General features: G+C 73.0%; 222 protein-coding genes, 3 tRNA genes, 1 other RNA gene and 3 pseudogenes (1 of these 229 running past the window's edge). 101 read left to right on the top strand and 128 right to left on the bottom strand.

Annotation, left to right across the window (positions count from 1 at the left end; all coding sequences use genetic code 11):
• The 3 genes in view from ACR80Q_RS06590 to era are tightly spaced (each overlapping or abutting the next) and all read left to right on the top strand, a layout consistent with a single transcriptional unit that may run on beyond the window.
• A protein-coding gene (locus tag ACR80Q_RS06590; protein WP_435376788.1) for a hemolysin family protein crosses the window boundary here: on the top strand, window positions 1-613 show its 3' portion. It extends 749 nt beyond the left edge of the window; the window shows 613 of its 1362 coding nt (coding positions 750-1362); the start codon falls outside the window, past its left edge; its stop codon occupies window positions 611-613.
• A complete protein-coding gene (locus ACR80Q_RS06585) occupies window positions 600-899 on the top strand; it encodes a cytidine deaminase-like protein (protein WP_435376787.1) in 300 nt (99 codons plus the stop codon). The genes ACR80Q_RS06590 and ACR80Q_RS06585 overlap by 14 nt, the downstream gene beginning before the upstream one ends.
• A complete protein-coding gene (gene era, locus ACR80Q_RS06580; RefSeq protein WP_435376786.1) occupies window positions 896-1858 on the top strand; it encodes a GTPase Era in 963 nt (320 codons plus the stop codon). Before ACR80Q_RS06585 ends, era begins: the two co-directional genes overlap by 4 nt.
• 1 nt (window position 1859) lies before the next feature.
• On the opposite strand, the gene ACR80Q_RS06575 is transcribed toward era, so the two are convergent.
• Entirely contained in the window at window positions 1860-2336 is a 477-nt protein-coding gene (locus ACR80Q_RS06575; RefSeq protein ID WP_435376785.1) for a pyridoxamine 5'-phosphate oxidase family protein, read from the bottom strand.
• A 186-nt stretch (window positions 2337-2522) separates the two neighbouring features.
• On the opposite strand from ACR80Q_RS06575, the gene leuA reads away from it, so the two are divergent.
• From leuA to ACR80Q_RS06545, 6 genes are all read left to right on the top strand, one after another.
• Window positions 2523-4259, top strand: a complete 1737-nt coding sequence (gene leuA / locus ACR80Q_RS06570) for a 2-isopropylmalate synthase (RefSeq protein WP_435376784.1) — start codon at window positions 2523-2525, stop codon at window positions 4257-4259.
• Window positions 4260-4465: 206 nt separating this feature from the next.
• Entirely contained in the window at window positions 4466-4696 is a 231-nt protein-coding gene (locus ACR80Q_RS06565) for a hypothetical protein (RefSeq protein ID WP_435376782.1), read from the top strand.
• A 27-nt stretch (window positions 4697-4723) separates the two neighbouring features.
• Window positions 4724-5455, top strand: a complete 732-nt coding sequence (recO, locus tag ACR80Q_RS06560; RefSeq protein WP_435376781.1) for a DNA repair protein RecO — start codon at window positions 4724-4726, stop codon at window positions 5453-5455.
• Window positions 5452-6270, top strand: coding sequence for an isoprenyl transferase (locus ACR80Q_RS06555; protein WP_435376780.1), 819 nt, complete (start codon window positions 5452-5454; stop codon window positions 6268-6270). Before recO ends, ACR80Q_RS06555 begins: the two co-directional genes overlap by 4 nt.
• A complete protein-coding gene (locus ACR80Q_RS06550; protein WP_435376779.1) occupies window positions 6270-7301 on the top strand; it encodes a permease in 1032 nt (343 codons plus the stop codon). The genes ACR80Q_RS06555 and ACR80Q_RS06550 overlap by 1 nt, the downstream gene beginning before the upstream one ends.
• Before the next feature lie 31 nt (window positions 7302-7332).
• Window positions 7333-8079 carry a TIGR03943 family putative permease subunit gene (locus ACR80Q_RS06545; protein ID WP_435376778.1) on the top strand — a complete coding sequence of 249 codons (747 nt, stop codon included), beginning with the start codon at window positions 7333-7335 and terminating at the stop codon, window positions 8077-8079.
• Window positions 8080-8314: 235 nt separating this feature from the next.
• On the opposite strand, the gene ACR80Q_RS06540 is transcribed toward ACR80Q_RS06545, so the two are convergent.
• From ACR80Q_RS06540 to ACR80Q_RS06495, 10 genes are all read right to left on the bottom strand, one after another.
• Window positions 8315-8470 carry a hypothetical protein gene (locus ACR80Q_RS06540; protein ID WP_435376777.1) on the bottom strand — a complete coding sequence of 52 codons (156 nt, stop codon included), beginning with the start codon at window positions 8468-8470 and terminating at the stop codon, window positions 8315-8317.
• 75 nt (window positions 8471-8545) lie between these two features.
• Window positions 8546-10345: an ABC transporter permease subunit gene (locus tag ACR80Q_RS06535; protein WP_435376775.1), complete on the bottom strand. Its 1800-nt coding sequence runs from the start codon at window positions 10343-10345 to the stop codon at window positions 8546-8548.
• Entirely contained in the window at window positions 10346-11884 is a 1539-nt protein-coding gene (locus tag ACR80Q_RS06530) for an ABC transporter substrate-binding protein (protein ID WP_435376773.1), read from the bottom strand. It lies immediately after the preceding gene.
• A 52-nt stretch (window positions 11885-11936) separates the two neighbouring features.
• Window positions 11937-12749, bottom strand: coding sequence for an ABC transporter ATP-binding protein (locus ACR80Q_RS06525; RefSeq protein WP_435376772.1), 813 nt, complete (start codon window positions 12747-12749; stop codon window positions 11937-11939).
• Window positions 12746-13525: an ATP-binding cassette domain-containing protein gene (locus ACR80Q_RS06520; protein ID WP_435376770.1), complete on the bottom strand. Its 780-nt coding sequence runs from the start codon at window positions 13523-13525 to the stop codon at window positions 12746-12748. Before ACR80Q_RS06520 ends, ACR80Q_RS06525 begins: the two co-directional genes overlap by 4 nt.
• The gene (locus ACR80Q_RS06515; protein ID WP_435376769.1) at window positions 13522-14649 is read right to left on the bottom strand and encodes a hypothetical protein; all 1128 of its coding nucleotides are present in this window, start codon (window positions 14647-14649) and stop codon (window positions 13522-13524) included. Before ACR80Q_RS06515 ends, ACR80Q_RS06520 begins: the two co-directional genes overlap by 4 nt.
• Window positions 14650-14753: 104 nt before the next feature.
• On the bottom strand, window positions 14754-14921 hold the full coding sequence (gene rpmF, locus ACR80Q_RS06510; RefSeq protein ID WP_435376768.1) for a 50S ribosomal protein L32: 168 nt from the start codon (window positions 14919-14921) through the stop codon (window positions 14754-14756).
• Between the two features lie 26 nt (window positions 14922-14947).
• Entirely contained in the window at window positions 14948-15070 is a 123-nt protein-coding gene (ykgO, locus tag ACR80Q_RS06505; protein ID WP_435376767.1) for a type B 50S ribosomal protein L36, read from the bottom strand.
• On the bottom strand, window positions 15067-15237 hold the full coding sequence (locus ACR80Q_RS06500; protein WP_435376766.1) for a hypothetical protein: 171 nt from the start codon (window positions 15235-15237) through the stop codon (window positions 15067-15069). The genes ykgO and ACR80Q_RS06500 overlap by 4 nt, the downstream gene beginning before the upstream one ends.
• Window positions 15234-16433 (bottom strand): CobW family GTP-binding protein, encoded by a 1200-nt coding sequence (locus ACR80Q_RS06495; RefSeq protein WP_435376765.1) that lies wholly within the window; start codon window positions 16431-16433, stop codon window positions 15234-15236. The genes ACR80Q_RS06500 and ACR80Q_RS06495 overlap by 4 nt, the downstream gene beginning before the upstream one ends.
• 50 nt (window positions 16434-16483) lie before the next feature.
• Here ACR80Q_RS06495 and rpmB point away from each other — a divergent pair, with 50 nt between their 5' ends.
• Genes rpmB through ACR80Q_RS06475 form a run of 4 tightly spaced genes read left to right on the top strand, consistent with a single transcriptional unit; the run spans window position 16484 to window position 17647 of the window.
• Window positions 16484-16720 carry a 50S ribosomal protein L28 gene (gene rpmB, locus ACR80Q_RS06490; RefSeq protein WP_435376764.1) on the top strand — a complete coding sequence of 79 codons (237 nt, stop codon included), beginning with the start codon at window positions 16484-16486 and terminating at the stop codon, window positions 16718-16720.
• The gene (gene rpmG / locus ACR80Q_RS06485) at window positions 16720-16887 is read left to right on the top strand and encodes a 50S ribosomal protein L33 (protein WP_435376763.1); all 168 of its coding nucleotides are present in this window, start codon (window positions 16720-16722) and stop codon (window positions 16885-16887) included. The genes rpmB and rpmG overlap by 1 nt, the downstream gene beginning before the upstream one ends.
• Window positions 16887-17192, top strand: coding sequence for a 30S ribosomal protein S14 (gene rpsN, locus ACR80Q_RS06480; protein ID WP_435376761.1), 306 nt, complete (start codon window positions 16887-16889; stop codon window positions 17190-17192). The genes rpmG and rpsN overlap by 1 nt, the downstream gene beginning before the upstream one ends.
• A 35-nt stretch (window positions 17193-17227) precedes the next feature.
• A complete protein-coding gene (locus ACR80Q_RS06475) occupies window positions 17228-17647 on the top strand; it encodes a hypothetical protein (protein ID WP_435376760.1) in 420 nt (139 codons plus the stop codon).
• Between the two features lie 10 nt (window positions 17648-17657).
• Here the strand turns inward: ACR80Q_RS06475 and ACR80Q_RS06470 are convergent, their stop codons facing one another.
• The 5 genes from ACR80Q_RS06470 to ACR80Q_RS06450 are packed head-to-tail and all read right to left on the bottom strand — an operon-like array spanning window position 17658 to window position 21282.
• Complete coding sequence (locus ACR80Q_RS06470) at window positions 17658-18062, bottom strand: Fur family transcriptional regulator (RefSeq protein ID WP_435376759.1); 405 nt, start codon at window positions 18060-18062, stop codon at window positions 17658-17660.
• Between the two features lie 27 nt (window positions 18063-18089).
• Window positions 18090-18434 carry an ArsR/SmtB family transcription factor gene (locus ACR80Q_RS06465; RefSeq protein WP_435376758.1) on the bottom strand — a complete coding sequence of 115 codons (345 nt, stop codon included), beginning with the start codon at window positions 18432-18434 and terminating at the stop codon, window positions 18090-18092.
• A gap of 54 nt (window positions 18435-18488) precedes the next feature.
• Complete coding sequence (locus ACR80Q_RS06460) at window positions 18489-19493, bottom strand: metal ABC transporter permease (protein WP_435376757.1); 1005 nt, start codon at window positions 19491-19493, stop codon at window positions 18489-18491.
• Window positions 19494-19495: 2 nt separating this feature from the next.
• Window positions 19496-20245, bottom strand: coding sequence for a metal ABC transporter ATP-binding protein (locus ACR80Q_RS06455; protein WP_435376756.1), 750 nt, complete (start codon window positions 20243-20245; stop codon window positions 19496-19498).
• On the bottom strand, window positions 20236-21282 hold the full coding sequence (locus tag ACR80Q_RS06450) for a metal ABC transporter substrate-binding protein (RefSeq protein WP_435376755.1): 1047 nt from the start codon (window positions 21280-21282) through the stop codon (window positions 20236-20238). Before ACR80Q_RS06450 ends, ACR80Q_RS06455 begins: the two co-directional genes overlap by 10 nt.
• A gap of 94 nt (window positions 21283-21376) precedes the next feature.
• On the opposite strand from ACR80Q_RS06450, the gene ACR80Q_RS06445 reads away from it, so the two are divergent.
• Both ACR80Q_RS06445 and ACR80Q_RS06440 read left to right on the top strand, forming a co-directional pair.
• Window positions 21377-21742 (top strand): antibiotic biosynthesis monooxygenase family protein, encoded by a 366-nt coding sequence (locus ACR80Q_RS06445; RefSeq protein ID WP_435376754.1) that lies wholly within the window; start codon window positions 21377-21379, stop codon window positions 21740-21742.
• A 94-nt stretch (window positions 21743-21836) separates the two neighbouring features.
• Window positions 21837-23228 (top strand): glycine--tRNA ligase, encoded by a 1392-nt coding sequence (locus ACR80Q_RS06440; RefSeq protein ID WP_435376753.1) that lies wholly within the window; start codon window positions 21837-21839, stop codon window positions 23226-23228.
• A gap of 30 nt (window positions 23229-23258) precedes the next feature.
• On the opposite strand, the gene ACR80Q_RS06435 is transcribed toward ACR80Q_RS06440, so the two are convergent.
• Together ACR80Q_RS06435 and ACR80Q_RS06430 are read right to left on the bottom strand one after the other, a co-directional pair.
• Window positions 23259-24215 carry an MSMEG_6728 family protein gene (locus ACR80Q_RS06435; protein ID WP_435376752.1) on the bottom strand — a complete coding sequence of 319 codons (957 nt, stop codon included), beginning with the start codon at window positions 24213-24215 and terminating at the stop codon, window positions 23259-23261.
• A 46-nt stretch (window positions 24216-24261) separates the two neighbouring features.
• Window positions 24262-25161, bottom strand: coding sequence for an oxidoreductase (locus ACR80Q_RS06430; RefSeq protein ID WP_435376751.1), 900 nt, complete (start codon window positions 25159-25161; stop codon window positions 24262-24264).
• A gap of 58 nt (window positions 25162-25219) precedes the next feature.
• On the opposite strand from ACR80Q_RS06430, the gene ACR80Q_RS06425 reads away from it, so the two are divergent.
• The 12 genes from ACR80Q_RS06425 (at window position 25220) to ACR80Q_RS06370 (ending at window position 34842) form a co-directional block, all read left to right on the top strand.
• Entirely contained in the window at window positions 25220-25981 is a 762-nt protein-coding gene (locus tag ACR80Q_RS06425; RefSeq protein ID WP_435376750.1) for an SDR family NAD(P)-dependent oxidoreductase, read from the top strand.
• Window positions 25982-26048: 67 nt separating this feature from the next.
• Window positions 26049-27224 (top strand): tRNA dihydrouridine synthase DusB, encoded by a 1176-nt coding sequence (dusB, locus tag ACR80Q_RS06420; protein ID WP_435376749.1) that lies wholly within the window; start codon window positions 26049-26051, stop codon window positions 27222-27224.
• Window positions 27225-27273: 49 nt separating this feature from the next.
• Window positions 27274-27924, top strand: a complete 651-nt coding sequence (locus ACR80Q_RS06415; RefSeq protein ID WP_435376747.1) for a YdcF family protein — start codon at window positions 27274-27276, stop codon at window positions 27922-27924.
• 10 nt (window positions 27925-27934) lie between these two features.
• On the top strand, window positions 27935-29176 hold the full coding sequence (locus ACR80Q_RS06410) for a deoxyguanosinetriphosphate triphosphohydrolase (RefSeq protein WP_435376746.1): 1242 nt from the start codon (window positions 27935-27937) through the stop codon (window positions 29174-29176).
• A gap of 52 nt (window positions 29177-29228) precedes the next feature.
• Window positions 29229-30473 carry an NAD(P)/FAD-dependent oxidoreductase gene (locus ACR80Q_RS06405; protein WP_435376745.1) on the top strand — a complete coding sequence of 415 codons (1245 nt, stop codon included), beginning with the start codon at window positions 29229-29231 and terminating at the stop codon, window positions 30471-30473.
• A 2-nt stretch (window positions 30474-30475) separates the two neighbouring features.
• Window positions 30476-31000, top strand: coding sequence for a hypothetical protein (locus ACR80Q_RS06400; protein ID WP_435376744.1), 525 nt, complete (start codon window positions 30476-30478; stop codon window positions 30998-31000).
• Window positions 31001-31009: 9 nt separating this feature from the next.
• Window positions 31010-31480, top strand: a complete 471-nt coding sequence (locus tag ACR80Q_RS06395; RefSeq protein ID WP_435376743.1) for a hypothetical protein — start codon at window positions 31010-31012, stop codon at window positions 31478-31480.
• Window positions 31481-31515: 35 nt separating this feature from the next.
• Window positions 31516-33399: a DNA primase gene (gene dnaG / locus ACR80Q_RS06390; protein WP_435376742.1), complete on the top strand. Its 1884-nt coding sequence runs from the start codon at window positions 31516-31518 to the stop codon at window positions 33397-33399.
• Window positions 33396-33929, top strand: a complete 534-nt coding sequence (locus ACR80Q_RS06385) for a hypothetical protein (protein ID WP_435376741.1) — start codon at window positions 33396-33398, stop codon at window positions 33927-33929. The genes dnaG and ACR80Q_RS06385 overlap by 4 nt, the downstream gene beginning before the upstream one ends.
• Window positions 33930-33999: 70 nt before the next feature.
• Window positions 34000-34072 (top strand) — tRNA-Asn (locus ACR80Q_RS06380).
• A 162-nt stretch (window positions 34073-34234) separates the two neighbouring features.
• Window positions 34235-34429 carry a hypothetical protein gene (locus ACR80Q_RS06375; RefSeq protein WP_435376740.1) on the top strand — a complete coding sequence of 65 codons (195 nt, stop codon included), beginning with the start codon at window positions 34235-34237 and terminating at the stop codon, window positions 34427-34429.
• A gap of 339 nt (window positions 34430-34768) precedes the next feature.
• A tRNA-Ile gene (locus tag ACR80Q_RS06370) sits at window positions 34769-34842 on the top strand.
• Here the strand turns inward: ACR80Q_RS06370 and ACR80Q_RS06365 are convergent.
• Window positions 34802-35224 (bottom strand): tyrosine-type recombinase/integrase, encoded by a 423-nt coding sequence (locus ACR80Q_RS06365; RefSeq protein ID WP_435376807.1) that lies wholly within the window; start codon window positions 35222-35224, stop codon window positions 34802-34804. The genes ACR80Q_RS06370 and ACR80Q_RS06365 overlap by 41 nt on opposite strands.
• Window positions 35161-35619, bottom strand: coding sequence for a site-specific integrase (locus tag ACR80Q_RS06360; protein WP_435376739.1), 459 nt, complete (start codon window positions 35617-35619; stop codon window positions 35161-35163). The genes ACR80Q_RS06365 and ACR80Q_RS06360 overlap by 64 nt, the downstream gene beginning before the upstream one ends.
• A 395-nt stretch (window positions 35620-36014) precedes the next feature.
• Between ACR80Q_RS06360 and ACR80Q_RS06355 the strand changes: the two genes are divergently transcribed.
• From ACR80Q_RS06355 to ACR80Q_RS06345, 3 genes are read left to right on the top strand one after another with little or no spacing between them, the layout of a single operon-like run.
• Window positions 36015-37769: a S8 family peptidase gene (locus ACR80Q_RS06355; RefSeq protein ID WP_435376738.1), complete on the top strand. Its 1755-nt coding sequence runs from the start codon at window positions 36015-36017 to the stop codon at window positions 37767-37769.
• A gap of 12 nt (window positions 37770-37781) precedes the next feature.
• The gene (locus ACR80Q_RS06350) at window positions 37782-39305 is read left to right on the top strand and encodes a sensor histidine kinase (RefSeq protein WP_435376737.1); all 1524 of its coding nucleotides are present in this window, start codon (window positions 37782-37784) and stop codon (window positions 39303-39305) included.
• Between the two features lie 2 nt (window positions 39306-39307).
• The gene (locus ACR80Q_RS06345; RefSeq protein ID WP_435376736.1) at window positions 39308-39709 is read left to right on the top strand and encodes a response regulator transcription factor; all 402 of its coding nucleotides are present in this window, start codon (window positions 39308-39310) and stop codon (window positions 39707-39709) included.
• 81 nt (window positions 39710-39790) lie between these two features.
• Here the strand turns inward: ACR80Q_RS06345 and ACR80Q_RS06340 are convergent, their stop codons facing one another.
• The 8 genes from ACR80Q_RS06340 to ACR80Q_RS06305 form a co-directional block, all read right to left on the bottom strand.
• On the bottom strand, window positions 39791-40672 hold the full coding sequence (locus tag ACR80Q_RS06340) for a hypothetical protein (protein WP_435376735.1): 882 nt from the start codon (window positions 40670-40672) through the stop codon (window positions 39791-39793).
• Between the two features lie 35 nt (window positions 40673-40707).
• On the bottom strand, window positions 40708-41241 hold the full coding sequence (locus ACR80Q_RS06335) for a hypothetical protein (protein WP_435376734.1): 534 nt from the start codon (window positions 41239-41241) through the stop codon (window positions 40708-40710).
• Window positions 41241-42728, bottom strand: a complete 1488-nt coding sequence (locus ACR80Q_RS06330) for a phytoene desaturase family protein (RefSeq protein ID WP_435376806.1) — start codon at window positions 42726-42728, stop codon at window positions 41241-41243. Before ACR80Q_RS06330 ends, ACR80Q_RS06335 begins: the two co-directional genes overlap by 1 nt.
• A 41-nt stretch (window positions 42729-42769) precedes the next feature.
• Entirely contained in the window at window positions 42770-44629 is a 1860-nt protein-coding gene (locus tag ACR80Q_RS06325) for an ATP-binding cassette domain-containing protein (protein ID WP_435376733.1), read from the bottom strand.
• Window positions 44626-45765, bottom strand: coding sequence for a DUF1611 domain-containing protein (locus ACR80Q_RS06320; RefSeq protein WP_435376732.1), 1140 nt, complete (start codon window positions 45763-45765; stop codon window positions 44626-44628). The genes ACR80Q_RS06325 and ACR80Q_RS06320 overlap by 4 nt, the downstream gene beginning before the upstream one ends.
• 468 nt (window positions 45766-46233) lie before the next feature.
• Window positions 46234-47079 (bottom strand): SDR family NAD(P)-dependent oxidoreductase, encoded by an 846-nt coding sequence (locus ACR80Q_RS06315; protein ID WP_435376731.1) that lies wholly within the window; start codon window positions 47077-47079, stop codon window positions 46234-46236.
• Between the two features lie 58 nt (window positions 47080-47137).
• A complete protein-coding gene (locus ACR80Q_RS06310; RefSeq protein ID WP_435376730.1) occupies window positions 47138-47503 on the bottom strand; it encodes a DoxX family protein in 366 nt (121 codons plus the stop codon).
• Window positions 47504-47538: 35 nt separating this feature from the next.
• On the bottom strand, window positions 47539-48390 hold the full coding sequence (locus tag ACR80Q_RS06305) for an SDR family NAD(P)-dependent oxidoreductase (protein ID WP_435376729.1): 852 nt from the start codon (window positions 48388-48390) through the stop codon (window positions 47539-47541).
• A 111-nt stretch (window positions 48391-48501) separates the two neighbouring features.
• Between ACR80Q_RS06305 and ACR80Q_RS06300 the strand changes: the two genes are divergently transcribed.
• Entirely contained in the window at window positions 48502-49074 is a 573-nt protein-coding gene (locus ACR80Q_RS06300) for a TetR/AcrR family transcriptional regulator (RefSeq protein ID WP_435376728.1), read from the top strand.
• Between the two features lie 120 nt (window positions 49075-49194).
• Here the strand turns inward: ACR80Q_RS06300 and ACR80Q_RS06295 are convergent, their stop codons facing one another.
• From ACR80Q_RS06295 to ACR80Q_RS06275, 5 genes are all read right to left on the bottom strand, one after another.
• Window positions 49195-52626 (bottom strand): family 43 glycosylhydrolase, encoded by a 3432-nt coding sequence (locus tag ACR80Q_RS06295; protein ID WP_435376727.1) that lies wholly within the window; start codon window positions 52624-52626, stop codon window positions 49195-49197.
• A gap of 174 nt (window positions 52627-52800) precedes the next feature.
• Window positions 52801-54825, bottom strand: a complete 2025-nt coding sequence (locus ACR80Q_RS06290) for a glycoside hydrolase family 127 protein (RefSeq protein ID WP_435376726.1) — start codon at window positions 54823-54825, stop codon at window positions 52801-52803.
• A gap of 5 nt (window positions 54826-54830) precedes the next feature.
• Window positions 54831-55634, bottom strand: a complete 804-nt coding sequence (locus ACR80Q_RS06285; RefSeq protein ID WP_435376725.1) for a carbohydrate ABC transporter permease — start codon at window positions 55632-55634, stop codon at window positions 54831-54833.
• Window positions 55635-55717: 83 nt separating this feature from the next.
• Window positions 55718-56665, bottom strand: a complete 948-nt coding sequence (locus ACR80Q_RS06280) for a carbohydrate ABC transporter permease (RefSeq protein WP_435376724.1) — start codon at window positions 56663-56665, stop codon at window positions 55718-55720.
• Between the two features lie 142 nt (window positions 56666-56807).
• Window positions 56808-58142: an ABC transporter substrate-binding protein gene (locus tag ACR80Q_RS06275; protein ID WP_435376723.1), complete on the bottom strand. Its 1335-nt coding sequence runs from the start codon at window positions 58140-58142 to the stop codon at window positions 56808-56810.
• A gap of 304 nt (window positions 58143-58446) precedes the next feature.
• Here ACR80Q_RS06275 and ACR80Q_RS06270 point away from each other — a divergent pair, with 304 nt between their 5' ends.
• A complete protein-coding gene (locus tag ACR80Q_RS06270; RefSeq protein ID WP_435376722.1) occupies window positions 58447-59484 on the top strand; it encodes a LacI family DNA-binding transcriptional regulator in 1038 nt (345 codons plus the stop codon).
• A 20-nt stretch (window positions 59485-59504) separates the two neighbouring features.
• On the opposite strand, the gene ACR80Q_RS06265 is transcribed toward ACR80Q_RS06270, so the two are convergent.
• Entirely contained in the window at window positions 59505-60731 is a 1227-nt protein-coding gene (locus ACR80Q_RS06265) for a cytochrome P450 (RefSeq protein WP_435376721.1), read from the bottom strand.
• Complete coding sequence (locus tag ACR80Q_RS06260) at window positions 60728-63805, bottom strand: beta-L-arabinofuranosidase domain-containing protein (RefSeq protein WP_435376719.1); 3078 nt, start codon at window positions 63803-63805, stop codon at window positions 60728-60730. Before ACR80Q_RS06260 ends, ACR80Q_RS06265 begins: the two co-directional genes overlap by 4 nt.
• Before the next feature lie 433 nt (window positions 63806-64238).
• On the opposite strand from ACR80Q_RS06260, the gene ACR80Q_RS06255 reads away from it, so the two are divergent.
• The 6 genes from ACR80Q_RS06255 (at window position 64239) to ACR80Q_RS06230 (ending at window position 75420) form a co-directional block, all read left to right on the top strand.
• Complete coding sequence (locus tag ACR80Q_RS06255; RefSeq protein ID WP_435376718.1) at window positions 64239-69494, top strand: discoidin domain-containing protein; 5256 nt, start codon at window positions 64239-64241, stop codon at window positions 69492-69494.
• Window positions 69495-69670: 176 nt separating this feature from the next.
• A complete protein-coding gene (locus ACR80Q_RS06250) occupies window positions 69671-70132 on the top strand; it encodes a hypothetical protein (protein WP_435376717.1) in 462 nt (153 codons plus the stop codon).
• The gene (locus ACR80Q_RS06245; RefSeq protein WP_435376716.1) at window positions 70129-70782 is read left to right on the top strand and encodes a DUF3179 domain-containing (seleno)protein; all 654 of its coding nucleotides are present in this window, start codon (window positions 70129-70131) and stop codon (window positions 70780-70782) included. Before ACR80Q_RS06250 ends, ACR80Q_RS06245 begins: the two co-directional genes overlap by 4 nt.
• Window positions 70783-70822: 40 nt before the next feature.
• On the top strand, window positions 70823-71542 hold the full coding sequence (locus ACR80Q_RS06240) for a Crp/Fnr family transcriptional regulator (protein ID WP_435376714.1): 720 nt from the start codon (window positions 70823-70825) through the stop codon (window positions 71540-71542).
• Between the two features lie 130 nt (window positions 71543-71672).
• Complete coding sequence (locus ACR80Q_RS06235) at window positions 71673-72554, top strand: universal stress protein (protein WP_435376713.1); 882 nt, start codon at window positions 71673-71675, stop codon at window positions 72552-72554.
• 10 nt (window positions 72555-72564) lie between these two features.
• The gene (locus ACR80Q_RS06230) at window positions 72565-75420 is read left to right on the top strand and encodes a cation-translocating P-type ATPase (protein WP_435376712.1); all 2856 of its coding nucleotides are present in this window, start codon (window positions 72565-72567) and stop codon (window positions 75418-75420) included.
• 19 nt (window positions 75421-75439) lie between these two features.
• Here the strand turns inward: ACR80Q_RS06230 and ACR80Q_RS06225 are convergent, their stop codons facing one another.
• Both ACR80Q_RS06225 and ACR80Q_RS06220 read right to left on the bottom strand, forming a co-directional pair.
• Window positions 75440-76075 (bottom strand): hypothetical protein, encoded by a 636-nt coding sequence (locus ACR80Q_RS06225; RefSeq protein ID WP_435376711.1) that lies wholly within the window; start codon window positions 76073-76075, stop codon window positions 75440-75442.
• Between the two features lie 235 nt (window positions 76076-76310).
• Complete coding sequence (locus tag ACR80Q_RS06220; protein ID WP_435376710.1) at window positions 76311-76625, bottom strand: helix-turn-helix transcriptional regulator; 315 nt, start codon at window positions 76623-76625, stop codon at window positions 76311-76313.
• Between the two features lie 94 nt (window positions 76626-76719).
• Between ACR80Q_RS06220 and ACR80Q_RS06215 the strand changes: the two genes are divergently transcribed.
• The 4 genes from ACR80Q_RS06215 to ACR80Q_RS06200 all read left to right on the top strand — a co-directional run bounded on the left by ACR80Q_RS06215 (window position 76720) and on the right by ACR80Q_RS06200 (window position 84580).
• Window positions 76720-80760, top strand: coding sequence for a putative inorganic carbon transporter subunit DabA (locus tag ACR80Q_RS06215; protein WP_435376709.1), 4041 nt, complete (start codon window positions 76720-76722; stop codon window positions 80758-80760).
• 11 nt (window positions 80761-80771) lie between these two features.
• Complete coding sequence (locus ACR80Q_RS06210; protein WP_435376708.1) at window positions 80772-81554, top strand: GAF and ANTAR domain-containing protein; 783 nt, start codon at window positions 80772-80774, stop codon at window positions 81552-81554.
• 129 nt (window positions 81555-81683) lie between these two features.
• Window positions 81684-83816, top strand: coding sequence for a heavy metal translocating P-type ATPase (locus ACR80Q_RS06205; RefSeq protein ID WP_435376707.1), 2133 nt, complete (start codon window positions 81684-81686; stop codon window positions 83814-83816).
• 38 nt (window positions 83817-83854) lie between these two features.
• Window positions 83855-84580: an SGNH/GDSL hydrolase family protein gene (locus ACR80Q_RS06200; protein ID WP_435376706.1), complete on the top strand. Its 726-nt coding sequence runs from the start codon at window positions 83855-83857 to the stop codon at window positions 84578-84580.
• A gap of 32 nt (window positions 84581-84612) precedes the next feature.
• Here ACR80Q_RS06200 and lgt read toward each other — a convergent pair whose 3' ends face one another.
• From lgt to ACR80Q_RS06170, 6 genes are all read right to left on the bottom strand, one after another.
• Window positions 84613-85623 carry a prolipoprotein diacylglyceryl transferase gene (gene lgt, locus ACR80Q_RS06195; RefSeq protein ID WP_435376705.1) on the bottom strand — a complete coding sequence of 337 codons (1011 nt, stop codon included), beginning with the start codon at window positions 85621-85623 and terminating at the stop codon, window positions 84613-84615.
• Window positions 85620-86072, bottom strand: coding sequence for a hypothetical protein (locus ACR80Q_RS06190; protein ID WP_435376704.1), 453 nt, complete (start codon window positions 86070-86072; stop codon window positions 85620-85622). The genes lgt and ACR80Q_RS06190 overlap by 4 nt, the downstream gene beginning before the upstream one ends.
• Window positions 86069-86605 carry a hypothetical protein gene (locus ACR80Q_RS06185; protein WP_435376703.1) on the bottom strand — a complete coding sequence of 179 codons (537 nt, stop codon included), beginning with the start codon at window positions 86603-86605 and terminating at the stop codon, window positions 86069-86071. Before ACR80Q_RS06185 ends, ACR80Q_RS06190 begins: the two co-directional genes overlap by 4 nt.
• Window positions 86606-86661: 56 nt before the next feature.
• Window positions 86662-87567, bottom strand: coding sequence for a F510_1955 family glycosylhydrolase (locus ACR80Q_RS06180; protein WP_435376702.1), 906 nt, complete (start codon window positions 87565-87567; stop codon window positions 86662-86664).
• Entirely contained in the window at window positions 87564-88226 is a 663-nt protein-coding gene (locus tag ACR80Q_RS06175; RefSeq protein ID WP_435376701.1) for a DUF305 domain-containing protein, read from the bottom strand. The genes ACR80Q_RS06180 and ACR80Q_RS06175 overlap by 4 nt, the downstream gene beginning before the upstream one ends.
• Before the next feature lie 66 nt (window positions 88227-88292).
• On the bottom strand, window positions 88293-88766 hold the full coding sequence (locus ACR80Q_RS06170) for a hypothetical protein (RefSeq protein WP_435376700.1): 474 nt from the start codon (window positions 88764-88766) through the stop codon (window positions 88293-88295).
• 186 nt (window positions 88767-88952) lie between these two features.
• Between ACR80Q_RS06170 and ACR80Q_RS06165 the strand changes: the two genes are divergently transcribed.
• Entirely contained in the window at window positions 88953-90314 is a 1362-nt protein-coding gene (locus ACR80Q_RS06165; RefSeq protein WP_435376699.1) for a YibE/F family protein, read from the top strand.
• A gap of 78 nt (window positions 90315-90392) precedes the next feature.
• Here ACR80Q_RS06165 and ACR80Q_RS06160 read toward each other — a convergent pair whose 3' ends face one another.
• On the bottom strand, window positions 90393-91571 hold the full coding sequence (locus ACR80Q_RS06160; protein ID WP_435376698.1) for an ROK family glucokinase: 1179 nt from the start codon (window positions 91569-91571) through the stop codon (window positions 90393-90395).
• A 33-nt stretch (window positions 91572-91604) separates the two neighbouring features.
• Here ACR80Q_RS06160 and ACR80Q_RS06155 point away from each other — a divergent pair, with 33 nt between their 5' ends.
• Window positions 91605-92165 carry a dihydrofolate reductase family protein gene (locus ACR80Q_RS06155; RefSeq protein ID WP_435376697.1) on the top strand — a complete coding sequence of 187 codons (561 nt, stop codon included), beginning with the start codon at window positions 91605-91607 and terminating at the stop codon, window positions 92163-92165.
• Between the two features lie 37 nt (window positions 92166-92202).
• Window positions 92203-93069 (top strand): aldo/keto reductase, encoded by an 867-nt coding sequence (locus tag ACR80Q_RS06150; RefSeq protein WP_435376696.1) that lies wholly within the window; start codon window positions 92203-92205, stop codon window positions 93067-93069.
• A 3-nt stretch (window positions 93070-93072) separates the two neighbouring features.
• Here ACR80Q_RS06150 and ACR80Q_RS06145 read toward each other — a convergent pair whose 3' ends face one another.
• From ACR80Q_RS06145 to ACR80Q_RS06120, 6 genes are all read right to left on the bottom strand, one after another.
• Window positions 93073-94086 (bottom strand): zinc metalloprotease, encoded by a 1014-nt coding sequence (locus ACR80Q_RS06145; protein WP_435376695.1) that lies wholly within the window; start codon window positions 94084-94086, stop codon window positions 93073-93075.
• Between the two features lie 97 nt (window positions 94087-94183).
• The gene (locus ACR80Q_RS06140) at window positions 94184-95539 is read right to left on the bottom strand and encodes a trypsin-like peptidase domain-containing protein (protein ID WP_435376694.1); all 1356 of its coding nucleotides are present in this window, start codon (window positions 95537-95539) and stop codon (window positions 94184-94186) included.
• Between the two features lie 55 nt (window positions 95540-95594).
• Window positions 95595-98471 carry a hybrid sensor histidine kinase/response regulator gene (locus ACR80Q_RS06135; protein WP_435376693.1) on the bottom strand — a complete coding sequence of 959 codons (2877 nt, stop codon included), beginning with the start codon at window positions 98469-98471 and terminating at the stop codon, window positions 95595-95597.
• Entirely contained in the window at window positions 98468-98857 is a 390-nt protein-coding gene (locus ACR80Q_RS06130; protein ID WP_435376692.1) for a response regulator, read from the bottom strand. The genes ACR80Q_RS06135 and ACR80Q_RS06130 overlap by 4 nt, the downstream gene beginning before the upstream one ends.
• Before the next feature lie 157 nt (window positions 98858-99014).
• Complete coding sequence (locus tag ACR80Q_RS06125; RefSeq protein ID WP_435376691.1) at window positions 99015-99380, bottom strand: hypothetical protein; 366 nt, start codon at window positions 99378-99380, stop codon at window positions 99015-99017.
• 64 nt (window positions 99381-99444) lie between these two features.
• A complete protein-coding gene (locus ACR80Q_RS06120) occupies window positions 99445-100653 on the bottom strand; it encodes a trans-sulfuration enzyme family protein (protein WP_435376690.1) in 1209 nt (402 codons plus the stop codon).
• A 73-nt stretch (window positions 100654-100726) separates the two neighbouring features.
• Here ACR80Q_RS06120 and ACR80Q_RS06115 point away from each other — a divergent pair, with 73 nt between their 5' ends.
• The gene (locus tag ACR80Q_RS06115; RefSeq protein ID WP_435376689.1) at window positions 100727-101269 is read left to right on the top strand and encodes an Lrp/AsnC family transcriptional regulator; all 543 of its coding nucleotides are present in this window, start codon (window positions 100727-100729) and stop codon (window positions 101267-101269) included.
• Here the strand turns inward: ACR80Q_RS06115 and ACR80Q_RS06110 are convergent.
• Window positions 101249-102433 (bottom strand): APC family permease, encoded by a 1185-nt coding sequence (locus ACR80Q_RS06110; protein WP_435376805.1) that lies wholly within the window; start codon window positions 102431-102433, stop codon window positions 101249-101251. The genes ACR80Q_RS06115 and ACR80Q_RS06110 overlap by 21 nt on opposite strands.
• 163 nt (window positions 102434-102596) lie before the next feature.
• Here ACR80Q_RS06110 and ACR80Q_RS06105 point away from each other — a divergent pair, with 163 nt between their 5' ends.
• Genes ACR80Q_RS06105 through speB form a run of 4 tightly spaced genes read left to right on the top strand, consistent with a single transcriptional unit; the run spans window position 102597 to window position 105623 of the window.
• Window positions 102597-102956, top strand: a complete 360-nt coding sequence (locus ACR80Q_RS06105) for a GntR family transcriptional regulator (RefSeq protein ID WP_435376688.1) — start codon at window positions 102597-102599, stop codon at window positions 102954-102956.
• Window positions 102953-103903, top strand: a complete 951-nt coding sequence (locus ACR80Q_RS06100; protein WP_435376687.1) for an ATP-binding cassette domain-containing protein — start codon at window positions 102953-102955, stop codon at window positions 103901-103903. The genes ACR80Q_RS06105 and ACR80Q_RS06100 overlap by 4 nt, the downstream gene beginning before the upstream one ends.
• Entirely contained in the window at window positions 103900-104577 is a 678-nt protein-coding gene (locus ACR80Q_RS06095) for a hypothetical protein (protein ID WP_435376686.1), read from the top strand. The genes ACR80Q_RS06100 and ACR80Q_RS06095 overlap by 4 nt, the downstream gene beginning before the upstream one ends.
• Window positions 104578-104603: 26 nt before the next feature.
• The gene (gene speB, locus ACR80Q_RS06090; RefSeq protein WP_435376685.1) at window positions 104604-105623 is read left to right on the top strand and encodes an agmatinase; all 1020 of its coding nucleotides are present in this window, start codon (window positions 104604-104606) and stop codon (window positions 105621-105623) included.
• A gap of 220 nt (window positions 105624-105843) precedes the next feature.
• Here the strand turns inward: speB and ACR80Q_RS06085 are convergent, their stop codons facing one another.
• From ACR80Q_RS06085 to ACR80Q_RS06075, 3 genes are read right to left on the bottom strand one after another with little or no spacing between them, the layout of a single operon-like run.
• Entirely contained in the window at window positions 105844-106509 is a 666-nt protein-coding gene (locus tag ACR80Q_RS06085; protein WP_435376684.1) for a hypothetical protein, read from the bottom strand.
• The gene (locus ACR80Q_RS06080) at window positions 106506-107912 is read right to left on the bottom strand and encodes a hypothetical protein (RefSeq protein ID WP_435376683.1); all 1407 of its coding nucleotides are present in this window, start codon (window positions 107910-107912) and stop codon (window positions 106506-106508) included. Before ACR80Q_RS06080 ends, ACR80Q_RS06085 begins: the two co-directional genes overlap by 4 nt.
• Window positions 107913-107958: 46 nt before the next feature.
• Complete coding sequence (locus ACR80Q_RS06075) at window positions 107959-108384, bottom strand: hypothetical protein (protein WP_435376682.1); 426 nt, start codon at window positions 108382-108384, stop codon at window positions 107959-107961.
• Window positions 108385-108611: 227 nt separating this feature from the next.
• Between ACR80Q_RS06075 and ACR80Q_RS06070 the strand changes: the two genes are divergently transcribed.
• The 4 genes from ACR80Q_RS06070 to ACR80Q_RS06055 all read left to right on the top strand — a co-directional run bounded on the left by ACR80Q_RS06070 (window position 108612) and on the right by ACR80Q_RS06055 (window position 110650).
• A complete protein-coding gene (locus ACR80Q_RS06070; protein ID WP_435376681.1) occupies window positions 108612-109106 on the top strand; it encodes a DUF3145 domain-containing protein in 495 nt (164 codons plus the stop codon).
• Between the two features lie 43 nt (window positions 109107-109149).
• Window positions 109150-109776 (top strand): hypothetical protein, encoded by a 627-nt coding sequence (locus tag ACR80Q_RS06065; protein WP_435376680.1) that lies wholly within the window; start codon window positions 109150-109152, stop codon window positions 109774-109776.
• A gap of 110 nt (window positions 109777-109886) precedes the next feature.
• Window positions 109887-110015: a hypothetical protein gene (locus tag ACR80Q_RS06060; protein ID WP_435376679.1), complete on the top strand. Its 129-nt coding sequence runs from the start codon at window positions 109887-109889 to the stop codon at window positions 110013-110015.
• 104 nt (window positions 110016-110119) lie between these two features.
• Window positions 110120-110650, top strand: a complete 531-nt coding sequence (locus ACR80Q_RS06055; RefSeq protein WP_435376678.1) for a YbaK/EbsC family protein — start codon at window positions 110120-110122, stop codon at window positions 110648-110650.
• Window positions 110651-110672: 22 nt separating this feature from the next.
• On the opposite strand, the gene ACR80Q_RS06050 is transcribed toward ACR80Q_RS06055, so the two are convergent.
• From ACR80Q_RS06050 to ACR80Q_RS06000, 11 genes are all read right to left on the bottom strand, one after another.
• Complete coding sequence (locus ACR80Q_RS06050) at window positions 110673-111905, bottom strand: ABC transporter permease (RefSeq protein ID WP_435376677.1); 1233 nt, start codon at window positions 111903-111905, stop codon at window positions 110673-110675.
• Window positions 111902-112795, bottom strand: a complete 894-nt coding sequence (locus ACR80Q_RS06045) for an ABC transporter ATP-binding protein (RefSeq protein WP_435376676.1) — start codon at window positions 112793-112795, stop codon at window positions 111902-111904. The genes ACR80Q_RS06050 and ACR80Q_RS06045 overlap by 4 nt, the downstream gene beginning before the upstream one ends.
• A 60-nt stretch (window positions 112796-112855) precedes the next feature.
• Entirely contained in the window at window positions 112856-113524 is a 669-nt protein-coding gene (locus ACR80Q_RS06040; protein ID WP_435376675.1) for a response regulator, read from the bottom strand.
• Window positions 113521-114804: a sensor histidine kinase gene (locus tag ACR80Q_RS06035; RefSeq protein ID WP_435376674.1), complete on the bottom strand. Its 1284-nt coding sequence runs from the start codon at window positions 114802-114804 to the stop codon at window positions 113521-113523. The genes ACR80Q_RS06040 and ACR80Q_RS06035 overlap by 4 nt, the downstream gene beginning before the upstream one ends.
• A 66-nt stretch (window positions 114805-114870) precedes the next feature.
• Complete coding sequence (locus ACR80Q_RS06030) at window positions 114871-115467, bottom strand: GNAT family N-acetyltransferase (RefSeq protein ID WP_435376673.1); 597 nt, start codon at window positions 115465-115467, stop codon at window positions 114871-114873.
• Window positions 115464-116879 (bottom strand): carboxyl transferase domain-containing protein, encoded by a 1416-nt coding sequence (locus ACR80Q_RS06025; protein ID WP_435376672.1) that lies wholly within the window; start codon window positions 116877-116879, stop codon window positions 115464-115466. The genes ACR80Q_RS06030 and ACR80Q_RS06025 overlap by 4 nt, the downstream gene beginning before the upstream one ends.
• On the bottom strand, window positions 116876-118123 hold the full coding sequence (gene fabF, locus ACR80Q_RS06020; RefSeq protein ID WP_435376671.1) for a beta-ketoacyl-ACP synthase II: 1248 nt from the start codon (window positions 118121-118123) through the stop codon (window positions 116876-116878). Before fabF ends, ACR80Q_RS06025 begins: the two co-directional genes overlap by 4 nt.
• 144 nt (window positions 118124-118267) lie before the next feature.
• On the bottom strand, window positions 118268-118513 hold the full coding sequence (locus ACR80Q_RS06015) for an acyl carrier protein (protein WP_435376669.1): 246 nt from the start codon (window positions 118511-118513) through the stop codon (window positions 118268-118270).
• A 72-nt stretch (window positions 118514-118585) separates the two neighbouring features.
• The gene (locus tag ACR80Q_RS06010; RefSeq protein WP_435376668.1) at window positions 118586-119602 is read right to left on the bottom strand and encodes a beta-ketoacyl-ACP synthase III; all 1017 of its coding nucleotides are present in this window, start codon (window positions 119600-119602) and stop codon (window positions 118586-118588) included.
• Entirely contained in the window at window positions 119599-120798 is a 1200-nt protein-coding gene (locus tag ACR80Q_RS06005; RefSeq protein WP_435376667.1) for an ACP S-malonyltransferase, read from the bottom strand. Before ACR80Q_RS06005 ends, ACR80Q_RS06010 begins: the two co-directional genes overlap by 4 nt.
• 79 nt (window positions 120799-120877) lie before the next feature.
• Window positions 120878-122065 carry a PucR family transcriptional regulator gene (locus tag ACR80Q_RS06000; protein ID WP_435376666.1) on the bottom strand — a complete coding sequence of 396 codons (1188 nt, stop codon included), beginning with the start codon at window positions 122063-122065 and terminating at the stop codon, window positions 120878-120880.
• Window positions 122066-122296: 231 nt separating this feature from the next.
• Between ACR80Q_RS06000 and ACR80Q_RS05995 the strand changes: the two genes are divergently transcribed.
• Window positions 122297-122881, top strand: a complete 585-nt coding sequence (locus ACR80Q_RS05995) for a hypothetical protein (protein WP_435376665.1) — start codon at window positions 122297-122299, stop codon at window positions 122879-122881.
• A 60-nt stretch (window positions 122882-122941) separates the two neighbouring features.
• Here ACR80Q_RS05995 and ACR80Q_RS05990 read toward each other — a convergent pair whose 3' ends face one another.
• Window positions 122942-124186, bottom strand: a complete 1245-nt coding sequence (locus ACR80Q_RS05990; RefSeq protein WP_435376664.1) for an MFS transporter — start codon at window positions 124184-124186, stop codon at window positions 122942-122944.
• 71 nt (window positions 124187-124257) lie between these two features.
• Entirely contained in the window at window positions 124258-126990 is a 2733-nt protein-coding gene (aceE, locus tag ACR80Q_RS05985) for a pyruvate dehydrogenase (acetyl-transferring), homodimeric type (protein WP_435376804.1), read from the bottom strand.
• Between the two features lie 237 nt (window positions 126991-127227).
• On the opposite strand from aceE, the gene ACR80Q_RS05980 reads away from it, so the two are divergent.
• From ACR80Q_RS05980 to ACR80Q_RS05955, 6 genes are all read left to right on the top strand, one after another.
• Window positions 127228-127653 carry a DUF3052 domain-containing protein gene (locus tag ACR80Q_RS05980; protein WP_435376663.1) on the top strand — a complete coding sequence of 142 codons (426 nt, stop codon included), beginning with the start codon at window positions 127228-127230 and terminating at the stop codon, window positions 127651-127653.
• Window positions 127650-128165 carry a peroxiredoxin gene (locus ACR80Q_RS05975; protein WP_435376662.1) on the top strand — a complete coding sequence of 172 codons (516 nt, stop codon included), beginning with the start codon at window positions 127650-127652 and terminating at the stop codon, window positions 128163-128165. The genes ACR80Q_RS05980 and ACR80Q_RS05975 overlap by 4 nt, the downstream gene beginning before the upstream one ends.
• Before the next feature lie 21 nt (window positions 128166-128186).
• Window positions 128187-128260, top strand: a tRNA-Val gene (locus tag ACR80Q_RS05970).
• A gap of 60 nt (window positions 128261-128320) precedes the next feature.
• A complete protein-coding gene (locus ACR80Q_RS05965; protein ID WP_435376661.1) occupies window positions 128321-129151 on the top strand; it encodes a Nif3-like dinuclear metal center hexameric protein in 831 nt (276 codons plus the stop codon).
• Between the two features lie 92 nt (window positions 129152-129243).
• Window positions 129244-129984 carry a zinc ribbon domain-containing protein gene (locus tag ACR80Q_RS05960; protein WP_435376660.1) on the top strand — a complete coding sequence of 247 codons (741 nt, stop codon included), beginning with the start codon at window positions 129244-129246 and terminating at the stop codon, window positions 129982-129984.
• The gene (locus ACR80Q_RS05955; protein WP_435376659.1) at window positions 129981-131198 is read left to right on the top strand and encodes a bifunctional RNase H/acid phosphatase; all 1218 of its coding nucleotides are present in this window, start codon (window positions 129981-129983) and stop codon (window positions 131196-131198) included. Before ACR80Q_RS05960 ends, ACR80Q_RS05955 begins: the two co-directional genes overlap by 4 nt.
• 94 nt (window positions 131199-131292) lie before the next feature.
• On the opposite strand, the gene ACR80Q_RS05950 is transcribed toward ACR80Q_RS05955, so the two are convergent.
• Window positions 131293-132018 carry a DUF8692 domain-containing protein gene (locus tag ACR80Q_RS05950; protein WP_435376658.1) on the bottom strand — a complete coding sequence of 242 codons (726 nt, stop codon included), beginning with the start codon at window positions 132016-132018 and terminating at the stop codon, window positions 131293-131295.
• Between the two features lie 78 nt (window positions 132019-132096).
• Here ACR80Q_RS05950 and rnpB point away from each other — a divergent pair.
• Together rnpB and ACR80Q_RS05940 are read left to right on the top strand one after the other, a co-directional pair.
• An RNA gene (gene rnpB / locus ACR80Q_RS05945) (RNase P RNA component class A) lies at window positions 132097-132473 on the top strand.
• 111 nt (window positions 132474-132584) lie between these two features.
• Complete coding sequence (locus tag ACR80Q_RS05940; protein WP_435376657.1) at window positions 132585-133259, top strand: LiaF transmembrane domain-containing protein; 675 nt, start codon at window positions 132585-132587, stop codon at window positions 133257-133259.
• Window positions 133260-133323: 64 nt separating this feature from the next.
• Here ACR80Q_RS05940 and ACR80Q_RS05935 read toward each other — a convergent pair whose 3' ends face one another.
• Window positions 133324-135225: a Xaa-Pro dipeptidyl-peptidase gene (locus tag ACR80Q_RS05935; RefSeq protein WP_435376656.1), complete on the bottom strand. Its 1902-nt coding sequence runs from the start codon at window positions 135223-135225 to the stop codon at window positions 133324-133326.
• Between the two features lie 111 nt (window positions 135226-135336).
• On the opposite strand from ACR80Q_RS05935, the gene ACR80Q_RS05930 reads away from it, so the two are divergent.
• A complete protein-coding gene (locus ACR80Q_RS05930; RefSeq protein ID WP_435376655.1) occupies window positions 135337-135669 on the top strand; it encodes a hypothetical protein in 333 nt (110 codons plus the stop codon).
• Between the two features lie 51 nt (window positions 135670-135720).
• Here ACR80Q_RS05930 and ACR80Q_RS05925 read toward each other — a convergent pair whose 3' ends face one another.
• Complete coding sequence (locus tag ACR80Q_RS05925) at window positions 135721-136044, bottom strand: hypothetical protein (protein WP_435376654.1); 324 nt, start codon at window positions 136042-136044, stop codon at window positions 135721-135723.
• Between the two features lie 251 nt (window positions 136045-136295).
• On the opposite strand from ACR80Q_RS05925, the gene ACR80Q_RS05920 reads away from it, so the two are divergent.
• Window positions 136296-137279, top strand: coding sequence for a YihY/virulence factor BrkB family protein (locus ACR80Q_RS05920; protein ID WP_435376653.1), 984 nt, complete (start codon window positions 136296-136298; stop codon window positions 137277-137279).
• 384 nt (window positions 137280-137663) lie between these two features.
• Here the strand turns inward: ACR80Q_RS05920 and ppk2 are convergent, their stop codons facing one another.
• The 11 genes from ppk2 to ACR80Q_RS05865 all read right to left on the bottom strand — a co-directional run bounded on the left by ppk2 (window position 137664) and on the right by ACR80Q_RS05865 (window position 150637).
• A complete protein-coding gene (ppk2, locus tag ACR80Q_RS05915; RefSeq protein WP_435376652.1) occupies window positions 137664-138470 on the bottom strand; it encodes a polyphosphate kinase 2 in 807 nt (268 codons plus the stop codon).
• A gap of 9 nt (window positions 138471-138479) precedes the next feature.
• Entirely contained in the window at window positions 138480-140627 is a 2148-nt protein-coding gene (locus ACR80Q_RS05910; protein WP_435376651.1) for an acyltransferase family protein, read from the bottom strand.
• Window positions 140628-140692: 65 nt separating this feature from the next.
• The gene (locus tag ACR80Q_RS05905; protein ID WP_435376803.1) at window positions 140693-142789 is read right to left on the bottom strand and encodes a M3 family metallopeptidase; all 2097 of its coding nucleotides are present in this window, start codon (window positions 142787-142789) and stop codon (window positions 140693-140695) included.
• 106 nt (window positions 142790-142895) lie between these two features.
• Complete coding sequence (locus ACR80Q_RS05900; RefSeq protein ID WP_435376650.1) at window positions 142896-145055, bottom strand: putative bifunctional diguanylate cyclase/phosphodiesterase; 2160 nt, start codon at window positions 145053-145055, stop codon at window positions 142896-142898.
• A 108-nt stretch (window positions 145056-145163) separates the two neighbouring features.
• Window positions 145164-145439 (bottom strand): DUF3467 domain-containing protein, encoded by a 276-nt coding sequence (locus tag ACR80Q_RS05895; RefSeq protein ID WP_380167812.1) that lies wholly within the window; start codon window positions 145437-145439, stop codon window positions 145164-145166.
• Window positions 145436-146218: a polyphosphate--glucose phosphotransferase gene (ppgK, locus tag ACR80Q_RS05890; RefSeq protein WP_435376649.1), complete on the bottom strand. Its 783-nt coding sequence runs from the start codon at window positions 146216-146218 to the stop codon at window positions 145436-145438. Before ppgK ends, ACR80Q_RS05895 begins: the two co-directional genes overlap by 4 nt.
• Window positions 146215-147129: a type I methionyl aminopeptidase gene (map, locus tag ACR80Q_RS05885; protein ID WP_435376648.1), complete on the bottom strand. Its 915-nt coding sequence runs from the start codon at window positions 147127-147129 to the stop codon at window positions 146215-146217. The genes ppgK and map overlap by 4 nt, the downstream gene beginning before the upstream one ends.
• 58 nt (window positions 147130-147187) lie before the next feature.
• Entirely contained in the window at window positions 147188-147655 is a 468-nt protein-coding gene (locus ACR80Q_RS05880) for an Hsp20/alpha crystallin family protein (protein ID WP_435376647.1), read from the bottom strand.
• 89 nt (window positions 147656-147744) lie between these two features.
• Window positions 147745-147942 (bottom strand): SPOR domain-containing protein, encoded by a 198-nt coding sequence (locus ACR80Q_RS05875; protein ID WP_435376646.1) that lies wholly within the window; start codon window positions 147940-147942, stop codon window positions 147745-147747.
• 28 nt (window positions 147943-147970) lie between these two features.
• Window positions 147971-148813, bottom strand: coding sequence for a 3-methyl-2-oxobutanoate hydroxymethyltransferase (gene panB, locus ACR80Q_RS05870; protein WP_435376645.1), 843 nt, complete (start codon window positions 148811-148813; stop codon window positions 147971-147973).
• Window positions 148814-148876: 63 nt separating this feature from the next.
• Window positions 148877-150637: an NAD+ synthase gene (locus ACR80Q_RS05865; protein WP_435376644.1), complete on the bottom strand. Its 1761-nt coding sequence runs from the start codon at window positions 150635-150637 to the stop codon at window positions 148877-148879.
• 66 nt (window positions 150638-150703) lie between these two features.
• Here ACR80Q_RS05865 and ACR80Q_RS05860 point away from each other — a divergent pair, with 66 nt between their 5' ends.
• From ACR80Q_RS05860 to ACR80Q_RS05845, 4 genes are all read left to right on the top strand, one after another.
• A complete protein-coding gene (locus ACR80Q_RS05860) occupies window positions 150704-152050 on the top strand; it encodes a glutamine synthetase family protein (RefSeq protein ID WP_435376643.1) in 1347 nt (448 codons plus the stop codon).
• Window positions 152047-155103, top strand: coding sequence for a bifunctional [glutamine synthetase] adenylyltransferase/[glutamine synthetase]-adenylyl-L-tyrosine phosphorylase (locus tag ACR80Q_RS05855; RefSeq protein ID WP_435376642.1), 3057 nt, complete (start codon window positions 152047-152049; stop codon window positions 155101-155103). Before ACR80Q_RS05860 ends, ACR80Q_RS05855 begins: the two co-directional genes overlap by 4 nt.
• A 20-nt stretch (window positions 155104-155123) precedes the next feature.
• Window positions 155124-155816, top strand: a complete 693-nt coding sequence (locus tag ACR80Q_RS05850; RefSeq protein WP_435376641.1) for a GOLPH3/VPS74 family protein — start codon at window positions 155124-155126, stop codon at window positions 155814-155816.
• A 167-nt stretch (window positions 155817-155983) separates the two neighbouring features.
• On the top strand, window positions 155984-156859 hold the full coding sequence (locus ACR80Q_RS05845; RefSeq protein ID WP_435376640.1) for a GNAT family N-acetyltransferase: 876 nt from the start codon (window positions 155984-155986) through the stop codon (window positions 156857-156859).
• Here ACR80Q_RS05845 and ACR80Q_RS05840 read toward each other — a convergent pair.
• From ACR80Q_RS05840 to ACR80Q_RS05820, 5 genes are all read right to left on the bottom strand, one after another.
• Window positions 156842-157144, bottom strand: a complete 303-nt coding sequence (locus tag ACR80Q_RS05840; RefSeq protein WP_435376802.1) for a putative quinol monooxygenase — start codon at window positions 157142-157144, stop codon at window positions 156842-156844. The genes ACR80Q_RS05845 and ACR80Q_RS05840 overlap by 18 nt on opposite strands.
• A gap of 357 nt (window positions 157145-157501) precedes the next feature.
• Window positions 157502-158329, bottom strand: a complete 828-nt coding sequence (locus tag ACR80Q_RS05835; protein WP_435376639.1) for an MBL fold metallo-hydrolase — start codon at window positions 158327-158329, stop codon at window positions 157502-157504.
• Window positions 158330-158485: 156 nt separating this feature from the next.
• The gene (locus ACR80Q_RS05830) at window positions 158486-158845 is read right to left on the bottom strand and encodes a helix-turn-helix domain-containing protein (RefSeq protein ID WP_435376638.1); all 360 of its coding nucleotides are present in this window, start codon (window positions 158843-158845) and stop codon (window positions 158486-158488) included.
• Window positions 158846-158995: 150 nt separating this feature from the next.
• Window positions 158996-159685, bottom strand: a complete 690-nt coding sequence (locus tag ACR80Q_RS05825; RefSeq protein WP_435376637.1) for an ABC transporter ATP-binding protein — start codon at window positions 159683-159685, stop codon at window positions 158996-158998.
• A complete protein-coding gene (locus ACR80Q_RS05820) occupies window positions 159682-160779 on the bottom strand; it encodes an ABC transporter permease (protein ID WP_435376635.1) in 1098 nt (365 codons plus the stop codon). Before ACR80Q_RS05820 ends, ACR80Q_RS05825 begins: the two co-directional genes overlap by 4 nt.
• A 174-nt stretch (window positions 160780-160953) precedes the next feature.
• Between ACR80Q_RS05820 and ACR80Q_RS05815 the strand changes: the two genes are divergently transcribed.
• Both ACR80Q_RS05815 and ACR80Q_RS05810 read left to right on the top strand, forming a co-directional pair.
• The gene (locus tag ACR80Q_RS05815; protein WP_435376634.1) at window positions 160954-162210 is read left to right on the top strand and encodes a sensor histidine kinase; all 1257 of its coding nucleotides are present in this window, start codon (window positions 160954-160956) and stop codon (window positions 162208-162210) included.
• On the top strand, window positions 162200-162838 hold the full coding sequence (locus ACR80Q_RS05810; protein WP_435376633.1) for a response regulator: 639 nt from the start codon (window positions 162200-162202) through the stop codon (window positions 162836-162838). The genes ACR80Q_RS05815 and ACR80Q_RS05810 overlap by 11 nt, the downstream gene beginning before the upstream one ends.
• 197 nt (window positions 162839-163035) lie before the next feature.
• Here ACR80Q_RS05810 and ACR80Q_RS05805 read toward each other — a convergent pair whose 3' ends face one another.
• Complete coding sequence (locus ACR80Q_RS05805) at window positions 163036-164202, bottom strand: MFS transporter (RefSeq protein ID WP_435376632.1); 1167 nt, start codon at window positions 164200-164202, stop codon at window positions 163036-163038.
• Window positions 164203-164222: 20 nt separating this feature from the next.
• Complete coding sequence (locus ACR80Q_RS05800; RefSeq protein WP_435376631.1) at window positions 164223-164663, bottom strand: type II toxin-antitoxin system CcdA family antitoxin; 441 nt, start codon at window positions 164661-164663, stop codon at window positions 164223-164225.
• Between the two features lie 138 nt (window positions 164664-164801).
• Between ACR80Q_RS05800 and ACR80Q_RS05795 the strand changes: the two genes are divergently transcribed.
• Both ACR80Q_RS05795 and ACR80Q_RS05790 read left to right on the top strand, forming a co-directional pair.
• Window positions 164802-165044, top strand: a complete 243-nt coding sequence (locus tag ACR80Q_RS05795; RefSeq protein ID WP_435376630.1) for an AbrB/MazE/SpoVT family DNA-binding domain-containing protein — start codon at window positions 164802-164804, stop codon at window positions 165042-165044.
• Window positions 165041-165421, top strand: coding sequence for a type II toxin-antitoxin system VapC family toxin (locus ACR80Q_RS05790; RefSeq protein ID WP_435376629.1), 381 nt, complete (start codon window positions 165041-165043; stop codon window positions 165419-165421). The genes ACR80Q_RS05795 and ACR80Q_RS05790 overlap by 4 nt, the downstream gene beginning before the upstream one ends.
• A 289-nt stretch (window positions 165422-165710) precedes the next feature.
• Here the strand turns inward: ACR80Q_RS05790 and ACR80Q_RS05785 are convergent, their stop codons facing one another.
• Entirely contained in the window at window positions 165711-166070 is a 360-nt protein-coding gene (locus ACR80Q_RS05785; RefSeq protein ID WP_435376628.1) for an immunity 53 family protein, read from the bottom strand.
• 142 nt (window positions 166071-166212) lie between these two features.
• On the opposite strand from ACR80Q_RS05785, the gene ACR80Q_RS05780 reads away from it, so the two are divergent.
• On the top strand, window positions 166213-166473 hold the full coding sequence (locus ACR80Q_RS05780) for a hypothetical protein (RefSeq protein ID WP_435376627.1): 261 nt from the start codon (window positions 166213-166215) through the stop codon (window positions 166471-166473).
• A gap of 124 nt (window positions 166474-166597) precedes the next feature.
• Here ACR80Q_RS05780 and ACR80Q_RS05775 read toward each other — a convergent pair whose 3' ends face one another.
• From ACR80Q_RS05775 to ACR80Q_RS05760, 4 genes are all read right to left on the bottom strand, one after another.
• On the bottom strand, window positions 166598-167212 hold the full coding sequence (locus ACR80Q_RS05775; RefSeq protein WP_435376626.1) for a recombinase family protein: 615 nt from the start codon (window positions 167210-167212) through the stop codon (window positions 166598-166600).
• A gap of 216 nt (window positions 167213-167428) precedes the next feature.
• Entirely contained in the window at window positions 167429-167776 is a 348-nt protein-coding gene (locus ACR80Q_RS05770) for a nucleotidyltransferase family protein (RefSeq protein WP_435376625.1), read from the bottom strand.
• Between the two features lie 203 nt (window positions 167777-167979).
• On the bottom strand, window positions 167980-168267 hold the full coding sequence (locus ACR80Q_RS05765) for a type II toxin-antitoxin system RelE family toxin (protein WP_435376624.1): 288 nt from the start codon (window positions 168265-168267) through the stop codon (window positions 167980-167982).
• Window positions 168264-168515 (bottom strand): type II toxin-antitoxin system Phd/YefM family antitoxin, encoded by a 252-nt coding sequence (locus ACR80Q_RS05760; protein ID WP_435376623.1) that lies wholly within the window; start codon window positions 168513-168515, stop codon window positions 168264-168266. The genes ACR80Q_RS05765 and ACR80Q_RS05760 overlap by 4 nt, the downstream gene beginning before the upstream one ends.
• Window positions 168516-168541: 26 nt before the next feature.
• Between ACR80Q_RS05760 and ACR80Q_RS05755 the strand changes: the two genes are divergently transcribed.
• The 7 genes from ACR80Q_RS05755 (at window position 168542) to ACR80Q_RS05725 (ending at window position 172198) form a co-directional block, all read left to right on the top strand.
• The gene (locus ACR80Q_RS05755; protein ID WP_435376622.1) at window positions 168542-169063 is read left to right on the top strand and encodes a hypothetical protein; all 522 of its coding nucleotides are present in this window, start codon (window positions 168542-168544) and stop codon (window positions 169061-169063) included.
• 147 nt (window positions 169064-169210) lie between these two features.
• Window positions 169211-169456, top strand: coding sequence for a ribbon-helix-helix domain-containing protein (locus ACR80Q_RS05750; RefSeq protein ID WP_435376620.1), 246 nt, complete (start codon window positions 169211-169213; stop codon window positions 169454-169456).
• A 21-nt stretch (window positions 169457-169477) separates the two neighbouring features.
• Window positions 169478-169783 (top strand): type II toxin-antitoxin system PemK/MazF family toxin, encoded by a 306-nt coding sequence (locus ACR80Q_RS05745; RefSeq protein WP_435376619.1) that lies wholly within the window; start codon window positions 169478-169480, stop codon window positions 169781-169783.
• Window positions 169784-169873: 90 nt separating this feature from the next.
• Entirely contained in the window at window positions 169874-170158 is a 285-nt protein-coding gene (locus ACR80Q_RS05740) for a type II toxin-antitoxin system Phd/YefM family antitoxin (RefSeq protein WP_435376617.1), read from the top strand.
• The gene (locus tag ACR80Q_RS05735; protein ID WP_435376616.1) at window positions 170155-170445 is read left to right on the top strand and encodes a type II toxin-antitoxin system RelE family toxin; all 291 of its coding nucleotides are present in this window, start codon (window positions 170155-170157) and stop codon (window positions 170443-170445) included. Before ACR80Q_RS05740 ends, ACR80Q_RS05735 begins: the two co-directional genes overlap by 4 nt.
• Window positions 170446-170523: 78 nt before the next feature.
• The gene (locus tag ACR80Q_RS05730) at window positions 170524-171126 is read left to right on the top strand and encodes a hypothetical protein (RefSeq protein ID WP_435376615.1); all 603 of its coding nucleotides are present in this window, start codon (window positions 170524-170526) and stop codon (window positions 171124-171126) included.
• A 178-nt stretch (window positions 171127-171304) separates the two neighbouring features.
• Window positions 171305-172198, top strand: a complete 894-nt coding sequence (locus ACR80Q_RS05725; protein WP_435376614.1) for an MOSC domain-containing protein — start codon at window positions 171305-171307, stop codon at window positions 172196-172198.
• Between the two features lie 104 nt (window positions 172199-172302).
• On the opposite strand, the gene ACR80Q_RS05720 is transcribed toward ACR80Q_RS05725, so the two are convergent.
• On the bottom strand, window positions 172303-172680 hold the full coding sequence (locus ACR80Q_RS05720; RefSeq protein ID WP_435376613.1) for a DUF1801 domain-containing protein: 378 nt from the start codon (window positions 172678-172680) through the stop codon (window positions 172303-172305).
• 60 nt (window positions 172681-172740) lie between these two features.
• Complete coding sequence (locus ACR80Q_RS05715) at window positions 172741-173040, bottom strand: hypothetical protein (RefSeq protein WP_435376612.1); 300 nt, start codon at window positions 173038-173040, stop codon at window positions 172741-172743.
• 186 nt (window positions 173041-173226) lie between these two features.
• On the opposite strand from ACR80Q_RS05715, the gene ACR80Q_RS05710 reads away from it, so the two are divergent.
• Together ACR80Q_RS05710 and ACR80Q_RS05705 are read left to right on the top strand one after the other, a co-directional pair.
• Complete coding sequence (locus tag ACR80Q_RS05710) at window positions 173227-173523, top strand: type II toxin-antitoxin system Phd/YefM family antitoxin (protein ID WP_435376611.1); 297 nt, start codon at window positions 173227-173229, stop codon at window positions 173521-173523.
• Window positions 173520-173807, top strand: coding sequence for a type II toxin-antitoxin system RelE family toxin (locus tag ACR80Q_RS05705; RefSeq protein ID WP_435376610.1), 288 nt, complete (start codon window positions 173520-173522; stop codon window positions 173805-173807). The genes ACR80Q_RS05710 and ACR80Q_RS05705 overlap by 4 nt, the downstream gene beginning before the upstream one ends.
• A gap of 448 nt (window positions 173808-174255) precedes the next feature.
• Here the strand turns inward: ACR80Q_RS05705 and ACR80Q_RS05700 are convergent, their stop codons facing one another.
• The 4 genes from ACR80Q_RS05700 to ACR80Q_RS05685 all read right to left on the bottom strand — a co-directional run bounded on the left by ACR80Q_RS05700 (window position 174256) and on the right by ACR80Q_RS05685 (window position 177203).
• Window positions 174256-174843 carry a GNAT family N-acetyltransferase gene (locus ACR80Q_RS05700; RefSeq protein WP_435376609.1) on the bottom strand — a complete coding sequence of 196 codons (588 nt, stop codon included), beginning with the start codon at window positions 174841-174843 and terminating at the stop codon, window positions 174256-174258.
• Window positions 174844-174881: 38 nt separating this feature from the next.
• Window positions 174882-175376, bottom strand: a complete 495-nt coding sequence (locus tag ACR80Q_RS05695) for a hypothetical protein (protein ID WP_435376608.1) — start codon at window positions 175374-175376, stop codon at window positions 174882-174884.
• A gap of 85 nt (window positions 175377-175461) precedes the next feature.
• Window positions 175462-176058, bottom strand: a complete 597-nt coding sequence (locus ACR80Q_RS05690) for a TetR/AcrR family transcriptional regulator (protein WP_435376607.1) — start codon at window positions 176056-176058, stop codon at window positions 175462-175464.
• 122 nt (window positions 176059-176180) lie between these two features.
• Window positions 176181-177203: a zinc-binding dehydrogenase gene (locus ACR80Q_RS05685; protein WP_435376606.1), complete on the bottom strand. Its 1023-nt coding sequence runs from the start codon at window positions 177201-177203 to the stop codon at window positions 176181-176183.
• A 299-nt stretch (window positions 177204-177502) separates the two neighbouring features.
• Between ACR80Q_RS05685 and ACR80Q_RS05680 the strand changes: the two genes are divergently transcribed.
• On the top strand, window positions 177503-178462 hold the full coding sequence (locus tag ACR80Q_RS05680; RefSeq protein WP_435376605.1) for an HD domain-containing protein: 960 nt from the start codon (window positions 177503-177505) through the stop codon (window positions 178460-178462).
• Window positions 178463-178564: 102 nt separating this feature from the next.
• Window positions 178565-179521: an alpha/beta hydrolase gene (locus ACR80Q_RS05675; RefSeq protein WP_435376604.1), complete on the top strand. Its 957-nt coding sequence runs from the start codon at window positions 178565-178567 to the stop codon at window positions 179519-179521.
• Window positions 179522-179719: 198 nt separating this feature from the next.
• On the opposite strand, the gene ACR80Q_RS05670 is transcribed toward ACR80Q_RS05675, so the two are convergent.
• The 3 genes and pseudogenes from ACR80Q_RS05670 to ACR80Q_RS05660 form a co-directional block, all read right to left on the bottom strand.
• Window positions 179720-180514 (bottom strand): TIGR04086 family membrane protein, encoded by a 795-nt coding sequence (locus ACR80Q_RS05670; protein WP_435376603.1) that lies wholly within the window; start codon window positions 180512-180514, stop codon window positions 179720-179722.
• Between the two features lie 229 nt (window positions 180515-180743).
• Entirely contained in the window at window positions 180744-181454 is a 711-nt protein-coding gene (locus ACR80Q_RS05665; RefSeq protein WP_435376602.1) for a hypothetical protein, read from the bottom strand.
• 1677 nt (window positions 181455-183131) lie between these two features.
• Window positions 183132-183218 (bottom strand): annotated as a pseudogene (locus ACR80Q_RS05660) (transposase); the annotation flags it as partial.
• 70 nt (window positions 183219-183288) lie between these two features.
• Here ACR80Q_RS05660 and ACR80Q_RS05655 point away from each other — a divergent pair.
• Window positions 183289-184457 (top strand): IS3 family transposase gene (locus ACR80Q_RS05655; protein ID WP_435376601.1). Its coding sequence is split into 2 segments (ribosomal slippage): window positions 183289-183567 and window positions 183570-184457, totalling 1167 coding nucleotides; the frame shifts between segments, so codons are not numbered across the junction.
• Window positions 184458-184737: 280 nt separating this feature from the next.
• Here ACR80Q_RS05655 and ACR80Q_RS05650 read toward each other — a convergent pair.
• A complete protein-coding gene (locus tag ACR80Q_RS05650; RefSeq protein ID WP_435376600.1) occupies window positions 184738-185208 on the bottom strand; it encodes a hypothetical protein in 471 nt (156 codons plus the stop codon).
• A 400-nt stretch (window positions 185209-185608) separates the two neighbouring features.
• Here ACR80Q_RS05650 and ACR80Q_RS05645 point away from each other — a divergent pair, with 400 nt between their 5' ends.
• The 3 genes from ACR80Q_RS05645 to ACR80Q_RS18365 all read left to right on the top strand — a co-directional run bounded on the left by ACR80Q_RS05645 (window position 185609) and on the right by ACR80Q_RS18365 (window position 186725).
• Window positions 185609-186136 (top strand): hypothetical protein, encoded by a 528-nt coding sequence (locus ACR80Q_RS05645; protein ID WP_435376599.1) that lies wholly within the window; start codon window positions 185609-185611, stop codon window positions 186134-186136.
• 104 nt (window positions 186137-186240) lie between these two features.
• Complete coding sequence (locus tag ACR80Q_RS05640) at window positions 186241-186456, top strand: hypothetical protein (protein WP_435376598.1); 216 nt, start codon at window positions 186241-186243, stop codon at window positions 186454-186456.
• Between the two features lie 149 nt (window positions 186457-186605).
• The gene (locus ACR80Q_RS18365) at window positions 186606-186725 is read left to right on the top strand and encodes a DUF6019 family protein (protein ID WP_502306124.1); all 120 of its coding nucleotides are present in this window, start codon (window positions 186606-186608) and stop codon (window positions 186723-186725) included.
• A 319-nt stretch (window positions 186726-187044) separates the two neighbouring features.
• Here the strand turns inward: ACR80Q_RS18365 and ACR80Q_RS05635 are convergent, their stop codons facing one another.
• Window positions 187045-187668 carry a hypothetical protein gene (locus ACR80Q_RS05635; protein WP_435376597.1) on the bottom strand — a complete coding sequence of 208 codons (624 nt, stop codon included), beginning with the start codon at window positions 187666-187668 and terminating at the stop codon, window positions 187045-187047.
• An 887-nt stretch (window positions 187669-188555) separates the two neighbouring features.
• Between ACR80Q_RS05635 and ACR80Q_RS05630 the strand changes: the two are divergent.
• Window positions 188556-188993, top strand: a pseudogene (locus ACR80Q_RS05630) (DivIVA domain-containing protein); the annotation flags it as partial.
• A gap of 9 nt (window positions 188994-189002) precedes the next feature.
• Window positions 189003-189137 (top strand): annotated as a pseudogene (locus ACR80Q_RS05625) (DivIVA domain-containing protein); the annotation flags it as partial.
• A gap of 647 nt (window positions 189138-189784) precedes the next feature.
• Here ACR80Q_RS05625 and ACR80Q_RS05620 read toward each other — a convergent pair.
• From ACR80Q_RS05620 to ACR80Q_RS05610, 3 genes are all read right to left on the bottom strand, one after another.
• Window positions 189785-190165, bottom strand: a complete 381-nt coding sequence (locus ACR80Q_RS05620; RefSeq protein WP_435376596.1) for a type II toxin-antitoxin system VapC family toxin — start codon at window positions 190163-190165, stop codon at window positions 189785-189787.
• Complete coding sequence (locus tag ACR80Q_RS05615; protein WP_435376595.1) at window positions 190162-190413, bottom strand: type II toxin-antitoxin system Phd/YefM family antitoxin; 252 nt, start codon at window positions 190411-190413, stop codon at window positions 190162-190164. The genes ACR80Q_RS05620 and ACR80Q_RS05615 overlap by 4 nt, the downstream gene beginning before the upstream one ends.
• A 352-nt stretch (window positions 190414-190765) precedes the next feature.
• Window positions 190766-191392, bottom strand: coding sequence for a hypothetical protein (locus ACR80Q_RS05610; protein WP_435376594.1), 627 nt, complete (start codon window positions 191390-191392; stop codon window positions 190766-190768).
• Between the two features lie 249 nt (window positions 191393-191641).
• Between ACR80Q_RS05610 and ACR80Q_RS05605 the strand changes: the two genes are divergently transcribed.
• On the top strand, window positions 191642-192007 hold the full coding sequence (locus ACR80Q_RS05605; RefSeq protein ID WP_435376593.1) for an SdpI family protein: 366 nt from the start codon (window positions 191642-191644) through the stop codon (window positions 192005-192007).
• A 55-nt stretch (window positions 192008-192062) separates the two neighbouring features.
• Here ACR80Q_RS05605 and ACR80Q_RS05600 read toward each other — a convergent pair whose 3' ends face one another.
• From ACR80Q_RS05600 to ACR80Q_RS05565, 8 genes are all read right to left on the bottom strand, one after another.
• On the bottom strand, window positions 192063-192428 hold the full coding sequence (locus tag ACR80Q_RS05600; protein ID WP_435376592.1) for a type II toxin-antitoxin system death-on-curing family toxin: 366 nt from the start codon (window positions 192426-192428) through the stop codon (window positions 192063-192065).
• A 19-nt stretch (window positions 192429-192447) separates the two neighbouring features.
• The gene (locus ACR80Q_RS05595) at window positions 192448-192645 is read right to left on the bottom strand and encodes a DNA-binding protein (RefSeq protein WP_435376591.1); all 198 of its coding nucleotides are present in this window, start codon (window positions 192643-192645) and stop codon (window positions 192448-192450) included.
• Between the two features lie 524 nt (window positions 192646-193169).
• A complete protein-coding gene (locus tag ACR80Q_RS05590) occupies window positions 193170-193400 on the bottom strand; it encodes a hypothetical protein (protein WP_435376590.1) in 231 nt (76 codons plus the stop codon).
• Window positions 193401-193562: 162 nt separating this feature from the next.
• Window positions 193563-193784 (bottom strand): hypothetical protein, encoded by a 222-nt coding sequence (locus tag ACR80Q_RS05585; RefSeq protein WP_435376589.1) that lies wholly within the window; start codon window positions 193782-193784, stop codon window positions 193563-193565.
• Window positions 193785-193895: 111 nt separating this feature from the next.
• Window positions 193896-194078 carry a hypothetical protein gene (locus ACR80Q_RS05580; RefSeq protein WP_435376588.1) on the bottom strand — a complete coding sequence of 61 codons (183 nt, stop codon included), beginning with the start codon at window positions 194076-194078 and terminating at the stop codon, window positions 193896-193898.
• A gap of 110 nt (window positions 194079-194188) precedes the next feature.
• Window positions 194189-194623: a PIN domain-containing protein gene (locus ACR80Q_RS05575; RefSeq protein ID WP_435376587.1), complete on the bottom strand. Its 435-nt coding sequence runs from the start codon at window positions 194621-194623 to the stop codon at window positions 194189-194191.
• Window positions 194620-194907 carry a hypothetical protein gene (locus ACR80Q_RS05570; RefSeq protein ID WP_435376586.1) on the bottom strand — a complete coding sequence of 96 codons (288 nt, stop codon included), beginning with the start codon at window positions 194905-194907 and terminating at the stop codon, window positions 194620-194622. The genes ACR80Q_RS05575 and ACR80Q_RS05570 overlap by 4 nt, the downstream gene beginning before the upstream one ends.
• A 205-nt stretch (window positions 194908-195112) precedes the next feature.
• Complete coding sequence (locus tag ACR80Q_RS05565) at window positions 195113-195628, bottom strand: hypothetical protein (RefSeq protein WP_435376585.1); 516 nt, start codon at window positions 195626-195628, stop codon at window positions 195113-195115.
• 185 nt (window positions 195629-195813) lie between these two features.
• Here ACR80Q_RS05565 and ACR80Q_RS05560 point away from each other — a divergent pair, with 185 nt between their 5' ends.
• Both ACR80Q_RS05560 and ACR80Q_RS05555 read left to right on the top strand, forming a co-directional pair.
• The gene (locus ACR80Q_RS05560; RefSeq protein WP_435376584.1) at window positions 195814-196170 is read left to right on the top strand and encodes an ArsR/SmtB family transcription factor; all 357 of its coding nucleotides are present in this window, start codon (window positions 195814-195816) and stop codon (window positions 196168-196170) included.
• Window position 196171: 1 nt separating this feature from the next.
• On the top strand, window positions 196172-196666 hold the full coding sequence (locus ACR80Q_RS05555) for an SRPBCC family protein (protein WP_435376583.1): 495 nt from the start codon (window positions 196172-196174) through the stop codon (window positions 196664-196666).
• Between the two features lie 280 nt (window positions 196667-196946).
• On the opposite strand, the gene ACR80Q_RS05550 is transcribed toward ACR80Q_RS05555, so the two are convergent.
• The 3 genes from ACR80Q_RS05550 to ACR80Q_RS05540 form a co-directional block, all read right to left on the bottom strand.
• The gene (locus ACR80Q_RS05550) at window positions 196947-197912 is read right to left on the bottom strand and encodes a hypothetical protein (protein WP_435376582.1); all 966 of its coding nucleotides are present in this window, start codon (window positions 197910-197912) and stop codon (window positions 196947-196949) included.
• Window positions 197913-198404: 492 nt separating this feature from the next.
• Window positions 198405-198779 carry a hypothetical protein gene (locus ACR80Q_RS05545; protein WP_435376581.1) on the bottom strand — a complete coding sequence of 125 codons (375 nt, stop codon included), beginning with the start codon at window positions 198777-198779 and terminating at the stop codon, window positions 198405-198407.
• A gap of 224 nt (window positions 198780-199003) precedes the next feature.
• Window positions 199004-199417: a hypothetical protein gene (locus tag ACR80Q_RS05540; RefSeq protein WP_435376580.1), complete on the bottom strand. Its 414-nt coding sequence runs from the start codon at window positions 199415-199417 to the stop codon at window positions 199004-199006.
• Window positions 199418-199967: 550 nt separating this feature from the next.
• On the opposite strand from ACR80Q_RS05540, the gene ACR80Q_RS05535 reads away from it, so the two are divergent.
• Both ACR80Q_RS05535 and ACR80Q_RS05530 read left to right on the top strand, forming a co-directional pair.
• Entirely contained in the window at window positions 199968-203396 is a 3429-nt protein-coding gene (locus tag ACR80Q_RS05535; protein ID WP_435376579.1) for a hypothetical protein, read from the top strand.
• A gap of 88 nt (window positions 203397-203484) precedes the next feature.
• Window positions 203485-204510 (top strand): hypothetical protein, encoded by a 1026-nt coding sequence (locus tag ACR80Q_RS05530; RefSeq protein WP_435376578.1) that lies wholly within the window; start codon window positions 203485-203487, stop codon window positions 204508-204510.
• Between the two features lie 32 nt (window positions 204511-204542).
• Here ACR80Q_RS05530 and ACR80Q_RS05525 read toward each other — a convergent pair whose 3' ends face one another.
• The 3 genes from ACR80Q_RS05525 to ACR80Q_RS05515 all read right to left on the bottom strand — a co-directional run bounded on the left by ACR80Q_RS05525 (window position 204543) and on the right by ACR80Q_RS05515 (window position 210733).
• Window positions 204543-205136: a hypothetical protein gene (locus tag ACR80Q_RS05525; protein ID WP_435376577.1), complete on the bottom strand. Its 594-nt coding sequence runs from the start codon at window positions 205134-205136 to the stop codon at window positions 204543-204545.
• A gap of 496 nt (window positions 205137-205632) precedes the next feature.
• The gene (locus tag ACR80Q_RS05520; RefSeq protein WP_435376576.1) at window positions 205633-208992 is read right to left on the bottom strand and encodes an RHS repeat domain-containing protein; all 3360 of its coding nucleotides are present in this window, start codon (window positions 208990-208992) and stop codon (window positions 205633-205635) included.
• A gap of 490 nt (window positions 208993-209482) precedes the next feature.
• Entirely contained in the window at window positions 209483-210733 is a 1251-nt protein-coding gene (locus ACR80Q_RS05515; protein ID WP_435376575.1) for a sensor domain-containing phosphodiesterase, read from the bottom strand.
• Window positions 210734-210788: 55 nt separating this feature from the next.
• Between ACR80Q_RS05515 and ACR80Q_RS05510 the strand changes: the two genes are divergently transcribed.
• A complete protein-coding gene (locus tag ACR80Q_RS05510) occupies window positions 210789-211190 on the top strand; it encodes a YjbQ family protein (protein WP_435376574.1) in 402 nt (133 codons plus the stop codon).
• Here the strand turns inward: ACR80Q_RS05510 and ACR80Q_RS05505 are convergent.
• Window positions 211171-212868 carry a long-chain-fatty-acid--CoA ligase gene (locus tag ACR80Q_RS05505; protein ID WP_435376573.1) on the bottom strand — a complete coding sequence of 566 codons (1698 nt, stop codon included), beginning with the start codon at window positions 212866-212868 and terminating at the stop codon, window positions 211171-211173. The two genes, ACR80Q_RS05510 and ACR80Q_RS05505, sit on opposite strands and share 20 nt — an antisense overlap.
• A 40-nt stretch (window positions 212869-212908) precedes the next feature.
• Window positions 212909-213946, bottom strand: a complete 1038-nt coding sequence (locus ACR80Q_RS05500) for a 1-aminocyclopropane-1-carboxylate deaminase (protein WP_435376572.1) — start codon at window positions 213944-213946, stop codon at window positions 212909-212911.
• A gap of 191 nt (window positions 213947-214137) precedes the next feature.
• On the opposite strand from ACR80Q_RS05500, the gene ACR80Q_RS05495 reads away from it, so the two are divergent.
• Window positions 214138-214668 carry a flavodoxin family protein gene (locus ACR80Q_RS05495; protein ID WP_435376571.1) on the top strand — a complete coding sequence of 177 codons (531 nt, stop codon included), beginning with the start codon at window positions 214138-214140 and terminating at the stop codon, window positions 214666-214668.
• Between the two features lie 66 nt (window positions 214669-214734).
• Here ACR80Q_RS05495 and hutI read toward each other — a convergent pair whose 3' ends face one another.
• The 5 genes from hutI to hutH all read right to left on the bottom strand — a co-directional run bounded on the left by hutI (window position 214735) and on the right by hutH (window position 221805).
• Entirely contained in the window at window positions 214735-215892 is a 1158-nt protein-coding gene (gene hutI / locus ACR80Q_RS05490; protein WP_435376569.1) for an imidazolonepropionase, read from the bottom strand.
• The gene (locus ACR80Q_RS05485; protein ID WP_435376568.1) at window positions 215889-217223 is read right to left on the bottom strand and encodes a formimidoylglutamate deiminase; all 1335 of its coding nucleotides are present in this window, start codon (window positions 217221-217223) and stop codon (window positions 215889-215891) included. The genes hutI and ACR80Q_RS05485 overlap by 4 nt, the downstream gene beginning before the upstream one ends.
• Window positions 217220-218509, bottom strand: a complete 1290-nt coding sequence (locus ACR80Q_RS05480) for an allantoate amidohydrolase (RefSeq protein WP_435376567.1) — start codon at window positions 218507-218509, stop codon at window positions 217220-217222. The genes ACR80Q_RS05485 and ACR80Q_RS05480 overlap by 4 nt, the downstream gene beginning before the upstream one ends.
• 1 nt (window position 218510) lies before the next feature.
• The gene (gene hutU / locus ACR80Q_RS05475) at window positions 218511-220166 is read right to left on the bottom strand and encodes a urocanate hydratase (RefSeq protein WP_435376566.1); all 1656 of its coding nucleotides are present in this window, start codon (window positions 220164-220166) and stop codon (window positions 218511-218513) included.
• Between the two features lie 115 nt (window positions 220167-220281).
• Window positions 220282-221805, bottom strand: a complete 1524-nt coding sequence (hutH, locus tag ACR80Q_RS05470; protein WP_435376801.1) for a histidine ammonia-lyase — start codon at window positions 221803-221805, stop codon at window positions 220282-220284.
• Window positions 221806-222010: 205 nt separating this feature from the next.
• On the opposite strand from hutH, the gene ACR80Q_RS05465 reads away from it, so the two are divergent.
• From ACR80Q_RS05465 to ACR80Q_RS05455, 3 genes are all read left to right on the top strand, one after another.
• Window positions 222011-222775, top strand: coding sequence for an IclR family transcriptional regulator (locus tag ACR80Q_RS05465; protein ID WP_435376565.1), 765 nt, complete (start codon window positions 222011-222013; stop codon window positions 222773-222775).
• A gap of 133 nt (window positions 222776-222908) precedes the next feature.
• A complete protein-coding gene (locus ACR80Q_RS05460; RefSeq protein ID WP_435376564.1) occupies window positions 222909-224291 on the top strand; it encodes a hemolysin family protein in 1383 nt (460 codons plus the stop codon).
• The gene (locus tag ACR80Q_RS05455) at window positions 224288-225340 is read left to right on the top strand and encodes a CNNM domain-containing protein (RefSeq protein ID WP_435376563.1); all 1053 of its coding nucleotides are present in this window, start codon (window positions 224288-224290) and stop codon (window positions 225338-225340) included. The genes ACR80Q_RS05460 and ACR80Q_RS05455 overlap by 4 nt, the downstream gene beginning before the upstream one ends.
• The last annotated feature ends 204 nt before the right edge of the window (window positions 225341-225544 follow it).

Here is a 225544-nt window from a genome sequence, read left to right as displayed (position 1 = left end):
CTCCTACCTCAAGGACGTGGCGGCGTACCTGCAGGCTGTCCCCGGCGGCGGCCACGGCCCCGGCGGTGCCGTCACCGCGGACGACGTGATGCGCGCCCCGGTGTTCGTGCCCGAGTCCAAGGCCGCCGACGACCTGCTGCGCGAGATGCAGGCGGGGTCTGTGCACCTGGCCGTCGTCATCGACGAGTACGGCGGCGTGTCGGGCCTGGTGACGATCGAGGACCTGCTGGAGGAGATCGTCGGGCAGATCTCCGACGAGTACGACCGCGAGGACCCCGAGGTCGAGCAGCTGGGGCCGGACCGCTGGCGGCTCAGTGCCCGCACCCACCTGACGGCGCTCGGCGAGATCACCCAGCGCGACGTCGAGGACGACGAGGTGGACACCGTCGCGGGTCTGCTCGCCAAGCACCTGGGCAAGGTCCCGATCCGGGGCAGCAGCGTGGACGTGTCCGGGCTGCGGATCACCGCTGACCGGCGGGGCCGGCGCAACCGGCTGCTGTCGGTGGTGGTCGAGCGGCTGCCCGACGAGGACGATGACGAGTACACCGTGGTGGGCGACAGCAGCCGCCGCGGCCTGCGCGACGACGAGAGGCGCACCGATGGACGCGACTGACAGCACGGCACTCCCGGCCGAGGACGCCAAGCTCCTCGTGCTGGCCCGTTCGGCGGCCGCCCGGGTCTCCGGCGGCGGCGCGGCCGTCCGGGACGACATCGGCCGGACCTACCTGGCCGGCGCGGTGCAGGTGGGGCCGCTGCGGCTGAGCGCGGTCCAGGCCGCCGTCGCGCAGGCCGTGGGCAGCGGGGTGAGCCGGCTCGAGGCCGTGGCGGTGGTGGGCGACGAGGACGTCGACCCGGACCTGCTCGCCGCCGTGGGCGACCCCCTGGTCGTGCGCGGATGAGCACCGACGGCAGCCAGACCCCGCCCTACCGCTCCGGCTTCGCCTGCCTGGTCGGTCGCCCCAACGTCGGCAAGTCGACCCTGCTGAACGCGCTGGTCGGGGCCAAGGTCGCCATCACCAGCGACAAGCCGCAGACCACCCGTCGCAGCATCCGTGGCGTCGTCCGCCGCGAGGCGCGCGACGGCGGTGCGGCCGAGCTCGTCATGGTCGACACCCCCGGCGTCCACCGCCCCAAGACCCTGCTGGGCGAGCGGCTCAACGACCTTGTGCGCGACAGCATCGCCGAGGTCGACGTCGTCACCCTGTGCCTGCCCGCGGACGCCCAGGTCGGACCCGGCGACCGACGCCTCGCCGCGCAGGTGGCCGAGCAGGTCAACCGGGGCCGGACCAAGGTCGTCGTCGCGATCACCCGCACCGACCTGGGCCGGGGCGACGACACCCCGCAGCGCCTGCTCCAGGCGCAGACGCTGGCGGCCAACGTCGGGCTCGAGGTCGCCGACTACGTGCCCACCTCGGGCACCACGAACGACGGCATCGACACCCTGGCCGAGGTCCTCGTCTCGCACCTGCCCGCGGGACCACCGCTGTTCCCCCTGGAGCAGGTCCACGACGTCCCGGTCGACGTGCTCATCGCCGAGCTGGTGCGTGAGGCCGCGCTCGACGGGGTCCGTGACGAGCTGCCCCACTCCCTGGCCGTCGTCACCGAGGAGATCGTCCCTCGCGAGGACCGTCCGGAGGCCCGTCCACTGACCGACGTCCGGGTCCAGATCTTCGTCGAGCGGGACAGCCAGAAGGCCATCGTCATCGGCAAGAAGGGCGAGCGGCTCAAGTACGTGGGCACCCGCGCACGCCGGGGCATCGAGGGGGCGCTGGGCGTCCCGGTCCACCTGGACCTGCGGGTCAAGGTGGCCAAGGACTGGCAGCGTGACCCCAAGCAGCTGCGGCGGCTGGGCTTCTGAGTCAGGAACGCAGCGCCTGGGTCACCCCCCGGCCGGGACGCCACGACTCGACCTCGATCGCGTCCCCGCCGGCGGACAGCCGGATGGCGACCACCTCGGTGACGTCGACGCGGAACAGCTCGAACTCCCCGGGCGGGTCCGACGGCGCCGCCCCTCGCACGAGGGCCAGCGCGGCCGGGTCCGTGGTCTCGTGGGCCGTGCCGGACACCCGCGCGTCCCCGGTCCAGCCCGGCAGGTCGTCCGAGCCTGAGTGGACCGCCACCCGTGGGTCGCGCCGCAGGTCGGTGAAGCGCCGGGCGCCGACCATGCCGGCCAGCCACAGGTCGTCACCGACGAGCACGACCTCGGTCCCGCACAGCCGTGGCGACCCGTCGGCCCGCAGCGTCGCCATCACCTTGTGGGGGTGGGCGTCGAGACGGCGCCGCACCTCCCGGGCCAGCCCGGGCTGCTCGGCGACGAACTCGCTCCAGCTGCTCATGCGGTCCAGCGAAGCACCGGGCACCGACAGCCGGCCCTGCCGGTCCGGGACGCGTGTACCGTTGCGAGCGTGCGGATGAGCCTCCTCCTTGGTCGCCGCGCCGGGGCCCACTGACAGGTCGGCCGCCCCTGCGCGGAGGCTCTGTCCTGCCGGCCACCAGGCCAACCCAAGAACCGAGGAACTCCGATGTCTCCCACGATCCACCCCCAGCAGCCCTCCGGCATGCCGTTCTCCCGCTACGTCCCCTTCCACGAGCAGCTGCGCGTCGAGCTGCCGGACCGGACCTGGCCGGACAAGCGCCTCGAGGCCGCCCCCCGCTGGTGCGCCGTCGACCTGCGTGACGGCAACCAGGCCCTGATCGACCCCATGAACGTCGAGCGCAAGATGCGTATGTTCGACCTGCTCGTCCGGCTCGGCTACAAGGAGATCGAGGTCGGCTTCCCGTCGGCGAGCCAGACGGACTTCGACTTCGTCCGCGCGCTGGTGGAGACCGACCGCATCCCCGACGACGTCACCATCCAGGTGCTGACCCAGGCCCGCGAGCACCTGATCGCCCGCACCTACGAGTCCCTGGTCGGCGCCAAGCAGGCCATCGTCCACTTCTACAACTCGACGTCCACGCTGCAGCGACGCGTCGTGTTCGGCCTCGACATGGACGGCATCGCGGACATCGCCACCTCCGCCGCCCGGCTGTGCAAGAAGTACGCCGAGGACGTCGGGGACACGCAGATCCGGTTCGAGTACTCCCCGGAGTCCTACACCGGCACCGAGCTGGAGTTCGCCAAGCGGGTCTGCGACGAGGTGGCCGACGTCCTGGAGCCGACGCCGGAGAACCCGCTGATCGTCAACCTGCCCGCGACGGTCGAGATGGCCACCCCCAACGTGTACGCGGACTCCATCGAGTGGATGCACCGCAACCTGCAGCAGCGCGACTCCCTCGTCCTGAGCCTGCACCCGCACAACGACCGGGGGACCGGCGTGGCCGCCGCGGAGCTCGGCCTGCTGGCCGGGGCGGACCGGGTCGAGGGCTGCCTGTTCGGCAACGGCGAGCGCACGGGCAACGTCGACCTGGTCACCCTGGCGCTCAACCTGTTCAGCCAGGGCATCGACCCCATGATCGACCTGTCCGACATCGACGAGGTCCGGCGCACCGTCGAGCACTGCAACCAGCTGCCGGTGGCGGAGCGGCATCCCTACGGCGGCGACCTCGTCTTCACGGCCTTCTCGGGCTCGCACCAGGACGCGATCAAGAAGGGCTTCGACCACCTCGAGAAGGACGCCCGCGAGGCCGGGGTGCCCGTGGCCGAGCACGACTGGGCCGTGCCGTACCTGCCCGTGGACCCCAAGGACCTGGGCCGTTCCTACGAGGCCGTCATCCGCGTCAACAGCCAGTCCGGCAAGGGCGGCGTCGCCTACCTGATGAAGACCGAGCACAACCTCGACCTGCCGCGCCGGCTGCAGATCGAGCTGTCCCACGCGGTCCAGCTGCAGGCCGACCTGGGCGGCGGCGAGATCAGCGCGGCCGAGTTGTGGACGGTGTTCGCCGACGAGTACCTGCCCGCCGACGGCGGCGAGCGCTGGGGCCGGTTCGAGCTGCGTGCCCTGGAGGCCAAGGGCAACGTCGACGAGGACGACACCCTCACGGTGCGGATGCGTGACGGTGCGACCGAGGTGACGCTCACCGGGACCGGCAACGGGCCGATCGCGGCGTTCACCACGGCCCTGTCGCAGGTGGGGGTGGACGTCCGCGTCCTCGACTACGCCGAGCACGCCATGAGCGCCGGTGGCGACGCCAAGGCGGCGGCCTACGTCGAGTGCGCGGTCGGGGGGCAGGTGCTGTGGGGCGTCGGGGTCGACCCCAACATCGTGACCGCCTCGCTCAAGGCCGTCGTGTCTGCGGTGAACCGGGCCCTGCGCGGATGAGCGTCCCGCCGGTGGGCGACGGGCGACCTCACGGTCACGGCCCACCGCCCGCCGGCGGGCCGGCCGCGGGGTACAGGCCTCCTCCGGGGTACGGGCCTCCGCCTGGGTACGGGCCTCCGCCTGGGTACGGGCCGCCGCCGGGGTACGGGGCCCCGCCTGCGTACCGGCCGGGGCCGCCCACCAGCACGCTGGCGATCGTCGCCCTCGTGTGCGCGGCGGTCTTCCCGCCCGTCGGGCTGCTGCTGGCCTGGCTCGCGCTCAAGGAGACCCACCCGGTGACCGGCACGCGGTCCGGGCGGGAGCTCGCGACGGCGGCGTTCTGGCTCAACGCGGCCTTCACCGGGTTCATCGTGCTGGTCGTCGGCTCGGTGGTGCTGCAGATGGTCGGCATGGCCTTCGCGATGCTCCCGGTGATCCTGGGTGCGTCCGGCGGCTGAGCCGCTGCGGCAGGGCAGACTGGCCCCGTGGGTCTGTACCGGGACAGCGGGGTCGTGCTGCGAAGCCACCTGCTCGGTGAGGCCGACAAGATCATCACCCTGCTGACCTACGACAACGGGCTGCTGCGGGCCGTGGCCAAGGGCGTGCGGCGCACCCGGTCCAAGTTCGGCGCCCGGCTGGAGCCGATGTCGCACGTCGACCTGCAGCTGCACACCGGCCGCTCGCTCGACATCGTCACCCAGGCGGAGTCGCTGCACCCGTTCGCGCAGTACGTGGGGGCCGACTACGCCCGGTACACCGCCGGGACCGCCATCGTCGAGACGGCCATGCGCCTGCTGCCGGTGGAGCGCGAGCCCTCGCCCGCGCTCTACCACCTGCTGGTCGGCGGGCTCCACGCGCTGACCGTGACCAAGCGGGAGCCCGGGCTGGTGCTGGACGCGTTCGCGCTGCGCTCGCTCGCGGTCGCGGGCTACGGGCCGGGCTTCGACTCCTGCACGCGCTGCGGGGCGCCCGGACCGCACTCGGCGGTCGCCCTGGACGCCGGCGGCGTGGTCTGCCCGCTGTGCCGCACCCCCGGCGTGGCGCACGTGCCGCCGGAGTCGGTGGCGCTGCTGGGGCACCTGCTCAGCGGCGACTGGGAGGCCGCCGAGGCCAGCGAGGACTGGGCCCGGCGTCGCGCCAGCGGGGTGGTCACCTCGCTGCTGCAGTGGCACCTGGAGCAAGGTGTCCGTTCGCTACGACTGGTGGAGCGCCCGTGAGTCCTGTCCCCCCGACGATCCCGGTCCCGCAGGCGACCCCGGTGCCACCCCCGCCGCACCCCAGCGGGGCCCGTCCGCCGGCCATCCCGCCCGCGCTCGTCCCCGGCCACGTCGCCGTGGTGATGGACGGCAACGGCCGGTGGGCCAACAGCCGTGGGCTGCCGCGGACCAAGGGTCACGAGGCGGGGGAGGCCGCGCTGCTCGACGTGGTGGCCGGAGCCGTCGAGCTCGGCGTGAGCCACGTGTCGGCCTACGCGTTCAGCACCGAGAACTGGAAACGGTCCCCGGAGGAGGTCGCGTTCCTCATGGGGTTCAACCGCGACGTGATCCGTCGCCGCCGCGACCAGATGCACTCCTGGGGGGTCCGCGTCCGGTGGGCGGGGCGCCGGCCCCGGCTGTGGCGCAGCGTTATCGACGAGCTGCAGAAGGCCGAGGAGCTCACCAAGGACAACACCGGCACCACCCTGACCATGTGCGTCAACTACGGCGGCCGCGCCGAGATCGTGGACGCGGTCACGGCCATCGCCGCCCAGGTCAAGGCCGGTCGGCTCGACCCGAAGAAGATCGACGAGAATCTCCTGGCCAGCCACCTGGACGAACCTGACATGCCCGATGTAGACATGTTCTGGCGGGTGTCCGGCGAGCAGCGGACGAGCAACTTCCTGCTCTGGCAGTCCGCCTACGCGGAGATGGTGTTCACCGACGAGCTCTGGCCCGACGTCGACCGCCTCTCCCTGTGGGCGGCCTGCGAGACCTACGCCCGCCGCGACCGTCGGTGGGGCGCGGCCGTGGACCACGTAGGGAGCGCGACCTGATGGACCTGGCGACAGGTGGGGACCTGGCGGTCCAGGAGCACCAGCACGGCCGGTTCAAGCGGTGGCGCGACGGCCTCGGCGGCGACGGCATCATCGGCGCCGCCGGTGTCAGCCTCGCGTTCATCGTCGTGCTGCTGCTGCGCGAGCAGATCGCCGACCTGATCGACCGCCCGGGGGTGACCACCTGGTCCACGGTGTTCGTGTCGCTGGTCATCCAGGCCGTCCCGTTCCTCGTGCTCGGGGTGCTGCTGTCGGCGCTGCTGGTGGTCTACGTGCCACAGCGCTGGATCACCGCCGCCGTGCCCAAGCAGACCGGACCGGCCATCGGCGTCGCCGGGCTGTCCGGGGCGGTGCTGCCCGGTTGCGAGTGCGCGTCGGTGCCGTTGGCCGCGGGGCTGGTCCGGCGCGGCGTGCCGCAGGCCGCGGCGCTGGCGTTCCTGCTGTCCGCGCCGGCGATCAACCCGGTCGTGCTGGTGGCCACCGCGGTGGCCTTCCCCGGCCGGCCCGAGGTGGTCCTGGCCCGGTTCCTGGCCTCGTTGGGCGTGGCGATCGTGGTGGCCTCGGTCTGGGCGCGCTTCGGCAACGCCAAGCTGCTCAAGCTGCCGTTCCGCGAGGACGACAGCGACCAGCCCAGGTTCGTCCGGTTCCGGGCCGCGCTGCAGCACGACCTGCTGCACGCAGGCGGGTTCCTGGTGCTGGGCGGCGCGATCGCGGCCACGGTCAACACGGCCGTGCCGACGACCTGGATCGACGCGCTCGCGGACAACCTGCTGCTGGCGATCCTGTTCATGGGCCTGCTCGCGGTCGCGGTCAGCATCTGCTCCGAGGCCGACGCGTTCGTGGCCGCGAGCTTCGCGCCGCTGCCGCTGCCCGCCCTGCTGGCGTTCATGGTGGTGGGACCCGCGGTCGACATCAAGCTCGTCGCCATGCAGGCGGGCTGGTTCGGGCGGGCTTTCACCGTCCGGTTCGCGCCGCTGACGTTCGTCGTGGCCCTGGTGGCCTCGTTGGTCGTGGGGAGCTTCCTGCTGTGAGTGCACCGGGTCCGGTCCTGGAGGTGGCGACGTGACGCGTGCGGTGGGCGCGGCGGTGATGATGATGCTCGGCGGGGCGTGCCTTCGCCTGGTGATCGGCGGCGGGTACGTCGACTACGTCAAGGAGCTCATGTACTGGCCGCTGCTGGCCAGCGGGGTGATCCTGTTCGCGCTCGGCCTGGTGGGGCTGCTCCGCGAGACAGCCCCAGGGGCGCTCGGCGGGCACGCCGGCCACGGCCACGGTGAACCCCGGGTGGCGTGGCTGCTGCTGATCCCCGTCCTGGCCGTCTACCTGGTCCCGCCGCCCGCGCTGGGCGCCGACAGCATCGACCGGGGTGGTTCGCGCGTGGCCGAGCCCATCTCGCCGTACGGGCCGCTGCCCGACGGCGACGTGGTCGAGCTGACGATGCGCGAGTTCGTCGAGCGGTCGGTGTACGACACGACCGGAGCGCTCGAGGGGCGCACCGTCCAGCTGACCGGTTTCGCCGTCCCCGCGGGCGAGGAGGCCGAGGGCGGTCCCTCGGCCGAGGACGCCCCCGTCGGGGGAGGGGACGCGGCGTTCACGCTGGCCCGGGTCAGCATGTTCTGCTGCGCGGCCGACGGCTACGCGTTCACCACCGACGTCACCGGCACCGACGAGCAGCCGCCCCCGGACACCTGGGTCACCGTCACCGGAACCTTGATGCCGTTCGCTGGCGAGGTCGACGTGTACAGCGTCCCCACGCTCGAGGTGGAGTCGCTGGAGTACATCGAGCGGCCCGCGAACGTCTACGAGTAGCTCCCCTCCCACTCGACATGCGCCTGATCGCATATTAGAGTCCACGCATACGACGGGTGGCACGGACCGCCCCGGCGCCGATGCGGAGGACGACCATGACGACCCTGACCGAGCACAGCACCGCCGAGACCCACCAGCACACCCACGGCCCGGGCTGCGGCCACGACGCCGTCATCCACCTTGACCACGTGGACTACCTGCACGACGGCCACGCGCACCGTGAGCACGACGGCCACTACGACGAGTGCGCCACCTGCTCGTGCGCCTCGTGCGCCGACACCTGTGCCGCCTGCACCTGCAGCGACTGCACCTGCCCCACGTGCACCCACGCCGTGTGCGCCTGCGAAGGGTGCACCGACAGCTGCTCCAGCTGCACCTGCGCCGCCTGCACCTGCCCCACCTGCGAGCACGCGGCCTGACCTGGAGGCGGCGACGGCCGGGACGACCGGCCGCGCCCCGAGGCGCGTCAGCGACCGGCGGCCGCGGGGTCGGGGACGACCGCCGAGACCGCCGGACCGCCCGCCGCCACCCGTCGCCGGGCCGGCGCAGCCAGCGTGGAGGCGGAGACGGCCAGCACCGACAGCGCGACCAGCGACAGGACCGGGGCCAGCACCACCCAGGGTGCTCGTTCGACGTACGGCATGCCCTCGGCCAGCACCAGGCCCCAGTCCGGGACGGGCGGCTGAGGGCCGAGCCCCAGGAACCCGAGCGCGGCCAGTGCCAGGGCGACGCCGGGCAGCCGCAGGGCGGCGTGGCGGGCGACGGGGCCGACGACGGTGGGCAGCACGTGTCGGAGCAGGACCCGGAGCCGTCCCACGCCGAGCACGGGCAGGATCGCGACGTACGGCTGCGCCCTGGCCTCGGTGACCAGGGCGGCGGTGTGGGCGGCCAGCGGCGCCCAGCTGACCAGCAGCACCGCGACCGCGGCGCCGGCGGCCGTCGGGCCCGCGACGGCGGCCACCAGGATGCCGGCGATGACGGGCGGCGCCGCGTTGGTCACCTCGACCGGCCCGGCGGACAGCCGCGGGGCCAGCCCCACCAGCAGACCGACCAGGCAGCAGGCCAGGCACACGAGCAGCGCGGTGCCGATGGTCGTCCAGGCGCCCTGGCCGAGCCGGGCCAGCAGGTCACGACCGGACGCGTCGGCCCCCAGGGGCAGCGCCCACGAGGGGGGCGTGAGCCGGCCCCGGTCGGCGCCGTAGGCGTCCCGCCCGAGCCCGGCGGCGACGAGCAGGGCCAGGCTGCCGCCGGCCAGCAGCGGGACGAGCCAGGCCAGACGGGCCCGCCGGAACTCGGCCCGGGGGACGCTCAGCACGCCTGCCCGCAGCGCCGGGCCGAGCAGCAGCCGTTGGCCGGCCGTGGCGGCGACGCCGAAGGCCACGCCCAGCAGGAGCAGGAGCAGCACCCCCAGCTGCAGGGTGGGGACGTCCTGCGCCTGCGCGGCGCCCAGCGTGGCCCGGCCGAGCCCGGGGACCGAGAACACCCGTTCCACCGCGACGGCCCCGCCGGTCAGCGCGACCAGGACCAGCCCGACCTGGGGCAGCAGTCCCGCGAGGGCCCGCCGCAGCAGCGCGAGGGCCAGCCGCGTCCGCGAGAACCCGGCGACGGTCCAGGTCGCGACCCAGCGTTCGGTGGAGCACGTGGACACGGCGTCCGCCAGCAGCCGTCCGGTCAGGCCTCCGGCGGGGACCCCGAGCGCGAGGGCGGGCAGCACGGCCTGCCCGACGGTTCCCCAGCCGTACGGCGGGAACCACCGCAGCCAGACCGCACCCACCAGCAGCAGGCCCGCCGCCAGGAGGAACTCCGGTAGCGCCGTCAGCAGGGCGGCCCACGCCCCACCGGTGCGGCGAGGGCGGCCCCGCAGGGCGCCGCGCACCGACGGGACCACGAGCACGGTGGCGAGCGCCAGCGCCACCAGGGCGGCGCAGGCCATCAGGGTCAGCGACACCCCGAGCGCGGACAGCATGCCCGGCAGCACGGGCCGCCCCGACACCCAGGAGTCGCCGAAGTCGCCCCGCGCCAGGTCACCGGCCCAGCGCCACAGCTGTCCCTGGGGGCTGTCGGCCAGGTCCAGCCGCTGCCGTACGGCGTCCAGCGCCTCGGGCGTCGGGGTCTGCTCGGCCGAGCGGGCCCGCAGGATGCTCAGGGCGGGGTCCTGCCCGCTCAGCCACGGCAGCACCCCGACGGCGGCCACGACGGCCGTCAGGGTGAGCAGCCGTGAGGCCGTGGCCAGCCAGGCGCCCGCCGGGTGCGACGCGGGGCCCACTCAGCCCTGCGGCCCGGTGAGGGTGGTGTCGGCCGTGACGAGCAGGCGCTCCCGGGGGTCCCGGGCTGCGTCGCCGGTGCGGGCGGACTCGCCCTGGATGACGCGCTCGTGCAGCATCGGGACGGCGGCGTCCGCCTCGAGGATCAGCCGCTCGGCCTCGAGGATCGCCGCGCGACGCTCGTCGCCGGCCGGGATGGCCGCCGCGGTGGCCAGCGCCTCGTCGACCGCGGGGTCGCAGAGCTGCGAGATGTTGAACGACCCCTCGCAGGCGAAGTCGCTGAACATGTAGGCGACCGGGTCGCCGGAGTCGAGCACGGTGGCGCGGGACAGGATGAACGCGTCGAACGCCCCCGCCAGGGCATCGGCCTCGATCTGGGCGTACTCCCGGACCTCCTGCTGCACGTCGAAGCCGGCCGCCTCCAGCTGCTGCTCCAGCTGGACGGCGACCTCCGGCAGCTCGGCCCGGTCGGTGAAGGTGCCGATCGTGATGGTCTGGGTGGGGGCGTCCCCGGCGGGGGTCAGGGTGCGTCCGGGGCGTTCCTGCGACCACGGCAGCGCAGGCCCCAGCAGGCCGCCGGCGACGTCGGCGCGACCCTCGTAGACCAGGTCGACGATCGCCTCGGTGTCCAGCGCCTCGCGGGCGGCGGCCCGGACCGCCGGGTCGGAGAAGGGCCCGGTCTCGGTGTTCAGGTACAGCGTGTTCGTGCGGGGCATCGCGACCTCGTGGATCAGGTCCTCCTCGACGTTGGCCGCCTGCCCTACGGGGATGGCCTCGACGACGTCCGCGGTCCCGGTGCGCAGCGCGGCCGCGCGGGCGGTCCCGTCCGGGACGTAGGCGACGTCGATGCCGGCCAGCCGGGCCGGTGTGCCCCAGTAGCCGTCGAAGCGGTCCAGCGTGGCGGTGGAGGTGCCGTCCAGCTCGGTGATGACGAAGGGCCCGGTGCCCGCGCCGGTGGGGTCGACCACGCCGTCCTCGCCGTACGCGGCCGGGGCCAGGATGACCAGCTGGGGGCTGGACAGGCGCTGGGGGACGAGCGGGTCGGGGGTGGCGGTGCGGACGAGCACCGCGTCGTCGGGGGCGTTCGGGTCGACCTCGGCGGTCAGGTCGACGCCGTCGAGGATGCGCGGCGGGGGAGCGGCCTGCGTGGCGGCGGTCAGGGCGGCCACGACGGCCTCGGTGGTCAGGGGGGTGCCGTCGTGGAACGTCACGTCGGGGCGGATCTCGAACCGCCAGGTGAGGTCGTCGACCTGGGTCCAGCTGGTGGCCAGCGCCTCCTGGGCGTCGCCGGTGTCGTCGAGCACCACCAGCGTCTCGGCCGTGGACCAGCGGGACAGCTTGAAGGCGTCGTCGCTGAGCGGGGTCAGGCCGGAACGCGGCGGCTGCAGCATGGCGATGCTGATGCGCTCGTCGGCGGCGGCGGCGTCGGTGGACCCGGCGGCGGACCCCTCCTCGCTGCCGCCGGCGCAGCCGGCCAGCAGGGCGGCGGTCAGGGTGACGCCGAGGGCGGCGGTGAGGCTGGGTCGGGGGAGGGAGGTCATGTCGTCCTTCGTGGTGGGTGCGGGCTCGGTCCGGTCGTCCCGTCCGAGCGGGTCAGGGGGCGCTCGTCGCGGCGGTCAGCGGTGCGTCCGTTCGACGCAGGCGCGGCACTGCTTCCAGCAGCTGCCGGGTCCGGGGGTGCCCCGGGCGGGTGAGCAGCTCGGCGGTGGGGCGGTCCTCGACCACCCGACCGGCGTCCATCACCACGGTGCGTCCGCAGAGCGCGGCGACCACGGAGATGTCGTGGCTGACCACGAGCAGGGCGGTGCCGTCGGGGTCGAGGCCGCCCGAGCAGACCTCCTGCAGCAGCTGGACGACCTGGGCGCGCAACGGCAGGTCCAGCCCGCTGACCGGCTCGTCGGCGATCAGCAGCCGGGGTCGCACCGCCAGCGCCCGGGCGAGGGCCACCCGCTGGGCCTGGCCGCCGGACAGCTCACCGGGTCGCCGGCCGTGCAGCGCGACGTCGATCCCCACCTGCTCCAGGCAATGACGCGCCCGGTGCTCGTGGTCCCGAGCGGACCCGTGGGCCCCGAGCCGACGCAACGGCTCGAGCACCGAGGTGACGGCCGTGGCCCTGGGGTCCAGCGAGGTCGCCGGGTCCTGGGGCACGTACTGGACGGTCCTGCGGAACCAGCGCAGGTGGCGGGCCCCGGCCGGCCGGATCGGTCGCCCCAGGCAGTGCACGGAGCCCGCGTCGGGGGCCTCGAGCGCGAGCAGGAGCCGCAGCAGGGTGGACTTGCCCGACCCGGACCGGCCGACCAGACCCACGGTCGCGTCCTCCCCGACGTCCAGGTCCACCCCGTCGAGCGCCCCGGGTCCCGGACCGTAGGTGCGGCGCAGCCCGCGGGCGCTCAGCAGGGGGGTCATCCGAGGCCGGCCACGGCCAGGTCGGCCTCGCGCGCGGCGGCCACCAGGCGCTCGGCCGCCGGGTGACCGGGCGAGGCGAGCAGCTCGGCCACCGACCCGGTCCGAACCACCCGGCCGCCGTGCAGGACCACGACGTCGTCGCAGAGCGAGGTCGCGACGGCGATGTCGTGGGTGATGAACAGCAGGGACGGCCCCTGCTGGTCCCCGGTCCGCGAGCGCAGCAGGTCCACGATGCCGGCCTGGGTGCAGACGTCGAGCGCCGTGGTGGGCTCGTCCGCGACGAGCAGCGGGCTGGGGCACGCCAGGGCGAGCGCCAGGCAGACGCGTTGGCGTTGCCCCCCGGACAGCTCACCGGGGTAGCGACGCGCCAGCTGCTCCGCAGGCTCCAGCCCCACCGCCGCCAGCAGGTGAACTGCCGCCCCCCGCGCCGCGGGGCCGCCGAGACGGCGGCGCAACGGTTCGGCGACCTGGGACCCCACCCGGACCAACGGGTTCAGGGCCGTGGCGGAGTCCTGCAGGACCATGCTGGGCCGGGCGGTGGACGGTCGCAGCGGCGCCGGGCGGCCCAGGACCTCGTGCCCGTCGACCTGGACGCTGCCGGTGGCGTCGGCGGCGACCGGCAGCTGGCCGAGCACGGCGGCGGCGGTCAGCGACTTGCCCGACCCCGACGACCCCACGAGGGCGGTACGTGCACCTCGGGCCACCGAGAACGAGACCCCGTCGACCACCCGGACGCCGTGGATGGTCACCACCAGGTCCCTCACCAGCAGGGTCACGACAGGGGCACCAGCAGGACGGCCACGTTGCGGCCGCCGGTCGTGCCGAACCCGCTGATCCGCCCCTCGTCGTCGACGGACTCCGCGTTGCGCAGCTGCAGGCCGTCCGGCAGGTCCACGACGACGGTCTCCAGGTCCACCGCCTCGTCCTCGGTCCACAGCACGGCGCTGCCGTCGATGGACGGGAACCCCGCGAACCCGCTGGCGAAGCCCACGGCGTACCCGTCGGGCGACACGTCCGTGGCCCGGGTGAAGCGGTAGGAACCCAGGGGCGCCAGCTCCTCGACCTTCCCGTCCTCCCAGCGCACGGCCCGCGTGCTGGTGCGTGCGGTGCCCGGGTCCAGGCGGGACGCCTCGCCCACCACGACGTCCCCGTCGACACCGAGCGCCGTCGCGAACCTGGTCTCCTCCAGCGGTGGCAGCACCGTCGGCACGTGCCGCAGGCCGCGCGTGTCCCAGCGGACGGGCTGGGTGGTCGTCGTGCCGGACGATCTGACCGGGGCGGCGCCGACGGCGTCGCCGGACGCGGTGACGGCGTTGACGCGGCTCGCCCCGGGGGCGCCCGGGTCGGGCAGCGGCAGGGCCCGCGCTCCGCGACGGTCCCAGACGGTGGCCGTGCTCGACCCGGACACGGGCGAGCTGACCCCGTAGGCCCGTCCCAGGTCGTCGACGTCGTTGGCCACCGCACCGGCACCGCCCAAGGTGCCCAGGTCCCGGATCGTGCCGTCCGGTTCCCACATGACGGCCCGGGACACCTCCGGCGGGGCGGTGAAGGCCTCGCCGACGACCTGCCCGCGCCGGTTGACGGCGAACGCGCGGCTGAAGGTGGACCCGGGCAGGGTCCCCAGGTCGTGGACGTGGTCCTCGTGCCACAGGGCAGCGTGCTGGGGCCGTGCGTCGGGACCGGTGCGAGAGGTTCCCACCACCCCGGCCCGCGAGCTGCCGAGCGCCAGGTGCGAGGTGCCGCCGGGCAGCGGTTCGAGCACCTGCAGGGTGTAGCGGGGGAGGTCGGGCTCCACCGGTGTCGCGGCGGCGCTGGTGGCACCCCCGGCCAGGGCGCCGGCAGCGAGGAGCGCGGCGAGGGTGGGGGCGAGGACGGGGGACAGGCGGTACGCGGTGGACATGGTCGCTCCGGGTCGGGGTCGGTCGCCGCGGCGCCCGGACGGGCCCGCGTTCTTCCTTGGGGGGCGGATGGGGGCGCGCTCACGAGCGGCCTCGGTCGGTTCGTTCAGTCCGCGCGCAGCAGGCCGCGCTGGTAGGCGCGGACGAGGCGACGTGGGACCTCGATGCGGCGGCCGTCGAGGACGATCGGGACGAGGGCATGGGGGGTGGCGGTCCAGTTGGATCGGCGGTGCCGGGTGTTGCTGCGGGACGTGCGGCGCTTGGGTACGGCCACGGGGGTGCTCCTCCTGGTGGTGCGGGTCAGCCCTGGCGGGCCTTCCAGCGGGGGTCCTTCTTGTTGATCACGTAGACACGGCCGCGGCGGCGCACCACCTGCGAGCCGGGCTTGTTCTTGAGGGACTTGAGCGACGCGCGGACCTTCACGACGACTCCTCCGACGTCTTGCGGGTGGGCGTCGTGCGGCCGTAGCGCTGGTTGAACCGCTGGACCGGGATGGTCGACACGAGGGTGGAGCGGGTGAGGAGGGAGAACCCGCCGGCGTTGTCGCGGAGGACGACCAGGCCGTAGGCGGGGTGGGTGTCAGGCTTCATGAGACCTCCTGGGAGTGGGTGAAGACGTCGGCGAACGGGTCGGTGGGCAGGGGGGCGGAGAACAGGCCCGCCTGCAGCTCGGCGTCGGTGACCAGGCAGGCGTCGAGCAGGCCGGCCACGTCGGGCAGGTCGCCGACGCCGGTGACGGCGACCTCCTGGTAGCGGTCGCCGAAGGCGGCGTCCCAGTCCAGCTGGGCCCGGACCAGGCGGTGGGGGTCGGCGTGGTCCCAGGCGCACGGGTCCTGCCCGTCCAGCCACGAGCCGACGTGGCCCAGGCTGAGCCGGGGGCCGGCGGCCTCCCACCCGACCAGGGCGTCGGGGTGGCCGGCCAGCCAGACCGTGCCCCGGCTGCGCAGGCTCATGTCGACCAGCGGGTCCAACGCGTCGTGCAGGCGCACCGGGTGCAGCGGGCGGCGGGCCCGCCACACCACGGTCCACGCGTCGCCGTCGCGGCGGACGTCGGCCCCGGCGGGGACGATGCTGGGGTCGGCCCGGTCCAGGGTGCGGTCCAGGTCGAACAGCCCGGCGGGTACCCGGTCGTCGGGGCCCAGCACCCGGGCCGTGGGGTTGAGCAGGCGGACCAGCCCACGCTCGGTGGCGGAGGCGTCGAGCAGGACGACGACGTCGGCGGTCTCGACCTGGCGCAGCACCAGCTCACCCAGGCAGCGGTCGTCGGCGTCGGCAGCGGTGCGGTCCAGCTCGGCCAGGGTCTGACCCTCCACGACGGTGGCGATCAGCTCGGGCGCCCTCACGACCGCCACGACGACGTCGACGTGGCAGTGGTCGGCGGCGGTCCCGTCGCCTGCCACCCCGTCGGGGCCGGGGAGGACCATCCCGTGGAACGCCTCGAGGAACCCGGCGGCCTCGACCACGTCGGGCAGCAGGAGCACCACGTGCTCGACGGTCCCGCTGGAGGCCAGGTCGACGAGAGCGGGCAGCATGTCCTCGCGCATCGTGCAGGACACGCAGCCGTGCGCCAGCTCGACCACACCGGCCTCGTAGCGGCCACCACCACGCTCGCTGGCGCGTCCGACCAGCCCCAGGTCGACCTGCGACAGGTCGTGCTCGAGCAGGACGTGGGTGGGGTCGTCGCCGCGGAGGCGTCGGGCGATCAGCAGGGCGGGGTCCCGGTCGGGCCCGCAGACCACGGTCACCGGTGTGGTCGTCCGAGGGGTGTTCGTGCGAGGGGTGCTCATGGTGTGGCAGTCTATTGATAACCGTAATCAATACTAATGCGAGGAGGACCATGTCCCGCGTCTGCCAGGTCACCGGAGCCGAGCCCGGGTTCGGCCACCAGATCTCCCACTCCCACGTCCGGACCAAGCGCCGCTTCGACGTCAACGTCCAGAGGAGGCGCTACTGGCTGCCCAGCGAGAACCGCTTCGTCCGGCTGACGGTGTCCGCGCGCGGCATCAGGACCGTCGACCGGATCGGCGTCGAGGCCGCCGTGGCCCGCGCCCGCGCCCGCGGGGTGAAGATCTGATGGCCCGTTCCGTCGACCTCCGTCCCGTCATCAAGCTCCGCTCCACCGCGGGCACGGGCTACACGTACGTGACGAAGAAGAACCGCCGCAACGACCCCGACCGGCTCGTGCTCCGCAAGTTCGACCCCGTGGTCCGACGTCACGTCGACTTCAAGGAGGAGCGCTGATGGCCAAGAAGAGCCTCGTCGCCGCGAACGCCCGGCGGAAGCTCGTCGTGGCCCGCTACGCCGAGCGGCGGCTGTCGCTGAAGGTCGAGATCTCGGCCCCGTCGACGTCCCCGCAACGGCGCGAGGCGGCAGTGCGGGAGCTGTCGCGGCTGCCGCGGGACGCCAGCCCCACCCGGGTGCGCAACCGGGACGTCGTCGACGGCCGGCCGCGCGCGTACAACCGGAAGTTCGGGCTGTCCCGGATCAGGCTGCGGGACATGGCCCACCGCGGCGAGCTGCCCGGGGTGACGAAGTCCTCGTGGTGAGCGGGGAACGACCACTGGGCACCATCGGGGCCGGCTTGGACCGACCAGCGAGGCGGGCCAGGTCACGGACCGTCGACGTCAGCGGGCCGGTGGTCGCCCTGTGCACCGGTCAGCGGTGCACGGCCCTGCGACGCCTCGCCGGCACCGCGGACACCGTCGACGACCTGCGCGCCGCCGTCAGGGGCACCAGCGGCGCGGTCCTCGTCGTCGTGGACTGCCTCGGCTCCTGCGCCGTGGCGTCCGTCGCGGCCGTCGCCCGCCGCGACGGGTCCACCGGGCGCACCGGTCCCGCGGTGTGGCTGGGCGGGCTGGAGCAGCCGGACCGGGCCGACGGGCTGGCGCAGTGGGTCCGCGACGGAGGACCCACGAGGGTGGACCGCCCCGGCGACGGTCTCCCCGTCGTCCTGGCGGAAGCGGTCGTCGGTCACGGGCCGGGGGTGACGATGCCTCGATGACCCGGTGGCGTCAGGTGATGGCGCAGGCCGGGCAGGTGCCCGTGATCTCCACCGTGTGCACGGCGTCCACGAACCCGCTGTCGGTGGCGACGCCGGCCGCCCACCGCTCGACCACGCGGGACTCGACCTCGACCGTCCGCCCGCACACCCGGCACACGAGGTGGTGGTGGTGGCCGGTGCTGCAGCGGCGGTAGGTCAGCTCGCCGTCCTCGCCGCGACGCACGTCCACACCGCCGTCCTCGGCCAGGGCCTGCAGCGAGCGGTACACCGTGGCCAACCCGATCCGGTCACCGCCGCTGCGCAGGACGCCGTGCAGGTCCTGGGCGCTCAGGAACTCGTCGGTGTTCTCCAGCGCCGACGCCACCGCGGCCCGCTGCCGGGTGTGCCGACGGACGGGCTGGGTCTCGGTGCTCATGCCGGACCCCGGGGGCCCGCGGGCGGCTCAGCTGTCGGTCGGGCCGTCGTGGGCTTCGTCATGGTTGCCGTCCTTGGTGGTCTCGCCGGTGTGCGAGCGGGCGTCGGACACGATGTGCGCGACGTGCTCGTCACTGAGTACGTAGGCGACCTCCCGCCCGCGTCGCGTCCTCGTCACGAGGTCGGCGTCGCGGAGGATCCGCAGGTGCTGCGAGACCAGGGGCTGGGGGAGGCCGAGCGAGTCGACGAGCTCGTGCACGCACATCTCGCCGTCGGTGAGCAGGCTCACGAGGGCGATCCGCACGGGTGAGCTCAGCGCGCGGAACAGCTCGCTGACGTCCTCGTACTCCTCGAGGACGTTCGCCTGACTCATCCGGCGATCCTCATATGCAGCAGAAGGCATGTCAAACCCGTCCTCGGTGTCTCGTCAGTGCTCGTCGTAGCCCACGCCGTGGCGCGTGAGCCGGGGGGCGTGGCGGTGGCCGTCGTGCTCGTAGTCGACGTGGTCGCCGTGGCGCAGGGCCGGGTGGTCGCAGTCGTCCTCGCCGTGGACGTGCTCGCCGTGGTGCACGTGGTCGCCGTGCCCGTCGGCGGCGTGACGTCGGCGGTGGACGACGGCCCGCACCCGTCCGACCACGACCCGGAGCAGGGCGGTGACCACGAACGCGGCGACGGCCAGCAGCACGATCGTCCCGCCCGACGGGGTGTCGGCGTAGAAGCTGATGGTGGTGCCGGCGAGGGCGGCCACCAGCCCGGTCGCGCAGGCCAGGGCGAGGGTCTGGGCGAAGCTGCGCGCCACCAGCTGGGCCAGCGCGACCGGCACGACCATGAGGGCGCTGATCAGCAGCAGACCCACCACGCGCATGCTCAGCACCACGGTGGCGGCGACCAGCACGGACAGCACGATGTTGACGGCCAGCACGGGCAGGCCGGACGCGCGGGCGAACTCCTCGTCGTCGCTGACGGCGTAGAGGGTTCGGCCGAGCACGGCCACGGTGGCCAGCACAAGCACGGCCAGTCCGGCGAACAGCCGCAGGTCCTCGCCGGTGGTGGTGGTGATCGACCCGAACAAGTAGGCCACCAGGTTGGCGGCGCTGCCGTCCGGCGAGAAGCTGACGAGCACGACAGCGGCGGCGATGCCTGAGTAGAACAGCATGGCCAGGGCGAGGTCGCCGCTGGTACGACCCGAGGCGCGTACGAGCTCCAGGGCGACGGCGGCCAGCACGGCCGCCACCAGCGCGACCCACGTCGGGGAGCTGCCCGTGAGCAGTCCGATCGCCACCCCGGCCAGGGCGACGTGGCCGATGCCGTCGCCGATGAGCGACAGGCGTCGCTGGACGACGAACACCCCGACGGCGGGGGCCACAGTGCCGACCATCAGGGCGGCGAGCAGCGCCCGGCGCATGAAGTCGTAGTCGAGGAGCACCAGCACGGTCAGGTCCTCTTGCTCATGGCCGTGTCGGACAGGACCGACCCGTCCTTCATGGTGACGGCTCGGTCCGGCACGTCGCCCAGCTCGTCGAGGTCGTGCGTGACGACGAGCAGGGCGCGGCCGCCGGTCTTCAGCTGGCCGAGGGTATGGACCAGGGCCTCGGTGCTGACCCGGTCGACCCCGGCCGTGGGCTCGTCGAGCACCAGCAGCTGAGGCCCGGACACCAGGGCCCGGGCGATCAGGACCCGGCGCTGCTGACCGCCGGACAGCTCGGCGACCCGCGCGCGGGCGCGGTCGGCCAGCCCCACCTCGGCCAGGGCCTCCAGCACCCGGGACCGGTCGGCGCGGCGGGGCGGTCGCCAGAAGCCCCGGGACGCGAGCAGACCCGAGCCGACGACCTCCGCGGCGGTGCTGGGCACCGCGCCGGACACGCTGTGGCGTTGCGGCACGTAACCCACCAGGGACGCGGCGGAGGACGCCCCGTGCTCGACGTGCTCGCCGAGCACGTCGACGTGGCCGGCGAGGATGTCGGCCAGGCCCAGGATGCCGCGGACCAGGGTGGACTTGCCCGAGCCGTTGGCGCCGAGCAGGGCCACGGCCTCGCCCCGCTGCACCGTCAGGTCTGCCGCGTGGACCACGGGTCGGCGGCCGTACCCGATGGTCGCGCCGCGCACGGACAGCGCGGGGGCCGTCGAGGAGGGCGTGGCCTCGTCGACGACCCCCGGTCGGGACGCGGTCGGGCTCAGGTGCACACCTGACCGGTCGTCACGGCGTCGATGTTGGCGCGCATGACCTCAAGGTAGTCCGCCCCCGGGGACTCGTCGGTCAGACCTTCGAGCGGGTCCAGGACCATGGTCTGCACCCCGGCCTCGGACGCGACCGTGTCCGCGACGGCGCTGGAGAGCAGGGTCTCGGTGTAGACGGTGCTGATGCCGTTCTCGGCCACGTAGTCCGAGATCTCGGCCAGCGCCCGGGCGTCCGGCTCCTGGTCGGGGCTGATGCCGTTGATGGCGCGGATCTCGAAGCCGTACCGGTCGCCGAAGTACCCGAACGCGTTGTGGGCCGTGACCAGGGTGTCGACCTCGCAGGACGCGAAGGCGGCCTCGGCCTCGGTGTCGAGCTCGGTCAGCTCGGCGACGAGCGCCTGGGCGTTGGCGGCGTAGGTCTCAGCCCCCTCCGGGTCGGCCTCGGCGAGGGCGTCCGCCACGACCTGGGCCGCCTCGGCCATGTGGGTCGGGTCGGTCCAGAAGTGGGGGTCGGTGTCGCCGCCCTCCTCCTCGGAGTGCTCGCCCTCCTCGTCGGAGTGCTCGTCGCCGTGACCGTGCCCGTCGTCCTCGCCCTGGGCCAGCTCGCGGTCCGCGACGGGGGCCAGGTCGGCGACGGGGACCGTCATGCCGGCGAGCGCCTCGTCCACCGGGGGCTGGAACCCGGCCAGGGTGACGACCAGGTCGGACTCGGTCAGGCCGGCCAGGGACTGGGGGGTGAGCTCCAGGTCGTGGGCCTCGGCCCCGGGCGGGGTCAGGCCGGTGACCTCGGCCCGGTCGCCGGCGACCCGCTCGGTGAGGAACTGCAGCGGGTAGAAGGACGCCACCACCGCGAGCGACGGCGCCGCGGCCTCGACGGAGGCCTCGGGGTCGGCCGCCTCGGAGGGGTCGGTGCTCGCGGCGGCCGGGGCGGCGGCCGGGGCGACGGTCGTCGTGTCGTCCGTGGCCTCGCCGCCGCCGCACGCGGCCAGGACGAGGGTGGCGGCGACTGCGCTGGCGAACAGGGTGTACCGGGGAGCCGTCATGCACATCATCATGAGAACCATTCGCCAGAACGACAACTGCGCCCCGTCGCATGCCACCTCACCCCCGTGGCCCGCGGTCGGTTACGGTCGCGGGGTGCTGGCGATCACGCGCTACCAGGTCCCCGCCGACGAGGCCGGGGCGTTCCTCGAGCGGGCCCGGACCGCGCTCGCGGCGCTGGCCGCGCGCCCGGGCCACCAGTGGGGGACCGTCGCTCGCTCCACCGACGACCCGACGACCTGGACGATGAGCACCCGGTGGGAGAGCGTCGGCGCCTACCGTCGCGCCCTGGGGGCGTACGAGGTCAAGCTGCACGCCCACCCGCTGATGTACCTGGCCGTCGACGAGCCCAGCGCCTTCGAGGAGCTGCTGGTCAGCGACGCGTCGGGGCAGGTGGTCGAGCACACCAGCGACCGCGCGGGCGACGCGGACTCCTTCGACCTCGGGGACGCGCTGGGCTGAGCGCGCCGTCCCGCTCGGACGCGTGCACGACCTCGCACGCCGACGCCCTAGCCTGAGCGGGCTCGCCGACACCCCAGCCGGACGGAGAACCGACATGGCAAGCAAGGCCCCCAACCGCATCGACGACGTCGTCAGCCTCAGCAAGCGCCGAGGGTTCGTGTACCCCAGCGGCGAGATCTACGGCGGCACCCGCTCCGCCTGGGACTACGGCCCCCTCGGCGTCGAGCTCAAGGAGAACATCAAGCGCCAGTGGTGGCGCTACATGGTGACCAGCCGCGACGACGTCGTCGGCCTGGACTCCTCCGTCATCCTGCCGCGTCAGGTCTGGGTCGCCTCCGGCCACGTCGGGGCGTTCAGCGACCCGCTCACCGAGTGCACCAGCTGCCACAAGCGCTACCGCGCCGACCAGCTGCTCGAGGAGTTCGAGGAGAAGAAGGGCCGCGTCCCCGAGAACGGCCTGGCCGACATCGTCTGCGTCAACTGCGGCACCCGCGGCGCCTGGACCGAGCCCCGTGACTTCAACGGTCTGCTCAAGACCCACCTGGGTCCCGTCGAGGACGAGTCCGGCCTGCACTACCTGCGCCCGGAGACCGCCCAGGGCATCTTCGTCAACTTCGCCAACGTCATGGGCTCGGCCCGCAAGAAGCCGCCGTTCGGCATCGGCCAGATGGGCAAGAGCTTCCGCAACGAGATCACCCCCGGCAACTTCATTTTCCGGACCCGCGAGTTCGAGCAGATGGAGATGGAGTTCTTCGTCGCGCCGGGCACCGACGAGGAGTGGCACCAGTACTGGATCGACCACCGCACCGACTGGTACGTCGACCTGGGTATCAGCCGCGACAACCTGCGCCACTTCGAGCACCCGCAGGAGAAGCTCTCGCACTACTCCAAGCGGACCGTGGACATCGAGTACAAGTTCCACTTCGCCGGCAGCGAGTGGGGTGAGCTCGAGGGGATCGCCAACCGCACCGACTTCGACCTCAGGACGCACTCGGAGCACTCCGGTCAGGACCTGTCGTACTTCGACCAGACCACCAACGAGCGCTGGGTGCCCTACGTCATCGAGCCCGCCGCCGGCGTCGGCCGTCCGATGATGGCGTTCCTGCTCGAGGCGTACACTGAGGACGAGGCCCCCAACGCCAAGGGCGGGGTCGACAAGCGGCTCGTGCTCAAGCTCGACCGCCGCCTGGCGCCGGTCAAGGTCGCCGTGCTGCCGCTGTCACGCAACACCGACCTGTCGCCCAAGGCCAAGGACCTCGCCGCCCAGCTGCGGAAGTCCTGGAACGTCGAGTTCGACGACGCCGGCGCGATCGGGCGTCGCTACCGCCGTCAGGACGAGATCGGCACGCCCTTCTGCATCACGGTCGACTTCGACACCCTCACCGACCAGGCGGTGACCATCCGCGAGCGCGACACCATGACGCAGGAGCGGGTGGGCCTCGACGCCGTCGAGGGCTGGCTCGCGGCGAGGCTGCTCGGCTGCTGAGCCCTGACCGGGCACCCGCCGGGTGCCCGGTCAGCTCCTCAGACGGAGCGTGAGGGTCGGGACCGCCGCGCTGGTCCCCGCCTGCGGGGCCAGGTGGGGGTCGCGCACGACCAGGCCGACCCCGTCGAGGGCGGCGGGGTGCGACAGCTGCGTGACGCGCAGGAACCGGAAGTCGGGGTCGGCGGCCCCGGCCACCTCGTCCGCCACCGACGCGAGGTCCTCCGGCTGGGGCGCCCGGGCCACGGAGGCGGACACGGCGCTGCCGCCCAGGGGGACGTCGGGGACCTCGGGCGGCGGACCGGTGACGGGCGGCTCGTCGCCCGGCAGCAGCCAGGCGGTCGAGCCCGGCGTGACGAGCCCCGCGACGAGACCGACCCGGGTGAGCTCTTCCGGGTCCGCGCTCGCGACCTCGACGCCCTCGCCGGCCGTCAGGCGGCGCAGCGCGTCGAGCACCGCGTCGGGCGGCGCGGGTCCTCCCAGCCGCTCCAGCGCCGCCGGCACGGTCAGGGGTCGGGCCCCACCGCGCCGCAACGGCCAGCGCGGGAACGCCGCCGACGGCCAGACGTACGGCAGGTCGTCGGGCACGTCGGGGAAGGACGGCCGGTAGTGCTCCGGGTCCTTGCGGACCAGGGACGACCGGTGGGACCGGTGCAGCTCGTCCAGGCCCAGCCACGGCGGTCGCTGGCCGAGGTCGTGCAGGCGCTGCGGGTCCGGGACGACGCCACCGGTGAACTCCAGCAACGACCCGCGTACCGCGTCCGCGCGGCCGCGGGACACCCACTCGTCGCACACGGCCACCCCGTAGTGCACGAGGGCGGGGACGAACCCGCGCCACATCCGCACGGCCGGGTGGTTGCGCCAGCCGTAGCTGTGCCAGGTCAGCGCCCGCAGGACCTGCAGCGTCTCGACCCGTTGCTTGCCCAGGCGACGGTCGTCGAGCACGGCCGCGCTGGCACGCTCGTCGGGGTAGGGCAGGAAGGTCTGCACGACCGTGCCCTACCCGCGGTGCGCCCCGGCACGCAGGGGCGCCGGATCACCCGAGGTCGAACCGCACCCCGGTCAGCCCCTCGGACCGGGCCCACAGCGCGGCGGCCACGTCCCGGTCCCGCGCGGCCGGCGGGACGGTCGCCGCGGCGACGGAACGACCGCGGACCTCCCCGGGTCCCTTGGGGCCGTAGTACTCGCCCCCGGACGCCGCCGCCCCGGTGGCGGCGTACAGCTGCGGGAGCGCGGCCTGGTCGGGCCCGGACAGCAGCAGCTTGGAGATGCGCTCGGCGATGCGCGGCATCGCCATCGTCGACATCAGGTTGGTGCCGCTGACCCCCGGGTGCGCCGCCAACGACACCGTCTCGGTGCCTGCGTCGCGCAACCGCCGCTCCAGCTCGAAGGCGAACAGCAGGTTGGCCAGCTTGCTGGCCCCGTAGGCCGCCTGCCGGTCGTACGGACGGCTCTGCCACTGCAGGTCGTCCAGGTCCACCGCACCGGCGCGTGCCGCGAGGCTGGACACCGAGACGACCCGCGAGCCGGGAACGGTCCGCAGCAGGGGCAGCAGCCGGGCGGCCAGCGCGAAGTGACCCAGGTGGTTGGTGCCCATCTGCAGCTCGAACCCGTCGGTGGTCTCGCGCCGCTCCGGCGGCATCATCACCCCGGCGTTGAGCATGAGCACGTCCAGGGCCTCGACCCGGCCGCGGACGTCGTCGGCGGCGCGCTCGACGCCGGCCAGGTCGGCCAGGTCCAGGGGGACGACCTCGACCTGGGCGCGCGGGGCGGCCTCGAGCACCTGCGCCGAGGCCCGCTCGCCCTTGCCGGGGTCGCGGGAGGTCATGAGCACGCGCGCGCCGGCTGCGGCCAGCGCCTTGGACGAGGCCAGGCCGAGGCCGTCGCTGGCGCCGGTGACCAGGACGGTGCGGCCGCGCATGTCGGGGATCTGCATGACGTCACGGTCGCACGTCCCGGCAGGCCGGGCCGACCCAGGTCCTAGAGTGCTCCGCGTGAAGATCGACGACAGCGCTGTCCTGATCACCGGTGCCGCCTCCGGGCTCGGCCACGCCACCGCCCAGCGGCTCGCCGCCGAGGGCGCCCGGGTGGTCCTCGTCGACCTGCCGGGGGAGCGGCTCGACGCCGCGGCCGCCGCGCTGGGCGAGGGCGCGACCGCCGTCGCGGCCGACGTCACCGACCCCGACCAGATGGCCGCCGCCGTGGCCGCCGCGGTGGAGCGTGGTCCGCTGCGGGTGGCCGTCGCGTGCGCCGGCATCGCCCCGCCGACCAAGACGTTCGGCAAGCGCGGTGTCGCCCCGCTGGAGGGCTTCACCCAGGTGGTCATGGTCAACCTGGTCGGCACCTTCAACCTGTTCCGGCTCGCCGCGCAGGCCATGGCCGGCAACGACCCGGTCGACGGCGACCGCGGTCTGCTGGTCGGCACTGCCTCCGTCGCGGCCTTCGACGGGCAGGTCGGGCAGGCGGCGTACGCCGCGTCCAAGGGTGGCGTGGCCGCCATGACGCTGCCGGTCGCCCGCGACCTGGCCGAGCACGCGATCCGGGTGATGACCATCGCCCCGGGCATCATGGACACGCCCATGCTGGCCGGTCTGCCCGAGGCGGCGCGGGTGTCCCTGGGCCAGCAGGTGCCGCACCCGGCCCGGCTCGGCCGCCCCGAGGAGTACGCGGACCTCGTGGCCCACATCGTGTCCAACGGGCTGCTCAACGGCGAGACGATCCGTCTGGACGGGGCCATCCGGATGGCGCCGCGCTGAGCGGGCCGGTCGGGCCGCTCGTGCGCGGGCGGCCGGACCACCCCGGTCCGGTCCGTACCCTGGAGCGGTGAGCACCACGACCCTGCGCCCGGAGGCGCCCGCCGGTCTGCGCCTGGGCGACCGGCTGCTGCAGGCACCCGTCGTGCTCGCCCCGATGGCCGGCATCACCAACTCCGCCTTCCGCCGGCTGTGCCGGGAGCTGGGCGGCGGGGCGGGGCTGTACGTGTCGGAGATGGTGACCAGCCGGGCGCTGGTGGAGCGGACCCCGGAGTCGCTGCGACTCACCGAGCACCACCCGGACGAGCCGGTCAAGAGCGTCCAGCTGTACGCGACCGACCCCGCGACGGCGGCCGCGGCGGTCCGGATGCTGCTGGCCGAGGACCGCGCGGAGCACGTGGACCTCAACTTCGGCTGCCCGGTGCCCAAGGTGACCCGCAAGGGTGGCGGGGCCGCGCTGCCGTGGAAGACCGACCTGTTCGCCGCCGTGGTCCGGTCGGTGGTGAGGGCCGCCGACGGCCGCGTCCCCGTCACGGTCAAGATGCGCAAGGGCATCGACGACGAGCACCTGACGTACCTGGAGGCGGGGCGGATCGCCGTGGACGAGGGCGCCGCCTGGGTCGCCCTGCACGGGCGCACGGCCGCGCAGCTGTACGCGCCGTACGCGGACTGGGACGCCATCGCCCGGCTGCGCGACGCGCTGCCCGCCGAGGTCCCGGTGCTGGGCAACGGCGACATCTTCTCCGCCGAGGACGCCGTGGCCATGGTGGCCCGGACCGGCTGCGACGGCGTCGTCGTCGGGCGCGGCTGCCTGGGCCGGCCCTGGCTGTTCGCCGACATCGCGGCCGCCCTCGCCGGCAGCGACCAGCGCACCCGCCCCGGCCTGGCGCAGGTGCTGGCGGCCTTCCGCCGTCACGCCGAGCTGCTGGCCGAGAACATGGACGACGAGGCGCGCGCCTGCCGCGACATCCGCAAGCACGTGTCCTGGTACCTCAAGGGCTACCCGGTCGGCCACGAGTCCCGGGTCCGGCTGGCGCTGGTCGACAGCCTGGCCGAGATCGACGAGGTGGTCGCCGGGCTGCCGGCCGACGCGCCCTACCCGGGCGAGGCGGCCGAGGGCCACCGGGGCCGGGCCGGCAGCGCGCGGCCGGTGTCCCTGCCCGAGGGCTGGCTGGCCAGCCGTGACCTGGACGCCGACACCGCCGCCCGGGTCGCCGCCGCGGAGGCGTCGGTGTCCGGTGGCTGACGGCCGTGCGGTCAGGGCGCACCCAGGCCGGCCTGCGACGATCACGGGCGTGACCCGACGTGCCCCGCGACGCCGCCGTGCGTCGCGGGCGGTCGGCACCCTGCTGGTCCTCGCCCTGCTGGTCGTGCTCGCGGTGCCCGCCGTGGTGGCCCTGCGGGTGGTCCAGGTCGCCGGCCGCGACGAGCGGGTCCCGGCGGACGCCGTCGTGGTGCTGGGCGCGGCCCAGCTGGACGGGGAGCCCGCGCCGGTCCTGCAGGCCCGGCTGCAGCAGGCGCTCGAGCTGTACCAGGACGGCCTCGCGCCCGTCGTCGTCACCACCGGTGGTGGCCAGGAGGGGGACAGGACGACCGAGGCCGAGGCCGGCCGCGCGTGGCTGCTCGACCGCGGCGTCCCCGAGGACGCGGTGGTCGCGGTCGCCGAGGGCGGCGACACCTACGACAGCCTCGTCCCGGTCGCGGCCATGGCCCGCGAGCGCGGCTGGGACGGCGTGCTGCTGGTCAGCGACCCGTGGCACGTCTACCGGGTCCGCACCATGGCCGACACCCTGGCCCTGCCCGTCGTCGGCGCCAGCCCGACCCGCACCGGACCCAGCACCGGCGACGACGCCCGGCAGGTGTCCTACGTCGTCCGGGAGACCGGGGGCGTCCTGGTGCACCAGGCCCGCGTCGCCCTCGACCGCCTCCGCGGCCTCGGGTCCTGAGGGCCGCTCCGTGCTCCCCGACGGCTACGACGCCCACTCGTGCGCGCGCTGGGTCGACGAGCCCGCCAAGAACCCCCGGCGCACACCGTTCGAGCGTGACCGGGCCCGGGTCCTGCACGCGTCGGCGCTGCGCCGGCTCGCGGCCAAGACGCAGGTCGTCGGACCGGACAGCGACGACTTCGTCCGTAACCGGCTCACCCACTCCCTCGAGGTCGCGCAGGTCGGCCGTGAGCTGGGCGCCGGTCTGGGCTGCGACCCCGACGTCGTCGACACCGCCTGCCTGGCCCACGACCTGGGCCACCCGCCGTTCGGCCACAACGGGGAGACCGTCCTGGACGCCGTGGCCGCCGACATCGGCGGGTTCGAGGGCAACGCCCAGACCCTGCGCGTGCTGACCCGGCTGGAGCCCAAGGTGGTCGACGCCGACGGTCGCAGCGCGGGGCTCAACCTGACCCGCGCCAGCCTGGACGCCACCACGAAGTACCCGTGGCTGCGCGGCGAGGGCCCGGGCGGGCCCGACGCCGGCAAGTTCGGGGTGTACGCCGACGACGTGGACGTGTTCGGCTGGCTCCGCGAGGGCACGCAGCCGTTGCGCCGCAGCCTGGAGGCGCAGGTCATGGACCTGGCCGACGACATCGCCTACAGCGTCCACGACGTCGAGGACGGTGTGGTCGCCGAGCGGCTCGACCTGCGCTGGCTGGACGACGTGACCAACCGTCGCGACGTGTCGGCGACCGCCACCCGCTGGTACGCCCCGGACCTGCCCGCCGGTGCCGTGGACGAGGCCCTGGACCGGTTGCGCGCCCTGCCGGAGTGGGTGGAGGGCTTCGACGGGAGCCGGCGGGCCCTCGCGGCGCTGAAGTCGATGACCAGCGGCCTGATCGGTCGCTTCGTCCGGGCTGCCGACGAGGCCACCCGGGCCCGCTCCGGCGACGGCGCGCTGACCCGCCACGACGCGGACCTGGTCGTCCCGGACGACACCCTCGCCGAGGTCGTCGCGCTCAAGGCCGTCGCGGCGCACTTCGTCATGGGCGCCGACGAGCGGCTGCCCGTCTACGCGCAGCAGCAGGAGCTGCTCGCCGAGCTGGTCGACGCACTGCTCACGGCCGGGGGCGAGGTGCTCCAGCCGCCGTACGCCGCCGACCTGGCCGAGGCCCCCGACGACGACGCGGTCCTGCGCGTGGTCGTCGACCAGGTCGCCGCCCTGACCGACACCAGCGCCGTGGTGTGGCACCGCAGCCTCGTCAGCTGAGGCCCGGCTCGCACCGGGTGCGCGGCCACGCACCTCGTGCTCGACTGGGGTCATGAGCGATCACGGGAAGCGGTACGTCGTCGTCGGGGCCGGACTGGCGGGGGCCCGGGCCGCGGCCGCGGTCCGCGAGGCGGACGCCGACGCGGTGGTGACGGTCCTCGGCGAGGAGGCGCACCTGCCCTACGAGCGGCCCGGCCTGTCCAAGGACTACCTGCAGGGCAGCAGCGGTGCGGACGACCTGCTCGTGCACGACGCGGGCTTCTACGACGAGCACGGCATCACGGTCCGGTCGGACGTCCGGGTGACCGGGCTCGACCGGGACGCGCGCGAGGTGGTGACCAGTGACGGGGAGCGCATCCGCTACGACCGGCTGCTGCTGGCCACCGGGTCCGCCCCCCGACGGCTGCCGGTCGACGGCGCCGACCTGGACGGCGTCCTCAGCCTGCGCACCCTGGAGGACTCCGACGCCGTCCGGGACGCGATCGCCGCCGGCGGTCCGATGGTGGTGGTCGGGGCCGGCTGGATCGGCCTGGAGGTCGCCTCGGCCGCGCGTGCGGCCGGGGTCGACGTCACGGTGGTCCACGACGCGTCCGTCCCGTTGCAGCGGGTGCTGGGCGAGGCGGTGGGGACTCGGTTCGCGGACCTGGCCACCGCGGCCGGGGTCACGCTCGTCGGGGACGCGTCGGTGGAGGCGTTCACCGGTGACGACCGGGTGGACGGCGTGCGCCTGGCCGACGGCCGGACGCTGCCCGCGACGACCGTCGTGCTGGGCGTCGGCATCAGCCCCCGCACCGAGCTGGCCGAGGCCGCCGGGCTGCAGGTGGACGACGGGGTCGTCGTCGACGCGACGTTCCGGACCGCCGACGAGGCGGTCTACGCCGTCGGCGACGTGGCGCGGGCGCACAACGAGTGGGTCGGCGAGGCGGTGCGGCTCGAGCACTTCGCCGCTGCCAACGACGGCGGCCCGGTCGCGGGCCGCGCGATGACCGGCCGCGAGGGCGCCCGCTGGGCCGTGCCGCCGTTCTTCTGGAGCGACCAGTTCGGGGTCGGTCTGGAGTACCGGGGCTGGGCCGACCCGTCCCGGCACCACGTCGTCATCCGGGCCGGCGCCCCGGCGTCGCAGACCGGCACGCCCTGGTTCGCGTTCTGGCACGACGCCGGCCGGTTGGTCGCCGGCCTGCACGTGGACGGCTGGGACGACGCGGACACCGTCAAGGACCTGGTGACCTCGCACGCCGTGGTCGACGTGGCCCGGCTGGCCGACCCCGACGTTCCGCTGACCGACGTGCGCCTCTGAGGATGGCCCCGGCCGGGGCGGGACCGGGGCCGGGCCCCGAGGTGTGGCGCAAATCCCTCACCGGTGGATACCGGATCGTCCAGGTGCTGTGCCTGATGACGGGTGTGGTCGGGCTGGTGGCGCTGTCGGCCACCCCGGTGGACTCGTGGTTCCGCAACGGCGTCGGTGCGGTGGTGGGGGTGCTGATGGCGGTCGCCCTGGTGTGGACGGTGTGGTTCGGGGTCGGCTGGGCGTTCCTGTCCGTCCGTCGGGGGCAGGTCACACTCGGGTTCACGGCCGTCGTCTGGGCCCGTCCGACGTTCCCGCTCGCCGCGGTGGCCGAGGTGGAGAGCGTCGAGGTGGACTCCCTCGACCACGGTGGGCGCCTGGTGGGCGGGGACCCGGCCGGCAAGGGCCTGCTGGTGACCAGCGGGGGTCGGGAGGCGGTGCGGCTGGAGCTGTGGGACGGCAGCACCTACCTGGTGACGCTGCGCCGCCCCGACGAGGTGGTGCGCCGGCTGCGGGAGCTGATGGAGGGCGTCGCCTAGGCTGACCGGGTGCGCGGGGGGCCAGGAGCGTCGGGGGCGGGCGTCCACCGCGGGCCCTTCTGGCCGAACGTGGTGTTGCTGGCCGTGCTGTACGTCGCGGTCCAGCTGCTGCTCGCGCTGGTGCTCGGCGGACCCGGTCGGGACCTGCTCTGGGTGGGGCTCACCGCGGCCGTGTTCGCGCTGCTGTGGACGTGGCTCACGCGGCCGTGGCTGGTGGTGTCGGCCACCGAGGTGAGGGTCGGACACGGTCCGTTCACCCGGTTGCGGCTGGCCCACGGCGAGGTAGACGTGGTCCGCGACGTCGCCCAGGCGTCGAGGGGACGTCGGCCGGCGCTGCACGGGATCGGGTCGTCGTCCTTCGGGCCGCGCCTGGTCATCGTGCGGGAGAGCGGGAACCCCGTCGAGGTGACGGTGCAGGACGTCGCCGAAGCCATGGACGACCTCCGGGCTGCCGGCGTGCCCGTCTCGTCAACAGGCTGAGCCGGACGCCGACGAGCGGCACCTAGACTCAGCGGGTGGCCGGGCGGATCAAGGACGAGGACGTCGCCGCGGTCAAGGAGCGCATCCACCTGGACGAGCTGGTGGGCGACCACGTCGCCCTGCGCCGGGCCGGGTCGGGCTCGCTTAAGGGTCTCTGCCCGTTCCACGACGAGAAGACGCCGTCGTTCCAGGTCCGGCCGCAGGTGGGGTTGTGGCACTGCTTCGGCTGCGACGAGGGCGGCGACGCGATCGCGTTCGTCATGAAGATCGACCACCTCGACTTCGCGGACGCCGTCGAGCGGCTGGCCGCCAAGGTCGGCCTGCAGCTGCGCTATGACGAGACCCCCGGCCGCGGGGGCGCGCCGCGACCGCCGGCCGGTCAGCGGCAGCGCCTGGTCGACGCCAACGCCGCGGCCGCGCAGTGGTTCGCCGAGCAGCTGATGACCCCCGACGCCGCGGAGGGCCGCACCCTGCTGGCCGAGCGTGGCTTCGACCGGGCCGCGGCCGAGCACTTCGGGGTCGGGTTCTCCCCGCGGGGCGGGGAGGAGCTGCTGCGCCACCTGCGCGGGCGCGGGTTCACCGAGGACGAGCTGATGACGTCCGGGCTGGCCGGGCGCAACAGCTCCGGGCGGCTGTACGACCGGTTCCGCGGCCGGCTGATGTGGCCGATCCGCGACGTGACCGGCGACGTGGTCGGCTTCGGCGCGCGGCGGCTGTTCGACGACGACCGGATCGAGGCCAAGTACCTCAACACCTCCGAGACGCCGCTGTACAAGAAGTCGCACGTCCTCTACGGCGTCGACCTGGCCAAGAAGGACATCGCCCGGGAGCGTCGCCTCGTCGTCGTCGAGGGCTACACCGACGTCATGGCGGCCCACCTGGCCGGCGTCACCACCGCGGTCGCGACCTGCGGCACGGCGTTCGGCGACGACCACGCCCGCACGGCCCGGCGGCTGATCGGCGACGTCAACGCCACGGGCGAGATCATCTTCACCTTCGACGGCGACTCCGCCGGGCAGAAGGCGGCCATGCGCGCGTTCGCCTCCGACCAGCAGTTCGTCGCCCGGACGTTCGTGGCGGTCGAGCCGTCCGGCAAGGACCCCTGCGAGCTGCGCCAGCTCGAGGGCGACGCGGCCGTGCGGGCGCTGGTGGAGCGGCGGGTGCCGATGTTCGAGTTCGCCATCCGGTCCACGTTCGCCGAGTTCGACCTGGACACCGAGGAGGGCCGGCTCGGCGGGCTCGACGCAGCCGCGCCGATCGTCGCCGCGATCAAGGACCGCGAGCTGCGCTACCGGTACGCGGTCAACCTGGACCGCTGGCTCGGGTTCCTCGACGAGAAGTTCGTCGTCGGCCGGGTGTCGCGGGTCAGCCGCAGCGGCGGGCCCCCCGGGGCCGGTGGCCCGGCCGCGGGCCCGACCCGGCGCCCGCAGACCCGCGTCGACGCCGACGACCCCGTGGCGACCACGGAGCGGTTCGCCCTGGCCTGCGCCCTGCAGGTGCCCGACCACGTCGGGGCCCAGGTCGACGCCCTGGGCGACGACGCGTTCACCGTCCCGGCGCACCGGGTGGTCCACGAGGCCGTCATGGCCGTGGGGGGCGCGACAGGCCGCACCGGGGCCGAGCTGGTCAGCGCCGTGCGCGAGATCGCCCCCAGCGCCGTCGAGCAGCTCGTCACCCGGCTGGCGGTAATGGACCTGCCGGCGGGGGAGAAAGAGCTGCCCAGGTTCGCGGTCGGGATGGTCGCCAAGGTGGCCGAGGTCGAGGCCAACCGCGCGGTCATGGACGCCATGCGACGGCTGAACCGGCTGTCGCGCGAGGAGGACGTGGAGGCCTACCAGCGGGCGCAGACCGTGCTCGCGGAGGCCCAGGCCCGTCAGCGGTCGCTGCGCGACCGCGCCCAGGGAGGGACGAGCCCATGAGGCTACGACCGGTCAGGCTGCCCGCGGCGGTCCAGCAGGCCGCCGGGCTCGGTGACGGCGAGCGGGTGCTGGCGGTGTCCGCCGTCGACGGCGGCTGGACGTTCGCGACCACCCACGCCCTGCACGTGGTGACCACGCTGGCCGACGGCGGCGCGCCCGACACCGCCCGCCGGGTCGCGTGGACCGACGTCCGCTCGGCCACCACCGTGCCGAGCGAACGGGTGCTGGACGTGCTCCTGGTCGACGGGGCCCGCTGGAGCGTGCCCGTCGGCACCAAGCCGGGACGGCTGCCCGAGGCCGTGCGGGAGCGGGTGCAGAACAGCGTGGTCCACTCCCGGTTCGTCGAGGTCAGGCGCAACAAGGGCGTGCACGTCGTCGCCCGACGCACCCCGGAGGAGGACGTGTCGGTGCAGGTGGCCGTGGACGAAGGCGTCGACGCGACCGGCGAGGACGTGAAGGCCCAGGTGGAGCAGGTCAGGCGTGAGATGACGGCCGAGCTCAGGCTGGACGAGCGGCGTCGACCGTCCTGACCGAGGCACCGCCCGCACGGTGCTAACCTCGTCAACGCCTTGCGTTGCACTCGACGCTGGGTGACAGCGATCCCGCCTAGCTCAATTGGCAGAGCATTCGGCTGTTAACCGGAGGGTTACTGGTTCGAGTCCAGTGGCGGGAGCACGACGGGACGGCCCCTCACCTGTGGAGACACGGGAGAGGGGCCGTTCCGCGTTCGTGCCTGCCGCTGCACCGCTCGTACCGGCACACGGTGCGCCGTGGCGGACGGAGGAACGGGTCCGACTTCCATGACATGAGGCCCACGCACACCTACGGTGTATTCGTGCCCAGCCTGACCATGCACTTCAGCGGCGGTGAGGTCCTGACCCTCAACCTGCTCCAGGACCGTGACGTCGAGGAGATGGCCGACCGGCTCCGGGCGCCCAGTCCGGGACGGTGGGTGGCCGTGTCGCGCAAGCGGTACGTGCAGACCGGTCAGATCGCCTTCCTCGACATGCAGCTGTCCACGGACGACTGAACGGCGTCACCGGGGCCTGCCTCAGGGCTCCAGGACGGCGGGCACGACCGGCGCGACGGCGGCCGACAGGCTCGTCAGCTCGCGCGGCACGCCGGGGTCGTGAGCCCTGAGCCGGTGGAAGCAGTGCGGGCACGGCTGGTCGAACCACCGTGCGGGATGGGGCCATCCCTGACGAGGCTCGTAACGGGTGACCGGCTCGCAATAGCGACAGTCGGGACAGGTCCTCACGTCGAGTGACGCTAACGCCACAGGGCGTTCCGGTCGAGGGGCTGGGGGCCCAGGTTGTGCGCCGGCGTCCGCAGGCGTGGGTAGGTTGCTCGCGTCGGCCGTGGCCGGCGCGGGGCAGTAGCTCAGTCGGTTAGAGCAGCGGACTCATAATCCGTCGGTCGTGGGTTCAAGCCCCACCTGCCCTACAGCACGTCGTTGCTGGTCAGAGGCTTGCGCGGTCTCCTCGGATGTCGCTCCGGGGCGCGTCGAGGCCTCTGCAGTCCGCAATGAGTCCGCAAACGGTCCAGAAACGGCTGTCGGCTGGGCGGTCTCGGCGCCCGCTCGGAGCCGGTACGCGGCGTCCAGCCGATCAGCCAGATGGCCGTGGTCGGAGTCGAACAGGTCGGCGTACACGTCCAGCGTCACGGCCGCGGAGGCGTGCCCGAGCATCCGCAGCACGAGCTTGACGTTGGCGCCCTCACCGATGGCCAGCGACGCCGCCGTGTGGCGGAGGCCGTGGGGTGTCACGCCCTGGACCCCGGCGCGGATGGCTGCCCGGTCGAAGACGTCCCGCCGGAAGTTGCCCACGCGAAGCACCCCGCCCCCGGGGCTGATGAGGACCAGGTCGGTGGGGGAGCTCCTTGCGTCACCCTCCCAAGCTCGTCCAGCAGGAACCCAGGTAGCGGCACGGTGCGGCGCTGGTGCGATCTCGGGGTGCCGAACACCGACACCCCGTCCACCTCGGTCGCGGACTCCGCCACCAGCAGACGGCGCCGGTCGAACTGGATCCGATCGACCCGCAGGGCAGCGAGCCCGCCCCACCGCAGGCCCGTGTAGGCCAGCACCCGCACCACGACCCCGCGCGCACCGCACTCCTCGGCGAGGCGGGCCACCTCCTCGTGGGGCAAGAACCGCTTGTCCGGGGCCACCACCCGCGGCAGCCGAACTCCCTTGGCCGGGTTCCACGCGAGGCGACCGTCCATCACCGCCAGCTCGAGGACAAGAGAAAAGACGGGCAGACGCCGCGGCGCAGAGGCAGGACCTGCGAGGGGTGACCTCCGGAACCGACACCGGCGTGGTGGCGGCTTCATCATGCAGTTGCTTCGCCAAGCCCGATGTCTGGTGCGTGTGCCCGGGAGGTGCCGCTCACCCCGCTCGCACCGAGGAAGACGACCGCTCCGCGCCGGTGGCTGATGGTCCAGCTCGTGATCTGGGTCGACGGAGGTAGAACGACCCCGTGGACCAGCTCTCGCGTGGACGTCGCCTCCTCACCTGCACGACCTCTTGCCGGCGCAGCAGACTGCAGTCATCTCCAGCATGAGAGTTTTCGCATCAAGGTCTCATGACTGCCTTATCGTCGCGCGAGCAGATATCACCTATGTACTCGCGCGCCGCGGCCGTGGCCATCCTCGCAGTGTCGACGGCTGTCCCGTCGTACCCCGCTTCCGGCTTCCTCCCCCCTGGAGGGGATGTCCTCGACGTGATCGTGGCGGAACGTAAGCCGACCGACGAGGCAGAGCAGGCGGTCCTGGCCGCGGGGGGAGAGGTCGGCCGTGAGTTGGGGTTGGTGGACGGCTTTGCTGCGCGGATTCCCCCGACTGCATTCGACGGCCTGAAGGGCCATCCGGCGGTCTCCGGTCTGTGGCGCGACGGCGTTGTCACGATGAGCGGCTCGGACGACGACGACGACGAGGACGACGAGGACGACGAGGACGACGAGGACGACGAGGACGAGGACGACGAGGACGACGAGGACGAGGACGACGAGGACGACGACGACGGGCTCGAGCGGTTTGACCCGCTGCCCCCCAATGAGGAGTGGCGTGCGGCCATCGGTCTGACACGCATCCCGGTGGTGACGAACGGTGATGGTGTCACCGTCGCAGTGCTGGACACCGGGGTTTCTAGGCACCCTGATCTGGCCGATCGCGTGGTGGCTCGGGTCGACCTGACGCCTGACGGGGGTGGTTTCGACACCTACGGACACGGGACGCACATGACGGGGCTCGTCGCCGGCTCCGGCGCCCTGTCGCAGGGCCAGTGGGCCGGCGTCGCACCTGAGGCCGACGTGGTGTCGATCCGGCTGGCGGAGTGGAACGGCGCGGTCGACGTGTCACAGGTCCTCTACGCCCTGGAGTGGATCCACAACAACGCGGCAACGTACGACATCCGTGTGCTGAACCTGTCGTTCGGAACCGACTCGACACAAGCGCACCAGCTGGACCCGCTGAACCACGCCGTCCAACGGTTGTGGGAGAAGGGCATCGTCGTGGTGGCGGCCGCAGGCAACCGCGGCACTGAGCCCGGCGCCGTCGACAAACCTGGTGATGACCCGTTCGTCGTCACCGTCGGGGCGGCCGACACCCGGGGCACGGTCACCACCCTGGACGATGAGGTCGCGGACTTCTCGAGCCGCGGACCTGCCGGGGCGGGCGTCGTCAAGCCGGACCTCGTCGCGCCCGGCATCAGCATCGTCTCCCACCGGGCCGCTGGTTCGACTCTGGATGAGATGCGTCCGGCGGCGAGGCTGGACGCGGACCACACCAAGGGTCACGGCACCTCACAGGCCACGGCGATCGTCTCCGGGACTGTGGCGCTCATGCTGCAGGCCGCCCCGCAGATGACGCCGGATGAGGTCAAGGCCACCCTCGTCGGGACGGCCGACCCGGCGCTGGCCGGCCAACCGGGTGCAGGGGCGGGCTTGGTCGATGCGGCGGCCGCGGTGTCCGCGGCGCGCTCCAGGTCCTACGTGGAGCGCCCGGCCAACGTCGGAGTGCCTCGGTCCACCGGCACGGGAAGCCTGGACGCCAGCCGTGGCAGCGCGAAGCCCTACGGGGACCTGGACGGCGACGGGATCCCTGAGCAGATCACGGGTGAGATCGATGTCCTCGGCCTCGACTTCGACACGAAGGTCTGGGCGGAGCGGCCCTGGAACCCGGTGACCGCACCCGCCTCGCCGTGGGCGCCGTACTTCCACGTGAGCCCCGGCTGGACGGCTACCCCGTGGCGACCGGGCGCGTGGCGGGGCCTTGGCTGGAACGAGCCCACGTGGACCGCGCAGTCCTGGCGCGAGGCCGGTCTGGATCCCGGCAACTGGACGGCGCAGTCCTGGCGCGACGACATGTGGAACTAGACACTGGCCAGCATGGCCGCAGGCGTGACGGACCCGGAACCTGTCGTCGAAGCACAGTGGCCCTTACGTGCGCGCATCGTGATCGGGGTCGTGATCGGGGGAGGAGCGGTCGCGCTGGGTCTGCAGATCCCCGGGATCGCAGCCTGGGACCGCGTGGACGTGGCCATGTTCGTGGGGCTGGCCGCCGCCGTCGCGACGGCGGAGCTGTGCCAGATGGAACTTCCGTACCGCCGCGAGAAGGTCACGTTCTCCATCAGCGATGCCATCTGGACGGCTGCTCTCTTCCTGGTGTCACCCAGCGTGCTGGCGACCGGCCTGGTGGTGGGGGTCCTGCTCGGGCAGCTCGTCCAGCCCTGGGCGCGGGTCAAGGTCGCCTTCAACGCCGGACAGTTCCTGATCGGGATCAGCGTGGCGCTGTTGCTGTTCGGTGCGGCCGGCTCGCCTCCCGCCACGCAGCCGGGGGGCTGGCTGGCCGCCGCGGTGGCGATGGCCGGCTTCCAGGTCGTCAACACGGTCTCGATGGCCAGCGTCATCTCGGCCATCGAGGAGGAGTCCTTCTGGTCCGTGGCCCTCCCGCAGACCCGGATCCTTCACTGGGTGGGCAATCTGGCCATCGGTGTTCTTGGCGCCCTGCTGTGGGCCGAAGCGCCGTTGGCGCTGCCTCTGCTGCTGGTCCCGCTGGTCATCACCTTCGTGGCCTATCGAGGGTGGCTTCGCAGCGTCGAGGAGCAGCAGGCGATGCGAGAGCTGGCCCGCGACGCGGCGCTCATCTCCAGTGGCGGAACCGCCGGGCGGCTCACGCTTCCCCATGGACAGGAGGATGCCCGCGCGCTCGCGGAGTCCTTGAACGTGATGCTGAGCCGCCTGGATGCCGCCTTCGCGCGCGAGCGTCTCTTCATCCGTGAGACGTCGCATGAGCTTCGGACGCCCGTCACCATCTGCCGTGGGTACCTCGAGCTCCTTGACCCGGAGCCGGACGCCACGGAGCTCGAGGAGACCGTGGGCATCGTCTTGGACGAGCTGGATCGGATGGCCCGCATCATCGAGGACATGAACACCCTCGCGCGCATGGAGGCGCCGGCCTCACAACGACGAGAGCCGATCGACGTCGCGATGCTCCTGCAGGACGTCACCGCCAAGACCAGCCTGCTGACCGACGGAAGGCTCATCGTCGCTGCAGTCCCCACCGAGTCGACCGGGTCGCGACTGTCGGCTGACCCCCAACGCCTGACTCAGGCACTACTCAATCTGATCAAGAATGCGGTGCAGCACACCCCCACGGATACACCGATCGAGCTCCTGGCGTGGGCGTCGCCGACGTGCTGGACCTTCGAGGTGACCGACCACGGCAACGGTGTTCCGCCGGGGCAGGAGGACGCCGTGTTCCAGCCGTTCTGCACCAGCGGCTCCGCGAACCCCGGTAACGGACTGGGTCTTGCCATCGTGTCCGGGATCGCGCGCGCGCACGGCGGTCGGGCCGGTCTGAGCAACCGGCCCGGGGCCGGGGCCACATTCTGGTTGGAGATACCGAAGTGAGGGTGCTGCTCGTGGAGGACGAGGCCCGCATCGCCTCGTTCCTGGCTCGGGGGCTCCGCCGTGGCTCCCACACCGTGTCAGTTCTGACGGAGGGCCTCCCGGCGGTCAGGACCCTCACCGGGCCCCATTCCGAGCACCAGGTGCTGATCCTCGATCTGGGTCTGCCCGACATCGACGGACTGGAGGTTCTTCGCCAACTGCGTGACCGGGGATGTCACATCCCCACCGTCGTCGTCACGGCACGCTCCGCCGAGGAGGACGAGGAGCGGGCACGCGAGCTGGGCGTCGCGGCTTTCCTGGTGAAGCCGTTCCCGCTCTCCTGCTTGCTGGAGTGTCTGGAGATGGACATCCCGGCGACGCCCGGGAAGGCGCACACCGTCACCCGACCTCCCGCCGAGCCCTGACCACCGCTCGCCGGCCGTGCTCGGCCGTTTCGATCATGAAGCACGCGGGGTGCACAGCAGCCGCTCGGGCGGTCCTGGTCGTCACCGACCGCGCAGGACGTGCGGCAGGTACATCACGCCGGACATCTGGTGGCGGAACGTGATGCCCATGACGGCCTTGATGCCCCAGTGCATCCCGAACGTGGCCGCCGACCAGGCGCGGCCGACCCGGCGGTCGAACAACGCCAGCGGGGCGAGCAGCTCCAGGGCCAGGCTGCCGCTCGCCATCGCGGTGAAGAGGAGGCGGTGGTGCCGTAGCCGGGCGGCGGGTGCGCCCCCGCCGGCCCGGAGGACGTCCTTGCGCAAGGCGTCGGCCTCGACCTGGCTGCGCAGCGACGCGCCGTCCGCCCAGCGCCAGCCGAGCGGCCCGGCGACCTTGGCCACCCCCGACAGCAGGTAGACCGCGGCCGTGCCCAGGTTCATGGCCGTCCCGGCCGTGCCGTAGCGCCAGTGCCCCGCGGCGTCTCCCGCGCGGTCGTCCCGGCCTCCGGGAACCTGCCGCAGCAGCGCGCTGACGCTGGCGGCGTCGGCGCTCGGCGTCAGACCCAGCGCGACGGTGTGCAGGACGAGAGCATTGTCGCTGTGGAACACCATCGACCAGCTGTTGCGGTACGAGAGCGTCCACAGCAGCAGGCCGGAGTGCAGCGGTCCGACCAGGCGGTGGGCGACGCCGGCGGTGAACAGGCCGGTCGTGACCAGGGTGGCGGCCGCGACGGAGTCGGCCACCAGGGGCGGCAGGGGGCGACTGAGCAACCGGACGGGCCCGACGGGGTCGAAGAGGGCGGGGTCGGTGCGGTGCACGCCCCGCAGCAACCGCACCCGCCTCGCCAGGTACCAGAGGGTGTAGGCGCCGGTGGCAACCCGCAGCAGGGCGGGTCGGCGGGGCGGGGTGACGGGCGTCAGCGCCTGGACCACAAGGTCCATTCCGGTGACGCCGAGGGCAGGTCGCGCGGCGGTGGTCACGCGTCGGCCCCGCGGCCGGGCACGTCGGCTCGGGCGTGCGCGACCACCTTCTCCGGCTCGTGGTCGCCGCTGAACCAGGACCGGTAGCGGTAGGTACCGGTGACGACCTCGACGGCGACCACGTCGGTGTCCTCTGCGCGCGCAGCGGCGGCCACGGAGAGCGCCACGTCGGTCACGACCTGGGCGGCCCGGCCGTCCTTGACCGCACGGCGGAGCTGACGGCGCACCTGGTTGAAGCCGCCGGTACCGCAGTAGTGGTAGCTGAGCCTGCTGCGGGTGCCGTCGGACCGGATGCCGACGGGGTGCACCACGCGTGCCGTCGCCCGTCGCCGGGCGCTGAACATGGGGTAGTGCGACAGCGGGAACGAGTCGCGGGGCGACCGGCCCCAGTTGTGGCGCACAGGGGCCAGTACGACGAGCAGCCCGGTCAGGACGGCGGCCGCCGTGACGCTGCGGGCGTCCAGGCCGCGGGGTGACGTCTTCGTCACCGGTGTCGTCGTCGGCGGGAGGATGGGGCCGGTGATGGGCATCAGAGTCCTCTCGATCGGTCGGGGGTCGACGCGCGTGCGTCCAGGCGTCGACTCGTGGTGGTGGTGGTGGTGGTGGTGGTGGTGGTGGCGGTGTCCAGCCAGCGCAGGGCGGCGGCCGCCGCGTGGGCCCCGCACATGCCGTGGACGCCGCCTCCGGGTGGGGTGGACGCCGAGCACAGGTACAGCCCGGGGACAGGCGTGCGGTAGGGGTTGTTCGACAGGACGGGGCGCGCGACCTGCTGCAGTCCGGTGAACGCACCGCCGTTGACGTCGCCGCCTACGAGGTTGGCGTCCATCGCCTGCAACCGGGCCGGGGAGGACACGAGCCGGTCCACCACCCGGTCGCGGAACCCGGGCGCGAAACGCTCGACCTGCGCGGTGATGTGGTCCGACACGTCGACGTCGGAGCCGTTCGGCACGTGCGTGTAGGCCCACACCACCCGCTGGTCGTCCGGTGCGCGTCCGGGGTCGGCGACGTCCTGCTGGGCCAGCAGGACGAAGGGGCGTGCAGGGTGGCGGCCCCGGTGCACCTCGGCCTCCGCGGTGGCGACCTCGGTCGCGGTCCCTCCGACGTGCACGCTGCTCGCGTGGGCGACCTGCGGGTCCGTCCACGGCACCGGCCCGTCGAGGAGGTAGTCGACCTTGAACGCGCCGGGGCCGTACCGCCAGCGCTGCAGCGCGCGGCGGTAGCGCGGCGGCAGACCGGTACCGCGAAGTCGGAGCACCTGCTGGGGCGTCAGGTCCAGCAGGACCAGGTCCGCCTCACCGAGCTCGGCGAGGTCGGTGACCCGGTGCCCCGTCAGCACCCGGCCCCCGTGGTCGAGCAGCTCGGCCACCAGGGCGTCGGAGACGGCCTGCGCTCCGCCGTGCGGTACCGGCCACCCGGTCGTCATTCCGGCGGTCCCGAACAGCACCCCGAAAGCGCTGGTCAGCGGGGCACCCAGGGGGAGGACGGCGTGGGTGGCGGACCCGGCGAACAGCGCCCGGGCGGGCTCGTCCCGGAATACGGTCCGGGTCAGGACCGAGGCGGACGCCACCCCGGCGGCGCCGAAGCCGGCCATCAGCAGGGGGTGCGCGGGCCGGCGCAGCAGAGGGGACAGTACGGAGCGGACGAGGTCGTCCCAGCGGCGGACGAACGGTTCGTGCAGCCGACGCCAGGACGATCCGTCACGGCCCAGCCCGATCGCCGTGCGGAGCAGGTCGCGGTGGAGCAGCGCGGCCGGTCGGTCGTCGAGCGGGTGGGCCAGCGGGACGGGGGCGTGGCGCCACTGCAGCCCGTGCCGCTCCAGGCCGAGTGAGCGCAGCACCGGGCTCGCGATCCCGAACGGGTGCACCGCCGAGCCCAGGTCGACCACGGTCCCGTCCCCGAGGGTGCCAGCGGACCGTGCCGCGCCCCCGACGGTCGTCTCGGCCTCGTGCACGGTCACCCGGACCCCTTCGCGCGCGAGGACGACGGCGGCGGTCAGACCGTTCGGTCCGGACCCCACCACGGCGGCCGTCGCCTCGCCGGGAGGTCGTGGCCGCCGATTCACGGGACCAGCTCCGTCGCCGGACCGGAGGCTGTGGCCCGAGCGCGACCTGCGTCGACCGGCAGCGGTGCCGGGCCGTCGTCGGCGGGGGCGAACAGCCGGGCCGTCGGGCCGTCACCGACGAGCACCTGGGCCGGGGGGCCCACCTCGACGACCCGGCCGTCGCGCAGGTGCCAGACCAGGTCGGTCCGGGCCACGAGCTCGCGGCGGTGGGTGACGACCAGGGTGGTGCCTACCCGGTCGTCGAGGACGCGGTCGACGACTTCTGCGGCGTGGCGGTCCAGGTGGGCCTCGGCCTCGTCGAGCACGAGGACGGCGGGGTCGCCGAGGGCGGCGCGGGCCACCATGACCCGGGCCCGTTGCCCGGCCGACAACCGGCTCCCGCCCTCGCCGACGTCGGTGCGCCAGCCGTCGGGCAGGGTGTCGACGACCGTCGCCAGACCGCACAGGTCGACGACCCGGTCCACCTCGGCCTGCTCGGCGCGCGGGAGGCGGTAGCGGACGTTGCGCTCGAGGCTGCCCTTGAGCAGCGGGAGGTCGGGGGTGGCCATGCCGACGTGCTGCCGCACCGAGCGGAGCGAGCAGGCCATGACGTCCTGGCGGTCGATCATGACCGTGCCCGAGTCGGCCGGGAGCAGGCGGGCGATGACCGCGACCAGGCTGCTCTTGCCGGCCCCGTTCGGACCGACCACCGCGACGGTGGCCCCTGCGGGTGCCGTGACGGTGACGTCGTCGAGGCTGCCCGCCACGGTGACGCCGACGACGCTGACTGCGCCCCCGCGGGGGGCCAGGTCCGGGGCGTCGACCGGGTCGTGGGCGGGCTCGACCGCCAGGAACGAACGGACGGCGTCACGGGCGACGGACGCGGCCGCGGCGTACTCGGCGACCCGTCCCAGGTCGCGCAGGTAGCCGGACAGGAGCCCGGCGATGCTCATCACCGCGACCACCGTGGCGGTGTCGACCGCCCCGGCGCCCACGCGCCCGGCCCCGACGAGCAGGACGACGGCGGTGGCCGCCACGGCGGTCCCCTCGGCGACGCCCCGCATGCTGCCGGCCACCTTGGCCCGGGCGAGCATGGCGCCGGCGACGGCGGAGCTGCGGCGACCGATGCGACGGCGTTCCCGACGTTCCTGGCCTGCGGCCTGCACCACGCCTACGTGGCTGAGCCGCTCGGTGACCTCGCCGGTGAGCCGGGCGCGACGACGGCGGGCCCGTCGCGTCGTGCGGAGCAGCGAGGGGGCCAGCGCGCCGGTGGCCGCCGCACCGATCAGCAGCACGAGACCCAGGCCCAGCCCGAGCACGACGTCGACCACCAGCACGGCCGCGACGGCCACCCCGATCGCGACCCCCGCGACCAGGAGCCGCGCCAGGCCGAGGCTGACCCACTGGCGAAGGGCGTTCAGGTCCCCGACGAACTTCAGCAGCATGTTGCCGCGGTTCTTCGCTCCGAGCCGTCGACCGGGTACCCGGGTCAGGTGGGAGAACAGCTGGCCCCGGACCTGCACGACGTAGCTCTGCCCGACGCGTTCGGCCGTGACGCGTTCGGCGCGTCGGGCCAGCCCGAGGACGACGACCGCGACGGCCAGGCCCGCGGCGATGAGCAGGCCGGGGCGTCCGCTGAGCGGGGCCCCCTGGGTCAGCAACACGTCGAAACCTCGTTCGACGAGCAGGGCGACCCCGACCGCGGCGAGCCCCTGGGCGGCCCCGATGCCGACGAGCAGGGCGAACCAGGGGGCCCTCGCGTGGGAGACAGCCCGCGGGAGCCGGCGGTCCGGGCCCAGGGCGTCGGCGCCCCGTGCGGCGGCACCGTGGGGGTCGGTGCCGTGGGGGTGGGGACGCCGCGGAGCCGTCCCGCTCACGCGACGACGGCGGCGGGTCGGGCGTCCCGCAGCCGCTCGACGAGGTGATGGACGAGCTCGGGGTCGGCCAGGTGGGGCGCCTCCCACACGTCGATGCCCGTCGCCCGGCGAGTCTCCGAGGAGGCCAGCGGTGACGCCGAGACGACCCCGGAGAATGCCAGAGGCGCCAGGCCCCGACCGGCCAGCCACTGGGCCCCGGCCGCCGCCCCGAGCGCGTCGTTGGCCGCGAACACGAGCCCGTCGACGCGTGCCCGGAACGACTCCTCGGCCAGCAGGGCGGCGGTCTCCTCCTGGTAGACGCCGTCGGCGACCTCGACCACGACCACCTCGCAGCCGTCGTCCGCGAGGCTCTCCGTGAGTCGCTCGAAGGCCCGCAGCACCCGCGGCGCGTCGACCCGGTACGTGCTCACGAGACCCACGTCGCCGAAGTCCAGGGCCGGACGTGCCCCGGCGTCGGCCAGGGTCCAGACGTCGTTGCCGGAGCCCGTGCCGGTGACCTTGGCCGCGCCCACGTGCATCCCGGCCAGGTGGGCGCCCCGGACCAGAGCGGCCGCAGCCGTCGTCTTTCCTGAGTTCATCGCGGTCCCGGCGACCGCGATCACCACAGGGCCAGCGTCCTCACGATGGTGGGTCCGTTCCGTCTCGGTGCCCCAAGGAGCCAGCGCGTCGTGGTCGGCCACGTCCAGGGGGCGCCCGGACTCGTCCGCCAGCAGACCCAGCGGTTGCAGGAGCGTGGCCGACCTCATGGCCGCGTGCGAGTGGACCACCCGAGAGGCGAGGCCGCCGCCGGCGACCAGGTGGCAGCTCTCCAGGTCGTCGGGGACGTGGGCCGCGAACTGGTCGGGGGCGTACCGGTCGCCGAGCACCACGACGACCTCGTCACCGACGTGCAGGGTCTGACGTCTGCCGTGGGGTGACTCCAGGCGTCGGTGCTGCCCCAGCTCCACGACCCGGGCGAGGAGGACCTGCCCCGCCCGGGGTGTGTCCTGGACCAGTCGTCGGGCGCTGTGCAGCGAGACGTGTCGGGTGGTCCAGGCCCGCTTGGCCACCGCGAGGCGGGCCGCGAAGGCCTCGTCCCGCAGGGGGGGACCGGTGAGCAGGACCGGCGGTGCGGGTGGGGCTGACGTGATCGACATTGCGGACCTCCAGCAGGTGGGCCCACGGCGATCCGGGGCGTGCCGAGAACTGTCGTCGGGCTCGCTGAGGTGACGGTGAGGCCGCGGTGACAGGTCTCTCACTGCCCGTTACGCGTCCGTTCATCGGGCGGACGTCGGGCGTTGGCCCGGGACGAAGGAACGCCCCGTCTTGATGGCGCGGTCTGCTCTGGCCACTGTGTAGCCGGTATCCGACGGAGAGGAAGGGTCCGTTGCCCTGAACCCGCTGGCGTGCTCGAGCACACGCGCAACCGACGAGGATCGGCGTGCCCAGGATTCGTGAAGGGATGCGCCGAAGCCCGGCACGCATCTGGCACGCGAGGCGACGTGCCTGCCTAGGTCTGTGCCCGCAGGGTGCGTGTTCGGCTGGCGGTGATGAACCCGGTCACGCCGGCGATGGACTGGTGGTTCTCAGGCCCCGACCTCCCGCCGGGGGAGTCGTCTCCGAGGTCAGACGCGGCCTGCGACTCCGACGAGCTCGGCGCTGCGCTGCCACAGCGCCTCGGCAAGGGCTGCGTCGCGGACCTGGGGGTTGACCCGGTCGGTGAGTCGACGCTGGTTGTAGTAGCGGCCGGACTGCCAGGTCGTCCCAGGTGTCCCTTCGACGAACCAGGCCAGGGTCGCGCCGCCCTTCTCCGGGCTGATCAAGGTCAGGTGCTTCAGCGGGGTCTGGTAGCTGAGCCGCATGATGCTGGTGGTCTCGGCCGCGAAGTTGGTGCGGACGTTGCCGGGGTGGAAGGCGACGGAGCTGATCCCGTCGGTGTGCAGCTTGGTGTGCAGGCTGGCGGTGAACAGGACGTTGGCGAGCTTCGCGTCGCCGTAGGCCTTGTTGGCGCTGAACGCCCGGCGGTTGTCGAGGTCGTCCACGTCGATGCGGCCGAACAACCGGTGGCCGACGCTGGAGGTGTTCACCACTGCCGCGCCGTTCCTGCGCAGCTGGGGCAGGAGCATCGCGGTGAGCAGGAACGGGGCGAGGTGGTTCACCTGCATCGTCTTCTCGTGCCCGTCGACCGTCGGGGCCGGGTCGCCGAAGATGCCGCCGGCGTTGTTGGCCAGGACGTCGATCCCGTCGGGCCCGACGGCCGCGGCGATCTGCTCCGCGACGGTGCGCACGTCGTCCAGCCGGGCGAAGTCGGCGACGAACGCCTCCGCCCCGGTCTCGCGTGCGACGGCCTCGGTCTTCGTGCGGGAACGGCCGAGCAGCAGCAGCCGGTGGCCCTTCGGCGCGAGGATGCGTGCGGCGCTGGCACCGATGCCGTCGGAGGCTCCGGTGATGAGGATGGTCTTGGTGGTCATGCGTTTCCTCTGGTGGGGGTCTGGTGGTGGACGGACGTGCCGGAGGGGCCGGGCGGCGTCACGAGGGGACGGTGACGGCCAGCGTCAGGGCCGCGGCGCCGAGGAGGAGGACGACCAGGTCGGCCGGGACCCCGGTGCGCCGCTGCACGCCCCCCGCCCGGACCCTCGTGACGACGGCGCCGACCATGAGGACGACCACGCCGGCGGCGCCGACGACGGCCCAGGTCTGCAGCCAGATCCCGAGGGCCAGGGCGACGACGACCGCGACCTCGAACGCCCCGATGGCCCGCCACCGGCCGGGCGGGACGTGGAGGCTGTCCCGGATGGCGTGGGAGGACGCCGCGCCGACGACCTTGCCCCCGCCGGTGGCGAGCAGGAGGACGGCGAGCAGGACGCTCAGCACGGTGTGGACGATGGCGAGCACGGTGGGCTCCTCGTGGGGGGACTCGGTGGACGGGGTCAGTGACCGTTGGCCTGGACCGAGAGGTCCTTCCAGCGGTCCCACGTGGCCAGCCGGTCCTGGTACAGGCCCGGCACGATGAGCGTGGGCATGGTGCCGAACAGGACCCGCAGCGGCGGCTCGGGCGAGTCGACGAGAGCGAGCAGGGCCCGCCCCGCCGCGACGGGGTCACCCGTCATCTCGGCGGGCATGCTGCGACCCCGCTCCGCCATGGCCTCCCGCAGGCCGTCGTACTGCGGCTGGGCGGCGGCGTGGACGGCACTCGCGCCGGCCCAGTCCGTCGCGTACCCACCGGGCTCGACCAGGGTGACCGTGATGCCGAACGCCGCGACCTCCTGGGCCAGCGACTCCGAAAGCCCTTCCAGCGCCCACTTGGACGCGTGGTATCCGCCGAGGTTGGGGAAGGCGGCGATCCCGCCGACGGTCGACATCTGCACGATGTGGCCGCTGCCCTGCGCCCGCAGGATCGGCAGCACCGCCTGGGTGACGTGCAGCACCCCGAAGAGGTTGACCTCGAGCTGGTCACGCAGCTGCTGCGCGGTGATCTCCTCGACGGCGCCGAACAGGCCGTAGCCCGCGTTGTTCACCACGACGTCGAGCCGGCCGAACCGGTCGTGCGCGGCCCGGACGGCCTTCGTCACCGCAGCCGGGTCCGTGACGTCCAGCTGCAGGGGGAGCACCGACTCCCCGTGGGCCTCGACGAGGTCGTCGAGTGCGTGCACGTCTCGGGCCGTGGCCGCGACCAGGTCGCCGCGCTCCAGGGCGTGTCGGGCGAACTCCCGGCCGAAGCCGCGGTTGGCGCCGGTGATGAACCAGGTCTTCCGGATGGTCGTCTGCTCTGCGCTCGTCATGGAAGCACCATACGCCACATGTGGCACCGTGTGCCACATGTGGCGCGCTGTTACTCTGCCGGGGTGTCGACGTCAGGTCCCGAGAGCCTCCGGTCCCGCACGCGGCGAGCGGTGCAGAACGAGCTCCTGGACGCCGCGCAGGAGCTCTTCGCCCGCGACGGGTACGAGAACGTGACGATCGACCAGATCGTCGAGGCGGTCGGGGTCTCGCGACGGAGCTTCTTCCGGTACTTCCGGAGCAAGGAGGCCGTGGTCCTCGGCAAGTACGACCGCCAGGGCGAGCAGTTCGTCGAGGCGCTGCAGGCGCGTCCGTCGGACGAGCACCCCTGGGTCTCGTTGCGCCGGGTGTTCGACGGCCCCGTCGCCTACATGTCCGACCCGGTCCTCGGGCCGCGCGCCATGGAGCTGCAGCGGACCATCGACGACTCCGAGACGCTGCGGGCCGGGTTCCTCGAGCGGATGCAGCGCTGCCAGGACGTCCTGGTCGACCACCTCCTCGAGCGCGCCGAGCGGCGGGGCGAGCCCGTCGGTCGCCTGGAGGTCACCGCGGTGGTCGCAGCGGCGTTCGCCGCCCTGAGCGCGGCCGGCAGCCATGCGCAGCGGGAGGGCCTCGCCCTGGACGTGACGCTCGATGAGGCCATGGACGCGGTCGCGGCCGGGGTGGTCCGGCTCGACCAGGGCTGAGGGGCGCACTCCGCCGACGGAGGTCGGCTGGGAGCCGCGCCCAGGGGGCAGGCAGCGGGAGCAGAGGAGGGCCCGGCCGACGACGAGTCGGCCGGGCCCTCCTCCGTGGCACCCCGAGGATCAGGGGCTGAGCAGGACCTGGTCGACGGTGTGGCCGATCTGGACCTGACCCAGGTTCAGGTCGACCGCGTCGAGCACGAGCAGGGGTTCGCGCTCGCCGTCGGCGTCGTCCACCACGGCCACGGACCCGTCGTCACGGACGTCGACGGTGACCGTCGAGCCCGCAGCGGTGGTGAGGGTCGCGCCGTCGGCGTCCAGCACATCGGCCGAGGCAAGGGTCTGCCCGACCACGACGTGACCGAGCAGCAGCTGCTCGAGCTCGGCGACCGAGAACGCCGTCCGCAGGCGCCCTGCCGCGACCTTCTCGTCCGGGACACGGCGACCCGTGACGTCTGCGATCAGGGACATGAACGCCCGGTCGTCGGGCAGGAACGCCGTCACCGGCTGCGTCGGGTCCCCGAGGATCCCGACCGCCGAGTCCGGTCGTGCCGTGAGCACCCGTCGCACCGCCACGAGGAGCAGGTCGTGGTCGTACGGGTTCGCCTCGTTGGCCCGCGGCCCCTCCGGACCGCTGGTGTCCGCGCCCAGCACGTCGGCCAGCGACACCTCCGTGCCCAGCGGCGGCTCCGTCACCACCCCCGGGTCGTCCGCGACGACCTCGAGCTCGACGACGCCGACCGCGGAGTAGGTGGTGCCGTTGCCGTCGGCCTGGAACACCGCCCGCAGCGCCGTCGTGGTCACCGGGGTGAACTCGACGCGGATCGGCACGAAGGGGTCCGTGCCGTACGTCGAGCCGGTCTGCACGTCGACCCACTCGCCGTCGGCGGTCAGGTGCTGCAGCACCCAGCTCGCCGGCGGGGCGACCCCGTTGCCGGTGCCCCGCGGGGAGTCGGCGCCGATCACGAGCTCGGCGTCGGTGAAACGGATCGGTCGCTCCCAGGTCAGCTGCAACCACTGGGACGCCGGTCGGGTGCCCGACCAGGTCCCCCACTGCTGCGCCGTCGACGGGTTGGCCGGTCGGAGGCCGTCGTTGACGGCGCCCACGTTGTTCCAGGGCGCGGTGTACGACGCGGACGCCCGGGCCAGCTGCTGCACCGGCCCGCTGAGCGGTCCGCTGATGTCGGCCGCGAGCGTCGTGACCCGCGCCGTCCCCACGTTGCCGGCCACGTCGACCGCGCGGTGGGCCAGGTCGAACCGGTCGCTGCTGGGGGCAGTGACCGGCCCGGTGTAGGGGACCCAGTCGTCGCCGTCGCGGTACTCGATGCGGCGGACGCCCGAACCGGTGTCCGTGGCCGTGACCGTGATGGCGCGGGCCTCGGCGTCCACCTGTGCCGTGGTGACCGGAGGCGTCGAGTCGATGCGTACGGTCGTCGACACGACGGCCGAGGTGTTGCCCGCGCGGTCGGTGGCCTGGGCGGACACCGTCGTGCTGCCCTCCTCGGCCACCGTCACGACCGTCCCGCGGACGAACCCGGCGTCGACCCAGCTGCCGTCGGCCACCCGGGTACGGACCTGGTTGCGCAGCCCGCTGTCGTCGGTCGCGCTGACGTGGACCTGGACGTCGGAGCGGAACCAGCCGTCGGTGCCCCGGCTACCGGTCCCGGTGAGGGTCACCTCCGGCGCGGTGGTGTCCCCGGCCGGGGCCTGCGCCGCGACGACGGTCACGTCGGCGGTGACGCGTCGCTCGGCGTAGCCCAGCACCGTGCCCTGCACCTGGAACGACGACCCGGCGGTGGTGACGTCGTCGGGGTCGACGGCGTCCCAGGTCACCGGCACGTCGAGGACGGTGCCGTCGGGGTAGGTGGCTCGCGTGGTGCCGGGCAGCTCGGTCTCGCCCACCTCGACCACGACGTCCGGGTCGACGACCGACGTGGCGGGCTCGGCGTGGACCTCCCACTCCTCCACGGCCAGCGCCGCATAGGTGGTGCCGTTCGTGGAGGCGTTCATGACGGCCCTGACCTGCGTGGTCGTGACGGCGTCGAACGTCGTCGACTGCCAGCCGGCCGTGCTGGTGGGGTACCCGCTGGCACCGGGCGCCGGCCGCCAGCCGTCCTCGTCGTCCCAGTACTCGATGACCCACGAGGCGGGCGGGGCCACGCCCACACCGGAGCCCGCGGGCTGGTCGGACCAGAAGTCGATGCGGGAGGCGTCGATGCGGACCGGGACGTCCCAGGTGTACTCGATGGTCTCCTGCGGGGCGTGGTTGCCGTCCCAGCTGCCCCACATGTCCGGCGGCAGGGGGTTGGGGCGCACCAGCTCGTCGTTGAGCGACCGGGTCCAGTACTGCGTCGGCACGGGTGCGTTGGACACGCTGACGCGGGCGGCGTGGGCCACGTTGGGCCGCGGCGTCGGGTCGGGCACCGCGACGGGCGTGGTCTGCACCGGCAGCATGGCCGGTGGGTTCACGGTGTCGTCCCAGCGGATCTCGTCGACGGCGACCGAGCGACGGAAGTGGTTGCCGCCCACGGCGTCAGCCGTGTGGTAGGCCAGGACCCACTCGCCGTCGACCTCGACGATCCCGGGGTGGCTGGTGGTGGAGGAGACCGGTGGCAGGATCACGCCCCGGTAGGTCCACGGCCCGGTCGGCGCCGGGGCCGTGCCGTAGGCGATGCAGGCGTGGTAGACGGCCGGCGTGCACGCCGAGGCCGGGCCGGCGTTGTTGCCGGCGTAGGCCAGGTAGTAGGTGTCTCCGCGACGGAACGCCCACGCCCCCTCGAAGAAGCCGGTCAGACCGGTGACGGGGCGGATGCCGCCGACGACCGTCTTCATGTCCCGCTGCAGCTCGACCATCTGCAACCGGCTGAAGCTGCCCCACCACAGGTAGACGCGGGCGTCCTCGCCCTCGCCGTCGACCAGGACGGTCGGGTCGATGTTGTGCAGCGTGTTCGGCGTCGGCAGCGACGCCGAGATGATCGGACCACCGACGTGGTCGGTCCACGGACCCAGCGGGTCGTCGGACACGGCGACGCCGATGCCGAACCGGTCCGCCGCGGTGCTGGCCGCCTCGTGGACGGGGACGTACCAGTAGAAGCGGCCGTCGACGCCCTCCACCACCTGGCCGGCGTAGGCCCGCCCGGGGGAGGCCCAGTCGAAGACGTCGTCCGGACGCATCAGCGACGGGTGGTGCGTCCACGTGCCCGAGTCGAGGTCGTCGGTGACGAACGCCCCCCACTCGTTCATGATGAAGTCGTTGGTCCGGGGGCCGGCCTCGTCGTGCCCGGTGTAGATGATGAGCTGCTCGCTGCCGTCGTCCTGGGTGACGACCAGGGGGGCCGGGTCGGCGGAGTAGTAGCTGCCGTCGGCCAGGATGGGGTTGGTGTCGGTCTGGATGACGCGTGGGTCCTCGGCCGCGGCCGACGCCTGCGCCGGGCCGAGCGGCGCGACCAGCGCCAGGGCCGCCACGGCGGCGACCGCGGTGGTGGCCGCTCGGGCCCGGCGCCGTGGCACCGGGCCGGCTCGTCTCTGGTCGGGGGCGGGTTCAGATCTGGTCACCGGATCACTCCTCGTCGTTGAGCAGGACGTCTCGCAGGCCATCGGATCACCGCGCGAGAGTGGACCGCAATCCTTTTCGGTGACTTTCGTAACTACCCCGGTGTGACACGACGGGAGCGGCGGTCAGGATGACCGCCGCTCCCGTCGGAGACGCGTCTGGGGACCCGCCGGCGCTCAGCTGGTGGGCAGCCACACCCGCATCGTGGACGGGCCCCGGTTGGCCCAGTCGTGGTAGGGGACCAGGGTCAGGTCGGCCGGTGCGCCGACGGTCTCCTCCGGGCGGGGCGCGGCGCGCTCGTAGGGCCACGGCTGGTCGCTCTGCCCCGGGTCGGGGGTGGCGGTCGCCGCTCGCAGGCGGCCCCTCACCACGACCCCGCCCCCGACGTCGCGCGGCGGGGCCGAGTCGTCCAGCACGACGTGGTCGACGTGGTCGGCTCCCAGACCGGGGGGCAGGTCGACGGACTCCAGGCAGAACACCTCCGGACCCCGTTCCACGGCCAGGCACCCCCGGACCGCGTCGACCTCGGGGTGGGAGGTGGTGAACCGGGGCGTCATCGGCAGCTCGAGGTGGACGACGTCGCCCACCTCGAAGTCCCGACGGACCTCGACCCACCCGGGCGCGGCGCCGACGGTCTCGCCCGCCACCTGCACGGTCGCCCCGTCGGCCCAGGCGGGGACCCGCAGCCGCAGGGCCCACGACCCGCCGGTGCGGCCCAGGACGGTCACCCGTACCGACCCGCCGGCCGGGTAGTCGGTGTCCACCCGCAACGACACGGCGCGGCCGTCGGGCAGCACGGTGTCCACCAGGCAGGGCGCGTACTGGTGCAGCTGGACGCCCTCGTCGTCGACCGTCGCGAGGTAGGCCCCCAGGCTGGCGACGGTGCGGGCCACGTTGGTCGGGCAGCACGAGACCGTGAACCAGGGGGCCCGCTGCGACGAGGCCGCACGACCGTTGGCGCGGTCGGTGTCGGGCACCTCTCCCTGCTCCCGCTGGTGCAGCGTGTTGGTGTAGAAGAACCGCGTGCCGTCGTGCGACGGCGAGGTCGCGACCACGTTGTACAGCGTCCGCTCGATCAGGTCGGCGTAGCCGGCGTCCCCGTGGGCGAGCAGCAGCCGCCAGGCCAGCATCACCGAGCCGATGCCGGCGCAGGTCTCGGAGTACGAGCGGTCGGGCGGCAGCACGTAGTCCTCGCCGAAGGCCTCGTCCTGGTGCCGGGAGCCCATGCCCCCGGTGAGGTAGGTCCGTCGTGCCACCGTCGTCCGCCACTGCCGGGTGACCGCCTCGAGGAGCTCGTCGTCGTCGGTCTCCAGCGCCAGGTCCACGGCCCCGGCGGCCAGGTACGTGGCCCGCACCGCGTGGCCCCGCAGCACCGTGGCGTCGCGGACGGGCACGTCGTCCTGGAAGTACGCGCGTCCGAACTCGACCTCCTCCAGCACGTGGTGCCCGCGGCGCTCGACGAACAACCGGGCCTGCTCCAGGTAGCGGCTCTCACCCGTCACCCGGTACAGCTCGACCAGGGCCGGTTCGACCTCCGGGTGGCCGCACACGGTGGCCATGCCGTCCGCGCCGAAAACCTCGCACAGGTGGTCGGCGGCCTTGAGCGCGACCCGGACCAGTGCGTCGTCCAGACCGACGCCCCGGGCCCGAGCCACCCCGGCCTGGATCAGGTGGCCGAACGTGTACAGCTCGTGGCCCCACTCCAGGTCGCTGTAGCGAGGGGGCTGGCCGGGCCGGCCGAAGCTGGTGTTGAGGTAGCCGTTCGACTCCTGCGCCGCCGCCACCCGGGCCACGACGGCGTCGAAGCGGTCCTGCAGCCCTGCGGGGCCGGAACGCTGCATCTCCCAGGCCACCGCCTCCAGCCACTTGTAGACCTCGGTGTCGCTGAACTCGCGACCTCGCCGGTCCCGGGGCAGGCGACCTTGCACCGCTGCGTCGAAGTTCCCCAGCCAGCCCTCGCGCTCGAGCCAGTGCTCGACGTGCTGCAGGGTGGCCGTGGCGTTGCGGCGCTGGCGCTCGCCCCAGAAGCCGCCGGTGATGCGGACCTCGTCGAGCCCGAGCGGGCGCAGCAGCCCGCGGCTCGGCGCGACCGGTCGGCCGTGGTGCGGGTCAGCCGACCGGCGGGCGGCGGCGGGGGCGTCCGCCGATGAGGACGGGGTGGTCGAGGCCGGTTCGGTACCGGTCACGGGAGCGGAAGTCATGGACATCAACCTTTGAGAGCACCGGACATGAAACCCCGCACGTAATGACGTTGCAGGAGGAGGAACAGGACGATGCAGGGCAGGGCCAGCACGACGACCCCGGCCTCGGTGGCGCCGTAGTCGACGATGCCCATGACCTGCTGGCGCATGTTGGCCACGGCCAGCGGCAGCGGCAGCTTGTCGGAGTCGCTGATGAGGATCAGCGGGGTGATGAAGTCGTTCCAGGCGGCCAGGAACGCGAACAGGCCGACCGTGATGAGCCCCGGCTTGACCGCCGGGAGCAGCACCCGCAGCAGGGCACCGAGGGTGCCGCAGCCGTCGACCAGCGCCGACTCCTCCAGCTCCCGGGGCACCGCCTCGAACGAGATCCGCATCATGAACGTGGCGAACGGGAGCTGGAACATGGTGAGCACCAGCGCCAGGCCGACCAGCGAGTTCTGCAGGCCCAGGTCGTTGAGCAGCACGTACAGCGGGATCAGCAGGGTGGCGTACGGGACCATCAGGATGGCCAGCGTCACCAGGAACAGCAGGTCCTTGCCGGGGAAGCGGAACATCGCGAACGCGTAGCCGCCCAGCAGCGACACGGTCAGCGTGAACGCCACGGTCAGCAGCGACACGACGACGGAGTTGAACAGGTACTGCCAGATCCCGGCCTGGTAGTTGGCCAGCGTGACGTAGTTGGCGAAGCCCCAGCCCACGCTCTGCGCCGTACCCCCCTGCGGGGACACGGAGGCGACGGCCGCCCAGACGAGCGGGAACAGGAAGACCACGGCCAGGCCGCCGGACAGCACGAAGGAGGAGGTGCGCACGAGGGGGGCGGAGAGACCGCGTCGGGTCCCCCTGCGCTCGGGGAGGGGGGCGCCTCGTAGACGCGCCCGGTCCAGGACGCCCATCAGGAGTCCTTCCCGCGCAGCCCGAGGAACTGCCCGACGTTGATGAGGATGAGGGCACCCAGGACGAGGATGGACAGCGCGGCGGCCACGCCGAGGTCGTTCTGGCCCTGGAACGCGGCGTTGTAGACCAGCTGCACGATGGTCACCGTGCTGTTGTCCGGGCCGCCCTTGGTGAGGATGTAGAACTGGTCGAAGGCCAGCAGCGAACCCGTGACGCAGAGGATCGTGCACAGCGCCAGCGAGGGCCGCAGCAGCGGCAGGGTGATGTGGACGAACGTCTGCCACCAGCTGGCCCCGTCGATCCGGGCCGCCTCGTAGACGTCGGTCGAGATCCCCTGCAGGCCGACGAGCAGCAGCAGCATGTAGAACCCGGCGAACCGCCAGACGATGAGGAACACCGTCGACCACAGGGCGGAGGTCGGCGTCCCCAGGAACGACACCGGTGCGTCCACCAGCCCGAGCTCCCGCAGCGCCTGCCCGAACGGGCCGCTCTGCGGGGAGTACAGCGCGTAGAACAGCAGCGACGCCGACGCCAGCCCCAGCGCGCTGGGGACCAGGAACGCGGTGCGGAGCAGGCTCTTCCACCGGCTGCTCTCCTGCACCAGGAGGGCCAGGCCCAGCGCCATGGCCAGCAGGATCACGGTCGTCACCACGGTGTAGGTCACCGTGAAGCGCACCGCCGGCCAGAACAGGTTGCCCTCGACCGCGGTGACGAAGTTGTCGGGGGCGTTCAGGCCCCGGTTGCCGGCGAAGAGCCCCCAGTCCGACAGGGACATCCTCGACACCAGGACCACCGGCACCAGGAAGAACAGCACGACGAAGATCAGGGTCGGCGCGGCGTAGAGCCAGCCGACGGCCGCGCGGGAGTGCCGGATCGCCGGTCGACGCCTCCGCCCGGACGGTGGGGGCAGGGTCGAAGGGGTGGGCGCCGGGAGAGTGGCTGTCATCGTCGGGCCTCCTCGTGGCCGGGTGCGACGCGGTGGCGGGTGCGGCGCGGTGGGTGGTCGTCGGTGGTGCGGTGGGCCCCGGGGCCCCCGTGGTGCTCGACGCGGTGGTGCCGGTGGAAGGACCCGGCACCACCGCGACCGATCACTGTCCGAGGACCTCGGTGATGGCGGCGTTGCCGGCCTCGGTGTCGCCACCGCCTTCGAAGACCTCGTTGCGGAACAGCGAGATCCACGGGCTGCTCGGCGCGTTGAACGCCTGCTGGAAGCTGACCGAGACCGGCGTCCGGCTGTCGGGCGCGCCCGCGACGTCGCTGATGGCCTGCACCCGGGGGTCCTCGGCCGTGTACTCGTTGTCGGCCAGGTCGCTGCGAGCCACCGTGCTGTCGTTGGCCGCCAGCACCTCGACCTGCGCCTCCTCCGACATCAGCCACTGCAGGAAGTGCCAGGCGGCGTCGGTGTTCTCGGAGTCCTTGGAGATGCCGATGCCGTCGCCGCCCACGAACGTGGAGACCCCGCCGTCGACCCCGGGGATCGGGGCGACGCCGACGTCGACGGTCTCGTCGGCGGTGGCCAGCAGCGTGGCCGGGTACGGCATGACGCCGATCTGGCCCTCCTGGAACGGTCCGACCCAGGTCGCCCCGGTCTCGTCCCGGCTGGCGGGTGCGACCGCACCGGCCTCCCACAGGTCGCGCCAGGTGCTGAACACCTCCTGGGCGGCCGGGCCGTCCAGCAGCGCCTCGGTGCCGTCCTCGTTCATGACGTCCTCGCCGGAGGCCCAGATCATGGGGAACCAGGTGAAGACGCCGCAGCCGCCGCAGTTGCCGCCGAAGTAGGTGCCGTAGACACCGTCCTGGTCGAGGGCCTGGACGGCCATCGCGTGCTCCTCGAACTCCGCGAGCGTGGTCGGGCCCTGCTCCGGGTCCAGGCCTGCCTCGCGGTAGAGGTCCTTGTTCCAGAACATCACCGAGAGGTCCAGGACGAACGGCAGGACGTACTGGCTGCCGTCGTAGGTACCGGCGTCGAGGTGGCCCTGGTTGATGGCGTCGGCGTACGGCAGCGCCGCGACCCGGTCGGAGATGTCGGCGAAGAGCCCGGCCTCGGTCCAGTTGGGGACGTAGACGATGTCCGCCGCGAAGAGGTCCGGCAGGTCGCCGCTGCCTGCGGCCGCGCCGACGCGCGAGACGTAGTCGTCGTTGGGGGTGATGGTCAGCTCGACCTGGTTCTCGTGGGTCTCGTTGTACGCCTCGACCAGCAGGTTCGCCTGGAACTCCAGAGGAGCCCGGGTCCACAGCGTGAGGGTCGTGCCGTCGTCGACGCCCTCGGAGGAGGACCCCGAGGCGCCGGCGTCGGTGCTGCCCTCGTCCGTCGTCGTCGTGTCCGTGCCCCCTCCGCAGGCGGCCAGGCCGGCGACCAGCACGGCCGCTGTCGTCAGCGACAGAGCACCACCGCCGCGGGCGGTCATCGTCGTTCGTGTCATCTGGGTCTCCTCGACCTCGTCGTCGTGCGGACCAGCGCCTGCAGCGCCGCCCCGTGGAGCCGCCCGACGACCCCGAACGCGGTGCCGGAGTGGTTTCGTCGAGCCTCTGGTGCGTGCGGACGACCCGGCGAGCAACATCGCTCGAACCCGGCCCAACAGCTGACCGTGCGCCCGCAGTCGTCCTGCCCGACGGGAGCCCGAGAGCCACCCGAAAGGGTTTTCAGAACGTATTGCGGGATCGGTAGTCCGTCAAGGTCGCCAACGGATACAGTTCCGTCACACCCCGACCCCGGAGGAACCACCTGTGGCGACGACGTCCGAGCAGCGGCCGCTGCAGCGACCCTCGACGCTGAGCGACGTGGCCCGGCTGGCGGGGGTGTCGATCGCGACCGCCTCCAAGGCGCTCAACGGGCGCCGGCAGGTGCGGGCCGAGACCCGCGAGCGGGTCATCGCCGCGGCGGAGCGGCTGTCGTTCAGCCCCAACGCCCTGGCCCGGGGTCTCATCGCCGGACGGACCGGCACCGTCGGGCTGCTCACCTCCGACCTCGAGGGCCGGTTCTCGATCCCGGTGCTGCTGGGCGCCGAGGACGCGTTCGGCTCCGGCAAGACCAGCGTCCTGCTCTGCGACGCGCGCGGCGACTCGATCCGCGAGAGCCACCACCTGCGGGCCCTGCTGTCCCGCCGGGTGGACGGCCTGATCGTGGTGGGGGCGAGCACCGACTCGCGCGCGTCCATCGGCCGGGACCTGCCGGTCCCCGTGGTCTACGCCTACGCGCCCTCCGACGACCCGGACGACCTCTCGCTCGTGGCCGACAACCTGGCGGCCGGGCGGATGGCGGTGCGCCACCTGCTGGACTGCGGTCGCACCCGGATCGCGCACATCACGGGCGACCCCGGGTACGGCGCGTCGCAGGACCGCGCGCGCGGCGCCCTGGCCGAGCTGGCCGCGGCGGAGCTGCCGCTGGTGGGGGGGCGGGTGTTCTTCGGGTCCTGGTCCGAGGCCTGGGGGCGGGGGGCCACCAGGATGCTGCTGGAGCAGCACGAGGACATCGACGCGATCTTCGCGGGGTCGGACCAGATCGCTCGTGGGGTGCTCGACGCGCTGCACGAGGCCGGGCGCGACGTGCCGCGCGACGTCGCCGTCATCGGCTTCGACAACTGGCAGATCTTCGCCGCGAACTCGCGGCCGCCGCTGTCCAGCATCGACATGAGCCTGGAGACGCTCGGCCGGATCGCGGCCCAGCGGCTCTTCGCGGCCATCGACGGCGCCGAGCTGGGCTCGGGCGTGGAGTCGCTGCCGTGCCGGCTCGTCCCGCGGGAGTCGACCGCCCCGGTGGGGTGACGGCGCCGCGGCGCTGCCCGCTAGGTCACCCGGCCGACGCCGGGCACCCGCAGGGGCAGGGCGTCACGGTGCAGCCGGAACCCCTCGAGCGTCGCGGGGTCGGCGTCCAGCTGCAGCTGCGGCACCCGCCGTGCCACCGTCTCCAGCATCACCCGGGCCTCGAGCCGGCCCAGGGCGGCACCGAGGCAGAAGTGGGTGCCGTGCCCCAGGGCCAGGTGCCTCCCGACGTCGGTGCGGTGCACGTCGAAGCGCCCAGGGTCGGTGAAGACCGAGGGGTCGCGGTTGGCGCCCCACAGCGAGAGCCCCACCCGCTCGAAGGCGGGGACGACCCCGGTGCCGAGCCGGACCTCGGCGAAGGTCCAGCGGGGCGGGACGACCTCGACCGGTCCGCGGAACCGCAGCGTCTCCTCGACCGCCGCCCCCGCCAGGGCGGGGCCCGCGACCAGCGCCTGCCACTGCTCGGGACGGCTCAGCAGCAGCCGGACGGCGTTGGCCACGACGTCGACCGTGGTCTCCTGCCCGGCCACCAGCAGCAGCTGCACCATGGCCAGGAGCTCGTCCCGGTCCAGGTGGTCGCCGTCGGCCTCCATGGCCACCAGCCGCGACACCAGGTCGTCGCGGGGCTCCTCGCGTCGCGCCCGGGCCAGCGCGTCGAGGTAGGCGTTCAGCTGCTCGGCCGCGGCGGTGGACCGGTCCCCACCGCTGACCACCGCCGCCGACCACGCCCGGAACGCCGGCCGGTCCCGGGGTGGGACCCCGACGAGCTGGGCGATCACCCCCACCGGCAGCGGGTCGGCCAGGTCCGCCACCCCGTCGAACCGTCCCAGCCCCACCGCCCGGTCCACCAGCCGCCGGGACAGGTCCCGCACCCAGGGCTCGAGCCCGGTGACCGTTCGGCTGGTGAAGGCGTGGGAGACCAGGCGCCGCAGCCGGGTGTGGTCGGGCGGGTCCAGGTCGATGAGCTGGCGGGCGGCGATGCGTCCGGCCGGCCCGGACGGTGGCGGCACGGTCCCGGGAGGGGCGTGCCGCTGGACCTCGTGGCCGATCGCCGGGTGGTGCAGGCCGGTGAGGACGTCGTCGTACCCGGCGACGACCCACAGCCGGTGACCGGAGGGGTCGACCTGCGGCACCGGGCCACCCGTGCGTCGCACCCGGTCCCAGAAGGGGTGCGGGTCACGACGGGTCGACGGGGCCCACAGCTCGTGGTCGTCGAACCCGTCGTGACCCCGCACCCCGGCCGCGCTCACACGGCCAGGTCCCGCTGGGCGCGGGCCGCCCCCCGCACGACGGCGTCGCGCTCGTCCTCGCTCAGCAGCCCGGCGGCGAGGAACTCCTCGGCCGTGCTCCGGACGCGCGAGACGAACGTGGCGTGCCGCAGGAAGGGGGCGCCCTGCCACACCACGTCGAGGAACGTCAGCCCGTCGGACCCGGGGAGCTCGACCCCCGTGACCGGCACGTCGTAGTCGGGGAGGCCGTCGTCGCGCCTGCGGTTGGGGACGCCGGTGTCGACGGCCCCGAACACCACCCGTGGCTCGACCCGTCGGAAGTAGGCGGAGTGCGCCTGGGTGTCGCCGACGTACCAGGGGCGCAGCCGCAGGTCCCCGACGGCGAGCAGCGGGTCACCGGCGGGCGACGTGCCGGCGTCGGTGACGGCCCGCCCGTAGTCCCCGTCGAGCTTGAGCGACGGGTAGAGGGTCAGCTCGTGGAACGCCCCTCCGGGGCGCTGGCCCAGCAGCGGCATCAGCAGCGGGCCCCAGAAGATCGACTGGGTGTCCGGGCGGTCCGGGGCCCGTTCGACCCGGACGCTGAACGGCATCGACACGTCGACGGTGTCACCGGTGCGCCAGTCGCGCGTGACGGTGACGTAGCTGCTGGGGCGCCCGACGGCCGTGGGCACCGGGCTGCCGTTGACACGGACCGTGAACCCACGTTCGGCCCAGTGCGGCACCCTCAGCCGCAGGCTCAGCCGGCCGCTGCCCTGGATGGTCAGCCGCGAGGTGTGCGCCCGGGGGAGGTCGGTCTCCTGACGGACGACCAGGTCGCGCTCGGCCCACGTCAGGGTCGAGGTGAGGTACTGGTTGACCCACAGGGTCGCGCCGTCGGCCGAGCGTGACCACACGGTCTCCTGGTACTTGGTGTGGATCTCCAGGCCGCTGCCGCCGCAGCAGGTGCCGGTGTTGCCGTAGGACTTGCCCACACCCGGCGTCAACGGCTGGAAGTACGTCACCTGGGGGTTGGCGACGCTCGTCGTGTCGGCCCGGTTGCCCGCCAGCTGGTTGAACAGCGCCCGCTCGACGTACTCCATGTAGTGCGGTTCGGGCTGGTGCCAGAAGAGGTTCGCGGCCAGCTTGGCGAGGTTGTACGTCGTGCAGCTCTCGGCGCCGCCGGCCGCGATGGCGTTGGCGATGTTGCCGCGGTTCTGGAACATCTCGATGTTGTTGTTCGAGCCGGGGTAGTTGCCGCCCGTGCCGCCGTTCGCGAACATCCGGTGGGGGACGACCCAGCGGTAGAAGTTGCCGGCCGCCTCGCGGTAGGCGGCGTCGTCCGACTGCTCGTAGTAGCGCAGCAGGCCGGTGAAGTGGGGCACGTGCTGGTTCGCGTGCAGCCGGGCCGGCCGCCGCCGGCCGTAGGCGCCGGGGTCGGTGACGACCAGGATGTCGTCGTCGTCCCGGGCGGCGCCGAACAGCGACTCGCGGTTGTCGAGGGCCTGCGCCGTGGCCAGGTGCTTCTCCTCTCCCGTGAGGGCGTACACCTCGGGGAACACCTCGTTGGCCCCACCGGACTCGCCCGCGATGTAGGTGTCCCACATCAGGTCCAGGTCGTCCCGGGTCAGCGGCCCCTCGTGGTCCGGGTGGTTCGCGTCCCCGACCGTCAGGGCGAGATGGGCCCAGTCGGCCATCGTCACCACGACGTCGCGCGCGAGCTCGTTGCCGGTCAGGGTGTAGGCGTCGAGCAGGCCCCGCATGATCTTGTGCTGGGTGTACCAGGGGGCCCAGACGTTCGTGCTGAGGTTGCCGCCGTAGACGGCGAAGCGGGGAGGACCCAGACGCAGGACCGCGTCCTCGGGGATGGCCCCCAGGTAGCCGGGGTGGGTGGGTACCCACTCCTGGTCGTCCGGCTCGACCGCGACCACGCCGGCGTCCCGGCCGTTGGGTGAGGAGTCGACCACCGTGGCCCCGCCGTCCTCGTCGAACCGGTACCAGGCGATGTTGCCGCCGCCGGTGGTGCCGGCCGGCGAGGCGACCAGGGAGGCCACCTCGGCCGCGGACAGCGCCCGGTCGAAGATGTGCAGCTCGTCCAGGGAGGCGTTCAGCGGGGCGTCCCCGTACTGGGACCGGCCCAGCCAGATGTTGCCGGGCACGCCCAGGTCCGTGGGGTCCAGGGTCATCGCCGGGTTCGACCCCGCGACCGCACCGTCGACGTACAGGGTGCCGACGCCGTCGGCCAGCGTCACGGCCAGGTGCACCCACTGGCCCACCGGCAGCGCGGTGCCGCCCGTGACCCGCTGCTCCTGGCCGGACCCGCCGACGGTGATGGCGAAGCGGGGCGGTGTCCCGCTCACCCCGGCCCGCGCCGTCAGGAACATGTTGACGGCCGTGCCCTGCCCGAAGTCGAAGACCCGGGACCAGTTCTGGGCCGCCCCCAGGTTCACCCAGCAGGCGATCGTCATCGCGGACAGCTGCGACACCGTCTCCTGCGGCAGCCGGACGTGCTCGGCCGCGCTGGGGCCGTTGAGCCGCAGGGCGTTGCCGAAGCGACCCGGGACCCGTCCGATGTCGGGCTCCTCGGGCTCCCCGCCCCCACCGCCCGTGCCGATCCGCGCCGTGATCGCGGCCTGGCACGCCGCCAGCTCGGTGACCATCCAGTCGAGCTTGTCCTTGAAGACCTGCTCACCGCCGTCGGCGTGGGCCTGCGCCAACGCGGTCATGTAGTGCCCGGCCCAGTGCCCGCTGAGCAGGCCGCCGTCCTCCCAGCCGCCCGGGACCGCGACGCCGGCCGGGTTGGGTCGACCCGCCTGCCGGTTGAACAGGACCAGGAAGCGACGTTCGTCGAACTGGCGCAGGAACGCCTTCATCCGGTCGCGCTTCTCCTGGAAGAGCCCGTCGCCCAGGGTCACCTGGTGCAGCGGGAAGGGTCGGACAGGGGCGGTGCTGCCCGCCCCGACGTAGGGGATGGTCGCCGGGTCGACGGTCGTGGCCGTCGTCGTCACGGCGGCAGACGCGGCGGCTCCGGGGCCGGCGGTGGCCGCGACGACCACGCCTGCGGCTGAAGCACCGACGAAGGTCCTGCGGGTGAGGTCGGTCGGGTGGGTAGTCGTCATGTCCTGATTCCTCTCGTCGCGCGCGACCGTCCGGTCGTCGGCGTCGAACCAGCCCCCGTCACCCCATCGGGTCGTGAGCTCCGGGCCGCGTCCCCGTCGACGGGAGCCCGGGTCCTTGTTAGCGCTAACAGCGCCTCAGGGCAAGAGAGTCACCGTGCGGATGTCGGATTGTGACCGATCACCTTCCTGCGTCCGTCGCGGGCAGACACCGAAAGTTCCCGAAAAGCATTGCGGTCGTGCTGGGCCGGGTGGTCGGATGGCGGCGTCGACACGTCGCGGACGAGGTGCCGACGGGCGACGACGTGGTCAAGGAACCGGTGCAGACCGGCGTGGCCGCCGGTCGCGAGGCAGTCGGTCGCCGTTCGAGCAGTGGAGCTCCTCGGTCACCGGCGGCGCACAGCACGCCCAACCCATCCAGGAGAGGTGACCCTGCATGTCAGGTCGTAGAAGAAGGACAGCCGTCGCAGGCGCTGTCGTCGGGGCACTGGTCGGCAGCCTGGTGGGCCTCACGCCCACCGCGGCGCAGACGGTGCCCCCCGTGCTGCCGGAGAACATGTCGGACATCGGCGTCTACACCGACGGACTGTCCAGCACCATGGACATCGGTGACCCGACGTACCAGAACGCGGACCTGGTGCAGCAGCGCCTCGAGCCCGGGGTCCCCTGGACCGCGGGCAGCATGCACCAGAGCATCTTCGAGCAGGACCTGGCTGCCGGGGGCACCGACTACTACCTCGACCGCGTCCTGGGCGTGCAGGGCACGACCGGCAACAACGTGCTGCAGACGCGAGGCCGCACGCTCTACATGCGCGGGGCCGGCGGGGCCAACTTCTCCACGATGGGGTTCGCGGGGACCGCGTACGCGGGCGGGCCCAACAACCTGGGCAACTTCTACACGGTCACCGTGCCCGGGCAGACCGTCACCGAGGTCGGTGCGCAGCGCTTCAACGCCCCGAGCCACGCGAAGTCGCAGTACACGGTGGGGAGCACGGGCGTCACCGCCGACCAGAAGAAGTTCATCACCCACGACAACGTCGCGGTCACGGCGCTCACCTTCACCAACCCGGGCTCGTCCGAGGTGACCTTCACGGTCCGGGCCGCGTCGCCTCTCGCGACCACGACGACCGACTCCGCCGACGAGCTGACCGGCACGCGCACGCTCACCAGCGGCGCCAACAACGGCCTCGTCGACACGCCCTGGTCGCGGGTGACCATCGGGCTCAAGGCGGCCGGCTTCGAGCGCTCCGGCAGCGCCCTCGACCGGGTCGTCACCGTGCCGGCCGGTGGATCCGTCGACCTGTCGGTGGTCGGTGTCCTGCGCTCCGACAGCATGCCCGCCTCGGAGGAGGCGTTCTACGACTACGCCGAGATGACGCCGCCGGAGGCCTTCCGCACCGCCGTCACCGCCTTCAACCGGCAGTGGGCCGCCGACATCCCCTACATCGACGTGCCGAGCCCCGGGGTCGAGAAGGCCATCGTCTACCGCTGGTGGGGCGAGCGGTACAACGTCCTCGACGCCAACGAGCCGGGCTACGTCTACCAGTACCCGACCACGATCGAGGGCGTGAACCTCTACCAGAACTCGGTGGTGCTGACGCAGCCGATGCACCTGCAGGACACCAAGTGGATCCGGAACCCGTACCTGGGCTACGGCCAGATCCTGAACGTCGGTGAGCTGTCCGGGTCCTCGGCGCTGCTCGACAGCCCCGGGCACACCAGCTGGAACAACCACTACTCCCAGTACATGGGCACGGCGGGCCTGGAGGCCTTCAACGTGCACGGCGGTGGCGCCCAGGTGGCCGAGCGGTTCGGTCACTACTTCGAGTGGGACGGCAAGGGCCAGCTGGAGCACTACGACGGCAACGACGACGGCCTGATCGCCTACGACACCAACTACATGCCGGGCAACGACTCCGACGCCATCAGCTTCGGCTACCCGAAGGTGAACGCCGGCGCCCCCGGGGCGCGGACGATCGAGCGCCCCGAGTCCGCCTACGTGTGGGGTGCGTTCGACGCCGCCAGCCAGCTGTACGAGATCGCCGGCGCCGAGGAGACCAAGGTCGCCGAGATGGACGCGGAGGCCGCGCGCATCCAGGACGCGGTGCTCGACCGGCTGTGGAGCGAGGAGATGCGGATGTTCCTCGCCGGCACCTCGCACGGTGCTCGCTCGGGCGGCGCGCTCAACCCGCTGTCGGAGGCCGAGCGTGACCTCATCCCGGCTCGGGAGTCGAACCTCTACGACATCTACGCCGAGAACATGATCCCGTTCGAGGACGCCGAGGAGTACGTGGACGGGTTCCGCTTCCTCACCTACGGGGACAACTTCCCGATCTTCCCGTTCTACACGGCGAACCAGTACGACAAGACCAAGTACGGCATCGGGGGGTCCAACAACTTCTCGAACATCAACTTCACGGTCCAGTACCGCGCCGTGCGGTCCGCCCTGCGCCACTACGACCCGGAGGGCAAGTACCTGGACGAGGCGTACGCCGCCCGGTTGCTCGACTGGATGGCGTGGAGCATCTACCCCGGCGGCAACACCCTGGTCCCCAACCAGTCGGAGTACTTCTCCAACTGGAACCCCACCACCCAGACCTACAACCGCAACAACCCCAACCACGTGATGCTCGGCAACATGAACTACATCTACGTCGAGGACATGGGCGGCATCCAGCCCCGGTCCGACGACCTGATCGAGCTGTGGCCGATCGACCTCGGCTACGAGCACTTCATGGTCAACAACCTGCGCTACCACGGCGAGGACATCACCATCGTCTGGGACGAGGACGGGTCCGAGTACGGGCTCGGCGCCGGGTACAGCCTCTTCATCGACGGGGAGAAGAAGGCTGTCTCGGAGGAGCTGGGCCGGTTCGTCTACGACCCGAACGCGCACGAGGTCGTCGAGCAGGACGAGGGTCTCGTCGTCGACGTCGTCGGCGAGGAGGGCACGTCCTTCGCGACGGCCGTGGACACCCCGATCGAGGACCCGCGTGTCGTCGAGTACCTCAAGACGGCAGGCGTGGACCTCGAGGAGGACGCGGTCAACCTCGCCACCGACGCGACCCTGTCGTCGTCGGCGACGCAGGACGGCCCGCGCGCCACCCCCTGGCGGCAGTTCCACACCCCCGGTTGGAGCAGCAGCTCGATGAACCACACGCCGGGTGCGATCAGCACGACCGAGCGAGCCGTGTCGCTGGACGCGGTCACCGACGGCGTCACCGTCAACGAGCCCTACTGGGGCAACTCCGGGACCGAGGGCGCCACCGGCTGGGTCGAGCTCGACCTCGGCGAGGCGACCACCCTGGACAACGTCAAGACCTGGTTCGTCAGCGACCGGCAGGCGGGCGGCTACAAGGAGCCCGCACGCTGGTCGGTGCAGGTGCCGGACGGTTCCGGTGGCTGGGTGAACGTCGCCGACCAGTTCAAGGCGCCGAAGGTCCCGGCGGCCAAGTTCAACGAGTCGCTGTTCGACACGGTGACGACCGACCGGCTCCGGGTGTCCTTCACCAACGCACCCGGCCACTTCACCGCCATCTCGGAGATCCAGGTCTTCGACTCCGGTCGTGACGTCCCGGAGGTGGTCAACGACCCACCGACGGTCACGGTCACGGTGGACGGCACTCGCGACGGCAACCTGTCCACCGGGCTGGTGGCCACGGCCATCGACGACGGCGTGCCGGACGACGGCGAGCTGACCTACGGCTGGGAGGTCGTGTCGGCGCCCGAGGACGCCGGCGTCATCTTCAGCGCCCCGCGCGGTCTGTCGACCCTGGTCACCGGGACGGTCGAGGGCGAGTACGTGATCCGCTTCCGGGCGCACGACGGCGAGCTGACCACGGTCCGCGACGTCACGCTCACCCTCACCCCCAAGGAGATGTCGGCGGAGTTCGGCGCGTCGGCGACGATCTCCACCTCCGGTGCCTCGCCGTGGGAGAACCCGCTGCGGGTCAACGAGGCGACCACGCCGCCCAGCTCCGCGCCGGGTGCGGGCAACGGCTGGGGCAACTGGGGCCAGCAGGCCAACGGCACGAGCCTCGCCCGGCAGGCGTGGATCAGGTACGCCTGGGACTCGCCCGTGCTCATGACGTCGACCGACATCTACTGGTACGACGACAACGGCGGCGTCCGGATCCCGCGGCCGGACACCTACGTCGTGGAGTACTCCACCGACGGCACCGAGTGGTCGCCGGTGACGCTGGCCGAGGGCTCGACGTATGCCGATTCGCTCGACCGCAGCGCCTACAACCGGATCGAGTTCGAGCCGGTCCGGGCCAGCTACCTGCGCATCCGCATCTTCGGGGCCGAGGGCAACGCCGGCGGCACCGGTGTGCTCCGGTGGCGGGTCAACGGCGACACGGTCGAGACCGTCGCCAGCCCGGTCATCATGAGGACCCCGACCGGTGTGGTGCCGGAGCTGCCGGGTCAGCTCGACGTCGTCTACTCCGGCGGTGAGAGCGACGAGCTGCCGTTCGTCTGGCAGGAGATCACCCCGGCGATGGTCGCCGAGACCAACGTCGAGCCGTTCCTGGTCTACGGGACCAACTCCACGTACGGCCTCATCGCCGAGGCGCAGATCTACGTCCGCCCCGAGAACTCGCCCGGTGGCATCTCGATCCAGGGAGCCGAGCAGTTCGAGCGGACGGTCGAGATCGGCGAGCTGCCGGACCTGCCGGAGCGCGTGCTGGTGTCCTACAACGACGGCTCGCGGGACAACCAGGCGATCGGCGTGGACTGGGACCTCGACCCCGAGGTGGTGCAGACCCCCGGGACCTACGTCGTCGAGGGCGACCTGGTGCTGCCGTTCTACGTCAGCACCGCCGGGACCATCGCCACGACCCTCACCCTCACCGTCCTCCCGGCGGCAGGGGTGGAGTCGGTGACGGTCTCGCCGGCCACGGCCACCGTGCTGCCGGGGGCCACCCAGCAGTTCACGGCCGAGGTGGTCGTGCGTCGCGAGGCGGACGACTCGGTCACCTGGTCGGTGACCGGTGCGGAGGCCGCGGGCACCACGGTGGACGGGTCCGGTCTGCTGAGCGTCGCCGCGGACGAGACGGGGAGGATCCTCACGGTCACCGCCACGTCTGTGTTCGACGACTCGGTGCAGGGCTCGGCCTCGGTGTCGACCGCGGAACCCGGTCCGGAGTGGGAGACGGAGGTGTCGCTGCTCGACGTCCTCGGGCAGGACACGTCGGGGCCGGAGGCGCCCACCCGCGCCAACGGTGACGACTTCGACCTGCTCACCTTCGCGGTGCAGCGCGTGCTCACCGCGAAGCCGGGGTCCCCGGTCGGGGTGCTCGGTGACCCCGAGCAGCCGCTGACGGCGTTCCTGCCGGACGACGACGCCTTCATGGCGTCGCTGGAGGAGCTGCTCGGCAGCCCGGTGCGCAACGAGAAGATCGCCTCGGGGCGGATCCGGACGGCCCTCACGGTCGACCAGCTCGAGGCGGTGCTCCTGGACCACGTCGTGCTCGACGCCACCCTGGTGAGCGAGGACGTGCTCGGCGCCGACGGGGCGCAGGTCACCACGGCGGCCGGCACCGTGCTCACGGTGCAGGTGGACGACGACGGGATCGCGCTGCTGGACGCCGACGGGTCGGTGGTCGCGGTGGTGGACCTCGACCGGGTCGACGTCAACCTCGGCCAGGTCCAGGTCGCGCACGTGATCGACCGGGTGGTGATCACCGGCTGAGCCACAGGTGCACCGGTGGGCGGGGATGCGCGTGGTCCCCGCCCACCGGCGTGCCCGGCGCCGTGCGCCCCGCACGGTCGCCCGGACTGTGTCCCAGCACACAGAAGACGCGGCGGGGGAGTTCCTAGCCTCGGGGGAGCGGGCGCGAGTGCCGCCCGCCAGAAGAGGTGAGAGCCATGACGTCGACAACGGCACCTCGGACGGCATCCTCGGTCGTGTCCCTGCGTTCGGTGCCGGTGGGCATCGCGGGCGGGCTGGCGGGCGGGGTCGCGTTCGGGCTGATGATGCAGGTGATGGGCATGCTGGCGATGGTCGGGATGCTCGTCGGGTCGGAGTCCCTCGCCGTCGCGTGGCTGGCCCACCTGGCGATCTCGGCCGCGATCGGGGCGGGCTTCGGTCTGCTCCTCGCGCCCCGGGTGAGCGGCCTCGGCGTCGGGCTGGCGCTCGGCGCCGGGTACGGGCTGCTGTGGTGGGTCCTCGGCCCGCTGCTGCTGATGCCCGCCGCCATGGGTATGCCGGTGCTCGACCTCGACGCGACCGCCTGGCAGAGCCTGCTCGGCCACCTGGTGTTCGGGCTCGTCCTCGGTGCCGTCGTCGCCCTGGTCCGCCGACGCCGCGGGGGCTCGGCTCACGCATGAGTGCGCCTGCAGCCCGCCCCCGGTGCCGTCGGGCGGCCGCGCTCGGGGCCGCAGCCGCTGTGCTGCTGGCCGCCTGCGGCACCGCCGCCACCGAGCAGGCGCCCACGGGCGCCGGGGCGGCCGACGGTTCCACCGCCCCGACGGACGAGGCTGCTGACGCCACCGCCCCACCCGGACCGTCGGTCGCCACCACGGCGCTGCGCGAGGCCCTCGTCGGCTCCGCCCCGGTCCGCTACGACGCATCGGCCGCCCGCGTCGTCGGCCTCGGCGACCCGGAGGACCCGGTGGCCGTGCGGACCGAGGAGCTGCTCGGGCGCGGTGTGGTCGAGCTGGAGGTGGCCGACGAAGCCGTCGTCGTCCTCGCGGCACCCGGGCAGGCCTCCGCCCTGGACACCCGGGAGATCGCCGAGGGGGCCGACGTGGGTACCACCGGGGCGTTCTCGGCGGCCCTGGACGGGCGGGTGCTGTCCCTGCGGCCGGGGGACGCGCCCGGGGAGTTCGTGGACGACGTCACCGGCTCGACGTGGGACGTGCAGGGCGTCGCCGTGGCCGGGCCCGAGTCGGGGCGCGAGCTGCAGCGCCTGCCGAGCACCGACACCTTCTGGTTCTCCTGGCAGTCGTTCTGGCCGGGCACCGCCCTGGTGCCGTGACGGCCGGTGGCTGGGCCGCCGCCGTCGTACCGTGATGGCTGTGACCCCCGAGCCCGGCGCGGCCCCTGAGCCTGTGTTCTGCCTGGACGAGGCCGAGATCCTCCAGGACCTCGACCAGCACGAGATGGCGAGCATCGCCGCGCGGGCTCCCATGCGGACCCTCGAGCGAGGCGGTCTCGTGCGGTCCCCCACGGAGGGTCGTCAGGTCCTGTACATCGTCAAGTCCGGCCGGGTACGCCTGATCCGGTCGGCGGCGGACGGGCGGACCATGACGCTGGCGGTCCTCGGCCCCGGCGCGCTGTTCGGGCAGATGCGGATCCTCGGTCAGGACATGCGTTCCAGCAGCGCGGAGGCCTCCGAGGACGTCGTGCTGTGCCAGATGAGCGAGTCCGACGTCCGAACCCTGCTGCTGGCCGACGTGCGGGTGGCGGCCCGCATCACCGAGGGCCTGGGTCGCCGGCTCGCGGAGGTGGAGCAGCGACTGGCCGACGCCCTGCTCAAGACCGCACCGCAGCGCGTCGCCGCGACGCTGGCCACCCTGGCCGGTGCCGCGCCCACCCCGATCCGCCTCACCGGTCCCCGGGGCCGAGAGGTGCGCATCACCCACGCCCAGCTCGCCGACCTCGTGGGGACGACCCGCGAGACGACCACCAAGGTCCTGGGAGACCTGCAGGCACGGGGCATGATCGCCCTGCGACGGGGTGCGGTCACCGTGCTGGAGGTGGACGAGCTCCGTCGCCTCAGCGACGACCTGGTGTGAGGCCAGGGATCCGCGGGGCCGCTCTGCGACCAAGGTCCCGGACCGGGCATGACGCACGTCGAGAGGATGACGACATGGCAGAGCAGCGCACCGCCGTTCCCGGGACGCAGTCGACGGAGGGGTGGTTCCGGTGACGGGTGGGGCACGACGTCCCGTCGTCCTCGTCGGTCACGACGGCTCGCCCGGTGCGTCTCACGCGGTCGAGGTGGCGGCCCGCCTGATACCGGGGGCCGAGGCCGTCGTCGTCCACCTCTGGGCGCCGCCGTTCGCGAGCGCGGAGCTGCGGCAGCGGTTGATGCGTGAGGCCCGGACCGCGGAGGAGCTCACGGACCTGCTCCAGCGGGAGGGACGCGAGGAGGCCGAGGGAGTCGCCGAGCGGGGCGCGGCGGCGGCCCGCGCCGCCGGGTGGGACGCCCGGCCGCTGGTCGAGCGCTGCTTCGGCGGCGAGGGGTACGAGCTGGCCCGGGTGGCGCAGCGCGAGGGAGCGGGCCTGCTGGTCGTGGGCTCCCGTGGGCTCAGCGGCACCAAGGCGTTGATGGGCAGCGCGTCGGACTTCGTCGTGCACCGCAGTCCCGTCCCGGTCCTGGTGGTGCCGTTCCTGAGCCCCACGGCGGAGCAGGACGCAGTCGGCGCCGGGCCGGTCGTGGTGGCGGTGGACGGGTCCGAGAGAGCCGAGCGCGCCGCGGCTGCGGCCGCCGCGGCGTTCCCCGGTCGGGAGCTGCTCCGGGTCACCGTCGGCGGGCAGGAGGAGTCCGGGCGGACCGCCGTGGACGGGGTCGAGAGCGTTCGGGTCCCGCTGCACCGTCGACCGGGCACCGCCCGTGCGGTCGCCGCGTCGCTGGGCGAGCTCGCCGCCGAACGGTCGGCGGGGGTGGTCGTCGTCGGTTCCCGAGGTCGGTCGGGCCGCCTCGAGATCCTGCTCGGCAGCGTTGCCAAGGCCGTGCTCCACCACGTGCACCGCCCTGTGCTGGTGGTCCCGGCCGAGCGGCCGGCCACGCACGTGACGACATGACGGCCGCACCATGACCGAGCGGGCGACCGACGGGCGGGCGGACCGCCGCGGAGCAGACGTCGCCGACTGGCACACCATCACCGCCGAGACCGCCGTCGTCCGACTGGCGACCGACGCGGCCCAGGGACTGAGCAGCGAGGAGGCCGCGCGCCGGCTGGCCGAGGTCGGGCCGAACGAGCTCGAGGAGGAACGGGGCCGTCCGTTCTGGCGGCGGATCCTCTCCCTCCTCACCGAACCGATGACCGTCGTGCTCATCGTGGCGGCCCTGGTGTCCGCCTTCGTCTCCGGTGAGCTCAAGACGCCGATCGCCATCCTCGTCGTCGTCGTGTTCAACGCGGTCCTCAACCTGGTGCAGGAGCAGCGGGCCGAGAGCGCCCTGGACGCGCTCCGCGAGATGACCGTGTCGCACGCGCGGGTGCGGCGGGACGGTCGTGTGCAGCAGGTGGACGCGGTCGGCCTCGTCCCGGGCGACGTCGTCCTGCTGGAGGCCGGCGACGTGGTGCCGGCGGACGGCCGGATCCTGCAGGAGACCGGCCTGGAGGCGCAGGAGGCGGCCCTGACCGGGGAGTCGATCCCCGTCGCGAAGGACCCGGCGCCCGTCGAGGACGCCGCCGCGGCCCTGGGCGACCGGACCGACATGGTGTTCATGAGCACCGAGGTCACGCGCGGCACCGGCACCTTCGCCGTCACCGGCACCGGGATGGCCACCGAGTTCGGGCGCGTCGCCGGCCTGCTGGAGCACGCGGGTGGGGAGCAGACCCCGCTGCAGCGGCGGACCGGTCAGCTCGCCCGTCTGCTCAGCGTGACCGCCGGCGTGGTCGTGGTCGTCGTCGTCGTCCTGGGGCTGCTGCGGGGCCTCCCGTTCAACGACGTGCTGCTGATCGGCGTGTCGCTGGCGGTCGCCACGATCCCCGAGGGCCTGACCGCAGTGGTCGCCTTCACCCTCGCCATGGGCGCGCGCCGGCTCGCGGGGCGCGGCGCCATCCTCAAGAACCTCGCCTCGGTGGAGACGCTGGGGTCCACCTCCCACATCGCCACGGACAAGACCGGCACCCTGACGCTGAACCAGATGACCGCCCGGCGGCTGCTCGCCTCCGGGTGCTGGTTCGAGGTCACCGGGCAGGGCTACGCCGACGGCGGGCAGGTGCTGGCCGACGGTGACGAGGGCGGGGACCCCGCGGCAGCGCTGCTGGCGATGGCGCTCGCCAGTGACGCCGTGGTGCGTGACGGGCAGGTCGTGGGGGACCCGACCGAAGCTGCCCTGGTGGTCCTCGCGCACAAGGGAGGTGTCGACGTCGACGCCGCTCGCCGGGCCTGGCCGCGCTGGGCCGAGGTGCCGTTCGACTCCTCGCGCAAGTACATGGCCACGCTCCACCGTCCCGCGGACGCGGGCCCGACCGCGCGTCGCACCGCGACGGCCGCGGGTCTCGACGTCCCCGACCACGGCGTGCTCCTGTTCGCCAAGGGGGCGGCCGACGTGCTCGCCCGCCGCAGCTCGCTGCTCGCGACCCCCACCGGGCCGGTGCCGCTCGACGAGGACGAGCGGCAACGGCTCACCACGAGGCACGACGACCTCGCGGCCCAGGGCCTGAGGGTCCTCGCGATCGCCTACCGGCGGTACGACGACCTCGACGAGGGCTCGGTCCCGCAGATGGAACCCGAGGAGCTCGACGAGCACGTCGACGGCCTCACGCTGCTCGCCCTGGTGGGCATCGTCGACCCGCCGCGGCCCGAGGCGAGGTCAGCCGTGGCCGAGGCCCAGCAGGCGGGCATCGTCGTGCACATGATCACCGGCGACCACGTCGGTACGGCGTCCGCCATCGCCGACGACCTCGGCATCCACGGCGAGGCGATCCTCGGGACCGAGGTCGAGGGCCTCGACGACCAGGAGCTCGCCCGTCGCGCCGTCGGGCTCGGTGTGCTCGCCCGGGTCAGCCCGGAGCACAAGATCCGGATGGTGAACGCGCTGCGCTCCGACGGGTCCGTGGTGGCGATGACCGGGGACGGGGTCAACGACGCACCGGCCCTGAAGCAGGCCGACATCGGCATCGCCATGGGGATCACCGGCACCGAGGTGTCCAAGGGCGCGGCCCGCATGATCCTCACCGACGACAACTTCGCCACGATCGTGACCGCGGTGCGCGAAGGACGGGGCATCTACGACAACATCGTGAAGTTCGTCAGGTTCCAGATCACGACCTCCTGGGGCTTCGTCGTGATCTTCCTGACGTCCAGCCTCTTCGGACTGGCAGGTGGGGCGCCCTTCACCCCCCTGCAGATCCTCTGGGTGAACATCATCATGGACGGCCCGCCGGCCATGGCCCTCGGGCTCGACGAGCCGGACCCGGACGTGATGCGTCGCCCGCCGAGGCCGGTGGCCGAGCCGATCCTCACGCGCCACCGGCTCTACCGGATCCTGCTGTCCGCCACCGTGATGGCCGTCGGGATCATCGCCCTGCTGGTGGCGCTGCCCGACGGGGCATCCGGGGACGCGTCGGGCACCAGCACGGTGGTGTTCACCACCTACGTCCTGTTCCAGCTGTTCAACCTGCTCAACGTGCGCAGCGACGAGCGGTCGGTGTTCGCACGGTCCACCTTCACCAACCGCTGGCTGTGGATCGCGTTGGGTGCGGTGCTGGTGCTGCAGGTCGCGGCCGTGCACGTGCCGTGGCTGCAGGGCCTGTTCGACACGACCGCCCTGTCGCTGCCGCAGTGGGCGCTGGCGGTCGCGGTCGCGAGCTCGGTGCTGTGGGTGGAGGAGGCACGCAAGGCCTTCCTGCGGCACCGCTCTCACGGCAGGACCGGTGAGTCGCAGGAGGTGGCGCCGTCGGCACGGCCGGCCCCGGTGCCGGAGCACCTCGGCTGACCGAGGGTGCGGCGTCGGCTCAGGGCCACCTCGGTCCCGGTGGTCGTGCCGGGCTCGTGCGTGCAGGCTGCTCGGTCCGCACGGTGAGGACGAGGATGCCGGTGAGGGCGGGGTCCAGCGGCTGCATGAGCCCGTGCGGGGCGACGACCACCGACGCACCACATCCGCGAGCGACACGCAGGACGCGTGTCGTCAGGGTCCGCGACGGCTTGTCGGTCGGGCCGGGGCAGCCGCGTGTGGTGCGGAGCACGTGGGGCACGCCGCTGTCCGACGCGTACGCGGGCAGCAGGCGCGGAAGCCGGGCGCGGAGAGCGTGGTAGTCCTCGTCGGCAGCGCGTTCGACGGCGGCCAGGTGGGCCGCATCGGTGGTGAAACCTGCCGTCCGCCGCAAGATGATGAGCTCGAGCGGTCCCGACGCGATCTCGACCTGCGTGAGGGCCTCCACCAGGACCGGCTCGGGTGGCAGACCGGGCACGAGCACCGCTGCGACCCCCCGGGCGGCACGCGCCTCGGAAGGGGTGGCGGTGCGGGTGGCGGTGGGGGGAGGCCGGCCGGCGGGTCGGCGACGGGGGTCTCCTCGTGACGGCCCCAGCAGACGCAGCACCGTCCCGGACAGGGCGGGGGCGACGGGTAGGGAGGAGCAGAGCAGGGCCATGACGGTGCCTCCGGTCGTGTGGTCAACCGGAGGTCTCTCCCAGCCCCGTCGGAGCGGGCCCCCTGCCCCGGGCCGGTGAGGGCCGTACTGACGGGGTCAAGGCGGGGGGATACTCCCCTCCTCGAACGTGGATCCGTACACATGAAGCAGAACACATGAACCAGTCTGCAGGCAAGGCTCCTGACCCTCGGGTCGACCTGACCGCCCGTCGCCCCGACCGCTTCGTCGACGGCTGTCAGCGGAAGATGGCCAGCAGCTCGCCGATCTGGTGGTCGGCCTCCTGGGGGTGCCTGAAGTGCCGCTCGGGGTTCAGCTCGTAGCGGTTGCGGCGCCCGTGCCTCACCTTGGTCACGTAGCCCCCGGACTCGAGGTCCGCCAGGATCAGCTGCGCGGAGCGCTCCGTGATGCCCACCGCCGCGGCGATGTCCCGCACCCGGGACTCCGGATGGCGATGCACGTACACGAGCACGTGACCGTGGTTGGTGAGGAACCGCCACTGCGACCTGGGTGCGGTCTCGGGCGCGACGGTCGAGCTGGTCGTACCTGTCACCGTGCTCCTCCTCCGGGTGCCTCGCGGTCCGCTGGCAACCATAGATCAGGAACTGGAACACACGTATTGCAATTTGCGTATGGTGTCGCCCGTGATGGTGCTGAAAGCAGTCCGGGCGCTGGCCGTGCTCCTCCTGTCGTCGGTCGTCGTGGTCGCGGTCGTGGTCGGTGTGGGGGGACCGTTCACGTGGAGCGTGGTCACCCTCGCCGGGGTCGACGTCGGGCTGCGGGTCGACGTCCTCACCCTGGTGCTGTCGGGTCTGGTGACCGGCGTCGTGGCCGTGGTGGCGAGCTACTCCGTCCGCAACCTCGCCGGCCGCGACGGGACGACCCGCTTCGGGTGGCTGCTGGCGGGGGCGACGCTGGCCCTGCTGGTCATGGTGGCCGGCGCGAGCCTGCCCGTGGTCGCGGCGGGGTGGACCGTGAGCGGGCTGGTGCTGTCGGCCATGGTCGGTCAGGCCCGCACCCCGGTGGCGCGGCGGGCCGCCGGCTACGTCAGACGGCGGCTGCTGCTGGGTGATGCCGCGGTGTGGGCGGCGGTGGTCGTGGGCCTGCTCACGCTGCCCACGCTGAACCGCGCCGAGCTGGCGGTGGCCGACCTGTCGTCGTGGTGGACGCTGGTGGTGGCTGTCCTGCTGGTCCTCGCGTGCGTGGTCCGGTCGGCGCTGGTGCCGGTGCAGGCGTGGTTGGTGGAGACGGCGGAGGCCCCGTCGCCGGTGTCGGCGCTGCTGCACGCCGGCATGGTGAACGGTGCCGGGGTCATGGTGTGCCTGTTCTGGCCGCTGTTCGTGGCTGCACCGTTCGCCCTGCTGGGGCTGCTGGTGGTCGGGGCCGTCACGGTCGCGGTGAGTGCGTTGACCATGAGCGTCCGGACGGACGTCAAGGGTCGCCTGGCCGGTTCCACCAGCACGCAGATGGGGTACATGGCCGTGCAGCTGGGCCTCGGCCTGCCGGCGGCGGCGGTGACGCACCTGGTCGGGCACGGCTGCTACAAGGGGTGGTTGTTCCTGCGGGCGGGAGGCGCCGTGACGCGCTCGCGCCGCCAGCCCCTCGCGCCGTTGTACGCGCCGACGGGCGCCGATCCGGCCGGTCGCGGGACCGGTGCGTCGGGATCGCAGGTCCGGGTGGCCGTGGCCGCGGCAGGCACCCTGGCGGTGGCCGGTGCGCTGCCGGCCGTCGCCGTCGCGGTCGGCTCCCTGGGTCCGGCCGCCGTCCTGCCGGTCGGTGCGGGTGTCGCGACCCTGGTCGTCGCGGTGCGCGCGGCGGGGCGTGCGGGCGTGGCGGGACGGTCGAGGGCCGCCCTGGCCCTGCTCGGGGCGGTCGCGGTCGCGGGGTACGCCTGGATGCTGGTGGCGGCGGAGGTCGGCCTGGCCCCGGTCCTGCCGCTGCGACCGGTCTGGCCGACCGAGGTCGCGGTCGTCCTCCTCGGCCTGCTCGGCGTGGGGGCTGTCGCCGTCAGCGTCCTGCTGCGGCAGGTCGTCCGTCGGCCCGCGGGTCGCCTCGCCCTGCGCCTGACGGTGAGCACGCTGCCGCCGTGGTCTCGGCGGCGTCACCGACCGGTGCCCGTGGAGCACGTCGTCCCCGCGGAGCCCGGCTGCACCCGGGAGGAGGTGGCGCGGCTCGTGCAGGTCGTGTCGCGGGGCGTGGGACCGGCATGGCCGTTGCGGACGATCGTCGCCGCCAACCCGTGGGCCGGGCTGGAAGGCTTCACCCACACCGACGCCGCGTCGGTGTCGTCCCTCCTGCTGTCCACCCGCGGCTACCTGCCGCTGACGCGGTACGGGCAGCTGCACCGGGAGGGCCGGATCAGCCGTGAGGACCTGCTCCGGGCGGTGGGCCAGGCCGGTGGCGAGCAGGGCCGCCCGATCGGGCAGGTCGAGGCCGAGGCCCGGGTCGAGGAGCTGCTGCGGCAGACCTCGGGGGCCCTCGCGAACGGTGGTGGCGGGCACCGGCTCCCGGCCCTGGCCGACGAGCACGCGGCCCTGTGGTGCGCCCGTGCCTGGTCCCGTGCCCTCGAGGAGCCGCCGGGCGGACCGTGGGGGCTGTGGCGCGCGGCGGCCGCAGACCCGTCCTACGGCCGTGCGACCGGCCTGCCGGGGCTGGGTGACATGGCCCGGGCCCTCCCCGAGGACCCCTACGAGGCGTTGGGTCGGTTGCTCCCGCCCCGCGCCGCCGACCAGCCGTCGGCGGGGGCCTACCTGTCCGGGCTGCTCAACCGTGGGGCCGGTTGGGCCGCGCACGCCGCGTGGCGCAGCCGGGAGTGCGGCCACCCGGCCCCGCTGGTGCAGCTGCTGGCCCTGCGGGGGGCCCTGCAGACCCTGCTGCCCCAGCACGACGGCCCGCCGGGGCGCCACCCCCGGGGCGTGCCGCCGGAGCTGGACTCGGCCGACACGCCGAGCCTGGAGGCGCCCCCGGTGGACGCGGTGCTGCAGGCGCAGGCGCTGTGGCAGCGAGCCTACGAGCTGGGGTTCCGTGACGAGCTGGTCGACCGGTTGCGGCCGCAGGCCGCGCGGCTGGCGGTGGAGGGACCTGCGCGGCAGACGTCCGGCCGAGGGGGTGGTGGCACCCCGCGCGGCGACGGAGCGGCTCCCTCGGCCCAGGTCGTGTTCTGCATCGACGTGCGCTCCGAGCGGCTGCGGCGGGCCCTGGAGTCCGAGGGGGCCTACCAGACGATCGGTTTCGCGGGCTTCTTCGGAACGGCCCTGCGCTACACCACGGTCGAAGGTGCGTCGTTCGACCAGTGCCCGGCCCTCATCCGCCCGTCGTTCACGGTCAGCTCCGACTCCTCGGCCCCGGGGAGCCGCGCCCCGGCGCTGGCCGCGGCGCTGTCGGCCATCCACGCCTCGCCGCTCACGGCCCTGGTCGTGGCCGAGGCCGGCGGGGGAGTCGCCGGGGCGGCCGCCGTGGCGAGGACGTTGGCGCCGGCACGGTGGCAGGGTCTCGTGCAGTGGTGGAACCAGGACCACGGCCGCTGGGGAGCAGCCGACCTCGTCGGACCCCACGCCGTGTGGGGGCTGCCGCTGGCCCAGCGGGTCGGGATCGCGGCTGACGCCCTCCGGGGCATGGGCCTGACGTCGGGCTTCGCGCCGCTGCTCGTCATCTGCGGGCACGGCGCGACCGTGGAGAACAACGCCTTCGCCTCCGCGTACGACTGCGGGGCCTGCGGAGGCAACAGCGGACACGTCAACGCCCGCGTCCTGTCCTCCCTGCTCAACGACCCGGGCGTGCGTGCCGGTCTCGCCGAGGACGGCATCAGCCTCCCCGCCACGACCACGGCGGTCGCGGCCGTTCACGACACCACGACCGACGAGGTGACCCTCGACCCCTACCGCCGCTCGGGCGTCGACCACCCGTCTGCGTCCCCGGAGGCCATCCGGCGACTGCGGCGGGACCTGCTCGCGGCGGGGGAGTCGGTCAGGGCGGAGCGGCGCCCGGCGCTGCCCGGGGCGCCCCGCGGTCGACGCGGCACGGGCGGGCCAGGACTGCTGCACCACGTCCGGGCCCGGGCCGGCGACTGGGCCCAGCCCGCACCGGAGTGGGGGCTGGCCGGCAACGCGGCGTTCGTCGTCGGGCCCCGAGAGCTCACCAGGGGCGTGGACCTGCAGGGCAGGGTGTTCCTGCACGACTACGACCCCCAGCTGGACCCCGACGGCGCCGTGCTGAGCACGGTGCTCACCGCGCCGGCCGTCGTCACACAGTGGATCAACGCCCAGTACTACGCCTCCACGGTCGACCACGAGGTCCTGGGCTCGGGGGACAAGGCCACCCACAACGTCGTCGGTGACGTCGGCGTCCTCAGCGGCGCGCACGGTGACCTGCGGCAGGGGCTGCCCTGGCAGGCCCTGTTCGCCTCCGACCCCGCCCGTCGCCCCGACAGCGCCCAGCACGAACCGCTGCGCCTGCTCGTCCTCGTCTGGGCGACGACGGACTCCCTCGGGCGCACGGTCACCAGGCACCCCGAGGTGATGCGCCTGGTGACCAACGCGTGGATCACCCTGGCCGCCGTGAACCCGGACGACGGTGCGGTCCACCGGCTCACCCCAGGACTGAGGTGGTGCACGTGGCCCGCCCAGGACGACAGGTGCCCACCGGGGGATACATTGAGGAGCGCGCGGTCGTCGACCCGGTCGCGTTGAGGACTGATGTCATGCAGTCACGTCGGTGCACGCGGATCGTGTCGGGGCTGCTCGACGAGCGGGCAGGGTCGACGCAGGACCTGGCGCAGCGACTGGTGGACGGCTGCGTCGCGACCGTAGGCGTGAGTGGCGTGGGCCTGGTGCTGATGCGTGGCGACAACCCGTCAGGGGTGGTGGCGGCGTCGGACAGGGCCGCGACCGTGATGGAGGACCTGCAGTTCACCCTCGGGGTGGGGCCGTGCGTGCACGCCTCGCGGACGGGGCACCCGGTGCTGGTGCCGGACCTGGCCCGCGCCGGCCCCGCGCGGTGGCCGGCGTTCACCGAGGGGGCACTGGCCGCGGGTATCCGCGCGGTCTTCGCCTACCCGCTCCGGGTGGGGGCGGTCAGGCTCGGCGTCCTGGACCTGTACCGGGACCGCCCGGGGATGCTCACCGACGCGGAGCACCGCCTGGCCCTGGACCACGCCGACGCGGCGACCGCTGTCGTGCTGCACCTGCAGTCGCAACCCGCAACGCCCGGCAGCACCGACGGTCACGGTGACCCGGTCGTGTCGGCCCTGCTCGACGTGGTCACGGACCGCGCGGAGGTGCACCAGGCGACAGGGCTGGTCGCGGTGCAGAGCGAGGTCGGCATGCCCGAGGCCCTGTCGCTGCTGCGGGCGCGGTCCTACGCGACGGGCCGTCCGATGCTGGACCTGGCCCGTGACGTCCTGGCGCGCCGGCTCACCTACAGCTCCAGCGGGGAACCGTCGACCGGAGGGAGCGGCCAGATCGAGGTGCACGAGACCGACTGATGCGGGCTGCCGGACGCCGACGCGGCTGGGCTGCTGCCCGGCCGACGGGGGCGGCGGTCGGGTTCTGCGACGGTTCGGGTCTATGCTGCAGATACCCCTGGGGGGTATCGACGACGAGCGGGAGCCATCATGACCCACACGCACCGCGAGCACGCCCGGGACGGGCAGGACGCCGCGAGCCACGAGGACGACCACGCTCCGCCGGCCCGCACGGAGCAGCAGACGGGCGGCCACGGCGGGCACGGCGGTGGCCACGGGGACCACGCGGCGCAGTTCCGCGACCGGTTCTGGCTGACGCTGGTCCTGGCCGTCCCGGTGGTCGTCTGGTCGCACCACGTGCAGATGCTGCTCGGGTACACGGCGCCGGAGGTGCCCGGTCAGGAGCTCATCGGCCCCGTCCTGGGGTCGGTCGTCTTCTTCTACGGCGGCTGGCCGTTCCTGACCGGCGGCCTGGGCGAGCTGCGGTCCCGCCGCCCCGGGATGATGCTGCTGATCAGCCTCGCGATCACCGTCGCCTACGTGGCGTCGATGGCCACCGCCCTGGGGGTGTTCGACCAGGAGGTGTGGTGGGAGCTGGCCCTGCTGATCGCCATCATGCTGCTGGGGCACTGGATCGAGATGCGGGCCATCGGCCAGGCCCAGGGGGCCCTCGCCGCGCTGGAGGAGCTGCTGCCGGACGAGGCCGACCGGCTGCGGCCCGACGGCAGCACCGAGACGGTGCCGACCGGTGACCTGAACCCGGGTGACGTCGTGCTCGTGCGGCCCGGGGCCCGGGTCCCGGCTGACGGCGTGGTCGCCGACGGCACCGCGGACGTGGACGAGTCGATGATCACCGGGGAGTCCACCCCGGTCAGCCGGTCCACCGGGGACGCGGTCGTCGCCGGCACCGTCCTCGCCGACTCCAGCCTGCGGGTGAGGGTCACGGCGATCGGCGACGACACCTCGCTGGCCGGGATCCGGCGGCTCATCGAGAAGGCCCAGTCGTCCCGCTCCCGCGCGCAGGCCCTCGCCGACCGGGCGGCCGCGCTGCTGTTCTACGTCGCCCTGGCCTCCGGTGCGACGACGGCCCTGGTCTGGACCCTGCTGGGGGAGCCGGCGTTCGCCGTCGACCGCACCGTCACGGTCCTGGTGATCGCCTGCCCCCATGCCCTGGGCCTGGCGATACCCCTGGTGACGGCCATCTCCACCGCGAAGTCGTCCCGGTCCGGGATCCTGGTCACCGACCGGATCGCCCTGGAGCGGATGCGGACCATCGACGCCGTCCTCTTCGACAAGACCGGCACCCTCACCCGCGGCCAGCACGTGGTGGCCGGGGTCGGCGCGGCCCCCGGGCACGAGGTGACCGAGGTGCTGCGCCTGGCCGGGGCGGTGGAGGGGGACTCCGAGCACCCGCTCGCCCGGGCCATCCGCGTCCACGCGGTCCAGACGCTGGGCGACCTGCCGAGCGCGACCGGGTTCCGGTCGCTGACCGGGCGCGGGGTGCAGGCCGACGTCGAGGGCCGCACCGCCTCCGTCGGGGGCCCGGCCCTGCTGCGTGAGCTGGCGCTGGAGGTCCCCGACGAGCTCGTCGCCTGGGCGCAGCCGTGGGTCGCCCGCGGTGCAGCCGTCCTGCACGTGGTCCGGGACTCCCAGGTCGTCGGAGCCGTGGCGCTCGAGGACGAGATCCGCGACGTCTCCCGCGACGCCGTCAAGGCCCTGCAGGACAGCGGGGTCATGGTGGCCATGGTGACCGGCGACGCCCGCTCCGTCGCCGACGCCGTCGGCCGGGAGCTCGGCATCGACGAGGTGTTCGCCGAGGTCCTGCCGCAGGACAAGGACGCCAAGGTCGCCGAGCTCCAGGCCCGGGGGCTGAGCGTGGCGATGGTCGGTGACGGCGTCAACGACGCCCCCGCGCTGTCCCGGGCCGACGTCGGGATCGCCATCGGCGCCGGCACCGCGGTCGCGGTGCAGTCCGCCGGGATCGTCCTGGCCTCCGACGACCCCCGCGCGGTGCTCGCCATCCGCACCCTGTCGGCCGCGACCTACCGCAAGATGGTCCAGAACCTGTGGTGGGCGGCGGGCTACAACATCGTCGCCATCCCGCTCGCCGCCGGCGTCCTCGCCCCCGTGGGGTTCGTGCTGCCGATGGCCCTGGGCGCCGTGCTGATGAGCGCCTCCACGGTCGTCGTCGCCCTGAACGCCCAGCTGCTGCGCCGGGTGCAGCTCCAGGGCCTCGAGGAGCATCGGCCCACGCCGTCCACCACCTCGGCGTCCCGGACATGAGCCGGTGGGCGGGCAGCAGGTCCCGTGGCGGGAGGTGGGTGCGGCAGCACCCCCTGCCCGCGGGGCTGGCGGGGCTGGCCTCCGTGGCCCTCGCGGTGTGGTCGGTCCGGCTGGTGCAGGTGCAGAGGAGCGTCGCCCGGGCCAGCAGGTACTGGTCGCAGCCCCGGGGGGACAGCGGTGGCCTGGTCTACGTCGCCCTGGGCGACTCCGCGGCTCAGGGTGTCGGTGCCACCTCCCCCGAGAACGGGTACGTCGGGCGGCTGGCCGAGCAGCTCCGCCGGGCCACCGGGGAGCCGGTCCTGGTCGTCAACCTCAGCTCGTCCGGGGCGAAGGTCGCGGACGTCGTGGACCAGCAGCTGCCGCAGGTGCGAGCCCTGGACGCGGACCTCGTGACGGTGGCCGTCGGCGGCAACGACGTCATCGGCTACCAGCGTGCCCGGTTCGAGGCCGACGTGGCCCGCCTCGTCGCGGGTCTGCCCGCGGGCACGTTCGTCGCCGACGTGCCGTACTTCATGCACGGGCACCGGGAGACGGACTCCGCCCAGGCGGCCGGCATCGTGCGCACCGCCGCCCAGGACGCGGGCCTGGTGGTCGTGCCCCTCAACGAGGAGCTCCGCGGCGAGGGGTGGTCCGCGATGCTGACCCAGACCGCGGCCGACGCGTTCCACCCCAACGACCGCGGCCACGCCGTCTGGGCCCGGACGTTCTGGCGCACCATGAGCGAGTCGGGTCGACCGCGTCGGCAGGCGTCGGGCGACGAGTGACCCCCGACCGACGGTCCACGGTCCGTCGGCCGTCAGCCCGGCGGCGGGTGCGGCCCCGGCCCCGGCTGCTCGTCGAGCGCGTGAGGTCCCGTCCTGACGTTCGTCCCGTCGGCCGGCCGGACGGCCTTCGCCGGGGGGAGGCCCAGCCCGTCGGGGCTGGGGTGGGCCGACGCCCGACGCGGCTCGACGTCGGTCTCCCGGCCCGGTCGCCGGTGGTTGCTGACCACGATGTACGCCACGGCCAGGACGACGACGAGAAGGGCGGTGAGCTGGTTGACCCGCATCCCGAGGACGAGGTTGGCCTCGTCGGTGCGCAACAGCTCCAGCAGGGCCCGGGCCGTGCCGTACATGGCCAGGTAGAGCGCGAACGCCCGGCCGTGGCCGAGCCGGAAACGGCGGTCGGCCCAGATCACGACCGCTGCCGTGAGCAGGCTCCACAGCGACTCGTAGAGGAACGTCGGGTGGAAGGTCTCCGCGTCGGGGTGGGCGCTCGGGCGGTTCTCGGGGTCGATGCGCAGCCCCCACGGCAGGGTGGTGGGGGTGCCGTAGATCTCCTGGTTGACGTAGTTGCCCCAGCGGCCGAAGGCCTGGCCGACGGCGATGCCGGGGGCGAGGGCGTCGGCGAAGGCGGGCAGGGGGATGCCGCGGCGGCGACAGGCGTACCAGGCGGCGAGGCCGCCACCGATGAGCCCGCCGAAGATGGCGAGGCCGCCCTCCCAGACGCGGAGGACGTCCCAGGGGTCACGGCCGGGGCCGACGTAGTCCTGCAGCCGGGACAGCACGTGGTAGGCGCGGGCGCCGACGATGCCGCCCGGCACGGCCCACACCAGGACGTCGACGACGGTGCCGGGCTGACCGCCCCGGGCGACCCAGCGTCGGTTCGCGAGCCAGCCGCCGACCACGATGCCCATGAGGATGAGCAGCGCGTAGGCCCGGATCGGGAGGACCCACAGGTACCAGGTCCCCTGGGAGGGGCTGGGGATCCCGGGGGTGGCGGCCGCGAGCAGCTGGGGCAGGTCGACCAGGGCGGGCAGGACGGTCATCGGGTCCCTCCGGGTGCGGGTTGCCGGGCCGGGGCGGGGGTCAGCCAGCGGCGCAGCTGCCAGCTGTAGGCCAGGACCGCGAGGACGGCCAGCGCCAGCCAGGTGCGGTCCCCGCCGGGGACGTGGTGGCTGCTGATGTGGCCGAGGAACACGTCCATCCACCGCTCGTGCGCGGCCCCGGCCCGGAACAGCAGGTCCGGGGCCATGGCCACCACGTGGAACCCGAGCACGGTCAGCAGCTGGGCCGGGGCGGGGCGGCCGCGCCACCGCAGGTGCACCGCGTGCCACACCACGGTGATGATCACCGCGACGAGGAAGTGCGTGGACCAGTGGAACGCCGCGTCGTGGCCGGTGTAGGTCCGGTACAGGACCACCTCGGCCACCACGAGGACCGCGGCTTGCACGGCCAGGGTCAGCGGCCGCAGGGCCGGTGGGAGGTCGGCGGTCACGGGGCGGACCCGAGGATGGTGGTGACCTCGAAGGCGTTGTCCGGCCAGGACGGGTCCAGGGTGGAGTACCGGACCACCCCGGCGGGGTCGACCACCGCGTAGCCGATGCCCGGGCCGCCGTCGACGGGCTCGGGGAGCCGGACCGCCGCGGCGAGCAGCTCGTCCGGGTCCTCGACCACGCTCACGAGGCCGGGCCGGCCGCCTGCGGGAGGCCTGGTGGTGGCGTCCCCGTCCTGCTCGGCTGTCGCGCGGGGGTGGCCCTGGACCACGACGGTCACCTGCGCGGCGGCCGGTATCGAGTGGCGCCAGGAGTCGAGCAGGTCGGCGTCGGGGGGCGCCCGGACGAACAGCAGGACGTTCGGGACGTCGCGCAGGTGCACCCCCGCCACGAGAGGGTCCACCCTCGGGCCGTCGAGGACGAGCCCGTCCCGTTGCGACGCGGCGTCCGGCTGGTCCAACGGTCCGGGGCCACGTGAACCGAGCAGCACGGCCCCCACCAGCAGCAGGCACACCACGACGCCGGCGAGCAGCACCCCGGTTCCGGCGGGCGGTCGCAGCCTGCGGCCGGCCGGACGTGCACCCGGATGCGTCACGATCCGCCGCCGGTGCTGAGGAGGGCGAGCCGGTCCCAGGTCCGTCCCTCGTCGTCGGAACGAAGGACCTCCTGCTCGGTGGCCGCGAGGTAGCTGCCCTCCTGGGTGACCGCGAAGGCGGCCGGCGCGGCGGGCAGGACGCCGGCTCGGCCCCAGGACTTCTCGACCAGCTGCCAGACGGTGCCGTCGACGCCCACCCCGGCCAGCCCGGTCGTGCTCCCGGTGATGGTCTCGACCTGGGACAGCAGGACCGGCGGTTGCGGGGAGAACGGGGCGAAAGAGATGCCGCGATCGGTGCTCGCGAGCAGGCCCTCGACGGTGGTGGCGAGCAGCGTTGTCCCGTCGGGGGCGACGCCGAGGTCGGAGACGGCCTCGAACGACTCACCGTGCTGCCAGGTGAGCCCGCCGTCCCCGCTGGACAGGACGGCGCCGCTCACGCTGTCCCAGCCGAACACGTCCGCGCTGCCGGACCTGCCCACGGTGAGGGCGTGGAGGTCCGCCTCACCCAGCAGCGACACCGACGTCCACGTCTGCCCGGCGTCGGTGCTCTCGATCAGACCGAGGTGAGCCGGGAGGTCCTCCCGCAGGTCGGGGTGCCCGCTGCCCAGCAGCCGGTCCCCGTCGACGGCGAACCCCATCGTGTCCTGCCACCGGTCGGCGACCCTCACCGGCGGCTCGCCGTCGACCAGCCGGAACAGGCCGGTGTGGGCGGCCGCCAGGACGTCACCCGACGTCGGGTCGACGCCGAGGCCGTGGACATGACCCATCCCGGGGTCGGTGGACCCGGCTGCCGGGTCGGCGCGCTCCTGTCCGCCGGCACAACCGGCGAGCAGGAGGGCGACCGAACCCAGCAGGGACGGGACCAGCGCACGCGATGCGTGCGACACCCGTCCGCGCTTCATGACGCGTCGAGCAGGTCCTGCATCCGGGTGATCTCGGACTCCTGGGCCTCGATGATGTCCTCGGCGAGGGCCCGGGCGTCCGGGTTCTCACCGTCGTCGAGCAGCGTGTCGGCCATCTCCACGGCACCCTCGTGGTGCTCGATCATCATCGCCAGGAACATCTGGTCGAACTCGGCCCCCTCGGCGGCGGAGAGGTCGGCCATCTGCTGCGGCGTCATCATCCCGGACATGCCCTCCATGCCCATGCCCTCCATCTCGTCGGCGTCCATGCTGCTGTGGTCCATGCCCTCCATCTCGTCCACGGGCATCTCGGACGACCCGCCCATGGGGCCGTCAGCGCCCCAGGCGTCCAGGAAGGCGGTCATGGTCTGGATCTCGGGCTCCTGGGCGGCGGAGATCTCGCCGGCCAGCTCGAGGACGTCCGGGTCGTCGGTGCGGTCCGCGGCGAGCGCGGACATCATCACCGCCTGCCGGTGGTGGGGGATCATGCCCTGGGCGAAGGTGATGTCCGCCTCGTTGTGGGCCTCGGCCACCTCAGCGGCCGCAGTCGGGACGTCCTCGGCGGAGGTCGACGTGGTGTCGTCCCCGCAGGCAGCGAGGACGAGGGTCAGGGTCACGGCAGCCGTGAGGGCTGCCGCGCCGCGTCGCGGCGTGGTCATGGTGGTTCTCCTGTCGTCAGGAACGGGTGTGCGGACGGGGCGTGCCGGCGTGGTCGCCGGGCCCGGTCACACCCGGATGACGCAGAGGGCGACGCGTGGCGGTGACCACCACGCCGCCGAGGGACCGATCAAGCCGATCGAGCCCGAGGCCGGCGTCCGCAGGTCCTCACCGGCCGTGCGTCGGCGCAGGAGCAGCAGGGCGAGCCCGGCCAGCCCGACGCCGACCAGGGCCACGACGCAGCCCGCGACGAGGTCGTGGTGCTCTGCGGGCTCCGGTCGACCAGGTGCCAGGGTCAGGACGGCGCCCGTGGCCCCCGGGTGGGCCGCCGCGACCCCCGAGGGAGCAGGCCCTCCCGCGGTGGCGTCCGTGTGGCTGAGGACGTCGGTGGCGAGGCCGTGCTGCTGCCCGAGGTGGGTGTGCGCCGAGGCGGACACCGCGAGGAACCCGTGCATCGTGAAGAAGCCCGCCGCGAACACGAGCAGGACGAGCAGACGACCCCACCGGGTCACCGTCCCGCCCCGGGGCTCACACAGCTGCACCACCCCAGGGTACGGCTCGCCGCCGGCCCGGGACCGCACGGGCAGGCCCGGTCGTGGGTCGACATCACGGTGGCCCGGCCCTGGTTCCCGGGGACGGCGCGGGACACTACCTGCCGTGACGCACCCGCCGACCGGCCCAGCCGACCGCTCGACACCCCTGAGGCGCCGCCGTCGAGGCGGCCCACGATGAGCGGACGCCACGGCGCCGAAGCCGTCGACGGTGGCGTCGAGAGCCGGCGGCCCCTGGTCGTCATGCTGCTCGTCCTCCTGCCGTTCCTGCTGGCGTCCGCCGTCGGGCTCGTCGTGGTCTGGCCGTCGCAGGACGCGGCGCCCCGGGGCACGGGTGCGCCGGAGGCCGGGTTCGTCGACATGTCGCAGAACGAGCAGCTCCCGGGTGAGGTGCTGTCGACCTCGGGCGAGATCTGCGAGGGGGCGCCCACCGACCTGCTGGCGGACGGGTCGATCCCCCAGTCGAACCTCTGCGCGGGGGCGGACGTCCGCATCCTGTCCGGGCCCGAGCAGGGCGAGGTGGTGCGGGTCCCGCTGCCGCCGCAGGTCTTCCAGTCCGGCATCGCGGAGGGGCAGCGGGTGGTGCTGGGGCGCAACGCCGTGGTGGTGGTGGAGACGACGGTGGTCGAGGCCGACCCGGGCGAGGTCGTGTACTCGTGGGTGGACTTCGACCGTTCCCGCGCGCTGCTGGTGCTCGTCGGGACGTTCGTCCTGTTCGTGGTCGCCATCGGGCGCAAGCAGGGTGCGGCGGCCATCGGCGGTCTGGCCCTGACCTACCTGGCGCTGGCCTACGTCGTGATCCCCGCCCTGCGGCAGGGCGAGAACCCGGTGCTGGTCGCCGTCTGCGTGTCGATCCCGCTGATGACCGCCGTGCTGTACCTGGCCCACGGGTTCTCCACCCGCACCACGGCCGCGTTGCTGGGCACCGTGTTCGGCCTGCTGGCGACCACGGGGCTGGCGGTGTGGGTGTCCTCGGCGGCGAGCCTGACGGGCCTGACCGACGAGGACGCCTACGTCCTGAGCACCATGACCACCGGGGCCGACCTCCGCGGCATCGTGCTCTGCGGTCTGGTGGTGGCCGGGCTCGGCATCCTCAACGACGTCACCATCACCCAGGTCTCCTCCGTCTGGGAGATCAAGACCCTGGCCCCGGGGGCCCGCTTCGCCGAGCTGTTCCGCAGCGGCATGCGGGTCGGGCGGGACCACCTGGCCTCGACCGTCTACACCATCGCGTTCGCCTACGCCGGGGCCGCCCTGCCGACCATGCTGCTGCTGGGGATGTTCGACCAGCCGTTGGAGCAGGTGCTCACCTCAGGAGCGATCGCGGAGGAGATCGCCCGCACCGCCGTCGGGTCCATCGGCATGATCCTCGCCATCCCCGTCACCACCGCCATCGCCGCGGCCGCTGTGGTCGCCGGTCGGGGGGTGGTCATGAGGTCGGGGCAGGGCTCGCCCGAGGGGCCGAGCCGCGGGGACGCCGCAGCGCGTGACGGGGGTCGAGCCCCCACGACCGGCTCGGTTCCGAGTTCGGCCCTGTAGGGCTCCTCCCACCCGGCCTCGCTGCGGGGTACCCGCCGGTACGGAGGGTCTCCGTGTGCCCGCGGCCGCGTGCGGGGCTCAGCCGCTGCGTCCAGCACGGCGTGCGTCTGCGGCGCCGCGTGCCTGCTCCCGCCGGTAGCGGGCCCGGGCGAGCCTGCGGGCGAACGGGCGGGCCAGGTCGGCCGCGCCCACCACGCCCGCGTCGTTGCCGAGGCTGGCCGCCACGACCTCCGCCTCGGGCCGGAACCCCCGGCCGGTCAGCGAGGCGCGGAAGGCGCGCCTCGTCGGTGCGAGCAGCAGGTCACCGGCCTCGGACACGCCGCCGCCGATGACGACGCGACCAGGGTCGTAGGCCGCGACGAGGTTCGCGACGCCGACGCCCAGCCACTGGCCGACCTCGGCGAACAGCTCGGCCGCGGCCGGGTCGCCGGAGCCGGCGACCTCGCTCACCAGCGGTCCGGTGATGCGGCTGGGGTCGCCGTCGGCGGCCTGCAGCAGCGCGTGGGCCATGGGGGAGCCGCTGGCCGCGAGCGACCGGGCCTCGCGCACGAGCGCGTTGCCGCTCGCGTACTGCTCCCAGCAACCCCGGTTGCCGCACTCGCACCGGTGGCCCCCGGGGACGACCTGCATGTGCCCGAACTCGCCGGCGAGGCCGAACCTGCCCCGCTGCAGCAGGCCCCCGACGACCACGGCCCCGCCGATGCCCGTGCCGAGGTTGACGACCAGCAGCTGGTCCTCGCCCCGGCCCGCGCCGAAGCGCCACTCGCCCCAGGCGGAGGCGTTGGCGTCGTTCTCCACCACGACGGGCAGGCGCAGCCGTCGGTACAGGGCGTCGCGCAGCGGCTCCCGCCGCCACGACAGGTGCGGGGCGAACAGGACGGTGCGCCGGTCCGCGGCCACGAAGCCTGCGGCGGCGATGCCGACCGCGTGGACCCGGTTGCGCCCGGCGAGCTCGTCGACCGCGTCGAGGATCGTGTCCTCCACGACGGAGGGCGCCGTGCTCAGGCCGGGGGTGCGCCGGCGGGTGCGGTCGACGACCACGCCGTCGGCCGTCACGCACCCGGCCGCGATCTTCGTGCCACCGATGTCGACGCCGACGGTGAGGAGCTCGGCGGTCAGGCCCGTCAGGCCGCGGCGCTCGACCGGACGGCCGCGCCTCGCTGCTCCCTCGGCCACCCGCAGGAACCTATCGCGGACCGTGTCCGCCGTCCGGGCCGGGGCGGGGGCGTTGTTCCCGGTCGCCCACCCCGTCACCATGTGGACACGTCGACCGCGATCGGAGGGCCTCCTGTGGGACGTCTCGTCTACGCCGGCATCGGGTCCCTGGACGGGTTCGTCGCGGACGACCGGGGCGACTTCGACTGGAGCGCCCCCGACGACGAGGTCCACGCCTACCTGAACGAACGGGACCGGGCCGTCTCGGCCGAGCTCTACGGCCGGCGCCTGTACGAGGTGATGAAGGTCTGGGAGACCTACGGGACCTCGCCGGAGGTCACCGATGTCGAGGCGCAGTACGGCGTGCAGTGGCGCGGTCGCCCCAAGGAGGTGTTCTCCCGGAGCCTGCCCGCCGTGGAGACGTCGCGGACCACGCTGCACCGGGACTTCGACCCCGCCTGGGTGCGGCGCTACGTGGCCGAGGCCGACGGCGACGTCAGCATCGGCGGACCGGATCTCGCGGCGCAGGCGCTGCGGGCGGGTCTCGTGGACGTGCTCGAGTACTACGTCAACCCGGTCGTGGTCGGCGGTGGCACGCCGTGGCTGCCGCCCGGGCTGCGGCTGGGCCTGCGCCTGGTCGAGCAGCACCGCTTCGACCACGGAGTCGTGCACCTGGTCTACGAGCCGGTGCGCTGAAGGCGCCCTGCCGCCCCCGTGGTGGTAGACCAGCGGTATGGAGACCCGACGGCTCGGCCGCCTCGACCACCAGAGCTCGGTGCTGGTCTACGGTGCCGCCGCGCTCAGCGACGTCAGCCAGGACGTCGCCGACCGGGCCGTGCAGCAGCTGCTGGACGCCGGCATCAACCACGTCGACGTGGCCGCGGACTACGGCGACGCCGAGCTGCGCCTCGGCGCGTGCATGGCCGAGCTGCGCCCGAAGGTGTTCCTGGCGACCAAGACGGGGCTGCGCGACGCGGCCCCCGCCCGCCGTCAGATCGAGGCGTCGCTGGAGCGGCTGCGGACCGACCGGGTCGACCTGCTGCAGCTGCACGCCGTCGGCGACGTCGCCGAGCTCGACCGCGTCACCCGCCCGGGCGGCGCGCTCGAGGCGGCCGTCCAGGCGCAGGAGGAGGGGCTGGTCGGTGCGGTCGGCATCACCGGGCACGGGCCCGACGCCGCGGCCACGCACCTCCAGGCGCTGCGTCGGTACCCGTTCGCCACCGTCCTGACCCCGCTCAACGCCCTGCTCTGGCGCGACGCCGCGTTCCGCGACGCGTTCTCGGCCCTGCGCGAGGAGGTGGCCCGGCAGGACGCAGGGCTGATGGTCATCAAGACCGTGGCCCGACGACCCTGGCCGTCGGGGCAGGAGAAGGGCCAGGCGTTCACCACCTGGTACGAGCCGCTGACCGAGGCCGCCGCGGTGCGGGCGGCGGTGTCGTGGGTGCTCGCCCAGGACGGGGTCACCGGCCTCGCTACGCCGGGGGACGTGCGGCTGCTGGCCGACGTCGTCGCCGCCGAGCGGGACCGGCTGGGCGGTGACGACGCCGAGGCGGCGCTGGCCGACGTCACCGGGTACGCCTCGCCCTTCGAAGCCGCCTGAGGCCTAGCCCGACCAGCCGGACAGCAGGTCCATGACCCGTTGGCCGTACGGCGACGACGCGCCGCCGGTGGACTCCGACGCCTGCTCGCGCACCAGCTCGGTCAGCGCCGCCGACGCCTTGCGGCGGGTGTCGTCGTCCACGTCGCCCGTGCTCGGGTACAGCAGCTGCAGCCCGCGCTTGTCGCCCTCGGACAGGTCGATGCCGTTGCCGGTGGGGGCGCAGGCGCTGGGCGACGTCCGGTAGAAGAACGGCTCGAACTGGTAGAGCATCACCGAGTCGGGGTCGAACGGCCCCACGACGACGTCGTCCCCGGTGTTGACCTTGAGGTTGTGGTCGACCTTGGCCCGGGACCAGCGGTTGGGCTGGCCGGCCAGGTAGGTGTAGATGCCGGGGGAGCGGCCCGCGGAGTCCGGCACGAACACGCCGCGCGCGTTCGTCGTCGGCTCGTAGCCCTCGTCGTCCTCCCAGCGGAAGTCGTCCGCGCACGGGCCCCGCAGGTTCTGGTGGGCGTGGTGGAAGGCCAGCGCGTGCAGGAACTCGTGCCGGACCGTGCCCTCCCAGTCGCCCGGCCGGCCGTCGACGTAGCCGCCCAGGTTGAGGCTGCGCATGCCGGGGCCCCCGCCGACGGCGTCGCCGGGACGCCCGAGCGTGGGGTCGTTGCTGTCGGTGCCCACCAGCGAGAAGTAGCCCCCCAGGTCGAAGCTCACGCGGATCTCCGCCGCGTACTCCGTGTCCTGCTCGGTCCAGCGTCTGTAGGCGCCGGTGGCCTCGTCGTGACCGAAGTCCAGGACGAGCCCGCAGGCGTCGGTGATCTGCGCCGTGGCGGCGACGATGTCGGCGTGCAGCGCGGTGTCGCCGTCCAGGAACGCCACCCGGACCGGTCGTGAGGGGTGCCAGCGCGCCAGGTCGGAGACGACGAACTCCAGCGCGGCCGAGCGCTGCGCCGTCCGGCGTCGCCAGGCGTCCCTCACCTCCAGGGACGCGACTACCTCTTCGGGCAGGGACTCGAGCTCCATGGCACACCTCCGTCAAGCAGGTCTGCGCCCCGCGGCGGGGCACGCCCAGCAGGAGTGGGATGCGTCCCCGGCGATACGTACCGGCCGGGTCGGGGGCTCAGGTCGAGGTCGACGTCGAGGTCGGCTGGCCGGCCTCGACCGTGATGCGCAGCCGGACGGGGACCGTCACCTCGACCACCTGCGCGGTCGGGGTGGCCGGGGCCGGTGCCGCTCCTGCTGACTCGACCGACGCCTCGACCACGGCCCCGGACGGGGTGGGGGCGGCGGCCGCCGGCTCCTGCTCGCCCGTCGCCCGTCCTCCGGACACCGGTGTCAGCGGGGCGTCGGCGGCCACGTGCGGCTCGCCCCGCCACTGCCACGTCCGCAGCGCCAGGTCCCGGACCTGGTGCATCTGCGGGGGCAGGTCCGCGTCGCGGACCGCGGCGACGATGCGGGACACCCGGATGCCCTCGTTGGCCACCCAGACGTACTGGGAGCTGTCGGCCGCCCCCAGCGGTCGACCGTCCGCGCCCACCAGCCGGCCCTGGTCGTCGGTGGCCGGGACCGCGCTGTGGTGCAGGGCCACGACCTCCCAGAAGTCGTTGAACACCGGCGACCCGGACGACCCCTTCTCGGTGTCCGCCTCGTAGTGGAAGAACGCGCTCATGCCCTCGCCCTCGGGCAGGTCCACGAGCCGGTTGTTGCGGATCGCGACCTGCTTGACCCGGCCGGACGGGTGCTGGACGACGTTGACCGCCTCACCGATGCGGACCTTGCCCTCCTCCCCGATCAGGGGCAGGACGCTGTAGCCGTCCAGCTGCGCCCCGGTGCGTGACTCGCCCCGCACCGCCACCAGGGCGAAGTCCAGGTCGCGGTGGGCGTAGAAGAACCGCCCGGGGTCCAGGTCGAAGACCTGCGTCTGCTTGCGCTCGCCGACCCGGTTGTCCTCGAAGTCGAGCTCGAGCGTGCTCAGCGCGGCCTCCCCGGCCGTCCGCAGGACGTGCTCGTTGGTGAGCATCAGCCCCGGCGCGACCAGGAACCCGGTGCCGTTGGGCTGGTTGCGGGTGACGACCAGGCCCACGCACCGGGCCGCCAGGAGGCCCATCTCGAAGAACTCCACCGACAGCAGGTCCCGGGTCGCGCCGATCACCCGCTCCACCAGCTCGTTGCTGACGTCCTCGCGGCGCAGCGGCGCGTCCTGGTGCACGGCCGGGTCCACGCCCAGGCGCTCCAGCCGCCCGACGTCACCGGTCGCGTCGCCACCGGGGTCGAGCACGTCCAGCCACCGGCGGTGCCGGTCGACCCAGCGGGCCAACCGTTCCGGGGTGTCGGCGTCGACGTAGTCCCCGACCTGCAGGGCTGCGCGCTTGTGCTCCCGCTCGGTGACGCGGCGCTGCCACCGGGCGCCCGCCTGCTCCAGGCGGGCGCCCTCGTCCCGGTCGTCCCCGACGTGGTCCGTCTGCTCGTCGCTCATCCGCCGACCTCCGCTCGTGTCGCCCCTCAGGAGCAGCCGGAGCGGGATCTCGTACTCAGCGCTGGAGCTCCTCGGCCAGGGCCGCGAGCACCGGGTCGAGCGAGGCGACCTCCTGCTCGGCCCGACGCAGCGTCGGGGCCAGCGCGGTCAGGGTGCCGCCGCGACCGTGCTGCTCCAGCTCGTCGCAGATCGCCCCCAGGCCGTCCGCGCCGATGTTGAGGGCCGCGCCCTTGAGCGAGTGCGACACCGTCTCGACCTCGGCCGCGTCGTCCTGGTCGAGCGCGTCGCGCAGCCGGGCCAGCCCGTGGGGCGCGCGCCGTCGGAACGAGCGCAGCAGCTCGGCGAGCAGGTCGTCGTCCTCGCGCGAGCCCGGCTCGGTCAGCTCGGCGAGGCGGGCGCGCAGCGTGGCCTCGCGGTCGGGTGCACCAGGGCCCGTGGAGCCGTCCGCCCCCGCCGGGTCCTCGGCGCCGCTCGCGTCGGGCTCCGGTGCTCGCCCGCCGGGTCCGCCTCCCGGCGCCTGGACGGCGGCGGGCTCCGGGTCCCGGGTGACGAGCAGCTGCGCGGCCCGCAGCACCGCGAGCAGGTCCGCGCTGCGCACGGGCTTGGGCAGGTAGTCGTCCATCCCCGCCTCGGTGCAGGCCGCGCGGTCCTCCATCATGGCGTTCGCGGTGACCGCCACGACGTACGGCTGGTGCTCCGCGGGCAGCTCGTCGCGGATCCGGCGGGTGGCCTCCAGGCCGTCCAGGCGGGGCATCTGCATGTCCATCAGGACGACGTCGTAGCGCTCCCGCGTGACGGCCCGCACCGCCGTCAGCCCGTCGGCGACGATGTCGACCGCGTACCCCAGCCGCGCCAGCATGAGCCGGGTCACGCGCTGGTTGGTCGGGTTGTCCTCGGCCAGCAGGATGCGCAGCGTCGAGGGGGACACCGGGCCTGGGGTCTCGCCGTCCCGGCGCCCACCCGTCTCCTCCACGGCGGCGAGGGTGGCGTGGACGGGGGCGAGCACGTCGAGCAGGTGACGGTGCAGCACGGCGGTCCGGGCCGGCTTGGTGAGGACCGCGGTGAACAGGTCCTGCTGGGTCGGCCCCGGCCGCCAGGGCAGGCTGGTGAGCAGGATGGCGGGCAGGTCGCGTCCGGCCGGCAGCGCCCGCAGCCCCACCGCCAGCTGGGCGCCGTCCATCACGGGCATCTGCATGTCGAGCACCGCGACGTCGAACGTGCGCCCGGCCGCGACCAGGGCCAGCGCCTCCTGCGGGGTGCCCACGTCGGTGCAGGCCATGCCCCAGCCGATCAGCTTGAGCCGCAGCACCCGGCGGTTGTTGGCGTTGTCGTCCACGACGAGCGCGGCCCGGTCGGCCAGCAGCACCGCACCGGTGCCCGGGGGGCTCTGCCGGCGGTCGACGCAGCCGTGCAGCACGGCGCGCAGGGTGAACGTCGAGCCGTGCGACACCTCGCTGACCACGCTGATGTCGCCGCCCATCGCCCGGGCGAGGCGGCGGCTGATGGCCAGGCCCAGCCCGGTCCCGCCGTAGCGGCGCGTGGTGGAGCTGTCGGCCTGGCTGAACGGCTGGAACAACCGGTTCATGACGTCCTCGGACATGCCGATGCCGGTGTCGCGCACGGCGACCTGCAGCAGCAGGGGCCCGTGCATCCGCTCGGTGGTGGCGGTCGTGGTCGCCGAGATGACGACCTCGCCCTCGTTGGTGAACTTCACGGCGTTGTTGAGCAGGTTGACGAGGACCTGCTTCAGCCGCGTGACGTCGCCACGGACCAGGCGCGGGCAGCCCTCGGCCACGTCGACCACCAGCTCCAGACCCTTCAGGCCGGCGGGGACCGAGACCAGGCGCAACGCGCTCTCCACGCAGTCGCGCAGGTCGAACGGGGAGTCGTCCAGGTCGAGGCGCCCCGACTCGATCTTGGAGAAGTCGAGGATGTCGTTGATGACGACCAGCAGGGCGTCGCTGCTGTCGTGGACGGTCTGGATGTAGTCACGCTGCTCGGCGTCCAGGTCGGTGTCCATCAGCAGCTCCGTCATCCCGATGACGGCGTTCATCGGGGTGCGGATCTCGTGGCTCATGGCCGCCAGGAACGCCGACTTGGCCGTCGTCGCCTGCAGCGCCTGGTCGCGGGCGTTGGCGATCGTCGCGACGGACTGGTTGACGGCGGTGGCCATGAGGGCGATCTCGCGGGGGCCGGACACCAGCGCCGGCTCGCTGAGGTCGCCCTCGTCGATCCGCAGGGCCGCGGCGGTCACCCGCTCCACCGGCACCGTCACCAGGCGCTCCACGGTGTACCCGGCGACGGCGACGAGCAGCGCGCCGGCCAGGACCAGCTGGACGATCAGGGATCGGGTGGCGGCCGCCTCGTCGGACGTGGTGATGATCCGCTCGTCCAGCAGGCGGTGCTCCTCGGCCTGCATCTGGTCCAGCAGGCCCTGGATGCGCAACGTGTCGCGCGTCCCGGTCCCGTCCGAGACCACCTCCTGGGCCGCGGTGGCGCCGTCGGTGCGTCGCAGCTCCGCGGTGTCGCCCAGCATGCGGAGCCGCATCTCCAGCGGTTCCTCCAGCTCCGCCAGCAGGTGCTGCTGACGCGGGTTGTCGGCCGTCATGGCCTCGAGCCGGTCGAGGGTGTCCTGCACGTCGGGCAGGGATCGCTCGTACCGCTGCAGGTACGAGGGCTGCCCCGTGATCAGGTAGCCGCGCTGGGTGGACTCCACCGTGCTCAGCTGCGCCTGGAGGATGCCGAGCTCCTCGACCACCTCGTAGGTCTGCAGGACCGGCTCGTACTGCCGCGACAGGTGCCCCAGCTGGACGAAGGCGATGCCGCCCACCAGCAGCAGACCCACCAGCGCGAGGGCGGAGCCGACGGTCAGCAGGCTGCGGACCCGTAGCGGCAGACCGGGCTCCTCGCCGCGGGCGGGAGGCTCGATCACCAGCTGCCGGCGCCGACGGCCTCGTCCTGCAGGACGGTGTCCACGGCGGACGCGAGCGCCGACAGGACCACGGGCTTGGTCAGGTACCGGGCCCCCAGGGCACGGCCGGCCTCGATGTCGGTCTCGAGCACCCGACCGCTGAGGAAGATCGCAGGCACCCGGTTGAGGGCGGGGTCCTCACGGATGGTGCTGAGCAGCTCCAGGCCGCTCATGCCGGGCATGAGGACGTCCAGCACGACGACGTCGGGGGAGCCCTTCTCGGCGATGACGCCCAGGGCCTCCTCACCGGTCCCTGCGGACACGACGCGGTGGCCGAGGCGGCGCAGCCGCGTCTCGACCAGCGCACGGATGTCGGCGTCGTCGTCCACCACGAGGATCTTGGCCACGGTCGTACCTCCAGCTGCGGTCGCCTGCAGGTGGTCCCGAGGCGTAGCGGTCAGCGGCGCATCACCGGCCGCAGAACTGTCATCGGCCGACAGGGCGGGCGACCTGAGCCGGACGGGCGCACCGGTCACGCACCGGCGTCGCGGGTCCGCGTCCGGCTCAGCGGGGAGAGGCGCGTACCAGCTGTGACGCGGGCAGCCAGGCCTCGACGAGCGTGGCCTCGTCGTCGGCGCCGACGACGTAGGCGACCCGGCCCTGCCACGCGCCCCCCAGCTGGCGCCACTCGACGAGCAGGCCGGGGGCCCGGACGTCGGGGGTGACGCCGTCGACGACCCAGCAGTGCCGCTGGACGGGGGGTGCCGGTGGCGCGGGGGGTGCCGGTGCAGCGGTGGGTGCCGGTGGCGCCGTCCGGGTCGGCGACGGCGCGGTGGGCGGGACCGACGCTCGAGCCGCGGCGGGCCCGGTCGAGGTCCGTCCGGCGGTCCGCTCGGCCAGGCTGGGGGAGCGCTGGGGTCGTCTGTCCATCCCTCCGGCCATGCCGTCCAGGGTCGCACAGTTCGAACAGGTGTTCGACCCCACCGGGAACCGGCTACCGCACGGCGTCCGCGTGCCGGCCCACCGGTCCGCCCGCGGCGGAGCCGGACAGGGCACGGTCCAGGTCGGCGACCAGGTCGTCGGGGTCCTCCAGCCCGATCGACAGCCGCACCAGACCCGCCGACGGGCGCGCGTGCGCGGCGACCGGGCGGTGGGTCAGACCCGCCGGGTGCTGCACCAGCGAGTCCACCCCGCCCAACGACACCGCGTGGGTGAAGAGCATCACCGACGAGGTCAGCCGGGCGGCCTGGGCGTGCCCGCCGCGCAGCTCGGCGGCGACCATGGCGCCGGGGCCCCGCATCTGCCGACCGACCAGCCCGCTGCCGTCCAGGCCGGGGTAGTGCACCCGCACCACGTCCGGGTGCTGTCCCAGCCACGCCGCGACCCGCTGCGCGCCGGCCTGCTGCGCGCGGACCCGGACCGGGAGCGTGGCCAGACCGCGGTGCAGCAGGTAGGCCCCCATCGGGTGCAGGATCCCGCCCGTCACGGCCCGGACCCGACGCAGCCCCTCGGCGCGGGTCTCGTCGCAGGCGACCACCCCGCCCACGACGTCCCCGTGACCGCCCAGGTACTTGGTGGCGCTGTGCAGCACGAGCGCCGCGCCGTGGTCGAGCGGGTTCTGCAGCACCGGGGTGGCGAAGGTGTTGTCCACCATCACCGGGACGTCACCCGCAGCCTCCACCAGCCGGCGGATGTCGACCAGCTCGAGCGTGGGGTTGGCCGGGGTCTCGACCACGACGAGAGCGGTGTCGGGGCGGACCTGCGCGGCGACCTCCTCGGCGCGGCAGTACGTCACCTCGGTGCCCAGCAGCCCGGACGCGAGCAGGTGGTCGGTGCCGCCGTACAAGGGGCGCACCGCGAGGACGTGACGGCGACCGGTGTCGTGGGTGGTGGCCAGGACGGTCGCGGTGAACGCCGCCATCCCGGACGAGAACGCCACGGCGGCCTCGGCGTGCTCCAGGCGGGCCAGCGCCTGCTCGAACCGGGCCACGGTCGGGTTCCACAGCCGGGCGTAGACGTGGCCTCCCGACGTGGGGTGCCCGCCGAGCGCCATCGCCTCGTAGGACTCGCCCCCGGCGAGCAGGTCCGGCAACGGGCTGGTCGAGGACAGGTCCAGCGGCAGCGCGTGCACGCCCAGGCCGTGCAGGTCCTCGCGACCTGCGTGGACGGCGACGGAGTCGGGCTGCAGGTCGTCGGTGAGCATGGCGGTGAGGTTCGCCGAACCAGCAGGTGCGGGCAAGATGTTCTGCGGAACCCGACGGCCGCAGGAGGTACTGGTGAAGGACGTGCAGGACAGGGCCGGACGCGACGACGCCCGGCCGAGGAATCCGCAGGCCCTCGACGGCACCGACCTGGCCGTGCTGGCCGAGCTCGTCGCGGACGGCCGCATCACCAACGCCGCCCTCGCGGCGCGGGTGGGGGTGGCGGAGTCGACGTGCGCCTACCGCGTCCGGGCGCTGCGGGCCGCCGGGGTGATCCGTCAGGTGACCGCCCGGCTGGACCTGGCCTCGCTCGGGTGCCCGCTGCAGGCCGTGGTCAAGGTACGTCTCGGCAGCCACGACCGGGACCAGGTCGGGGACCTGTTCGACCGGCTCGTCACGGTGCCCGGCGTCCTGACGGTCCTGCACATGGCCGGTGAGGACGACTTCCACCTGCACGTCGCCGTCCCGGGTCCGGAGCGGCTGCGCTCGCTGGTGCTGGAGCACGTCACCAGCCACCCCGTCGTGCGCCAGGTCGAGACGCAGCTGGTCTTCGAGGCGCGGGAGGGGCGCGGCGTCCTGCCGCCGGTGGGGCGCCGCTCAGCCGCGCCGGGTGCGTAGCCGCAGCCACCGGTACGCGACCCCGACCGCCAGGACGCCCGCCCCCGCCAGCACGGCGGCCGGGGGCAGCGTCACCACGAGGACGACGCACGCGGCCGCGCCGAGCAGCTGCAGGGCGCGCGGGTAGAGCCGCTCGCCGGCGGGCTGACCCAGCGCGCTGAGGTTGGCCACGAGGTAGTAGACGAGCACCCCGAACGAGGAGAACCCGATGGCGTCGCGCAGGTCGACCGTGAGCACCAGCAGCACCACGACCGCGGCGAGGACCACCTCGGCCCGGTGGGGCACGCGGTGCACCGGGTGGACCCCGGCCAGCCACCGTGGCAGGTCGGCCTCCCGGGCCATCGCGAGCGTGGTGCGGCCGATGCCGGCGACCAGGGCGAGCAGGGCCCCCAGCGCCGCGGCCGTCGCACCCACCCGGACCACCGTCTCCGCCCACGGCCACGGGCCGGCCGCCACGGCGTCGGCCACCGGGGCCGGGCTGCCCGCGACACCGTCCGGGCCCAGGGTCGCCAGCAGGGTGACGGCCACGACGGCGTAGACCGCGGCGGCCCCGCCCAGGGCCAGCAGGATCGCGCGGGGGATGGTACGGGCCGGGTCGCGCACCTCCTCGCCCATGGTGGCGATCCGCGCGTAGCCGGCGAACGCGAAGAACAGCAGGCCCGCGGCCTGCAGCGTGCCGTACCAGCCGCCCGCGACCAGGTCGGCGGCCGCCACGGGCGGCTCGGCCCGCGGTCCGGACCAGGCGGCCACCAGGCTGACCACGAGGCAGGCCACGACGACGGTGACGATGATGCGGGTCAGGCGTGCGGTGCGGGTGATGCCGCGGTAGTTGACGGCGGCCAGCAGGACCACGGCGGCCACCGCGACCGGACGCTCCCAGCCCGGCGGGGCGGCGTAGGCGCCGACCGTGAGGGCCATCGCGGCGCAGCTGGCCGTCTTGCCGATGACGAAGCCCCAGCCGGCCACGAAGCCGGCCCAGGGGCCCAGCCGCTCCCGGCCGTAGAGGTACGTGCCGCCCGAGCTGGGGTAGCGGGCCGCGAGCTGCGCCGAGGAGGTGGCGTTGCAGAGGGCCACCACCGCAGCCAGCCCGAGCGCCGGCAGCAGGCCCGCCCCGGCGGCCTGGGCGGCGGGGGCGAAGGCGGAGAAGAGGCCCGCCCCGATCATCGAGCCCAGCCCGATCACCACCGCGTCGGTGGTGCCCAGACGGCGGGCCAGGGCGGGGGGACCGACGCTCACGCGCGCACCGTACCCGGGCGCCCTTGACACGAGGTGAACACCGGCTCCATGGTTAGTTACATGAGTAATGAACCAGGGAGGAGGATCGGCCGTGGATGACGACCGACCGATCTTCCGCCAGGTGGCCGAGCTGGTGGAGCAGGCCATCGTCGACGGGTCGCTGCCCGAGGACGCCCAGGCGCCCTCGACCAACGAGCTCGCCGCCTTCCACCGCATCAACCCGGCCACCGCGGCCAAGGGGCTCCACCAGCTCCTGGCCGACGGGATCCTGACCAAGAGACGAGGTATCGGCATGTTCGTCGTCCCCGGAGCCCGCGAGAAGGTGCTCCAGCGCCGTCGCGACGAGTTCCTCACCGAGTACGTCCGCCCGATGGTCGCCGAGGCCACGACCCTGGGCATCGACCGCGCCCAGCTGCACCGCATGCTCGACGACGCGGGGAGCCAGTCGTGAGCGCGGTCACCACGGTCGCGGCCGAGCTCGTCGACGTCTCGCGGTCCTTCCGCGGCACCCCGGCGCTGCAGGACGTGCGCACGGCCCTGCCGCAGGACGCGATCACGGGTCTGCTCGGCCGCAACGGTGCCGGCAAGACCACGATCATGCGGCTGCTGACCGGTCACCTCCGGCCGACCTCCGGGCGGGTCCTGCTCGCGGGGGAGGACCCGTGGGAGAACGCACCGGTGCTGGCCCGGACCTGCTTCGTCCGCGAGGGCCAGAAGTACCCGGACGGCATGCGGGTGGCCCAGGTGCTGCGCGCCGCCGCCCTCGTGCTGCCCGGCTGGGACGAGGCCTACGCCCGTGACCTGGCGGCGGACTTCGGGCTGCCCGGCCGGCGCGCGGTGTCGAAGCTGTCCCGCGGCATGCTGTCGGCGGTCGGGGTCGTCGTGGGGCTCGCCTCACGGGCGCCCGTCACGTTCTTCGACGAGCCGTACCTGGGGTTGGACGCCGTGGCGCGACAGCTGTTCTACGACCGGCTGCTGGCCGACTACGCCGAGCACCCCCGCACCGTCGTGCTGTCGACCCACCTGATCGACGAGGTCGCCGACCTGCTCGAGCACGTCGTCGTCGTCGACCGCGGCCGGGTGGTGATCGACGCGAGCGCCGACGACCTGCGCGGCCGCGGCGCCGTGGTCACCGGGCCGGACCGGGCCGTCACCTCGCTGCTGGCCGGGCGACCCGTCCTCGCGACCGAGCGGCTGGGCGGGACCGTCCGGGTCGCCGTGGACTGGTCGCTCCCCCCGTCCGACGTGGCCGAGGCCGAACGCCTCGGGCTGGGCCTGGAGCCGATGTCGCTGCAGCAGCTCGTGGTGCGGACCAGCACGGGTCCGCCTCGCGCCGGTTCTCCCGGTGCCCACGCCGACCTCGGCCGCAGCCACCTCCACGAAGGAGCGGGACGATGACCGCAGTCCTCGACGTCGCCCGCCTGCAGCTGGGCGCCTGGCGCTGGATCGTGTTCGGCTGGGTCATCCTCGCGCTGTCGTTCAGCATCAACTTCGTCATCGCCACGCTGGCCGACACCTCGTTCACCAGCGGCGGGGTGGCGGTCATCCCGGTCTTCGCGCTGATCATGTCCAGCGCTCTCCTCAGCTCGTGGTGGCCGTTCGCGTCGGGACTGAGCGTCACCCGGGCGCGCTTCTACCAGGCCAACCTGCTCGTCGCCCTGGTGGTGGGGGCCGGGACGGGTCTCGCCCTGCTGGCCCTGGCGGCGGTCGAGGGGGCCACCGGTGGCTGGGGGGCGTCGCTGGTCTACTTCGGCGTCTTCACGCCCTGGGTGGCCGGTCCGGCGCAGGAGTGGCTCGTCCTGGTAAGCGTGTTCCTGCTGGCGTGGGCGGACGGGCTGCTGTTCGCCGCCATCCACAAGCGCTGGGGCAGCACCGGGACGGTGATCAGCATCGGGACGGTGGTCGTCGTGCCCGGTGCCGTGGTGGCCCTGGTCACGGTGCTGGACGCGTGGCCGTCGGTCGGGCGCTGGGTCGGGTCCCAGACGGTCACGGGGATGGTCGTCGGGTTCGGGCTGCTCACGGCGGTCATCGTCGGGGCCGGCTGGCTGGTGCTGCGCCGCGCCGCACCCTGATGCCCGGACTTGTCTAGCCTCGCGTCATGACCCAGCCCCGGTTCGGCTCGCAGTTCGGGCCCGACGTCACGTTCCTCGGTGTCCCGACCTGCGACTGGCGCGACCCGCAGACCATGGCCGGCGCGGACGTCGTGGTCCTCGGGGCACCGTTCGACGGCGGCACCTCCCACCGGCCCGGCACCCGGTTCGGCCCCTACGCGATCCGGACGACGGACTACCTGGGCCACGACGGCTCCCGCCCCAGCCTGGCCCTGCGGGTGGACGCGCTGAAGGACCTCGTCGTGCGCGACGCGGGCGACGTCGAGATGCCGCCCGGGGACGTCGAGACGGCGCTGGCGCGGCTGCGTGAGGCCGTGGCGGCCATCGCCTCGACCGGCGCGGTGCCCGTCGTGCTGGGCGGGGACCACTCCATCACCTACGCCACCGGTCGGGGCACGGCCGACGCCCACGGCGACGGCCGGGTGTCGATGCTCCACTTCGACGCGCACGCCGACACCGGCGACATCGAGTTCGGGTCCCTGTGGGGTCACGGCCAGCCGATGCGCCGCCTGATCGAGTCCGGCGCCCTGCGCGGCGACCGGTTCCTGCAGATCGGGCTGCGCGGCTACTGGCCCGGCCCGGAGACCCTGACCTGGATGGCCGAGCAGCGGATGCGGTCGTTCGAGATGACCGAGATCGTGTCGCGCGGCCTCACCGACTGCCTGGACGAGTCGTTCGCCATCGCCACGGACGGCTGCGACGGGGTGTTCCTGTCGGTCGACATCGACGTGGCCGACCCGGGCCACGCCCCGGGCACCGGCACGCCCGAACCGGGCGGCCTCAGCTCCCGGCAGCTGCTGGACGCCGTCCGTCGGATCTGCCGGGAGCTGCCCGTGGTCGGCGTCGACGTCGTCGAGGTCAGCCCGCCGTACGACCACGCGGAGATCACGGCCGCGCTGGGCAACCGGGTCGTGCTCGAGGCGCTGTCGGGGATGGCCCGCCGCCGGCGTGAGCTGGCGGGGGAGACGTTCCCCGACCCGGCGGGTCCGCTGCTCGACGGCCGCTGAGCGCGCGGACAGCCCCGGCGCGGCCCGGGCGGGGGCGTCCGGGTGGCGGAGCCCCCTCGGGAACACACAGCCCCCGACCGTCGGTTACCGTTCTCGTGGGTGTCGGGTCGCGAAAGCCCCGGGCTCCATTTAATGCCGCTACGAGCGGCCACACGCCGAGAGGCGCTTCCGGCCCGGCACCCACCTACCGGCCACGCACCACCTGCCGTCCCGCCGGCGGCTAGTCCAGCGAGTGACGACGCCAGCGGCGGGCGCAGGCCTCCAGGTCCTCCGCGGTCTGCACCAGGGCCGACGCCGACCGGGTCAGCCGGGCCGCGTCCAGCTCCGCGTCGAGGCGGTCGATCTCGTCGACCGGGGCCTCGACCAGCTCCGAGGTACCGGCCCGGTCGGCCAGCACGGCCCGTCCCACCGAGCAGACGCGGGCGAACGCCGCCGCTCGCTCGAAGGTGACGTCGAGCTCGCTGTCCCCGACGCCGCGCAGCACCGCGTCGACCATGGCCGACACCTCGTCGGGGCCGGGCGGCTGCGCCACCCCGGCCACGACCTCGGCCACGGGCAGCCGGGTGCGGCCGGCGTCGAACTCCCGCGCCGCCTGCGACGGGGCCCGGCGGACCCCGGCCCGCAGCGCGACCAGTCGCCACAGCGCCCCGGGCAGGCTGACCGCGGACGCCACCGACCACAGCCGGGCGGCCGCGTCCAGGCCCTCGTCGGTGTCGACGGCCGCCACCATCCGCTCGCCCGCCGCTGGGTCGGACCCGTCCCGCAGCCGTGCCACGACGGCCTGGGCGCTCATGTGGGCCGCCTCCAGCCGCTCCGCCGGGTCGCGGTCGGGCATCGAGTTCGCCGCGGCCAGCGACAGCGACGCCGGTCGGCGGTGCTGGCTCACGAGGACTCCACCCGGCTCCGACCGCCCAGCAGCTGCCAGGCGGCCGCGGCGACCACGTCGGCGGCCTGCGCCAGACGCGTGCGGCCGTCGGGTGCGTGGGCGCTGGGGCTCAGGTAGCCGTGCTCGCCGACGTGGGTCGCCCAGTCGTGACGGCGGACCACCACGGTGCCCTCGCGCCGGGCCCGCTGCCAGGCGCCCACGCCCAAGGCCGTCCACCGCGACGGGAACAGCAGCACCGGCAGCAGCTCGGCGGGGTCGGCCCAGGACACGACGGCGTGGACGCGACGCACCCCGCTGAGGTCGGCGGACCCGTCGGCGAAGGAGCCGAACGTCACCACGTCGACCGGTGCGCCCCCGAGCGACCGGGCCACCTCCGAGGCCACCCGCAGCCCGGTCTGGGCGCCGCCGCTCAGACCCACCAGCACCACGGGGGTCCCGCTGCCGCTGCGGTACCCCGCCGCGAGCAGGTGCGCCGCGACCTGCCGGGTGTGCTCCTGGGCCAGGCGGTCGCGGTAGCGCGGGTCGAGGGCGACGACGGCCTCCCAGACACCGCGGGCGACGGTCCACCCCGGCGAGGCCCGGTGCAGGCTGCGCCACAGCCGGCCCGTCACCGGACGCAGCCAGGCCGGCTCCTGCGTGACGTCGTTGGGCATGAGCGACAGCACCACGGTCCACCGGGGCAGCCGCTCCGCCACCGCGGCGGCGAAGCGACGCCCCACCGGGGTCGTCCGCCGTTCGCAGCGGCCCACGCCGTCCAGGTAGACGACGAAGCCGTCGGGGCCGTCCTCGGTGTCGCCGACGTCGGGGCCGACCAGGTTGAGGCGGCTGGCGGGCGGGGCGGCGGGCGGTCGGGGCGGTGCCGGCACGGTCGCGTCCAGCAGCCGTTCGACCCCGCTGCTGATCAGGCCGTGGACGAGGCCGAACGCGACGACCCCGACGCCGGCACGCAGCGCCGCCTGCGCCGGGTCGGCGGTGCCGGCGCGCGCGGAGCGCCAGGCGGTGGCCGCCTCGACGTAGGCACCTGCCCCGATGCCGACCAGCGGCAGCGGGACGACGGCCGCGGCGGCGGCCGGGGCGAGCGCGCTCGCGGCCCGGGCGGCGGGCAGCCGCGTCACGGCTGCCATCACGGTGCCCGCCGTCGCGGTGGCGAGCAGGCCGCCCGCGACCGACCCCCCGACGGCGAGCGCGGCCCGGGCCGGGTCGTCGGCGGGGGAGCGGAAGGGCATGCCCGTGCGACGCAGCACCTGCTGCCAATCCACGGACCCGAGCCCGTAGGCCAGCAGGGGCAGCAGCAGCGGGAGGCCGCGGCCGCGAGGCCCCCCGGCCCGGTGGGACCGGGTCGACCGGTCGTCCCGGGTCGGGTGGTGGGGCCGGACAGGGTGGGGCAGGGCTGGGTCGGGCATCGGGCACCTCCGCTCGGGCGTCCGAGCGAGTATCGCCCCAGTCGGGTCAGAACCGGAAAGGCTTGGGCGGCGCGTTGAGGGCGGCTCGGGGGCACTCGGCCAGGGTGAGGCCGCCGTAGCCCAGGGCCTCGTCGCTCAGCAGCTCGACCGACCAGCCGTTGCTCTGGCCGAACTTGGTGATGGTCACCCGGTACAGGGTGATCTCGTACTTGGTGGGCGTCCCGTACGCGACCTGGATGTTGCCGATGAGCTCGGCCCCGGTCGAGGTGGGCGTCCCGTTCCAGGGCCGGTCGTAGCGCGACCACATCGTGGTGGTCGAGTGCCAGACCCCACCGCTGGACACGTCACCCAGGCTCAGCTCGACCAGGATCGCCCGCGCCGCACCCTCCGGGACGATGGCCGCCGGGCGGATCACCTCGGTGATGACGCCCTCGTCGTACGCCTGTGCCGCGAGCAGGTCGACGCCGTCCATGCCTGTGCCTCCGTCTTCGTCCGGGACGTAGGGGTCCTCCCGGTCGAGACGGTGATCGGCAGGTCGGGGCCCGGACTTGACCCCGTCGCCCTGATGGCCGCAGCGACCCGCCGTCCGGGCGGGGGACTGGCCCTGCGCGCCGGGGTACGCCATGCTGTCCCGGCAAGGTCCGCTGCTCCGCTCGAGGCCGTTGGGGAAGACGACCCTCGGATGTGGAGGAGAAGACCATGGCTGTCGTCACCCGCGGTGTGCTGTACGTGCACTCCGCCGCACGCGCTCTGTGCCCGCACGTCGAATGGGCCGCCGGGCGTGCCCTCGGCGTGCGCGTCGACCTGCAGTGGACCCCGCAGCCGTTGGGACCCGGCATGTTCCGCACCGACCTGTCCTGGCAGGGCGAGCAGGGGACGGGCGCCCGTCTCGCGAGCGCGCTGCGCGGCTGGGCCGACCTGCGCTACGAGGTCACCGAGGAGCCGAGCCGAGGCAGCGACGGGGCGCGGTTCAGCCACGTCCCGGACCTGGGCCTGTTCCACGCCGTCATCGACGTGCACGGCAACACGGTCGTCCCCGAGGACCGGGTCCGGGCGGCCCTGGCCGAGGTGGACCCCGTCGAGGTCCGGCACCGGCTGTCGCTGGCGCTGGGCGAGGCCTGGGACCGTGAGCTCGAGCCGTTCCGCCACGCCGGTGACGACGCGCAGGTGCGCTGGCTGCACCGGGTGGGCTGAGCGCGGTCCGGGCGTCGGCCGGTCGCTCGGGCAGGATCGGCCGGTGCAGCTGAGCGGGGACGACGCCCCGACGGTCTGCGAGCAGTGCCATGCCGACGCGTGGGTCCGGCGGCGGTCGTCGTGGCCCGCCGGCCTGCTGCGGTGGCTGGGCAGCGGCGGGCCGTGGCGCCCGACCCGGACCGTCTGCCGGGTCTGCGGAGCCTCGAACCACACGGGGGCCTCCTGGTCCCTGGTGCTGACCGGGCGGGCACCCAGCCGGTGGACCCTGCCCCTGCGTCTGGTCCGGTCGGTGGTCCTCACGCTCCAGGGTCACCGGCAGGTGGAACCGGTGCCGTGGATCTACCTCGCCTCCGGCCTGCTGGGCGCGGCCGCCGCCACGGTGCTCGGTCGGTCCCGTCGGCGTCTGCCGGCGGTGGCGGTCGGCGCTGCCGGTGGCGCCCTGCTCTGCTGGTGCGGCTACGCGGCGACGGCCAGGAGCGCACCCGGACTGGCCGACGAGCTCGTCAGCGCCGGGCTGCAGGAGGTGTCGCCCGAGCGGGCAGGAGCCCGTCGGCGGGCCCGTGACGTGGCCCTCGCCCGGACGGCGCCCTTCCCGGTCTACGGCCCGGTCGACGATGACCTGGTCGACCGGGCCGTCGGGGTGGCGACGAGGACGACGAGGACAGCCTGACCGACGCCCTTCGTCAGCGCGTCCTGGATGACGACCCCACCGCGCCCGGGTCGCCACCGTGGGAGGACGCGCAGCTGGTCGTCGAGGGACGCACCGTCCCGGCACGCCGGTTGCAGCAGGGCCGCTTCTGGAGCGCGCTCGCCCGGGTCGGTGAGGTCCGGCTCGTCGTCCAGGCCCACGACCTCCCCGTGGGCCTGGCGTTGGACCGGGTGACCGACCTGGCCGAGCGGTACCCCTGAGCCGCGCGGTCCTGCTGGGCCGCCGACAGGTCCAGGAGGGATCAGCGGCGCTGCGGCGCGGGACGGACGCACAGCGGGCCGACACGACCCCCTAACCTTCCGACATGCTCGGGAGCCTCGCCACCACCCCCGCCGCCGACCGCCCGGACCTGCTCGCGTCGACGGTGGCCGCCGCCCTCTGGTCGCTGCCGCGCGAGGAGGTCCTGGTCGCGGAGATCGACGCCTACCTGGCCGACACCGCGGCCTTCTGCGAGGCGTACGGGGTCACCCTCGAGCAGTCCGCCAACTGCGTGGTCGTAGCCGGTCGTCGCGGCGACGTGACGACCCTGGCCGCGTGCGTCGTGCTGGCCACCACGCGCTGCGACGTCAACGGCGTGGTCCGCAAGCGCCTGGACGCCCGCAAGGCGTCGTTCGCGCCGATGGACGTGGCCACCGAGGCGACCGGGATGGCCTACGGCGGCATCACGCCCGTCGGCCTTCCCGCGGACTGGCCGATGCTGCTGGTGGACGACGCCGTGGTGCAGCAGGCCTGGGTCGTGATCGGGTCAGGGGTCCGGCACTCCAAGCTCCTGCTGCCCGGTGCCCTGCTCGCGCAGCTGCCCGGCGCGGAGGTCGTGGAGGGCCTCGCCCGCTGACCGGTCGCCCCCCGACCCGCACTCACTCGGTCGAGGCGAAGGCCTCCCGCAGGCCCTTGGTGGTGCGGGTGCGCAGCAGCGACGTGCGGTAGAGCCGCTCCGCCAGCACGACGAGCACCGCCGCCGTCACCGCGACGGACCCCAGGGCCAGCAGGCCCTCCCACCAGCTCGCGTCGCCGGCGACCAGCCGCTGCGGCATGACCACCGGCGCGGTGAACGGCACGAAGGACAGGACGTCGCGCAACGTCCCGGGCTGCACGGCGACCGCGGCGAAGAACGGCAGCATCACGAGCATCTGGACCGGCAGCGTGGTCGACCCCAGGTCCTCGACCCTCGCCGCCATCGCCCCCGTGGCGGCCCAGACGCAGGCGAGCATCGCGAAGCCGAGCAGGAAGAACGCCACGAACCAGCCGGTGCTCCCGGCGAGCAGGGGCAGCAGGTCGCCCTGCCCGACCACGGAGGCGGCCAGGAACGCGGCGGCCAGCAGCAGGACCAGCTGCCCGACCGCCAGGACGACGTTGCCCAGGACCTTGCCCACCAGCAGCGCCCGGACCGGCACCATGGCGACCAGCAGCTCCACGACCCGGTTCTGCTTCTCCTCGGTGACGCTCTGCGCGATCGTGAGGCCGTACGTCAGGGCGGTGAAGAAGAACAGCACCGCGAACCCCACGCCGAGGAGCTGCGCCTGCACGGCCTGGTCCGCCTCGGGGTCCAGGAACCGCTCGGCCACCTCGGGCGGGGTCAGCAGGGCGGCCACCTCCGCCTGCGTCACGCCGGCCTCGACCAGCCGCGCGCTCCCGACCGTGGTGGACACCGTGGCCGCGACGGCACGCCGCAGACCGGCGGGCACCTCGTTCTCGACCACCAGCTCGAACTGCGCGCGGGCACCGCTGCCGGTGCTCAGCAGTGCCGCGTCGGCCTCCCCGCCGGTGACAAGGGCCTCGGCCGTCGCCGCGTCCGGTGCCACGACGGGGGTGACGGTGACGTCCTCCGCGGCCGCGGGACCGTCGGGCTGCTCCAGCACCGTGCCGACGGCGTCGGCCCCGTCCCCGACCACGGCGAGGTCGTAGTCGTCGCTGCCGCCGGACAGCAGCGCGGGGGCCACGAAGGCGGCCACGATGATGAGCAGCGTCACCGCGGTCGAGATCAGGAAGCCCTTGTCGCGCAGCTTGACGAAGACCTCGCGGCCGGCGACGAGTCGGACGGCCTCGGCGAAGGGGACGCCGCCGTGGCCACGGTGGGTCGTGGTGCTCATCGGACCACCTCCCGGTAGACGTCGGCCAGCACGGGGACGTCCGGGGTGAACTCACGCACCGGGCCCCGCTGCAGCAGGGCGGCGAGCAGCTGCTGCCCGTCGTCCCCGTCGTCCCCGTCGTCGACACGGACCAGGGCCCGTGGCCCGTCGAGGTCGAGGACCTCCAGGCCGCGCAGGTCGCGCAACCAGCCGGCGTCCACGTCGACCCTCACCCGGTACCGGCCGGTGCCGGCCCGGCGGCGCAGGTCCGCCGCGGTGCCGGCCGCGACGACGCGGCCGCCGTCGATGATGACCAGGTCGTCGCACAGCCGCTCCACCAGGTCCAGCTGGTGGCTGGAGAACAGGACCGGCGCCCCCGCCCGGCAGCGTTCCCTCAGCACGACCGCCAGGGTGTCCACCGCGACCGGGTCCAGACCGCTGAACGGCTCGTCCAGGACGAGCAGGACGGGGTCGTGCAGCAGGGCCGCGGCGATCTGGACCCTCTGCTGGTTGCCCAGCGACAGCGAGTCCAGCGTGGCGTCCACCCGGTCACCGAGGCCGAGCCGCTCCAGCATGGCCTCCGCCCGGGGGCCGGCGACCGAGCGCTCCAGGCCGTGGAGCCGAGCCAGGAACACGAGCTGGTCCCGCAGCCGCATCTTCGGGTACAGCCCACGCTCCTCGGGCATGTAGCCGAAGGCGGCCCGCTGCTCCAGGGTGATCGGGGCGCCCTGCCACGTGACGGAGCCGGAGTCCGCCCTCGCGACCCCGAACACGATCCGCATGGTCGTGGTCTTCCCGGCGCCGTTGGCCCCGACGAACCCGGTCATCCGCCCCGGTGTCACGTCGAAGCTCACGCCGTCCAGGGCCGTGACGGCCCCGAACCTCTTGGTGACGTCCTTCAGGCTCAGCATGACGCGACCCTAGGCACCGGTCGGCGCCGCCCGCGTCCGTCCCGGGGCGGAACCGCCGCCTCATCCTCCCGGGGGAGCGACCGCCCCGGGCTGCACGACCCCCGTCTCGTAGGCGTGCACCACCAGCTGGACCCGGTCGCGCAGGCCGAGCTTGGCCAGCAGCCGCGACACGTGCGTCTTGACGGTGGCCTCGCCGAGCACCAGACGTCCGGCCACCTCCGCGTTGGACCATCCCCGGGCCACCAGCGCCAGCACCTCCCGCTCGCGGTCGGTCAGCCCCTCCTGCAGGTCCCGGCGGGCGGCGCGGCCCGGCCGGGAGGCGAAGGAGGCGATCACCCGCGCCGTGACCGCCGGGGCCAGCAGGGCCTTCCCTCCGGCGACGACGCGAACGGCGGCGACGAGGTCCTCCGGCGACGCGTTCTTCAGGAGGAACCCGCTCGCGCCGGCCTCGAGGGCGGCGAAGAGGTAGTCGTCGCGGTCGAACGTGGTGAGGACGATGACGCGGGCCTGGAAGCGGGACACGACCTGCCGGGTCGCCGTCAGCCCGTCGGTGCCGGGCATCTGCACGTCCATCAGGACGACGTCCGGGGCCAGCCGGGCGACCGCCTCCACGGCTGCGGCCCCGTCCGAGGCCTCCCCGACCACCTCGAGGTCGTCCTCCGTGCCGAGGATCATCCGGAAGCCGCTGCGCACGAGCTCCTGGTCGTCCACCAGCAGCACGCGGATCACGAGCGCAGCCCCGACACCACGGCCTCGACGGCGTCCTGCTCCACCGGGAACCGGGCCCGGACCCGGTACCCGCCCTCCAGCCGGGGGCCGACCTCCAGCTCGCCGTCGTGGACCACGGTCCGCTCCTGCATCCCCACCAGGCCCAGCCCGACCCCACCGTCGCGGCCCTTCGTGGCCCCGACCCCGTCGTCCACGACCTCGACCTCCACGGCGTCGTCCAGCCACCGGAGCCGGACGTCGACCCGCCGGGCCCCCGCATGCCGGACCGTGTTGGTCAGGGCCTCCTGCACGATCCGGTACAGCGTCACCGACAGCGCCGGCGGCAGCGGACGGGCCGTGCCGACCTCGGCGTAGTCGGCCCGCAGCTGCGTCCCAGCGGCCCCCGCGACCAGCTCGGGGAGCCGGTCCGTGCCCGGGGCCGGGGCGAGGTCGTGCTCCTCGGGGACGTCCTCGCGCAGGACCCCGAGCAGTCGGCGCATCTCGTCGGTGGCCTGACGGGCGCTGGCCTCGACGCGGCTGATGGCGGCCTGGGCGTCGTCGGGGCGGGTGGCCATGACCCGACGGGCGGCCCCGGCCTGGACCCCCATCACGCTCACGTGGTGGGCGACGACGTCGTGCAGCTCCCGGGCGATGCGCACCCGCTCCTGCACCACGGCGCGTCGCGTGTTCTCCGCCCGCTGCTCGTGCAGCTGGCGGTTGCGCAGCTCCAGCTCCGCGAGCGTCCTGGCCTGCTGCCAGGCCCGGTCGCCGACCACCCAGCCGGCCGCGAAGTAGGCCAGGTTCATGACCGTGACCAGCAGCACCACCGCGGTCACCGGCGGCAGCACGCCGTCCCCGTCCCCGCCCTGCGTCGTCTCCTGCCACGCGGTGGTGCTCAGCGAGATCCCCAGCCAGGAGAACATGGCCACCACGACGACGAGGCGTACGGCGGTGGCCGCCCGACGGTCACGGGCCCACGCGCCTGCGGTGTACAGCGCCAGGTAGAGGCAGACGGACGTCACCAGGGGGTCGAAGACCAGCCGGGCCTGGTGCCCGATGAACGCGGCGGCCACCAGCACGAGCACCGCGACGGGGAAGCGGCGGCGGACGCACAGCGGCAGCGCGACGGCCAGGGCCCACACGGCGCGTTCCCAGGCGCCCGGCGCGTCTTCGAACACGTCGCCCACGCTGCGGGCCAGCTCCATGCTGACCACCGCCGTGACGGCCAGCAGCAGGCCGAGGACCACGTCCAGGCGCCGCTCGCGGGGGCCCGGTCCCTCTCGCTCCCACTCCGCATCCACCCGCGGCAGCGTAGGGGTGCCCCGACCGGTGCTGCTCCGGGCGGGTGCCGCCTCCCGCGCGGTTCCTCAGGCCTGCGAGGCCAGCCAGCGCTCCCGCGGCAACCGGTAGAGCACGTGCGGGCGGACCGGGTGGGCGACCGGGACGGCGGGGTGGTCGAAGTCGCCCTCGGGCTCGCGGATGAGCCCGATGCGCTCCATGACCCGCCAGGACCGCTCGTTGCCGACCGCGGTGAACGACACGATCTCGCTCAGCCCGGTCTCGGTGAACCCGAACCGGAGCGACTCCAGGGCGGCCTCGGTGGCGAAGCCGTGGCCCCAGTGCGCCCGGGCCAGGCGCCAGCCGACCTCGACGGCCGGGGTGAAGGGTGCCTCGAACTCGGCCGGCCACAGGCCCGTGTAACCGATGAAGGTGCCGGTGTCGAGGCGCTCCAGCGCCCACGGCCCCCAGCCGCGCTCGGCCCAGCAGCGTGCGACCTTGTCGATGAACGCGTCGGAGCGCTCCCGGCCGTAGGTGGACACGAAGTGCTCCATCACGACCGGGTCGGCGTTGAGGGCCGCGAACGGCTCCCGGTCGGCGTCGGTGAAGCCGCGCAGCAGCAGCCGGGCGGTCCGCCGGGCGGGAACCACCCCGTCCGGCGCGTGACCGGAGGGGGTGGTGCTCACAACGGGATGTTGCCGTGCAGGCCGCGCGTCGCGGGGGCGGCGGCCACGGCGCGGGCCAGGGCCGAACGGGTCTGCGCGGTCGCGATGACCTCGTCGACCACGCCGATCTCCATGGCACGGGGGATGCCCCCGGCCAGGCGCTCGTGCTCCGCCGCCAGCTCGGCCTCGACCTGCGCCTTGGCGTCCTCGGGCACCTCGGCCAGACGACGTCGGTGCAGGATGCGGACCGCGGCCACGGCCCCCATCACGGCGACCTCGCCGCTGGGCCAGGCCAGCACCCGGGTCGCGCCGAGCGAGCGGGAGTTCATGGCGATGTAGGCGCCGCCGTAGGCCTTGCGGATGACCAGCGTCACGCGGGGGACGGTCGCCTCGGCGAAGGCGTGCAGCAGCTTCGCGCCCCGACGCACCACCCCGTCCCACTCCTGCCCGACGCCCGGCAGGTAGCCGGGGACGTCGACCAGCACCAGCAGCGGGATGCCGAACGCGTCGCACATCCTCACGAACCGGGCGGCCTTCTCCGCCGAGCTGGAGTCCAGGCAGCCGCCCAGGCGCATCGGGTTGTTGGCCACGACGCCCACCGTGCCGCCGCCGACGCGGCCCAGCGTGGTGATGACGTTGGGGGCCCAGCGGGCGTGCAGCTCGAGCTGCTCGTGGTCGTCGTCGAGCAGGTCGGCGACGATCGGGTGCATGTCGTAGGCGCGCTTGGGGTTCATCGGCAGGTGCCGGCCCAGGTCGCGGTCCGCGACGGCGGCCGGGTCGACCGCACCCGGACGGCCGAGGAGGGTGACCAGCTCGCGGCCGCGCAGGTAGGCGTCCTCGGTGGTCTCGGTCGTCACGTGGACCACGCCGGAGCGGCGCCCGTGCGGCTCGGGCCCCCCCAGGCGGAGCGCGTCGACCTTCTCGCCGGTGACGCTGCGGACCACGTCGGGGCCGGTGACGAACACCCGCCCGTCCGGGCCGAGCACGACGACGTCGGTCAGCGCCGGTCCGTAGGCCGCCCCACCCGCCGCGGCGCCGATGACCACGCTGATCTGCGGGATCTTCCCCGACGCGCGCGTCATGATCGCGAACACCTCGCCGACGGCGTGCAGGCTGACGACGCCCTCGGCCAGCCGGGCGCCGCCGGAGTGCCAGAGCCCCACGACGGGGACCTGGTCGGCCAGGGCGCGCTCGTAGGCGACGAGGACGACCTTGCAGCCGGCCTCGCCCATGGCGCCGCCCATCTTGCGGGCGTCGGACACGAAGACCACCGCGGGCGTGCCGTCCACGCGGACCGTGGCCGCGATCATGCCGGAGTCGTCGGGCTCGGTGAGCAACTCGACGCTGCCGGGGTCGGCGAACGACTCCAGCCGCAGCATCGGGTCACGGGGGTCGACCTCGACGACGAGGTCACCGGTGCTGGTGGCCGTCATGAGGCGCTCCGGAACGTCAGGGCCACGTTGTGGCCGCCGAAGCCGAAGGAGTTGTTGAGCGCCACCACGGGACGTGTCCCGTCGCCGATGGGGGTGGCCGTCTCCCGGACCACCTGGAGGTCGACGTCGGGGTCGATCTCGGTGATGTTGATGGTGGGCGGGGCGAGGCGGTCGCGGACGGCGCAGATCGCGAAGACGGCCTCCACGGCCCCGGCCGCGCCGAGCAGGTGCCCGGTCATCGACTTGGTCGCCGAGACCAGGATGTCGTCGGCGGCCGCGCCGAGGGCCCGCCGGATCGCCTTGGCCTCGGCCTTGTCGCCCACCGGGGTCGACGTGGCGTGGGCGTTGATGTGGTCGATGTCCGACGGCGACAGGCCGGACACCTGCAACGCCTGCTCGATCGCGCGGGCGGCGCCCATGCCCTCGGGCTCGGGTGCGGCGATGTGGTGGGCGTCGGAGCTCATGCCGGCCCCCAGCACCTCGGCGTGGATCCGGGCGCCGCGCGCCTTGGCGTGCGCCTCGGACTCCAGGACGACGACACCGGCGCCCTCGCCGAGGACGAAGCCGTCGCGGCCGACGTCGTAGGGCCGTGACGCGGTGGTGGGGTCGTCGTTGCGGGTCGACAGGGCCTGCATGGCGGCGAACGCGGCCACGGGCAGCGGGTGGACGACGGCCTCGGTGCCGCCGGCGACGACGATGTCGGCGCGGCCCAGGCGGATCATGTCGATGGCCATCGCGATGGCCTCGGCCCCGGACGCGCACGCGCTCACCGGGGTGTGGGCGCCGGCGCGGGCGCCGACCTCGAGGCTGACGGTGGCGGCGGGGGCGTTCGGCATCAGCATGGGGATCGAGAGCGGGAACACCTTGCGAGGGCCGCTGGCCTTCATGGCGTCCCAGTTGTCGAGCAGGGTCCACAGGCCACCGATACCGCTGGCCAGGCACACGCCGAGGCGGGTCGGCTCGGGCTCGGGGGAGCCGGCGTCGGCCCACGCGTCCCGGGCGGCGATGAGGGCGTACTGCGAGCTGGGGTCCAGCCGGCGCAGCTGCACCTTGGTCAGGAGGTCGGAGGCGGGGACGGCGAGCTGGGCGCCGAAGCGCACGGGCAGCTCGAAGTCGTCCACCCAGGGTCCGTGCCAGGGCGCGGCGCCGGAGGTGCCCTTCAGGGCGGCCTCCCACGTGGACGCCGCGTCGCCCCCGATGGGCGTCGTGGCGCCGAGGCCGGTGACGACGACGGTGGTGCTCATGGGCTCTCCCGGTTCTCGTGCGGGTGCACCCGCGGGGTAGGGGGTGGCGCTGTCGGCCCGCCCGACGCGGGGTGGCGTCGTCACGGGCCTCGGTGGTGCCGGCAGACGGGCGGGCCGGGCGCCTGGTGGGCGCCCGGCCGCGCCTCAGCCCTGGGCCTGGGCGATGTAGCTGACGGCGTCGCGCACGGTGGCGAGGTTCTTGACGTCCTCGTCGGGGATGCGGATGCCGAACTTCTCCTCGGCGTTGACGACGATCGTCATCATCGACAGCGAGTCGATGTCGAGGTCGTCGGTGAAGGACTTGTCCAGCTCGACGGCGTCGGCCGGCAGACCGGTCTCCTCGTTGACGATGTCGGCCAGACCGCTCAGGATCTCCTGCTCGCTTGCCATGTGGTGCTCCTCTGCTCGTTCGTGGGTGGTGCCGGTCGGGTCTGGCGGGTCGTGCGTTCGGGGCCGGGCCGCCTAGGGCAGCTCGACCACCTGTGCGGCGTAGACGAGGCCTGCGCCGAAACCGATGAGCAGCGCGAGGCCGCCGTGGGGGGCGGTGCCGTCGCGCAGCATCCGCTCCATGGCCAGCGGCACCGAGGCCGCCGACGTGTTGCCCATGTGCTCGATGTCGCGGGCCACGGGGACGTCCTGGGGCAGGCCGAGCTGCTTGACCATCGCGTCGATGATGCGGACGTTGGCCTGGTGGGGGATGAAGGCCGCCAGGTCGCTGCCCTGGACGCCCGCGGCGTCCATGGCCTTCTGCGCGACGGGGGCCATCTGCCACACCGCCCAGCGGAACACGGTCTGCCCCGCCATGCCGAGCGCGGGCCAGTCACCGCTGATGGTGCGACCGTCCTCGCTGCGCATCGACGTCCAGGACGTGGTCTGGGTGATGACGTCGGCCTGGGCGCCGTCGCTGCCCCACATCGTCGGGCCGATGCCCGGGTGGTCGGACGGGCCGACGACGACCGCGCCGGCGCCGTCGCCGAACAGGAACGCCGTGCCGCGGTCGTGCTTGTCGGTGAAGTCGGAGAGCTTCTCGACCCCGACGACGAGGACGTGGCGGGCGCTGCCGGCGCGGACCATGTCCGAGGCCAGGCCGACGCCGTGGCAGAACCCGGCGCAGGCGGCGGACAGGTCGAACGCGGCGGCGGGGGTGGCGCCGATCCGCTCGGCCAGCACCGCGGCGGCCGAGGGTGTCTGCAGGTACCAGGTGACGGTGGACACGATCACGGCGTCCACCTGGGAAGCGGTGATGCCGGCCATCGCGAGGGCGTCCCGGCAGGCGGGCTCCGCCATGTCCACGACGGTCGCCTCGGGCGCGGCGAAACGCCGGGTGACGATGCCGCTGCGCTCCCGGATCCACTGGTCGGAGGAGTCGATCCAGGTGCAGACCTCCTCGTTGGTCACGACACGGTCGGGGCGCATCGCCCCCACCCCCATGACCCGGGTGTGCGCGGCCCCGGTGGACTGGGTGAGCGTCGCCGTCATCTGCTCACCCTCGAGGCCTGCGGGCTCGCCGGGTGGAGCCGGACCAGCGGCATGCCGGGGGAGACGGGGTCGCCGTCGTGCACGATCCACTCCACCACGGTGCCGCCGTGGGGGGCGGTGACGTCGTAGGAGTCGCGCAGCCCCTCGACGCGGGCCACGACGCTGCCGGGCTCCACGGCGGAGCCCTCGGGGAACGCGCCGATGCTGACCATGCCCTTGGCCGGCGCCACGACCAGGCGCCACGTCGGGTTGACGGCCATGGAGCTGACCTGGCCGTGCTCGCGGACCAGCGCGCGGGCGGCCGCCAGGTCGTCCGGGGTCTTCAAAGCCACGACGTCGACACCGGGCAGGGCGCGCTTGGCCAGGTTGGCCAACGTGCCCGCGGGCGGGATCTCGACGATGCCGGTGACCCCCAGGTCGCGGAAGGTCTCCATGCACAGGTCCCAGCGGACCGGGCGGGCCACCTGCGACACCAACCGGCCCAGCACCTCACGACCGTCGTGGACCACCGTGCCGTCGGCGTTGGACACCAGGCGGCTGCGGGGGTCGTGGGTGGTGATGGCGCGGGCGTGGCGGGCGAGGACGTCGACGGCCGGCGCCATGTGCTCGGTGTGGAACGCGCCGGCGACCTGCAGCGGGATGACCCGCGCCTTGGCGGGCGGGTCCGCGGTGAGCGCGGCGAGCTGGTCCTTCGTCCCGGCCGCGACGACCTGGCCCCCGCCGTTGCGGTTGGCGGCGGTCAGGCCGTGGCGGGCCAGGACCGCGTCGACCTCGACCGGGTCCCCGCCGACCACGGCACTCATGCCGGTGGGCGTGGCGGCGCTGGCCTTGGCCATGGCGTTGCCGCGCTCCCGGACGAACACCATCGCCTGCTCGGCCGTCATGACCCCGGCGGCCGAGGCCGCGGTGATCTCGCCCACGGAGTGCCCGGCGCCGGCGGCCGTCAGCCGGAACGCGTCGGAGGGGTGGGGGAACAGCTCGAGCAGGGACACCAGGCCGGCCCCGACGATGAGGGGCTGCGCGACGGCGGTGTCACGGATGGTGTCGGCGTCCGACGTGGTGCCGTGCGCGACGAGGTCGACCGCCGCGACCGCCGACAGCCAGGACAGCCGCTCCTCGAACTCCGGCAGCTCGAGCCACGGGGCGAGGAAACCGGGGGACTGTGACCCCTGGCCGGGGCAGACGACGATCAGCACGGGCCTCACGATGTCGCAGACCGGGCCCGGGACGCGGCTCCGTCCGGTACGAGGTTTGGCGTGTCGCGTTGTAGGAGTCCTACAACCGGGGGGTGCGGGGGGACTCGGCCAGACGACCCAGCGCCAGGCCCATCTGCAGGGTCCAGCGCTCGCGCGGGTCGCTGGCGAGCAGGCCTGTCACCTGCTCCACGCGGTTGAGGCGGTACCGGACCGTGTTGGCGTGGACGAACAGGGCCCGGGCGGCGCCCTCGAGCGCGCCGCCGGAGTCGACGTAGGCCTGCACGGTGTCCAGCAGGTCGTTGCCCGCGGCCACCAGCGGGGCGTGCACCAGGTCCACGAGGGCGCGCCGGGCGGTCACGTCACCGGCCAGGACCCGTTCCGGCAGCAGGGCCGTGGCCAGCACCGGGCGGGGGGCACCGGGCCAGGCCCGGGCCGCGGTCGCCCCGGCCAGGGCCGCCCGGGCCGAGCGGGGGGCCGAGGGCAGGCCGATGCGGGTGGGACCGACCACGACGGGCCCGTCGCCCACCAGGGCCAGCATGTCGGTGACCACGGCCGTCGCGTCGGCGCCGCCGCCCAGCACCAGGACGAGCCGGTCGTTCTGGTGCCCCACCAGCAGCTCCGCCCGGTGCGACCGCGCCACCCGGCGCAGCGCCTGCGCGTCGGTGCGGGTGTCACCGGTGGCCACGACCACCGTGGTGGGCGAGTCCAGCGGCCACGACAGCGCCGAGGCCTGCGAGGCCAGGGCGTCGTCGGAGTCCCCGCGCACCAGGGAGTCCACGACGAGGGCCTCCAGCCGGGCGTCCCACGCCCCGCGGGTCTCCGCGGCCCGGGCGTAGACCTCCGCCGCGGCGAAGGCGACCTCACGGGCGTAGCGCAGCAGGAGCAGCCGGGCGGCGGGCAGGTCGGCCTCCGGCAGCGTGTCCTCGAGCAGCCGCTCGGAGGTGTCGATGGCGGTGCGGACCAGGGTGACGGTCTGGTGCAGGCTGATGAGCCGGGTCAGGTCCCGGGGGGCCGCGCCGAACAGGTCGACGCTGCGGACCGACGGCCCGACGGGGGCGCCGGCCCGGCACCAGCGCACGAACCCCGACACGCCCGTCTGGGCCACCAGGCCGACCGACGACCGGGCCTCCGGCGGCAGGCCGGGGAACCAGTCGAGCTCGGTGTCCATCCGGGTCAGGGCGTGCGAGGAGATGGTCGCGCTGGCCCACTCCAGGGCTCGCAGGGAGTCCTCCGACAACGCCGCCGGGGCGGTGACGTCGCTGCTCATGGGGCCACGGTAGTCGTCCGACGGCCGGTGGCCCCGGGGTGCGGGCCCAGGGCCCCGGACGCGCGATCGCAGGCCCGGTGTCCGGGGCTTCGTTACTGTGGCCGGGAACCGAGGGGAGGCACCGTGCCTGGGAGCAGAACGTGGCGAGACCGCCTGAGACGCAAGGGTGGCACGAGCACCACCGTCGCCGGAGGCGCATCCGGGCCTGCACTGCCGACGTCAGGAGCCGAGGTGCACGAGAACGTGTCGAGCGTCCACGAGTCGGTGGACGAGGAGCGGCTCCACGAGCTGCTCCGCGAGGACCCGAACAACGAGAGCCGGTTCAGCGAGCTGGCCGGTGTGGTCCGTCGGCGGGCCGCCGAGGGCCACGAGGCCGGCGACCCCGTGCAGGCGCAGGAGAACGCCGTCTGGGCCCTGGCCGAGGAGCTCGCCCACGACCAGCGGGCCTGGTACCCGCTGGTGGAGCTGGCCCGGCTGTCGCTGGCCGACGACCGCGAGGCCGCGCTGCGCCGGCTCGGCGTGGCCGCCGAGCGGGACAGCAGCGGCTCGGCGCTGTCCTACGGGTTGGACCTGCTGCGTGAGGCCGGTGACAACGACGGCGCGCTGTCGCTGGGGATGGGCCACTGGCGCCCGACCGACCACCCCCTGGCCGCGGGGCGGGCGATGGTCGCCGCCGCGGTGGACGCCCACCGCCTGGCCGAGGCCCGGCGTCACCTCGACGCCCTCGGCGAGCACCCCGACGCCACCGGGGTCGCGGCGATGCGCCGGGACATGGAGCGCGCCATCAGCCAGGCCGAGCGGGCCCGCCGCCCCTGACCAGCGGGCAGCGCGGCCGCCCCGGGTGGCGGGTGCTGCTCGTCCCCACGGCCGTCCGGCTCAGACGGGGGCCGCGCCGGCAGATCCCGGGGGCGTGGTCGCGGGGTGCGACGCCGTCGGGCGCGCGTCGGCGTGGGGGTGCAGGACGTGGCCCAGCAGGAGCACACCGATCCCGGCCGCCACCACGGTCGTCAGGGCGACGCGCAGGTCGGTGGCGTCGGCGACCAGGCCGATCAGGGCCGGCGACACCAGGAACCCGACCCGCAGCAACCAGCTGACGACCGTCAGCCCGACCCCGGCGGGCAGCCCGGGGATCTCGTCGGCGGTGTGCATGACCGCCGGGATCAGGGTGGCGACGCCGAGACCGGCCAGGGCGAACCCGACCACCGTCGTGGTCACCGAGGGCAGCGCGAGCATCCCGCCCGTCCCGGCCGTGATCAGCACCCCGCCGGCCAGGGCGACGCGCTGCTGGCCGAACCGGTCCACCACCCGGTCCCCGGTCAGCCGCCCGACCGTCATCGCCACCTGCAGCGACACGAAGGCCAGGCCGCCGACCGCGGCCGTGGTGCCGAGCTCCTCGCGCAGGTACAGGGCGCCCCAGGTCGAGCCCGCGTCCTCGACGAACGCGCCGCAGGCGGCCAGGGCCCCCAGCGCGGCCAGCAGCAGCACCGTGCGCACGCCCGCCCGGCTCCCGGCCTGCACCGCGTCGGGCGCGGCGCCGGCCGGGCCAGCGACGACGGCCGGGCCGCCGGGCTCGGCTACCACGTCCTCGGCCCGCTCGGCGTCCTCGGGCCCGTCGAGCATGAACCGGTACGCGGCCAGCGCCACGCCGCCGGACAGGACCGCGGACACGACCAGGTGGACGGTCAGCGGCACGGCCAGGCCGGCGGCGACGGACCCCAGGACGCCACCGGCCACGGCTCCGACGCTCCACAGGCCGTGGAAGGAGTTGACGACCGAGCGGCGGTAGAGGCGCTGCACCCGGAAGCCGTGCGCGTTCTGCGCGACGTCCACGACGGCGTCCACCGCCCCGACCAGCAGCATCACCGCGGCCAGGCCCAGCCAGGTGCCCGACAGCGGGACACCGACCAGGGCGCCGCCCAGCACGACGAGCCCGAACGCGGCCACCCGGGCCGAGCCGAGCCGGCGGATCGCGGCCGGCGCGAGCAGGCCGGCCAGCAGCGCCCCGACGGGCATGGCCGCGACGGCCCCGCCGAGCCCGGCGTTGCTCAGGTCGAGGCCCGCCTTCACCTCGGGCAGGCGCGGCACGAGGTTGGCGTAGAGCACGGCGTTGACGAAGAACACCGCGGAGACCGCGACACGCGCCCGGCGGACGTGAGCCGCCGGGCGCGTGTCGTGGGTGGGACGGGTCGTGCTCAGGCGTCGCCGCCCGCGTTGCCGGTGGTGCCGGCGTTGACGTCGTCGATGGAGTACTTGTCGTAGGCCTGCTTGGGCACGCCCTTGTCGACGGCGCCGGTGGCGGCGAGCGACGCGAGCGCCTGCACCGTCACCGACGGGCCGTCGACCTGGAAGAACCGGCGGGCCGCCGCGCGGGTGTCGGAGAAGCCGAACCCGTCGGTGCCCAGCGACACGAACCGGCCCTGCTCACCCGGCACGTACTGGGCGATCTGGTCCGGGACGGCCCGCATGTAGTCCGACACCGCCACGACGGGACCCTCGGCCTCGGCCAGCTTCTGGGTGACGTACGGCACCCGCCGTTCCTGGTCGAGGTGGTCGAACGCCTCGGCGTCCGCGGCCATGGCGTCGCGGCGCAGCTCCGCCCAGGACGTCACCGACCAGACGTCGGCCACGACACCCCAGTCGTCCGCGAGCAGCTGCTGGGCCTCCAGCGCCCACGGCACGCCGACCCCGGACGCGAGCAGCTGCACCCGCGGGCCCTCGCCGGAGCCCGGGTGGGCCAGGTGCATGCCCTTGAGGACACCCTCGACGTCCAGGCCCTCCGGCTCCGGCGGCTGCACGTACGGCTCGTTGTAGAGGGTGATGTAGTACATGACGTTCTCGCCCGTGCCGTCCGGACCGCCCTCGCCGTACATGCGCTCGAGCCCGTCGCGGACGATGTGGCCGATCTCGTACACGTAGGCGGGGTCGTAGGACACGATCGCGGGGTTGGTCGCCGCCAGCAGCGGGGAGTGCCCGTCGGCGTGCTGCAGCCCCTCACCGGTCAGCGTCGTGCGACCGGCCGTCGCGCCGAGGAAGAACCCGCGCGCCATCTGGTCGGCCGCGGCCCACATCGCGTCGCCGGTCCGCTGGAACCCGAACATCGAGTAGAAGATGTAGATCGGGACCATCGGCTCGCCGTGGGTGGAGTAGGAGGACCCGACGGCGGTGAACGCGGCCACGGAGCCGGCCTCGTTGATGCCGACGTGCAGGATCTGCCCGTCCTTGGCCTCCTTGTACGACAGCATCAGGTCACGGTCGACCGACACGTACTTCTGCCCCGACGGGTTGTAGATCTTGGCGGTCGGGAAGAACGAGTCCATCCCGAAGGTGCGCGCCTCGTCGGGGATGATCGGCACGACCCGCTGGCCGAACTCCTTGTCGCGCATCAGGTCCCGCAGCACCCGGACGAAGCCCATGGTGGTGGCGACCTGCTGCTTACCGGAGCCGCGCTTGGCCACCGCGTAGGCCTCGTCGCCGGGCAGCTTGATGGCCGCTCGACGGCCCTTGCGCGACGGGAGCCCGCCGCCGAGGGTGCGACGCCGCTCGCGCAGGTACTCCAGCGTCTCGTCGTCGTCGGCCGGCTTGTAGTACGGCGGGCGGTACGGGTCGGCCTCGAGCTGGGAGTCCTCGACGGGGATGCGGAGCCCGTCGCGGAAGTTCTTGAGGTCGTCCAGGGCCAGCTTCTTCATCTGGTGCGTGGCGTTGCGGCCCGCGAAGTTGGTGCCCAGGCCCCAGCCCTTGACCGTCTTGGCCAGGATGACCGTCGGCTGGCCGTTGTGCTCGGTGGCGGCCTTGTAGGCGGCGAACACCTTCCGGTAGTCGTGACCGCCCCGGCGCAGGTTCCAGATGTCTGCGTCGCTCAGCGGCTGGGCCAGCTTCTTGGTGCGCGGGTCACGGTTGAAGAAGTGCTCGCGGATGAACTCGCCGCTCTCGGCCCGGTAGGTCTGGTAGTCGCCGTCGAGGGTGTCGTTCATGAGCTTGACCAGGGCGCCGTCGCGGTCCGCGGCCAGCAGCGGGTCCCAGTCGCGGCCCCAGACCACCTTGATGACGTTCCAGCCGGCCCCGCGGAAGAAGGACTCCAGCTCCTGGATGATCTTGCCGTTGCCCCGGACCGGGCCGTCGAGCCGCTGCAGGTTGCAGTTGATGACGAACGTCAGGTTGTCGAGGTTCTCGGCCGCCGCGATCTGCAGGGCGCCGCGGCTCTCCGGCTCGTCCATCTCGCCGTCGCCCAGGAACGCCCAGGTGTGCTGCTGCGAGGTGTCCTTGATGCCGCGGTTGCGCAGGTACTTGTCGAACTGCGCCTGCCAGATGGCGTTGATCGGGCCGAGGCCCATCGACACGGTGGGGAACTCCCAGAAGTCCGGCATGAGGCGCGGGTGCGGGTAGCTGGACAGCCCGCCGGTCGCCGACGACTTCTCCTGCCGGAACCCGTCGAGCTGCTCCTCGCTGAGCCGGCCCTCGAGGAACGCGCGGGCGTAGATGCCCGGGCTGGCGTGGCCCTGCACGAAGATGTTGTCGCCGCCGCCGGCGTGGTCACGGCCGCGCCAGAAGTGGTTGAAGCCCACCTCGTACAGCGTCGCCGAGGAGGCGTAGGTCGAGATGTGCCCGCCGACCCCGATGCCCGGCGCCTGGGCGCGGTGCACCATGACGGCGGCGTTCCACCGGACCCAGCGGCGGTAGCGGCGCTCGACCTCCTCGTCGCCCGGGAACAGCGGCTCGGCCTCCGGCGGGATGGTGTTGATGTAGTCGGTCGCGGTGAGGCTCGGCACACCGAGGTGCTGCTCTCGAGCCGCCTGCAGCATCTGCAGCATCAGGTAGCGGGCGCGCTGCTTGCCGCCGGCCTCCACGGCCGCGGCGAGCGACTGGCGCCACTCCGCGGTCTCCTCGGGGTCGACGTCCGGCAGCTGGGCGAGCAGGCCGTCCAGCATCGGTGCGTCGTCGGCGTGTGCCACGTGTCCTCCAGCGGGTCCTCGGCAGGTGCGTTGCGGGGGCTGTCCGGGGGTCGCCCGGGTCCCGGTGACCATCCTGGCCCTCCGAGGCCGACGGGCCAACACGAGGGTGTCTGCTTGCGCGGGTCGGCAGGGGTGGGGTGGACTGTCGGCAGCGACGTCGTGCCGCGACGTCCACCACAGGTCGAACCGGCCCATCACGAGGGAGCTCACTGCATGTCAGCCACCGCCGACAGACCGGCGGACACCGACCTTGCCCGCCGCTTGGGGATCACCGCGGGGCAGGTCGTCCAGGAGTTCGGGTGGGACGACGACGTCGACGAGGACCTGCGCCTGCAGGTCGAGTCGGCCTCGGGCGAGCCCTTGGAGGACGAGGACTCGATCGAGGTCGCGGACGTCGTCCTGGTCTGGTTCCGCGACGGTGACGGCGACCTCGTCGACACCCTCGTGGACGCCCTGACCAACCTCGGGGAGGGCGGCGCCGTGTGGCTGCTCACCCCCAAGCTCGGCCGGCCCGACCACGTCGAGCCCGGCGACATCGAGGAGGCGGCGCCCACCGCGGGCCTGCACGCCACCTCCAGCATCAGCGCGTGCCCGGACTGGTCCGGGACGCGTCTGGCCAGCCCGAAGGGACGTAAGTGACCGTCACAGGCACCACGGCAGACATCGGCATCCCGACCGAGGGCACCCTGCCCGAGGTCGGGGCCCCCGCCCCGGACTTCTCGCTCAAGGACCAGCACGGGCAGCAGGTGACCCTCGAGGGGCTGACGCGCGACGGCGGCGACCGGGCCGTGCTGCTGGTCTTCTACCCGTTCGCGTTCTCGGGCACCTGCACCGGCGAGCTGTGCGAGATCCGCGACGACCTGTCGTCGTTCGCCAACGACGCCGTGCAGGTCGTCGGCATCTCGTGCGACCCCGGGCACGCGCTGCGCGCCTGGGCCGACGCCGAGGGGTACGAGTTCCCGCTGCTCAGCGACTTCTGGCCCCACGGCGAGACCGCCAAGGCCTACGGCGTGTTCATGCCCGGCCTGGGCTTCGCGGCGCGGGGGTCCTTCCTGGTGGACTCCTCGGGCGTGCTGCGCTGGAGCCTCGTCCAGGGACCGGGCGAGGCGCGGGACCCGCAGGCCTACAAGGACGCCGTCGCGGCCCTGTAGGCGGATACCCTTCTCCGGCAGGGGCCTGTAGCTCAGTTGGTCAGAGCACCGCGCTTACACCGCGGGTGTCGTCGGTTCGAGCCCGGCCGGGCCCACCGCCGTGCCGGTCGGGCGGGCCGCCGTGGCCCCCAGGAGGTCCACTAGGGTCTCCTCACATGGCCGTCACCCTGCGCGACGTCGTCTCCGCCCTCGACGAGGCCTACCCGCGGCACCTGGCCGAGGACTGGGACGCGGTCGGCCTGGTCTGCGGGGACGTGGACGCCACGGTGTCCACGGTCCTGCTCACCGTCGACGTCACCGAGACGGTCGTGGACGAGGCGTTGGCGGCCGGGGTGGACCTGCTGGTCGCCCACCACCCGCTGCTGCTCAAGGCCGTGCACGGCATCGGCACCGACACCGTCAAGGGTCGCCTGATCCACCGGCTCGTCAGCGGGGGGTGCGGGCTGTTCACCGCGCACACCAACGCCGACGTCGCCGCCCCCGGGGTGTCCGACGCGCTGGCCCGCACGATCGGCCTGACCGGGCTGGTCCCGCTGGACGCCCGGGACGAGGACCCGCAGGACCAGGGCGCCGTCCGCGGGCTGGGCCGGGTCGGCTCGCTGCCGCAGCCGATGAGCCTGCAGGCCTTCGCCGAGCACGTCGCGCGGGTGCTGCCGCGCACCAACGGCGGCATCCGCATCGCCGGTCCGGTCCACGCCCAAATCGAGCGGGTCGCGGTCTGCGGCGGGTCGGGCGACTCGCTGGTCGCGGCGGCCCGCGCGGCGGGGGCGGACGTGTTCGTGACGGCGGACCTGCGCCACCACCCGGCCTCCGACGCGCTCGAGGCGGGCGGCCCGTGGCTGGTGGACGTGCCCCACTGGGCCAGCGAGTGGCCGTGGCTGATGGGCGCGCGCGAGCGGATCCTCGCCTCGCTGGACCCGCTGGGCGAGCACCTGGACGTCGTCGTGTCGCGTACCGTGACCGACCCGTGGACCTCGCGCGCCTGAGGTCCACCGCGCCACCCGCACCCGCACCCGCACCCGCACCCGACGAGCACGTCACAACAGCAGAAGCGCCGAGCCCCACGAGGAGTCCACCCATGGTGACCGTCGACCCCGCCGACCAGCAGAGGCTGCTCGAGGTGCAGGCGCTGGACACCCGCCTCGACCAGGTGGCCCACGCCCGGGAGCAGCTGCCCGAGGCCGCCCGTGCCGCCGAGCTGGAGACCCTGGTGGGGACGCTGCGCGACGACGTGGTGCTGCTGCAGACCAAGGTGTCCGACCTCGACCGCGAGGTCACCCGCGCCGAGAACGACGTGCAGGCCGTGCGGTCCCGCGTCGAGCGCGACCGCACCCGCCTGGACTCCGGGCAGGGCAGCTCCAAGGACCTGATGGGGCTGCAGCACGAGCTGGAGAGCCTGGCCCGTCGGCAGTCCGACCTCGAGGACGTGGAGCTGGAGGTGATGGAGCGCCGCGAGGAGCAGGCCGGGCTGCTCGGCGGCACCGAGACCCGCCTGGCCGCCGCCCGGGCCGAGCTGGAGCAGGTCGTGGCGGCCCGTGACGCCCGCTACGCCGAGCTGGACTCCCAGCGCGCCGAGCTGGAGGACGACCGGAAGGCCGCCTCGACGGGTCTGGCCGAGCCGATGATGAAGGTCTACGACCGGCTGCGTGGTCGCCTCGGCAGCGGGGCCGCCGCGCTGGCCGAGGGGCGGTGCGAGGGGTGCCGGATGCCGATGGCCCCGACCGAGGTCCACATGCTCATGGCCAAGCCCGCGGACGAGATGATCCGCTGCCCGGAGTGCGAGCGGATCCTCGTCCGGCCGGCGAAGACCGACGCGTGAGCCCCACGGGCAGCCCTCGCCGGCTGGTCGTGGAGGCGGACGGCGGTTCCCGGGGCAACCCCGGCCCGTCGGGCTTCGGTGCGCTCGTGCGGGACCCGGCGGGCCGCGTCCTGGCCGAGGCGGGGGAGCGGTGCGGGCACACGACCAACAACGTCGCCGAGTACTCGGGGCTGCTGGCCGGCTTGCGGATGGCCCACGCCATCGACCCCGCCGCCCAGGTCGAGGTCCGGATGGACTCCAAGCTCGTGGTGGAGCAGATGTCCGGGCGGTGGAAGATCAAGGACCGCCGCCTGGCCGGCATCGCCAAGCAGGCCCACGACGCCTTCGACGCGGGCCTGGTCCGCTACACCTGGGTGCCGCGCGCCCAGAACGGCAAGGCCGACAAGCTGGCCAACGACGCCATGGACGGGGTCGAGCGCACGGTCGAGGACATGATCGCGATGGTCGCGGCCGACCCGGACCCGACCGACCCCCACGACCCGACCGATCCCGTCGCCACGGGTGACCCGGCGCCGGACCCCCGACCGTCGCGGGCCGCGACGGCGGTGCCTCCGGGCGCGAGCCAGGGCGACCTGGGCCAGGCCACCACGGTCGTGGTCGTGCGGCACGGTCGGACCCGGCTCACGCAGGAACGCCGGTTCTCCGGCATCCGCGGCGAGGACGCCCCGCTGACCGACGTCGGTCGCCTGGACGCCGTCGGGGCCGCCCCGTTCCTGGTGGACGTGCCGGTCGACGCCGTCGTGGTGTCGCCGTTGCTGCGGGCCCGCCAGACCGCCGAGCTGCTGGGCGGGCGGCTGGGCTGGCCGACCCCGACCGTCGACGACCGCTGGGCCGAGGTCGCGTTCGGGGCCTGGGACGGGCTGACCGCGGCCGAGGTGGTGTCCCGCGACAAGGACCTGTTCGGCGCGTGGCTGACGAACGCCGACGTCCGCCCGCCCGGCGGGGAGTCGATGCTCGACCTGGAGGAGCGGGTCCACGACGGGCTCGCGGACCTGCTGCGGCAGCACCGCGGCGGCACCGTCGTCGTGGTCTGCCACATGACGCCCGTCCGCTCCGTGGTGCGTCGCCTGCTGGGCGCGGGGGAGCAGGCGCTGTGGCGGCTGCGGGTGGCGCCCGGCAGCCTGACCACGACCCGTCACTGGGCCGACGGCGGCGCCGAGGTCGACGGGATCGGGCTGTTCGTGCCGCCGGACGGCGCTGCCACTCTGTTCTGACCCGGAGGTCTGACCCCGAGGACCGGTCCGAGGTCTCCTCCGGAGGACGACTGGTGCACGCCGGGCCGGCGCGGGGTCCAGCGGCGGACCCCCGTCACTCCGTGGGGACGAACCGGATCCCCATGCCGGCCAGCGCCGTCAGCAGCCCGCCGGCGACGATCGCGGCACCGGCCATCTCCAGGAACTCCTCCGCGGTGGACAGCACGGTGAGGACCCCCCAGGACCCCGTCCCGCTGCTCACCAGGAGACCGGCCACCAGCTCGAGGCCGATCGCGCCGGCCAGGAACACGGCGACACCGGTCAGCACGGACCGTCGCGCCGGGGCACCGAGGCGCCGGAGCCACCGGTCACCGGTGACCAGGACCAGGACCACCAGCACCGCGGCCGGGACGACCCACGTGTAGTAGAGGATGCCGGTGCCGCCGCCGAGGACGGCCCGGGTGGGCTCGATCATGCGCTCGTGCAGCTCGAGGAACTCGTCGACCGCCATGAACGCCGCCACGCCCGCGGCCGCCCGGCCCCACCACGGTGACGAGCCCTGCCGCGCCTGGGCGCTGCCGAGGGCCCAGGCCAGCACCGCCAGCAGCAGCAGGCCCAGGGCCGACGTCAGCGTCGGCAGGCTCGCCTCGCGCGACACGTTCGTCATCGCCGCGATGCTCTCCAGGAACGGGACGCCGGGCCAGACCACCCGGGCCAGCTGCAGCCCCAGCGACACCGTGCACAGCACGACCGCCACCGCGAGCAGGAGGTTGCGGACACCGGTGGCCCGGACCGGGAGGACGACCTCGGTCCCGGTCTGCGTGCGCGTCGTCGTCGGCATCCGCGACACGGTACTGACTCCCGGTGAGACAGGTGTGAGACGCGCCGTGACGCGGCGTCGGTCTAGGCTGGTCGAGGACGAGTCGGCCGGGCGGCCACGTCGGGCCTCCGGGCCCGCCGAGGAAAGTCCGGGCTCCACAGGGCGAGGTGGTGGGTAACGCCCACCCGGGGTGACCCGCGGGACAGTGCCACAGAGAGAAGACCGCCAACGGGCCGGGAGACCGGGCCGGGGGTAAGGGTGAAAGGGTGGTGCAAGAGACCACCAGCGTGCCGGGTGACCGGTGCGGCTAGGTAAACCCCACCTGGAGCAAGGTCAGACAGGACGCGTTCGAGGGCGGCCCGCCCGAGCGTCCGGGTAGACCGCAGGAGGGCGTCGGCAACGGCGCTCGTAGATGGATGGTCGCCACCGGCGCGCGAGCGCCGGAACAGAACCCGGCTTACAGGCCGGCTCGTCCCCTCACCGCTGACCTGTCGTCGTCCTGTCCGCCCCCCGCGGGTCAGGACCTTCGTCCCTGCGCGCCGACCGGTGCCGCGAGGACGCTGGAGGGGACGGAGGAGATGGTCACCATGGCCGTGCGGATGTGGCTCGGAGGTCTGCTCGTCGCGCTAGGCGGGCTGTGGCTGCTCGACGCGACAGAGGTGCTGGACGCCGGGCCGGTGCTCGAGCGGTGGTGGCCCCTGGCCGTCGTCGCGCTCGGCGCGGTCGGGGCGGTCAGCCAGCGGCGTCTCGGCCTGGGACCGGTGGTGGTGATCGGCATCGGGGTCGTGCTCCTGGTCGACCGGCTCGTCGAGACCGACGTCGACGTGTACCTGTGGCCGCTGCTCGCCGTCGCCGTCGGCGTCTACCTGCTGCTCAGCGTGGGCCGTCGCCGCCCGACGGACCCGTCCTCCCCGGGCGGTGACAGCACCTTCGCCCTGTTCGGCGGGTCGGAGACGAGGAGCCGCTCACCGCACTTCCAGCACGCCAACGTCGCCGCGGTGATGGGTGGCGCGACGCTCGACCTGCGCGAGGCACGCGTCGACCCCGGCGCCCGGGTCGACGCGCTCGCCGTGTTCGGCGGGGTGGACGTCATCGTCCCGGCGGGCACGCGCGTGGCTCTGCACGGCCTCCCGGTGTTCGGTGGGTACGAGGACAAGACCGTGGCCGACGGGGGGCTGCCCGCCGACGCCCCCGTGCTGGACGTCAGCGCGACGGCCATCTTCGGGGCCGTCGAGGTGAAGAACAGCCCCACCCGCGTCTGAGCGCCGCCCCCGGCGGACGGCCCCGGCGCCACAGGGCAGCGCCGGGGTCGTCCTGGGCCGTGCGTCAGGGGGTGAAGGCGTCCCGCCCGCCGAGCACGGGCAGCGTGACGGTGCTGCGCCCGGGCTGCAGCGACAACCGGGTGCCGGGGTCCGGCCGCAGCGTGAAGTCGCGGTCGGTGGAGAACACCACGAGCCCGACCCGGTGACCCGCCGCGAAGACGTAGTCGTCCGGGTGCAGGTCCCACCGGAACCGGTAGTCGCGACCAGGCGTCACGGCCGACGTCCACTCGCGGCTCTGCCGGTTCTGCACGTCCATCCAGCCGCGGGTCACCATGGTGGCCGCGCCGGTGGGTGAGTAGTCGACCAGGTACGCGGTCAGGTTGGCCGCGTCGTCGTTGTCCACCGAGGCGAACAGGTCCACCGACGGCGTGCCGGACAGGTGGACGGGCGCGGTCAACGCGGACGTCGTGTAGACGAGCCGGTTGGCGTCGGCGGCGTCGGGACCGGCGATGAGCGACGTGCCGTTGCGCACCCGGCCGTTGTCGGTGAACGACTGCTCGACCGAGCGGGCCCGGACGGTGCCCAGACCGCCGGGGGCGGTCGCGGACGTGGCGCTCAGGGTGAGGGTGGCGTCCGCCGAGCCCGGGATGGGCCAGTCGGCGTAGGTGACGTTGCCGACCCCGGCCGCCTCACGCTGCACGATGGCGCGCGGCTCGGCCGTGATGCCGTTGTCCACGCCCCACAGCTCGTGGTCGAACCAGCGGTGCACGGTCTGCTGGTAGGTCCAGCGCTGCCCGTCCGCCAGCGTGTAGGCCGCGGCGTTGCCGGGGCTGCCGTGGCCGCCGTTGTGCAGCCAGATCTTGCGCTCGACGCCGGCCTCGGCCAGGGCGTCCCACCAGCGGGACCACTGCAGGGGCTTGACGTTCCAGTCGTTGCGGCCGTCGACCACGAACACGCTCGCGGTGACGTCGTCGGCCCTGTCGACGTAGTCGCGCGCGGCCCAGAAGTCGTTGTAGTCGCCCGTCACGCGGTCCTGGTCGGTCGTGATCTCGGCGATCTCGTCGGCGCACCCGCCCAGGGCACGCGCCTCGCCGGTCACGAAGTTGGCCAGGATGTCGGCGTCCTCGCCCTGGTAGCCGCCGGGGGCGACGACCAGGCCGTTCTCCCGGTAGTAGCCGTACCAGTCGCTGATGGCCACGACCGGCACGATGGTCTTGAGGTTGGGGACCTCGTCGCCGTAGGTGGCGAGCTGGTTGGGCAGGGTGCCGTTGTAGCTCGCTCCGGTCATGCCGACCGCGCCGGTGGTCCAGTCCGCGGTGACCTCGCTGCCGCCGCTCACGGCGTCGAAGGCGCGGGCGCGGCCGTCCAGCCAGTCCACGACGGCCTTGGCGCTGCGGGTCTCGGCGTCGTCGCCCGTGGTGGGGCAGCCGGTGGACTGCCCGGTGCCGATGCTCTGCGCCAGCACGACCCCGTAGCCGCGGGGCACGTAGTAGTTGTCCAGCTGGCCCGGCAGGTCGACGGCGCGGGCCTCGGCGGACAGCACCGAGAACGACTGCGTGCGCATCGACGACCCGGCCGGGGCGAAGCTCGACTGCGGCAGCCGGGAGGGGTCGAGGTCGGTGTGGAACGGCGCGGCGCCCCAGGTGCCGGAGCGGTAGGGGCTCACCTCCAGGACGACCGGGACCTGGAGGCCGTCCTCGGTGGCGGCGGGGCGGGACAGGTCCACCAGGACCCGGTCCAGCCGGCCGTCGGAGTCGGTGTCCAGGTCCGTCTCGACCCAGACCCGCTGGGTGATCGCGGACGCGAAGTCGTGGATGGGCTGCGTCAGGCCGTCCCGGACCTCGATGCCGGGCGGGTCCTGCGGGGCCGGGGTGACGGCGGTGGCGCTCGCCATCGGCAGGGTGAGGGCCAGGGCGGACGTGGTCGCGATCGCGACGACGAGCCCACGGCGGTGTGTGCGGACCATCGGTATCCCCTCGGAGGCGGCCTGGGTGTGGCCGGATCGGCGCAGCCAAGCAGTCGGGTCACACCGTGTCAACAGTCGGGAGGGACCGCGGTGCCGCCGTAACCTGGCGTCGTGAGCAACCCCCGCTGCGACTTCTGCGACGTCGCCGAGCCCGTCTGCGAGTACCCGGTGAGCACCGCCATCCGCACCACCTCGCCGGTCAGCGGCCGTACCGACGACCGGGGCGAGCGGCCGTGGGCGGCGTGCGAGGTGTGCGCGGGCCTGGTCGACGCGGACCGGTTCGGCGACCTGCTCGAACGGAGCCTGGCCCAGGCGCCCGAGCGTGGCCTCGACCGTTCCGACCCGATGTACGGCTTCGCGAAGGCGTCGCTGCGGGAGCAGCGGGCCGACCTGTTCGCGCAGGTCGCACTGGCCCACGGTCCTCGCGGCCCGCTCGGCGGCTGACGGGCCCGGGGGCCGTCGCGTCTCGCGGGGACCGGGGGGCAGCCCGCGACGTCAGCGTCGCGAGCGGGCCCGGCGCGAGGTCGCCGCCCCGCCGCCGGCCGACCCGCCGAACGCCACCGACAACCCCAGCACGTAGCCGAAGTCGTACCAGCCACCCGTGTTGGCGACCTCGTACACCGACACCGAGTCCGTGAACAGGGACACCACGAAGGTGACCGGGGCGATCAGCCCGTGCCACAGCCCGAGCCAGAACCCGGCGTCGGCGTCGGGGGAGACCTCGGGGTTGGGGCCGGCGGCGCAGGCCGCGAGGCCCAGCAGCAGCAGCGTGAGCCCGATGACGAGGGCCTGACGCCCGACCTGCCGGTTGCGGTCCACGACGCTCTCCTCACGTCCGGGGCGGCCGGGCGCGGCCCTGACCCCGGCAGACTGGCCCGCGGGGGCGTCGTCGGCGAGGGACCAACGTCCCGGGCGGACCCGACCAGGGCGCTGCAGCCGGCTCGTCGGTGTCGAGGCGCCGGGCGGCACGAGGACCGGTGGGGGGTCTCCCGCGCGCCCGCCGCGCGGGAGCACCCCGTCGGGGGGACGCTGGGGGCTCCGAACGGCCGACCAGCACCCAGGGGGTGAGCGTGACGACCGACACCGCCGGCCCCGCACCCACCCGGACAGGCAGCACCGCCGGACCCCGGTCGACGCGGGTCCGCCGCACCCGCCGCGTCCTTCGTGAGCTGGGGGCACGCACGTCGGACAACCGGCTGCTCGGCCTGGGCGCCGAGACGGCCTTCTTCGTCGTCCTCGGGGTGTTCCCGGCCCTGCTGATCGCCGCCGGCCTGCTGGGCGTCCTGGACGTCCTGATCGGTCAGGGCCTCGCGGTGGAGGTGCAGCAGCGGGTCGTCACGGCGCTGCGCCTGGTGCTCACCGACGACGCCTCCGCCGCGGTCGCGTCGGTGGAGGACCTGTTCTCCGGTGGGCGCAGCCAGCTGCTCACCGTGGCCGGGATCGGCGGGCTGGTGACGCTGTCCACGGCGTTCGACGTCCTCATCAACGCCCTGAACCTGTCCTACACGGCCACCGAGAGCCGGCCGTGGTGGCGTCGCCGCCTGCTGGGCCTGGCCCTGGCGCTGGGGACGCTGCTCATGCTGGTCCTGTCGCTCACGGTCCTGGTGGTCGGGCCGCTGTTCGGGCGGGGCGAGGGCCTCGCGGACCTCGTCGGGCTGGGGTCCACGTTCACCTTCGTCTGGGACGTGGTGCGTCTGCCGGTCATGGTGCTCGCCGTCGTGGCCTGGACCACGGTGGTGTTCCACGCGGCGCCCAACACCCGCACCCGCTGGCGCGACGCCCTGCCGGGCGCGTCCCTGACCGCGGTGCTCTGGCTGCTGGGCAGCGCCGGCTTCCACCTCTACCTGGTGCTGGTCGCCGACGGCAACCCGATCCTCAGCGCGTTCGGCGGCGGCGTCATCGTCATGCTGTGGGTCTACCTGCTGTGCCTGTCGCTGCTGCTCGGTGGTCAGCTGAACGCCGTGCTGCTGTCCCACGGACGACCGCCCCCGGCGTCCCGGCGCTGGCTGCGGCGCCGGGCGGAGGCCCGCCGGGGCGAGGCCCACCGGGGCTGACCCACGCCCCCGGCGCGCCCGACGGACCCCCGTGTGGGACGTTCCGGTCGCCTCGGCCCGTCGTGTGGGACGTTCCGGTCGCCGGGAGCCCCTGCGGCGTCACGTTTCGTCCCACACGATGGGCCAGGTCGTCCCGCACGGTGGGCCAGGTCCGTCCCGCACGGTGGGTCCGGTCGTCCCGCACGGTGGGCCAGGTCCGTCCCACACCGTGGGCCCGGTCGTCCCGCACGGTGGGTCCGGCGGCACGAGCCCCTCGTGCGGGGCGCAGACCGGACGGCCACCAGGGGGAGCAGTCAGCGGGCCAGGCCCGGCGCGCGCCGTCGGCCTACGCCGCCGGACCGGTGACGGTGGGCATCGGCTCGCACCACCGGCCCCGGTCCCGGTTCAGCCCAGCAGCGTCGCGGCGTGGTCGGGGACGTACTTCTGCGTGTCGCGCGGCGGGCGCTCGTACCCCTTCGACGGGGGCCGTTTGGGCAGCTTGAGCCGGGGCGCCTCGGCCTGGTCGTGGTCCACGCTGGACAGCAGGTGGCTGATCATGTTGAGCCGCGACCGGCGCTTGTCGTCGCTGTCGACCACCCACCAGGGGGCCTCGGGGATGTCGGTGTGGACCATCATCTGGTCCTTGGCGCGGGAGTAGTCCTCCCAGTGCGTGATGGACTCCAGGTCCATGCCCGACAGCTTCCAGCGCCGCATCGGGTCCTCCAGCCGGGACCGGAACCGGGCCTCCTGCTCGCCGTCGCTGACCGAGAACCAGTACTTGCGCAGCAGGATGCCGTCCTCCACGAGCAACCGCTCGAAGATGGGGCACTGGTGCAGGAACCGGCGGTACTCGTCGTCGGTGCAGAAGCCCATCACGCGCTCGACGCCGGCCCGGTTGTACCAGGACCGGTCGAACAGGACGATCTCGCCGGCGGCGGGCAGCTCGGCCACGTAGCGCTGGAAGTACCACTGGCTGCGCTCGCGGCCGCTGGGGGCCGGCAGCGCGGCGATACGGGCGACGCGGGGGTTGAGGTACTGGGTGATCCGCTTGATGGTGCTGCCCTTGCCGGCGGCGTCACGGCCCTCGAAGACGACCACCATCCGCTGCCCGGTGCTGCGCACCCACTCCTGCATGGTCACCAGCTCGGCCTGCAGACGCAGCAGCTCGGTCTCGTACACCGCGCGCGGGACGCGGTGGGGGTGCTTGGTCATCTACGGACCTTATGCCGCCGGACGCGCGCTGCGAAGGGCTCCGGCCAGCCGGTCCGCCAGCAGCGGGGCCAGCTGCTGGGCGTAGGTCGCGCTGATGTGGTCGCCGTCGTGGTAGGCGAGGGTGTTGCCGATGATGGGCGGGCAGCCCTCCTCGCAGAACCACGGCACCGGGTCCACGACCACGGCCCCGGCGGCCAGCGCGGCCTGCGCGGTGGCCTGCCGACGGTCCAGGTCGGTCAGGGCCCGGTCGCGGGTGGCGGTGCAGGCCTGGACGTCGTCCAGGTTCTCCGCCACGCAGCGCGGGACGTCACGGCCGGGGATCGGGGTGTCCTGCAGCGACACGACCAGGGCTCCGGTGCGCTCCTGCAGCTGCTCGGTGGACCGGGTGACCCCCGCGGCCCACCGCTGCGCGAAGTCACCTTCGCGGGGCGAGAACACGGCCGCCGACACGACCACCATGTCGGGCTCCTCGGCCTCGATGCGCTGCATCGCCCGGTCGCGCCACTGCTCGCACTCGGTGTAGTCGCGGTTGAAGGTGTTGTTGAACATGGTGACGTCGTAGAGCGGGCAGCCGGCCTTGGTCATCACCACCAGCCGCCAGTCCTGCTGCTCGGCGATCCGCTGCATCGCGGGGTACCACTGGTAGGCGTGGGAGTCCCCGGTGAGGACCACGGTGGCCTGGGCGTCGGGCGGGTCGACGAACACGCAGGACGCGCCCGGTTCACGGGACACGTCGACGTGCTCGGCGGCGACCATGCACGAGATGCCGTCCTCGTTGCGGGCGCGGGCCACGTCGTCCTCGGCGCGGTCCAGCACCGGGCGCAGGTTGACGGGGACCCGCTCGAGGTCGTGGGACTCCTGGACCGCCCGGCGCACCTCGGTCTCGCCGCCCCCGCCCGCCTGCACCGAGGACACCATCGGCCCGTCGCCGCGGGCCGGCGGGACGAGCCCGGCGGTCGCCGTGCCGGCCCCGTACGCCACCAGCACGCACGCCGCGCCGACGGCCAACGAGCGGGCCGGGCTGGCGACCAGGGAACGCCGGCGCCGCACCGGGTCCTCCAGCAGCGCGTACGTCACGGCCGCCAGGGCCAGCGACAGCCCGGCCAGCGCCAGGCCCAGCAGCAGGCCGGGCTCGGCGCCGAGCACGCGGGGGGCCAGCAGCAGCACCGGCCAGTGCCACAGGTACCAGCCGTAGGACAGCCGCCCGATCGTGCGCATCGGCCCGACCGACAGCAGCCGCCCCAGCGCCGTCGACCCGCCCAGGCCCGCCACCAGCACGGCGGCGGTGCCGAGCACGGGCAGCAGGGCCGCGGTGCCGGGGAACGGGGTGGAGCTGTCCAGCAGGACGCAGGCCAGCAGCACGGCCAGCAGCCCGACCGGGGCCAGCACCTCGCGCACCGGTCCGGGCAGGCGGGCCAGCCGCACGGCGCCCAGCGCCACCAGGGCCCCCACGCCCAGCTCCCAGGCCCGGCTCCAGGGCAGGAAGTACGCCAACGGCTGGGCCTGGGCGGTGAGCACGACGCCGTGGACGAAGGAGACCACGACCAGGACCGCGGTGACCGCGGTGAGCAGCGGGACGAACGAGTCCCCGGACCGTGGGACACCGAGGCGGCCCAGCAGGCGCACCAGCAGCAGCAGCCCGATGACCAGCAGCGGCCACACCAGGTAGAACTGCTCCTCGACCGCGAGGGACCAGAAGTGCTGGTAGGGCGTGGCCGCGTCGGCGGCCATGTAGTCGACGCCCTCCCGGGCCAGGTGCCAGTTCATGGCGAAGAACGCGCTCCAGACCGCGTCCGCGGCCACGTCGCGCAGCTCCAGCGGCGACATCACCAACCACGAGACGGCCAGCGTCACCGCCGACACCAGCGTGGCCAGGGGCAGCAGGCGGCGGGCCCGACGGGCCCAGAACCGGCGCAGCGACACCGTGCCGGTGCGGCGGACCTCGGACACCAGCAGGCCGGTGATGAGGAACCCGGACAGGACGAAGAACACGTCGACCCCGACGTAGCCGCCGCTCAGGCCGGGCAGGTCGGCGTGGAACAGCACGACCGCGACGACCGCCACCGCCCGCAGGCCCTCGACGTCACCGCGGAACCCCGCGCCGGGACCCTGCTGGGTGCCCGTGGGGGTGCTGGTCCGGGTACTGGTGTCAGCCACGACCGGTGAGGTACCCGTCGAGTCGCTCGACCAAGCCCGCCCGGACCCCGGGCGCCCCGGACGCCTCAGGCACCGCTGGCGCCGCCCGGCGCGTCGACGAGCAGGCCACGACGCCGCAGCAGCGGCTCCGGTCGCGGCTCCCGCCCGCGGACGGCCACGAACGCCGCCATGGGGTCGACCGACCCGCCCCGCGACAGCAGCTCGCGCCGGAACGTGTCGCCCAGCTCGCGGCGCAGCCCGCCGTTGTCGGTGAACCAGCCCACCAGCTCGGCGTCCAGGACCTCCGACCAGATGTAGCCGTAGTACCCGGCGCTGTAGCCGCCCGCGAACACGTGCGAGAAGTACGTGCTGCGGTAGCGCGGGGGCACGCTCGGCACGTCGAGGCCCTGCCCGGCCAGCACGTCGGCCTCGAACCCCTCGACGTCGTCGGCGGCGACGGCGGACCCGGCGGGCAGGGCGTGCCAGGCGAGGTCGAGCAGGGTCGCGCCCAGGTACTCCGTGGTCCGGAACCCCTCGCCGTAGGCCAGGGCCTCGCGCAGGGCGACCAGCAGGTCCTCCGGCAGCGCCTCGCCCGTTTCGTGGTGGCGGGCGTAGTGGGGCAGGACCGCGGGGTGCCAGGCCCACATCTCGTTGACCTGCGACGGGAACTCGACGTAGTCCCGGGGCACCGACGTGCCGGAGAAGCGGGGGTGGCGCACGTCGGAGAACAACCCGTGCAGGGCGTGGCCGAACTCGTGGAACGCCGTGTCCACCTCGTCGGGGCTGAGCAGGGCGGGCCGTCCCTCGGGCGGGCGCGGCACGTTCAGGCAGACGGTGACGACGGGCCGCTGCCCGAGCAGGTGGGACTGGTCGACGAAGGTCGTCATCCAGGCCCCGCCCCGCTTGGTGGGCCGTGCGTACCAGTCGCAGACGAACAGCCCCAGGCCGCTCCCGTCGGTGTCGTGCACCTCGAAGACCCGCACGTCCGGGTGGTAGCCGGGCAGGTCGGCCCGCTCGGTGAACGTGAGGCCGTACAGCAGCTCGGCGGCCCGGAGCACGCCGTCGCGCAGCACACGGTCCAGCTCCAGGTAGGGGCGCAGGTCGTCGGCGTCGACGGCGAACCGGGCCCGGCGGACCCGCTCGGAGTAGTAGGCGTGGTCCCACGGCTGCAGCGGGCCGTCGTGCCCGTCGGCGTGCAGCGCGGCCTCCAGCTCCTCGGCCTCGGCCCGCGCGTTGGCGGCCGCGACCGGGGTCATGCCCTGCAGCACCCGGTCGACCGCGGCCACGCTCCCGGCCGTCTGGTCGTCCAGGACGTAGTCGGCGTGGCTGGCGAACCCGAACAGGCCGGCCCGCTCCGCCCGCAGCGCGGCCGTGCGGGTGAGCAGGGGACGGGTGTCGGTCGCCCCGCGCAGGCCCCGGCTGACGGCGGCCTCGTGCAGCCGACGGCGGACGTCCCGGTCGGACAGCGCGGCCAGCGTGGGCTGCGGGGTGGGCAGCACCAGGGTGATGACCCAGCCGTCCACCCCGCGGTCGAGCGCGGCGGCGCGGGCGGCCTCGACGGCACCCTCGCTCAGCCCGGCCAGCTCGGCCGCGTCCCTCAGGTGCAGCGCGGCCGCGTTGGACGCGTCGGTGACGAGGGTGTCGAAGCGCTGGGTGAGGGTGGACAGCTCGGTGTTGATCTCGCGCAGCCGCACCTGGCTGGCCTGGGCCAGCGCGGCCCCGGAGCGCACGAAGTCGCGGTGGTAGCGCTCCAGCAGGCGCAGCTGCACCGGGTCCAGGCCCAGCTCGGCGCGGCGGGCGTGCAGGTCGTCGACCTGCGCGAAGATCCGCCCGTCCAGGGCGAGGGCGTCGTGGTGGGCGGCGAGCAGCGGCGTGACCTCGGTGTCGACGGCACGGATGCCCGCGGTGGCGTGGGCGCTGGACATGGCGTTCAGGTAGGCCGTCGCCCGCGCCAGCAGGGCGCCGCTGCGCTCGAGGGCCTCGACCGTGCCGGCCAGGGTGAACGGGGGCGCCTGGACCGCGACGGCCTCCCACTCGGCACGCTGCTGGGCCATGCCGGCGAGCACGGCCGGTCCGACGTGCTCCTCGCGGATGCGGTCGAACGGCGGCAGCTCGTAGGGCAGGTCGCTGGCGGCGGCGAAGGGGTTGTCCGGGGGGAGCTCGGCGCTGGGGGTGCTGGGCATCTCGGTCACGGGAGCCGAGCCTGTCACGCCCGCCGGCCCTCCGGTGACAGCGGGGCCGCCGTCGGGGGCGTCGCGGGCGGAGGCCGCGCCGTGAGCCGGCCCGGGCTCAGGACAGGTCGACGGGGGCGGGACGGCCGAACAACCAGCCCTGCCCGTGCTCGCAGCCCATCGAACGCAGCGCGTCGGCCTGCTGGCTGGTCTCGACCCCCTCGGCCACGACGGTCATGTCGTGCGCGTGGGCCAGGTCGACGATCGCGGCGACGACCGCGTCGGAGCGGCGTGAGGTCCCCAGCCGCTGCACGAACGACATGTCGATCTTGAGGAAGCGCAGCGGGAACCGGGGCAGGTACGCCAGCGCGGAGTAGCCGGTGCCGAAGTCGTCGATGCCGACGTGGACGCCCAGGGCCACCAGCTCGTCCACGGCCCGCTCGACCAGGCCGCTGTCGTGCAGCAGCGACGTCTCCGTGAGCTCGACCGAGAACCGGTCGGGGGACGCGCCGGAGGCGGCCAGCACCGCTCGCGCGCGGGACACGAAGTCGCCGTCCTCGATGGTCCGGCCCGAGACGTTGACCGCGACGCGGCCCGGCAGCCGGGCGGGCAGGCCGGCCTGCTGCCGGTGGGCGTCCACCTGCAGCAGCCGGGCGACCTCGCCCATCACCCACAGGTCCAGTCCCACCACCAGGCCGGTCTCCTCGGCCACCCTGACCAGGTCCCCGGTGTGCACGGGGGAGCCGTCGGGCCCGTCGAGCCGGACCAGCGCCTCGGCCCCGACGACGGAGCCGTCGGCGAGCGCCACCACGGGCTGCAGCTCCACGCGCAGGCCGCCGTGCCTCAGCGCGGAGCGCAGCAGCGCCTCCTGACGGACCCGCGCCGCGTTGCGGTTCCGGAGCCGGGTGTCGAACCGGACGACCCGGTTGCGGCCGACGTCCTTGGCCTCGTAGAGCGCCAGGTCCGCGTGCTTGAGCAGGTCCCGCGTGGAGCCCTCGTCCCCGACCAGGGCCACCCCGACACTGGTGGTGAGCACGACGCGCTCGCCGCCCGGCAGGTCGAACGGCTCGCGGAGGGCCTGCACCACGGCCTCGGCGACGCCCAGGGCCTGCGACGGCGCCCCGTCGGGTGCCTGGGACGCGTCGGGTGCGGCGTGCACGACGACCACGAACTCGTCGCCGCCCAGCCGGGCGACCGTGTGCGCCGCGGGGACGGCGCCACGCAGCCGGCGTGCGACCTGCACCAGCAGGGCGTCCCCGACGGGGTGACCCTGGCTGTCGTTGATGAGCTTGAACCGGTCGAGGTCCATCAGCAGCAGCCCCGAGACCGCGCCGGGGCCCGCGGGCCCGGACGAGGCGAGCTCGTCGTCGACCACGCTCCGGTTGGCCAGCCCGGTGAGCGCGTCGGTGCGGGCCAGCCGTTCCAGCTGGCGGACGTGGCGACGTCGTCCGGTGTCGTCGATGCAGTGCGCGATGGCGAACTCGGGGACGCCGGACTCGTCGTCGACCACGGCGGTGGTCACCCAGGCGTGCACCACGCTGCCGTCGCGGCGCAGGTACTGCCGGGAGTAGGCGCTGCCGCGGGAGCGGCCCTGCGCCATGGCGTCGAACCGGGCCCGGGACCGGGGCCGCTCCTCCGGCGGCGTCCAGCTGGTGAGCGACCGGCCGAGCAGCTCTGTGGCCCGGTCCCACCCCAGCAGCCGGGCGAACGCGTCGTTGGCCCGGATCAGGTGGCCGGCGCGGTCGCCCTGCAGCCAGATCATGGCCATCCCGTGCGGGGCGTGGTCGAACACCACCTGGAACTGCGCCTCGCTGGCGTGGTGGGCCCGTTGGGCGGACTCCCGGTCCGACACGTCCAGCGTGGCCCCGCGCAGGCCGACGATGTCCCCGGCGGCGTCGCGCAGCGGACCGGTCCAGGACTCGAGGTAGCGCAGCGCGCCGGTGGGTGTCCGGATCCGGAAGACGTGCCGGTAGGGGGTGCCGGCGGTCAGCGCCTGGTGCTCCAGGACCGTCGTGGCGGCCACGTCCGCCGGCTCCAGCAGCGGGGCCCAGTCCTCGATCGTCGGTTCACGGTCCAGGTGCTCGAGGCCGGCCAGGCGGCGCATCCCCTCCGACCAGCCGAGCCGTCCGGTCCGGACGTCCCACTCCCACCAGGCCAGACCGGTGAGCGCGTAGGCCTCCTCGAGGCGGTGACGGTCGGTCGACCGGAGGTCGTCGCGGCCGCGGTCCCCGTCCTGGTTCTCGGCCTGCCGGGGCAGGTGGGAGGCGTGCGGCAGCACGGGCGATCCTCCACTCAAGCGCCGGGTCCAGGTAGGACCCCGTGGGGATCGGCAGGAACCCGGTCCGGCTGGAGCGTCGGCGCCGGGCGGATCTGCGGACGGGCCGGATCAGGCCCCCTGGCCGTGCTCCTTCTCCCACGCCGTCAGGGAGCGCTCGAGGGCCTTCATGATCTCGAACACCTGGCTGGGGGGGATCCGCACCCGCGACACCACCCGGGCGGTGGTCCCCTCGGGGCTCATCGGGGCCACCAGTGCGGCGAAGTCGAGGGTGAAGATGTCCTTGCCGTGCCAGACGCGGACGAAGTCGGCGTAGTCGCCGCCGGCCAGGTCGTCGGGCATGTTGACGCGGATCTGCCCCGGGCCGGGGGTGGGCTGCTCGCTCATGTCTCGTCCTTCGTCTCGTTCTCGGCCGCCATGACGGCGGCGCCGATGATCCCGGCCTCGTTGCGCAGCTCGGCGGGGACGATGGTGGACCGCAGCTCCAGCAGCGGCAGGAACTTGTCGTGCTTCTTGCTGACGCCGCCCCCGACGATGATCAGGTCCGGCTGCAGCAGGAGCTCCAGCTGGGAGTAGTAGCGCTGCAACCGCTTGGCCCAGTCCTTCCAGGACAGGTCCTCGCGCTCACGGGCGCTGTCGGCGGCGCGGGACTCGGCGTCGGCGCCGTCGACCTCGAGGTGCCCGAACTCGGTGTTCGGCACCAGGACACCGTCGACGAACAGGGCGCTGCCGATGCCGGTGCCGAGCGTGGTGACCACCACGACACCGGCCACGTCCCGGCCCGCGCCGAAGCGGACCTCGGCGAGGCCGGCCACGTCCGCGTCGTTGGCCACGACGCAGGGCCGGTCGACCGCGGTGGTGAGCATCTCGGCGGCCTTGGCGTCGATCCAGTCGGAGTGCACGTTGGCGGCGGTACGGGTGACGCCGTGCTGGACGACGGCCGGGAACCCGACGCCGACGGTGCGGGTCGTGGGCTCGGGGCCGCTCAGCACGACCTTGGCCACCACGGCGGAGGCGACCAGGACGACCTCGTCGGGCTTGCCGCCTTCCGGCGTGGGGATGCGGAGCCGCTCGGCGGCGAGCTCCCCGGCCTCGACGTCGACGACGGCGGCCTTGATGCCGGAGCCGCCAATGTCCAGGCCGACCGCGTAGCGCGGCGCGCTCACGCCAGCTGCCCGTCGGTGGGCACGGTGAGCAGCTCGGGCCCGGACTCGGTGACGAGCAGGGTGTGCTCGAACTGGGCCGTCCAGGACCCGTCCGCCGTGACGGCCGTCCAGCCGTCGTCCCACATCCGGTGCTGGGAGGAGCCCAGGGTGATCATCGGCTCGACCGTGAAGGTCATGCCCGGCTCGATGACGGTGTCGTACTCCGGTGCCGCGTCGTAGTGGGGCACCACGAGACCGGAGTGGAACGCCGTGCCGATGCCGTGCCCGGTGAACGCGGCGACGTCGCCGTAGCCGAACCGGCTCGCGTACTTCTCGATGACGCGGCCGATGACGTTGACCTGGCGCCCGGGCATGGCGGCCTTGATGCCCCGCATCGTGGCCTCGCGGGTGCGCTCCACCAGCAGGGCGACCTCCTCGCTGACCTCGCCCACGCAGAACGTGGCGTTGGTGTCGCCGTGCACGGCGATCCCGTCCACGTCCAGGTACGCGGTGATGTCGACGTTGACGATGTCGCCCTCGAGCAGGACGGAGTCGTCGGGGATGCCGTGGCAGACCACCTCGTTGACCGACGTGCACAGCGACTTGGCGAACGGCGGCGCCCCGTGGCCCGGGTAGCCGAGCGTGGACGGGTAGGCGCCCCGCTCGACGAGGTACTCGTGCCCCACGCGGTCGAGCTCGTCGGTGGTCACGCCCGGCGCGACCGCACGGCCGACGGCCTGCAGCGCGTCGGCGGCCAGCCGGCCCGCCACCCGCATGGCGGCGATGGTCGCGGCGTCCTTGACCTCGGGGCCGGTGTAGGTCGCGGCCCGGGGGCGGTCGACGTACTCGGGTCGTCGGATGTGGGCCGGTACCGGGCGTCGCGGGCTGACCGCACCGGGCCGGACGGGCGGGCGGTCGGTCGTCGTCGGCATGCGGGGGAGTCTAGGTGAGTCGCCCGGACCCGCCCGTTGCCGACGACGACCGTGCCGTTCACCCCTGACTGGTGCGGTCCTGGTCCGGCGATCCGCCGATCGACGTCTGCGAGCTGCCCTCGCCGAAGCTGACCTGCACGGTACGTCCCGGCGTGCGGGTGCCGGCCTCGACCGTCAGCACCCCGTCGTCGAAGTGGGCGGAGACGCTGTCGGCGTCGAGGTTCAGACCGGTGCGGAAGATGCGTCGGACCTGGCCGGCGCTGCGCTCGGCCGCCAGCACCTTGTGGCTGCGGCCCAGCTGGGGTGCCGTGCGGTGCGCCTCGACGACCAACGCGTCCCCGGCGACACGGACGTTCAGGGAGTCCCGGTCGACGCCGGGCAGGTCGAACCGGGCGGTGAGCCGACCCGACTCGACGTCGACGTAGGCGTCGACCGCGCCGAAGCCGACCGTCTGGGCCGACATGCCCCGGGTCATGTCCTCGAAGACCCGGTCCATGTCGGTGAAGAACGTGCGTCCGAGAGCCATGGCAGACCTCCTGCGGGAGATACGTGGTCCCGGTCCCTCCGGAACCGAGTTGAGTGTAAGACGCTCAACCCGGCTTCAGTCAAGTCGACTCAACCCTGTGGTCCCTTCTCCCACCCCTCGTCCTCCTCGTCCCACTTCTCGGTCCGGGCGGCCGCCGTCTCGAGCGCCTTGGACGCTGCCTCGCGGGTCGGGTAGGGACCCATCCGGTTCGTGTAGTGCGACTGACGCCCCTGCTCGACCTGCTTGGTCTCGGTGTTGAACCAGAACTGCTGGGTGTCCTCGGCCATGGCTCCTCCTCGGTGGCGGCGTGCTGGGTCAGGTGGTCGGGCTGTCGAAGCTGTGGGCCGCGTCGGGGAAGCTGCCGTCCTCGACCTCGCGGGCGAACGCCTCGGCCGCCCCCCGCAGCTGGGTGCGCAGGTCGGCGTACTGCTTGACGAACGACAGCCGGCGGTCGTCGTTGAGACCGGCCATGTCCTGCCAGACGAGCACCTGGGCGTCGCAGTCCGGGCCGGACCCGATGCCGACGGTGGGGATGGCGACCAGCGCGTGGACCCGGGCGGCGACCGGTGCGGTCACCATCTCCAGCACCACGGCGAACGCCCCGGCCTCGGTGACGGCGACGGCGTCGGCCAGCGTGCGCTCGGCGGCGTCGTCGTCCCGCCCGGCGACCCGGTAGCCGCCGATGGCGTGCTCGGCCTGCGGGGTGAAGCCGATGTGCCCCATCACCGGGATGCCGGCCGCCACGATCGCCTCGATCCGGCCGCGGACCCGGACGCCGCCCTCGAGCTTCACCGCGTGCGCGCCGGCCTTCATCAGCGCGGCGGCGGACCCCACCGCCTGGGCGTCGGAGGCCTCGTAGGACCCGAACGGCAGGTCGGCGACCACCAGGGGGCGGGTGGTGGCCCGCGCGACACCCGCGACGAGGGGGAGCATCTCCTCCAGGGTCACCGGCAGGGACGAGGAGTAGCCGTAGACCACGTTCGCCGCGGAGTCGCCCACGAGCAGGACGGGGATCCCCGCCTCCTCCAGCACACCCGCGGTAGTGGAGTCGTAGGCCGTGAGCATGGCCCAGCGCCGGCCCTCGGCCTTCCACCGGGCCAGGTGCGGGACCCGGACCCGACCCGGACGCCTCGTCGCGTTGTCGTCAGCGGAGCTCATGACGGCCATGCTGGCAGACCAGCGTGCCAGCACCCGGCCCAGGCACCCGGCCGGGCACCCGGCTCAGGCGTCGGGCTCCAGCCAGCGGCTGGTGACCGGGAGGCGACGGTCGCGCCCGAACGCCTTGGGGCTGATCCGGGTGCCGGGCGGATACTGCCGACGCTTCCACTCCGCACGGTCCACCAGACGGACGACCTGGTCGACGACGTGGCTGTTGAAGCCGCGGTCCAGCAGGTCCGCCCGGCCCAGGTCGCCGACCACGTAGCCGTCGACCACCGCGTCGAGCAGCTCGTAGTCCGGCAGGGAGTCGGAGTCGACCTGACCCGGCGCGAGCTCCGCCGAGGGCGGCTTGTCGATGCTGCTCGGCGGGATGGGCGGGGTCTCGCCGCAGGCCTCGGCGTGGCTGTTGCGCCAGCGCGACAGCGCCCAGACCAGCGTCTTGGGGACGTCCTTGATGGGACCGAACCCGCCGACCGCGTCGCCGTAGATGGTCGAGTAGCCGGTGGCCAGCTCGCTCTTGTTGCCCGGCGCCAGGACCAGCTGCCCCTCGGAGTTGCTGATCCCCATCAGGACGACGCCGCGCACGCGCGACTGGACGTTCTCCTCCGCGAGGCCCGTCAGGTCGAGCCCGGCCAGGAACGCGTCGACCATCGGCTGCACCGGCACCACGCGGTGGTGGGTGCCCTGCCGGGCGGCGAGGTCGGCCGCGTCGGCCAGGGAGTGCGCCGAGGAGTACCGGCTGGGCATGGCGACGGTGTGGACGGCGTCCGCGCCCAGGGCGTCCACGGCCAGGGTCGCCACCAGGGCGGAGTCGATCCCGCCGGACAGGCCCAGGACCACCGAGGAGAAGCCGTTCTTGGTGGCGTAGCCGCGCAGGCCCAGGACCAGGGCGCGGTACACCTCCTCGCACTCGGCCAACGGCACGGCGGGGGCGGGGCGCAACGGGTCCGCGGGCTGCTCGGTCACGCCGCCGGGGACCGTGACGCGGTCGTACAACCGGCCCGGGCCCGCCTCGGTCGCCCCCTCGGGCAGGTCCAGGTCGAGGACCAGGACGTGCTCGACGAACTGCGGTGCCCGGGCCAGCAGCGCCCCGTCGGGCCCCACCACCATCGAGTCCCCGTCGAAGACCAGCTCGTCCTGCCCGCCGACCTGGTTGACGTAGGCCACGGCGCACCCGGTCTCCACGGCCCGGGAGCGGCACAGCTCGTAGCGGACGTCGTCCTTGCCTCGCTCGTACGGGCTGGCGTTGACGACCAGCACCAGGCCCGGGTCGTGCTCGGCCTCGGCGAGCTGCGCGGTGACCCCGCCGTCGCGCCACAGGTCTTCGCACACCAGCAGCGCGACGTCGACGCCGCGGACGTTGACGCGCTGGCCGTGCGTGCCGGGGGTGAAGATGCGCCGCTCGTCGAACACGCCGTAGTTGGGCAGGTGGTTCTTGGCGTAGCTCGCGAGCACCTGCCCGCCGTGCAGCACCCCGGCGCAGTTCTGGCTCGCCAGCGGTGGGCGGCCCGTGCGGTTGACGTCGGCGCCCGCGGCGTCCACGTCCTGGTCGAGGTAGCCCACGACGACGACGACGTCGCCGTGGCCGTCGGCCGCCAGGTGCCCGGCCAGCTCGACCAGGGCGGCCCGGGAGGCCGCCACGAAGGCCGGGCGCAGCGCCAGGTCCTCCACGGGGTAGCCCGTCAGGCACATCTCCGGCAGGGCGACGAGGTGCGCGCCCGCGGCGGCCGCCTCCGCGACGGCGGACCGCACCCGAGCGACGTTGCCCGCCAGGTCGCCGACGACGGTGTCCACCTGGGCGAGAGCAAGACGCAGTCGGGGCACGTGGTCAGGCTAGCCACCCCTGGACCGGTCCCGGCGGGGGAGTGCCCGACGCACTACCGTGCACGCATGGACCGTCAGCAGGAGTTCGTGCTCCGTACCGTCGAGGAGCGAGACGTCCGGTTCGTCCGGCTCTGGTTCACCGACGTCCTCGGCTCGCTCAAGTCCGTCGCCGTCGCCCCGGCCGAGCTGGAGGCGGCGTTCACCGAGGGCATCGGGTTCGACGGGTCGACCATCGAGGGCCTGGCGCGGGTGGTGGAGTCGGACATGCTGGTCCGCCCCGACCCCTCCACGTTCGCGGTGCTGCCGTGGCGCGGCGGCCCGGACGGGCGGCAGGGCACGGCCCGGATGTTCTGCGACGTGCTCACCCCCGACGGCGAGCCGGCCCCGCAGGACCCCCGGTTCGTCCTCAAGCGGACGCTGGCCAAGGCGGCCGAGGCGGGGTTCGCGTTCTACACCCACCCCGAGATCGAGTTCTACCTGTTCGAGAAGGACCTGGACAGCCAGGGCGTGCCGATCCCCGTGGACCAGGCCGGGTACTTCGACCACGTGCCCGCGGGCGTGGCCCACGACTTCCGCCGCGAGGCCATCACCATGCTGGAGGCGCTGGGCATCTCGGTGGAGTACTCCCACCACGAGAACGGCCCCGGCCAGAACGAGATCGACCTGCGCTACGCCGACGCGCTGTCCACCGCGGACAACATCATGACGTTCCGCACCGTGGTCAAGGAGGTCGCCTACAGCCAGGGCATGCAGGCCTCGTTCATGCCGCGCCCGCTGGCCGGGCTGCCCGGCTCCGGGATGCACACCCACCTGTCGCTGTTCTCGGGGGAGTCCAACGCGTTCCACGCCGACGGCGCGGAGTACCAGCTGTCGCAGACCGGGCGTGCGTTCATCGCCGGGCTGCTGCGCCACGCCCGCGAGATCACCGCCGTGACCAACCAGTGGGTCAACTCCTACAAGCGGCTCTGGGGCGGCAGCGAGGCCCCGTCGTACGTGAGCTGGGGCCACAACAACCGCTCCGCCCTGGTCCGGGTGCCGATGTACAAGCCCAGCAAGGGCCAGTCGACCCGGGTGGAGTACCGCGCCCTGGACCCGGCCGCCAACCCGTACCTGGCCTTCGCGCTCATGCTCGCCGCCGGTCTCAAGGGCGTCGAGGAGGACCTCGAGCTGCCCCCGGGCGCCGAGGACGACGTGTGGAGCCTGACCGACAGCGAGCGGCGCGCGCTGGGCATCGAGCCGCTGCCGGGCAGCCTGGCCGAGGCCGTGTCGGTGATGGAGGGCTCGGAGCTGGTCGCGGAGACCCTGGGGGAGGGCGTCTTCGACTTCTTCCTGCGCAACAAGCGTGCGGAGTGGGACGACTACCGGCGCGAGATCACCCCGTTCGAGCGGCGCCGTTACCTGCCGCTGCTGTGAGCGAGCGGGCCGACCGGGCTCCCGAGACGACCGAGGGCGGCCGGTCGGCGTCGACCCGCGCCAAGCTGGCCCGGTTCGGCTTCACCGACGTCGACCGGGCGCTGCCGAGGCTGCACGACCTGGCACGCTCGGAGCTGGGGGCGCTGGCCCTGGCCGAGCTGCTGGGCGACACCGCGGACCCCGACGCGGCGCTGCTCGGGCTGGTGCGCCTGGTGGACGAGGTCGACGGCGACCTGTCGGACCGGCTGCGGGACGTGGTCGTGGACGACCGCGACCCCTGCGAGGGGCCGGGACCGCTGCGGCGCCTGGCGCGCGTCATGGGGGCCAGCCGCGCCCTCACCGACCACCTGGTCCGTCACCCGGACTCCTGGCACCGGGTCGCGCACGACGGCCTGGTCGTGACGGCGCAGCAGCGGCGGGAGCTGCTGGTCCAGGCCGTCACCGACGCCGACGGCGTCGCGGCCCGCGACGCCCTCAAGGTCGCCTACCGCGACCAGCTCGTCGCCATCGCCTCCACCGACCTGTGCGCCCAGGACGCGGGTGCGCTGCTGCCCCGGGTGGGTGCGGCCCTGGCCGACCTGGCCGACGCCGCTCTCGAGGCCGCCTGCGTCCTGGCGGCCCGGGAGGTGCCTGGCGCGGACCAGGTGCGCCTGGCCGTGATCGCCCTGGGCAAGACCGGCGCGCAGGAGCTCAACTACATCAGCGACGTGGACGTGCTGTACGTCTGCGAGCCCGCTGCGGACTCCGTCGACGACTCGCGCGCGCAGGCCGTCGGGTCCCGGCTGGCGGCGGCCATCGGGCAGATCTGCGGCGGCACCACGTCGGAGGGGTCGCTGTGGCAGGTCGACGCCGCGCTGCGCCCGGAGGGCAAGGGTGGCCCGCTGACGCGTTCGCTGGCCAGCCACCAGGCCTACTACGACCGGTGGGCCGAGCCGTGGGAGTTCCAGGCGATGCTCAAGGCGAGGGTCGCCGCGGGGGACGCCGAGCTGGGGCAGGAGTGGTTCGACGCCATCTGGCCGATGGTGTGGCAGGTCACCGAGCGCGAGGGCTTCGTGGAGTCCTCCCGAGCCATGCGCCGTCGCGTCGTCGAGCACATCCCGGCCAAGGAGGCCGACCGTCAGCTCAAGCTGGGCCGCGGCGGGCTGCGCGACGTCGAGTTCAGCGTCCAGCTGCTCCAGCTGGTGCACGGCCGCACCGACACCCGGCTACGGGCCCCCAGCACGCTGGTCGCGCTGGAGGCGCTGACCGCGCACGGCTACATCGGCCGTGACGACGGCGCGGAGCTCGACCGCGCCTACCGGTTCCTGCGGGTGCTGGAGCACCGGCTGCAGCTGCAGCGACTGGCCCGCACCCACGTCCTGCCCGACAAGCCCGAGGGCTGGCGCCGGCTCGCCCGGCTGGTGCTGCGGCCCGGGGCCGACACCGACGACCTGCGCCGTGCCTGGCGGGAGACCGTCCGGGTCGTCACACGGCTGCACGAGAAGCTGTTCTACCGACCGCTGCTGACGGCCATCGCGTCGCTGTCGACCGACGAGGTGCGCCTGACGAGCTCGGCGGCGTCGGCTCGGCTGCAGGCGCTCGGCTACCGCGACCCCGCCGGCGCGCTGCGGCACATGGAGGCCCTGAGCGGCGGGGTGAGCCGGCGCGCGGCGATCCAGCGGACCCTGCTGCCGGCCATGCTCGGCATGTTCGCCGACGCGGCGGACCCCGACGCGGGTCTGCTGGCGTTCCGCCGGATCTCCGACGAGCTGGGTTCGACGCACTGGTACCTCAAGATGCTGCGGGACTCCGCGGGCGCGGCCGAGCGGTTCGCCCTGGTGCTGGCGTCGGGCCGGCTCGTGCCGGGGCTGATCGAGCGCGCCCCCAACACCACGGCGCTGCTGGACTCCGACTCGCGGCTGGTGCCGCCGACCCACGAGTCGCTGCTGGCCGAGGCCGTCGCGGTGGCGCGGCGCTCGGGCGACGCCGAGGAGGCGATCTGGGCGCTGCGGGCGATCCGCCGCCGCGAGGTGGTGCGGACGGGGATCGCCGACGTCACGGGGCTGATCGACGGCGAGACCGCCGGGCGGGCGCTGGCCACCAGTGCCGCGGTGGTGACCATCGTGGCTCTGCAGGCGGTCGCGCGGGACGTCGTGGCCGAGCGCGGTGGTGGCCGGGTCGACGTCACCGAGGCCATGGAGCAGCTGCCCACCCGGCTGCTGGTGCTGGTGCTGGGCCGGATGGCCGGTGGCGAGTCCAGCTACTCCAGCGACGTGGACGTGGTGCTGGTGCACGAGCCGCACGACGGCGTCGACCTGGAGGAGGCGACGACGGTGGCCCGGGACGTCGTCACCCGCGCCCGGGCGCTGCTGCGCCGCTCCGGCGCCGAGCCGCCGCTGGAGCTGGACGCCGGGCTGCGGCCCGAGGGGCGCAACGGCGAGCTGGTCCGGACGCTGGGCGCGATGCGGTCCTACTACGGCCGTTGGTCGGTGCCGTCGGAGCACCAGGCGCTGCTGCGGGCCAACGTGCTGGTCGGCGACGCCGGCCTGGCCCAGCGCTTCGCCGAGGTGATCGACCCGCTGCGCTACCCCGAGGGCGGGCCCGGCAAGGACGCCGTCGTCGAGATCCGCCGCATCAAGGCCCGCATCGAGTCCGAGCGGCTGCCGCGTGGCGTCGACGCCCGACGCCACATCAAGCTGGGGCGCGGTGGGCTGACCGACGTGGAGTGGACCCTGCAGCTGCTGCAGCTGCAGCACGCCCACGCCCACGCCGAGCTGCGGACCGCGTCGACCCTGGAGGCGCTGGCGGGCGCGCAGGCGGTGGGCCTGATCGACGAGGCGGACGCGGACACGTTGGAGACCGCCTGGCGGATGGGCTCGCGGCTGCGCGACGCGCTCACGCTGTGGCGCGGCCGCGCGACCGAGGTGCTGCCGACCGACCGGGGTGACCTGGACGGCATCGCCCGGTTGATGGGTTACGGGCCCGGCCAGGCCTCGCACCTGGAGGACGACTGGCTGCGGGCTGCACGCCACGCCCGAGCCGTGGTCGAGCGGGTGTTCTTCGGCTGGGGGTGAGTGCTGGCTACCGTGGCGGCATGCTCATCGCCGAGGACCTGCTCCTGCTGATCATGGACGACGCCGACGGCAAGCCCGCCGTCGACGGGACCGCCGCGGACCACGCCCTGGCCGGGGCGGTGCTGGCCGAGCTCGTGGCCGGTGGACACCTGGACCACGTCGAGCCCGCCCGCTGGAGCAAGGAGCCCCGGCTCGTCCGCCGAGAGGGCTCGGTGCTGTCCGACGAGCTGCTCGCCGAACGGCTCGGTCGGCTGGCGACGCCCCGCACCGGGTCCGCGACGGTCCAACGGCTCGCCACCGGGCTGCGGACGATGGTGCGTGACCGGCTGGTGGTCAGCGGTCACCTCCGTCAGGAGACCCACCGGGTGCTGGGGGTGTTCCCGGTCTCGCGCTACCCCGAGCAGGAACCCGGGCACGAGGACCGGGTCCGGGGCGGCCTGGGCCAGGTGCTGCGCGGTGAGCGGCCCGCCGCCCCGCGCGAGGTCGTGCTGCTGTCGCTGCTGGACGCGGTCAAGGGCCTGCGCAAGGTCCTGCCGGCGGAGACCGCCGGCCTGGACGACGAGCGGCTCGCGACGCGGGTCGCCGAGGTGTCCGCCGACGAGGCGGTCCCCGCCGCGGTGCGCAAGGCGGTCGCCGACGCCCGCGCCGCGGTCGACGCGGCCGTGATGGTGGCCGTCATGGGCGCGGCGGTCGGCACGGCCGGCAGCAGCTAGGGCGTCACCGGTCCTCGACAACGGCAGGCCGGAGCCCGTCGTCCAGCGGGTGGTCGATCGAGTCGTGCAGCACGTGGCAGCCTCAGGTTCGTGACGAGGACCTCCAGGACGCGTCTCGTGAACCGAGGGGCTGCGTGCCACCTGCGGGTCCGATGACCCACCGCAGAATGATCAGGCGGCTCGAGCAGACGGAGGCGGCCACCGTTCTCGCCCTCGTCGACGCGCTCGTCGCGAGGGGCTGCGTCGACCCCGTCCCGACGGCCGTGCCTCTCGGCCGCGGACTGCTGGTGATCAGCGGCGCGCGACGGTACGTCAACCGGGCGGTGGGGGTGACGCTCGACGAGCTGAGCCCGGACGACGTGACCACCCTCGTGCGGCACTACGCCGACGCCGGCCTGCCCGCTGCGGTGCAGCTGTCGTCCTGGGCGCCGGCATCGACGGTCGCCGCGCTCGGCGCCGCAGGTTTCGTCCCCGCCTGGTGCCGGACGATGTTCGCGGTCGACCCACGCGCCGCCCCGTCGACGGGACGCACCGTCCCACCGGTCGACCGGCGGATCGAGATCGTCGAGGTCGGTGCTGACGACACCCTGTCCACCTGGGCCGCCGACGTGATGATCGCCGAGGCCCTGGCCGCTGGGGCCGACCGGACCACGAGTGACGAGTTCATGGACGCGGACCGCGGGGCCACCGGGACCACCCAGCTGCTGGCGCTCCTCGACGGGCAGCCGGTCGGCTGCGGCTCCCTGTCGGTCGTCGGCTCCACCGGGCGGCGGACGGGCTGGCTCGGTGCGGCCGCGACCATCCCGTCGGCTCGTGGACGCGGTGTCCAGACCGCGCTGGTCCGGCACCGGCTCCAGCTCGCGGTCGGGGCCGGGTGCGACCTCGTCGGGGCCACGGCGTCCGTCGGTTCGACGTCGGGTCGGGTGCTCACGCGCTGCGGCCTTGCGCTCGTGCAGGAGCAGTGGGTCCTCCAGCGGGCTGACGACGCCCTCGGGCGGCTCGCTCGACAGGTCGAGCCGGACGGGTCAGTCGCGCAGCGGTGAGCCGGTCACGGTGAACTGGAAGCCGCCGAAGTCGCCCGAGAGCAGGGGCCGGGCCGCGGCGATCGCCTCCTGCACCTCGGGCAGGGACAGCGAGGCCTGGTGGGCCGCCTGGTCCTGCCACAGCTCGACGACGAAGACGGTGTCCGGCTGCTGGTCGTTGACGCCGACCTCGTAGGCCAGGCACCCGACGTCGCGCAGCGCGTCGCTGCGCCTGGTCAGGTGGCGGACGAGCTCGTCCCGCTTGCCGGCCACGACACCGAGGGTCCCTACGTTGGCGAAGGTCATGCGGCTCATCATGCTGTCCTCCGAGGACACCGAAGGGCACCTCCCACGGCGTGGCCGCACCGATCGCCGGATCAGTCCAACGGCACGACCTCGGTGGCGCTCACGACCGGGTGTCCAGCAGTGCTCTCACCGGGCGATGTCCCAGGTGACGTCGAACCTGGCCGCGCCGATGGCTCGGCACGGCGGCCGAGGCCGAGCTGGCCGCGGTCATCAGGGTCGTCAACGACCTCGTCGACGAGGAGGACGCGGCGTGGCTGGGCGGTGTCGTGGACGCCTGCTTCGACGACGGGACGGCCGCGGTCCGGCATGACACGAACGGCGTCGCCCAGCCTGGTGGCTCTGACCGTGGGTCGACAGCTACCGCGGGTCCACGCTGCGCTCGCCTCGCGAGGCGACGGCACGGGCCTGCCAGTCGTGGAGGTCACCGACCCACTCCCAGCCGGGCTCCGCCGAGGGGCCGATGCGGGGGTCGTCCAGTGGTCCGCCATCGCGCAGAGCCTCCACGTACGCCCGGTCGAGCGCCAACCGGGCTCGCAGCTGCCCGGCATCGCCGACCGACCCGTGGCCGGGGACGACGACGTCTATGTCGTCCACCAGCGCCTCGAGCACCTGCAGCCCGGCGAGGTATTTCTCGACCGGGTCCTCGTCGTCGCCCAGCATCGGGACCAGGACGTCGGACAACATGTCGCCGGCGACGAGGACTCGGCGCTCCTCGACGAGCAGCGCCGCGTGCCCGGGAGCATGAGCGGGGTGCTCGACAACGCGCACGTCGGGTCCGTCCCAAGGGACACGGCTCATCTCATCAGGCAGCCCGGTGACCAGGCCGAACAGCTCCAGAGGGATCTCCTCGGCGATCTCGGGCGGCAGTCCCTCGGCCAGTCGGGCGGTCCAGTCCGGCTCCGACCGCAGCTGCCTCAGGTAGGCCGCGCAACGGGTGGTTCCCAGTCGGGGGGCCTCGCCGAGCTCGGGGTGCCACAGGGCGTGGTCCCAGTCCGGGTGCGTCGCGAAGCCCGCCACCACCGGCTGGCCGAGGCGGCGTAGGTCGCCGGCCACGCACCCCATCTCTCCAGCCGTGATCCCAGGGTCCACCAGCAGCACTCCTGAGCGGCCTTGTACGGCCACCGTGTTGTTCCGGAGCAGTTGGCTCTGGTGGACGAGCACGCCGTCTGCCACCTGCGTCAGCATCCGTGGCCCCTGGCGCTCACACCGTCGAGCGTCCGACCTTCGTCGCTGTGCATGCGCGTCCCCTCCTCGTCGAGAGCCGGTCCAGGAAGCCGCCGGCAGGCTCGCTGATGAGTCAGACGCTGTGTCGGCCGAGATGTCATCGGTCCCGAACCTCCATCAGCCGCTGGGTGACGTGCGGGGGACGGCGGCGGCGGTCGCCACGCGGGCTGCCGTCCGAGCGGGCTGTCTGCTAGCCGCGTCGTGCGTCCTGGCTCGGTTCTGCACCCGCGTCGTCCTGGTCGCCGTCGGCTCCCAGCGCAGGACGTCGCCGGGCTGGCAGTCCAGGACCCGGCAGATGGCGTCCAGGGTGGAGAACCGGACCGCCTTGGCGCGCCCGTTCTTCAGCACCGAGACCAGCAGCGCCCAGATCGCCACCAGCGCCACCTGCACGCACACGACGGCAGCCACCGCAGCCGCGGTGTACGGCCACCGGAGGTAGCCCACCTCGGGCCACATCGCCGCCTGCTCAGCGGCCACCAACGGGATGACCAGGACCTGCGCGAGCAGTCACCCCGACCGGTCACCGCTCGCCGAACCCCTGTGGGACGGCCCGTCGTCGCCGTCGAGGTGGCCCCTGGGCGCCGGTCCGGACGTCGGTGGCCGGTCCCCAGGGGCGATGCCACCGGGTCAGGCGTGAGCGGCGGCGCGGACCTCGCACGCGCGGCCGTCGCGCATCTCGACGACGGCGTCCGCGGTCTCGAGGTGGTCGTGGTCGTGGGTGACCAGGACGGTGGCGGTTCCGCGCCGGCGGGTCAGGGTGCTGATCAGGTCCAGGACGGCGGCGCCGCGCTCGTGGTCCAAGGCGCTGGTCGGTTCGTCGACGAGGAGGACTTCGGGGTCGTTCATCAGTGCACGGGCGATGTTGACCCGTTGGCGTTGACCGCCGGAGAGCTGGTGCGGTCGGCGGTCGGCCTCCTTCTCCAGACCGACGGCGACGAGGAGCTCGCGGGCTCGCTCCCGGGCCGCCGGCGGCTTGGTGCCGTCGATGTGGGCCATGACCTGGAGCTGCTCGACGGCGGTGAGTGATCCCAGGAGGTTGGGCTGCTGGAACACGATGCCGATCAGGGTCCGGCGCAACCTGGTGAGGGCGTCACGGTCGAGGTCCGCGGTGGGGGTGCCGGCGACGGTGACCGTGCCCTGGTCGGGGCTTATGAGGGTTGCTGCCACGGCCAGGAGGCTGGACTTGCCGGACCCGGACGGGCCGACGACGGCGGTGACGGTTCCGCTGGGCACGGCCATGGTGACGTGGTCGAGGGCGACGAGGCGCCCGGCGCCGTCGGGGTAGGTGAGGGTGATGTCGGTCAGGTGCAGGCTCATCGGGCACTCCCAAGTGCGGTCAGGGGGTCGACGGACGTGATCTGGCGGATGGACAGGGCGGCGCCGGCGGCGCCGAGAGCGACCATGACCACGGCCGGGAGCAGCACCGTGGCGGGGTCCAGGACGAACGGCACCGACCCGCGGACCAGCGCGCCCAGCCCGGCGGCGATCGCCGTCCCGAGAGCGGTCCCCAGGACCAGCAGCACCACCGCTTGTCCGAGGGCGTCACGCAGCAGGTAGCGGGTGGAGGCGCCGAGCGCCTTGAGGACGGCGACGTCGCCCGAGCGCTGGATCGTCCAGACCATGAAGAAGGCCCCGATGACCAGCGCGGAGATCACGAACATGAACCCGCGCATGAGCTGCAGGGAGCCGTTCTCCGCGGCGAACGACCCGATGGCCGACGCCGTGGCGCCCAGCGGCAGGGTCTGCGTGCCCAGCCGGTCGTCGACTGCGGCCAGGTCCGCACCGTCGACGTCCGCCGCGACGAGGGCCACGACGGTGGCGATCTGCGTGGTCGGGTCCTCGACGCGCAGCAGCGGCTGGGTGTCGGTGAGGTCCGCCCACACCACCGGGGTGTGGCTGTAGGAGCTCTCCCCGGCGACGGCCCCGACGACGAGGTCTCGGCCTGCGATGGTGACCGTGGCCCCGGTCGTGGAGTCGAGGGCTTCGGCGGCGCCGGCCGAGAGCACGACGGTCCCTGCCTCGAGGGCCGGGCCGGCGTCTGTCTCCGGCAGCAGTGGTGACCCCGGGCGCACCCCGAAGACCGACACGGCGGCTGTCCGCTCCCCGCCCTCAGCGCGCGTGGTCACGATCGCCAGCGGCTCGGCGGCCTCCACACCGGGGACCTGGGCCCACTGCTCCCACGTCTTGGCCTCGAGGGTGGAGTCGGAGAACGACACGTCGCCGTCCTCCAGCGGGGCGGCGAAGGTCAGGTGGTCGACCGGCAGGTCCAGGACGGCCGAGGTGTTCTCCCGGCCCAGGCCCGCCGTCAGGCCCGAGAGCATGACGACGAGCATGGTCATCAGGACGATCACCACACCCATCAGCGTGAACCGGCCCCGCGCGAAGCGCAGGTCTCTCCAGGCGACGAACACGTCGCGTCCCTTCTGTCTGCGGATGACGACCGGCAGGTCGACCCCCTCAGCGTGCGCCGCGCGAGGTGAGGACCGCATCGAGCCCGAGGGGGATCCACCGACGCCGCAGGGGTGAGGCCGGCTCAACCTTTCGATCGATGACGCCTGTCGGTGAGCGACGTACGCTCACTGGACGTGAACCCTCTGGACCCGACCTCGCTGCCACCGGTGCTGCGTACGCTGCGTGGGTTCCTGCACGCCCTGGTCGGGGTGCTCCTGCTGGTCGTCGTCGTGCGCGCGGTGCGCCTGACGGACGACGCCTCCGTCGCCGTCGTGTGGGCCGCGGCAGCGACGGCCGTCGTCTACGTGGCCGGGGCGTGGGTGCCGGTGGTCAAGCGGTCCGTCCGTGCGGCCGCCGTGTGGCTGACGGTCCTGCTCGCCGCCTGGCTCTGGCTGGTGGTCCTGACCCCGGACGCGGTGTGGCTCGCCTTCCCCCTGTTTGTCCTCCAGCTGCACCTTGCGGGCCGGTGGGGTCTGCCGGCCGTACTCGTGACCACCGTGGTCGCGGTCGGCGGTGCCGCGTGGCACGCCGGCGGCCTGCAGGTCGGTGGCGTCCTGGGTCCCACCATCGGCGCGGCGGTCGTCGTGGCGACGGTGCGCGGGTACGAGGCGCTGCACCGCGAGAGCGAGCAGCGCCGGCTCCTGATCGCCGAGCTGACCGCCACGCGCAACGACCTCGCCGCCGCCGAGCGCGCCGCCGGCGTCCTCGCCGAGAGGGAGCGTCTCGCCCGGGAGATCCACGACACCCTGGCGCAGGGGCTGTCCAGCATCCAGCTGCTCCTACGGGCCGCGGAGCGGACCATCCACGCCGATCCCGACACCGCTCGCCAGCAGGTCGTCACCGCCCGGGAGGCGGCAGTGGCGAACCTGGCCGAGGCCCGCCGGTTCGTCCACGACTGGGCACCCCCGGACCTGGAGTCCGGCTCGTTGCGCCACGCCCTCGAACAGCTCTCCCGGCGCACCACCGCAACCAGCGGTGTCCCCATGGACGTCACCGTCTCCGGCACAGCTGTCCCGCTGCCCACCGGGCACGAGATCGCCCTCCTGCGGATCGCCCAGCAAGCCGTCGCGAACACGATCCAGCACGGCGACGCGCGCCGCATCCGCCTCACGCTCAGCTACATGGACACCGAGGTCGCCCTTGACGCCGTCGACGACGGCCGCGGCTTCGACAGCCCGCACCCGGACGACCCGCCCATCACCACCGGTACCCGGGGACGGACGCGTGCGCACCATGACGATCCGGTGGCACGCGGCTTCGGGCTGGCCGCGATGCGCGCCCGGGCCGCTGCCCTGAACGGGACCCTCGCCATCGAGTCCGCGGCCGGGAACGGGACCGCAGTGGCAGTGACCCTGCCCCTGCCCCCGCCGAGGGGCGGCCATGAAGGCTGACGCCGAGATCAGGATCGTGATCGCCGACGACCACCCCATCGTCAGGGCTGGGCTGCGCGCCGTGCTGCGTACCGAGCCCGGCTTCGTCGTCGTCGCGGAGTGCTCCACCGCCGAGCAGGCAGTCCGGCGCTGCGCCGAGGGGGAGGTCGACGTCGTCCTCATGGACCTGCAGTTCGGGGCCGGCATGGGAGGCACCGAAGCGACCGCCACCATCACCCAGGTGCCCGGCGGCCCCCGGGTGGTCATCCTCACCACCTACGACGCCGACGCCGACGTCATGGAAGCGATCGCCGCCGGGGCCTCCGGCTACCTGCTCAAGGACGCACCACCCGACGAGCTGGCCACCGCGGTCCGCACCGCAGCAGGGGGCGGTTCGGCCCTCGCCCCCGCGATCGCCACCAGACTGCTCGAACGGCTCCGCGCTCCGGGAGGCGGACTCAGTCCTCGTGAGCTCGAGGTGCTCCAGCTGGTCGCCGAGGGACTGTCGAACCAGCAGATCAGCCAACGGCTCTTCCTCAGCCAAGCGACCATCAAGACCCACCTGGCCCACGTCTACGCCAAGCTCGACGTCGACTCACGCAGCGCCGCTGTCGCCGCCGCGACCAAGCGCGGCATCCTGCGCCGCTGAGACCGGAGCGCCGCGTCGGCCGACGCGCGGCTCCGCTCGACGACTCCGAACAGGACACCGGGGTTCAGAGCCGCGCTGCACCCGAGGACGTCCCCGAAGCCGACCGGCTCACCGGCCCGCGCCTTCGACGACGCGCGGCCTGACCGCATCCAGCGTGAGGACCTCCCCTGACCCGGGACCGGCCGAGGCACCTGGACCTACTGCCCTCGGCGAACGACCCTGTGCCGGAGGATTCCGTGCAGCAGCAAGGCGAGTCCGCTCAGCAGCGACACCGCGGCCGTGAGGACGAGCAACGACGCCAGCCCCAGGCCGGGGATGACCGCACCGGCAAGACCGGGTGCGGCGACTGAGCTGAGGGCCCCCACGACGAGGCAGGCCGTGAACGCCGTTGCGGCGCGGTCGGGGACCAGCTCGGCGGTCCACACGGCAAGCGCCGCCGACCCGGTCATGTACGCCGCCCCGAAGAGGCACGCGGACAACGCCGTGGCCGCAAGGGAGTCGCTGCCGAGGCCGAGCAGGACCAGCGCCGCAGCCAGCACCACCAGGCACCACGCCGCGACCCTGAGGCTGCCCCAACGCCGCGTGAGGGACCCGGTCGCCACCCCGACCACACCGGAGACACCGATGGCCACGTACAGCACGGGGACCGCGACGGGTGTGAGGTCACCACGGTCGAGGATGTCTGCGGCGTAGGTGAAGTAGATGACGACGACCGCGAAGTAGACGACGGAGTACACGGCCGGAACCCGCAACGCTCGCACCAGCGACGAGCCGACCTGCCGTGAATCCGGGCGTGGCTCCGGGGCGCTCCTCGGCACCAGGCGGAGGTTGACGACCGCGGCGACCACCGCCGCCAGGGCGATCCCCACCCAGACCGCGCGCCATGACACCAGCGCAGCAAAGGCAGCCAGGCCGCCCAGCGCGACCAGGCCACCACTGGTCCCGGTCGTGATGATGGCCAAGGTCCGCGGCTGCTGCCGGGCCGACACCCAGCGCGTCACGATGTCGGAGTAGGGGGCCCAGACCCAGCCCCCCGCGCCACCCGCCAGGACCGCACCGACGGCGAGCACTCCGGGCGACTGCGCGACCGCCACGAGGACCGCCCCCAGCACCCCGCACGCCCCACCCACGGTCGTGGGCGCGCGTGACCCGTGACGAGTGGCGAGGGGCCCCGCGCACAGCAGGCCGGCCAGGTAGCCCGCGAAGGTGGCGCTGGCCACGAGCCCGAGCACCAGCTCGGACAGGCCCAGCTCCTGCCGGATGTCGGGCAGCGTCAGGCCGTAGGCGTACCGCGCCATGCCGAACGCGACCCCGACGACCGCAGCTCCGGCCAGGCCGACCCGACCACCCGCGGACAACGTCATGAGCTCCTCCCGGATACGCCTCACGCACCGGGGCCGTGTCCTTCGATCCTGCAGCCCAGCCTCCCACAGCGCCCGGCCCCGGAACTTGACCCGCGCGCCCCTGATCCGGCTACTGATCCGGCCCAGGGGAGTCCGGTGCTGCTACCACGACGTCCACGGACGGAGGCGCTGCTGCGGCCGCGCTCAGCCTCTCGGCCCCGGGGGTGCGGTACCGGTGCCCGCCCTGCCCGACACCGGACCGTCGGCGGGAGGGCCGGCGACAGCAGCGCGTGACCCGCGAGCCGCCGACGAACGGCGCGCTCGTGCACCACCCGCGCCGTCGTGGACGAGGTCGGCACGGCAGCGAGCCAGGTGTCGGTCGAGCGCTGGGCGAGAGAGCGCCTCACGGCCTCCTGCGTCACCGCAGAGAGGTTCAAGCCTGCCGCCTTGGCCTCTGCTGCGAGCTCGTCCGGGAGGTACACGTTCAGTCGAGTCACAACACACGACAGGCCCCAGGCAGTTGAGGTGTCCCCGACTGTTGATCGCCGGCTGACGATCGGTTATCAGCGGCACGCTAGGTGCCTGTGGCATGTCCCCAGGAGTCGTGCCACACTGGCCTGATGGATGCCACGCTGGTGCTCGGGCAGCAAGGCCGTCTCGTCATTCCTGCCGACGTCCGAGCCGCGCTCGGCCTGGCTCCCGGTGACCGCCTGCACCTGCACCTGGCGGGACGTCGGCTCGTCCTGGAGCGTCAGCAGGACGCGGCCGCAGAGCTGCGAGGCTTGGCCGCCTCGGTGCCGGCCTCTCGCTCGCTGGTCGAGGAACTTCTCGCGGAGCGGCGTGAGGCAGCCGCCCGAGAATGACGGTGCTCGACGCGTCCGCCGTCCTCGCCCTTCTGCACGACGAACCCGGAACCGACATGGTCATGGCCGCCCTACCCGGCTCCGTGCTGGGGGCAGCCAACCTGGCCGAGGTCATCGGCAAGCTGGTCGATGAGGACGTCGACTCCGCACGACTACGAGAACTGCTCGGCGCCGCAGGGGTACGGGTGGCACCAGTGACCGAAGCTGACGCCGAACTCGCCGGAGCCATGCGCGGTCTCCCCGGCGGTCGTTCTCTGTCCCTTGGGGACCGCTGCTGCCTCGCCCTGGCGGTACGCAGCGACCCGCCGCAGGTGCTCACGGCCGACCGCGTCTGGGCGGACCTTGGCGTCCCGGTCGACGTACTACTGCTTCGGTAGCCGAGGCCGCGACGTTCCCGCCATGAGAACCGTCATCGCGCTACTGGCTCTGGCCGTCGCGCTGGTCGTAGTCGCAACCTGCTCCCCGGCAATGGGGCCGTCGACTACCCGCTACTGCTTCTGGGCGCCACCGTCGCGTTCCTGGTGGCCGTGGTCCGCGGCATTCGGCTCCTGCTTGCCCGACGGCGACGGGCGAGGACCGACCAGGTCCGATCTGCGTCGACCCAGAAGGCGATCGACGATGGACAGAGGTCTGCTCAGGCAGCGCGGCGATGCCGGGAGGGTTACCTCAGGCGTCGGCGATCGCGGGTGGCCCCTCCACCCACAGGCGGAAGGCGTGCAGCACGTCGCCCAGGTTGAGCGGGCCACAGGCAGCATCGAAGGAGTTCTCTACCTTGCGAACGACGAGCCAGTCATGCGCACTGCGGTTCGTCTCCAGCTCCTCCAACGGAAGGTCCTCCGCCTGCGTTCCAGACACGTCGATGCGAACACTCCATCCGGGGTTGTCGAGCGTCTCGATGGACACGCCTGAAGCGTGCTCCCAGTCCCCGTCGCACTGCGTCGCGTACCAGGCCTGCAACCACATCAGGGTGCCCGGCGCTTCGTCCTGCCAGCCATCGGACATGGGCAAGTACCGCCGCTCGACCATGGACCAAGGCTACGTCGTTTCCGTGAACCACCATCGCTCACGGCCGACCGAATGCTCGACGGACGCGGCCGGGGTCAGGTCGCCTGGCGCCATTGACACGCTCTGCCACGCGCAGCAGACCCCACCCTGGGAGGCTGTGCCTGTGAACGACGAGGCGCCCGACCAAGCATCCGAGCGTTACGACTCGGCAGAGCAGACCTACATGTCGGCGCTGGCGTCGGGCGCCGATGACGCCACGTTGAGAACGATGGCCAGGCAGGTCGCTGAAGCCGCTCGGGCCTGGGAGCGCGCCGACGCTTCGGCCGTTCCTCCCGCCGACGTGACGAGGTACTACGACGTTCCCGAGGTTGTCTCCTCCTTGTGGCGTGACCTCGCGGACGCGTACGACCGCCGCGCCCCGTAGCTCGTGTGCTGGCACATGCCGATCGGTATCCGGCACGCGGCCTCGCAAGTGCAGCAGCACGAGTGCTGGGGTGCCGGGCCTCTCCGCAGGGTTGACTTGCGGAGACGCCCGGCGCGGCGCTGAGTCAACGCCTTGCCATGGCCTCCGCAAGGCCGGCGCGCGCGTCGACGCGCTGACGGTCGATGGCCCGATAGACCGTCGACCGGCCGACCCTGAACAGGTCGGCGACTTCAGCGGTGCTGTACTCGCCGCTGTGCACCAGGGACACAAGGTGGGCTTCCTGTCGACGGGTCAACTTGGGCTGACGCCCGCGCAGTCGGCCCTTGGCCTTGGCGATCTTCATGCCCTCGCGCGTGCGGAGCCGGATCAGGTCAGATTCGAACTCGGCGACCATGGCCAGGACGTTGAACAGCAGCCGTCCGACGGGATCGGTCGGGTCGTAGACCGACCCGCCGAGCGAGAGCTTGACCTGCCGCGTGGTCAGCTCGTCGGCGATGGCTCGGGCGTCTGGCAGTGATCGGGCCAGGCGGTCGAGCTTCGTCACCACCAGCGTGTCCCCAGCGCGGCAGGCGGCGAGTGCCTCCCGCAGTCCGGGGCGTTCGCGGTTCGTGCCGGTCAGGCCATGGTCGACGTAGATCCGGGCGTGCTCGACACCATGGTCACGCAGGGCGTTCCTCTGGGCGGTCAGGTCTTGCTGGTCCGTGGAGCAGCGGGCGTATCCAACAAGTAGCGCGCTCATGGCGCACCTCCAAGAACGGGGCCCGGTCGGAGCGCTGAGACGCGACCGGCTCGAGCATCGGGTAGTACCCGACCGCATCAGGAGGGACTTGACCCTGACGTAGGACTCCTGGGGGCCTGCGTTCCGCAGGGGACGCCCCAGCGGGGCTACCGCGAAACGATCAGCCGATGTCGTCCAGGAGCGGCGCCAGCTGATTGTCGACGATGTCCCTTCCAATCACCGCCAGGTTCCGCAGGACCGCGTCGTACGCCATCGAGCCGAACACAACAAAATCGACGTGGTCGCGGTGAGCGATGCAGCGGGCGATCGCGGCCCGGATGTCTTCGAGGCGGTCTGCGTCGGCACGGCTCGCACGGCCACCGCGTCCGCCAGGGCGGTGGCCGAGACCTCGTCACGCAACAGCGGTGCTGCCACCACATCGACCCTCACGCCCGGCAGTTCGCTCAGCTCCTCGGCAAGCCCGGAGACTCGGAGGAGCTCGTCGCCGGAGCCAGGAGCCAGGTCGACGAGAAGACCGAGGTCGCTGTCATCACGAGTATCGCCACGTGCCGCTGAACCGAACATGCGGAGTTGTCCGCGCCGTACCGCTTGAGCAGGAGGCCTACCGCGCCCCGGTTCGAAGCCAAGGCCGCACGCAGCCGGCTCGACGCGGCGGTCGGCTGTCCCATGGGTCCGGGGTAGCCATCGACCCCGCCGGCAAGCTGGGATCCTCAGCTGGTGCGAGGGGCTCAGGGCCTGCGTGGGTAGCGACGTCGGGAACGGCGCGGTCAGGCGCGGTAGGCGTCGCGACGGTGGGAGACATCCAGGACGGACACCGTGTGCTCGTGCTCGTCGATCCGGTAGACGACGCGATAGGTGCCGCGGCGGGCGCTGTGGCGGCCCTGCAGTGGTGCTCGCAGCTCCTGGCGGACTCGGTGGGGGTTCTCCAACAGGGGGCCGATGATGAACTCGTAGGCGGCGAAGGCGGCTGCTTCGGGCAGGGCTCCAGTCAGCTGTCGTCGGGCGGTCGGGGTGATGACGAGCGTGTAGCGGTCGTCCTCGGACGACAGGCTCACGAGGGGTCTGGGTCCCGACGAACGCGCATGGCGGCGGCGAGGTCGGCTTCGGACTCCCCGAGACCGGCGGCGAGCTCGGTCTCGGAAGCATTCAGGCGGGCGACGGCGTCGCCGTCGGACAGCACCGCGATCGTCTCCTCCAGTGCCTCGAGGTCGGCCGGAGCGATGAGCACGGCCGAGGGGGTGCCGTGGACGGTGACGAGTACCCGCTTGGAGGTGGCGTCGCGAGTGCGATCCGCTGTTGCCATCCGCTCCCGGTTGCCAGACTCGGCACATGAGTCAGGTGCTTGTGGACCAGGTCGTCATGACCGACTACGGCCAGTTCGACCTCACGTGGGGCGGTGACGGGTTCGATGGTGACTGGGACAAGTTCTTCGCGGGGCAGGTGAACGGCCTCGTAGGTGCGGCTGAAGGCGGAGGCTTGTACGTCAACCTTGGCCGACGCTCAGGTGGCTCGAGGGTGCGCGTCGTCTTGTTGGGGGCGGCTCCCGCCGAGCCAGGCGAGGACTGGGAGGACGTGGTCGAGGTGTCGATCTTCGTTCCGGCCGATGTCCCGGCGGGTTGGTGTTCGTGGGCCGGCGAGTCGAGCGGGACCCTAGACCTGCCTCCCGGCGGGTACCGGGTTCGGGTCAGTGCTCGGGGCCGGGACGCTGGGCGTGCCGACGAGTTCGCCGAGGCCGTCGTGGACACCTACCTGATCGAGTTCTGGCCCGCTGACTCAGGGCCGGACAGCATCCTCCGGACGACGAGCGAAGACGCGAAGTACTGGCACGGGGACATCGGCGGTCGCCGTTGACCTGCGACTCTCCGATCGGACGCCGCGGCTGCGGCGGCTGTAGCCGATCCCGGCAGCCGATCGGCTTGCGGACTTGGGCGAGAGAACCTCGGACCACCACACGGGGACTGCATACCGAACGGTTGACACCCGGGGTAGCCTGAAGACATGTCTACCCAGATCGCCATCCGGTTGGAAGACGCTGAGATCTCCGCGTTGGACGCCGAAGTAGCAGCCGGCCGCGCCGCCAACCGCTCCGAGGCCGTCCGCAGGAGCATCGCCCGCTTGCAGCGCGAGCAGCGCTACCAGGCTGAGGAGACCACGCTCCTCGAGCTCGCGCGACGCGGCGAGGAGCTCTACCCCGACATCCACCCCCACGGCCACGATCGCGCCTCCCACCCGGTCTTGGACTGACACCGGAGAGCGGCGACCAGCATGCGAAGCATCGCCGTGGTGCAACTGGACAAGAACAGACCCGCTCTCGTACTGACCCGGCAATCGAAGCTGCACCTGCTGCGCTGGGTCACCGTCGCGCCGATCACGAGCACCATTCGCGGCATCACCAGCGAGGTCAACGTCGGACCGCGCAACGGCCTCGATCACGACAGCGTGGTCAGCTGCGACAACATCACCACGGTCCCCGCTGAGGCAGTTGGGAAGAGCATCGGGCTGCTCTTCGATGACCAGGAGCCAGAGCTGGCCCGTGCGATCAGCGATGCCTTCGACCTCTTCATCCCGTAGCGACGACCTGCCACCGCCCCCTCGGGCGAGGGCGCACACCGGTTGACGATCGGCTACTGACACGACCAGTCGAGCGCTAGAATCCTGTACATGACGACCCTCTCGCTGGCTGACGCCCGGGCCAACCTGTCCAAGCTCGTGGAGTCCGCGGTGACCACCCACGAGAGATTCGAGGTCACCCGTAACGGTGACCGGGCCGCCGTACTCCTCAGCGCCGAGGACTACGACGCATTGCTGGAGACCGTCGACGTCCTCAGCCGTGCCGAGGAGGTGCAGGCCCTGAAGGACGGGCTCGATGACCTCGACGCCGCGCGCACCTCGACCCTGGAGGAAGTCCGCTCCGCGATGCTGCAGCGCGGACGCCTCCGGTCGTGACCGCGGACCCGGACGGTGACGACGGCTACGACGTCTTGCTGACCCGGACAGCGAGACGAGCCCTGGAGGAGCAGCTGCCCGAGGCGGTCGCCGCGGCCGCCTTCGAGTTCATCGCAGGCCCGCTCCGCGCCGACCCTCACCGTGTCGGCAAGCCCTTGCGCGAGCCGCTGGCGCCCTTGTGGTCGGCCCGCCGCGGCGAGTACCGGGTGCTCTACCGAATCATCGAACGACGCCTCGTCGTCCAGGTCGTGTCTGTGGCCCACCGCCGCGACGCGTATCGCCGGTAACCGATCGTCAGCTGACAACCGGAGTCGAGAACGCCTGTTCCCACCTCGACCCCCGGGCTGGTGGTGCACCATCGCGTCATGGCCGACCAACTGCCGTCACGAGCGGACGTCCTTCAGGCGGCACCGTTGCTCTGCACGTTCGACGTCGACTGCGGGGAGGTCCTCCCGGGCCACCGCTTTATCGCGCGGGGCCTGAGCGGACCCTCTGAGCTACCGCTGCCCTGGGGCGACGAGGACGACGAGGACGGCGAGGACGGTGAGGACGGCGAGGACGAGTACAGGAGCCCCGAGCAGATTGCCCTCGACATGGCCGGACGCAGTGGCTACCCCGCCTTCGCGCTGGAGTACGAGCTCGTCCCAGGTATCCCCCCGTCGGCCGAGGAGGGCTCCTTCTTCGACCACCTGGTCGGGATCACGTACGACGCCGACGTCCTTCTCCCCTGGGACGGTGACGACGGGGGCGCCATCGCCCCGTTCGAGGGTGGTCCGAGTACCCATCGGTCCCGCGGGGAGTGGCCCCTGCCTCCAGACGCGCGGGTGCTCACCTTCACCCTTTTCCCCCCGATGAGCCTGGCCGACGACGGGTCTGACGAGGGGCCGAAACCCTTAGGTCGACTCGTCGTGGACCTGGAGACCTCGTCCGGCCGCTGGGTACCCGAGCAAGCCTCTGCAGAGCACTAAGAACTGTCCCCAGGTAGCGATCCCTGCCGGACTACCGCAGCTCGCCGTTGGCCCCGCTGTCTTTGCCGACCGCGCGACAGGCGGACAGCGCTGCGGCGACTCACCACTTCGCCCGACACTGGGACCGGCGCTCTGCAGGCCAGGCCCTGCTTCATCCCTCGTTGGTCCGGAGGCCGACATGATCCAGACCGACCTGCCCGGCGGTGCAGCGGGCTCGCTCGTGCGCGGTCTCGCCGCATGCCTCTCGTCCGTCACCGAGGTTCCGCTCGACGACTTCCCCCGCCTGGAGGACGTGCCCGTGGAGCACGCGCTCGGCGCATGGAAGGGCTGGCTGGCCGGACGCGGCTCCGGTCTGGTCCCCGTCGCTGAGCCCGGCTCGTTCCAATGGGCCGGCTGGTGGATCGGCGTGGCCGATGGCAGCGGCAGCGACGTCGCCGACGGCCCGCGCCGGCAGGTCGCGGTGCTGGCGTTCGGCACCCCGCCCGGTGTGGTCCTCAGCCCGCAGGACCCCGCGCTGCTCGGGCGCGCCACCGCGGACCTCGACATCAGCAGTGCCTACGCCGTCGCATCGCTGAACCCCGTACTAGCGCCGGTCACGCCCGGGACCAGGTTGTCCGGGACGGTCGAGCGAATCGCGATCGCTCCCGCCGCCGAAGCACCCATGCAGATCCTCACCAGCAGTCGCGCCCTGCCCGGACGCGGTCTGGAGGGCGACCGTTACGCAGTGAACGCCGGCACCTTCAGCCCCCGCGCCGGCCACCGACCCGGCTACGACCTGACGATGATCGCCTCAGAGGTCGTGGAGGAGCTCACTGCTCGCGATGCCCACCTGGACTTCGCCAGCACCCGCAGGAACATCCTCACCCGCGGCATCGACGTCAACGCCCTCGTCGGCCGCGAGTTCAGCATCGGCGACGCCCGCTGCCGCGGACTACGGCTCGCCGAGCCCTGCGCCCACCTCGAACGGATCGCCGGCCCAGGCCTGCTGCGCCCACTCATCCACCGCGGCGGCCTGCGCGTCGACGTACTCACCGGCGGCACGATCACCACCGAGTCCTCGATCACCACCTAGAGCGAAGTACAGGCCCGCCAGTTGCCGACACCGCCCTTTCGCCGATCCCCGGCTGAGGATCGGCATGTGGACGGAGTCCTCGGTGAGTCGGCTCGAGCGGTCCCTCAGCTCACGACCCAACGCCGCACCAAATCGATAACGTCCGTCAGGTGCTGCTCCAGCACATCTGGTCGTGCCAGGTCGATCACGCCCCGGTAGGGGGATGCCCAACGGATCAAGCCAGTGCCGTCATCGAAGTGGAAGCCGGCCGTGTCGCTACGGACCCGGCTGCCGCGGTGCAGGACGAGCTGGAAGGCGTCGCGGGGAGCCAGTCGCATCGTGGCTCGGTCGACGCCGCCAAAACAGAAGCTGGGGGCGTTCCACTTGATGTGTTCGCTGATGCCGACGTCGGCCGCCAGGATGGCGTCGCGTAGCGTCCGGACGCCGTCCTTATGGGGGTGTTCGAGGTTGTTCAAGTACTTGCCTACGTCTGCAGCAGTCACGACCGTCGGACCGTCGCGGTCCCGCGGAGTAATCGGTGTCGCAGGAGGATCGGCATCCGGTCAGTGAGGGCCGGGGCTGGCGGAGCGACGCTCAGGCGCGGACGCTGCGCGGTCGAGCTCTGTCTGGAGCGCCTTCTCGCGCCGCCGCCACTTCCCCTTCTCCCTGACCACGTACGCACCCATGGCCGCCATCCCGCAGGCGAAAGCGCCCCAGAGGCCGAGGCCGGCCTCGTTCAGGAACAGCAGCTGAGAGAGGGCGACTGCGGAGCCCAGCGCCGGCACGAAGGCGACCGACTCTCGCGCGACGCCAAGGTGCGCCTCCGACGGGGTCTGGTCCACTGCCTGCTGCGCCTCCACCATCGCAACACGCTGGTGCCGCTTTAGCCGGGAGTCAAGGCCCGTGCACCCGAGTGTCGGAGACATGGCCGGATCAGGCCACCCATGGTTCATCGTGCCCGACTAACGGTGCTCGCGACCGCTCGTCAGCAGGGGATGGTCGACCGGCCATGGTGGACAAGATGCCGAGCAGTGGTCACACTTATGACTATGAGTCCGTCGACGTCCATGTCCCTCGCTGAGGCCAAGGCGCACCTGTCCGAGGTCGTCAGCCGCGTCGGCACCCAGCACGAGCGGGTACTCGTCACTGTGCACGGCACCCCCTCGGCCGTGCTCATCGCCCCGGCCGACCTCGAGGCACTGGAAGAGACGATCGCGGTGCTGTCCGACGGCGACGCCGTCGCCCGCCTGAATGCTTCTGAGACCGAGCTCGCCGCCGGTCTCGGGGAGTCCGAAGCCGACCTCGCCGCCGCCATGCGCGGCCGTCGGGACCCAGCCCCATCGTGAGCCTGTCGTCTGGGGACGACCGCTACACCCTGGTCATCACCCCGACCGCCCGACGACAGCTGACCGACGCCCTGCCCGAGGCAGCGGCCTTCGCCGCCTACGAGTTCGTCATCGGCCCCCTGCTGGACAACCCCCACCGGGTCGGCAAGCAGCTGCGGGCACCGCTGCAGGACCGCCACACCGCCCGCCGCGGCACCTACCGCGTCGTCTACCGGATCGACGAGCAGGAGCACACGGTGTCCGTCCTGGATGTTGCACACCGTCGAGACGCCTACCGGGCGTGAGCCTGCTGATCCCGGCCGCTCCGGAGGGGCGCTCACATAGGAGCCAGCTCTCACCCCCGCTCAGGGATCGCCGACTGGCGAAACCGCCTGGACCGATCAGTAGCGTGCCGGGCATGACTGACATGACGGAAGCCGAGCTCCTACCCGCGTTCCCGTTCTTCGCGGTACTCGCCACCTTCTGGATCGTCGTGCCACTCCTGATCGCCACCCTCGCGTACTGGGTCGTTCGCCTCGCCGTGCGTCATGAGCTCGCCCGCTCCAGAAGGTCAGGATGGACGCCCCCGCCGCCAGTGCCCCCGACGGCGTAGCCGGCACCGTCGTTGGCGCGGACCCGTCTGACCCCGGGCATCGTCTGACGATCGGTTACCGGGACGCGCTCTGGCCGAGGTGGTGCGTTCGTCGTTCCTCGCTGAGGCGCGTCGCGAGGATGCAGAAGGGGACGACGCCGTCACGCCTGGCGCATCGGTGGGGTTCGGGACATGGCTGTGACCTGCAGACCAGGCAGTGAGAAAGTCCCGTCGACCTCGAACCCCAGGTGGCGGTAGAGCTCGACGTTTCGGGGGTCGGCTGTGCTCAGGTGCACCGAGGGGGCCTTCGGCCCGGAGTGCGTGTCGGCCAGCACACGCCGGAGCAGCATGCCTCCGACACCGCTGCCACGGGCGTCCTGCAGCACTCCCACGAACTCCAGGATCGTGGCTCGCGGCGGGACGAGCGGCGCCTCCCTGCGCCGGTAGGTGGCGGTGCGCGCCACCACCGCGGGTCCGCAGCCGGTCAGCACCTGGATAAGCCAGCCCAGCCGGGAGGTGACTGGCGGGCGGCCTGCCAGGCTTGTGGTCCAGGCCGCGGCCACCGCCTGGCCGTCCCGCTGCAGCAGGTAGCGGCGGGTTCCGGGCTGCCGGGCGAGAAGCCGCTCGGTGGCGGCGAACCAGGTGCGCTGACGGGCCTGGTCAGACCCGCACGTCCAGCGGATCCCGGCCTCGTCGACGAAGGCGGCGGCGAGCAGGTCGGCGGAGGCGCCGACGGGTGGGTCGGTCACGACCCGGCAACCCGCGGGCAGTGCTGGTGGGTGCTCGGTCATGCCTGGCGCGCCTCCGCTGCCGGTACCAGGAAGCAGACCAGCAGCTTGAGGTAGAACAGCGCCGGGAACCAGGACAGCGCCGCAGGCAGCGGGGCGAGGACGAGCCCGAGGACCAGCACCGCCGTGTAGCTGCCGGTCGCGACCACGAGCTTGACCGGGCGCGGGGCGAGCTCGATGAGCAGGGTTGCGGCGAGCAGGAGTGCCCCGCTGACCAGCAACCACGTCCAGTCCCGGTCCAGCAGCAGCAGCCCGACCAGGGCCAGGTGCAGCAGGTGACTCGTGACGAACACCAGTCGGGTGCGGCGTGCGCCGGGGCGGTGGTACCAGGACTTCGTGGCCGTGGTCGAGTTCGTCAGGACGCCCCCGATCAGGTCCAGGGCGATCACCGTGAGCAGGACGACCTGCCAGGTCGAGCAACCGGGTCCGGCCGGGGAGCTCGCCAGGTACCAGCCGAGCAAGGCGGCGCAGATGAGACCGCCTACGCCCTGCACCGCGAGGTCGGCCTTGGTGTGGCCAGGCCCACGAACCGGTCGAGCAGACCGGGTCGGGCGACTGCGCGTGGTTCGACGGCGGCGCTCACGGGACCTCCGACCACAGTGCGGCGAGCAATCTGTGCGCCTGCTCGAGGTCGGACGACGGGGCGTCGGGGTCGGCCCGGAGCCTCGCGATCGCCCATCGGTCGATGGACTGCAGCACTGCAGCCGAGGCGGCCAGCAGCAGGTCGGGGTCGGTGTCAGCGCGGACGACCCCCAGCGCCGTCCCGTTGTCGATGACCTCGCCCAGCCACACGGTCCCGGGGTCGGGGCCGTCCGACGGTGCTCGAGCGGTGACGGCGTCGACCAGGGCAAGGTCGTCGGGGTTGTCGGCGAGGTGCCGGTGCAGCCGGGTGCTGTCGTCGCGAAGCTGCTGCCAGAAGGACTGCTCGGTCGACGCGGGCACCCAGCCACCGAGCAGCTGGGTGAGCCTGTCCCGCAGGTCGGCCAGCACGGCCTCGAGCACGTCATCCCTGCCGTCGAAGTACTGGTAGGCGGAGGACTTGGAGATCCCGGACAGCTCGATGATCTTGTTGTAGGAGGCGGTCGCGACGCCGTCGGCTGCGAACTGGCGGCGGGCGACGTCGAGGATGGAGTGGCGCTGCTCAGGGGGCAGTCGCAGGAACCGCGGCGAGGGCATGTACCAATGGTATGCACCATCGGTACACACCACCAGTCGTCTGTCGCTGGTAGGCAGTCGTGCAGGCCCGCCAGCGGGAGCGGACGATCAGGCGTCGCAACCGTCCCCGGTGGTCCATCCCGTCACGGGATGACCACGATCTTTCCCACATGGGCTCGTCGCGCGAGCTCACGCTGAGCCTCGGCCACGTCGGCCAGGGCGAAGGTCGCGGCGACGACAGGGCGGACGCTGCCCCGGCGTGCAAGGTCCACCAAGAGGTCGAAGATGCGCGGCGTGTGCATCGTCGACCCCACCAGGGCGATGTCGGCGAGGTAGAGGCGCCGTACGTCCAGCCGCACGTCCCAGCCGCCGAGCGCGCCGGCCACCACCCAGCGGCCGCCGGGGCGCACGAGGTCCAGGCCCATCTCGAGTGTCGGGCCGGCGATGACGTCGATGAACACGTCGTACCCCCGGGGTGCGGCTTGCGCCAGGTCCGCGACGACCGTGCCGTGACCCCGGTCCACGACCACGTCCGCGCCGGCCTCGCGGACCGCGTCGGCCTTGCCTCCGGAGCACACCGCCACGACCCGGGCGCCGCGCGCGCTGGCCAGCTGCACGGCGGCGAGCCCGACCCCGCCGGAGGCGCCGGTGACCGCCACCGTGTGACCCCCGGCAACACCGCCCCGCTCGAGCATCCCCAGGGCGGTGCCGTAGGCGATCGGTAGCGCCGCCAGCTGCTCGTCCCTGAGCGGGGACCCGTCGACCACATGGGCCCTGGCCGTGGGCACGACGACGTGCTCCGCGAAACCGCCGTCACGTTCGCTGCCCAGCACGTCGACCGGGCGCGCGTCCGGCCCCGCCTCGCCGTAGAGCGCCGGGTCCACGAGCACGCGCATCCCCACCAGCCGCCCCGCCTCCGCGTCGCCGGCTGCGACAACGGTCCCGACCACGTCGCCGCCCTGGATCCGTGGGAAGTCCAGCGGTCCGAGCCAGCCGGCCTTGGCGTCCGGTCCGGTGCCCGAGCCGTACGAGCCCTCACGGGTCCAGAGGTCGGTGTTGTTGCATCCGGCCGCCAGCACTCGCACCAGCACCTCGCCGGGCCCGGGTCGTCGCAGGGCCACACGCCGCAGGTCGATCGCGTCCAGCCCGCCGTGGTGAGTGGTCACCGCGGCCAGCATCGTGTCCGGCAGCTGCGCCTCCCCAGGCGAAGGCTTCCGTGAGCGGCTCGAAGGCATGGACGAGGATGGCAGGCCAGCCGCAACCGCACGAAGACCCAGCCGTCGCGTCGCTCGCCCAGGGGCTGATTCTCGGCTTCGCCCCCTGAGGCTCTGGGGCACTGAGGGTTGCCGGGGCGAGTCGCTCCAGGCAGTGCCCCAGTGGCCGATCGACTCTCGGACACCACCTGCCAGGTGTCACCCAGAGGTGCATCACTGTCGTCGCAGACCGGCAGCGATAGCGTGTGCCCGTGGCTACAGGAGTCCTGTTGCGCCGGTCGTCGGTGGCCGACGTCCTCGGGGACCCGACCTGTGACCGACCAGTGGCCTGGGCGGCGGCGGAGGCCCACCGGCTGCTCGCCGACCTGCCGCACCGGTGGGCGCACAGCCGGAGAGTGGCCGCGCGCGCCCGGTGCGCCGCCGCAGGGTTGCCCGACAGGGACCGGGACCGGCTGGTCGCCGCGGCGTACCTGCACGACATCGGGTACGCGGCCGAGCTGGTGGACACCGGTTTCCACCCTCTCGACGGCGCGCGTCACCTACAGCGGCTGGGGCGTCACGACCTCGCCGGCCTCATCGCCCACCACACCGGCGCGGACGTCGAAGCCCGGCACCGGGGCCTGGCCGAGGAGCTGGCACGGTTCCCCGGGGCGACCGGTCCGCTCGCCGACGCCCTGACCTTCAGCGACCTGACCAGCGGCCCGCTCGGGGAGAGGGTGGACCCGGGGCCCAGGTTCGCGGAGGTGGTCGACCGTCACGGTCCAGGCAGCATCGTGGCGAGGTCCCGCGCCGAGGCGCGCGTCGAGCTGTACGCCGCAGTGGTCCGGACCCTGCGCCGGGTCTCTGCTGCGCGTCCGCCCCCCGGGCCCCTGCACGTCATGACGGTCGAGCTGGGGTGCACCTGCCTGGTTCGCCTGGACGGCGACCTCAGCTCGGCCGGGGCGGTGTCCGTCGCGTGCGCCGCGTTGGACAGCGCACAGGTTCGGGGCAACCACGCACTGGTCCTGGACCTCGCATCGGTGGGCGCCTGCTCCACGGCTGGCGTCAGCGCGCTGACCGCGGCGCTACCCGGCGACGACGTGGTCATCACGCTGCTCGAGCCGCGCCTCGACATCGTCGAGAGGTTCCGTGCTGCGGCTCCCGGCGCCCGTTCACCGACGGTGGCCTCGGACGTCGCCGATGCGCTCCTGCCGCACTGCGACGCCATCTGAACCACGTCAGTCGCCCGGTGCGGCACAGCGCAGGAAGGCAGTAGGCGATCGGGCTTCTCAAGGGCCCTTGCACCCGCTCAGGCCAGTCGTCACGCTCGGGACATGAGTGATCCTCATGTTTCGCGGTACCGGCCATGGCTGCCGTCCGGACTGCCGGATCCCCTGGTCGAGCCCGTCAGCGAGTGGGTGGACCAGCCCGGCGGGACGACGCTGCACGTACACCGCCATCCCGCGGCCGCCGACCCGACCGCGACGGTGGTGATCCTGCACGGCGGCGGGGGCCACGGGCGGATGCTCGCGCCCATCGGGGTGCTGGCCCAGCACCTGGGTGCCGAGGCGCTGGCTCCGGACCTGCCCGGCTACGGCCACACCGTCGTCGTCGACCGGCGAGCCGTGAGGTACGGGGACTGGGTCGCAGCCGTGGCCGACCTCGTGGGGCAAGTGGCGGTGCGTGGTCGGCCGCTGGTGCTTGTCGGAGCAAGCATGGGAGGCCGGCTCGCCCTGGACGTGGCGCACCGCCTCGGGCCTGGTGTCGTGCAGTCAGCCGTGGTGACCTGCCTGCTGGACCCACGTCGACCCGAGGTCGCCGCCGTGGTGGCCAGGCACGAGCTCGTCGTCCGCCTCGGGCTTCCCCTTCTGCGGACCTTCCGGCGGCTCACCGACCGACGCCTCGTACCCATCCGGTGGCTCGCCCCCGTCGGCGCCATCGCCAACGACCCGCGGCTGGCCCGCACCTGTGCCACGGATCCGCTCGGCGCAGGAGTGTCCGTGCCTTTGGGCTTCCTTCGCTCGTGGCTCCAGCACGATCCCGGCTACGAGCCCGCCACGTTCCGCGCGTGCCCCGTGGTGCTCGCCCACCCCGGTGATGACCGGTGGACACCGCTCGAGGTCAGCCGTGCCTTCCTGGCCGAGATGTCTGTTCCCACCGAGCTCGTCATGCTCCCGGGCTGTGGTCACTTCCCGGTGGAGCCCGGCTTCGTACCTGGTTTCCGCGCTGCGCTCGACCACGCACTGTCTCCCGTCCAGGCCCATCGCCCCCGCCCGCAAGACACGGCATGAGGACCTCCCCGACGACGCTGTGAGACGACGGCGCGGAGGCGAAGAGCCCGCGCGTCCGTCGAAGCGCACTGCGGGAGGGGTCGAGCTCTCTCCGGGACCGTGGACCCACGGGCCCGCATGTGAGCACGCCTGACACGAACAGCCTCCGTCCGCAGGACGCAGGCTGTTCGTGTCGGAGCCGTTCGAGGGCTGAGGTGCTCAGCGGCGAGAGACGCTGACCTCGCGGTTGTCGGTGTCAGCACGGTTGACGGACCGGGCTCCGAACAGGCCGGTGACGGAGGCGATGATCGCGCCGATGAGGAGGCCGGCGAAGCCCCACAGAGCGCCGGAGGAGCCGGCGTCCGCGGCCCGCTCGGCCTCGGGTGCGGCGTCCTGTACGGCGTCGCCGGCCTGCTCCTGCGCGTCCTCGGCGGCCTGAGCGGCGGCGTCGGGGTCGACGTCCGGCGCGGCGTCTGCAGCCTGCTCGGGGTTCTGGGCGGCGGCGTCGGTGACGGTGGAGGTGGCGGAACCTAGGACGTTGCCGGCGGCGCCGAGGATGTTGCCGACCAGGAGGCTGGCGAGGACGACCGCGGCGAGCAGGGCGGTGGCCCAGGTGAGAAAACCGTGGATCAGCCCGGCCTGACCGGACAGCACACCGGCGACGTAGCCACCGGCCGCCAGGGCGAGCACGAGGGTGACCAAGGACCACAGGCCGGTGGCCAGCCCGACGCCCTCACCCGGGTCGGCAGAGTCCAGGTCCGCCATCCCGAGCCCCAGGGCCGCGGTGATCAGGGACAGCATCAGGGTCAGGGCAAGGAAGGTGACGACGCCGGCGATGACGGCGCCCCAGGAGATGTTGTGACGGGCGCCGGGGCGGTCGTCACCCAGGGCGTCCGCCTTCCAGGACGGCGAGGACTGCTCGCGGTCGGGGTGTGTGTCGGTGTACTGGTCGCGGAGGTCTACGTCTGGGGTCTGCGCTGTCGCGCCGGAGGGGGAGGAGCTCTTGCTAGCCATGTTGATCCTGTCCGCAGAAGCGTGTGGGTGTCCGTCGAGCCCATACCCGCTGTGGACCCGATCAACCCTCATCCGCGGCTGGAGAGTTTGTCGAAGGGGGGTCGGCGGCACGAGCAGGTGACACGGCCTGTGCTGTCCAGCGGCGCCCGATCGTCGACGGGGGATCCTCATCCGACGATGGACCACCGGAAGCATTGACGAGCTCAGACGCCTTACAGCCGACGTTCACTCACACCGGCCGAGCCGACCCGCCCGACGTCGGTGCTGCCCGGTCGCGCAGCAGTCCGTCAGTGCCTGGAGAACCGCTGCCATGCGCCACGTAGGGTGCGGCCCTGCCGGTGCTCGCGCTCGACTGCCCGGTCGTTGGCGTCCAGGCGTCGAGGACCCCGACGGCGTCGAGCAGAACTTCCCGGTAGGCGTCGCAGCGGAAACTGAAAGGGCCCAGCCCTGAGAGGTCTAGCCCAATTGCGGTGTACCCGTCCTCGAGCCGGAAGTCGCTCCAAGTCGTCACGTCGGGGCTTTGGGTGACGGCCACGGTGATGGCACCACACGCGAGGGCTCCGCAGACTGGGCAGACGTACAGAGGAAGCCGCCCTGACTCCAGAGGCCAGTCCTCGTCGTCGCGGGACAGGTCGCCGGCCAGGCGCCGCAAGTCAGCCGCGGCGTAACCGGGGTGGGCCAGGTCAGCGACGCTCATGAGCTGGGAGGAATCAGGAACGCCGTAGGTCTCGGGCTCGGGTACCTCGAGGTCTCGCAGCAACCGCAGCAGTGGGGTGCCGTCGACGACAAACTCCAGCTGTGGCTGCGGGTGCCTGAGCGGGTCGATGTACCTCGACCTACGCTCGTAGCCGTAGTCGGCCGCGGGGTCGGCGTTGGAGGGGCTGGTCTTCTCTTGAAGCGTCAAACGGTTGTGCGCGCCTGGAGAATCGACATGGGTCACGGCTCAGTCACTGCTCGTGAGTCGGTCATATCCACTTCCTACACCCCGGCGGGCGCTCTCTACATGACATCCCCGGTTGCCGATTGTCACCTGGAGATCGCCAACTGGGGTCGCCTTCTCCGAGGCGCCTCGTCATCGCCTGTCGCAAGAGGCAGAAAGCTCCGCGACTGAAACGGGTGCAGCCGTGTACTCGTTCAGATTCGACCTTCTTTGTAGGTCTCCGCGCACTCGAGAGTCGACAATCTCGACGCGGGTCTCTTCAAGAGTGACCACTCCCGCCCATGCCTCTTTCTGCTGAGTCCAAACGGCAAGACTGGTGGCTTCCGTTAGCAGATCCTCGGCAGACAAAGAGACGAGCCACATGGACGATTCATCATCCAGGCTGACTTTTAGACCATCCTCTGGCGTCGACAACTGCGTGCGCTTCTCTTCCTGCGGCGTCGTTCCACTACGGAGGAGCACGAGATCTGGGGGGAAGTTCGTGTCTCCGCAGGACGGCAAGACCAGCGTGACGGTTCCCGCCTCGCTGTATCGGTAGGCGAGAGGCAGGGGCAGCGGGTCGCTGGGAACGCAGCCAACCAGTCCGAGCACACTCGCGATGCCAATCCCAACGGTCGAAGTCCTGGCTGGCCAGCGCAGTGGAAGGTGACGCACAGCAGGCGGACGACCGCGAGGCCTCTTCACGTCTTGAGATTAGGTCACTCGTGGATGACACGCGGTGCGATCCGGTCGTCAGTCCACTCGCCCGTGTGTGCGAATTCTTGGCTGCAAGCCCCCGTTTGCCGACCCTCCACCGGCGCGACCTCGCCCCAGGCCGCGCTGCGAGCCCTGAAATCGGCCGCGGGGCCCCGCAAGACCTCTTCCCGGCTGAGGATCGCTAGGTGGGGATCAGCCATTGATGCGACACCGGCTCGACGTCGGCCAGGGGGGCGCCTTGGCTGAACCGGTGGACCGGAGGTCCGTCGGTGGCGGATCATGCAGATGAACGTCTCCGTGGAGCCGTCCACGGGGCCGTCGTGCTTCGACGCGATAGGGGGAGGCTGGTGGCCACAGTCCTGCTGTGCCTAGCCGTAGCCGCTTTCGGTGTCTGGATGACCGCTGACGCTGTCAAGGATTGGCGCCGCGACCCCATTTCTAGTCCAACAGATCCCAACCCCTTTCGTTACACGCACACGGTTGGTGGCCCGTGCGTCACCCTGCTTGCACTGACCGGCGCGATTGGCGAAGGCGTCCCGCTCTTGTTCGCCGATCCGCCACCAACACCGTTGCTGATCGCCTTGGGGGTGCCGGCCCTGTCGCTCGCCCCCCTAGGCATATCTCTGTACATGTTCGCCAGGCCACGTTGGCTCACCGCCGGTCTACAAGAACGCAGACGGGTCGCTTCGCAGCTGATATGTAGCGAGGTCCTGTCAAGAGGCAGGGCGAGGCGCCCGTCCCTGGGTTGGGGTGGGCGCCTCTGGTTTCGTCGACGTGCGGTGGTGAGCGTGTCGTTGGCGACGCGCGGTCAGACTGATATGCGCGGGTTAGTTACCGCAGGACGGGGTGTTCGGCAGGAGCGGACCGCGTGTCTAGGGTCGAGCGTCGCCCGGCACTGAGCCCGGGTTGCTCATAGCTGTTCCGCGGGTCGCTCCACGCGCTGCTGCCACCACGCTGGTCGACGAAACCGGTCTGTGGGTTCTAGTCGTCGAGCACGGCCAAGGACCAGCACCAGCCGGCTAGCTCGCGGGCGATGGCCACGTTGGCGACCACGTGCCGTTTGCGGCGGGGGCCTGCTGCACGGATAGGTGACACCTGACCTGTGGTGCCTGAGGGCGCCGCTGGAAGGATCACCACCGTGCCCAAGCCCCACCCCAGAGAGTTTCGCGATGACGTGGTCGCGGTCGCCCGCCGCGGCGAGGCCCCGGTCTCGAAGATCGCGAAGGACTTCGGGATCAGCGAGTCCTGCCTGCGCAACTGGCTACACGCCGCAGACGTCGAGGACGGTCGCCGCGACGGCCCCACCAGGGCGGAGTCGGCCGAGCTGCGCGAGGCCAACCGCCGGATCCGGCTGCTCGAGCAGGAGAACGAGGTCCTCCGCCGAGCCGCGGCCTACCTGAGTCAGGCGAACCTGCCAGGAAAAGGCTCTTCCCGCTCGTGAGAGAGCTCGCCGCCGACGGCATCCCCGTCGCCCTCACGTGCCGGGTCCTGAACATCGCCCGCCAGCCCTACTACCGCTGGCTCGCCGCGCCCATCACCCGCTCAGAGCTGGCCGAGGCGTACCTCGCCAACGCCCTGTTCGACGCCCACCGCGACGACCCCGAGTACGGCTACCGGTACCTGGCCTACGAGGCCCGCGACGCGGGCCACGACCGCTGCGACCGGACGGTCTGGCGGGTCTGTCGCGACAACAGCTGGTGGTCGGCGTTCGGCAAAAAGCGCGGCACCAACGGCAAGAAGCCCGGCCCGCCCGCCCATGACGACCTCGTCCAGCGGCAGTTCGTCGCGGCGGCCCCGAACACGCTGTGGCTGACCGACATCACCGAGCACTGGACCGGCGAGGGCAAGCTCTACCTCTGCGCCATCAAGGACGTCTTCTCCGGACGGATCGTCCGCTACTCCATTGCCGACCGGATGAAGTCCCGCCTGGCCGTGGACGCCTTGAACAGCGCCGTCGCCCGCCGCGGCGGCGTCAACCGAGTGGCCGGCTGCATCGTGCACTCCGACCGCGGGTCGCAGTTCCGATCGCGGCGATTCTTGGCCGAGCTGCGCCACCACGACCTCGTGGGGTCGATGGGCCAGGTCGCCTCTGCCGGCGACAACGCGGCCATGGAGTCCTTCTTCGCCCTGCTGCAGAAGAACGTCCTCGACCGCCGCCGCTGGACCACCCGCGCCGAGCTGCGGATCGCGATCGTGACCTGGATCGAACGGACCTACCACCGCCGCCGACGCCAAGCCCGACTCGGCAGACTCACGCCCATCGAGTACGAGACCATCAACGCCCCTCAGGTCGCACTCGCCGCCTGAGACCGACTGTCACCTGAACGTGCAGCAGTCCCAGACGTTGTGCGCGGCGGCTTGGGTGCGGGCGGTCAAGATGGTGAGCAGGGCGGATCGTTCAGCGGCCCCACACTCGCCGGCTGCAGGTACTGGGTGCACGTGATGGCCCTGGGTCCGCACTACACGGGTGCGTGGAAACTGTGCAGCTCGCTCGGTCGATCGACGGCAGGCCTCGCGCAGGATCTCGGATCTACAACATCTTCGTCGGCACATCACGTGGCCTGCCGCCCGCGGCATGAGGGAACACTCAGGCGCAGGGGTAGGGCCACGGGTCCAGGGGCAGCGGGGCCGGCGGCGGGCAGACCGGGGCGGTCGGGGCGGGCAGTTCGGGCATCGGGTCCAGGGGCGGCGGGACCTCGCCGGCACAGTCGGCCCAGGTGGGGTTGACGACCTGGAGCCGGACGACCGTGTGGCCGTTGGTGAAGCGTGCCTGCCGGGGGTTGTCGACCTTGGCCACCACGACGATAGAAGGCTCGGCGAAGGTGCCGTAGGTGGGCTTGCTGTAACTGACGCCCTCGAACTCCTTAATTGAGTAGGCGGCGATCGGCACCCCGTCGCGGCAGCCGTTCTCGGTGACCTGGAACGTGGGCGGCGGGATCAGCTGGCGCTCGACCGGGCGCGGCTCGATCGGCGTGACCTGATCGCGGGGGTTGGCGGATGCGGGGACGGCGACGGTTGTGAGTGCGACGGCCAGAGCGAGAGTCAGAATGCGCTTCATGACCTCTTCATCGACAGATCGGCCGCAAACCTGACGAAACCTGGCAATATGGTCGCAGTCAGGGGTCGGTCCGGCGGGCGACAAAGTCCTCAAGCCCTGATCGACCTAGCGGATGCTGACGTCCACCAGCAGGGTCGTGCCGCTGGCTTGGTCGCGCTTGTCCTGGTCATCATCGGAGTGAGGGCCGGGGGTGGGGGGCGGAGCCCCGGCTCTTCCGGCGCCGCCAGGGCGCCGGTGTGGTGTGCGGAGGTATGGGCGCTCTGGTGGGCTGGAGGGGGTCTCACCGTCGTTCGGGCGAGGCGCAGCCTGACCACGGGCGGTGGTGGCCGGAGGAGGTGGGCCCCGAAGCCTTGCGGCCGGGTTCGGCCTAGAAGACGACGTCCGACGGCGGCTTGTCCCGGTGGCCGGTCCCCAACTGGCTGATGTGGTCGATGATGAGGAGGTGGAGTCGGTAGCGGAGTCGGCGACGGCGCGGCAGCGCCACGACGAGGCCGGTCTCCTCCTGGTCGGGCGCGGCCTGCTGGAAGGGCTGATTGCCGGGGCACTGCTCGGTCTGACCCTGCTGCTGCTCATGGGGCTCCTCGATGTCGCCGACAATCCCGCCGACGTGTTCCAGGGCGGAGCCCTGGAGGTCGCTACTGGTTCGGGCGCCTTCGCTGCCATGGTCGGCGCTCCCCTCGGACTGGCTGGCGGCGTACTGGCGCTGGGCGTGCTCGGGCTGGTCGCCCGGTGGCAGCAAGACACGTGGACCACCGCGCGGGCGGCGTGGCTCGCTCCGGCCCTCGCCGTCGGCGCCGCCACGACCGTTGCCGGGGTAATCGACGGCTGGTGGTGGTTCTTCGTCGCCGCGCCACTGGCCACGGCACTAACCGCATGGCGGGTGCGAGGCGCCGTCACCCGCTACGCCACCGACTCCGCCGCCACCTAGACGTAGGTCAGCCGCTCTGTAGGACCCCCGGCCCGGTCCCAGAAGAGAATCGGCGTGCGGAACGGCAGGGGCTCAGTGGCCTGTCGTCGGCCCGAACGAGATGATTGAGTGGCTTCATGCTCAGCCGCGAGACCCACCGCAAGCTCGCCACGCCTGTCGGGGCTGCGGTCCTCACGGCGCTGGCGGTACTCGTCGTCACTGGGCTCTTGCGACTCATCCTGGAGGACAACTTCCGCCCGGCATGGTTCTGGGTGGCCTCGTCCGCCGTTCTCGTCCTCGTCGTGGAGCAGTACCGCGCTTCCAAGCGGCCCACCGACTAGAGCTCGTTCGCCGCACAGGCCGGCTCGGCCGTCTCCAGCTGACGGTCGGCTGTCGGGACGGGCGGGCCGGGGCCTCCGAACCGAATCGGAGCAGTGGGCACAGGGGGTAGCGAACGCCTCGCTGCTCAGCCGCCATTACGGTCGGGAGCATGGACGCGCTGACTGGACTCACGCTGTCGCTCCTGTTCGCAGCGGTGTTTCTCTACGTTCTCTACTTCATCGTGCGTGCCGCCGTCCGGGACGGCATCAGACAGGCGCACCGCGACTGAACTGGGGCGCCGCCCCCATCGAGTGATGCCCACGCGGCGCGCAGCAGACCCGATGGCCAGGCAGGGACCCTCCACCGGTGCGACCTCGCCCCGGGCCGTGCTGCGAGCCCAAGATTCGATCGCACGGCGCCGTGAGCCCTGATCCCCGCTGACGATCGTCCACCGGGGACGTGAAGCGGCTCAGGAGCTCGTCGCCAGAACCTGAGTTCGGCCGCAAGCGTTGGTCTCATGGGTGTAAGTCCTCGGTCGGGTGCCTCGGCGTGACCCCGCCCTACGGGTGGCGGGGGCCGCCGCCCGCGCTGCTGGCCCCACGCCCGGTTCAGCCAGCCGGAGCCGGGACGTTCAGAAGCGCCAGCGGGACGTCGCAGTCCAGCACCACGGACTCCATCCGTTCGATGATGGGCACGTCGTCCACCGTTGGAAGGAGCAGCTCCGGGTCACCTCCGGCGAGCAGGTTGTCCGCGTAAGTCTCGCGGGACTCGACCAGGTCCTCCCAGTCCTCCAACCACGCCTGCGACGGAATGTCGCGCGACAGGCGACGCTCACCCAGGCTGCGGACGTCCTCGCCCATCTCGAGCACGATGTCGTTCTGCGTTTGGATCTCGGCGGCCTGCTGCGCGTCGGGGGCGCCGTCGGTGACTGGGACGTCGTCAAGGTCCGCGTGCAGGCGAGCGCATGCCTGCTCGGCGGCATCTGCGACCACCGGGTCGTCGATCCAGCCGATGCGGTCGTGGTTTGCGTACACCCACCAACCCCAGACCATCACGACGATGAACCCGCCCATGAAGAGGGCGCACATTGTGCCCACCGCGACGGCGATCCACAGCCCGGACTGCCCGGCTCGGGGGCGGTCCTCCGGCGCCGGCAACGTCGCAGGACCGGGTGCGCCAACATCGCGCCTCGGCGAGTCCGGGGCGTCTGGCGGCACGTCCGAGGCGGGCATGGTCCCTACGGTGACGGGGCGTCGCCCGTGTGAAGCAGGGGTCCGGCCCTTCGGTGCGCGATTGTGGCGCGGACGTGACTGGCCCGTGACCAGGTCAACGGGCCGAGTCAGCCGCCCAGCTCGTCCCGCGTACCAGCACGAGCTGCACAGGCGACTGGGATAGGGACCTTCACATATCTACCAACGCTTGCTGCCGCACTCACCAGGACCTGACGCCGACGTCCCGCAGGGATCCCGCGGTGACGATCGCTCCTCGGGGCTCGGTCCCTAGCTCACTTCGCCCGTGATGTTGTCCACGTTGACGAAGTACAACCTCTCCTCACCCGCCTCATCCAGGTGGTACCGGTACCAGCGCGGGTCCTCGAGCAGATGCCCAACATCGTGCGCTGACACCTCGACCCGCTCCTCTTCGCGGTCCCAGGCCCCCCGCCAGAAGCGAATACGCCCTTCCCGGCTGAGGGCACTTAGCGCCTCGCGCACCTCTCGCTCCGGCTCGTCCGACCCGGATCTCCGGACTGTGTCTACCGCCTCCGGCAAGGGGATCCAGTCCCAGGCCCAGCTCGAGGAGCGACAAGCGAACCGCGGGCGACTCAGACACAACGTGAGGCTATCGCCGGGCTCCAGAGGCCCCGTGCTCGATCAAGCAGATCTGCTATTCACCTGCAGCACGGATAAGTCCCCCCAGCGCTCCGCGGTGTCCCGATAGACCCCTCACTGACACCGCTCGGCCTCTGACCGGTCGAACGAGGCGAATCTCGGCGATCACGCCCCCTGGGCGCATCGTCCGGCTGGGGATAGCCACCTGGGGATCGTTAGCCCAAACAGTCGGGTACGCGGTCCGTCCCTTCTCGGTACCGCCAGGTCAGGGACACTTGACGTGTCCGATCGTGCTGAGACAGGCGGATGGGGTCTTTGTGCCTGAAAGGAGGGACGACGTGGTCACAGCGGCGGAGGTGCGTGCCAAACGGTTCGGGGTGACCAGGCTTCGCGCGGGCTACGGCCAGCGGGAGGTGGACGCCTTCCTCGAGCTAGCCGCCACGGCTCTCGAGCGCGCGGACGGTCCGCGCAGCATGACGGCAAATGAGGTCATGAGGGTGCGCTTCAACCCGAGCAGGCTCTCTGTCGGGTACGACCAAGACGAGGTGGACGCCTTCCTCGACGAGATCATCGCGACGTTGGGCGCCACCGAGGGCAGGACAACATCGTCCGGCGACGGGAGGCGCAACCCCCTCTCAGCGGCGGCTGTGCGTGCCAAGCGCTTCGCCCCCACGAGGCTCCGGGAAGGCTACGACCAGCAAGAGGTGGACGCCTTCCTGGAACGAGCCGCCACCACTCTGGACCGACCAGACGCCGCTGGTGCGGTGACGCTGGTTGAGGTCGTGCAGGTGCGCTTCAGCCCGACCAAGTTCTCCGCAGGCTACGACCAGGACGAGGTGGATGACTTCCTCGACGCACTAGCGGTGACACTGGCGGAAGTCCCGGGGCGCCCTCCGGCCCCTCCCGGACCGACGAACCGCGGCTGGAGCGACCCGTTCTTTGGCCCCGGCCCCCATTACCTCACCGCCGACCCGCTGCAGGCGGTGCGACAGCTCGGAACGAACGGACCTCGGCTGCGGCTGTGGGAAGCGCAGTTGCTCCACTCCGTTCAGCGCCGCTACGGCCATGGCCCAGTCACCTCGGTGGTCTGGCTCGCCGCCTACCTGCTCGCCGCATGCGCGTTCACCTACGTGGTTGCGGACATCGCGTGGACGTTGCTCTCCGGCCATTCCTCTACCGCGATCGCCCCCGGGCCGAGTCCGTGGGACGCAGTGTGGTTGCTGGCCGCAGCCTTCAGTTGGCTGCTCGTCTCTATCAACGGGCGGTGGACTGCGTGGCTGCTTCGGCGGCGGAAACGGTGACAACCAGCAGACAACGAGGGCTCTTCACCGTCGTCGGTGCGCCCCGCGGGTAGTCGACAGCCTGGCCGTGCCGCACGGGGACCCCGGACTGATGCGGCTGGCCCTCGGAGCGGGCCGACGACGCGAAATCCAGCGTTGGTGGCCCTTGGACACGCCGTCCGGCTGAGGATCGGTACTTGGGTACCCGTCAACGACTCGCGCGGAAAGAACCGTCGGGTTCAGACGCTGATGACCTCAAGGAGGTCCTCGAGGCCGCGGAGGTCATCGGCGTTGCGGGTGTACAGCCGTGCGTCGTGGGCGTGAGCAGTGGCTGCGATGAGCAGGTCCATGGTCCGTGCCCGGGGTTGGCGACCGGCGGCAACGACCGCGGCGGCGAGGCGGCCGTAGCTGGCGGCGACCGCCTCGTCGACGGGCAGGGCGTCGAAGCTCTGCTGCAGTCGCGACAGTCGACGCAGCCTCTCAGCGCGCACGGCGGGATCCGTGGCGACCAGGACACCGAAGTGCAACTCGGACAGCGTGGCGGCGCTGATGGCCAGCTCGCCCTTCAGGGGTGGGACGTCGGCGGCGATGACGACGGAGGTGTCGAGCAGCGCTCTCACCTGGCGGTTATCCAGGGATCGTGAAGTTCACCATCGAGACGGTCCCGATCGGTGTCCCATTGCACGTCCGCGGGCCCGTCGAACAGGTCGGCCACGTCCTTCCAGGAGCGCCAGGCTCGTGGGCTGACGGGAACCAGACGAGCGCTCGGTCGACCTGCGACGGTGATGAGCACCTGCTCTCCACCCTCGACGCGTCGTAGCAGCTCGGAGGCCTGCTGGCGCAACTCGCGCAGTCCGATCGTGGTCACGACAGCAGTGTTGCACAAGTGCTACGCACGCGGCAGGCGCCCTCGCCGGTAGCCGACCGGCTGCTGGTGTCGACGTCGGCGGCGAGTCTGCTTGGGCTGCGGCCCGGCCTCGACGTCCCGCAAGGGATCCCCTGCGGGACCACCAGGCAGCCGGCGCTGAGGCCAGTCGCGGAGGCCTTGAGGACGCCGGCAACCGGTCCTCTGCCGGACGGAGCGCCCGAGGGCCCTCGACGCTGGGATCCGCCTTGATCGCCCGCCGCGAGGTCAGGCTGCGTCGGTGAGGGGTCGGCTTTCGGCACGGCATCCGCTGGAAGGTCACGCCGATCACAGAGGAACTTGACGACCTACCTGGCTAGCAGTCACCCAGGTCCTTGGTGGCGTAAAGCACCAGGGCGGGGTCGTCGGGGGGAGCGTCGGCCGTGTCCGTCTGACCCTCTTGTAGCCGCCCACCACCGACTGGACCGATGGATGCGTTGAGCGTGAACGCGGCCCGCGTCGTCGTGCCAGCCTCGATGCAGCCGCTACCGAAGGGCACGACGCGCAGACCTAGCGTGCGTGTGTCGCCGGGCGCGATCGTTGTTCCCAGATAAATCTCGGTCTGGACTATCTGGCCGTTTGCTGGGTCGCCGTAGGCGAACGTCGCAGACTCTCGTCGGCCGTCGAACCGGTGGGCGTCGATCGTGAAGCCCTGCCCCCCGGGCCCGCCGACCGGGAGCTCGAGATCGGCCACATGTACAGGCAGCACCCCGTCGTTGCGGAGCACCCACGTCCCCCAGCAGGCCATCTCGTCGTCCATGACGTGAACCTGCGCTGCCGTGGTCGCGCCTACGGCGGCACTGTCGCCTTCCAGACCGGCCCGGTCGATCAGCGCGGCGGCCGAGCAGTCCCGGGTCGGGGCGGTCATGTTGATCGACCGCCCGACGTATCGGCTGGTGGCCGTCGTCGCCCCCACGCCAGCGAGCAGGACCCCGGCGGTCACCGCAGCGACAACGCGGGAGCGTCGGCGGCTGCCACGCTGCCGTAGGGCGATCTGCCTCAGGGCGGCCTGACCTTGGGGACTTGGCGGTGTCAGATCAAGACTGGCCAGACCAGTCATCTGTCCCCCTCCGGTAGTTCTGCCGTCAGCGTCTCCCGCTCCACCACCGCCCCACAAGCGGTTCACCTACTCGAAGATGCAATCTCAGTTGCCGATCCGCTGCCGGGACCGACTGCGTTACGTTCTCTGGCGATGACCGAGGAAGCGATCGCACGTCTCGTACTCGTCGGGGTGATGCTGGGTTCGGGTGCGCTGCTGCTGTGGATGTCACAAGCGGCGGCCAGCGGTCGGTTGCGCCGTAACCCGGTCGCCGGCATCCGGGTGGCAGCCACCATGGCCAGCGATGAAGCTTGGCTCGTCGGTCATCGGCGCGCGAAACGACCCACCCAACTCGCAGGTTGGTGCGCGATCGCCAGCGGCGTGCCGGCAGCGCTTCCCGTTGCCCTGCCCATCGTCGTGGGCTCGGTCCTCGTCGGGGCCGTCTTGATGCTGGCCTTCGTGGTCTACGCCGCTGCTGTCGGTAGTAGCGCCGCCCGAGCAGTGGTTGACGTTCAGTGATCACTTGGACGTGCTGCTTCTCCGCCGCCCACTAAGCGATCCCCGACCGGTGATCTCAGCGGAGGTGTTGCTGGATGAGCTTGCTGAGGGCTACGGCGTCGAGGTCGCCGGCGGCTGCCGCCAGGACCATCCGCTCGGCGTCGTCGACGGGCATCACCAGGTCGGAGCCGTTGAGTAAGCACAGCACCCTGGCTGCCGACCAGGCGAGTCGCTTGTTCCCGTCGACCAGTGGATGGTTGCGCGCCAAGGAGTGCAGCAAAGCGGCGGCCTTATCGGCGAGCGTCGGGTAGGCGTCCTCGCCCATGAGCGTGGTGGTTGATCGACCGGCGGCCGACGCGAGCAGGCCGAAGTCGCGGACCCGCACGTCCTCGATGACGCCGGCCGCGATCTCGAGAAGGTCCTCGGTGGTTAGGTGATTCACGAAGGAACGCTTCAGCTCGTCACTGGGCGAGGCGTGCGAGCAGCTCGGCGTCTTCCGTGCGGACCTTCTCGATCGCGGCGCGCAGTCGTGCAGGGCGATCGGAGACGTAGGCGTTGATGGCGATGCGGGCGACTTCCTGCATCGAGCGTCCCTCCTGCTCGGCGCGTTTACGCAGGGCGTCGGATTCCACGTCGCTCAGCCGGAGGTTCATCGCCATGCTCGTCATGGTACCGGTGCGGTACCACACCGGTCGAGAGCCCGTGTCTCTGTCTACTGGGACCCTCGGTCGTCGCGGCGAAGTCATGCCAGAACGTCCCGGTCGAGGATCCATGCCGCCGGGATCTTTGGTGCTCCACCGTCCCTGGTAGGACTGAGGGATGGGGAGAACCCGAGATCAGAGCCGATGTAGCCACCCGTGGTGGCAGCAGCGCCTGGGGACGGCTCGGGGGTCGGCTGCCTTCGCCGTCGTGTACTCGGTGCTGGGCGTGGTGTGGGTCGTCGTCTTCACGCCACAGCTGCTGGATGGACCTGGTGGGTGGCACCTGCCGCTCGCCGTCGCCGGTGCTGTGGGTTGGGTTCTTCTCAGCGCCGCGTTCGTGGCCGGCGCAGTTGCACAGCGCCGCGAGGAGGCGGGCAACGCGCCGAGTTGACGGTCGGTGGTCCGTGGCCACCAGATCCCTACGCCCGTTCCGCCGGGGATCGCCAACACGGTCGACGACCTGACGCGAGCCCGCGGCGGCGTCACCTACCGGCGTCGGAACCGCTGCCTGTGGTGCCGCCACCGACGGACGCTGCTCGGTCCTGTCGCCGACGGGTGAGGACCCCCGCGCCGACGACGATCAGGACAGCCGCAGCCACGAGCAGAAAGCGATTCAGCGTGGACACCGGCCACAGTCCCTGCGCCATCAGAAGTTGGGCTAGCAGGACCGCCAGGACTCCACCAACCAGGCCACCGATCAGAGTGCGCTTCATCCAGTGACGCTAGCAACCCGGCGTGACTGGTCGGCGGCGCGCCTGCCCCTCGCAGTCCGAGGGGGCTTCGGTGAAAGGGGGGACTCGACCCGGGCAGCCCCGATTAGGTTCCGAAGCCCGGTCGGTTGCGGGACGACCGTTGCGCGGGGTTGCGGGAACCGATCAGTCCTTGCTGTACGGGTCCTCCGGCGCGCTCCAGGTCGGGGACCGAGGACCGGTCCTGGACGGCCGCGTCGCGAGGCCGATGACACTTCCGGCTGCGACGAAGCCCGCAATCCACGCCCAGTCGGTGATGGGCGACATCGGCGTCTGGGACAAGGCGACAGCCACCACGACGCCCAGCACCGCCAGGACGAGCGCGGTGCGGTACGGACGAATCAGCACGTCAGCACCCTAAGCACTCTCCTCTCGGCGTACCAACGCCTGCCTCGACGAGACCGACCCCACTAGGACGATCCCCTGCGAGACGGTCAGCAAGGGTCGAGCAGCGTGCCTCTACGACCGTGACCTTGAGATGACGCCGTTCCGGTACAGCGCACCCGCAAGGTTGAGCAGCAGGGCCACCAGCAACGGCAGGTAGCCCCACGGCGACCCGAAGCCGACTGCACTGATGGCAGCCAAACTGAGCAGCAGGAGCGACACGACGATCAGCACACGGAAGCTGAAGAGACGTTCCATGCTCATCGACGGTAGCTGGAGCGCTGTACGAGAGGTGGCGCCCGGCCGCGGGCCCACGAGCCCGTTGTCCGGGAGAGGATCGGCAAATGAGACACACTGGGCCGCCTTGATCAAGAAGGACTCGGCCGCGGCGTCACCGTGACGATGGTGCAGCCGACCTGGGCGCCTGAGCCTTGAATCCTCGCGTCAGCGGTCAGCAGCGTCGTCCGCAGGCGTTCGGCCGCAGCGACATAGACGGCATCGGCGTAGCGGATCGAGCCCTGTGCAAGCTTCCATGCGCGGTGGACGTCTGCCCACGGTGTGGCGTCGATGGCGATGCCCAGCGCCTCGGCGTCATGCAGTGCCCGCTCGACGTCGTCAGCCTGGAGCGGGTGGCTCGGGCGGTTGGCTGCTGCACGCAGGCCGGAGAGCACCTCGAAGGCCAGGTGCCCAGGAGAGCTCATCCGCTCGGCTGCTGGTTGGTCAGCCAGTGCGGTGCGGGCTGCGACCCCGCGCGGGCCGGGGTCAGCAACGGCATCGATGACGACCGAGGCGTCGACGATCACGGCGCCGGGTCGCTGCTACCGCGGTCCAGCAGGTCCTCGGCGCGTTCCGCCTGGTCGCCGGTGAGGCCGTCCAGCACCGCCATCCTGTCCTCCTCAGCAACCGGGGGGTTGCCTGCCAGCCTCTGGTTCAGGTCGGCCAGGGTCTGCTGGCGCCGCAGGTAGGTGGCCTGCGCCTGGACCGCGCTGCGCAGGTAGCTCTGCAGCGACACCCCCAACCCGGCCGCGGTGGAGCGGATCAGGTCAAGGTCGTCGCCAGGGACGTCGCGAATGAGTACGTCGGACATGCCACCAAGATAGCACTTGTGATAGCAGTCTTCCCGGGTCACAAGCCCGTGAGTTTCTGGGAGCAGCCACCCTCCCGTCTGCTGACCGGAAGGCGATCCCCTGCGGGACGGCGGCGACGGTCCGGCGACGCCAGGTGCGCGCAGGTGCCCGACGTCTATGGGGGTTCCGTCGAGTGGTCTCGCGGCGGCGGCTGTGCGGCCGCGCTTAGGGGAAACCGGCATCCCCGCGCACAAGCCCAAACGCATCGCTCACCCCGGTCACGTCAAGGGGCACCGGTTCCGAGCTGGTGTTGACGAAGTTCCGAAGACGTTCGATGGAGCGCTCCTGTGTGGCTCCGTCCATAACAGCCACCGGCAACAGAGTGACCTCGATGCCAGACGCGTCCTCGGCTACACCCGCTGAGCTTACGACCTCGGGGAATCTGGTGATGACTCGCTCCGCAGCGCGGAGAAGTTGCTCCTGGGAGAACTTGCTGCTCTCAAGGAGGACAGTGACACCCAGCGTCTCCACGTACTGCTGCAGCGCCCTCGGCGCCTGCCCCTTCCACCGCACGACAACGGTGTCGCCTCGTTCCTCGTACCCACCGCATCCCGCAGAGCGCCCGTCGTTCACCCACCGCTTGATGGCATCGACGGCTTCATTGGCTGCCGTCACGACGTGGTCTGCACCCTCTGTGGAGACGTCGTGCCGTGGCGTGTCGCCGGAGCTGGAGCGCGTCATGTTCTCGTGGCGTGCCAAAGGCAACCCGACGACGGTGGGTTGCGCTTCATGTCGTCGAGTCTCCCACCTGCCTCAACCGCACCGGCGTTCTTGCCCGGACACCGGGGATCGCCGTGCAGCATTCGGAGGGCCGCGCAGTGATGCAGGAGCAGTCTTGACAACCTACAACCATACGGTTGTAGATTGTGGTCGTGACCAGCGAGCAGCACGAGGAGCGGGCCGACGCCCTGTTCCACGCGCTGGCCGACCGCACCCGGCGGGACATCCTTCGCCGGGTGCTGGCCGGGGAGCACTCGGTCTCTGTGCTCGCGGCGTCCTACGACATGAGCTTCGCTGCGGTCCAGAAGCACGTCGCGGTCCTGGAGAGGGCCGGCCTCGTCAGCAAGCGACGCAGCGGCCGGGAGTCCCTGACCCGTGGTGACGCGGAGGCCGTGCGCTCGGTGGCCTCGATGCTGGCCGAGCTCGAGACCGTCTGGCGTGGTCGCATCGCCCAGATCGACGACCTGATTGCCGCCGACCCACCCATCGAGAGGAACGACTGACATGCCCGTCACCGACGTCACGCACGACCTGAACACCCTGACCCTGACCATCGTGGCCGACTTCGCGGCCCCGGTGCAGCGGATCTGGCAGGTGTACGCCGACGCGCGCCAGCTGGAGAAGGTGTTCGGCCCGCCGACCTACCCCGCCACGTTCGTGGACCACGCCTTGACGCCCGGGTCACGGTCCACCTACTACATGACCTCCCCGGAGGGGGAGAAGTTCGCCGGCGTCTGGGACCTCCAGACCGTCGAGGAGACCACGCGGTTCACGTTCCAGGACGCCTTCGCCGACGAGAACTTCGACGTCAACCCCGACCTGCCCGTCAGCACGAACTCATACGCCTTCGCCGCCCACGAAGGCGGCACTCGGGCGACCTACGTCAGTACCTACGCCTCCGCCGAGGCACTGCAGCAGGTCCTGGACATGGGCGTTGTCGAGGGTGCCTCCCTAGCGATCAACCAGATCGATGACCTGATCGCTCCGGGTGATCGCTGAGGCACGCCTGACGCCACTGTGCCCTGCAGAGCGATCGGCAGCCGGGACAGAGGCTCGTGGCGTCCCGCGGGCGCCTTTCGGGGCTTTCAGCACGGCCTTGAGCGAGGTCGCACCGATGGAGGGTCCCCTTCAGGTGTACCTTCCCGCGCTGCCGAGACGTGGTGGCGCGCAACTGGGAGCGGCGCGCCGTTAAGCGAGGCGGTGGTGAGGGCAACCATGTCGGGTGGCACCGACGGGGCTGCCCGGTTCCAGGTGGCCCCGTCGGTGCTGAGCGCTCAGGTCAGATGAGGTCGAACCCGAGGTCCTGCCAGGTGAGTGAGTGGTCGGTGGTGCCGAAGGAGATGACGCCGGTGACGTCGGCGACTGTCGCGCCGGCCGCCGCCAGGGCGGCTCGGTCGAAGGCCCACGTCGTCACGCCCAGCCCGTAGCTGAAGTTGGTCTGGTAGCGGAGTCCTCGAACGGCCACCGTGGCGCCGCTGCGTAGGGTCACCGTCGCAATTACCTCGGTCTCGGGGACGGAGACGCGGGGTAGCACCAGCTCCTCGGCCAGCGCGTCGGCGTTGCCGCGGACGGCGTCGGCGTCGTAGACGTTCCGGGTGCTGGTCCGCGACGCGTAGACGGTTGAACCGCTCGTCTCCACCTCGAAGGTGGCGCCGGTGCGCGGCTGCGCCCCGACCGGCAGCAGACCGTACTCGTAGGTGATGAGGCTGCCGAGGGCCTGCGGGTTCACCGTGGACGGGGCCACCGTGCGGGTCGCAGCGGCGAGCGGACCCCGAGGGACCAGGTAGGACGTGCCGCCGGCGGTGAACAGCACCCCCGACACCCGTCCCGCGTCGGTCTCCAGGAACGCGGCCTGCAGGACGGGGACACTCGTGGCCACCGACGCACCGTCGATGCGGAACGTCACCTGTTCCGCCGGGACGGCCGGGATCGTGAACCTCTTCGTGCGCACCCCGGGCACAGGGCCCTGAAGGGTGGTCCCGTCGCTGATGGCCGTCGATGGGGTCGCGGACGTCACGGGGTCGGACGTCACCAGCTGGACCGGTGTCAGGGTCCGGCCCGCCGGGACGCCGGTCGCCCCAGACACGGGGGCCCCACCGATCCGCAGCACGGTGGCCTGGTTGTCGGCCACGGACGTGGCGGCCTGGGCGCTGGCCGCGCCCATGACGGTGGAGGCGATCAGGACCGCGCCGGTGACCAGGGCGGTCCCGAGCCGGGCGGTCGGCAGGAGGGCTCGACGAGACATTGGTGCTCCTTGGGGTCGTGAGGGGTGGACGTGCTCACTGACTGTCGCCCGAGCTCTGGGCAAAAACCATTACGGCGCCCTTACGTCCACGCCCACTTCCACGCTCGGGGTGCGAGGTCCTTACGAGACGATGAACGAGCGTTGCTGCGCGTTCACCACCGCCAGCGGCGCGCATATCGTCGAGAGGATGTGCTGGCAGGGCTCGGCGTGGGTCGGCTTCCCTGTCGCATGCAGGAAGCGGCGGAAGGCCAAGCCGGCGGCGTGGCTGCAGTGGGCGGAGCCGTTGTCGGACGGCAGTGGAGCCGGCCGACGGAACCGTCTGGCCTGACGGGCGATCTACGTGCGGACGTCGCGTTCGGTGAGCCGGACGCGCTGGGCGCTGCTGCCCGGGATGCGTTCGACCAGCCCTGAACCGCCTTGGCTCCGTCTCCGGTTGCCGACTGACCCGACAGACGATCGATGACCGGGCGTCCCCAAGGCCCCGAATGGTGGTCAAGCACGCCAGCCGCCAGGAAGGTGCCTGGCCATCTTGAGCTGTAGGCGACGAAGCACCTCGATCGACTCCGCGTCGTCGAGGCCGGTGGTGATGGGCCAATCAAGCCCGCTCCCGTACACGTCGCTCACGAAGACGATCTCTGCGGCCAGAAGGGTTCTCCGCCAGTCCGCCACGGTGAGCGCTGAGGTGCTGTCGATGCGTTCCCAGAGCTCCCATGCCTCGCCGGAGACCCGGCCGGCAGCGGAGAAACCCATGGCAAGTGCGAGAGCATCGTTGGGACGCGCGGGCCCTCCCCAGTCCAGGAGCGCGGCGCGTAGGAACGTGAGCTCGTCCGCGGCGAGTGGTATCTCGATCTGCTCCTCTTGGCCCATGGGCGGATCATGTCAAGAGGGGCGCTGGCGCGTTAGCCAGGTCCCGCCTCACGTCTCACTCCCGGCCGCTCCGATAGGCGACCCACTACCGGTGCAACCCCGTCCGGAGCGCCGCTACTGACCCCGGAGTTGGCGAAAGGGCGCCGCCCGCAGCTCGTCCGGTCGGGGATCGGCATGCGGAGCGCCAGTGACTGATGACCTTTCGGCGCCGGAGCGCGGCGAGGTCAGCCGCCGGAGAGCGGCAGGACCTCCGAACACGCCTCGACGAAGTCGGCCACCCAGGGCTCCGAGCCGCTCCGGGTCGCGGTAGCGCGTACCTGCGGCCCGGCACCGAAGTCCGCCACGACGTCTACCGACTCCTGATCGTCTGCGAGGGACTCCTCGCCGACCTCGAGCCGCGCACCGGCCAGCTCCGGCATCGCCTCGACCACGGCGGCCGCCGGGTCTTGGTCGCCCAGCTCGGCAAGATCCGCCGAGCCGTCCTGATTGAGGTGTAGCGACCAGGTGGCGAGCTCCTCGCCCTCGCAAGCCAGGCCGTCGCTGCTAGGGGAAGCAGCGTCACCGCTCCCGCTCCCGCAGCCGGCAAGCACCAGGGCGCACCCGAGGACCACCACCGGGCCGCGCATCGAGGCCACCATGCCCGCAGCCTGGCACGGCGGTCGCGCGCGAGGGGCGGGATTGTCACCTGAGGATCCTCTGCCGGACGGACCGCCCACGGGCCCTCGACGCTGGAATCCGCCTCGATCGCCCTTCGCGAGGGCCGGCTGCGTCAGTGAGGGGTCCGCTGCTGGGACGGTCTTTGTGCCCGAGTTCGGCGGTCTCCGTCGGGCGAAGCAGACCTCGTGGGTCAGCCCCAGGGCGCAGGCTTGTCGTGGACGTCGGGGCTTGTCGTGCGGGCGTCGCCGCGGGCCGCTTCGAGCCAGGGGGCGGGTGAGGCACAGCGCCGTGGCCATCCCCGCTCCGCGGACGTCGGACCCGCGCAGATCCGCCTCGAGCCTGGCCCGGGTCTGAAGGGGCCTGCAGGGCCCAGGCGGGTTGGGCCGTACGGGTGACTCTCTCCCTCACTCGTTCACCGCCCAGTGACAACGCAACGTGTTGGCGTGTTCGCTCACGTTCGTACGGGTGGTCACGATTTGGGGGGTAACCGTGAGACAGGCATTCAGGTCGACAGTCGCTGCGTTGGCGGGGGTGACGTTGGCGGTGGTGATGTCACCGCCGGCCTTGGCGCTCAACAAGGTGGGCCCGTCGGACTATCGGGACTTCGACGAGGTGAGCGCGGTTGCGCTCCGCACGTCGGTGGCGGACTCCGCGAGTTTCGTGGGGTTGAGCGCGGCCGAGGAGGAGGCTCTGCGCTCAATCAGCGGTGTGACCCGCCTGGAGCGCCCGGATGGTGTGGCCGGCGTGGACGGCTTCCTGGGTGCCACCGACGCGGCCGTAGTCACGGTGGACGTCCAGTGGCAGGCCAAGCCCCGCCCGACCAGCGAAGCCAGAGCGCTGGGGCGGCTGCTTGCGGCCTCACGTCTGCAGCTGACCGCGCTGATCGGGGACGCCGAGTTCTTGATGCCACTGCTCGAGGTTGGCGAGAGCGCTGACATCTCGGCCGCGGTGGTGGCCGCCGAGGGTCAGCACGCCAGCGGCGAGACCCACTGGCAGAACGACGACGCACCCGCGGCCGCCGCGGCGTTCGAGACAGGGGTGCTTGACCTCACGGCGGCGCTGTTGGGCGTGGGCCTGGACTACGCCGACCCGGCGGATAGCGACGGCGACGGCCTGCCGGACGGGGTGGAGGTTCCCTTGCGGGGGGACCCCACGGCGGTGGACGGTGACGGTGACGGGCTCACGGACCTCTTCGAGATCGTGTCGATGCGTCTGCATACGGCCCCGGACTCCGCCGACAGTGACGGCGACGGTGTGGCGGACGGCGCGGCTGACCTGGACGAGGACACCGTGTCGAACCTGGACGAGCAGACCCTGGGCAGTGACCCGGTCAGTGCCGATTCCGACGGGGACTCCCTTACCGACGCCGATGAGATCGCGGCCGGAACCGACCCGACGTCCATCGACTCCGATGACGACGGCCTCAGCGACGACACCGAGGCCCGGCTCGGTCTCGACCCACTGTCCGCAGACTCCGACGACGACGGCGTGCCCGACGCCGACGAAATCTCCCGGCAGGGCCATGAAGCTGACGACGGGTCCGGCGCCGTGGCCACGGTCCAAGTGTCGTCGGCGGCGAAGAACACCCTGCGCCCGACCCTCACCTGGCACGACACCGACACCACCCTCGGCGGGTCGGAGTTCGTGGAATCCCCGAGCGGGCTGCCGCCGCTGGCGGGGATGCGGTCCCACGCGCTCACCGTCTCCCTGGACGGCGTCGACGCGGCCCGCGTTACGGCCACAGCACCTGAACGCAGCGCCACGACGGTCGCGCTTGCCGTGCCTTTCGACGCCACGGGCATCACCGCGACATCCGACGTGAGCGTTTACCGGGCCGGAGGTGATGGCTGGGAGCAGCTGCCGCAGACCCCGACCGTGGACCTGAACGCCGACGCCGACGCAGCGACCAGGTCCGGTCTTGCCACCGTGCAGCTCATCGGTGAAGACGCCGCGTCCGGCACCTACGCAGTGGTCAGCGAAGACGCCATGAACGACGTGCGGCTCGCGTGCAACGCCACCGAGCAGGCCACGCAGATCGCGTTCGTCCTCGACGACTCCGACTCCATGTACTCCTGGGGAAACCTCGCCGACGCCAAAGGCCACCTCGACGGCTACGTAGACGATCTTGCCAGTGGCGACCTCGCGACCGTTATCGCAGACACAGGGAATATCGACGACACCTTCACCGCAGCCTTTTCCACCGTCGAACTGCCCTGGAGTAGCCAGCCCTCACAGGTTGCAGCCGCAGTCGACGACGTGATGGCTCACGCGAGTGGTTTTGAGCCCTTCGGAGGTCCCGGGCCGGGCCTGTACCGAACTCAAGTTCTCGCGGACTCCGCCGACTCCACACCCTTCTGGCGCTCGGATTGTCGGCAGCGCAGCGTCGTCTATCTGACCGACGGCACCATTTTCAGTGACTACCCTGCCTTCAACGACCCAGAGACGTTCGACCCCACGCCGAACGCCGGACTCGACCCGTCGCCGTCCGTCCACGTCATCGCCATGGGGCCGCAGTCCCACACCACCCTGCTGCAGACCCTGGCCAGCGCCACCGAGGGCTCCTACACCCACCTCGCGCCGCCCCCGCCGATCGACCGACTCCGCGAGCTGCCCCCCGAGTCGGACAAGACCCTGGACTCCGACGGCGACGGGGTCAGCGACTACATCGAGAAGGTCGGCGTCCAGGACTCCCACTCCCAGCTGTTCGTCCGCACTTACCCCGACGACCCTGACAGCGACGACGACGGCCTCGACGACGGCGTCGAACTCGGCACGCCCCTGACACCGGCCCAGGCCGGCACCGACAGCTTCGTCGAGGGCTTCCACCTCTACGACATGGTGTCCAACCCGCTGTTGGAAGACAGTGACGGCGACGACCTGTCCGACACCACCGAGCTCGAATACGGCACGAACGCCCTCTGGTACGACAGCGACAGCGACGGTCTGGACGACGCCAGCGAAATCGTCTGGGGCACCGACCCCCTGGAGCCCAACAGCGACGACGACCAGTGGAGCGACGCCCACGAGGTCGAGAACTTCAACGACGGGTTCGACCCCGTCGTCTTCGACCACCCCGTCACCCCCCAAGAGTGGTACGACGACTTCCTCGTCGGCGCATTCTGCGGCGAGGCCGCCAGCGCCTGCTCCCGCGACACAATCCCCTGGCTCGCCGGTTCCCTGGCCAGCAGCCTCCTGGTCTACGGCGACGTCCGCGACTTCTTCGCCAGCGCCTACCAAGGCGAACCCCTCAACGCCACCTTCGCCGCCGTCGGCCTCGTCCCCGTCGCCGGCGACGCCGTCCGCAGCGTCAGCTCCATCAGCCGCTTCGTCAGCCAGCCAGGCGTCAACTCCGCCCTGAAGTACGCGGCCATGCGCTACCTCGACCAGTTCGACGGGGTAACCGACGCCATACGCCTCGACATCCTGACCAAGGCCTTCCCGGACGCCGTACCCGCCCTCAAGGCCCGCGGAGTATCCGACGACACCCTGTTGCGATTCGCCCGCAGCCGACAAGACCTCGACAAGCTCAAGCACGGCCTCGACAACGCCGCCACCACCCGCACCATCAACTGGCCAGGCGGAAGCCCCGGCACGCCCATGCTCGGCAGTGACGGGGAGAACCTATTCCGCGCCGCCACCGGGGCGCAAAAGGCCGAGACTTACACCATCGCGGGCAAGCGCCGTACCCCCGACGCCATAGAAGAACGAACCGTGGTCCTGCCCGATGACACGTTGGGACACACGATCGCTGAGATCAAGGTCGGGGAGGTCTCCGCCCGCTCCCGAATCCGGCAGCAAGCCGACCGAGACGCGGCCCTGGTCGCCGATGTGGACGAACTAGTCGGTGCTGCGGAGTGGCACTTCTTCATCTCCGGCACCACCGGCCGAGGCGGACCCAGCAGGGCACTCATCGCGCACCTCCAGAAGCTAGGCGTCCCCTACTACATCCACCTACCGTGAGAGCCTGGACACCGTGACGGTAAGAGTTAATTTCGAGCCTCGCGACTTCGAGCGATCTCCTGCGCACTGTCAGGTTCTCGTCGACCGGTTGACCGCGCGGGGACCCGAGCGGCTGGCCTGGCTGCTCGACCTGCTCCGCCGCCAGGACGGCCCGGACCTCGACCCCGGCCGGGTCGACCTCGCCGGGGTCCGGGCGGTGTGGGACTGGCTGCCGACCTGGGCCGCCACGGGTCGGCCCGGCATCGACCTCACCCCACCCGACGGCCGCGACCCCCGCGACGGCCTTCCGCCCTGGACCCAAGGCAGCCCCTCGTACCAGCAGTACCTGCTCGACCGACCCAACGGACACAAGAACCAGCTCGTGCTCGACGGCTGCCTCCACCTCGTCGCCGCCGCTCTAGCGACTGTCGACCCCACGTTCCGTTGGGCCGTCTTCTTCCACGCCCCCGAACTGGCGAGGTCCGCGTTCGGCCCGGCCATGGTCTCCGACAGCAACGCCTGGATCTCCACGTTCAACCTCACGAGCAACTTCTTCGGCAAGGCCCTCGACGCCACGAACCCGCCCAAGAATCGCGACATCACCAGCTACCTCATGAGCAAGCTGCGTGAGCAGGGTTACCAGGTCGACGACACGGGCCACCTGCTCCCCGGGACCACTCCACCGGCACCCATCCCCGGGCAGGCCCCTGTCGACGTCACCCTTCACCGCCGAGAGCCCGAACGCCCCGGCGACGTCGAGGCCGAGATCGTCGTCTGGCCCAGCCGAACCGCCACCGGCCTGCTGCACGTCGACGACATCGACGACACCCACGAGGAGGAGATGGAGAACCCCACCCCTGAGCGCCACCTCGACCGGACTGCCGTCGAAGCCTTTCTCACCGCCATCCACCTGCACCACCACCCCGGCAGCAGCAGCCCCGAGGAAGAACAGTGGTACGGCCCCGGCCCCCTGCCCTCGCCCCTCAGCGCCACCCTCGACCTGCACCCCGACGGCACCATCGCCGAACTCACCATCATCGCCAACGGCATCACCGACGCCACCCTCGAACACGTCCACCTCCAGCTGCTCCACCTCCTCGAGCACACCCCCGCCGCGGCCTTCATCCCCAGGTAGCGCCGAGTACCCATGGGCTGTCGGAACGGGTGTCAGCCCTGACCGTGCTTGGGAGGTGTCCCAGCCACGGACCAGAGGGCGCGCTCGTACCTCTGGCCCGTGTCCAGGCGCGTGATGCGCCGCAGCCGGTGGACGCGGGGTCGCTCGGCGTCCCACGTCGCCTGCGGCGTCACCTCGATGAGGCCCAGGCGGCCGCGCTCAACCCGGTACGGCACGCCGATGCGGCAGACGTCAGGGTCTTGCCTCTCGGCGTGCACGGTCACCAAGGGGTGGAGGGCCACAAACGAGTCGACGAGACCCCTCGTTGTCGCCAGGTCGACGTCGCCGGGCGGGGGCCCGGGCGGCCACTCGCCCTGCAGTTCGAGGGCTCGTCGCACGAACGCCGCCGAGCGGTCCGGGATCACGCACGAGACGTCGGCCAACCGGACCGCGACGTAGCCGTTGAGAGAAATGCTGTCGTTCACGTGATGCAGCAGCACCCACTTGCTGCCGACGGCCACGACGTAGCCCGCCGGCGCCGTCGCTGCGCGGATGCTCCGCTGCACCTCGACCAGCAACTGGGACGCCAGGGCCTGGCGGAGCTTCCGTTGTGCCTTTGCCGTTTTCACGGCCCGACGGTGCCACACGACCACTCCTGGTGTCCGTGCGATGACCGGGCCGCGGCCGTTCGGTAGCCCATCGTCAGTCGGGATAGAGGCTCGCGGGCCTCCCGCGTCGCTTTCCGGGCTCGCAGCACGGCCAGGGGCGCGGTTGCGCCGATCGAGGGAAGGCTACCGGTCTCGGGGCTCGTCCTCGCCACGTTCGCCGTGACCGGGCTGGCGGCTGTGCCCGCCCACGAGGCCATCGTCGCCGAGCCCGAGCCGGCGCAGCGGTCCGTCCTGCACCGCCGAGAACTTTGCTGCCTACGCACGCGCCGTCGCCTAAATCACTCCACCCGCTTGTGCCGCCTTTGCCGCCATTGCAAGACCGCAAGGGCGACCAGCAGGCACGTCAAGCCGAGCAGGCCGGGGACGAAATCGATAAGGGCATAGGGGGGTGACGACTGCCACGCGTTCAGAAGCGACAGAGAAGAGAAGACGCCCACCGCGCTGACCAAGACCACTACTACTAGCCGAGCCTTTGTCACCATGCCTCCCCAATAATGCCCACGGCACAACCCCCCAGTGCGCCACCAAGGGCAGTGGCGGTCCCCACGACCAGTGCTCCAGGGCCCGTGATCGAACCAACGACGGCACCTGAGATAAAGCCGCCCACGGCTCCTGTCACAAGTCCCTTCCCGCAGGCGATAGTTCCGGCTCCGGTGGGGTCGGACCGGAGTCCGGTCGGGTCAACGTTGTTGCAGGGGTCACCTGCGGCGTAGAGGTAGGTGTTGGCTTCTTGGCCGGAGGGGTCCTGCTGGGTGAAGCGACCAGTCTCCGGGTCGTAGTAGCGGGCGCCGAACTTGTAGAGCCCGGTGGCGGTGTCGAGGTACCCGCCGGTGTAGCGGAGTGGGTTGCTGCTGGCGCTGGTGCCGGTGGCGCGGGGGTTGCCGTAGGGGTCGTAGGCGTACTCGGCGGTGATGGTGCCGCTGGTGTTGGTGAGGGCGATGACGCTGCCGAGGTTGTCGGTGAGGTAGTAGCTGCGGGCGCCGGTGGCCTGGCGGTAGGAGACGAGGCTGCCATCGGGCGTGCGGCGGAACGCTTCGGTCTGGCCGCCGGCGGTCTGGGCGGTGATGCCGAGGCTGCCGTTGGTGTAGGCCTGGTCGCCGGCGGCGGTGCGGGTGGTGTTGCCGATGCCGAGGTAGCTGAAGTTGGTGGTTGTGGCGCCCTTGGTGATGCTGGAGACCTCGTTGCGGGCGCGGACGTCGGTGGTGCCCCAGTCGGGGCTGCTGGTCTGGTCGCCGTTGGCGTTGTAGGCCCAGCCGGTGGTGGAGCCGTTGCGGCTGGTGAGCTGGTCGGCGGCGTTGTAGCCGTAGGTGGTGGTGCCGGCGGTGGCGCCGGTGTTGCCGGTGCGGGTCTGGCTGGTGCGGTTGCCGGACTCGTCGTATGCGTACGTCCATGCGGCGTTGTCGGTGCCGGTGCTCGTGTTCTCGTCGACACCGGTGACGCGATTAAGGGTGTCGTAGGCGTAACTGGTGATCGCCCCGGCGGGTAGGCCCGCGAGGCCGTCGTGGTCGGTGCGGGTCTGAACCTTGGACCGGTCGCGCTCCTCGGCGCTGCCGGTGCCAACGGCGGTGTAGGAGTAGCTGAGGTCGGTCAGGACGGTGTCGGCGGCGTCCGTGGCGGTGATGCGGGTGGCGCGGCCGGAGGCGTCGCGGTCGGTGGTTTGGGTGACGCCGTTGGGGAAGGTGCGCGCGGTCTCGGCGCCGTTGGCGTCGTAGGTGAAGTCGGTGTGGATGGGGCCGGGCTCGGTCATCCTCGTCAGCTGGTTGGCGTCGTTGTAGGTGTAGGTGAGGTGACCCTGGGGGTCGGTGACCGAGGTGACGTTGCCGGCGAGGTCGTAGCCGGTTGTGTAGGGGCTGCTCATGCCGGAGAGGTCGCGGGAGGTCTCGCGGCCGAGGGCGTCGTAGGTGTAGTCGTCGCTGCCGTGGGCGGAGTCGGTGGAGCGGTACAGGTTGCCGTCGGGGTCGTAGGCGTTCTGCCGCTGCGAGGTGTTGTCGAACTCAGTGCGGGTGAGCCGGTCGAGGCCGTCGTACTGGTAGCTGGTGGTCTGGCCTTCGCCGTCGGTGACCGCCGCGAGCCGGGAGGCGCTGTCGTAGGTCATGGTGGTGTCGCCGAGCGGGCTGGGCTGCTCGATCTTGATGAGGTCACCGACGCTGTTGTAGGTGTAGTTGGTGGTGTTGCCGCGCCCGTCGGTGCTGCTGCACGTCTGGCCGGGCTTGCCACCGCACTGCGTGCCACCGGTGCCCTCGGACTGGTAGGTGAAGGAGCGGGTGACGGCCCCGCCGCCGTCGCTGGTGTCCTCCACCGAGGTCACGTTGCCAGGGGTGTCGTAGGTCAGCGAGGTGGTGTTGCCGGCGTCGTCCGTGAGGCACTTGGCCTGGTAGGGGTGGTCGGTGTCGGTGGTGTCGCAGGTGTCGCCTTGACCGTAGGCGGCCTGGGTCGCGGCGCCGGTGGGGGCGGCGACGGCGGTGAGGTTGTTGACCTCGTCGTAGGTGTACTCGGTGACTCCGGCGCCGACTCCGCCGGTGCCCATGGCGTCGGTTGCGGTGGCGATGTCGCTGTTCGGGGTCCAGGTCTGCGACCGCTCGTTGCCCAGCGGGTCCTCCACGTTGGTCGCCCGACCCAGGGAGTCGAAGGTGTACGTGGTGGTCCCGCCGATGGGGCTGGTCTGGGTGGTCTCCGTCGCGGAGGGGTACGCGAAGCTGGTGACCGACGCCTGCCCGGTCGTGGTCGCGACGTCAACGAAGCGTTCGACCTCGGTGACCCGGCCGGTGCTGTCGTAGGTGAAGTCGATGAACGCGCCGCGCGGGGTCTGCAGCCGCGAGATGCGGCCGTCGCCGTTGGGGGTCAGGCGCAGGCGGGCGTCGTTGGGGTAGATGATCCCGGCGAGCTTGCCGTCGAAGGTGTAGGCGTACTGCGTGGTCCGCCCGTAGGGGTCCTCGGCGAACTCGAGCTTGCCGTCGGCGCGGCCGCTGGTTCCGTAGGTGAGGGTCGTGACCCGGCCGGCGCCATCGGTGATGGACTCGACCTGGTTGTCGGCGTTGTAGGCCAGGGACAGGCCGACGCCGTTGCGGTCGACGTCCTCGATGAGGAACCCGCCCTCGGTGAACGTCAGCTCCTCCCCGGAGCTGCGGTAGGTCAGGGTCCAGGTGTCGTCGCTGTTCTGGACCAGGTCCGCGTTGACGCCGGGCGGCATCTCCCAGCCGCCGGAACCATCGGCCTCGTACTGCCCGGTGAATCCGGAGGGACCGTAGAACGTGACCGTGTCGGTGGCGACGTCCAGGCCCACGTCGTGGCCGGTCGACATCAGCACGTTCGGGCCCAGCGCTCCGTCGCCGTCGGCGAGGGAGTTGTGGAACGTGTCCAGACGCAGCGTCAGACCCGGTGCGTTGAGCTGCACGTCGGTGCTGCGAAGCACCAGGTTTCCTGTCGCCAGGTTCACGGTGGCCGACACCCGGTCCGTCAGATCAAACGTCTCCGTCGCGTAGAACGGCTGGAGACCCAGCGACTCACCGCCAGCACCAGAGCCCGGGAACGGGTCGTCCACCGCCATCGAACGAGACATTTGGCGCTCGTTCAGGCCGACCTCATCCTCGGCCGGCACCGGCGGCGCCCACTCGCCCTCGGGCAGCTCACCCGAGGCCGTCGTGTTTACCGCCGACGGCGACCACACCTCGGCCTCGTCGACCTCGAACGACCCCGGATCTGCGGGTGTCGCCGCGGCCGCCGCGGGCCCCCCGGCCAGCCCCAGGGTGGCGGTCACCGCAGCCGCGACGAGCACCGCCCCCGCGCGGTTCCACGCATGCAAATTGACATGAATTTTGGCAGTCGACAGCGACATCCAAGACCCCAGAGATATCACGCTGAGCCGACTACTACCGGCCCCCCGAGCGCTTGTCACCGACCGTACAGACACACCATGACCGACGCACCCCTCCAGCCCAAACTTGCCCGAAGTCAGGCTGCAATTCCTGACAAACCGGAGTCAATCGGCCACGAGGCCCAAGCAGACACGAAGATGACCGAGGCGGACTTGATGGGAGGGCAAGGACTCGCGGCGGGGCCGACGTCGCGAATACGAGGGGCGTTCCTCCGCGACGTACCGCCCCCTCGGGGCCAGCACTGTTCCGGATCCCGACCCCCTACCGCGAATACGCGGGTGACAGCCACGGCACGCCGTCCCGCTCAGGCCCCTGTCCCAGCAGACCCGTCCGGTGACCGTTCCCGCAACGGGGCGTCGAACGGCACCGCCACGCGGGGCTGCACGGTCGTGTGGCGTCGCGTCGTCCGGTATGTCCGAGGGTCGGACCCGAGCCGCGTCGCGGTCGGGCCTACGCCTGGACGGGCGTGACCGTGTCGACCGGCCCGGGCTGGGCGGGGATCAGGTCGGCGCGCGGCATGACGGTGGGGAACTGGTCCTCCAGCAGGTCCGCGGGCACCGCCCGGCCCCAGAACCAACCCTGGCCGTAGCCGACGCGCAGGTCGTGCAGGGCGCGGGCGTCCTCGGCGGTCTCCACGCCCTCCGCGACCACGAGGGCACCGAGGCCGGCGGCGAAGTCGACGAGGGAGCGGACCAGGCTGTGCAGTACCCGGTCACCGGCCAGGCCGTCGACGATGCTGCGGTCCAGCTTGATGACGTCGGGCTCGGTGACGACGATGTGGCGCAGCGAGGAGAACCCGGCCCCGACGTCGTCGATGGCCAGCCGCATGCCGCCGGCGCGCAGCGGGGCGAGGGCGGCCCGCAGGGTGTCGTAGTCCTCGACCTGGTCGTGCTCGGACAGCTCCAGCAGGATGCGGGGCAGGGGGAGCGCGGCGAGGAACCGGGCGGTGTCCGGGTGCAGCAGCGTCGCCGGGGACACGTTCATCGACACGTACCCGTCGACCCGGTCCAGCAGACCCGCCGCCCGCTGCAGCGCCATCAGCTCCAGCCGGTCGCCCCGGCCCACGCTGTGCGCCTCCGCGAAGACCACGTCAGGGGCCTTGGCCCACTCCTGCGGGAACCGGCTGAGCGCCTCGGCCCCGACGCGGCGTCCGGTGACGACGTCGACGATGGGCTGCAGCAGCACCCGGGGCCCGCCCGCCCGTTCGAGGGGGTCGAGGCGCTCGTCGATCTCGTCCCGGCGCGCGTTCTCACGGACCTCGGGCTCGATGACCACGGCGGCGGCGCGGGCCAGCACGTCCATCAGGCCCTTGTCCCGGTCGGCCAAGCCCTTGTCGGTGGTCAGCCCGGCGGCGCAGAAGGTGCCGTACAGCGTGCCGTCGCTCATCACCACGGGGACGGACACGTAGCTGCGGATGCGGGGGAACCGGGCCGCGGGCAGCTTCATGGCGTTCGGGTGCGCCCGCAGGTCGGGGATCACCGCCGGCAGGTCGCCGTCCAGGACCGCCTGGCACAGGCTGCTCGACTGCCGTTGCGTCGCCCCCTCGGGGAACAGCAGCGGCACCGAGGACTCGACGACCTCCAGGTGCTGCGTGGTGCCGTCCAGGCGGGACAGGAACGCTACCGACAGGTGCAGCGACTCCTTGGCGGTGCGCAGCAGGTCGGCGATCTGCTCGTCCGCGGCACTCCGGTTCCGGCCCATTGGTCGATCATCGGCAGGTGGGCGCACGCACCTGAGGCGGCGCTAGCGTGAGGCGGTGCTGTCCACCGAGATCACCGTCCGGACCGGGACCCGTGTCGTCACCGACCTCACCGACCGCGTGGCGCAGTTCTGCACCGGCACCGGTGACGGCCTGCTCAACGTGTTCGTCCCGCACGCCACGGCCGGGGTCGCGCTGATCGAGACCGGGGCCGGCAGCGACGACGACCTGGTCACGGCGCTGGAGACGATCCTGCCGGCGGACGACCGCTGGCGGCACCGGCACGGCTCGCCCGGGCACGGCCGCGACCACGTGCTGCCGGCGTTCGTCGCGCCGTCGGTCACCATCCCGGTCCTCGACGGGCGGATGCAGCTGGGCGTGTGGCAGTCGGTGGTCCTGGTGGACACCAACGGCGACAACCCGCAGCGGCGGGTGCGGCTCAGCCTGCTGAGGGGTTGAGCAGCTGCTCGCGCACCTGACGGCGCAGCACCTTGCCGATGATCGAGCGAGGCAGCTCGTCGACCAGCTCGATCCTGCGAGGCACCTTGTAGCCGGCCAGGTGCTCGCGGACGGCCGTGCGGAGCGCGGCCGGGTCGACGACGGCACCGTCCTCGGGGACGACCGCGGCGACGACCTGCTCGCCGCCGTCCTCGGTGGGCATCCCCACCACGGCCGCGTCGGCCACCCCGGGCAGCTGTCGCAGCGCGTCCTCGACCTCGGACGGGTAGACGTTGAACCCGCCGGTGATGATGAGCTCCTTGAGCCGGTCGACCACCGTGACGAAGCCGTCCTCGGCCATCACCACGACGTCGCCGGTGCGCAGCCAGCCGTCGGGCATGAGCACGGCCGCGGTCTCCTCCGGCCGTCCCCAGTAGCCGGAGAACACCTGCGGGCCGCGGACCAGCAGCTCGCCGGCCTGGCCCTGCTCGCGGTCCGCGGTCGGGTCCTCGGGGTCGACGACCCGGATCTCCGTCGAGGGGAACGGCACGCCCACGGTCCCCGGGCGACGGGCGCCGGACACGGGGTTGCCGAGGGTGATGGGTGACGTCTCGGTCATGCCGTAGCCCTCGACCAGCAGCCCGCCGCTGACCTGCTCCCAGGTGGCCACCACCGACGGCGGCAGCGCCATCGCGCCGGAGATCCCGTACCGGATGGACGTCAGGTCGACGCCGCGGTCGCGGGCCTTGGTGGCCAGGGCGGCGTAGATCGGCGGCACGGCGGGCAGGAAGGTGGGGGCCCGGCGCCCGACCGCCTCGAGGACCTGGTCCACGTCGAAGCGGGGGAACAGCACCAGCGTCGCCCCGATGGACACCGCGAACGTCAGGCACAGCGTCAGGCCGTAGGCGTGGAACAGCGGCAGGACGGCGTAGATGGTCTCCTCGCCGTCCCGCAGGCCGGGCACCCACGCGCGTCCCTGCGTGGCGTTGGCCAGCAGGTTGCGGTGCGTGAGGACGGCGCCCTTGGGCGTCCCGGTGGTCCCGCCGGTGTACTGCAGCAGGGCGACGTCGTCGCCGGCGGGGCGCGGGTGCGTCGCCGGCAGCGGGCGTGCGGCGCCGACCAGCCGGTCCCAGCCGAGGGTGGCCGGGGCCGGCGCGGTCATGGCCGCCCGGGTGGCCCGCGCCTTGGCCAGCGGCAGCCGCAGGGCCAGCCGCTTCAGACGTGGCAGCGCCGTCGTCAGGTCGACCGACACGACCGTCTCGACGGCGGTGCGGGGCTGCGAGGCCAGGACCGCCGGGGCCGCCTTGTCCCAGGCGATGACGACGCGGGCGCCGTGGTCGGCCAGCTGGACCTGCAGCTCGGCCTCCGTGTACAGCGGGTTGTGCTCGACCACGACCGCGCCCAGGCGGAGCACGGCGTAGAACGCGACCACGTGCTGCGGGCAGTTGGGCAGCACGATCCCGACCCGGTCGCCGGCCTCGACCCCCAGACCGGCCAGGGCCGACGCGGCCCGCGCCACCTGGGCGTCCAGGTCGGCGTACGTGGTCGTGGCGCCGTAGAAGTCCAGGGCCACCGAGGGTCCGAAGCGCTCCGCGGCCCGGGACACCAGGTCGACCAGCGACCCGTCGGGCACGTCCACCTGGGTGGGTACGCCCTCGGCGTAGCTGCTCAGCCAGGGCAGTTCCTCGGTCGCTGTCATGCCCCGACCCTAACCAACGGTTCCGTAGGTTCGGCCCGGCCTACAGGCCTGTCGGGTCACCCTCCGACCCGGTGAACAGCGCGCTGTAGGCGTTGAGCGCCGGCTGCCCGCCCAGGTGGGCGTAGAGCACGTTCGAGCCGGGCCCGATCCGACCGTCGCGGACCAGGTCGATCAGCCCGGCCATCGACTTGCCCTCGTACACGGGGTCGACGATCACGCCCTCGAGGCGGCCGAGCAACCGGATGGCGTCCAGCGTGGACTGGACGGGGATGCCGTAGAGGTCGCCCGCCCAGCCCTCGAGGACCGTGATCTCGTCGTCGCGCAGGTCGCGGCCCAGGTCGATGAGGTCCGCGGTGTGCCGGGCGATGCGCGCCACCTGCTCGCGGGTGGCGTCGACCTTTGCGGAGGCGTCGATGCCGATGACCCGGCGCGGCCGGTCCTGCCCGGCGAACCCGGCGATCATGCCGGCGTGGGTGGACCCGGTCACCGAGCACACGACGACCGTGTCGAAGAACACGCCGAGCTCGGCCTCCTGCTGCTGCACCTCGTAGGCCCACTGCGCGAACCCGAGCCCGCCGAGCGGGTGCTCCGACGCGCCGGCCGGGATCCCGTAGGGGACCCCGCCGCGGTCGCGCACGTCCTGCATCGCCTGGGAGTAGCTGTCCTTCATCCCGATGCCGAAGCCCGACGGGTCGAGCCGCACCTCCGCGCCCATGATCCGCGACAGCATGATGTTGCCGACCCGGTCGTTGACGGAGTCCGGCCAGTCCACCCAGCGCTCCTGCACCAGCACGGCCTTCAGGCCCAGGTGCGCGGCGACGGCGGCGACCTGCCGGGTGTGGTTGGACTGGAACCCGCCGATGCTGACCAGCGTGTCGGCCCCGGAGGCGAGCACGTCGGGCACGATGTACTCCAGCTTGCGGGTCTTGTTGCCGCCGTAGGCGAGCCCCCCGTTGCAGTCCTCCCGCTTGGCCCAGATCGTCGGCCCGCCCAGGTGCGCGGACAACCGGTCGAGGCGGTGGACCGGGCTGGGGCCGAACGTGAGCGGGTGGCGGGGGTGGTCCTGCAGCGCGGTCATCGGTGTCTCCTCACCAGGGCGGGCGGTGGGTCGGGGTGCAAGCGTGGCGCACCGGGGCCGGTGGGCGGCCGGGCGCCCGGGCGGCGAGACCCGGCGCCGCGACCGGGACCCAGGTCCCTGGTGGGGGCGGCGCGACCGTCGGAGGATGGTCCTGGCGGGACGGTCCGCGCCCCTGCCGGGAGTGGAGAGGGATGGTCGCGATGACGGCGCTGGTGGTGTTCGAGTCGATGTTCGGCAACACCGAGGAGGTGGCGCGGGCCGTGGCCGAGGGCATCTGGTCGCGGATGCCCGCGACGGTGGTCGAGGTGGGGCAGGCGCCGGATCCCGGGCGCGCCGAGGTCGACCTGCTGGTGGTGGGGGCCCCCACCCACGCCTTCGGGCTGAGCCGGCAGCGCACGCGCGACTCCGCCGCGGAGCAGGTCGGGCACCCGGGCATCTCCAGCGGTCGAGGCGTGCGGGAGTGGCTGGCCGACGCGTCCACCTGCTCGCTGATGGCGGTGGCGTTCGACACGCACGTCAGCAAGCCCGACCTCCCGGGCCACGCGGGCCGGCGGGCCCAGCGGAGGCTCAAGAGCCTGGGTTGCCGCATGGTGGCGCCCGCGGAGTCGTTCGCGGTCGAGGGCATGCAGGGTCCGCTGGCGACCGGTGAGCTCGACCGGGCGCGGGCCTGGGGCGCCGAGGTCGCCGAGGCCGCCCAGCGGGTGGGTGCCGCTCAGGTCTGACCCCGGCCTGCACCGGCCGGCACCGGCCGGCACGCCGATGCTGCTGCCCGGCGGGCCCGACGGCCGTCACAGGTCCAGGGCGCGGGCGGTCGGCATGCCCGGTCGGTAGGCGAGGTGCACGTGGCTGGGCCCGTCGACCACGGTGACGTCCGCGCGAGCCCCGACGCCCAGGTGACCCACGTCGGTGCGTCGCAGGGAGGCCGCGGCGCCGGCCGTGGCGGCGTGGACGGCCTCGGCCGGGGTGAGGCCGCACTCGCGCACCGCGAGGGCGATGACGAACGGGATCGAGCTGGTGTTGCAGGTGCCGGGGTTGCAGTCGCTGCCCAGGGCCACGCGGACCCCCGCGTCGAGCAGGCGGCGGGCGTCCGGGTACGGCATCCGGGTGGAGAACTCCACGCCCGGCAGCAGGGTCGCCACCGTGGTCGAGGCGGCCAGGGCGCTCACGTCGTCGTCGGTGAGGAACGTGCAGTGGTCGACGCTCGCCGCGCCCAGCTCGACGGCCAGGGCGACGCCGGGGCCCGGTGCGAGCTGGTTGGCGTGCACACGCAGCCCCAGCCCGGCCGCGCGCCCGGCCTGCAGGACGGCCCGGGCCTCGTCGGCGTCGAAGGCGTGCGGGCTGGCGGGCTCGCAGAACACGTCGACCCAGCGCGCCAGCGGGGCGCAGGCGGTGAGCATGTCCCCGGTGACCAGATCGAGGTAGTCGCTGCGGTCGGTGCCCACCGGGACGACGTGGGCACCGAGGAACGTGGTCTCGGTCGTCACCTCGCCCGCCAGCCGCAGCGCACGCACCTCCTCGCGGACCGTCAGGCCGTAGCCGCTCTTGACCTCCAGCGTCGTGGTGCCCGAGGCGCGGGCCTGCGCGACTCGTCGGGCCAGCAGCCGCCGGAGCTGCTCGTCACCGGCCGCGGCGGTCGCGGCCACCGTGCTCGCGATGCCGCCGCCGTCGTAGCGCTGCCCGGCGGAGCGTGCGGCGAACTCCGCGGCCCGGTCGCCGGCGTGGACCAGGTGGGTGTGGGGGTCGACGAAGCCGGGCACGACCGCGCGACCGGCCAGGTCCCGGGACCGGTCGCACGCCGGGGCCGAGGCCGCCGGACCGACCCAGGCGACCGTGCCGTCCTGCACGACGAGGCCGGCGTCGTGGACCAGGCCCAGCGGGGACCCGTCGCCGACGGCGGGGTCGTTGGTCACCAGCTCCGCGATGCCGTGCAGCAGCAGGCTGCTCATCGTCGGCCTCCCGCTCGCAGGTCGAGGCTCGCCAGCGCGTCGCCCAGCAGCCGACCGACGTCGCCCAGGACGTGGTGGCCGCCGTCGACGACGGTGCGGCCCTGCACCACGACGGTGTCGACGTCGGCCGCGCCCGCCACCAGCGGGACCTGGTCGGGGCGGCAGCCGGCGGTGCGGGGCGTGTCGAGGCGGACCGCCACCAGGTCCGCCGGCGCCCCCACCTGCAGGCGCCCCGCCTCGGGCCAGCCGATGCGGTCGTGGGCGGTGGCGGCCGCGAGCAGCTGGGCCGGCGTGAAGCAGCCGCGCCGCCCGCTCGCGAGCCGCTCGTGCAGCTCGACGCCGCGGGCCTCCTCCAGCAGGTCCGCGGCGACGTGCTGGTCGGACCCGACCGACAGGGGCGACCCCGCCCGGTGCAGGGCGAGCCCGGGCCCGATGCCGTCGGCCAGGTCGCGCTCGGTGGTGGGGCACAGGCACACACCGGTGCCGCTGCGGCCCAGGAGCCGGACGTCGTCGGCGTCCAGGTGGGTCGCGTGCACGACCGTCGTCGTGGGACCGAGGACCCCCTCGGCGGCCAGCAGGCCGACGGGGGACAGGCCGTGCGCGGCCTGGCAGTCGGCGTTCTCGGCCGGCTGCTCGGCCACGTGCACGTGCAGGGGGCGCCCGGCCGCGGCCCGCACCACGGCGGCGAGGGCCTCGCGGGGGACGGCCCGCACCGAGTGGGCGGCCACCCCGACCCGCAGGCCCGCCGACGGGCGCAGCGCCTCGACCCGTCCGGCCCAGGCGTCCACGTCGGCGTCGGCGAAGCGGAGCTGGGTCCCGGTGACCGGCCTCGACCCCCCGGCGTCGAGCCCGCCCGCCAGGTAGCAGGCGTCCAGCAGCGTCAGCCGCAGGCCCGCGTCGGCGGCGGCCTGCCGCAGCGCCTCGGCCATGGCGTTGGGGTCGTCGTAGCGGTGGCCGCCGGGGCCGTGGTGCAGGTAGTGGAACTCACCGACGGTCGTGACGCCGGCCAGCACGAGCTCGGCGAAGCAGGCCCGGGCCAGGTCGAGGTAGCTGTCCGGGTCCAGCCGGTCGGCCACGGCGTAGGCCTGCTCGCGCCAGGTCCAGAACGACCCGCCGTCGCCGTGGGTACGCCCACGCAGGGCCCGGTGGAACGCGTGGCTGTGACCGTCGGCCAGGCCGGGCAGGACCACCCCCGGCAGAGGGGTGGCGCCGGCGGGGGAGCCGCCGGGGACCACGGCGGTGAAGTACCCGTCGACGGCCTCGACACGCACGTCCCGGGCCACCCCCGACGGCAGCCAGGCGTGCTCCGCGAACCACGCCTGAGGGCTCACGGGTGCCCGCCGGCGGGCGCGGCGCCGGGGTGACGTGGACCACCGTCGCGCACCAGGTCGTCGCGCACCAGGTCGTCGCGCACCAGGTCGGCGAGCACCGTGGTCAGCGCCTCGACGCCGAGCAGGCAGTCGTCGCGGTCGGCGTGCTCGTGGGGGGAGTGCGACACACCGGTGGGGTTGCGCACCAGCAGCATGGTCGTGGGCACCCCGGCGGCGGCCAGCACCCCGGCGTCGTGCCCGGCCCCGGTGCTCAGCACCGGGGCGTCGCCCAGCAGGGCCGAGGCCCGGGCGGTCAGCCCGACGTCGAAGGCGGTGGCGGCCGTCGCGGACTCGCAGACCGGTCGGACGCCCGCGACCCGGGTGACGTCGGCCACGACGGCGGCGACCGCGGCCGGGGACTCGCTGCGCACGTCCAGCCACAGCGTCGCGCCGGAGGCCACCGCGTTGACCGCGTTGGGTCGCACGTCGACCTTGCCCACCGTCGCCAGCGCGTCGTGCTGCTCGGCGACGGCCCGTGCCGCCAGGACGACCTGGGCCAGTCGCAGGACGGGGTCGTCGCGGTCGGCCAGCCGCGTCGTGCCGGCGTGGTCGGCCCGACCGGGCAGGTCGAACCGCCACCGGCCGTGGGGCCAGATGGCCGAGGAGACCCCGACGGCCCGGTCCAGGTGCACCAGCCCGCGGCCCTGCTCGACGTGGAGCTCGACGAACGTCCCGACCCTCGCCAGCGCCCGCGGGTCGGGGCCGAGCGCGTCCGGGTCGTGCCCGGCGACCTCGTAGGCCTCGGCCAGCGTCGTGCCGTCGGCGTCCCGGAGCGCCCGGGCCCGGTCGGGGTCCAGCGCCCCGGTCAGCAGCCGGGTGCCGGCGCAGGCGACCCCGAAGCGGGCGCCCTCCTCGTCCGCGCTGACCAGCACCCCGACCGGCCGCGACGGCCGAGGGCCGCGGTCGCGCAGGGCGTCCACGGCAGCCAGGGCCGACACCACCCCGAGGGGGCCGTCGAACGCGCCGCCCGACGGCACGGAGTCCAGGTGGGAGCCGACCACGACCCCGGGCGTGCCGGCGCGGACCGCGGCGTCCGGGTCGCCCCACCAGGCCCACAGGTTGCCGGCGCGGTCCTGCTCGACGTCCAGGCCGCGGTCCGCGGCCTGGGCGGTGAACCAGGCGCGCAGGTCGGCGTCGGTGCGGGTCCACGCGAACCGGTCGTAGCCGCCGTCGCCCCGCCGACCGAGGGGTTCCAGGTCCGCCCACATCGTGTCGAAGGAGTCGCGCCGGTCGGGCCCGTCGGCCACCTCAGCCCTCCCGCATCGGGACGCGGACCTGCTGGGCGTCGGCCGTCCGGTCGGCCACGTCGTAGCCCGCGTCGACGTGCCGGATGACGCCCATGGCCGGGTCGTTGGTGAGCACGCGCCGCAGCTTCTGCCCGGCCAGAGCGGTCCCGTCGGCCACGCACACCTGCCCGGCGTGAAGCGAGCGGCCGATGCCGACCCCGCCGCCGTGGTGCAGCGACACCCACGACGCGCCGCTCGCGGTGCTGACCAGCGCGTTGAGCAGCGGCCAGTCCGCGATGGCGTCCGACCCGTCGGCCATCCCCTCGGTCTCGCGGAACGGCGAGGCCACGCTGCCGCAGTCCAGGTGGTCGCGGCCGATCGCCAGCGGGGCGCTCAGCTCGCCCGAGGCGACCATGTCGTTGAACCGCTCGCCCGCGGCGGCCCGCTCGCCCAGGCCGAGCCAGCAGATCCGGGCGGGCAGCCCCTGGAACGCGATCCGCTCCTGCGCCCCGCGCAGCCAGGTGTGCAGGCGGTCGTGGTCGGGGAACAGGTCGAGCATCGCGGCGTCGGTGGCGGCGATGTCCGCCGGGTCCCCGGACAGCGCGGCCCACCGGAACGGCCCGCGGCCCTCGCAGAACAGGGGCCGGATGTACTCCGGCACGAAGCCCGGCACCTCGAAGGCCCGGGTGCAGCCGCCGAGGCGGGCCTCCTCCCGGATGCTGTTGCCGTAGTCGAACGCCTGGGCGCCGGCGTCGCGGAAGCCCACCATCGCCTCGACGTGACGGGCCATGGACTCCCGGGACCGGTCGGTGAAGCCGTCGGGGTCCTTGGCGGCCAGCTCGGCCCAGTCTCCCAGGGCGACCCCGCGGGGCAGGTACGACAGCGGGTCGTGGGCGCTGGTCTGGTCGGTGACCACGTCGACGTCGGCCCCGCGACGCAACAGCTCCGGCAGCACGTCGGCGCAGTTGCCGACGAGGCCGACCGACAGGGCCCGCCGCTCGCGCCGGGCGGCCAGGCAGCGGGCGAGGGCGTCGTCCAGGTCGTCGGCCACCTCGTCCAGGTAGCGGTGCTCGACGCGCCGCCGCAGCCGGGTGGGGTCGACGTCGACGACGAGGCAGACCCCGCCGTTGAGGGTCACCGCGAGCGGCTGGGCGCCGCCCATCCCGCCGCAGCCGCCCGTCACCGTCAGGGTGCCCGCGAGCGTGCCGCCGAAGTGCCGGTCGGCCACGGCGGCGAACGTCTCGAACGTGCCCTGGACGATGCCCTGGGTGCCGATGTAGATCCACGACCCGGCGGTCATCTGCCCGTACATCGTCAGGCCGAGGGCCTCCAGGCGACGGAACTCCGGCCAGGTGGCCCACTGCGGCACCAGGTTGGAGTTGGCGATCAGCACCCGGGGCGCCCACTCGTGCGTCTGCAGCACCCCGACGGGCTTGCCGGACTGCACCAGCAGGGTCTCGTCGTCGGCCAGCGTCGTGAGGGTGCGGACGATGCCGTCGTAGCTGGCCCAGTCCCGCGCGGCCCGGCCGGTGCCGCCGTAGACGACGAGGTCGTCGGGACGTTCGGCCACCTCGCGGTCGAGGTTGTTCATCAGCATCCGCATCGGCGCCTCGGTCTGCCAGGACCGGGCGGTCAGGGTGGTGCCGCGCGCGGCGCGGACGGGACGGGCTCCGATCACGGGGTGCCTCCTGCGGTGGGTGCGGTGGGTGCGGTGGGTGCGTTGGGTGCGGTGCGTGCGGTGCGTGCGGTGGGTGCGGTGGGTGCGGTGGGGCTGGTCGTCGCGGCGCGGCCGGTCATCGGAGGGCCCCGACGACGCGTTCGGCGTCGCGCAGCGGCGCACCGCTGCGGACGTGGGCGACGGCGGCCTCGATCTCCGGGGACAGGAACCGGTCCGGACCGGGACCGGGGACGTGGGTGCGCAGACCGGTCAGCACGGCCGCGGTGGCGGGCGCCGGGGTCAGCGGGGCACGCAGGTCCAGGCCCCGGGCCGCGACCAGCAGCTCGACCCCGAGCACCCGGGTCAGGCCGTCGACCGCCCGGCGCAGCGACCGGGCGGCCGACCAGCCCATGGACACGTGGTCCTCCTGCATCGCGCTGGAGGGGATGGAGTCCACCGACGCCGGCGCCGCGAGCCGCTTGAGCTCGCTGACCACGGCGGCCTGCGTGTACTGGGCGATCATCAGCCCGGAGTCGACGCCGGGGTCGTCGGCCAGGAACGGGGGCAGCCCGTGGCTGCGGGCCTGGTCGAGCAGCCGGTCGGTGCGCCGCTCCGACATGCTCGCCACGTCCGCCACCACGACGGCGAGGAAGTCCAGGACGTAGCCGACCGGGGCGCCGTGGAAGCTGCCGTTGCTCTCGACCCGGCCGTCGTCGGTGAGGACGGGGTTGTCGACCGTGGCGGCGAGCTCGCGGCCGGCGACCGTCTCGGCGTGGGCGAGGGTGTCCCGGGCGCCGCCGTGCACCTGCGGCGCACAGCGCAGCGAGTAGGCGTCCTGCACCCGGGTGCACTCCGGGCCGCGGTGGCTCGCCATCACGCCCGACCCGGCGAGCAGGGCCCGCAGGTTGGCGGCGCTGTCGGCGATGCCGGGGTGGGGTCGCAGGGCGGCCAGGTCGGCGGCGAACGCGCTGTCGCTGCCCAGCAGCGCCTCGACCGACAGCGCGGCCGTGACGTCGGCGGTCTGCAGCAGCGTCCGCAGGTCCGCGCAGGCCAGCAGCAGCATGCCCAGCATGCCGTCGGTGCCGTTGAGCAGGGCCAGGCCCTCCTTCTCGTGCAGCTCCAGCGGCTCGATGCCGGCCGACAGCAGCGCCTCGCCCGCCGGGTGCAGCCGGCCCTCGGCGTCACGGACCTCGCCCTCGCCCATGGCCGCGAGGGCGCAGTGGGCCAGCGGGGCCAGGTCGCCGGAGCAGCCGAGCGAGCCGTGCTCGCGCACCACCGGCGTCAGTCCGGCGCTCAGCATCGCCGCGTAGGTGGTGGCCGTGACGGGCCTGACCCCGGTACGCCCGGTCGCCAACGTCGACAACCGCAGCAGCATGAGGGCGCGGACCACCTCCTGCTCCACCTCCGGGCCCGTGCACGCGGCGTGGGAGCGGACGAGCGAGCGCTGCAGCTGGGTGCGCCGTTCCGCGGGGATGTGCAGCGTGGCCAGCGCGCCGAACCCGGTCGAGATGCCGTAGTGGGGGCGCGGGTCCTCGGCCAGGGCCTCCACCACGGCCCGGCCGCGGGCCAGCGCCGTCAGCCCGGCCTCGCCGACGCGGACGCCGGCCCCGTGCCGTGCCACGGCGACGACCTGGGCCGGGGTCAGGGGGCCGGGGCCCACCTCGACGCAGTCCTCCGCTGCGCCGACGACTGCGGCCCCGGTGCCGCCCCCGGCGTCGTCTCCGGCGCTGACCCCACTGTTGTCCTCGGCGATGTCCACGTCCCCATGCCACCGTCCGGGCGGGGGGCGGCGCCACGGCCGCGGACCCACTACCGTCTGGTATCCCAGACAGCGGGCGCGTGCCCGGCGTCGACGAGGAGGTCGGGTGGCGACGGACCAGGTGCCCGCGGCCGCTCAGGTGCTGGCGATCCTCCGCTGGTTGTCCGGGCAGGCGGCGCCGGTGCCCGCCGCCTCGGTGAGCCGGGAGCTCGGGCTGCCCCGGTCCACGACGTACCACCTGCTGGCCGAGCTGTGCCGGCAGGGCTTCGTCGTCCACCTGCCGGAGCAGCGCCGCTACGCCCTGGGCGTGGCGGCCTACGAGATCGGGCACGGCTACACCCGGCAGGCCTCGTTGCAGCGCTTCGCCCGCGCGCCGATGGACCGGCTCGTCGCGGCCACCGGTCACACCGCTCACCTGGCCGTGCTGCTGGGGGCCGAGGTCGTCTACGTCATCGAGGACCGTGCCCCGGGGCGGGCCCCCTTGGTCAGCGACGTCGGGGTCCGGCTGCCCGCCCACCTGACCGCCACCGGGCGGGCGATGCTGGCCGCCCTGCCGGCTGCCCACGTCCGGGCCCTGTTCGGCGAGCGGTCGGCGTTCGTGCTGCGCCACGAGGCCGGGCCGACGTCGCCGTCGCGGCTGCGGGGGCTGCTGGTCGACACCCGACGCCGGGGCTGGGCGGTCGAGGAGGACGAGGTGACCCCCGGCTTCGCCTCGGTCGCCGCGGCCGTCCGCGACGCCGCCGGCCACCCGGTCGCCGCGGTCGCGGTCACGTTCCCCGCCGCCGAGGTACCCCGGACCGCCCGGACCGGGCTCGCCGCCGCGGTCGTGCTCACCGCCGGCGAGCTGACCCGCCGGGTGGGAGGCACCTGAGGCACCCGGGGCGCCTGGGACGTCGAACCGTCATCACGGGCCCACCACCCGTAGCATCACGTCCCATGGATCCTGATTCACGCCCCGGCCACGAGCGAAGTCCCGGCGTCACGGCGGGCGGAACGCTCCTCTGATGGAGATCGCCCTATCGCTCCTGCTCGGGTTCGTCGTCGTCCTTCTCATCACCGCCGCCACGGGTTACTTCGTGGCCCAGGAGTTCGCCTACGTCGCTGTCGACCGGTCAGCGCTGGCCGCCAAGGCCGCCACCGGTGACGCGCAGGCCACTCGGACGCTGTCCATCACGCGTCGCACCTCCTTCATGCTGTCCGGGGCCCAGCTCGGCATCACCGTCACCGCCCTGCTCGTCGGCTACGTCGCCGAGCCGCTGATCGGTCAGTCCCTGGGGTCGATCCTGGGCGGCGTGGGTGTCCCCACCGGCGTGGGCGTGGCGATCGGCACCGTGCTCGCCCTGGTGGTGTCCACCCTGGTCCAGATGCTGTTCGGGGAGCTGTTCCCCAAGAACCTCGCCATCGCCAAGCCCGAGGCCGTCGCCCTCTGGCTGTCGCGGTCGACCCTGGCCTACCTGACGCTGTTCGGCTGGCTGATCTGGGTCTTCGACCAGGCGTCCAACCTGCTCCTCAAGGCGCTGCGGATCGAGCCCGTCCACGACGTCGAGCACTCCGCCACCGCCCGGGACCTCGAGCACATCGTCGAGGAGTCCCGCGAGAGCGGTGACCTGCCGGAGGAGCTGTCGCTGCTGCTGGACCGGATCCTCGACTTCCCCCACCAGGACGTCGAGCACGCCATGATCCCGCGCCACCGCGTGGACCACGTCGACCTCGACGACCCGCTGACCGACGTGCGCGTCCGGATGAGCCAGGGGCACTCCCGCTACCCGGTGCTGGACGAGACGGACGAGGTCGTGGGCGTCGTGCACCTGGACGACGTGCTGGCCAACGTCGACGACACCGCCACCGCCCGCTCGATCATGCGGCCCGCCCTGGTCGTGCCGACCCTGATGTCGCTGCCCGACGCGCTGCAGGAGCTGGGCCGCACCCGCAACCAGCTGGCCTGCGTGGTCGACGAGTACGGCGGCTTCGCCGGCGTGCTGACGATGGAGGACGTCGCCGAGGAGCTCGTCGGCGAGATCACCGACGAGCACGACGACGAGGACGGCCCCAGCGGGGAGTCCTCGGCCGACGGCCGCTGGCTCGTGGACGGCGAGGCCCACGTCGACGAGGTCGAGCGCCTGCTGGGCACCGACCTCCCGCACGGGGACTACGAGACCATCGCCGGGCTCGTCATCGCCGCCCACGGCGGCCTGCCCGGGGTGGGCGCCGTCCTCGACGTCGAGCTGCCCCCGGACCCGGCCGACCTCGCCAACGACGGCGACCCCGTGGTGCGGTACCTGCGCGCCGAGGTCGTCGAGGTCGAGCACCACGTGCCCGCCTCCGTCCGGCTGGAGCTGGTCCCGCTGCCTGCGCACGACCTCGAGCCCCAGGAGGCCCGGCGATGACCGACGACCCGTGGCTGATCGCCCTCATCACCACCGTCATCATCGCCGCCAGCGCGTTCTTCGTGGCCGTGGAGTTCGCCCTGCTGGCCGCCCGCCGGAGCCGGCTGGAGGACGCCGCGCCCAGCAGCGCCGCCGCCCGGGCCGCCCTGCGGTCCTCCTCGGAGCTGACGGTGCTGCTGGCCGGCTCCCAGCTCGGCATCACCGTCTGCGCGCTGGCGCTCGGGGCCATCACCAAGCCGGCCGTGCAGTACTCCCTGACCCCGTGGATCGCCGGGCTCGGCGGTCCGGACTGGGTCGCCGGGGTGGCCGGGTTCGCGCTGGCGCTGGTCATCGTGACGTTCCTGCACCTGGTGGTGGGCGAGATGGCGCCGAAGTCGTGGGCCATCGCCCACCCCGAGAGGTCCGCCACCATGCTGTCGATCCCGATGCGTGGCTTCATGTGGCTCACCCGGCCGCTGCTCACCGCCCTCAACGAGGCCGCCAACTGGTGCCTGCGTCGGGTCGGGGTCGACCCCGCCAACCAGGTCGCCACCGGTCACACGCCGGACTCCTTGCGACAGCTGGTCGAGCACTCCGCGGACGCCGGCGTGCTGGACCAGGAGTACTCCTCGCAGCTGCGAGGGGCGCTGGAGCTGCAGGACCTGCAGGTGCGCGACCTGCTCCGGACCGACGCCGTCGCCACCTCGGTGCCGCACGGGGCGACCGTGGCCGACGTCCAGGCCGCGACCCAGCGCTCCGGGCACCTGCGGATCCTCATCGGGGACGGGACGGTCGTCACCGGTGTCGTGCACGTGCGCGACACCCTGGCGATGGACCCGGAGCAGGGCGTCGAGGAGCTCGTCCGGGAGCCGTTCGAGCTGTCGGCGGACCTGCCGGTCCACGAGGCGCTGTCGCAGATGCGTCTGACCAGCACCCACCTCGCGGTCGTGATGGAGCAGGGCCGCCTCGTCGGGGTCGTGACCCTGGCCGATGTGCTCCGGCGCCTGGTGCCCCAGGTGGAGATCCTCGCCTCGGTGTCGCCCTCTCGGGCGGTGACGGTCCAGGCCTGACCGGCACCGGCCCCCGGTGCGGCCCCGTCGTCAGTGCGTCGTCAGTGCGGCGCGTCCCCGATGACGACGGGGCGGTCGGGGTCAGCGGTCCAGCCGGAGTAGGAGCCGGGCCACAGCCGCCCCGCGGGCAGGCCGGCGTGCTCGCGGACCAGCAGGGTGAAGCAGGCCGTGACCCCGGAGCCGCAGGACGCGACCACCTCGGCG

The sequence above is a fragment of the Aquipuribacter aurantiacus genome (assembly GCF_051216895.1).
Taxonomy (GTDB): domain Bacteria; phylum Actinomycetota; class Actinomycetes; order Actinomycetales; family JBBAYJ01; genus Aquipuribacter.
The sequence above is the reverse complement of the archived record's forward strand: the minus strand, read 5'-3'. Positions and strand labels throughout refer to the sequence as shown.

Coding starts and splice junctions, on each gene's coding strand:
- ACR80Q_RS06585 (WP_435376787.1), top strand. CDS start 600: ATGGACGCGACTGACAGCACGGCACTCCCGGCCGAGGACGCCAAGCTC.
- era (WP_435376786.1), top strand. CDS start 896: ATGAGCACCGACGGCAGCCAGACCCCGCCCTACCGCTCCGGCTTCGCC.
- ACR80Q_RS06575 (WP_435376785.1), bottom strand. CDS start 2,336: ATGAGCAGCTGGAGCGAGTTCGTCGCCGAGCAGCCCGGGCTGGCCCGG.
- leuA (WP_435376784.1), top strand. CDS start 2,523: ATGTCTCCCACGATCCACCCCCAGCAGCCCTCCGGCATGCCGTTCTCC.
- ACR80Q_RS06550 (WP_435376779.1), top strand. CDS start 6,270: ATGGACCTGGCGACAGGTGGGGACCTGGCGGTCCAGGAGCACCAGCAC.
- ACR80Q_RS06530 (WP_435376773.1), bottom strand. CDS start 11,884: ATGACCTCCCTCCCCCGACCCAGCCTCACCGCCGCCCTCGGCGTCACC.
- ACR80Q_RS06525 (WP_435376772.1), bottom strand. CDS start 12,749: ATGACCCCCCTGCTGAGCGCCCGCGGGCTGCGCCGCACCTACGGTCCG.
- ACR80Q_RS06515 (WP_435376769.1), bottom strand. CDS start 14,649: ATGTCCACCGCGTACCGCCTGTCCCCCGTCCTCGCCCCCACCCTCGCC.
- ACR80Q_RS06500 (WP_435376766.1), bottom strand. CDS start 15,237: ATGAAGCCTGACACCCACCCCGCCTACGGCCTGGTCGTCCTCCGCGAC.
- ACR80Q_RS06495 (WP_435376765.1), bottom strand. CDS start 16,433: ATGAGCACCCCTCGCACGAACACCCCTCGGACGACCACACCGGTGACC.
- rpmB (WP_435376764.1), top strand. CDS start 16,484: ATGTCCCGCGTCTGCCAGGTCACCGGAGCCGAGCCCGGGTTCGGCCAC.
- rpmG (WP_435376763.1), top strand. CDS start 16,720: ATGGCCCGTTCCGTCGACCTCCGTCCCGTCATCAAGCTCCGCTCCACC.
- rpsN (WP_435376761.1), top strand. CDS start 16,887: ATGGCCAAGAAGAGCCTCGTCGCCGCGAACGCCCGGCGGAAGCTCGTC.
- ACR80Q_RS06470 (WP_435376759.1), bottom strand. CDS start 18,062: ATGAGCACCGAGACCCAGCCCGTCCGTCGGCACACCCGGCAGCGGGCC.
- ACR80Q_RS06465 (WP_435376758.1), bottom strand. CDS start 18,434: ATGAGTCAGGCGAACGTCCTCGAGGAGTACGAGGACGTCAGCGAGCTG.
- ACR80Q_RS06450 (WP_435376755.1), bottom strand. CDS start 21,282: ATGACGGCTCCCCGGTACACCCTGTTCGCCAGCGCAGTCGCCGCCACC.
- ACR80Q_RS06440 (WP_435376753.1), top strand. CDS start 21,837: ATGGCAAGCAAGGCCCCCAACCGCATCGACGACGTCGTCAGCCTCAGC.
- ACR80Q_RS06430 (WP_435376751.1), bottom strand. CDS start 25,161: ATGCAGATCCCCGACATGCGCGGCCGCACCGTCCTGGTCACCGGCGCC.
- ACR80Q_RS06405 (WP_435376745.1), top strand. CDS start 29,229: ATGAGCGATCACGGGAAGCGGTACGTCGTCGTCGGGGCCGGACTGGCG.
- ACR80Q_RS06400 (WP_435376744.1), top strand. CDS start 30,476: ATGGCCCCGGCCGGGGCGGGACCGGGGCCGGGCCCCGAGGTGTGGCGC.
- ACR80Q_RS06385 (WP_435376741.1), top strand. CDS start 33,396: ATGAGGCTACGACCGGTCAGGCTGCCCGCGGCGGTCCAGCAGGCCGCC.
- ACR80Q_RS06360 (WP_435376739.1), bottom strand. CDS start 35,619: ATGGACGGTCGCCTCGCGTGGAACCCGGCCAAGGGAGTTCGGCTGCCG.
- ACR80Q_RS06355 (WP_435376738.1), top strand. CDS start 36,015: ATGTACTCGCGCGCCGCGGCCGTGGCCATCCTCGCAGTGTCGACGGCT.
- ACR80Q_RS06350 (WP_435376737.1), top strand. CDS start 37,782: ATGGCCGCAGGCGTGACGGACCCGGAACCTGTCGTCGAAGCACAGTGG.
- ACR80Q_RS06340 (WP_435376735.1), bottom strand. CDS start 40,672: ATGGACCTTGTGGTCCAGGCGCTGACGCCCGTCACCCCGCCCCGCCGA.
- ACR80Q_RS06335 (WP_435376734.1), bottom strand. CDS start 41,241: ATGCCCATCACCGGCCCCATCCTCCCGCCGACGACGACACCGGTGACG.
- ACR80Q_RS06320 (WP_435376732.1), bottom strand. CDS start 45,765: ATGTCGATCACGTCAGCCCCACCCGCACCGCCGGTCCTGCTCACCGGT.
- ACR80Q_RS06315 (WP_435376731.1), bottom strand. CDS start 47,079: ATGACCACCAAGACCATCCTCATCACCGGAGCCTCCGACGGCATCGGT.
- ACR80Q_RS06305 (WP_435376729.1), bottom strand. CDS start 48,390: ATGACGAGCGCAGAGCAGACGACCATCCGGAAGACCTGGTTCATCACC.
- ACR80Q_RS06290 (WP_435376726.1), bottom strand. CDS start 54,825: ATGACTTCCGCTCCCGTGACCGGTACCGAACCGGCCTCGACCACCCCG.
- ACR80Q_RS06280 (WP_435376724.1), bottom strand. CDS start 56,665: ATGACAGCCACTCTCCCGGCGCCCACCCCTTCGACCCTGCCCCCACCG.
- ACR80Q_RS06275 (WP_435376723.1), bottom strand. CDS start 58,142: ATGACACGAACGACGATGACCGCCCGCGGCGGTGGTGCTCTGTCGCTG.
- ACR80Q_RS06260 (WP_435376719.1), bottom strand. CDS start 63,805: ATGACGACTACCCACCCGACCGACCTCACCCGCAGGACCTTCGTCGGT.
- ACR80Q_RS06255 (WP_435376718.1), top strand. CDS start 64,239: ATGTCAGGTCGTAGAAGAAGGACAGCCGTCGCAGGCGCTGTCGTCGGG.
- ACR80Q_RS06250 (WP_435376717.1), top strand. CDS start 69,671: ATGACGTCGACAACGGCACCTCGGACGGCATCCTCGGTCGTGTCCCTG.
- ACR80Q_RS06245 (WP_435376716.1), top strand. CDS start 70,129: ATGAGTGCGCCTGCAGCCCGCCCCCGGTGCCGTCGGGCGGCCGCGCTC.
- ACR80Q_RS06230 (WP_435376712.1), top strand. CDS start 72,565: ATGACCGAGCGGGCGACCGACGGGCGGGCGGACCGCCGCGGAGCAGAC.
- ACR80Q_RS06225 (WP_435376711.1), bottom strand. CDS start 76,075: ATGGCCCTGCTCTGCTCCTCCCTACCCGTCGCCCCCGCCCTGTCCGGG.
- ACR80Q_RS06215 (WP_435376709.1), top strand. CDS start 76,720: ATGGTGCTGAAAGCAGTCCGGGCGCTGGCCGTGCTCCTCCTGTCGTCG.
- ACR80Q_RS06210 (WP_435376708.1), top strand. CDS start 80,772: ATGCAGTCACGTCGGTGCACGCGGATCGTGTCGGGGCTGCTCGACGAG.
- ACR80Q_RS06205 (WP_435376707.1), top strand. CDS start 81,684: ATGACCCACACGCACCGCGAGCACGCCCGGGACGGGCAGGACGCCGCG.
- lgt (WP_435376705.1), bottom strand. CDS start 85,623: ATGACCGTCCTGCCCGCCCTGGTCGACCTGCCCCAGCTGCTCGCGGCC.
- ACR80Q_RS06180 (WP_435376702.1), bottom strand. CDS start 87,567: ATGAAGCGCGGACGGGTGTCGCACGCATCGCGTGCGCTGGTCCCGTCC.
- ACR80Q_RS06175 (WP_435376701.1), bottom strand. CDS start 88,226: ATGACCACGCCGCGACGCGGCGCGGCAGCCCTCACGGCTGCCGTGACC.
- ACR80Q_RS06165 (WP_435376699.1), top strand. CDS start 88,953: ATGAGCGGACGCCACGGCGCCGAAGCCGTCGACGGTGGCGTCGAGAGC.
- ACR80Q_RS06160 (WP_435376698.1), bottom strand. CDS start 91,571: ATGGTGACGGGGTGGGCGACCGGGAACAACGCCCCCGCCCCGGCCCGG.
- ACR80Q_RS06150 (WP_435376696.1), top strand. CDS start 92,203: ATGGAGACCCGACGGCTCGGCCGCCTCGACCACCAGAGCTCGGTGCTG.
- ACR80Q_RS06145 (WP_435376695.1), bottom strand. CDS start 94,086: ATGGAGCTCGAGTCCCTGCCCGAAGAGGTAGTCGCGTCCCTGGAGGTG.
- ACR80Q_RS06140 (WP_435376694.1), bottom strand. CDS start 95,539: ATGAGCGACGAGCAGACGGACCACGTCGGGGACGACCGGGACGAGGGC.
- ACR80Q_RS06125 (WP_435376691.1), bottom strand. CDS start 99,380: ATGGACAGACGACCCCAGCGCTCCCCCAGCCTGGCCGAGCGGACCGCC.
- ACR80Q_RS06120 (WP_435376690.1), bottom strand. CDS start 100,653: ATGCTCACCGACGACCTGCAGCCCGACTCCGTCGCCGTCCACGCAGGT.
- ACR80Q_RS06110 (WP_435376805.1), bottom strand. CDS start 102,433: ATGATCGGGGCGGGCCTCTTCTCCGCCTTCGCCCCCGCCGCCCAGGCC.
- ACR80Q_RS06095 (WP_435376686.1), top strand. CDS start 103,900: ATGACCGCAGTCCTCGACGTCGCCCGCCTGCAGCTGGGCGCCTGGCGC.
- speB (WP_435376685.1), top strand. CDS start 104,604: ATGACCCAGCCCCGGTTCGGCTCGCAGTTCGGGCCCGACGTCACGTTC.
- ACR80Q_RS06080 (WP_435376683.1), bottom strand. CDS start 107,912: ATGCCCGACCCAGCCCTGCCCCACCCTGTCCGGCCCCACCACCCGACC.
- ACR80Q_RS06075 (WP_435376682.1), bottom strand. CDS start 108,384: ATGGACGGCGTCGACCTGCTCGCGGCACAGGCGTACGACGAGGGCGTC.
- ACR80Q_RS06070 (WP_435376681.1), top strand. CDS start 108,612: ATGGCTGTCGTCACCCGCGGTGTGCTGTACGTGCACTCCGCCGCACGC.
- ACR80Q_RS06055 (WP_435376678.1), top strand. CDS start 110,120: ATGCTCGGGAGCCTCGCCACCACCCCCGCCGCCGACCGCCCGGACCTG.
- ACR80Q_RS06050 (WP_435376677.1), bottom strand. CDS start 111,905: ATGAGCACCACGACCCACCGTGGCCACGGCGGCGTCCCCTTCGCCGAG.
- ACR80Q_RS06045 (WP_435376676.1), bottom strand. CDS start 112,795: ATGCTGAGCCTGAAGGACGTCACCAAGAGGTTCGGGGCCGTCACGGCC.
- ACR80Q_RS06025 (WP_435376672.1), bottom strand. CDS start 116,879: ATGACGGCCACCAGCACCGGTGACCTCGTCGTCGAGGTCGACCCCCGT.
- fabF (WP_435376671.1), bottom strand. CDS start 118,123: ATGAGCACCACCGTCGTCGTCACCGGCCTCGGCGCCACGACGCCCATC.
- ACR80Q_RS06015 (WP_435376669.1), bottom strand. CDS start 118,513: ATGGCAAGCGAGCAGGAGATCCTGAGCGGTCTGGCCGACATCGTCAAC.
- ACR80Q_RS06010 (WP_435376668.1), bottom strand. CDS start 119,602: ATGACGGCGACGCTCACCCAGTCCACCGGGGCCGCGCACACCCGGGTC.
- ACR80Q_RS06000 (WP_435376666.1), bottom strand. CDS start 122,065: ATGAGCAGCGACGTCACCGCCCCGGCGGCGTTGTCGGAGGACTCCCTG.
- aceE (WP_435376804.1), bottom strand. CDS start 126,990: ATGCTGGACGGCCTGCTCGCCCAGCTGCCGGACGTCGACCCCGAGGAG.
- ACR80Q_RS05980 (WP_435376663.1), top strand. CDS start 127,228: ATGTCAGCCACCGCCGACAGACCGGCGGACACCGACCTTGCCCGCCGC.
- ACR80Q_RS05965 (WP_435376661.1), top strand. CDS start 128,321: ATGGCCGTCACCCTGCGCGACGTCGTCTCCGCCCTCGACGAGGCCTAC.
- ACR80Q_RS05960 (WP_435376660.1), top strand. CDS start 129,244: ATGGTGACCGTCGACCCCGCCGACCAGCAGAGGCTGCTCGAGGTGCAG.
- ACR80Q_RS05950 (WP_435376658.1), bottom strand. CDS start 132,018: ATGCCGACGACGACGCGCACGCAGACCGGGACCGAGGTCGTCCTCCCG.
- ACR80Q_RS05940 (WP_435376657.1), top strand. CDS start 132,585: ATGGCCGTGCGGATGTGGCTCGGAGGTCTGCTCGTCGCGCTAGGCGGG.
- ACR80Q_RS05935 (WP_435376656.1), bottom strand. CDS start 135,225: ATGGTCCGCACACACCGCCGTGGGCTCGTCGTCGCGATCGCGACCACG.
- ppk2 (WP_435376652.1), bottom strand. CDS start 138,470: ATGACCAAGCACCCCCACCGCGTCCCGCGCGCGGTGTACGAGACCGAG.
- ACR80Q_RS05905 (WP_435376803.1), bottom strand. CDS start 142,789: ATGCCCAGCACCCCCAGCGCCGAGCTCCCCCCGGACAACCCCTTCGCC.
- ACR80Q_RS05895 (WP_380167812.1), bottom strand. CDS start 145,439: ATGAGCGAGCAGCCCACCCCCGGCCCGGGGCAGATCCGCGTCAACATG.
- map (WP_435376648.1), bottom strand. CDS start 147,129: ATGCCGACGACGACCGACCGCCCGCCCGTCCGGCCCGGTGCGGTCAGC.
- ACR80Q_RS05880 (WP_435376647.1), bottom strand. CDS start 147,655: ATGGCTCTCGGACGCACGTTCTTCACCGACATGGACCGGGTCTTCGAG.
- ACR80Q_RS05875 (WP_435376646.1), bottom strand. CDS start 147,942: ATGGCCGAGGACACCCAGCAGTTCTGGTTCAACACCGAGACCAAGCAG.
- panB (WP_435376645.1), bottom strand. CDS start 148,813: ATGAGCTCCGCTGACGACAACGCGACGAGGCGTCCGGGTCGGGTCCGG.
- ACR80Q_RS05860 (WP_435376643.1), top strand. CDS start 150,704: ATGGACCGTCAGCAGGAGTTCGTGCTCCGTACCGTCGAGGAGCGAGAC.
- ACR80Q_RS05850 (WP_435376641.1), top strand. CDS start 155,124: ATGCTCATCGCCGAGGACCTGCTCCTGCTGATCATGGACGACGCCGAC.
- ACR80Q_RS05845 (WP_435376640.1), top strand. CDS start 155,984: ATGATCAGGCGGCTCGAGCAGACGGAGGCGGCCACCGTTCTCGCCCTC.
- ACR80Q_RS05840 (WP_435376802.1), bottom strand. CDS start 157,144: ATGACCTTCGCCAACGTAGGGACCCTCGGTGTCGTGGCCGGCAAGCGG.
- ACR80Q_RS05835 (WP_435376639.1), bottom strand. CDS start 158,329: ATGCTGACGCAGGTGGCAGACGGCGTGCTCGTCCACCAGAGCCAACTG.
- ACR80Q_RS05825 (WP_435376637.1), bottom strand. CDS start 159,685: ATGAGCCTGCACCTGACCGACATCACCCTCACCTACCCCGACGGCGCC.
- ACR80Q_RS05810 (WP_435376633.1), top strand. CDS start 162,200: ATGAAGGCTGACGCCGAGATCAGGATCGTGATCGCCGACGACCACCCC.
- ACR80Q_RS05805 (WP_435376632.1), bottom strand. CDS start 164,202: ATGACGTTGTCCGCGGGTGGTCGGGTCGGCCTGGCCGGAGCTGCGGTC.
- ACR80Q_RS05795 (WP_435376630.1), top strand. CDS start 164,802: ATGGATGCCACGCTGGTGCTCGGGCAGCAAGGCCGTCTCGTCATTCCT.
- ACR80Q_RS05790 (WP_435376629.1), top strand. CDS start 165,041: ATGACGGTGCTCGACGCGTCCGCCGTCCTCGCCCTTCTGCACGACGAA.
- ACR80Q_RS05785 (WP_435376628.1), bottom strand. CDS start 166,070: ATGGTCGAGCGGCGGTACTTGCCCATGTCCGATGGCTGGCAGGACGAA.
- ACR80Q_RS05775 (WP_435376626.1), bottom strand. CDS start 167,212: ATGAGCGCGCTACTTGTTGGATACGCCCGCTGCTCCACGGACCAGCAA.
- ACR80Q_RS05770 (WP_435376625.1), bottom strand. CDS start 167,776: ATGTTCGGTTCAGCGGCACGTGGCGATACTCGTGATGACAGCGACCTC.
- ACR80Q_RS05760 (WP_435376623.1), bottom strand. CDS start 168,515: ATGGCAACAGCGGATCGCACTCGCGACGCCACCTCCAAGCGGGTACTC.
- ACR80Q_RS05755 (WP_435376622.1), top strand. CDS start 168,542: ATGAGTCAGGTGCTTGTGGACCAGGTCGTCATGACCGACTACGGCCAG.
- ACR80Q_RS05750 (WP_435376620.1), top strand. CDS start 169,211: ATGTCTACCCAGATCGCCATCCGGTTGGAAGACGCTGAGATCTCCGCG.
- ACR80Q_RS05745 (WP_435376619.1), top strand. CDS start 169,478: ATGCGAAGCATCGCCGTGGTGCAACTGGACAAGAACAGACCCGCTCTC.
- ACR80Q_RS05740 (WP_435376617.1), top strand. CDS start 169,874: ATGACGACCCTCTCGCTGGCTGACGCCCGGGCCAACCTGTCCAAGCTC.
- ACR80Q_RS05730 (WP_435376615.1), top strand. CDS start 170,524: ATGGCCGACCAACTGCCGTCACGAGCGGACGTCCTTCAGGCGGCACCG.
- ACR80Q_RS05725 (WP_435376614.1), top strand. CDS start 171,305: ATGATCCAGACCGACCTGCCCGGCGGTGCAGCGGGCTCGCTCGTGCGC.
- ACR80Q_RS05715 (WP_435376612.1), bottom strand. CDS start 173,040: ATGGTGGAGGCGCAGCAGGCAGTGGACCAGACCCCGTCGGAGGCGCAC.
- ACR80Q_RS05710 (WP_435376611.1), top strand. CDS start 173,227: ATGAGTCCGTCGACGTCCATGTCCCTCGCTGAGGCCAAGGCGCACCTG.
- ACR80Q_RS05690 (WP_435376607.1), bottom strand. CDS start 176,058: ATGCCCTCGCCGCGGTTCCTGCGACTGCCCCCTGAGCAGCGCCACTCC.
- ACR80Q_RS05675 (WP_435376604.1), top strand. CDS start 178,565: ATGAGTGATCCTCATGTTTCGCGGTACCGGCCATGGCTGCCGTCCGGA.
- ACR80Q_RS05670 (WP_435376603.1), bottom strand. CDS start 180,514: ATGGCTAGCAAGAGCTCCTCCCCCTCCGGCGCGACAGCGCAGACCCCA.
- ACR80Q_RS05650 (WP_435376600.1), bottom strand. CDS start 185,208: ATGAAGCGCATTCTGACTCTCGCTCTGGCCGTCGCACTCACAACCGTC.
- ACR80Q_RS18365 (WP_502306124.1), top strand. CDS start 186,606: ATGGACGCGCTGACTGGACTCACGCTGTCGCTCCTGTTCGCAGCGGTG.
- ACR80Q_RS05635 (WP_435376597.1), bottom strand. CDS start 187,668: ATGCCCGCCTCGGACGTGCCGCCAGACGCCCCGGACTCGCCGAGGCGC.
- ACR80Q_RS05605 (WP_435376593.1), top strand. CDS start 191,642: ATGACCGAGGAAGCGATCGCACGTCTCGTACTCGTCGGGGTGATGCTG.
- ACR80Q_RS05595 (WP_435376591.1), bottom strand. CDS start 192,645: ATGGCGATGAACCTCCGGCTGAGCGACGTGGAATCCGACGCCCTGCGT.
- ACR80Q_RS05590 (WP_435376590.1), bottom strand. CDS start 193,400: ATGAAGCGCACTCTGATCGGTGGCCTGGTTGGTGGAGTCCTGGCGGTC.
- ACR80Q_RS05580 (WP_435376588.1), bottom strand. CDS start 194,078: ATGGAACGTCTCTTCAGCTTCCGTGTGCTGATCGTCGTGTCGCTCCTG.
- ACR80Q_RS05570 (WP_435376586.1), bottom strand. CDS start 194,907: ATGTCCGACGTACTCATTCGCGACGTCCCTGGCGACGACCTTGACCTG.
- ACR80Q_RS05565 (WP_435376585.1), bottom strand. CDS start 195,628: ATGACGCGCTCCAGCTCCGGCGACACGCCACGGCACGACGTCTCCACA.
- ACR80Q_RS05555 (WP_435376583.1), top strand. CDS start 196,172: ATGCCCGTCACCGACGTCACGCACGACCTGAACACCCTGACCCTGACC.
- ACR80Q_RS05550 (WP_435376582.1), bottom strand. CDS start 197,912: ATGTCTCGTCGAGCCCTCCTGCCGACCGCCCGGCTCGGGACCGCCCTG.
- ACR80Q_RS05545 (WP_435376581.1), bottom strand. CDS start 198,779: ATGGGCCAAGAGGAGCAGATCGAGATACCACTCGCCGCGGACGAGCTC.
- ACR80Q_RS05540 (WP_435376580.1), bottom strand. CDS start 199,417: ATGGTGGCCTCGATGCGCGGCCCGGTGGTGGTCCTCGGGTGCGCCCTG.
- ACR80Q_RS05520 (WP_435376576.1), bottom strand. CDS start 208,992: ATGTCGCTGTCGACTGCCAAAATTCATGTCAATTTGCATGCGTGGAAC.
- ACR80Q_RS05515 (WP_435376575.1), bottom strand. CDS start 210,733: ATGGGCCGGAACCGGAGTGCCGCGGACGAGCAGATCGCCGACCTGCTG.
- ACR80Q_RS05505 (WP_435376573.1), bottom strand. CDS start 212,868: ATGACAGCGACCGAGGAACTGCCCTGGCTGAGCAGCTACGCCGAGGGC.
- ACR80Q_RS05500 (WP_435376572.1), bottom strand. CDS start 213,946: ATGACCGCGCTGCAGGACCACCCCCGCCACCCGCTCACGTTCGGCCCC.
- ACR80Q_RS05495 (WP_435376571.1), top strand. CDS start 214,138: ATGGTCGCGATGACGGCGCTGGTGGTGTTCGAGTCGATGTTCGGCAAC.
- hutI (WP_435376569.1), bottom strand. CDS start 215,892: ATGAGCAGCCTGCTGCTGCACGGCATCGCGGAGCTGGTGACCAACGAC.
- ACR80Q_RS05460 (WP_435376564.1), top strand. CDS start 222,909: ATGGAGATCGCCCTATCGCTCCTGCTCGGGTTCGTCGTCGTCCTTCTC.
- ACR80Q_RS05455 (WP_435376563.1), top strand. CDS start 224,288: ATGACCGACGACCCGTGGCTGATCGCCCTCATCACCACCGTCATCATC.